The sequence below is a fragment of the Agromyces sp. LHK192 genome (genome assembly GCF_004006235.1).
Classification (GTDB): domain Bacteria; phylum Actinomycetota; class Actinomycetes; order Actinomycetales; family Microbacteriaceae; genus Agromyces.
Genome location: NZ_CP034753.1, coordinates 3,822,371 through 4,045,328, shown reverse-complemented (window position 1 = coordinate 4,045,328; position 222,958 = coordinate 3,822,371). Strand labels below are relative to the sequence as shown.

At 71.5% G+C, this 222,958-nt stretch carries 214 protein-coding genes, 1 tRNA gene and 1 pseudogene (1 of these 216 only partly in view); 111 read left to right on the top strand and 105 right to left on the bottom strand.

Annotation, left to right across the window (positions count from 1 at the left end):
* Window positions 1–750 carry the 3' portion of a formylglycine-generating enzyme family protein gene (locus tag ELQ40_RS18425; RefSeq protein ID WP_127794999.1) on the top strand. The gene continues 162 nt to the left of window position 1, outside the view, so only the last 750 of its 912 coding nucleotides appear in the window; the start codon falls outside the window, past its left edge; the stop codon is at window positions 748–750.
* Window positions 751–773: 23 nt separating this feature from the next.
* Here the strand turns inward: ELQ40_RS18425 and ELQ40_RS18420 are convergent, their stop codons facing one another.
* From ELQ40_RS18420 to ELQ40_RS18410, 3 genes are all read right to left on the bottom strand, one after another.
* Window positions 774–1,145 carry a hypothetical protein gene (locus ELQ40_RS18420; RefSeq protein WP_127794998.1) on the bottom strand — a complete coding sequence of 124 codons (372 nt, stop codon included), beginning with the start codon at window positions 1,143–1,145 and terminating at the stop codon, window positions 774–776.
* A gap of 97 nt (window positions 1,146–1,242) precedes the next feature.
* Complete coding sequence (locus tag ELQ40_RS18415) at window positions 1,243–2,346, bottom strand: sodium:calcium antiporter (protein ID WP_127794997.1); 1,104 nt, start codon at window positions 2,344–2,346, stop codon at window positions 1,243–1,245.
* A 119-nt stretch (window positions 2,347–2,465) separates the two neighbouring features.
* Entirely contained in the window at window positions 2,466–5,285 is a 2,820-nt protein-coding gene (locus ELQ40_RS18410) for a hypothetical protein (protein ID WP_127794996.1), read from the bottom strand.
* A 143-nt stretch (window positions 5,286–5,428) separates the two neighbouring features.
* On the opposite strand from ELQ40_RS18410, the gene ELQ40_RS18405 reads away from it, so the two are divergent.
* The 3 genes from ELQ40_RS18405 (at window position 5,429) to ELQ40_RS18395 (ending at window position 8,633) form a co-directional block, all read left to right on the top strand.
* The gene (locus ELQ40_RS18405; RefSeq protein WP_370296509.1) at window positions 5,429–5,881 is read left to right on the top strand and encodes a DUF3054 domain-containing protein; all 453 of its coding nucleotides are present in this window, start codon (window positions 5,429–5,431) and stop codon (window positions 5,879–5,881) included.
* 12 nt (window positions 5,882–5,893) lie between these two features.
* On the top strand, window positions 5,894–6,283 hold the full coding sequence (locus ELQ40_RS18400; protein ID WP_127794995.1) for a PPOX class F420-dependent oxidoreductase: 390 nt from the start codon (window positions 5,894–5,896) through the stop codon (window positions 6,281–6,283).
* A 295-nt stretch (window positions 6,284–6,578) separates the two neighbouring features.
* On the top strand, window positions 6,579–8,633 hold the full coding sequence (locus ELQ40_RS18395; protein WP_127794994.1) for an FAD-binding monooxygenase: 2,055 nt from the start codon (window positions 6,579–6,581) through the stop codon (window positions 8,631–8,633).
* Between the two features lie 140 nt (window positions 8,634–8,773).
* On the opposite strand, the gene ELQ40_RS18390 is transcribed toward ELQ40_RS18395, so the two are convergent.
* The 7 genes and pseudogenes from ELQ40_RS18390 to ELQ40_RS18370 form a co-directional block, all read right to left on the bottom strand.
* Window positions 8,774–9,427: a hypothetical protein gene (locus ELQ40_RS18390; RefSeq protein ID WP_127794993.1), complete on the bottom strand. Its 654-nt coding sequence runs from the start codon at window positions 9,425–9,427 to the stop codon at window positions 8,774–8,776.
* 192 nt (window positions 9,428–9,619) lie between these two features.
* A complete protein-coding gene (locus ELQ40_RS18385; RefSeq protein WP_127794992.1) occupies window positions 9,620–9,976 on the bottom strand; it encodes a hypothetical protein in 357 nt (118 codons plus the stop codon).
* A 64-nt stretch (window positions 9,977–10,040) separates the two neighbouring features.
* A complete protein-coding gene (locus ELQ40_RS19270) occupies window positions 10,041–10,313 on the bottom strand; it encodes a hypothetical protein (protein ID WP_240665865.1) in 273 nt (90 codons plus the stop codon).
* Window positions 10,314–10,460: 147 nt separating this feature from the next.
* Window positions 10,461–10,559 (bottom strand): annotated as a pseudogene (locus ELQ40_RS19425) (DUF2510 domain-containing protein); the annotation flags it as partial.
* A gap of 43 nt (window positions 10,560–10,602) precedes the next feature.
* On the bottom strand, window positions 10,603–10,959 hold the full coding sequence (locus ELQ40_RS19420; RefSeq protein ID WP_370296800.1) for a GNAT family N-acetyltransferase: 357 nt from the start codon (window positions 10,957–10,959) through the stop codon (window positions 10,603–10,605).
* Window positions 10,959–11,171, bottom strand: a complete 213-nt coding sequence (locus tag ELQ40_RS19415) for a hypothetical protein (RefSeq protein ID WP_370296507.1) — start codon at window positions 11,169–11,171, stop codon at window positions 10,959–10,961. Before ELQ40_RS19415 ends, ELQ40_RS19420 begins: the two co-directional genes overlap by 1 nt.
* Window positions 11,172–11,193: 22 nt before the next feature.
* Window positions 11,194–11,907: an IclR family transcriptional regulator gene (locus ELQ40_RS18370; RefSeq protein ID WP_240665864.1), complete on the bottom strand. Its 714-nt coding sequence runs from the start codon at window positions 11,905–11,907 to the stop codon at window positions 11,194–11,196.
* Window positions 11,908–11,986: 79 nt separating this feature from the next.
* Between ELQ40_RS18370 and ELQ40_RS18365 the strand changes: the two genes are divergently transcribed.
* The 3 genes from ELQ40_RS18365 (at window position 11,987) to pntB (ending at window position 15,915) form a co-directional block, all read left to right on the top strand.
* Window positions 11,987–12,652 carry a hypothetical protein gene (locus ELQ40_RS18365; protein ID WP_127794989.1) on the top strand — a complete coding sequence of 222 codons (666 nt, stop codon included), beginning with the start codon at window positions 11,987–11,989 and terminating at the stop codon, window positions 12,650–12,652.
* A 193-nt stretch (window positions 12,653–12,845) separates the two neighbouring features.
* Window positions 12,846–14,471 carry a Re/Si-specific NAD(P)(+) transhydrogenase subunit alpha gene (locus ELQ40_RS18360; RefSeq protein WP_127794988.1) on the top strand — a complete coding sequence of 542 codons (1,626 nt, stop codon included), beginning with the start codon at window positions 12,846–12,848 and terminating at the stop codon, window positions 14,469–14,471.
* Between the two features lie 28 nt (window positions 14,472–14,499).
* Entirely contained in the window at window positions 14,500–15,915 is a 1,416-nt protein-coding gene (gene pntB, locus ELQ40_RS18355) for a Re/Si-specific NAD(P)(+) transhydrogenase subunit beta (RefSeq protein WP_127794987.1), read from the top strand.
* A 30-nt stretch (window positions 15,916–15,945) separates the two neighbouring features.
* On the opposite strand, the gene ELQ40_RS18350 is transcribed toward pntB, so the two are convergent.
* From ELQ40_RS18350 to ELQ40_RS18330, 5 genes are read right to left on the bottom strand one after another with little or no spacing between them, the layout of a single operon-like run.
* Window positions 15,946–16,527 carry a GNAT family N-acetyltransferase gene (locus tag ELQ40_RS18350; RefSeq protein ID WP_127794986.1) on the bottom strand — a complete coding sequence of 194 codons (582 nt, stop codon included), beginning with the start codon at window positions 16,525–16,527 and terminating at the stop codon, window positions 15,946–15,948.
* Window positions 16,524–18,776 (bottom strand): penicillin acylase family protein, encoded by a 2,253-nt coding sequence (locus tag ELQ40_RS18345; RefSeq protein WP_127794985.1) that lies wholly within the window; start codon window positions 18,774–18,776, stop codon window positions 16,524–16,526. The genes ELQ40_RS18350 and ELQ40_RS18345 overlap by 4 nt, the downstream gene beginning before the upstream one ends.
* A 13-nt stretch (window positions 18,777–18,789) precedes the next feature.
* Window positions 18,790–21,312: a GNAT family N-acetyltransferase gene (locus ELQ40_RS18340; protein ID WP_127794984.1), complete on the bottom strand. Its 2,523-nt coding sequence runs from the start codon at window positions 21,310–21,312 to the stop codon at window positions 18,790–18,792.
* A gap of 11 nt (window positions 21,313–21,323) precedes the next feature.
* A complete protein-coding gene (locus ELQ40_RS18335) occupies window positions 21,324–22,790 on the bottom strand; it encodes a lysine N(6)-hydroxylase/L-ornithine N(5)-oxygenase family protein (protein ID WP_127794983.1) in 1,467 nt (488 codons plus the stop codon).
* A complete protein-coding gene (locus ELQ40_RS18330) occupies window positions 22,787–24,307 on the bottom strand; it encodes a pyridoxal-dependent decarboxylase (RefSeq protein ID WP_127794982.1) in 1,521 nt (506 codons plus the stop codon). The genes ELQ40_RS18335 and ELQ40_RS18330 overlap by 4 nt, the downstream gene beginning before the upstream one ends.
* A 238-nt stretch (window positions 24,308–24,545) precedes the next feature.
* Between ELQ40_RS18330 and ELQ40_RS18325 the strand changes: the two genes are divergently transcribed.
* Both ELQ40_RS18325 and ELQ40_RS18320 read left to right on the top strand, forming a co-directional pair.
* Window positions 24,546–25,166 (top strand): hypothetical protein, encoded by a 621-nt coding sequence (locus ELQ40_RS18325; RefSeq protein ID WP_127794981.1) that lies wholly within the window; start codon window positions 24,546–24,548, stop codon window positions 25,164–25,166.
* Complete coding sequence (locus tag ELQ40_RS18320; protein ID WP_127794980.1) at window positions 25,163–25,456, top strand: hypothetical protein; 294 nt, start codon at window positions 25,163–25,165, stop codon at window positions 25,454–25,456. The genes ELQ40_RS18325 and ELQ40_RS18320 overlap by 4 nt, the downstream gene beginning before the upstream one ends.
* 30 nt (window positions 25,457–25,486) lie before the next feature.
* Here ELQ40_RS18320 and purB read toward each other — a convergent pair whose 3' ends face one another.
* A complete protein-coding gene (gene purB / locus ELQ40_RS18315) occupies window positions 25,487–26,866 on the bottom strand; it encodes an adenylosuccinate lyase (RefSeq protein WP_127794979.1) in 1,380 nt (459 codons plus the stop codon).
* Window positions 26,863–27,390, bottom strand: coding sequence for a low molecular weight protein-tyrosine-phosphatase (locus ELQ40_RS18310; RefSeq protein WP_370296503.1), 528 nt, complete (start codon window positions 27,388–27,390; stop codon window positions 26,863–26,865). The genes purB and ELQ40_RS18310 overlap by 4 nt, the downstream gene beginning before the upstream one ends.
* A 105-nt stretch (window positions 27,391–27,495) precedes the next feature.
* On the opposite strand from ELQ40_RS18310, the gene ELQ40_RS18305 reads away from it, so the two are divergent.
* From ELQ40_RS18305 to ELQ40_RS18290, 4 genes are all read left to right on the top strand, one after another.
* Window positions 27,496–28,443: a phosphotransferase gene (locus tag ELQ40_RS18305; RefSeq protein WP_127794977.1), complete on the top strand. Its 948-nt coding sequence runs from the start codon at window positions 27,496–27,498 to the stop codon at window positions 28,441–28,443.
* Between the two features lie 88 nt (window positions 28,444–28,531).
* The gene (locus ELQ40_RS18300) at window positions 28,532–29,830 is read left to right on the top strand and encodes an epoxide hydrolase family protein (protein WP_127794976.1); all 1,299 of its coding nucleotides are present in this window, start codon (window positions 28,532–28,534) and stop codon (window positions 29,828–29,830) included.
* Between the two features lie 230 nt (window positions 29,831–30,060).
* Window positions 30,061–30,432 (top strand): hypothetical protein, encoded by a 372-nt coding sequence (locus ELQ40_RS18295; RefSeq protein WP_127794975.1) that lies wholly within the window; start codon window positions 30,061–30,063, stop codon window positions 30,430–30,432.
* Window positions 30,429–31,946 (top strand): hypothetical protein, encoded by a 1,518-nt coding sequence (locus ELQ40_RS18290; protein WP_127794974.1) that lies wholly within the window; start codon window positions 30,429–30,431, stop codon window positions 31,944–31,946. The genes ELQ40_RS18295 and ELQ40_RS18290 overlap by 4 nt, the downstream gene beginning before the upstream one ends.
* A gap of 6 nt (window positions 31,947–31,952) precedes the next feature.
* Here the strand turns inward: ELQ40_RS18290 and ELQ40_RS18285 are convergent, their stop codons facing one another.
* Complete coding sequence (locus tag ELQ40_RS18285; protein ID WP_127794973.1) at window positions 31,953–32,336, bottom strand: phage holin family protein; 384 nt, start codon at window positions 32,334–32,336, stop codon at window positions 31,953–31,955.
* A gap of 78 nt (window positions 32,337–32,414) precedes the next feature.
* Here ELQ40_RS18285 and ELQ40_RS18280 point away from each other — a divergent pair, with 78 nt between their 5' ends.
* From ELQ40_RS18280 to ELQ40_RS18265, 4 genes are all read left to right on the top strand, one after another.
* On the top strand, window positions 32,415–33,497 hold the full coding sequence (locus tag ELQ40_RS18280) for a histidinol-phosphate transaminase (RefSeq protein WP_127794972.1): 1,083 nt from the start codon (window positions 32,415–32,417) through the stop codon (window positions 33,495–33,497).
* An 86-nt stretch (window positions 33,498–33,583) separates the two neighbouring features.
* Entirely contained in the window at window positions 33,584–34,717 is a 1,134-nt protein-coding gene (locus ELQ40_RS18275; RefSeq protein WP_127794971.1) for a thiamine pyrophosphate-dependent dehydrogenase E1 component subunit alpha, read from the top strand.
* A gap of 158 nt (window positions 34,718–34,875) precedes the next feature.
* Window positions 34,876–35,835: an alpha-ketoacid dehydrogenase subunit beta gene (locus ELQ40_RS18270; protein WP_240666073.1), complete on the top strand. Its 960-nt coding sequence runs from the start codon at window positions 34,876–34,878 to the stop codon at window positions 35,833–35,835.
* A gap of 82 nt (window positions 35,836–35,917) precedes the next feature.
* Window positions 35,918–37,351 (top strand): dihydrolipoamide acetyltransferase family protein, encoded by a 1,434-nt coding sequence (locus ELQ40_RS18265; protein WP_127794970.1) that lies wholly within the window; start codon window positions 35,918–35,920, stop codon window positions 37,349–37,351.
* A gap of 51 nt (window positions 37,352–37,402) precedes the next feature.
* On the opposite strand, the gene ELQ40_RS18260 is transcribed toward ELQ40_RS18265, so the two are convergent.
* Window positions 37,403–37,888: a GNAT family N-acetyltransferase gene (locus tag ELQ40_RS18260; protein WP_164863698.1), complete on the bottom strand. Its 486-nt coding sequence runs from the start codon at window positions 37,886–37,888 to the stop codon at window positions 37,403–37,405.
* A gap of 136 nt (window positions 37,889–38,024) precedes the next feature.
* On the opposite strand from ELQ40_RS18260, the gene ELQ40_RS18255 reads away from it, so the two are divergent.
* The 15 genes from ELQ40_RS18255 (at window position 38,025) to ELQ40_RS18185 (ending at window position 51,591) form a co-directional block, all read left to right on the top strand.
* Complete coding sequence (locus ELQ40_RS18255; protein WP_127794968.1) at window positions 38,025–39,116, top strand: metal ABC transporter substrate-binding protein; 1,092 nt, start codon at window positions 38,025–38,027, stop codon at window positions 39,114–39,116.
* 4 nt (window positions 39,117–39,120) lie between these two features.
* Window positions 39,121–39,885, top strand: coding sequence for a metal ABC transporter ATP-binding protein (locus ELQ40_RS18250; RefSeq protein WP_127794967.1), 765 nt, complete (start codon window positions 39,121–39,123; stop codon window positions 39,883–39,885).
* Between the two features lie 12 nt (window positions 39,886–39,897).
* Entirely contained in the window at window positions 39,898–40,764 is an 867-nt protein-coding gene (locus tag ELQ40_RS18245; protein ID WP_127794966.1) for a metal ABC transporter permease, read from the top strand.
* On the top strand, window positions 40,764–41,606 hold the full coding sequence (locus ELQ40_RS18240; RefSeq protein WP_127794965.1) for a metal ABC transporter permease: 843 nt from the start codon (window positions 40,764–40,766) through the stop codon (window positions 41,604–41,606). The genes ELQ40_RS18245 and ELQ40_RS18240 overlap by 1 nt, the downstream gene beginning before the upstream one ends.
* Entirely contained in the window at window positions 41,603–41,995 is a 393-nt protein-coding gene (locus ELQ40_RS18235) for a Fur family transcriptional regulator (RefSeq protein WP_127794964.1), read from the top strand. Before ELQ40_RS18240 ends, ELQ40_RS18235 begins: the two co-directional genes overlap by 4 nt.
* A gap of 108 nt (window positions 41,996–42,103) precedes the next feature.
* Entirely contained in the window at window positions 42,104–43,471 is a 1,368-nt protein-coding gene (locus ELQ40_RS18230) for a glutamate decarboxylase (RefSeq protein WP_127794963.1), read from the top strand.
* Window position 43,472: 1 nt separating this feature from the next.
* The gene (locus tag ELQ40_RS18225; RefSeq protein WP_240665863.1) at window positions 43,473–44,168 is read left to right on the top strand and encodes a hypothetical protein; all 696 of its coding nucleotides are present in this window, start codon (window positions 43,473–43,475) and stop codon (window positions 44,166–44,168) included.
* A 320-nt stretch (window positions 44,169–44,488) separates the two neighbouring features.
* Window positions 44,489–45,985: a glycine betaine/L-proline ABC transporter ATP-binding protein gene (locus ELQ40_RS18220; protein ID WP_127794962.1), complete on the top strand. Its 1,497-nt coding sequence runs from the start codon at window positions 44,489–44,491 to the stop codon at window positions 45,983–45,985.
* A complete protein-coding gene (locus ELQ40_RS18215; RefSeq protein WP_127794961.1) occupies window positions 45,982–46,890 on the top strand; it encodes a proline/glycine betaine ABC transporter permease in 909 nt (302 codons plus the stop codon). Before ELQ40_RS18220 ends, ELQ40_RS18215 begins: the two co-directional genes overlap by 4 nt.
* A gap of 107 nt (window positions 46,891–46,997) precedes the next feature.
* Window positions 46,998–47,894 (top strand): glycine betaine ABC transporter substrate-binding protein, encoded by an 897-nt coding sequence (locus ELQ40_RS18210; RefSeq protein ID WP_127794960.1) that lies wholly within the window; start codon window positions 46,998–47,000, stop codon window positions 47,892–47,894.
* A 178-nt stretch (window positions 47,895–48,072) separates the two neighbouring features.
* Window positions 48,073–48,309 (top strand): 50S ribosomal protein L28, encoded by a 237-nt coding sequence (gene rpmB / locus ELQ40_RS18205; RefSeq protein ID WP_127794959.1) that lies wholly within the window; start codon window positions 48,073–48,075, stop codon window positions 48,307–48,309.
* Window positions 48,309–48,476 (top strand): 50S ribosomal protein L33, encoded by a 168-nt coding sequence (gene rpmG, locus ELQ40_RS18200; RefSeq protein ID WP_021760158.1) that lies wholly within the window; start codon window positions 48,309–48,311, stop codon window positions 48,474–48,476. The genes rpmB and rpmG overlap by 1 nt, the downstream gene beginning before the upstream one ends.
* 3 nt (window positions 48,477–48,479) lie before the next feature.
* Entirely contained in the window at window positions 48,480–48,785 is a 306-nt protein-coding gene (gene rpsN / locus ELQ40_RS18195; RefSeq protein ID WP_127794958.1) for a 30S ribosomal protein S14, read from the top strand.
* A gap of 398 nt (window positions 48,786–49,183) precedes the next feature.
* Entirely contained in the window at window positions 49,184–49,471 is a 288-nt protein-coding gene (locus ELQ40_RS18190; RefSeq protein WP_127794957.1) for an HU family DNA-binding protein, read from the top strand.
* 125 nt (window positions 49,472–49,596) lie between these two features.
* Window positions 49,597–51,591 (top strand): cytochrome c oxidase assembly protein, encoded by a 1,995-nt coding sequence (locus ELQ40_RS18185; RefSeq protein ID WP_127794956.1) that lies wholly within the window; start codon window positions 49,597–49,599, stop codon window positions 51,589–51,591.
* An 83-nt stretch (window positions 51,592–51,674) separates the two neighbouring features.
* Here the strand turns inward: ELQ40_RS18185 and ELQ40_RS18180 are convergent, their stop codons facing one another.
* Complete coding sequence (locus tag ELQ40_RS18180) at window positions 51,675–52,721, bottom strand: hypothetical protein (RefSeq protein ID WP_127794955.1); 1,047 nt, start codon at window positions 52,719–52,721, stop codon at window positions 51,675–51,677.
* 126 nt (window positions 52,722–52,847) lie between these two features.
* Here ELQ40_RS18180 and ELQ40_RS18175 point away from each other — a divergent pair, with 126 nt between their 5' ends.
* The 5 genes from ELQ40_RS18175 to ELQ40_RS18155 all read left to right on the top strand — a co-directional run bounded on the left by ELQ40_RS18175 (window position 52,848) and on the right by ELQ40_RS18155 (window position 57,732).
* Entirely contained in the window at window positions 52,848–54,164 is a 1,317-nt protein-coding gene (locus ELQ40_RS18175) for an ATP-dependent RecD-like DNA helicase (RefSeq protein WP_370296499.1), read from the top strand.
* Between the two features lie 150 nt (window positions 54,165–54,314).
* A complete protein-coding gene (locus ELQ40_RS18170) occupies window positions 54,315–55,547 on the top strand; it encodes a serine hydrolase (protein ID WP_127794953.1) in 1,233 nt (410 codons plus the stop codon).
* A 37-nt stretch (window positions 55,548–55,584) separates the two neighbouring features.
* Window positions 55,585–56,439 (top strand): class II glutamine amidotransferase, encoded by an 855-nt coding sequence (locus tag ELQ40_RS18165; protein WP_127794952.1) that lies wholly within the window; start codon window positions 55,585–55,587, stop codon window positions 56,437–56,439.
* Between the two features lie 62 nt (window positions 56,440–56,501).
* On the top strand, window positions 56,502–57,194 hold the full coding sequence (locus tag ELQ40_RS18160) for a bifunctional 2-polyprenyl-6-hydroxyphenol methylase/3-demethylubiquinol 3-O-methyltransferase UbiG (RefSeq protein WP_127794951.1): 693 nt from the start codon (window positions 56,502–56,504) through the stop codon (window positions 57,192–57,194).
* A 100-nt stretch (window positions 57,195–57,294) separates the two neighbouring features.
* Window positions 57,295–57,732, top strand: coding sequence for a DUF1801 domain-containing protein (locus ELQ40_RS18155; protein ID WP_127794950.1), 438 nt, complete (start codon window positions 57,295–57,297; stop codon window positions 57,730–57,732).
* A 39-nt stretch (window positions 57,733–57,771) separates the two neighbouring features.
* On the opposite strand, the gene ELQ40_RS18150 is transcribed toward ELQ40_RS18155, so the two are convergent.
* Window positions 57,772–57,842: transfer RNA gene (locus ELQ40_RS18150), tRNA-Gly, on the bottom strand.
* A gap of 140 nt (window positions 57,843–57,982) precedes the next feature.
* Between ELQ40_RS18150 and ELQ40_RS18145 the strand changes: the two genes are divergently transcribed.
* The 3 genes from ELQ40_RS18145 (at window position 57,983) to ELQ40_RS18135 (ending at window position 60,152) form a co-directional block, all read left to right on the top strand.
* Entirely contained in the window at window positions 57,983–58,873 is an 891-nt protein-coding gene (locus ELQ40_RS18145; protein WP_127794949.1) for a hypothetical protein, read from the top strand.
* 142 nt (window positions 58,874–59,015) lie between these two features.
* The gene (dcd, locus tag ELQ40_RS18140) at window positions 59,016–59,621 is read left to right on the top strand and encodes a dCTP deaminase (protein ID WP_127794948.1); all 606 of its coding nucleotides are present in this window, start codon (window positions 59,016–59,018) and stop codon (window positions 59,619–59,621) included.
* 3 nt (window positions 59,622–59,624) lie between these two features.
* Window positions 59,625–60,152: a CinA family protein gene (locus tag ELQ40_RS18135; RefSeq protein WP_127794947.1), complete on the top strand. Its 528-nt coding sequence runs from the start codon at window positions 59,625–59,627 to the stop codon at window positions 60,150–60,152.
* Here ELQ40_RS18135 and ELQ40_RS18130 read toward each other — a convergent pair.
* Both ELQ40_RS18130 and ELQ40_RS18125 read right to left on the bottom strand, forming a co-directional pair.
* Window positions 60,125–60,745, bottom strand: a complete 621-nt coding sequence (locus tag ELQ40_RS18130) for a flavodoxin family protein (RefSeq protein WP_127794946.1) — start codon at window positions 60,743–60,745, stop codon at window positions 60,125–60,127. The two genes, ELQ40_RS18135 and ELQ40_RS18130, sit on opposite strands and share 28 nt — an antisense overlap.
* A 73-nt stretch (window positions 60,746–60,818) precedes the next feature.
* A complete protein-coding gene (locus ELQ40_RS18125) occupies window positions 60,819–61,817 on the bottom strand; it encodes a TIGR03557 family F420-dependent LLM class oxidoreductase (RefSeq protein WP_205649381.1) in 999 nt (332 codons plus the stop codon).
* 129 nt (window positions 61,818–61,946) lie between these two features.
* Here ELQ40_RS18125 and ELQ40_RS18120 point away from each other — a divergent pair, with 129 nt between their 5' ends.
* Complete coding sequence (locus ELQ40_RS18120; protein ID WP_127794945.1) at window positions 61,947–63,488, top strand: FAD-dependent oxidoreductase; 1,542 nt, start codon at window positions 61,947–61,949, stop codon at window positions 63,486–63,488.
* Window positions 63,489–63,620: 132 nt separating this feature from the next.
* A complete protein-coding gene (locus ELQ40_RS18115; RefSeq protein WP_127794944.1) occupies window positions 63,621–63,971 on the top strand; it encodes a hypothetical protein in 351 nt (116 codons plus the stop codon).
* 47 nt (window positions 63,972–64,018) lie between these two features.
* Here ELQ40_RS18115 and ELQ40_RS18110 read toward each other — a convergent pair whose 3' ends face one another.
* Window positions 64,019–64,810 (bottom strand): hypothetical protein, encoded by a 792-nt coding sequence (locus ELQ40_RS18110; RefSeq protein ID WP_205649380.1) that lies wholly within the window; start codon window positions 64,808–64,810, stop codon window positions 64,019–64,021.
* 4 nt (window positions 64,811–64,814) lie between these two features.
* A complete protein-coding gene (locus ELQ40_RS18105) occupies window positions 64,815–65,717 on the bottom strand; it encodes an alpha/beta fold hydrolase (RefSeq protein WP_127794943.1) in 903 nt (300 codons plus the stop codon).
* Window positions 65,718–65,813: 96 nt separating this feature from the next.
* Between ELQ40_RS18105 and ELQ40_RS18100 the strand changes: the two genes are divergently transcribed.
* The gene (locus ELQ40_RS18100; protein WP_127794942.1) at window positions 65,814–66,491 is read left to right on the top strand and encodes a TetR/AcrR family transcriptional regulator; all 678 of its coding nucleotides are present in this window, start codon (window positions 65,814–65,816) and stop codon (window positions 66,489–66,491) included.
* Window positions 66,492–66,495: 4 nt separating this feature from the next.
* Here the strand turns inward: ELQ40_RS18100 and ELQ40_RS18095 are convergent, their stop codons facing one another.
* Window positions 66,496–67,299, bottom strand: a complete 804-nt coding sequence (locus ELQ40_RS18095; protein WP_127794941.1) for a hypothetical protein — start codon at window positions 67,297–67,299, stop codon at window positions 66,496–66,498.
* Window positions 67,296–68,078 (bottom strand): FadR/GntR family transcriptional regulator, encoded by a 783-nt coding sequence (locus ELQ40_RS18090; RefSeq protein ID WP_164863697.1) that lies wholly within the window; start codon window positions 68,076–68,078, stop codon window positions 67,296–67,298. Before ELQ40_RS18090 ends, ELQ40_RS18095 begins: the two co-directional genes overlap by 4 nt.
* Before the next feature lie 137 nt (window positions 68,079–68,215).
* On the opposite strand from ELQ40_RS18090, the gene ELQ40_RS18085 reads away from it, so the two are divergent.
* The 4 genes from ELQ40_RS18085 to ELQ40_RS18070 all read left to right on the top strand — a co-directional run bounded on the left by ELQ40_RS18085 (window position 68,216) and on the right by ELQ40_RS18070 (window position 72,341).
* A complete protein-coding gene (locus ELQ40_RS18085) occupies window positions 68,216–69,265 on the top strand; it encodes an ABC transporter ATP-binding protein (RefSeq protein ID WP_127794939.1) in 1,050 nt (349 codons plus the stop codon).
* Between the two features lie 80 nt (window positions 69,266–69,345).
* Window positions 69,346–70,527 carry an ABC transporter substrate-binding protein gene (locus tag ELQ40_RS18080; RefSeq protein WP_127794938.1) on the top strand — a complete coding sequence of 394 codons (1,182 nt, stop codon included), beginning with the start codon at window positions 69,346–69,348 and terminating at the stop codon, window positions 70,525–70,527.
* A 124-nt stretch (window positions 70,528–70,651) separates the two neighbouring features.
* Complete coding sequence (locus ELQ40_RS18075) at window positions 70,652–71,530, top strand: ABC transporter permease (protein WP_127794937.1); 879 nt, start codon at window positions 70,652–70,654, stop codon at window positions 71,528–71,530.
* Window positions 71,531–71,540: 10 nt separating this feature from the next.
* Complete coding sequence (locus tag ELQ40_RS18070; protein ID WP_127794936.1) at window positions 71,541–72,341, top strand: ABC transporter permease; 801 nt, start codon at window positions 71,541–71,543, stop codon at window positions 72,339–72,341.
* A 47-nt stretch (window positions 72,342–72,388) separates the two neighbouring features.
* Here the strand turns inward: ELQ40_RS18070 and ELQ40_RS18065 are convergent, their stop codons facing one another.
* Entirely contained in the window at window positions 72,389–72,751 is a 363-nt protein-coding gene (locus ELQ40_RS18065) for a DoxX family protein (protein ID WP_240665862.1), read from the bottom strand.
* 61 nt (window positions 72,752–72,812) lie between these two features.
* Here ELQ40_RS18065 and ELQ40_RS18060 point away from each other — a divergent pair, with 61 nt between their 5' ends.
* Window positions 72,813–73,382 carry a TetR/AcrR family transcriptional regulator gene (locus tag ELQ40_RS18060; RefSeq protein WP_127794935.1) on the top strand — a complete coding sequence of 190 codons (570 nt, stop codon included), beginning with the start codon at window positions 72,813–72,815 and terminating at the stop codon, window positions 73,380–73,382.
* A 104-nt stretch (window positions 73,383–73,486) separates the two neighbouring features.
* On the opposite strand, the gene ELQ40_RS18055 is transcribed toward ELQ40_RS18060, so the two are convergent.
* Complete coding sequence (locus ELQ40_RS18055; protein ID WP_127794934.1) at window positions 73,487–74,308, bottom strand: MarR family winged helix-turn-helix transcriptional regulator; 822 nt, start codon at window positions 74,306–74,308, stop codon at window positions 73,487–73,489.
* 437 nt (window positions 74,309–74,745) lie between these two features.
* On the opposite strand from ELQ40_RS18055, the gene ELQ40_RS18050 reads away from it, so the two are divergent.
* Window positions 74,746–75,111 (top strand): MarR family winged helix-turn-helix transcriptional regulator, encoded by a 366-nt coding sequence (locus ELQ40_RS18050; protein ID WP_240665861.1) that lies wholly within the window; start codon window positions 74,746–74,748, stop codon window positions 75,109–75,111.
* A 7-nt stretch (window positions 75,112–75,118) separates the two neighbouring features.
* Here the strand turns inward: ELQ40_RS18050 and ELQ40_RS18045 are convergent, their stop codons facing one another.
* From ELQ40_RS18045 to ELQ40_RS18020, 6 genes are all read right to left on the bottom strand, one after another.
* Window positions 75,119–76,213 carry an ABC transporter ATP-binding protein gene (locus ELQ40_RS18045; protein WP_127794933.1) on the bottom strand — a complete coding sequence of 365 codons (1,095 nt, stop codon included), beginning with the start codon at window positions 76,211–76,213 and terminating at the stop codon, window positions 75,119–75,121.
* Window positions 76,213–77,259, bottom strand: a complete 1,047-nt coding sequence (locus tag ELQ40_RS18040; RefSeq protein WP_370296798.1) for an ABC transporter permease — start codon at window positions 77,257–77,259, stop codon at window positions 76,213–76,215. Before ELQ40_RS18040 ends, ELQ40_RS18045 begins: the two co-directional genes overlap by 1 nt.
* 65 nt (window positions 77,260–77,324) lie before the next feature.
* Window positions 77,325–78,305: an ABC transporter permease gene (locus ELQ40_RS18035; protein ID WP_127794931.1), complete on the bottom strand. Its 981-nt coding sequence runs from the start codon at window positions 78,303–78,305 to the stop codon at window positions 77,325–77,327.
* Window positions 78,302–79,354 (bottom strand): ABC transporter ATP-binding protein, encoded by a 1,053-nt coding sequence (locus ELQ40_RS18030; protein ID WP_127794930.1) that lies wholly within the window; start codon window positions 79,352–79,354, stop codon window positions 78,302–78,304. Before ELQ40_RS18030 ends, ELQ40_RS18035 begins: the two co-directional genes overlap by 4 nt.
* 136 nt (window positions 79,355–79,490) lie before the next feature.
* The gene (locus tag ELQ40_RS18025; protein ID WP_127794929.1) at window positions 79,491–81,149 is read right to left on the bottom strand and encodes an ABC transporter substrate-binding protein; all 1,659 of its coding nucleotides are present in this window, start codon (window positions 81,147–81,149) and stop codon (window positions 79,491–79,493) included.
* Between the two features lie 52 nt (window positions 81,150–81,201).
* Entirely contained in the window at window positions 81,202–83,817 is a 2,616-nt protein-coding gene (locus ELQ40_RS18020; RefSeq protein ID WP_240665860.1) for a beta-glucosidase, read from the bottom strand.
* Between the two features lie 192 nt (window positions 83,818–84,009).
* On the opposite strand from ELQ40_RS18020, the gene ELQ40_RS18015 reads away from it, so the two are divergent.
* On the top strand, window positions 84,010–84,654 hold the full coding sequence (locus ELQ40_RS18015) for a TetR/AcrR family transcriptional regulator (protein ID WP_127794928.1): 645 nt from the start codon (window positions 84,010–84,012) through the stop codon (window positions 84,652–84,654).
* 9 nt (window positions 84,655–84,663) lie between these two features.
* Here the strand turns inward: ELQ40_RS18015 and ELQ40_RS18010 are convergent, their stop codons facing one another.
* Window positions 84,664–85,680 carry a LacI family DNA-binding transcriptional regulator gene (locus tag ELQ40_RS18010; RefSeq protein ID WP_127794927.1) on the bottom strand — a complete coding sequence of 339 codons (1,017 nt, stop codon included), beginning with the start codon at window positions 85,678–85,680 and terminating at the stop codon, window positions 84,664–84,666.
* 189 nt (window positions 85,681–85,869) lie between these two features.
* Here ELQ40_RS18010 and ELQ40_RS18005 point away from each other — a divergent pair, with 189 nt between their 5' ends.
* From ELQ40_RS18005 to ELQ40_RS17985, 5 genes are all read left to right on the top strand, one after another.
* On the top strand, window positions 85,870–87,153 hold the full coding sequence (locus ELQ40_RS18005) for an ABC transporter substrate-binding protein (protein WP_127794926.1): 1,284 nt from the start codon (window positions 85,870–85,872) through the stop codon (window positions 87,151–87,153).
* A 68-nt stretch (window positions 87,154–87,221) separates the two neighbouring features.
* Entirely contained in the window at window positions 87,222–88,241 is a 1,020-nt protein-coding gene (locus ELQ40_RS18000; protein ID WP_240665859.1) for a carbohydrate ABC transporter permease, read from the top strand.
* Complete coding sequence (locus tag ELQ40_RS17995) at window positions 88,238–89,179, top strand: carbohydrate ABC transporter permease (protein ID WP_127794925.1); 942 nt, start codon at window positions 88,238–88,240, stop codon at window positions 89,177–89,179. The genes ELQ40_RS18000 and ELQ40_RS17995 overlap by 4 nt, the downstream gene beginning before the upstream one ends.
* On the top strand, window positions 89,176–91,569 hold the full coding sequence (locus ELQ40_RS17990; protein WP_370296491.1) for a glycoside hydrolase family 3 N-terminal domain-containing protein: 2,394 nt from the start codon (window positions 89,176–89,178) through the stop codon (window positions 91,567–91,569). The genes ELQ40_RS17995 and ELQ40_RS17990 overlap by 4 nt, the downstream gene beginning before the upstream one ends.
* 112 nt (window positions 91,570–91,681) lie before the next feature.
* Complete coding sequence (locus ELQ40_RS17985) at window positions 91,682–93,532, top strand: hypothetical protein (RefSeq protein WP_127794924.1); 1,851 nt, start codon at window positions 91,682–91,684, stop codon at window positions 93,530–93,532.
* A 117-nt stretch (window positions 93,533–93,649) separates the two neighbouring features.
* Here ELQ40_RS17985 and ELQ40_RS17980 read toward each other — a convergent pair whose 3' ends face one another.
* The 13 genes from ELQ40_RS17980 to ELQ40_RS17920 all read right to left on the bottom strand — a co-directional run bounded on the left by ELQ40_RS17980 (window position 93,650) and on the right by ELQ40_RS17920 (window position 107,682).
* Window positions 93,650–95,035, bottom strand: a complete 1,386-nt coding sequence (locus ELQ40_RS17980; RefSeq protein ID WP_127794923.1) for an FAD-dependent oxidoreductase — start codon at window positions 95,033–95,035, stop codon at window positions 93,650–93,652.
* Window positions 95,032–95,856 carry a uroporphyrinogen-III C-methyltransferase gene (cobA, locus tag ELQ40_RS17975; RefSeq protein WP_127794922.1) on the bottom strand — a complete coding sequence of 275 codons (825 nt, stop codon included), beginning with the start codon at window positions 95,854–95,856 and terminating at the stop codon, window positions 95,032–95,034. Before cobA ends, ELQ40_RS17980 begins: the two co-directional genes overlap by 4 nt.
* Complete coding sequence (locus ELQ40_RS17970) at window positions 95,853–96,791, bottom strand: ABC transporter permease (RefSeq protein ID WP_127794921.1); 939 nt, start codon at window positions 96,789–96,791, stop codon at window positions 95,853–95,855. Before ELQ40_RS17970 ends, cobA begins: the two co-directional genes overlap by 4 nt.
* Entirely contained in the window at window positions 96,781–97,527 is a 747-nt protein-coding gene (locus ELQ40_RS17965; protein ID WP_127794920.1) for an ABC transporter ATP-binding protein, read from the bottom strand. The genes ELQ40_RS17970 and ELQ40_RS17965 overlap by 11 nt, the downstream gene beginning before the upstream one ends.
* 8 nt (window positions 97,528–97,535) lie before the next feature.
* Window positions 97,536–98,621, bottom strand: a complete 1,086-nt coding sequence (locus ELQ40_RS17960) for an ABC transporter substrate-binding protein (RefSeq protein ID WP_370296488.1) — start codon at window positions 98,619–98,621, stop codon at window positions 97,536–97,538.
* Window positions 98,622–98,712: 91 nt separating this feature from the next.
* The gene (locus ELQ40_RS17955; protein ID WP_127794919.1) at window positions 98,713–100,011 is read right to left on the bottom strand and encodes a sulfate adenylyltransferase subunit 1; all 1,299 of its coding nucleotides are present in this window, start codon (window positions 100,009–100,011) and stop codon (window positions 98,713–98,715) included.
* The gene (gene cysD, locus ELQ40_RS17950) at window positions 100,011–100,943 is read right to left on the bottom strand and encodes a sulfate adenylyltransferase subunit CysD (protein WP_127794918.1); all 933 of its coding nucleotides are present in this window, start codon (window positions 100,941–100,943) and stop codon (window positions 100,011–100,013) included. Before cysD ends, ELQ40_RS17955 begins: the two co-directional genes overlap by 1 nt.
* Complete coding sequence (locus ELQ40_RS17945; RefSeq protein WP_127794917.1) at window positions 100,940–101,683, bottom strand: phosphoadenylyl-sulfate reductase; 744 nt, start codon at window positions 101,681–101,683, stop codon at window positions 100,940–100,942. Before ELQ40_RS17945 ends, cysD begins: the two co-directional genes overlap by 4 nt.
* Window positions 101,680–103,422: a nitrite/sulfite reductase gene (locus ELQ40_RS17940; protein WP_127794916.1), complete on the bottom strand. Its 1,743-nt coding sequence runs from the start codon at window positions 103,420–103,422 to the stop codon at window positions 101,680–101,682. The genes ELQ40_RS17945 and ELQ40_RS17940 overlap by 4 nt, the downstream gene beginning before the upstream one ends.
* Before the next feature lie 95 nt (window positions 103,423–103,517).
* Window positions 103,518–104,264: a sirohydrochlorin chelatase gene (locus ELQ40_RS17935; protein ID WP_127794915.1), complete on the bottom strand. Its 747-nt coding sequence runs from the start codon at window positions 104,262–104,264 to the stop codon at window positions 103,518–103,520.
* Entirely contained in the window at window positions 104,261–105,034 is a 774-nt protein-coding gene (locus ELQ40_RS17930; protein WP_127794914.1) for an IclR family transcriptional regulator, read from the bottom strand. Before ELQ40_RS17930 ends, ELQ40_RS17935 begins: the two co-directional genes overlap by 4 nt.
* Entirely contained in the window at window positions 105,031–106,215 is a 1,185-nt protein-coding gene (locus ELQ40_RS17925) for an adenosylhomocysteinase (RefSeq protein WP_127794913.1), read from the bottom strand. Before ELQ40_RS17925 ends, ELQ40_RS17930 begins: the two co-directional genes overlap by 4 nt.
* A gap of 51 nt (window positions 106,216–106,266) precedes the next feature.
* Entirely contained in the window at window positions 106,267–107,682 is a 1,416-nt protein-coding gene (locus ELQ40_RS17920) for an MFS transporter (protein WP_127794912.1), read from the bottom strand.
* Between the two features lie 158 nt (window positions 107,683–107,840).
* On the opposite strand from ELQ40_RS17920, the gene ELQ40_RS17915 reads away from it, so the two are divergent.
* Together ELQ40_RS17915 and ELQ40_RS17910 are read left to right on the top strand one after the other, a co-directional pair.
* Entirely contained in the window at window positions 107,841–108,251 is a 411-nt protein-coding gene (locus tag ELQ40_RS17915; RefSeq protein WP_127794911.1) for a VOC family protein, read from the top strand.
* A gap of 40 nt (window positions 108,252–108,291) precedes the next feature.
* Complete coding sequence (locus tag ELQ40_RS17910; RefSeq protein WP_127794910.1) at window positions 108,292–109,824, top strand: hypothetical protein; 1,533 nt, start codon at window positions 108,292–108,294, stop codon at window positions 109,822–109,824.
* Between the two features lie 52 nt (window positions 109,825–109,876).
* Here the strand turns inward: ELQ40_RS17910 and ELQ40_RS17905 are convergent, their stop codons facing one another.
* From ELQ40_RS17905 to ELQ40_RS17895, 3 genes are all read right to left on the bottom strand, one after another.
* On the bottom strand, window positions 109,877–110,788 hold the full coding sequence (locus ELQ40_RS17905; protein WP_127794909.1) for a serine protein kinase RIO: 912 nt from the start codon (window positions 110,786–110,788) through the stop codon (window positions 109,877–109,879).
* A gap of 222 nt (window positions 110,789–111,010) precedes the next feature.
* Complete coding sequence (locus ELQ40_RS17900; RefSeq protein WP_127794908.1) at window positions 111,011–111,460, bottom strand: hypothetical protein; 450 nt, start codon at window positions 111,458–111,460, stop codon at window positions 111,011–111,013.
* 114 nt (window positions 111,461–111,574) lie between these two features.
* A complete protein-coding gene (locus tag ELQ40_RS17895; protein WP_127794907.1) occupies window positions 111,575–112,036 on the bottom strand; it encodes a VOC family protein in 462 nt (153 codons plus the stop codon).
* 78 nt (window positions 112,037–112,114) lie between these two features.
* Here ELQ40_RS17895 and ELQ40_RS17890 point away from each other — a divergent pair, with 78 nt between their 5' ends.
* Entirely contained in the window at window positions 112,115–113,836 is a 1,722-nt protein-coding gene (locus tag ELQ40_RS17890; protein WP_255424708.1) for a SulP family inorganic anion transporter, read from the top strand.
* Between the two features lie 13 nt (window positions 113,837–113,849).
* On the opposite strand, the gene ELQ40_RS18885 is transcribed toward ELQ40_RS17890, so the two are convergent.
* Genes ELQ40_RS18885 through rlmN form a run of 4 tightly spaced genes read right to left on the bottom strand, consistent with a single transcriptional unit; the run spans window position 113,850 to window position 118,406 of the window.
* Entirely contained in the window at window positions 113,850–115,298 is a 1,449-nt protein-coding gene (locus tag ELQ40_RS18885) for a M1 family metallopeptidase (RefSeq protein ID WP_164863695.1), read from the bottom strand.
* Window positions 115,288–116,076, bottom strand: a complete 789-nt coding sequence (locus ELQ40_RS17880; RefSeq protein WP_240665858.1) for a TIGR03943 family protein — start codon at window positions 116,074–116,076, stop codon at window positions 115,288–115,290. The genes ELQ40_RS18885 and ELQ40_RS17880 overlap by 11 nt, the downstream gene beginning before the upstream one ends.
* Window positions 116,077–116,098: 22 nt before the next feature.
* A complete protein-coding gene (locus tag ELQ40_RS17875; protein WP_240665857.1) occupies window positions 116,099–117,151 on the bottom strand; it encodes a permease in 1,053 nt (350 codons plus the stop codon).
* Window positions 117,152–117,161: 10 nt separating this feature from the next.
* On the bottom strand, window positions 117,162–118,406 hold the full coding sequence (gene rlmN / locus ELQ40_RS17870) for a 23S rRNA (adenine(2503)-C(2))-methyltransferase RlmN (protein ID WP_127794905.1): 1,245 nt from the start codon (window positions 118,404–118,406) through the stop codon (window positions 117,162–117,164).
* Window positions 118,407–118,501: 95 nt separating this feature from the next.
* Between rlmN and ELQ40_RS17865 the strand changes: the two genes are divergently transcribed.
* The gene (locus ELQ40_RS17865; protein WP_127795393.1) at window positions 118,502–118,948 is read left to right on the top strand and encodes a DUF2809 domain-containing protein; all 447 of its coding nucleotides are present in this window, start codon (window positions 118,502–118,504) and stop codon (window positions 118,946–118,948) included.
* Here ELQ40_RS17865 and ELQ40_RS17860 read toward each other — a convergent pair.
* Window positions 118,941–119,699, bottom strand: coding sequence for a sulfite exporter TauE/SafE family protein (locus ELQ40_RS17860; protein WP_127794904.1), 759 nt, complete (start codon window positions 119,697–119,699; stop codon window positions 118,941–118,943). The two genes, ELQ40_RS17865 and ELQ40_RS17860, sit on opposite strands and share 8 nt — an antisense overlap.
* 68 nt (window positions 119,700–119,767) lie before the next feature.
* Entirely contained in the window at window positions 119,768–120,319 is a 552-nt protein-coding gene (locus tag ELQ40_RS17855) for a hypothetical protein (protein WP_127794903.1), read from the bottom strand.
* Window positions 120,320–120,519: 200 nt separating this feature from the next.
* On the opposite strand from ELQ40_RS17855, the gene ELQ40_RS17850 reads away from it, so the two are divergent.
* Window positions 120,520–121,818: a DUF418 domain-containing protein gene (locus ELQ40_RS17850; RefSeq protein WP_127794902.1), complete on the top strand. Its 1,299-nt coding sequence runs from the start codon at window positions 120,520–120,522 to the stop codon at window positions 121,816–121,818.
* On the opposite strand, the gene ELQ40_RS17845 is transcribed toward ELQ40_RS17850, so the two are convergent.
* A complete protein-coding gene (locus tag ELQ40_RS17845) occupies window positions 121,805–123,016 on the bottom strand; it encodes a GTP pyrophosphokinase family protein (RefSeq protein ID WP_127794901.1) in 1,212 nt (403 codons plus the stop codon). The genes ELQ40_RS17850 and ELQ40_RS17845 overlap by 14 nt on opposite strands.
* A 276-nt stretch (window positions 123,017–123,292) precedes the next feature.
* Between ELQ40_RS17845 and dnaK the strand changes: the two genes are divergently transcribed.
* The 4 genes from dnaK (at window position 123,293) to ELQ40_RS17825 (ending at window position 127,372) form a co-directional block, all read left to right on the top strand.
* Window positions 123,293–125,167 carry a molecular chaperone DnaK gene (dnaK, locus tag ELQ40_RS17840; protein ID WP_127794900.1) on the top strand — a complete coding sequence of 625 codons (1,875 nt, stop codon included), beginning with the start codon at window positions 123,293–123,295 and terminating at the stop codon, window positions 125,165–125,167.
* A gap of 2 nt (window positions 125,168–125,169) precedes the next feature.
* The gene (locus ELQ40_RS17835; protein WP_127794899.1) at window positions 125,170–125,829 is read left to right on the top strand and encodes a nucleotide exchange factor GrpE; all 660 of its coding nucleotides are present in this window, start codon (window positions 125,170–125,172) and stop codon (window positions 125,827–125,829) included.
* Window positions 125,830–125,951: 122 nt separating this feature from the next.
* Window positions 125,952–126,953, top strand: coding sequence for a DnaJ C-terminal domain-containing protein (locus ELQ40_RS17830; protein WP_127794898.1), 1,002 nt, complete (start codon window positions 125,952–125,954; stop codon window positions 126,951–126,953).
* A 2-nt stretch (window positions 126,954–126,955) separates the two neighbouring features.
* Window positions 126,956–127,372, top strand: coding sequence for a heat shock protein transcriptional repressor HspR (locus tag ELQ40_RS17825; RefSeq protein WP_127794897.1), 417 nt, complete (start codon window positions 126,956–126,958; stop codon window positions 127,370–127,372).
* A 42-nt stretch (window positions 127,373–127,414) separates the two neighbouring features.
* Here the strand turns inward: ELQ40_RS17825 and ELQ40_RS17820 are convergent, their stop codons facing one another.
* A complete protein-coding gene (locus ELQ40_RS17820) occupies window positions 127,415–127,996 on the bottom strand; it encodes a dihydrofolate reductase family protein (RefSeq protein WP_127794896.1) in 582 nt (193 codons plus the stop codon).
* A gap of 104 nt (window positions 127,997–128,100) precedes the next feature.
* On the opposite strand from ELQ40_RS17820, the gene ELQ40_RS17815 reads away from it, so the two are divergent.
* Window positions 128,101–128,721 carry a TetR/AcrR family transcriptional regulator gene (locus tag ELQ40_RS17815; RefSeq protein ID WP_127794895.1) on the top strand — a complete coding sequence of 207 codons (621 nt, stop codon included), beginning with the start codon at window positions 128,101–128,103 and terminating at the stop codon, window positions 128,719–128,721.
* 49 nt (window positions 128,722–128,770) lie between these two features.
* Here ELQ40_RS17815 and ELQ40_RS17810 read toward each other — a convergent pair whose 3' ends face one another.
* On the bottom strand, window positions 128,771–129,487 hold the full coding sequence (locus ELQ40_RS17810; RefSeq protein ID WP_127794894.1) for a hypothetical protein: 717 nt from the start codon (window positions 129,485–129,487) through the stop codon (window positions 128,771–128,773).
* Between the two features lie 65 nt (window positions 129,488–129,552).
* Here ELQ40_RS17810 and ELQ40_RS17805 point away from each other — a divergent pair, with 65 nt between their 5' ends.
* The 4 genes from ELQ40_RS17805 to ELQ40_RS17790 all read left to right on the top strand — a co-directional run bounded on the left by ELQ40_RS17805 (window position 129,553) and on the right by ELQ40_RS17790 (window position 132,841).
* The gene (locus ELQ40_RS17805; protein WP_127794893.1) at window positions 129,553–130,749 is read left to right on the top strand and encodes a class I SAM-dependent methyltransferase; all 1,197 of its coding nucleotides are present in this window, start codon (window positions 129,553–129,555) and stop codon (window positions 130,747–130,749) included.
* Between the two features lie 126 nt (window positions 130,750–130,875).
* On the top strand, window positions 130,876–131,124 hold the full coding sequence (gene clpS / locus ELQ40_RS17800) for an ATP-dependent Clp protease adapter ClpS (protein ID WP_240666068.1): 249 nt from the start codon (window positions 130,876–130,878) through the stop codon (window positions 131,122–131,124).
* On the top strand, window positions 131,121–131,612 hold the full coding sequence (locus ELQ40_RS17795; protein ID WP_127794891.1) for a DUF2017 family protein: 492 nt from the start codon (window positions 131,121–131,123) through the stop codon (window positions 131,610–131,612). The genes clpS and ELQ40_RS17795 overlap by 4 nt, the downstream gene beginning before the upstream one ends.
* A gap of 140 nt (window positions 131,613–131,752) precedes the next feature.
* Window positions 131,753–132,841: a DUF998 domain-containing protein gene (locus ELQ40_RS17790; protein WP_127794890.1), complete on the top strand. Its 1,089-nt coding sequence runs from the start codon at window positions 131,753–131,755 to the stop codon at window positions 132,839–132,841.
* 102 nt (window positions 132,842–132,943) lie between these two features.
* Here the strand turns inward: ELQ40_RS17790 and ELQ40_RS17785 are convergent, their stop codons facing one another.
* The gene (locus ELQ40_RS17785) at window positions 132,944–133,342 is read right to left on the bottom strand and encodes an SHOCT domain-containing protein (RefSeq protein ID WP_127794889.1); all 399 of its coding nucleotides are present in this window, start codon (window positions 133,340–133,342) and stop codon (window positions 132,944–132,946) included.
* A gap of 244 nt (window positions 133,343–133,586) precedes the next feature.
* Between ELQ40_RS17785 and ELQ40_RS17780 the strand changes: the two genes are divergently transcribed.
* The 7 genes from ELQ40_RS17780 (at window position 133,587) to ELQ40_RS17750 (ending at window position 142,953) form a co-directional block, all read left to right on the top strand.
* Window positions 133,587–134,885, top strand: a complete 1,299-nt coding sequence (locus ELQ40_RS17780) for an ion channel protein (RefSeq protein ID WP_127794888.1) — start codon at window positions 133,587–133,589, stop codon at window positions 134,883–134,885.
* 65 nt (window positions 134,886–134,950) lie between these two features.
* Window positions 134,951–136,618, top strand: a complete 1,668-nt coding sequence (locus ELQ40_RS17775; protein ID WP_127794887.1) for a SulP family inorganic anion transporter — start codon at window positions 134,951–134,953, stop codon at window positions 136,616–136,618.
* A 49-nt stretch (window positions 136,619–136,667) separates the two neighbouring features.
* The gene (locus ELQ40_RS17770) at window positions 136,668–137,339 is read left to right on the top strand and encodes a GAP family protein (RefSeq protein ID WP_127794886.1); all 672 of its coding nucleotides are present in this window, start codon (window positions 136,668–136,670) and stop codon (window positions 137,337–137,339) included.
* A 1-nt stretch (window position 137,340) separates the two neighbouring features.
* Window positions 137,341–138,501, top strand: coding sequence for an AI-2E family transporter (locus ELQ40_RS17765; protein ID WP_240665856.1), 1,161 nt, complete (start codon window positions 137,341–137,343; stop codon window positions 138,499–138,501).
* Window positions 138,482–139,696 (top strand): AI-2E family transporter, encoded by a 1,215-nt coding sequence (locus ELQ40_RS17760; RefSeq protein ID WP_240665855.1) that lies wholly within the window; start codon window positions 138,482–138,484, stop codon window positions 139,694–139,696. Before ELQ40_RS17765 ends, ELQ40_RS17760 begins: the two co-directional genes overlap by 20 nt.
* A gap of 151 nt (window positions 139,697–139,847) precedes the next feature.
* Window positions 139,848–140,249: a hypothetical protein gene (locus ELQ40_RS17755; RefSeq protein WP_127794885.1), complete on the top strand. Its 402-nt coding sequence runs from the start codon at window positions 139,848–139,850 to the stop codon at window positions 140,247–140,249.
* A 7-nt stretch (window positions 140,250–140,256) separates the two neighbouring features.
* Window positions 140,257–142,953, top strand: a complete 2,697-nt coding sequence (locus ELQ40_RS17750; RefSeq protein WP_127794884.1) for a cation-translocating P-type ATPase — start codon at window positions 140,257–140,259, stop codon at window positions 142,951–142,953.
* A 48-nt stretch (window positions 142,954–143,001) separates the two neighbouring features.
* Here ELQ40_RS17750 and ELQ40_RS18880 read toward each other — a convergent pair whose 3' ends face one another.
* Window positions 143,002–143,148, bottom strand: coding sequence for a hypothetical protein (locus ELQ40_RS18880; RefSeq protein ID WP_164863694.1), 147 nt, complete (start codon window positions 143,146–143,148; stop codon window positions 143,002–143,004).
* A gap of 242 nt (window positions 143,149–143,390) precedes the next feature.
* Between ELQ40_RS18880 and ELQ40_RS17740 the strand changes: the two genes are divergently transcribed.
* The gene (locus ELQ40_RS17740; protein WP_127794882.1) at window positions 143,391–145,949 is read left to right on the top strand and encodes a LuxR C-terminal-related transcriptional regulator; all 2,559 of its coding nucleotides are present in this window, start codon (window positions 143,391–143,393) and stop codon (window positions 145,947–145,949) included.
* 18 nt (window positions 145,950–145,967) lie between these two features.
* On the opposite strand, the gene ELQ40_RS17735 is transcribed toward ELQ40_RS17740, so the two are convergent.
* From ELQ40_RS17735 to ELQ40_RS17720, 4 genes are all read right to left on the bottom strand, one after another.
* Window positions 145,968–147,572 (bottom strand): MFS transporter, encoded by a 1,605-nt coding sequence (locus ELQ40_RS17735; protein WP_127794881.1) that lies wholly within the window; start codon window positions 147,570–147,572, stop codon window positions 145,968–145,970.
* Window positions 147,569–148,891: a DUF2252 domain-containing protein gene (locus tag ELQ40_RS17730; protein WP_240665854.1), complete on the bottom strand. Its 1,323-nt coding sequence runs from the start codon at window positions 148,889–148,891 to the stop codon at window positions 147,569–147,571. The genes ELQ40_RS17735 and ELQ40_RS17730 overlap by 4 nt, the downstream gene beginning before the upstream one ends.
* Window positions 148,892–149,005: 114 nt before the next feature.
* Entirely contained in the window at window positions 149,006–150,130 is a 1,125-nt protein-coding gene (locus ELQ40_RS18875; RefSeq protein ID WP_164863693.1) for a DUF998 domain-containing protein, read from the bottom strand.
* Between the two features lie 206 nt (window positions 150,131–150,336).
* Complete coding sequence (locus ELQ40_RS17720; protein ID WP_127794879.1) at window positions 150,337–151,902, bottom strand: polysaccharide lyase family 1 protein; 1,566 nt, start codon at window positions 151,900–151,902, stop codon at window positions 150,337–150,339.
* Between the two features lie 280 nt (window positions 151,903–152,182).
* On the opposite strand from ELQ40_RS17720, the gene ELQ40_RS17715 reads away from it, so the two are divergent.
* From ELQ40_RS17715 to ELQ40_RS17695, 5 genes are all read left to right on the top strand, one after another.
* A complete protein-coding gene (locus ELQ40_RS17715) occupies window positions 152,183–152,611 on the top strand; it encodes a DUF6325 family protein (protein ID WP_127794878.1) in 429 nt (142 codons plus the stop codon).
* Between the two features lie 15 nt (window positions 152,612–152,626).
* The gene (locus ELQ40_RS17710; RefSeq protein ID WP_127795390.1) at window positions 152,627–152,992 is read left to right on the top strand and encodes an SHOCT domain-containing protein; all 366 of its coding nucleotides are present in this window, start codon (window positions 152,627–152,629) and stop codon (window positions 152,990–152,992) included.
* A 108-nt stretch (window positions 152,993–153,100) separates the two neighbouring features.
* The gene (locus tag ELQ40_RS17705) at window positions 153,101–154,243 is read left to right on the top strand and encodes a type III polyketide synthase (protein ID WP_127794877.1); all 1,143 of its coding nucleotides are present in this window, start codon (window positions 153,101–153,103) and stop codon (window positions 154,241–154,243) included.
* A complete protein-coding gene (locus ELQ40_RS17700) occupies window positions 154,240–155,037 on the top strand; it encodes a methyltransferase domain-containing protein (protein ID WP_240665853.1) in 798 nt (265 codons plus the stop codon). The genes ELQ40_RS17705 and ELQ40_RS17700 overlap by 4 nt, the downstream gene beginning before the upstream one ends.
* Window positions 155,034–156,305: an NAD(P)/FAD-dependent oxidoreductase gene (locus tag ELQ40_RS17695; RefSeq protein ID WP_127794876.1), complete on the top strand. Its 1,272-nt coding sequence runs from the start codon at window positions 155,034–155,036 to the stop codon at window positions 156,303–156,305. The genes ELQ40_RS17700 and ELQ40_RS17695 overlap by 4 nt, the downstream gene beginning before the upstream one ends.
* Before the next feature lie 119 nt (window positions 156,306–156,424).
* On the opposite strand, the gene ELQ40_RS17690 is transcribed toward ELQ40_RS17695, so the two are convergent.
* The 3 genes from ELQ40_RS17690 to ELQ40_RS17680 all read right to left on the bottom strand — a co-directional run bounded on the left by ELQ40_RS17690 (window position 156,425) and on the right by ELQ40_RS17680 (window position 158,976).
* Entirely contained in the window at window positions 156,425–156,865 is a 441-nt protein-coding gene (locus ELQ40_RS17690) for a nitroreductase family deazaflavin-dependent oxidoreductase (protein ID WP_127794875.1), read from the bottom strand.
* Window positions 156,866–157,049: 184 nt separating this feature from the next.
* Complete coding sequence (locus ELQ40_RS17685) at window positions 157,050–157,757, bottom strand: YceI family protein (protein WP_127794874.1); 708 nt, start codon at window positions 157,755–157,757, stop codon at window positions 157,050–157,052.
* Between the two features lie 190 nt (window positions 157,758–157,947).
* Window positions 157,948–158,976 (bottom strand): LLM class flavin-dependent oxidoreductase, encoded by a 1,029-nt coding sequence (locus tag ELQ40_RS17680; RefSeq protein ID WP_127794873.1) that lies wholly within the window; start codon window positions 158,974–158,976, stop codon window positions 157,948–157,950.
* Window positions 158,977–159,301: 325 nt separating this feature from the next.
* Here ELQ40_RS17680 and ELQ40_RS17675 point away from each other — a divergent pair, with 325 nt between their 5' ends.
* On the top strand, window positions 159,302–161,533 hold the full coding sequence (locus tag ELQ40_RS17675) for an AAA family ATPase (protein ID WP_127795388.1): 2,232 nt from the start codon (window positions 159,302–159,304) through the stop codon (window positions 161,531–161,533).
* A gap of 24 nt (window positions 161,534–161,557) precedes the next feature.
* Here ELQ40_RS17675 and ELQ40_RS17670 read toward each other — a convergent pair whose 3' ends face one another.
* A complete protein-coding gene (locus ELQ40_RS17670) occupies window positions 161,558–162,892 on the bottom strand; it encodes an MFS transporter (RefSeq protein ID WP_127794872.1) in 1,335 nt (444 codons plus the stop codon).
* Between the two features lie 51 nt (window positions 162,893–162,943).
* On the opposite strand from ELQ40_RS17670, the gene ELQ40_RS17665 reads away from it, so the two are divergent.
* The 4 genes from ELQ40_RS17665 (at window position 162,944) to ELQ40_RS17650 (ending at window position 168,659) form a co-directional block, all read left to right on the top strand.
* A complete protein-coding gene (locus tag ELQ40_RS17665; protein WP_127794871.1) occupies window positions 162,944–164,503 on the top strand; it encodes a carboxylesterase/lipase family protein in 1,560 nt (519 codons plus the stop codon).
* Window positions 164,504–164,645: 142 nt separating this feature from the next.
* A complete protein-coding gene (locus ELQ40_RS17660) occupies window positions 164,646–165,110 on the top strand; it encodes an aromatic ring-opening dioxygenase LigA (protein ID WP_127794870.1) in 465 nt (154 codons plus the stop codon).
* Window positions 165,111–165,412: 302 nt separating this feature from the next.
* Window positions 165,413–167,587 carry a cell wall-binding repeat-containing protein gene (locus ELQ40_RS17655; protein ID WP_127794869.1) on the top strand — a complete coding sequence of 725 codons (2,175 nt, stop codon included), beginning with the start codon at window positions 165,413–165,415 and terminating at the stop codon, window positions 167,585–167,587.
* Between the two features lie 22 nt (window positions 167,588–167,609).
* Window positions 167,610–168,659: a zinc-dependent alcohol dehydrogenase family protein gene (locus ELQ40_RS17650; RefSeq protein ID WP_127794868.1), complete on the top strand. Its 1,050-nt coding sequence runs from the start codon at window positions 167,610–167,612 to the stop codon at window positions 168,657–168,659.
* 54 nt (window positions 168,660–168,713) lie between these two features.
* On the opposite strand, the gene ELQ40_RS17645 is transcribed toward ELQ40_RS17650, so the two are convergent.
* Window positions 168,714–169,220 carry a MarR family winged helix-turn-helix transcriptional regulator gene (locus ELQ40_RS17645; protein WP_127794867.1) on the bottom strand — a complete coding sequence of 169 codons (507 nt, stop codon included), beginning with the start codon at window positions 169,218–169,220 and terminating at the stop codon, window positions 168,714–168,716.
* Window positions 169,221–169,419: 199 nt separating this feature from the next.
* Between ELQ40_RS17645 and ELQ40_RS17640 the strand changes: the two genes are divergently transcribed.
* Window positions 169,420–170,778: an MFS transporter gene (locus ELQ40_RS17640; protein WP_127794866.1), complete on the top strand. Its 1,359-nt coding sequence runs from the start codon at window positions 169,420–169,422 to the stop codon at window positions 170,776–170,778.
* A 51-nt stretch (window positions 170,779–170,829) separates the two neighbouring features.
* Here the strand turns inward: ELQ40_RS17640 and ELQ40_RS17635 are convergent, their stop codons facing one another.
* From ELQ40_RS17635 to ELQ40_RS17615, 5 genes are all read right to left on the bottom strand, one after another.
* Window positions 170,830–171,576 (bottom strand): DUF2510 domain-containing protein, encoded by a 747-nt coding sequence (locus tag ELQ40_RS17635; RefSeq protein ID WP_127794865.1) that lies wholly within the window; start codon window positions 171,574–171,576, stop codon window positions 170,830–170,832.
* A 108-nt stretch (window positions 171,577–171,684) separates the two neighbouring features.
* Window positions 171,685–172,281 carry a nitroreductase family protein gene (locus ELQ40_RS17630; protein WP_127794864.1) on the bottom strand — a complete coding sequence of 199 codons (597 nt, stop codon included), beginning with the start codon at window positions 172,279–172,281 and terminating at the stop codon, window positions 171,685–171,687.
* Between the two features lie 120 nt (window positions 172,282–172,401).
* A complete protein-coding gene (locus tag ELQ40_RS17625) occupies window positions 172,402–173,475 on the bottom strand; it encodes a low specificity L-threonine aldolase (RefSeq protein ID WP_127794863.1) in 1,074 nt (357 codons plus the stop codon).
* 38 nt (window positions 173,476–173,513) lie between these two features.
* A complete protein-coding gene (locus ELQ40_RS17620; RefSeq protein WP_127794862.1) occupies window positions 173,514–174,677 on the bottom strand; it encodes an ABC transporter permease in 1,164 nt (387 codons plus the stop codon).
* Window positions 174,674–175,558 (bottom strand): ABC transporter ATP-binding protein, encoded by an 885-nt coding sequence (locus tag ELQ40_RS17615; protein ID WP_127794861.1) that lies wholly within the window; start codon window positions 175,556–175,558, stop codon window positions 174,674–174,676. Before ELQ40_RS17615 ends, ELQ40_RS17620 begins: the two co-directional genes overlap by 4 nt.
* Before the next feature lie 114 nt (window positions 175,559–175,672).
* On the opposite strand from ELQ40_RS17615, the gene ELQ40_RS17610 reads away from it, so the two are divergent.
* Together ELQ40_RS17610 and ELQ40_RS17605 are read left to right on the top strand one after the other, a co-directional pair.
* Window positions 175,673–176,035, top strand: a complete 363-nt coding sequence (locus ELQ40_RS17610) for a cupin domain-containing protein (protein ID WP_127794860.1) — start codon at window positions 175,673–175,675, stop codon at window positions 176,033–176,035.
* A 146-nt stretch (window positions 176,036–176,181) separates the two neighbouring features.
* Entirely contained in the window at window positions 176,182–177,594 is a 1,413-nt protein-coding gene (locus ELQ40_RS17605; protein WP_127795387.1) for an MFS transporter, read from the top strand.
* Between the two features lie 46 nt (window positions 177,595–177,640).
* Here the strand turns inward: ELQ40_RS17605 and ELQ40_RS17600 are convergent, their stop codons facing one another.
* The 7 genes from ELQ40_RS17600 to ELQ40_RS18995 all read right to left on the bottom strand — a co-directional run bounded on the left by ELQ40_RS17600 (window position 177,641) and on the right by ELQ40_RS18995 (window position 182,052).
* Window positions 177,641–177,895: a DUF2510 domain-containing protein gene (locus ELQ40_RS17600; RefSeq protein WP_127794859.1), complete on the bottom strand. Its 255-nt coding sequence runs from the start codon at window positions 177,893–177,895 to the stop codon at window positions 177,641–177,643.
* 56 nt (window positions 177,896–177,951) lie between these two features.
* Entirely contained in the window at window positions 177,952–178,701 is a 750-nt protein-coding gene (locus tag ELQ40_RS17595; protein ID WP_240665851.1) for a response regulator transcription factor, read from the bottom strand.
* The gene (locus ELQ40_RS17590; protein ID WP_240665850.1) at window positions 178,698–180,032 is read right to left on the bottom strand and encodes a sensor histidine kinase; all 1,335 of its coding nucleotides are present in this window, start codon (window positions 180,030–180,032) and stop codon (window positions 178,698–178,700) included. The genes ELQ40_RS17595 and ELQ40_RS17590 overlap by 4 nt, the downstream gene beginning before the upstream one ends.
* Window positions 180,033–180,101: 69 nt before the next feature.
* Window positions 180,102–180,668, bottom strand: a complete 567-nt coding sequence (locus tag ELQ40_RS17585) for a dihydrofolate reductase family protein (RefSeq protein ID WP_127794857.1) — start codon at window positions 180,666–180,668, stop codon at window positions 180,102–180,104.
* Window positions 180,668–181,123 (bottom strand): SRPBCC domain-containing protein, encoded by a 456-nt coding sequence (locus tag ELQ40_RS17580; protein WP_127794856.1) that lies wholly within the window; start codon window positions 181,121–181,123, stop codon window positions 180,668–180,670. Before ELQ40_RS17580 ends, ELQ40_RS17585 begins: the two co-directional genes overlap by 1 nt.
* Complete coding sequence (locus ELQ40_RS17575) at window positions 181,120–181,458, bottom strand: helix-turn-helix transcriptional regulator (RefSeq protein WP_127794855.1); 339 nt, start codon at window positions 181,456–181,458, stop codon at window positions 181,120–181,122. The genes ELQ40_RS17580 and ELQ40_RS17575 overlap by 4 nt, the downstream gene beginning before the upstream one ends.
* An 84-nt stretch (window positions 181,459–181,542) precedes the next feature.
* The gene (locus ELQ40_RS18995) at window positions 181,543–182,052 is read right to left on the bottom strand and encodes a TetR/AcrR family transcriptional regulator (RefSeq protein WP_205649378.1); all 510 of its coding nucleotides are present in this window, start codon (window positions 182,050–182,052) and stop codon (window positions 181,543–181,545) included.
* 57 nt (window positions 182,053–182,109) lie between these two features.
* Here ELQ40_RS18995 and ELQ40_RS17565 point away from each other — a divergent pair, with 57 nt between their 5' ends.
* The 3 genes from ELQ40_RS17565 to ELQ40_RS17555 all read left to right on the top strand — a co-directional run bounded on the left by ELQ40_RS17565 (window position 182,110) and on the right by ELQ40_RS17555 (window position 184,504).
* Window positions 182,110–182,460 (top strand): VOC family protein, encoded by a 351-nt coding sequence (locus ELQ40_RS17565; RefSeq protein ID WP_127794854.1) that lies wholly within the window; start codon window positions 182,110–182,112, stop codon window positions 182,458–182,460.
* 95 nt (window positions 182,461–182,555) lie between these two features.
* A complete protein-coding gene (locus ELQ40_RS17560; protein WP_127794853.1) occupies window positions 182,556–183,089 on the top strand; it encodes an emopamil-binding family protein in 534 nt (177 codons plus the stop codon).
* An 11-nt stretch (window positions 183,090–183,100) separates the two neighbouring features.
* Window positions 183,101–184,504 carry an FAD-binding oxidoreductase gene (locus ELQ40_RS17555; protein WP_127794852.1) on the top strand — a complete coding sequence of 468 codons (1,404 nt, stop codon included), beginning with the start codon at window positions 183,101–183,103 and terminating at the stop codon, window positions 184,502–184,504.
* Between the two features lie 7 nt (window positions 184,505–184,511).
* Here the strand turns inward: ELQ40_RS17555 and ELQ40_RS17550 are convergent, their stop codons facing one another.
* The 5 genes from ELQ40_RS17550 to ELQ40_RS17530 all read right to left on the bottom strand — a co-directional run bounded on the left by ELQ40_RS17550 (window position 184,512) and on the right by ELQ40_RS17530 (window position 188,455).
* Window positions 184,512–185,444 (bottom strand): arginase family protein, encoded by a 933-nt coding sequence (locus ELQ40_RS17550; RefSeq protein WP_127794851.1) that lies wholly within the window; start codon window positions 185,442–185,444, stop codon window positions 184,512–184,514.
* A 48-nt stretch (window positions 185,445–185,492) separates the two neighbouring features.
* Window positions 185,493–186,314, bottom strand: a complete 822-nt coding sequence (locus ELQ40_RS17545; protein WP_127794850.1) for an alpha/beta fold hydrolase — start codon at window positions 186,312–186,314, stop codon at window positions 185,493–185,495.
* A 19-nt stretch (window positions 186,315–186,333) separates the two neighbouring features.
* The gene (locus ELQ40_RS17540; protein ID WP_240665849.1) at window positions 186,334–186,990 is read right to left on the bottom strand and encodes a hypothetical protein; all 657 of its coding nucleotides are present in this window, start codon (window positions 186,988–186,990) and stop codon (window positions 186,334–186,336) included.
* Between the two features lie 110 nt (window positions 186,991–187,100).
* Window positions 187,101–187,946, bottom strand: coding sequence for a PIG-L deacetylase family protein (locus ELQ40_RS17535; RefSeq protein ID WP_127794849.1), 846 nt, complete (start codon window positions 187,944–187,946; stop codon window positions 187,101–187,103).
* 122 nt (window positions 187,947–188,068) lie between these two features.
* Window positions 188,069–188,455, bottom strand: a complete 387-nt coding sequence (locus tag ELQ40_RS17530; RefSeq protein ID WP_127794848.1) for a phage holin family protein — start codon at window positions 188,453–188,455, stop codon at window positions 188,069–188,071.
* 77 nt (window positions 188,456–188,532) lie between these two features.
* On the opposite strand from ELQ40_RS17530, the gene ELQ40_RS17525 reads away from it, so the two are divergent.
* The 3 genes from ELQ40_RS17525 to ELQ40_RS18870 all read left to right on the top strand — a co-directional run bounded on the left by ELQ40_RS17525 (window position 188,533) and on the right by ELQ40_RS18870 (window position 191,696).
* A complete protein-coding gene (locus ELQ40_RS17525; RefSeq protein ID WP_240665848.1) occupies window positions 188,533–189,852 on the top strand; it encodes an MFS transporter in 1,320 nt (439 codons plus the stop codon).
* Between the two features lie 76 nt (window positions 189,853–189,928).
* The gene (locus tag ELQ40_RS17520) at window positions 189,929–190,948 is read left to right on the top strand and encodes a hypothetical protein (protein ID WP_127794847.1); all 1,020 of its coding nucleotides are present in this window, start codon (window positions 189,929–189,931) and stop codon (window positions 190,946–190,948) included.
* 160 nt (window positions 190,949–191,108) lie between these two features.
* Window positions 191,109–191,696, top strand: a complete 588-nt coding sequence (locus tag ELQ40_RS18870) for a hypothetical protein (protein ID WP_164863692.1) — start codon at window positions 191,109–191,111, stop codon at window positions 191,694–191,696.
* Window positions 191,697–191,702: 6 nt separating this feature from the next.
* On the opposite strand, the gene ELQ40_RS17505 is transcribed toward ELQ40_RS18870, so the two are convergent.
* Window positions 191,703–192,401, bottom strand: coding sequence for an SDR family NAD(P)-dependent oxidoreductase (locus tag ELQ40_RS17505; RefSeq protein ID WP_127794845.1), 699 nt, complete (start codon window positions 192,399–192,401; stop codon window positions 191,703–191,705).
* Complete coding sequence (locus ELQ40_RS17500; protein WP_127794844.1) at window positions 192,394–193,932, bottom strand: DUF6421 family protein; 1,539 nt, start codon at window positions 193,930–193,932, stop codon at window positions 192,394–192,396. The genes ELQ40_RS17505 and ELQ40_RS17500 overlap by 8 nt, the downstream gene beginning before the upstream one ends.
* A gap of 283 nt (window positions 193,933–194,215) precedes the next feature.
* Here ELQ40_RS17500 and ELQ40_RS18990 point away from each other — a divergent pair, with 283 nt between their 5' ends.
* The gene (locus tag ELQ40_RS18990) at window positions 194,216–194,797 is read left to right on the top strand and encodes a hypothetical protein (RefSeq protein WP_205649377.1); all 582 of its coding nucleotides are present in this window, start codon (window positions 194,216–194,218) and stop codon (window positions 194,795–194,797) included.
* 108 nt (window positions 194,798–194,905) lie between these two features.
* Here ELQ40_RS18990 and acs read toward each other — a convergent pair whose 3' ends face one another.
* Both acs and ELQ40_RS19265 read right to left on the bottom strand, forming a co-directional pair.
* Window positions 194,906–196,945: an acetate--CoA ligase gene (gene acs / locus ELQ40_RS17490; protein WP_127794843.1), complete on the bottom strand. Its 2,040-nt coding sequence runs from the start codon at window positions 196,943–196,945 to the stop codon at window positions 194,906–194,908.
* A gap of 241 nt (window positions 196,946–197,186) precedes the next feature.
* Complete coding sequence (locus tag ELQ40_RS19265) at window positions 197,187–198,080, bottom strand: OsmC family protein (RefSeq protein ID WP_127794842.1); 894 nt, start codon at window positions 198,078–198,080, stop codon at window positions 197,187–197,189.
* A gap of 64 nt (window positions 198,081–198,144) precedes the next feature.
* Here ELQ40_RS19265 and ELQ40_RS17480 point away from each other — a divergent pair, with 64 nt between their 5' ends.
* Window positions 198,145–198,840: a helix-turn-helix transcriptional regulator gene (locus ELQ40_RS17480; protein ID WP_127794841.1), complete on the top strand. Its 696-nt coding sequence runs from the start codon at window positions 198,145–198,147 to the stop codon at window positions 198,838–198,840.
* A 121-nt stretch (window positions 198,841–198,961) separates the two neighbouring features.
* Here the strand turns inward: ELQ40_RS17480 and ELQ40_RS17475 are convergent, their stop codons facing one another.
* The 4 genes from ELQ40_RS17475 to ELQ40_RS17460 all read right to left on the bottom strand — a co-directional run bounded on the left by ELQ40_RS17475 (window position 198,962) and on the right by ELQ40_RS17460 (window position 202,593).
* On the bottom strand, window positions 198,962–199,942 hold the full coding sequence (locus ELQ40_RS17475) for an ABC transporter permease (RefSeq protein ID WP_127794840.1): 981 nt from the start codon (window positions 199,940–199,942) through the stop codon (window positions 198,962–198,964).
* 9 nt (window positions 199,943–199,951) lie between these two features.
* Window positions 199,952–200,989 carry an aliphatic sulfonate ABC transporter substrate-binding protein gene (locus ELQ40_RS17470; RefSeq protein ID WP_127794839.1) on the bottom strand — a complete coding sequence of 346 codons (1,038 nt, stop codon included), beginning with the start codon at window positions 200,987–200,989 and terminating at the stop codon, window positions 199,952–199,954.
* An 86-nt stretch (window positions 200,990–201,075) separates the two neighbouring features.
* A complete protein-coding gene (locus ELQ40_RS17465) occupies window positions 201,076–201,975 on the bottom strand; it encodes an ABC transporter ATP-binding protein (RefSeq protein ID WP_127794838.1) in 900 nt (299 codons plus the stop codon).
* Between the two features lie 117 nt (window positions 201,976–202,092).
* The gene (locus ELQ40_RS17460) at window positions 202,093–202,593 is read right to left on the bottom strand and encodes a GNAT family N-acetyltransferase (protein WP_164863691.1); all 501 of its coding nucleotides are present in this window, start codon (window positions 202,591–202,593) and stop codon (window positions 202,093–202,095) included.
* A gap of 127 nt (window positions 202,594–202,720) precedes the next feature.
* Here ELQ40_RS17460 and ELQ40_RS17455 point away from each other — a divergent pair, with 127 nt between their 5' ends.
* Window positions 202,721–203,560: an SDR family NAD(P)-dependent oxidoreductase gene (locus ELQ40_RS17455; protein WP_127794836.1), complete on the top strand. Its 840-nt coding sequence runs from the start codon at window positions 202,721–202,723 to the stop codon at window positions 203,558–203,560.
* Window positions 203,561–203,608: 48 nt separating this feature from the next.
* On the opposite strand, the gene ELQ40_RS17450 is transcribed toward ELQ40_RS17455, so the two are convergent.
* Both ELQ40_RS17450 and ELQ40_RS17445 read right to left on the bottom strand, forming a co-directional pair.
* Window positions 203,609–204,454, bottom strand: a complete 846-nt coding sequence (locus ELQ40_RS17450) for an exodeoxyribonuclease III (RefSeq protein ID WP_127794835.1) — start codon at window positions 204,452–204,454, stop codon at window positions 203,609–203,611.
* Window positions 204,455–204,537: 83 nt separating this feature from the next.
* Complete coding sequence (locus ELQ40_RS17445) at window positions 204,538–205,077, bottom strand: DUF6328 family protein (RefSeq protein WP_240665847.1); 540 nt, start codon at window positions 205,075–205,077, stop codon at window positions 204,538–204,540.
* 104 nt (window positions 205,078–205,181) lie between these two features.
* Here ELQ40_RS17445 and cofE point away from each other — a divergent pair, with 104 nt between their 5' ends.
* Genes cofE through cofC (ELQ40_RS17430) form a run of 3 tightly spaced genes read left to right on the top strand, consistent with a single transcriptional unit; the run spans window position 205,182 to window position 207,698 of the window.
* On the top strand, window positions 205,182–205,943 hold the full coding sequence (cofE, locus tag ELQ40_RS17440) for a coenzyme F420-0:L-glutamate ligase (RefSeq protein ID WP_205649376.1): 762 nt from the start codon (window positions 205,182–205,184) through the stop codon (window positions 205,941–205,943).
* Window positions 205,944–205,977: 34 nt separating this feature from the next.
* A complete protein-coding gene (locus tag ELQ40_RS17435) occupies window positions 205,978–206,976 on the top strand; it encodes a TIGR03557 family F420-dependent LLM class oxidoreductase (protein ID WP_127794833.1) in 999 nt (332 codons plus the stop codon).
* Window positions 206,973–207,698 carry a 2-phospho-L-lactate guanylyltransferase gene (gene cofC / locus ELQ40_RS17430; protein WP_127794832.1) on the top strand — a complete coding sequence of 242 codons (726 nt, stop codon included), beginning with the start codon at window positions 206,973–206,975 and terminating at the stop codon, window positions 207,696–207,698. Before ELQ40_RS17435 ends, cofC (ELQ40_RS17430) begins: the two co-directional genes overlap by 4 nt.
* Before the next feature lie 6 nt (window positions 207,699–207,704).
* Here the strand turns inward: cofC (ELQ40_RS17430) and ELQ40_RS17425 are convergent, their stop codons facing one another.
* Window positions 207,705–208,139 (bottom strand): DUF1761 domain-containing protein, encoded by a 435-nt coding sequence (locus tag ELQ40_RS17425; protein ID WP_164863689.1) that lies wholly within the window; start codon window positions 208,137–208,139, stop codon window positions 207,705–207,707.
* Window positions 208,140–208,188: 49 nt separating this feature from the next.
* Between ELQ40_RS17425 and ELQ40_RS17420 the strand changes: the two genes are divergently transcribed.
* From ELQ40_RS17420 to fgd (ELQ40_RS17410), 3 genes are read left to right on the top strand one after another with little or no spacing between them, the layout of a single operon-like run.
* On the top strand, window positions 208,189–209,064 hold the full coding sequence (locus ELQ40_RS17420) for a helix-turn-helix transcriptional regulator (protein ID WP_127794830.1): 876 nt from the start codon (window positions 208,189–208,191) through the stop codon (window positions 209,062–209,064).
* A gap of 37 nt (window positions 209,065–209,101) precedes the next feature.
* The gene (locus tag ELQ40_RS17415; protein WP_127794829.1) at window positions 209,102–209,662 is read left to right on the top strand and encodes a dihydrofolate reductase family protein; all 561 of its coding nucleotides are present in this window, start codon (window positions 209,102–209,104) and stop codon (window positions 209,660–209,662) included.
* A 27-nt stretch (window positions 209,663–209,689) separates the two neighbouring features.
* The gene (gene fgd / locus ELQ40_RS17410) at window positions 209,690–210,718 is read left to right on the top strand and encodes a glucose-6-phosphate dehydrogenase (coenzyme-F420) (protein WP_127794828.1); all 1,029 of its coding nucleotides are present in this window, start codon (window positions 209,690–209,692) and stop codon (window positions 210,716–210,718) included.
* 126 nt (window positions 210,719–210,844) lie between these two features.
* Here fgd (ELQ40_RS17410) and ELQ40_RS17405 read toward each other — a convergent pair whose 3' ends face one another.
* On the bottom strand, window positions 210,845–211,321 hold the full coding sequence (locus ELQ40_RS17405; protein ID WP_127794827.1) for a hypothetical protein: 477 nt from the start codon (window positions 211,319–211,321) through the stop codon (window positions 210,845–210,847).
* A gap of 43 nt (window positions 211,322–211,364) precedes the next feature.
* A complete protein-coding gene (ggt, locus tag ELQ40_RS17400) occupies window positions 211,365–213,245 on the bottom strand; it encodes a gamma-glutamyltransferase (protein ID WP_127794826.1) in 1,881 nt (626 codons plus the stop codon).
* A 208-nt stretch (window positions 213,246–213,453) separates the two neighbouring features.
* On the opposite strand from ggt, the gene ELQ40_RS17395 reads away from it, so the two are divergent.
* From ELQ40_RS17395 to fgd (ELQ40_RS17385), 3 genes are all read left to right on the top strand, one after another.
* The gene (locus ELQ40_RS17395; protein WP_164863686.1) at window positions 213,454–214,230 is read left to right on the top strand and encodes a GntR family transcriptional regulator; all 777 of its coding nucleotides are present in this window, start codon (window positions 213,454–213,456) and stop codon (window positions 214,228–214,230) included.
* Between the two features lie 136 nt (window positions 214,231–214,366).
* Window positions 214,367–215,131 carry a 2-phospho-L-lactate guanylyltransferase gene (cofC, locus tag ELQ40_RS17390; RefSeq protein WP_205649375.1) on the top strand — a complete coding sequence of 255 codons (765 nt, stop codon included), beginning with the start codon at window positions 214,367–214,369 and terminating at the stop codon, window positions 215,129–215,131.
* 61 nt (window positions 215,132–215,192) lie between these two features.
* Complete coding sequence (gene fgd / locus ELQ40_RS17385) at window positions 215,193–216,212, top strand: glucose-6-phosphate dehydrogenase (coenzyme-F420) (RefSeq protein ID WP_127794824.1); 1,020 nt, start codon at window positions 215,193–215,195, stop codon at window positions 216,210–216,212.
* Window positions 216,213–216,283: 71 nt separating this feature from the next.
* Here the strand turns inward: fgd (ELQ40_RS17385) and ELQ40_RS17380 are convergent, their stop codons facing one another.
* From ELQ40_RS17380 to ELQ40_RS17370, 3 genes are read right to left on the bottom strand one after another with little or no spacing between them, the layout of a single operon-like run.
* Window positions 216,284–217,147 carry an ABC transporter ATP-binding protein gene (locus tag ELQ40_RS17380; protein WP_127794823.1) on the bottom strand — a complete coding sequence of 288 codons (864 nt, stop codon included), beginning with the start codon at window positions 217,145–217,147 and terminating at the stop codon, window positions 216,284–216,286.
* Window positions 217,144–218,217: a putative F420-0 ABC transporter permease subunit gene (locus ELQ40_RS17375; RefSeq protein WP_127794822.1), complete on the bottom strand. Its 1,074-nt coding sequence runs from the start codon at window positions 218,215–218,217 to the stop codon at window positions 217,144–217,146. The genes ELQ40_RS17380 and ELQ40_RS17375 overlap by 4 nt, the downstream gene beginning before the upstream one ends.
* The gene (locus ELQ40_RS17370; RefSeq protein ID WP_127794821.1) at window positions 218,214–219,233 is read right to left on the bottom strand and encodes a putative F420-0 ABC transporter substrate-binding protein; all 1,020 of its coding nucleotides are present in this window, start codon (window positions 219,231–219,233) and stop codon (window positions 218,214–218,216) included. The genes ELQ40_RS17375 and ELQ40_RS17370 overlap by 4 nt, the downstream gene beginning before the upstream one ends.
* A 256-nt stretch (window positions 219,234–219,489) precedes the next feature.
* Here ELQ40_RS17370 and ELQ40_RS17365 point away from each other — a divergent pair, with 256 nt between their 5' ends.
* The 3 genes from ELQ40_RS17365 to ELQ40_RS17355 are packed head-to-tail and all read left to right on the top strand — an operon-like array spanning window position 219,490 to window position 222,883.
* Entirely contained in the window at window positions 219,490–220,470 is a 981-nt protein-coding gene (locus ELQ40_RS17365; RefSeq protein WP_127794820.1) for an alpha/beta hydrolase, read from the top strand.
* Entirely contained in the window at window positions 220,467–221,879 is a 1,413-nt protein-coding gene (locus ELQ40_RS17360) for a dihydroorotase family protein (protein ID WP_127794819.1), read from the top strand. Before ELQ40_RS17365 ends, ELQ40_RS17360 begins: the two co-directional genes overlap by 4 nt.
* A 2-nt stretch (window positions 221,880–221,881) precedes the next feature.
* Window positions 221,882–222,883: an LLM class flavin-dependent oxidoreductase gene (locus tag ELQ40_RS17355; RefSeq protein ID WP_127794818.1), complete on the top strand. Its 1,002-nt coding sequence runs from the start codon at window positions 221,882–221,884 to the stop codon at window positions 222,881–222,883.
* Window positions 222,884–222,958: the final 75 nt, after the last annotated feature.

The following is a 222,958-nucleotide window of genomic DNA, read 5'->3' as shown; positions in this document are numbered from 1 at the left end:
CACGACACCGGCTACGTCACGGTCGCCGAGCGCGAGATGGATCCGGCGGACTTCGTCGGCGCCGACCCCGCCGACCTCGTGCCGGGCGCGATGGTGTTCACGCCGACCTCAGGGCCGGTCGACCTGCGCAACTGGCGCAATTGGTGGCGCTGGCAGCCGGGCGCCTCCTGGCGTGCGCCGTTCGGCCCCGGATCGACGATCGACGACCGGATGCGGCATCCGGTCGTGCACGTCGCCTACGAGGATGCCGCCGCCTACGCGACGTGGGCCGGGCTGCGCCTGCCCACCGAGGCCGAGCACGAATACGGCGCGCGCGGCGGACTCGACGGCAAGCGGTTCGCGTGGGGTGACGAGCCCTACCCCGACGGTGTCGCGCAGGCGAACTCGTGGCTCGGACGCTTCCCCTACGACAACCAGGGCGTCGGCGGCACCGCGCCCGTCGGGTCGTACCCGCCCAACGGCTACGGCCTGTACGACATGACCGGCAACACGTGGGAGTGGACGACGGACTACTACACGCCGCGGCACCTGCGCCTGTCGGACAAGCCGGTCGACGCCGGCAAGCGCGAGAACCTGCTCGCCGCCGCGAGCGCGCAGGAGGGCGTCGACATGCCCCGCCGCGTACTCAAGGGCGGCTCGTTCCTCTGCTCGCCCGACTACTGCCTGCGCTTCCGGCCGGCGGCGCGCTCGCCGCAGGCCGAGGACACGGGCATGAGCCACGTCGGCTTCCGGGTGGCGGCGGACGCGTAGCCGGCGGGGCCGGCCTGCGCCGGTCAGTCGGCGCCGCGGATCTTCGACGCCCCGATGATGGCCGCGAGCCCGAACCCGATGGCCGTGAGCACCGGAGTCAGCACGACCAGCAGTGGGATCGGGTTCGCATGGAACCGCGGGCCGCCTGGAGCACCGATATAGGCCCCGATGGGCACGGAGAAGCCGCCTCCGCCACCGCCGCTGCCCTCACCGTGACCGGCCGGCACCTGCGTGCCCTCCTGCGTCTCACCGGATCCCTCGCCCGCGCCGAACCCGAAACCGACGAGTGCGACCGGCACGAAGTCGGCACCATTCAGACTGATCTTCTCGCCGTACGCGACCTTCGCACCCCACGAGGGCACGGCCCCCGCCAACGTCTCACTCAGCTTCCCCATGGCTCGACGCTACGCGCGTCGGCGCCCGGTGACCAGACTTCGCCGATGAATCCTCGACTCACGGGCGGGGCGGCGTCCCTCACCCACCCGATCCGGATCAGCCGGACGACGCCCCGGCGACGGCGGCCAACCCGACCATCCCGACGAGGTAGGCGAACAGCACGACGAGCGAGTCGACGCCGATCCCGAGGACGCGTCGCCGCGATCTGAGCGTGAGTCCGACGAGGTAGACGACCGTCAGCAACGCGGCGAGGGCGCTGAGGTACACGTCGACACGGTCCAGCCCGACCAGCACCGTCTGGCCGGAGATGAGGGCCGCGGGCAGGAAGAGCACGGGCAGGAACGCGTTGCCGCCGAAGATGTCGCTCACCGCGAGTCGGTCGTCGCCCGTGCGGATCGCCTGCACGCCGGTCGAGATCTCCGGCAGCGCGGTCGCGGCGGCGAGCACGGTGGCGCCGAACACCACGCCCGAGACGCCGAGGCGGTCGGCTGCGGCATCCCCGGACCACTCGAGCGCGAGGCCAGCGACGAGCGTCGCGGCGGCCGCGGCCCCGAACACGAGGGCGACTTTCCAGGTCGGGCGGCGATGGTGGACCGACCTCGCACGTGCAGGCCGGCCGGGCCGGGTGGGCAGCGGCCCGTCGCGATGTCCGGATGCCTCGGCCGCAACGTGTGCCGCGCCTCGGTGCGCGCGCCGCACGAGCAGCAACCCAAGAACCCAGACGCCGACGATCAGCACCGGGATGGGCGTGACACCCGCCACCTCGACCGTGCCGGGCACCTGGCCGCCCGCGATCACCAGCAGCAGCACGACGACCACCACGGCGGCCTCGATCACCAGGACCGGCGAGGCTGCGCGGGTCATCAGCGGCAGCCGAGTCGACCCGTTCGCTCGCTTCGGGCGGACCGCGTCGAGCAGCACCAGCACCACGGTCTGCACCGCGATGCCGCCGAGGATGTTGCCGACCGCGAGATCGAGGCTGCCCGACAACGCCGCGCCGACGGTGATCGCGATCTCGGGCAGGTTCGTCGCGATGCCGAGCAGCACGAGGCCGCCGAGCGCGCTGCCGAGCCTGAGCCGGTCGTCGAGCACCTCGGTCGTCTTCGACAGTTGCACCCCGGCGAACCAGACGACGCCGACGGCGGCCGCGAACACGAGGCCGATCGCCCAGAGCGGGAGTGCGTCGGTCGGCCAGGTCATGCGGGGCGCCCGCGCGCCGAAATCGTCGTGATGGTCGCGCGGGTCACCGCGCGGGCTGCGCAGGCGACCGAGGCGAGGTGCATCCGCTCACGATATCGGCGGATCTGCGCTCGGGACCGTCAGATCACATAGTGGTGTGGTTCAGCCGCGGCATCCGCAGCGAAGCGGTCGAGCAGTTCGCGGCGCGCGGCGGCGTACTGCGCAGTCTCCAGGTAGCCGTTGTGCCTCGCCACGGTCCAGAGGTACGTGCGCGGTGACCGCTCGGTCGCCCCGCGATCGATCGGGTTGTCCTCCGTGCGGTAGCCGGAGACGGGGAAACCGAGGTAGTCGGTTCGGCGCCACAGGCTCCGCCAACGTGGCGCGCGCGACACCCTCGGGTCGGCGCCGAGCAGTTCGGTGAGCGACGGCGGCTCTTCGGGCTCGGGCGCCTCCTGGTGCCGATCCGCCCACTCCTGCACGACCTGCTTCTTCCACGGGTCGAGTCCGAGCAGCGACGGGCCGAGCGTCCCGGGAACGCCGAGGACCTGGGCGCCGAACACCTCCGGGAAGAACCTGCTGAAGTACGCGCGCAGTTGCACTCCATAGGTCAGCAACGCCATGCGCCGGGTGTCGGGATGGTCTTCGTCGCGGAGGGCCACGGCTCGGCAGGCATCCTGATGCCCGGCGTCCTCGTGCTCGGCGGCGTGCATCGCGAACAGCGTGGCGACGGCGAGCGTTCCGCCCATGGAGTGGGCGGAGAGGATGATCCGCCGATGATCGCCGCCCTCGGCGTGGAGCCAGTCTCCGATACGCTCCTGCAACTCCGGGACCGTGCGTTCCGCGTAGCACGGAGGCGTGAAGGGATGACCGGCCCGGGGGAAGAAGCAGATGATGTCCCACACCAACCCGAGCGGTCGTTCCGTGGAGGTCGCGGCATTCGAAACGACCCACGCGACGGCGGCGAGGGCGAGCAGCCCGAGAGCCCAGTTGGCGAGACCGGATGCCGATGCCCAGGCCGAACTCATCTGCAGCTGTTCCCCGAACAGGGGAACGGTGAGCGGCACGAGCGCGACCGCGGTCAGGATCGCCAGCCACCGGAGCATCGGTTCGCCGCGGTGCGCGAGGCTTGCGACCCGACGAGCCGAGACGACCTTGCGGTCCTTCTCGTCGTGTTCGTCGAGCGTCGTCGGGTAGCCGGGGCCGGGGCCGTCGGTGCCGGCGCGGTTTCGATCGGGCGACGGCTGGGGACCCGGTTCGGCTGCGAGGGTCGGCACCGTGTACCGCGCGAACCGCCGCAGTGCCGTGCCTGCCGCGGTCGCGGCGAGCAGGATCAGGATAATCAGGACGGCGAGGAGGACCACCGCGAAGCGCTCGTAGAAGTCCGGCGCGTCGAGCAGATCCCCGTTCCGTGGCTTCGGCAGCTCGCGTTGGTGCCCGGTGATCTTCGGCGACTCCGCGGAGGCGGCCAGCCAGGCATGCGCCCCGACGACCATCAGGCTCGTGATGACGAGCGACGTGAACAGTGCGACGAGCAGTGCGACCGCCGCCCCGTTGCCGTGCCAGCCCAGGCGCTTCCGTTCGAGCTTCGTGGATCTCGAACGGAGGAGGTAACCGGCTGCGACGGCCGTGCCGGTCAACGCCACCGCGGCCCACGACCACCCTGCACGCCAGACGGGCCCGTGCTCTGCCTGCCAGACCTCGGCGACGATCACGACGGTGAACGCGCCGGTGAGCAGAATCCATGCGATCCACCGCTGCCACCCGCAGCCCCACGTCAGGCTCGCGACGGCGATGAGCGCGCAGATGGTCGCGATCACGCCGGGGGTGATGATCAGGCCCTGGGCGCGCCCGTCATCGGGGATGCTCGCCGAGGACGGGAGGAAGGCCCACACGAGCCAGGCGAGGTACGCGAGCGTCGAGGCGATCAGTGCAACGGTCGCCCATGCGCGCTTGGATCGGAACGACCAGTGCGTGTGGGTCAGGCCCGACACGGCCGTGATGCCGACGGAGCCGGCGAGGAGCGCGGTTGCGGCGACCACGGCGATGAAGGCGACCGGTTCGCCTCCGCGGTCGAAGGCGAACCAAGCCGCTGGATCCCACTCGGATCCACTGCCGGAGTCGCCGATCCACGCGTCCCAGGCCAGCAGCAGCAGGACGAGCGAGATCGACGCCGCGAGGTGTGAACGTTCGGTCGCCTGTGCCACCTTCGAACGCCGCCAGAATCCCTTCGACGCGAGCAGCGGCGGGAACTCGCTCTGCTCAGGTCGATCGCCCCGCAACCAACGTCCGGTGTTCCGCGGCTTCTCGTCATCGCCGGCGCTGGTGGACGACGTCGTATCGGGGAGGTCGGTGTTGGGATCGAACGACCCGCGCGCTCGTAGGCCGATCAGGTAGATGAGCACGATGAGGAGGATCGGCACCGTGCTGAACAGGGCGGCTCTCGGCAGTGCTTCGAGACGCGCGAAGGTGTCGAACCAACTGGGGAGCGCGGCGCACGGTGTCTGGTCGTCGAGGCACTGCATGGCGATGAGGTCCACGCTCACCGACATGAATGCCGCGACGTAGAACAGCGTCTGCAGGAGGGCGAACATGCGCACGCCGATCGCACCGGGCCCGCCGTCCCACCAGCGTGACGCCCGCTCCTCGCCGGGGATGTTGCGCCGAGCCCAGTACGCGAGGTTGCAGAGGCCGAATGGAAGCACGAACAACCAGCCGAGGTGCACGAAGGCCCGCCCGATCACGGCGAGGGCCGACCCGCCGCTTCGGGCGAGGTTGCCCCACGAATAGGCCTCGACGCGTACCTGCTCGGGAGCGTCCGACTGCTCGGACGCCACCCAGAACGACCCGTACTCGTCACCGGTGACCCGCTCGACGTGGTCTTCTTTCACGCAGAGCATCTGCGCCGGCGGAGAATTGGCGATCCCGTGGATCCGCAACTCGAGAACGTGAGGCTCTGCCATGTCGACCTCTCTCACGATGACGGCGAGCTGAATCTAGAACCTGAGCGGTGCTCACGGAAAGCCCCTGATCGGGGGATGCTCTCCGGTTGGTGCGTCGACCGACGGTGGAGCCGACTCCACTGACGTGAACGTAGGCTCGTCGGGTGAGTTCCGCGCAGCCCGAGGCATCCGTCGATCGTCGTCGCCGCGCCCCGATCGGATGGGTCGCGGCGGCGTTCGCGCTCGACGTGGTGCTCGTCGTCGCGTTCGCGGCGTCGGGTCGGGCGAGTCACGCAGAGGACGTGCTCGCGGGCCTCTGGCAGACGGCGTGGCCGTTCCTCGCAGGGCTCGTGATCGGGTGGGTGGTCACGCTCGCCTGGCGGGCACCCGCCGCTCCGGTGCGCACCGGCCTCGGCGTGTGGGTGGCGACACTCGTCGTCGGGATGCTGCTTCGCGCGGTCTCTGGCCAGGGCACCGCCGCCGCATTCATCGTCGTCGCGACGGTCGTGCTCCTCGCCGCGCTCGTCGGCTGGCGCCTGATCGCGGCGCTCGTGCGGCGGCTGCGGAAGCGTGCGTCGCACGGCGACGTACGCGGCGACCGCTCAGCCGTCTCCTGACAGACTCGTCGGGTGATCACCGACGAAGCCCGTGCATTCCTCGCCGAGTACCACCTCGCGACCCTGTCGACCGTGGGTCGCGACGGGCGCATCCACTCGGTGCCCGTCGGCATCACCTACCTCGACGGGGTCGTCCGCGTGATCGGCACCCGCGGCACGCAGAAGTTCCTGAACGTGCAGCGCACCGGGCGCGCGAGCGTGAACACGGTCGACGGCTGGCGCTGGCTGAGCTTCGAGGGCCCGGCGCGCATCGTCGAGGACGCGGACTCCGTCGCGCAGGCCGTCGAGCTCTACACGCAGCGCTATCGGGCGCCGCGCGTGAACCCCGAGCGGGTCGTGCTGGAGATCCGGGTGGAGCGGGTGCTCGGGTCGCCGCAGTTCCGCGAGGCACCGGTGGCGTAGGCGCTGTCCTCAGACGCTCGGGCAGGAGCACGACGCACCGCACGCGCAGGCGTCGCCGCACGCACAGAGGTGCTCCGACGCGGCGGGTGCGTTCTTCTCGGTGATCGTCAGTTCGATGGTCATGGTTACCCCTCACGGTGGTCGACGTATACCCCCAGAGGGTATCAGGGTGGCGTGTGCGCGTCCATCCGCACGGCTTGTGTCTACGCCGGCCCCGACCTACCATGGATCCTGCGCGATATGCGAATGCACTGTTCGATAATCGAACGAATCACGATGAGGTGAGGAGAAGCCCGTGCAGTTCCACCACCACGGCTACCTGTCGACGGACCCGCGGGTCGAGCCCGCAGCGGGCGTCGGCATCGACCGGCCCGCCGAGCTCCCCGACGAGGTCGACGTGCTCATCGTCGGATCCGGCCCGGCCGGCATGACCGCGGCCGCCCAGCTCGCGCAGTTCCCCGGCGTCGTCACCCGCATCGTCGAGCGCCGCCCCGGCCGCCTCGCGATCGGCCAGGCCGACGGCATCCAGGCGCGCAGCGTCGAGACGTTCCAAGCGTTCGGCTTCGCCCGCCGCATCGTCGAAGAGGCGTACCGCATCACCGAGATGGCGTTCTGGAAGCCCGACCCCGCCGACCCGGCCCGCATCCACCGAGCCGCCCGGGCCGTCGACGACGAGCACGGCATCAGCGAGTTCGAGCACCTCATCGTGAACCAGGCGCGCGTCCTCGATTACTTCGCCGAGTTCGCCGCCAACTCCCCCGCGCGCATCCGCCCCGACTACGGCTACGAGTTCGTCGGACTCGAGATCACGCAGCCCGACGCCGAGGGAGGCCTCCCGTCGCACCCGGTCACCGTTACGCTGCGGCGAGTGCCGGGTGCCGACGAGGCATCCGAAGGGGCATCCGCTCGCGCGGAGGTATCCGACGGCGTCTCCGCTGCGGCATCCGACGGCGACGCTGCGGGTGGCGAGGCATCCGATGACCTCCGCGTCGTCCGCGCGAAGTACGTGCTCGGCGCCGACGGTGCGCGCAGCGGCGTGCGCGAGGCGATCGGCGCGAAGCACATCGGCGCCCAGGCGTTCCACGCGTGGGGCGTGATGGACACCCTCGCGGTGACCGATTTCCCCGACATCCGCACGAAGTGCTCGATCCAGTCGGAGGCGGGCAACATCCTGCACATCCCGCGCGAGGGCCAGCACCTGTTCCGCATGTACGTGGACCTCGGCGAGGTCTCCGCCGACGATCGCGGCGCGGTGCGCAAGACGACGCTCGAGGAGATCATCGAGAAGGCCAACGCGATCCTGCACCCCTACACGCTCGACGTGAAGCACGTGCCTTGGCACAGCGTCTACGAGGTCGGCCACCGCGTCACCGACCGCTTCGACGACGTGCCCCTCGACGAGGTCGGCACGCGCACGCCGCGCGTGTTCATCGCGGGCGACGCCTGCCACACGCACAGCGCGAAGGCCGGGCAGGGCATGAACGTGTCGATCCAGGACGGCTGGAACATCTCGTGGAAGCTCGGTCACGTGCTCAGCGGCCTCGCGCCCGAGGAGCTCCTCGCGACCTACTCCGCCGAGCGCCAGGAGATCGCGCAGAACCTCATCGACTTCGACCGCGAATGGTCGACCCTGATGGCGACGAAACCCGAGGACCTCGCCGACCCGTCGGAGCTCGAGGACTTCTACGTGCGCACCGCCGAGTTCCCCGCCGGATTCATGACCGAGTACCGCCCGTCGATCATCGTCGGCACGGGCGCGCGTCAGGAGCTCGCAACCGGATTCCCGCTCGGCAAGCGGTTCAAGTCGGCCGAGGTCGAGCGCGTCTGCGACACGAACCGGGTGCACCTCGGTCACCACCACCGCGCCGACGGACGCTGGCGCATCTACGCGTTCGCCGACGCGGCGGCGCCGACGTCGGATGCCTCGGTGACGGATGCCCCTGTGACGGATGCCTCTGCGTCGAAGCTCGCCGCCTGGGCGAAGTGGCTCGGCGAGGCATCCGATTCACCGGTCGTGCGGTTCACGCCCGAGGGCGCCGAGCTCGACAGCGTCTTCGACGTGAAGGTCGTCTACCAGCAGGACCACACGCAGTTCGACCTGACCGACGCGCCGGCCGTGTTCTTCCCGCGGAAGGGCCCGTGGGGGCTCGTCGACGCGGAGAAGGTGTACGCGGCCGCTCCCGACGACGACATCTTCGAGGCGCGCGGGCTCGACCGCGGCGGCGTGGTCGTCGTGGTGCGGCCCGACCACTACGTCGCGCACATCCTGCCGCTCGACGCGACCGACGAGCTGGCCGCGTTCTTCGACGGAGCGCTGCTGCCGCAGCGGGCGAGGGTTGCGGCGGGGTGACCGTCGAGGCAGCGTGACCGTGGGCGGGGCGGTGTCTGTCCGGCCTTGCCCAGGTCTGCCCGGCCCTTCCGCCTCGTCCCCCGACCCAGCGCATGAGAATCCGGCCCACAGGCCCTGCAGCCGGTGTCTACGCCGGATTCTCATGCACGGTATCGGTCTGAAGAGTCGTGCGACGTGGGCAACGGCGTGCCCGGACCGATTCGACGCGGCAGGTTCTCCCGGCTCAGTCGGTGCCTGGCGGGGCCGACGGGAACCGTCTCTTCGGCGCGCGCGATCAGTCCCTCGGCGAATGCCCGGAACGTCGCGTCGTCGACCGGCATGAGGGTTCCGGATGAGGGATCGACGGGAACGACGCCGATCGTGTACTCCACGCCCCGCTCGCTTCCCGCGATGATGACGGCTCGCTCGGTCGTGTCGCCGAATGAGGCGGTGCCGACGTCGATGCGGGTCATCCGATCGAATCTCAATCGGGCGCCGGCGGAACGTCCCCCGCCAGAGATTCGCCGAAGCTCGAGCCCGCGTGTCTCCATGACCGCCACCTGGTACGACCGCCGAGGTCGGGTGTACGACGTCCAGAGCCCGATCTCTCGCGGGGGAAATACGGAGAAGTCCGCGGTCGTTCGAACGCCGATCCCGTCATCGATGCGGGCGGCCGCACGCCGGAGCGCCCCGCGGGCCACGGCGATGCCGATCGACCAACCGAGCGCTGAGAGCGTGGCGAAGACGAGGATGACGAGGATCGCGCGAGGGTCGAGCGGAACTTGCAACGCCGCAGCGAACGTGGTCGAGGCCACCAACCAGATGACCACCGGTAGCGCACCGATGCGACGTCGCCGTGGCAGACCGGGTCGACGCCGCACGGAGACGCTTCCACCGAGGGTGCTCGCCGTCCGCCGCGGCACAGGGGGGGATGCTTCGGGCACGTGGGAGGTCCTCATCAGGAGTCGCGGCGGAAGGCGGTCGACCCGGGCGCTCGCAGGTCCGGATCACACACGCTGATTCGTGGCCTTCCGGGCGCTCGGCAGCCACAGCAGTACCGCGGCGCCGGTGAGGAGGATCGCGACCAGGGTGCTGAAGAACTCGGTTCGCACGACCATCGGCAGAGCCGCGATGGCCAACAGTGCCACGACCCACTTCGGCCATGAGCGGCCACGACGTGCGGAGATGGCGCAGATGATCCCACCGACGCCCAAGAGGAGCGAATACGTCGCCCCCACCGCGACGAGCGCGATCCTGACCGCGGGGTTGTCGACCGAGGCCGCGAAGTAGAGCACGTCGGTCACGCCGATGAGCAAGGCGCACACGCCGCCGACGATGAGAGCTCCCGATGCGAGTTCGACCACTTTCGGCAGCGAAGGTCGCTCCGAGAACGTCAGCTTCGCGTACGTAGAGGGACGGTCGGCCATGTCAGTGCCACACCCGCGACCAGAGCGACACCACGATCGGCCCTGCGATGATCGAGCACCAGACGGCAAGGGCCACCGCCGTCGACGACAGCACCAGGGCGGTCACAGCTTGTGGACGACGCCGCCCGTCGTTTCGGTTCGCGTTGCGTATCGAGACGAGGCTCGTCGCGAGAGACGTCACCGCCGCGCCCCCGAATACCACGATGCCGAAGACGAGGAGCGTCGCGACGACCACATCGCCGGCTTCCCCCGCGGTCGATGCCACGATCAGCATCGCGGTCGCGCCGATCAGCGAGATCGATGCGCTCAACAGTGATGAGCTCGCGAGCCGATTCGTCGGTGAGTCTGGCAGGAGCTCGAGGTGCTCTTCGAAGTAGTACTCGACGAAGGACTGGGGCTTCCCGCGGAACTCCGTATCGGACCACGACGATCCGTCCCACCATCGCTCGAGATCGGCGGCCTCGGGATCCTCGTACCACCCTGGAGGCGGTGATGCCGCACCGGCGGCGACTCCGTTCATCGAGACCCTTTCGGTACGTCATGCCTGGTGGCTGATAAGGAACCTACCTCGTCGGCGTGTGGTTCGAGGATGGAGTCGCTCCTCCGCTCTCAGGGACGCGGTACTTGAACCCGATGTGCGAGTCCGCGAATCCGAGTCGTCGGTAGAACCGGTGAGCGTCTTCGCGAGCCGCGTCCGACGTGAGCTGGACGAGCGACGCTCCGATCGCGGGCGCGACCTCGTCGGTGACCCACCTCATCATGGCGGCACCGATACCCGACGAGCGCCGGTCGCCCGCCACTCGCACCGCTTCGACCAGGAGTCGGGTGCTTCCGCGGCGAGCCATGCCGGGGATGGCCGTGAGTTGCAAGGTCGCCACCAGGCGAGCGCCGTCGTCAGCGCCGTCGTCGACGCCGACGATCAGTTCATTGGACGGATGCCGATGATCCGAGTGAGCGCTTCGGCGTACAACGGGCGGTCCGCGGCAGCGTCGAGGTCTCCGCGTCCTGCGCTGATCGGATCGTCGGACAGGAGGCGCATGAGGTCGGTGAGATCATCGGCGTCGGCGCGCCTGAGCGTGACGCCTCCCGCAACGACGTTCAGCTCGACGGGGAGGGATATCGCGTTGAGCATGCATCCATCATGCGCCCGTCGCTCAGCCTCCGTACGCGCGCGTGATCGCGTCGGCCGCGGCGCGCAGCCGCTCGGCGATCTCGTCTTCGGGCTTCGGCATCGACACGTGGATCACCGCGATCGACGCGGGCGGTTGACCGGCCAGCATGAGCGGGACGGCGACCGAGCGCAGCGACGGCACGACCTCGTCGTGGCTGTGCGTGTAGCCGCGGCGCCGACTCTCGTCGATCTCCTGCCGGAGTTCGTCGGGCACGCCGGCCGGCCACGCGTCGTCGGGAAGTCCCGCGAGGATCGCCTTGCCGGGTCCGCCGCGCGTGATCGGATGCCGGTGCCCCGGCCGGTACGAGATGACCGCGGTGCTGCGGCGCGGCGAGGCGCTCACGAGCGTGACGGCCTCGTCGACGTCGGCGAGCACCGCGACGAGGCACGTCATGCCCAGCTCGTTGGCGACCTCGTTGAGTTCGGGGAGCGCGACCTGCTGCAGGTCGCGCGAGACGCCGGCGGCGAGGGCGGCGAGCCCGGTGCCGAGTTCCAGCCGGCCGGATGCGTCGCGCGCCACGAGTCCATGGTGCTCGAGCGTGCGCAGCAGCCGGTACGCGACCGACCGGTGCAGGCCGAGCTCCGCGGCGAGTTCATCGATCGAGAGATTGCGATCGGCGGCGGCGAGTACTTCGAGCACGCGGATGCCCCGGCTCAGCGTCTGCGAACCTGCCGGCTTCTGGGGCTCCTCAGTCACCGTTCGATAATAGAACGCGGCGGTCGGTTCAGTGGTTCCACGGATGCCGCTCGCCCCTTGTCGTCGTAGCGTCCGCGCCATGTCACAGCAACGGAGCAACATCGCGAACGCGATCGGCCTCACCGCAACCGGCGCGGTGTGCGGCCTCGCCTGGGCGGCATCCCTCCGAGCGTTCATGTCGGGCATCGCCGGGCACGGCTCGCGCTACGACTGGACGAACACGTTCGTCGGCGTGCTGCTGCCCGGGCTGCTGACGGGCGCGATCCTCGGCTACGCCGAGTTCCGCAGGCGCACGGGCGGCACCGGCCGCTGGCGGCGGCTCGCGCTCGCGCCGCTCTCGTTCCTCGTGGTCGTGTTCATGCCGGTGCCCGGTCCGACCGGTGTGCTCGGCGAGGCCGCGACGGCACTCCTGGTGACGGCGGTCGCCGTGGCCGGCGGGGTGGCGTTCGGCACGGTGCCGCCGATGTGGGCGCGCATCGTGTGCGGTGTCGTCGCGGGTGCCGCCGCAGCCGGGCTCGCCCTGGTCGGCGCGCTCAGCGGCGAACGGATGCTCGCGGTCACCGAGGCGCGCGGGGCGTACCTCGCCGTGTTGGGCGCGTCGCTGCTCGTCGTGCTGTACCTCGCCGAGTCGATCCCGTTCCGGCGGGCGGTCGTGGTGGCGGAGGCGGTGGCCCACGGAGAGGCATCCGCCGGCGGCGAGGCATCCGTCGCTGTGACGCCCGTCGATACGACCGACGCACGCTGAGCAACCCTCGAACGTTTCGCCTCGCGAAAGAATCGCCGTTCTTGCGCATCGATTCGGTGTCATATCGCACGTAACACTTCGTCGCGGCCCTACTCTGATCGCAGGTTGCCCCGACGCCGATGGCGCGCCAGGTCCAGCGACCGAGGTACAGCGACGCCTGAGGCGCGCGCTCGATGAAGAGGAGAAGTGCTGCATGTCGCGTATCGGTATCGTCACCGAGCAGGCCCCGGAGACGCGGGTCGCTGCGACACCGGCGACGGTGAAGCAGTTGACCGCCCTCGGCTACGAGGTCGTGGTCGAGGCGGGAGCGGGTGCCGCCTCGGCGTTCCTGGATGACGCGTACGCGGCATCCGGTGCGGTGATCGGCACGGCGGCCGATGCGCTCGGCGCAGACATCGTGCTGAAGGTCAACGCGCCGACCGACGCCGAGGTCGCCGGGATGGCGCTCGGCACCACCTTCATCGGCCTGCTGGCTCCGGCGTTCAAGCCCGAGTTGCTGCAGGCGCTCGCCGAGCAGGGCGTCACCGCGCTCGCCATGGACGCCGTGCCCCGCATCTCGCGCGCGCAGTCGATGGACGTGCTGAGCTCGATGGCGAACATCGCCGGCTACCGCGCCGTCGTCGAGGCCGCGCACGAGTTCGGCCGCTTCTTCACCGGCCAGGTCACGGCCGCCGGCAAGGTGCCGCCGGCGAAGGTGCTCGTCGCGGGCGCCGGCGTCGCGGGGCTCGCCGCCATCGGCGCGGCCTCGAGCCTCGGCGCGATCGTGCGCGCCACCGACCCGCGGCCCGAGGTCGCCGACCAGGTCAAGTCGATCGGGGGCGAGTACCTGAAGGTCGAGGTCGAGGTCGAGCAGTCCACCGACGGCTACGCGAAGGCCACGAGCGAGGCGTACGACCGCCGCGCGGCCGAGATCTACTCCGAGCAGGCCGCCGACGTCGACATCATCGTCACCACCGCGCTCATCCCCGGCCGCGCGGCACCCAAGCTGATCACCGCGGCGGATGTCGCGAGCATGAAGTCCGGCAGCGTCATCGTCGACATGGCGGCCGGCCAGGGCGGAAACGTCGAGGGCTCGGTCGCGGGTGAGCGCATCGTGACGCCCAACGGCGTGACGATCCTCGGCTACACCGACCTCGCCTCGCGCCTGCCGACCCAGGCATCGCAGCTGTACGGCACGAACATCGTCAACCTGCTGAAGCTGCTCACGCCCGCGAAGGACGGCCGGCTCGAGCTCGACTTCGACGACGTCGTGCAGCGCGCCGTCACCGTCACCCGCGGCGGCGACGTCACCTGGCCGCCGCCCCCCGTGCAGGTGTCGGCCGCGCCCGCGGCATCCGCAGCGCCGGCGCCGGCCGCCGCCGCGCCCGAGCCGAAGAAGCCCATGTCCGCGGTGAAGAAGACGGCGCTGGTCGCCGTCGGCATCGCCGCGCTCTTCGCCGTGAACGCGATCGCTCCGGCACCGCTCCCCCAGCACTTCACCGTGCTGGTGCTCGCGGTCGTCGTCGGCTTCTACGTCATCGGCAAGGTCGCCCACGCGCTGCACACGCCGCTCATGAGCGTGACCAACGCGATCTCGGGCATCATCATCGTCGGCGCGATGGTGCAGATCACCAGCGACGTCCTCGTCGTGCAGATCCTCGCGGCCGTCGCCGTGCTGCTCGCCAGCATCAACATCTTCGGCGGCTTCGCCGTCACGCGGCGCATGCTCGCGATGTTCCAGGCGGGGCACGCCCAGGCCGGCAACCCGCAGCCGGCCGCCGCTGCCGGCGCCGGGGCATCCGACGCCGCTTCCACGACCGCCGCCCGCGCGCAGCGCTGACCCGACGCACTCGACGAGGAGTCCCACCTTGCCCGAATCCCTGCTCACCCCCGAATCGATCGCGGGAGCCGCGTACATCGTCTCGGCGCTGCTGTTCATCCTGAGCCTCGCCGGCCTCAGCAAGCACGTCACCGCCAAGGCCGGTGTCGGCTACGGCATCGCCGGCATGGCCATCGCGCTCGTCGCGACCGTCTGGGCCACCTTCGCCGGCGCCTGGGGCACGACCGCGGTCACCCTCGGCCTCGTGCTGCTGGTCGCGGCCGTCATCGTCGGCGGCGCGATCGGCCTCTGGCGGGCCCGCGTCGTCGAGATGACCGGGATGCCCGAGCTCATCGCGCTGCTGCACAGCTTCGTCGGCCTCGCCGCCGTGCTCGTCGGCTGGAACGGCGCCCTCGAGGAGTCGCACCTCACCGGCGCCCTCGCCGACATCCACCACGCCGAGGTCTTCATCGGCGTCTTCATCGGGGCCGTCACGTTCACCGGTTCGATCGTCGCGTTCCTCAAGCTGTCGGCGCGCATGTCGTCGGCGCCGCTCATGCTGCCCGGCAAGAACGTGCTCAACCTCGGCGCGCTCGTCGCGTTCGTGGCGCTGACCGTCTGGTACGTCATCACCCCCGACCTGTGGCTGCTCATCGTCGTCACGGCCCTCGCGCTGCTGCTGGGCTGGCACCTCGTGGCATCCATCGGCGGCGGCGACATGCCCGTCGTCATCTCGATGCTGAACAGCTACTCGGGCTGGGCCGCGGCCGCGGCGGGCTTCCTGCTCAACAACGACCTGCTCATCGTCACCGGCGCGCTGGTCGGCTCCTCGGGTGCGTACCTGTCGTACATCATGTGCAAGGCCATGAACCGGTCGTTCATCTCGGTCATCGCCGGCGGCTTCGGCATCGCCGCGCCGACCGCCTCGGCCGAGGTCACCGGCGAGACCCGCGAGGTCAGCGCCGAGGACGTCGCCGAACTGCTGCGGGATGCCACGAAGGTCATCATCACCCCCGGATACGGCATGGCCGTCGCCCAGGCGCAGTACCCGGTCGCCGAGCTCACGGCCCGCCTGCGCGAGCGCGGCGCCGACGTGCGGTTCGGCATCCACCCCGTCGCGGGCCGCCTGCCCGGGCACATGAACGTGCTGCTCGCCGAGGCGAAGGTGCCGTACGACGTCGTCGAGGAGATGGACGAGATCAACGACGACTTCGCCGAGACCAGTGTCGTCCTCGTCATCGGCGCCAACGACACCGTGAACCCCGCCGCCTCGGAGGACCCGGGCAGCCCCATCGCGGGCATGCCGGTGCTGCGCGTGTGGGAGGCCGGCAACGTCGTCGTCTTCAAGCGCTCGATGTCGGCCGGCTACGCCGGCGTCGCGAACCCGCTGTTCACGCGCGACAACGCGCAGATGCTGTTCGGCGACGCCAAGCAGCGGGTGGAGGACATCCTCAAGGTGCTGTAGTCGGCACCGCAGGCGAGCGGTGGGCGGCTGTCAGGCGGCCCACCGCTCGCGCTCGAAGAAGGCGAGCTGCGCCCGCTTGTGCTCGAGCTCGATCTCGGGGCCGAGCTCGAAGCCGACCCGCGTCATGCGGGCGAGCGCGGCGTCGTTGCGCACGTCGGGTTCGACGATCACGCGGCGGGCATCCGGCGCCGAGAACACGAACTCGCCGAACGCCCGGATGATCCGCGTCGTGACCCCGGCCGCTCGGATTCCGTGCGACCCGACGAAGAAGTGCAGCCCGACGTCGCCCTCGCGCACCTCGTAGTGCTCCCCCACCGGGTCGTGTTCGGGGTCGTACGTCTGCAGCAGCGCGATGGGCGTGCCCTCCCGGCGCAGCAGGAACGCGTGGTGCGTGTCGAGCGAGTCGACGAAGCGGTACAGCTCGCGGAGCTCCTCGCGCGAGAGTTCGCCGAGCCCCCAGAACGCCGCGCGCGGCTCGCGGACCCAGTCGTGCACGAGGTCGAGGTCGGCGTCGTCGTCGACGTCGAGCACGGTGAGGGAGAGGTCGCCCAGCGCGTTGTCATGGACACGGAACACGGTCTCCCCCGGTGCACCGGAGATCAGGAGGCTCATCGCCACTCCTCAGGCTCGAGGGCGTTCCAGTCGGTGACGACCTGCGTCGTCCCGGCGACCGCCCAGTCGGTCAGTTGATCGTCGAAGTGTGGATGCCCCGCGATGCCGGATGCCCCGAACGGCACACCCCAACGGCTGCGCTCGCGGTCGGAGAGATCCCAGATCCACCGGGCGACCGATCCGCGGTAGCCGAGCGGCGTGACACCCGGCACCGAGCCGGTGCAGCGAACCGTGTCGCCGTCGCCGGCGAGCTGGACGGCACCGAGCGCGGGTGCGGCCGCCGCGGCCTCGGGCACGTCGGCGAGCACGTGGAGCGGGTGGAGCAGGTGGACGTCGCCCCAGGTCGAGGGCGCACCGGCGTGCGCGTCGGCAACCGCGCCGGTCGGAGCACCGGCCGCCGCGTCCGCGTGGAGATCGGCCGCGGCAGCGACGGCCTCGAGCGCGTCGACCAGCACCGCTTCGCCGTCGATGCCGAGTTCGGATGCCTCGAGCAGCGACTCGAGGGCGTCGTTGACCCGCGACGACACCGAGAACCACGGGTCGAAGATCGCACCCATGCCGTGCGCGGCATGCAGGGGCCGAAGCGACTCCGCCGCGCTGATCTGCCGGACGATCTCCGCGCGCCAACGGGTGAATGCGAGCGCGTCGGCGCTGTCGGCGGCGAGGTCGCCGTCCCACGCGAGCAGGCGGCGGGCGAGGTCGCGGCCGGCGCCGGTGCGCGCCCGGCCGCGGAGCGGCTCGAGGCGGGCCGCGAGCGCCAGCCCCCGCAGGCTGACCGTGTCGGCGTGGATCCGCGCGCAGGTCGTGAGCGATACCGAGCCGACGAGCCCGGTGTCGTCCTGGGGGTCGATCTGCTGGTCGAGGAGTTCGCCGATGCGGCGAGCTCGCGCGTCGTTCGCGTACTGGAGTCCGAGGTCGGCGGCGGGCCGCCCCGCCGGATGCTCGTTGGCGTCGACCGCGACGTCGGCAACCGGCTCAGGCGGTTGCGTTGTCGATCGGACGGGCGCGAGCCCGTACCGCGCCGCGTCGAGGGGCAGTTCACGGTCGGGCTTGGCGCGGTCGGGCACCCGTCCGGCCGTGAACCGAATGACGGTGCCGTCGACGTCTGCGGCGACCACCCGGTTGACCGGGTCCGACCAGTGCTCGAACGCGGCGGCCACGTCGTCGGCGCTGCGCGAGCGGAGCAGCCGGCGGAAGGCCGCGAAGCCGGCATCGGCCTCGATCCTGGCGGGCATGGCGAGGGAGTAACCGGTTCGAACGGTGTCGCCGTCGTGCTCGACCACGCCGCCGGCCTCGCCCTCGACGACCAGCGGGCCCCGAGCGGTCGTCAGCACCCGTACCTCGATGGGCTCACCGCCGCGCACGACGATGTGCTCGTACGCCGACTCGACCGGTTCCCATCCGTCGGGACCGAGCGCCTCCGGGCCGGCATCGCGAGCCGCCCCCGCGCCTGGCTCGCGAAGCCGCTCGGCGAACACGTCGACGGAGTGGGCGATCGCGTTGGTGATGCCCCATGCGGCATATCCGGTGTGGCCGAAGTGCTGGATACCGGGCACACCCGGGAAAGCGAGCCCGACGACGTCGTACTCGGGGCACGCGAGACGCACCTGCTGGTACACGCCGGGCAGTTCGAGCAGCCGGTGCGGATCGCCGGCGAGCAGCGGCGCCCCGGTGTCGGTGAAGAGTCCGTGCACGGCCCAGGCGTTGCTGCCGGCGCCGGCGGGCGCGGCGCCGGGTGTGAACCTCGCGACCGCGGCCGGGCCGAGCGCCCGGGCGACGTGCGCCCGCCAGAGCAGGTTCGGGAACGGCGAGAACAGGACATGCGCGACGAGGAATACTCCGATCGGCGCCCAGGGCTCCCACGGCTCCCACGGCGGGGCATCCGTCTCGTCGGCGACCGCGGCATCCAGCGCGGCGAACTCGGGCGCTGCCCGGCGACCCTCGCGGAGTCCGCCGTTCACGCCGCGCACGTACGCGTCGACCCAGTCCCGGTCGGCGGGTGCCAGCGCGTCGTACACACGCTGCGCGGTGTCGGCGAGCCGGACCCGACGAGCGAAGCGGTCCCACTCGACGCCTGCCGCACCGAGGTGCTCGGCGAGCCGGCCCTCGGCCCGCCAGCGGTCGACCTCGATCTGCCAGGCGCGATCGAGCGCGGTGGCGCGACCCTGCGCCTCCGCGAGGGCGAGCTCGTCGCCGGCGCGCAGGTGCGGGATGCCGAGCCGGTCGCGGAACAGCTCGGCGCGGGGCATCCGCTCGGTCACCTCACCCCCCGGCCTGCGGCGTCGGCGTCGGCGTCGGCGTCGACGTAGACGCACGGGCGGTCGGGGCGTGCGGGGCAGGAACCCTCGCGATCGGATTGGCCATGGTTCCTGCATACAGCAGCGACGACGACTGGTTCGCGAGGTCGACCATCTGCAGCGTGTTGCGCAGCTGCAGGCGGTTCAGGCAGGAGTGGGCGAAGCGGTCGGCGCGCAGGTCGACGGTGGAGTCCAGGCCGGGGTGCTCGGTGGCGTGCCGGTCGATGCACTCGGCGACGAGCTGCCAGAACGCGGCCTCGGGCAGCGTGCCGTCGCCGTCGAGGATCGCCGCGAGGTGGCGGAGCACGCCGTCGAACACGTCGGTGAAGATCGCGAGGGCGCGCTCGGAGGCATCCACCGGCTGGCGGACGCGCTCGACCTCGGCGGGCAGTGCGCGATCGGTGAGCACGGCGACCTCCTCGCCGATGTCCTTCATGAACACGCGGCTCACGACGTGCTCGTCGAGCACGAGGATGACGTTTTCGCCGTGCGGCATGAACGCGAGGTCGTGGGCGAGCAGGGTGTGCACCACGGGCCTGAGGTACGCGTCGAGGTAGGCGCGCAGCCACTCGGCGGTCGGCACTCCCGAGGCGCGCACGAGCGCGGTCGCGACCGAGGCGCCCGAGGCATCCCGGTGCAGGAGGGACGCCATCGTCGCGAGCCGCTCACGGCCGGCGAGCCGCGGGATCGGGCTCTCGCGCCATAGCGCGGCGACCATCTTGCGGTGCGCCGACGGCGCCGTGGTGCGGTGGTACGCGTCGCCGGTGTACCCGATCGACGCATGCTCGCGCAGCACCTCGAACCGCGCGGCGCGCAGCGTCGCGTCGGCCGAGACGAGGTCGGCGACCCAATCGTTGATCGCGGGGGTGTGGCGCATGTACGCGGGCGAGAGCCCCCGCAGGAACCCCATGTTCTGGATCGCGAGCGCCGTCTTCACGTACGACCGGTCGGGCCGGGTCGTGTTGAAGAACGTGCGGATCGACTGCTGCGCGCGGTACGCGTCGCGGCCGACCCCGACCGGCACGAGGTCGCGACGTGCGACCTCGGGTGCGAAGGTCACCGCGATGCGGTGCTGCCACTGCCAGGGATGCACCGGCAACCAGCGGTACTCGGCCGGGTCGAGACCGAGTCCGCGCAGGCGCTGGGAGAAGGCCGCGACGACCTCGGAGCCGAGTTCGGTGTCGTACAGGGATGCTTCGGTGAGGCCCGCCCCGAGGGCGAGGTGGCTCGCGTCGCGCCTCGCGGCGAGCCAGACGAGGTGCACGTCGGCGCCGGATTCGGGTGCGAAGGCGGCGAACTCGTCGAGCCCGAAGCCGATGCGCCCGTTGTTCGCGACGAATCCGGGATGCCCCTCGGTCATGCCCGCCTCGATCGCCTGGAAGTCGGCCGCAGCCAGTTCGGCCGCCGGCAGCCCACCCCGTGCCGACTTGAACGCGGCGCTGGCGAGCGTCGACGCGAGCTCCTCCAGGTACGTCGACAGCAGGGCGTCTGGGATGCCCAACGCCGACTGCAGCTCGATCACGAGCTCCTGCGCGTCGAGCGGAGCGGGCCGCCCGGCCACGAGCCGCTCGAGGGTCGGCTCCTCGATCGCCCAGTGCTCGAGCGCGTGGCGGCGTGCCGTGAACCGGTAGATCGAGACGCCCGTGTCGAGCCGGTACCGGCCGAGCCCGTCCGGCCCGGTCTCACCCTCGGCGGTCGGTGCGAGCAGCCGCTCGTGCGTGAACTCGGCGATCGCCTTCGCGACGAGGTGCTGCTGCGCGGCCGCCATCGCGGCGGGCGTGAGATGCGGTGCGATCGGGAGCGCCGGTTCCGCAGGACGAGCGGATGCCTCGTCGCGACTGCCGGATGCCCCGCCTGGGAGCGCGGATGCCTCGTCGCGCCGCGCGAATGCCTCGGCTGCGAGCCGCGCCCACGTCGCGCGGTCGAGCACCGACAGCGCGGCGCGCTTGCCCGGCAGGTCGACCTCGCGGAGCACGGCGAACCCGACCTCGGCGTTCTTGCGGGCGATCGCGTCGTTGCGCACGTCGGGCTCGACGACGACGCGCGCGGCCCCTCGGTGCTCGAAGCAGAACGCGACGACGGCGGCCATGACGGCGCTCGTGAGCCCGGGCACGTGGGCGCCGCGCGGCGGTGCGACGAGCAGGTGCATGCCGAGGTCGCCCGGGGCGGACTCGTGCACGTCGGTCAGGAGCACGCGCGCCGGGTCGTACGTCTCGACGAGGAACGACGCTTCGCCGTCGCGCAGGCCGAGCCACGCGTCCTGGGCCGGGTCGGCGGCGACGCCGGTGAAGTAGTCGCGCACCTCGTCGATGTCGAGGTCGCCCATCTGCCAGAAGGCCGAGTGCGGGTCGGCGAGCCAGCCCTGCACGAGCTCGGCGTCGCGGGCGGCATCGAGCCGGACGATCTCGAGGGTCCCGGCGGGGCTGTCGATGCGGTAGCCCCATCCGTCGTGCGCGCGTGCGGTGGTGTCCAGGTCGGTGATGCTCATCGGGAGGCCTCTCATCGGGATGTCTCGGTGGCGAGGTCGCGGGCGGGAACGCGGGTGCCGGCAGGGCGCACCGCGGCGTCGACGGGCCCGCGCCCGGCGGCGGCCGGGACACCGAACTCCTGGAACGCGATGCGACGCTCGATCGGGTACGGCTCCTCCCCCGGCGCCGAGCCGAGGACCGCGGCGAGGATGTTGGAGTTGCGCCACGCCCCGAACCCGAGGTCGGGCGCGGTCAGCCCGTGCGTGTGCTCCTCGGCGTTCTGCACGAAGATGCGCCGGCGTCCGCCGTCGACCGAGTAGTCGAGGGCGACGTCGAGGCGACCGAGCGCGTCGCGGTCGACGAGCTCGCCGACCGGGTCGAGGAACGCGGGCACCCGCGGCGTGTACCCGGTCGCGAGCACCACCTTCGCGGCATGCCAGTCGTACTCCTCGCCGAGCTGGTTGTGGCGGAGCCGCAACGCGACGCCCGAGGCATCCGCGCCCGAGGCATCCGACCCCGTGGCATCCGGCGCAGCAGCATCCGACACGGAATCCCCGACCCGGGCCGTCAGGAGTTCGGTGTCGGTGAGCAGCGTCGTCGGCACCCGACGCGCGGCGCTCTTGCGGTAGAGCGTGTCGTAGATCTCATCGATCAGGTCGCCCGAGATGCCCTTGTAGAGGCCCCGCTGCTCGCGGCCGAGCTGCTCGCGCAGCGACAGCGGCAGGCCGTGGAAGTGCTCGGTGTACTCGGGCGAGGTCATCTCGAGCGTGAGCTTCGTGTACTCCATCGGGAAGAACCGCGGCGACCGGGTGATCCAGTCGAGCCGGTACTCGTGCACGTCGATCTCCTCGAGCAGGTCGCGGTAGATCTCGGCGGCCGACTGTCCGCTGCCGATGATCGCGATCGACGGCGCCGAGACGAGCTCGTCGCGTCGGTGCAGGTACTCGGCGCTGTGCACGAGCCGGTCGGCGACCCCGGCCAGCGCCGCGGGCACCTTCGGCTCGGTGCCGACGCCGAGCACGACGTGGCGGGCGCGCACGGTCTCGATGCCGCCGCCGGCGAGTTCCGAGCGCACGACGAAGCAGTCGTCGGATGCCTCGTGCTCGACCGCGACGACACGGCGGCCCCAGCGCAGTGACATGAGCTGCTCGCTCGCCCACCGGCAGTACGCGTCGTACTCGGCGCGCAGCGGGTAGAAGCTCTCGCGGATGTAGAACGGGTAGAGCCGTCCCTGCTGCTTGAGCCAGTTGAGGAACGAGAAGCGCGAGGTCGGGTCGGCCATCGACACGAGGTCGGCGAGGAACGGCACCTGGATCGTGGCGCCCTCGAGCATCATGCCGTGGTGCCAGCGGAAGCCGCCGGCGGCGTCGAGGAACACCGCATCGAGGTCGAGCGGCTCGGCCAGGCACGCCAGCCCGAGGTTGAACGGGCCGATCCCGATGCCGACGAGGTCGTGGACGCGGGACCCGCCCGCGTCGGTCGCACGTGCGCCGCTCATCGCGCAGCCTCCAGGCCGACCGCGCCCAGCCCGATCGCGCCGAGGCCGATCGCGCCCAGGTCGACGTCGTCGAGGTGCTCGGCGTCCAGCAGCGCGTCGCCGGTCGCGCGGATCAGGTCGACGACCGCGAGCACCTGCTCGAGCGTCGTCTCGGGGTTGAGCAGCGTGAACTTGAGGCACGGGCGCCCCTCGATGACCGTCTTCGCGACGTGCGCGCGGCCGGACTCGAACAGCACGCGGCGGGTGAGCGCGACCAGGCGGTCGGCCTCGGCCTCGGAGCATCCGGCTGGTGCGTACCGGAACAGCACGGTGCTGAGCTGCGTGGTTCCGACCAGTTCGATGTCGGATGCCTCCGCCAGCGCACCGTGCACCTCCGCCGCGAGGTCGAGCACGCGGTCGAATGCCGCGCCGATGCCGTCGGCGCCGAGCGCGCGGATCGTCGCCCAGAGCTTCAGGGCGTCGAAGCGCCGGGTGGTCTGCAGCGACTTGTCGACCTGGTTCGGCTCGGCGTTCGCGAGGGGGTTGAGGTAGTCGGCGTGCCACGCGATCGGCGCGAGGTCGGCGCCGTCGCGCACGATGAGGGCGCTCGAGGACACGGGCTGGAAGAAGCTCTTGTGGTAGTCCACGGTCACCGACCGGGCGCGCTCGATGCCGTCGATGAGCCCGCGGCGGGTCGGCGAGACGAGCAGCCCGCATCCGTAGGCCGCGTCGACGTGCAACCACACGTCGTGCCGTTCGCAGACCTCGGCGAGGTCGCCGAGCGGGTCGATGCAGCCGCGGTCCGTGGTGCCGGCGGTCGCGACGACGGCCATCGGCCGCCGGCCGGCGGCTCGCAGTGCGATGAGGGAGGCCTCGAGCGCTGCCGGGTCCATCCGGCCGAGGTCGTCGGAGCCGACGAGTACGACGGCATCGTCGGCGAGGCCGAGCAGCAGCGCGGACTTCTGCACGCTGAAGTGGCTGTATCCGGTGGCGAGCACCACCAGGTCGGCCTGGGCCTCGACGCGGGCGCGCCCGCGTGGGGATCCTGCCGCGGTGAGCGCGGCCTCGCGGGCGAGCAGCAGCGCCTGCAGGTTCGACTGCGTTCCACCCGAGGTGAATACGCCGTCGCCGGCGGCGAAGCCGATGCGGCCCGCGGTCCACTCGACGAGGCGGCGCTCGATCAGCGTGCCCGAGGTGGACTGGTCGTAGGTGTCGAGCGAGGCGTTCACCGCCGAGACGATGGCCTCGGCGGCGACGGCGGGCACCGCCACAGGGCAGTTCAGGTGCGCGAGGTACGCCGGGTCGTGGAACCAGACGGCGTGCCGGACGAAGAGCTCGTCGATCTCGGCGAGGGCCGCCCTGGTGCCGATGCCGGAGCCGTCGAGCGGAACCCGGTCGACCGCTCGCTGGAGGTCGTCACGGGCTGCGCCGCTGAATGGGCGTTCGACGGTCGCGATGCGGCCGGCGAGGCGTTGCACGACGTCGCCCACCTGTTCGGCGTAGTCGGCTGCGGTGCGTTGGGTGAGGATCTCGGTCACGTGCGACTCCTTCTCGAGGGTGCGCGGGCATGCGAAGTCACCCCCCGAAAGGGGGGTTTTCTGAGGTGAGGCTTGCCTAAGTTAGCAGCTTCGCGCCCGAGCGTCGACCCGCATCGTTTCAACGTCCCGGAGTGATGACCCCGTGTGACGGAACGGGCCGCGATGGCGTCGGGCGGGCTCCCAGCAAGCGGCCGCGTAGGATGGATCGGCAACCCCCTCCGACGCGAAAGAGGTCCACGTGGCCGAGGTCCACACCGCTGCGCCCATCCGGGACGGCTACCGGGTGGTCCCCATCGTCAGGGGCATCCTCGCGATCGCGCCCGCGATCGTCATCACGTTCTCGCAGGACCACTCGGTCGCGCTCGGCCAGCTCGTGTTCGGCGTCTGGGCCGTCGTCTCCGGCGTCGTGGTGGGTGCGCTCGCGCTGCGGTTCCTCGTCGATCGGGGCATCCGCTGGATCTTCGCCGTCCAGGCGGTGCTCACCGCGATCGCCGGCATCCTCTCGCTGATCGTCGTACCCGACCTGCGGTTCCTCGTCGTCCTCGTGATCGCGTGGGCCGCCGCGACCGGCGTGCTCGAGCTGCTCGCCGGCCTCCGGGCGGGTCGCCGCACCTCGGCATCGCGCGACTGGCTCCTCGTCGGCGGTGCGACCGCGCTCGCCGCGATCGCGTTCCTCGTCTTCCCCTTCGACCCCGTGAGCATCGTCGGACTGCTCGGGGCCTACCTCGTCATCGTCGGCGTGCTGCTCGTGATCGGCGGACTGTCGCTCAAGGGCGACGGCGCACCCGCCGAGCCGGCCGAGCCCGCCGAGCACGCCGACCCGCGCTCCGACGCGCCCCGATCGGAGCCCAACTCGTGAGCCCTCAGCCCGACCACCAGCCGAGCCGGCGCGAACTCCTGCGGCCGGTCGAGTACGTCGGCGGCGCGGCGATCGCCGCCGTCTTCGTCGGCATCATCGCGCTGGCCGGCACCCGCGACTGGACGATCACGCTGATCGGCGCGGGCGCCGTGTTCATCATCGTGCTGGTGATGCTCGCGCTCCTGCAGATGGCGATCAAGCCGGATGCCTCGGAGCGCGCCGAGCTCGGCGACGGTCAGCCCGGCGACCGCGGCGACGGTCCCGGCGAGCCGCCGACCCGCGGGCACTGACCCGCTGGCGCTGACCCGCCCGTCTTCGCCCTACAGCGCGTCGATGAGGTCGTCGGCGATGCCGACGTAGGTCGCGGGCGTCAGCGCGAGCAGGCGCTGCTTCGCTTCGTCGCCGATCTCGAGGCCCTGCACGAATTCGGCGAGCTCGGCGGCGCCGACCCGCTTGCCGCGGGTGAGCTCCTTGAGCAGCGCGTAGGGGTCGCTGATCGTCGATCGGCCGGCGACGACCTCGGCGCGGATGACCGTCTGGATCGCCTCGCCGAGCACCTCCCAGTTGTGGTCGAGGTCGTCGAGCAGCAGCGCGCGGTCGAGGTCGATCTCGCCGAGGCCGCGCTGGATGTTGTCGAGCGCGAGCAGCGAGTGCCCGAATCCGACGCCGATGTTGCGCTGGGCGCTCGAGTCGGTGAGGTCGCGCTGGAGGCGAGAGGTGACGAGCGTCGCGGCGAGCGAGTCGAGCACCGCCGACGACAGCTCGAGGTTGGCCTCGGCGTTCTCGAAGCGGATCGGGTTGACCTTGTGCGGCATGGTCGAGGAGCCGGTGGCGCCGGCGGCCGGGATCTGCCGGAAGTACCCGAGCGAGATGTAGGTCCAGACGTCGGTCGCGAGGTTGTGCAGCACGCGGTTCGCGTGCGAGATGCGGGCGTAGAGCTCGGCCTGCCAGTCGTGCGACTCGATCTGGGTCGTGAGCGGGTTCCACGTGAGGCCGAGCGACTCGACGAACTCGCGCGACACCTCGGGCCACGAGACATCCGGTGCGGCGACGACGTGCGCCGAGAACGTGCCGGTCGCACCCGAGAACTTGCCGAGGTACTCGGTGCCGTCGATCTGCGCGGCGATGCGCTGCAGGCGGTGCGCGAAGACCGCGAGCTCCTTGCCCATCGTCGAGGGCGTCGCGGGCTGGCCGTGCGTGCGCGACAGCATCGCGGCGTCGCGGTGCTCCCGGGCGAGCGCGGCGATCGTCTCGATCACGGCGCGGTACTTGGGCAGCCAGACGTGCTCGACGGCGTCGCGCACGGTGATCGCGTACGACAGGTTGTTGATGTCCTCGCTCGTGCAGGCGAAGTGCGTGAGCTCGGCGATGTCGTCGAGGCCGAGCTGCTCGAGGCGGCGGCGCACGTAGTACTCGACGGCCTTCACGTCGTGGCGGGTCGTCGCCTCGAGCGTCGCGAGCTCGTCGATGTCGGCCTGGCCGAAGCCGTCGACGACGCTGCGCAGCGCCGCCTTCTGCTCATCGCCGAGCGGCGACGTGCCGAAGAATCCGCGGTCGGTCTGGGCGATGAGCCACTCGACCTCGACGTGCACGCGGGCCCGGTTGAGGCCCGCCTCCGAGAGGTGCTCACCCAGTTCGCCGACCGCAGCGCGGTAGCGTCCATCGAGCGGGCTGAGGGGCTGGACGGGCAGCGACATCAACGGATTCCTTGTCTGAGAGCGGGGGCGAGTTGCCGGAAGAGCGACTGAGTCGACCGCTCTATCATCCCAAGAACTCGATCGAAGGTTTCCGCATCGGAGTAGTACGGGTCGGGAACGTCCTGGAGCGCGGCGAGTTCGGGGTCGAACTCGAGCAGCAGTCGCACCTTGTGCTGGTCGACCGCCGACCGGGCCCAGTTGCGCAGGATGCGCGCTTGGCCGCGATCGAAGGCGACGACGAGGTCGAGCTCGGGGAACCGCATCGGGTCGAACTGGCGCGCCCGATGGCGGGAGCCGTCGTAGCCGGCACGTTCGAGGGCGTCGATGGTGCGCTGGTCGGCCTGCTCGCCGACGTGCCAGTCGCCGGTCGCGGCGGACTCGATCGCGAGCGCCCCGTCGAGCCCCGCGCGGTCGGCCAGCGAGCGCAGCACCACCTCCGCCATCGGAGACCGGCAGATGTTGCCGGTGCAGACGAACGACACCCGGAACGGCTGCGCTGCGGCCCCTTCGGGTTCCGCACGCGTCATGGGTCCCATTGTGGAGCAGATCGTGGCGCGGCACACCACCGAATTCGGGGGTACTCTGGCGCATCCGCGACGCGGTACCGAGCGCCCCGATCCCAGGAGGAATCGATGACGGATGCCCCTCCCCCGGACGTGCACGTCGACGCGGCGCTCGTGCGCCGCCTGGTCGCCGAGCAGCATCCCGACCTGGTCGGGCCGGGCGCAGTGGCACCGGCCACGGTCGAGCTCGTCGCGAACGGCTGGGACAACGTGATCTTCCGCCTGGGCGACCGGTACGCGGTGCGGATGCCCCGTCGCGAGCTCGGCGCGCAGCTCATCGAGCGCGAGCTGCGATGGCTGCCGGAGCTCGCGCCGGCACTCCCGGTTCCGGTGCCGGCGCCGGTGCGCCGGGGTGCGCCCGCGGCCGGCTACCCCTACGCCTGGAGCATCGTGCCGTGGTTCGAGGGCGAGGAGGCGGCATCCGTCGACCGCGCGTCGCGAGGTCCTTCGGCCGCGGCGCTCGCCGCGTTCGTCGGCGCGCTGGGTGCGCCGGCGCCGGCGGGCGCCCCGCGCAGTCCGTTCCGCGGCGTGCCGCTCGCCGACCGCGACGCGGGGATGCGCGAGCGCCTCTCATCGCCCGAGCTCGCGGCAGCCCTGCCGGATGCGACGATGGCGGAGCTGGCGGCCGTCTGGGCGGCCGCGGTCGCGGCACCTGTGCACGATGCTGCGCCGGTGTGGGTGCACGGCGACCTGCACCCCGCGAACCTGCTGCTGCGCGGGGCATCCGATTCCGGCGGCCCGCCCGGTGCGCTCGCGGCCGTCCTCGACTTCGGGGACCTCACCGCCGGCGACCCGGCGACCGACCTGGCGACCGCGTGGCTCACCTTCGACGACGCGGGGAGGGCAGAGTTCCGAGGCGCGGTCGACGCGGCCGGGCGCACGGATGCCGCGACGTGGGCCCGCGCACGCGGCTGGGCACTGGTGCTGGCGGTCGCCATCCTCACGACGACCGGCGCCGGCGGTCGGCTCGGCCGGATGGCGACCGAGACCATCCCCGAGGTCTTGAGCGATCCGTGATCAATGCGGACCGTTTCTGTCCGCATAGATCGGAACACTGGTCTCATCAGCGGATCTCACGCCGTGAGATCGAGAGATCGGAGCAGTCATGCACACCACCCCCTTCCGCATCGACGTCCCGGCGGAGGTCCTGGACGACCTCGCCGCCCGGCTGCGCAACACGCGCTGGCCGAACGAGGCGGGCGACGGAGTCCCAGGCACCGGTCCGACGCTGCCGTCGGTGCGCGCGCTCGCCGAGTACTGGCTCGACGGCTACGACTGGCCGGCCGAGCAGGCGGCGCTGAACGCCGTCCCGCACCTCATGGCCGAGGTCGGTGGCGCCACCCTGCACGTCGTGCACGCGCCGTCGGAGGATGCCGATGCCGTGCCGATCCTGCTGCTGCACGGCTGGGCGGACTCGTTCGTGCGCTACCGGCACCTGATCGCCCCGCTGACGGATGCCTCGGCCGACGTCCCGTTCCACGTCGTGGTGCCGTCGCTGCCCGGCTTCGACTTCTCGTCGCAGCCCCCCGCGGGCGAGCTGCGGGCCGCGCAGATCGCGCAGCAGCTCGGCGAGCTGATGTCGGGCCTCGGCTACGAGCGGTTCATGGTGCACGGCGGCGACTGGGGTTCCGTCGTCGCGCAGGAGGTGGCCCGGGCGTTCCCCGAGCGCGTCATCGGGATGCACCTGACCGACCTGCCCTTCATCGACCTGTTCATGGTCGACCGCGCCGAGGTCGACGACGAGGAACGCGCCTACCTCGAGGCCGTCGACGCGTGGGGCGAGAAGGACGGCTACTACATCCCGGTGCAGTCGCACCGTCCGCTCACCCTCAGCTACGCGCTGAGCGACTCGCCCGTCGGGCTCGCCGCGTGGCTCCGCGACCACTTCGAGCGGCTCGCCACCTCGCCGATTAGCGACGACGACTTCCTCACGAACGTGATGACCTACTGGGTCGCCGGCACCATCCGCTCGTCGATGCGGCTGTACTCCGAAGGCACCGAGTGGGACGAGGAGGGCTCCGAGTGGGATGCCGGGTCGGACGCGGACGCTGCATGGTCTACGGATGCTGCGCCTGCGGACGCTGCACCGACGGATGCTGCGTGGTCGGATGCCGCGCCGTCAACGGATGCCGCAGCGGAAGGTGCCTGGGGCGCCGGCTCCGACGACGCAGGCGGCTGGTCGCTGAAGATCGACGTGCCGACCGCGATGCAGATCTTCCCGGACGACATCGCCTCGGCGCCGCGCGTGTTCTGCGACCGGTTCTTCGACGTGCAGCGGTACACCGTCGAGGCCGAGGGCGGGCATTTCGCCGCGCTCGAGGTGCCCGAGGCGGTCGTCGCGGACCTTCGGACGTTCGCGGCGTCGCTCCGTGAGCCGTCCGACTCCGCGCTCGCCGTCGGGTGACCGCAGACCGGGCTGGATGGCGGCGAGGCAGGTGCTGGATTCAGGAGAGGCAAGTGCTGGATTCAGGAGATCGGAAGCCAATCAGGAGCGTTCTGCACGTTTCGTCCTGAGCAGCTTTCGATCTCCTGATTCCGGTTCTGCCGGTCCTCCACAGCGGGCGCCTCGACGGTCGGTGCACGGATCATGCCTGCGGCCGGGAGCGCGATGCGGTGCGGGCGGAGGGTTGTCGGGTGGAGCAGACGAGGGAACCCGATGTCGCGGGTGCCGCCCCGAACCCGGGAGCGGCGCACCGGTTGGGCGCGGTCGAACGACAACTCCGGCTCGTCGACGCCGTGCTCGACGAGATGCGGGGGTTCACGGCCGGGGTCGCGGAGTCGACCGCGCGGCGGTGGGGCGGCGAGGCCGCCGACCGCTACGACACGGCGCTTCGGCGGCTCGCCGGTCGTGTGCGCGCGGCGGTCGACGAGACCGAGCGGGCACGCGAGGAACTGCTCCGCGAGGCGATCGAGCTCCGCAACGCGGCGAACGCCGGAAGCGGGTTCGGTGGGATCGGTGGGATCGGTGGGTTCGGCGGAGTCGGCGGTCGAGGGGCGGGAGCGTGACCGACGAGCTGACGGTGCGTTCCGCGGGCGGCACGTCGGTCGACCTCGGCGAACTCATGCGTGAGGCGGGCCGGCTCGGCTCGGCGACCGCCCGATGCCACGACTGGGAGCAGCGACTCTCGCGGGTCGGGCGCGAGCTGTGGGAATCCAGCCACCACGGGTCGGTGCAGGGCCGGGTGGGCGACGATCCGTCCTGGTCGATCGACCGGGCGGTCGCGGCGCTGCGGGATGCCTCGGCAGAGGCTGCTGAGCTCCGCCACGCGCTCGACACCGCCGCGACCGGTTACGGCGACGCCGAGCTGATGATCCGTTCGATGTGGGAGCTCGGGTCGCGGGTCGGCGGTCACGCGTTCGGGGAGAATCCGGCGTTCGGCACCGCGATGGGCGCGACCGCTGCGGTGAGCCCGCTCCTTGCGCTCCTGCTCGGGATCGGTGGTGCGACGGCGGGTGCGTGGGATCCCGACGCCGCATGGCGCCGCATCCTCGCCGATCCAGCCCTCGTCCGGTCGGTTCGGGCCGCGGGCGGGCTCGTCGACGAGGCGGTCATGGCGGCGCTGCAGCTGCCGTTGCCGGTGCAGGCGCTCGTGGGCCCGATGCTGCGCACGCCCGAGAACGCCGCGCTCCTGCTCTCCGCGGCCGCCGGCCTCGGGGTGCTCGGCATCCGAGCGCCGGTCGAACGGCCCGTGCAGATCGTCCAGTCGGTACCGGGCGGCGGCGCAGGAACGAGCACCAGGACGCGAGCGGCGGGTGCGGCAGCCGGCATCCCCGAAGGAGCGCCCGCAACGACGGCCGGGGCATCCGTGCCGCCGCCCGCCGGCGTCGGCGAGCTCGCCCGCCGGATCCCCCACCCGGTCGACGGCGAGCCGCAGATCGCGGTCGAGCGGTATGTGGTCGGCGGCGAGCAGCGCTTCATCGTCTACATCTCCGGCACGGTGGAGCTCACCGGCTTCGGCGGGAGCCAGCCGCTCGACATGCTGAACAACCTCGCCGCCGTCGGCGACGACTCCTGGTTCGCGCCCGCGACACCGGAGTCGTCCGGTGCGGCCGAGCGCGCGGTGCGGCTTGCGCTCGCAGAGGCGGGGATGCGACCCGGCGACCGGGTGCTGCCCGTGGGCTTCTCCGCCGGAGGCATCGCCGCCGCCGACCTGGCGCGCGCCGACGACCTCGCGGTGGCCGGTGCGCTGACGCTCGGATCGCCGAGCGACGCGGCGCGCACGGGTGACGTTCCAGTCCTCTCGATCGAGCACCGGGAAGACCCGGTCCCGGCGACGGGCGGTGTAGAAACCGGCTCGGCGGGTTTCGTCTCGATCCGTCGCACCCTGCTCGACGACGCGGCCGACGACGACCTGCTCGCCGCACACTCCCTCGAGCGTTACCGCGAGACCGCCGCGCGCGTCGACGGCTCGGAGGACCAGCGGGTGCTCGACTTCGAGGCCGCCGTGCGCGACTTCACGCGCGGCGCGACGGGCGAGCGCACCGAATGGATCGCGACCCGGGTGCCGCGGAGCGGATGACCCGGCTCAGTCCGACGACGGCCGGACGACGAGCCCGATCAGCCAGCTGAACAGACCGAGCACGAACGCGCCCAGCACGCCCCACCAGAAGCTCTCGACCTCGAGGCCGAAGCCCATCAGCCCCGAGATCCAGTCGACGAGGAGGAGCAGCAGGCCGTTCACGATGAACGAGATGAGCCCGAGCGTGAGGAGGTACAGCGGGAACGCGACGATGCGGATGAACGTGCCGACGATGGCGTTCACGAGCCCGAAGATGAGCGCCACCAGCAGGTAGGTGACGATCGTCGCGACGGTCGTGTCCTCCCACGGCACGACCTTCACGCCGGCGACCAGCAGCGTCGTGAGCCACAGTGCGAACGCGACGACGACGATCTTGATGAGGAAGCGCATGTGCACACTCTGGCAGAGCCCGTCGCGCACGCCCAGAGGCCGCCCGGCGCGCCCACGTCGCGGGGTACGGTGGAGGGCGTGAATGCACCGGAGCCCACCCCCGTCCGCCTGCGCGCCGAGATCGCGGCGCTGCCGCCGTATCGCCAGGGGCGGCCGGCTCCGGAGGGCGGCCACAAGCTCTCGAGCAACGAGAACCCGTTCGATCCGCTCCCCTCGGTGCGCGATGCGGTCGCCGCGACGGCAGCGACCATCAACCGCTACCCCGATGCCACGGCGCTCGCCCTGCGCGAGGCGCTCGCGCAGCGGTTCGGCGTCACGGCCGACGAGGTCATCATCGGCGGCGGATCCGTGTCGCTGCTCGCCGCGTTCATCCAGGCGGCTGCCGGCGCCGGCGACGAGGTCGTCTACGCGTGGCGGTCGTTCGAGGCATATCCCGGGCTGGTGACGGTGTCGGGTGCGACGAGCGTGCAGGTGCCGAACCGGGCCGATCACGGGCACGAGCTCGACGCACTCGCCGCGGCGGTCACCGACCGGACGCGCGTCGTCATCGTCTGCTCCCCCAACAACCCGACCGGCGTCATCGTCACCGCCGACGAGTTCGAGGCGTTCATGGCCAAGGTGCCTGCCGACCTCCTCGTGCTGCTCGACGAGGCGTACATCGAGTTCGTCCGCGATGAGGCATCCGTCGACGGCGCGACGCTGCTGGGTCGCTACCCGAACCTGGTGATCCTGCGGACGTTCTCGAAGGCGTACGGGCTCGCGGGCCTGCGCGTGGGTTACGCGATCGGGCCGGTTCCGATCCTCGACGCGGCACGCGCCACGCTCGTACCGCTCAGCGTGACGGCGGCATCCACCGCGGCCGCGATCGCGTCGCTCCAACCCGAGGCGGAGGCCGAGCTGCTCGAGCGCGTCGGAGTGCTCGCCGACCGGCGCGACCGGCTCGCGGATGCGCTGCGTGCGACCGGATGGCCCGTGCCGCATGCCCAGGGCAACTTCGTGTGGCTGCCCGCCGGCGAGGCGACGGTCGAGGCGGCCGAGGCGCTCTGGGACGCGGGCGTGGTGGCGAGGCCGTTCCCGGGTGACGGCGTGCGCATCAGCGTGGGCGACGAGGCATCCGTCGACGTCGTCGTCGAGACGCTGCGGCCGCTCGCGAAGCGCTGATCGCTGTGGTCAACCTCGAAGGGTCTTCGGAGAGGTTGTCGGAGTTCCACAAGTAGGGTCGTGCCGCGAGCGGGTAGCGTGGAACGGTGGCCGCCCTTGAACGAGACTTCTCCGCGCCGACGCTCCAGCTCCTGACGCATGACGGCGAACTGCGCCCGACGCCCGAGGCCGAGCAGTTCCTCCCCGTGATCGAGGCGCTCGCCGACGCCGAGCTCGAGCAGTTCTACCGCGACATGCTCGTCTCGCGCCGCATCGACATCGCCGGCGCGAACCTGCAGCGGCAGGGCCAGCTCGCCCTGTGGGTGCCGAGCCACGGCCAGGAGGCGGCGCAGGTCGGCTCGGCGCGAGCCGCCCGGCCGCAGGACCACATCTTCCCGTCGTATCGCGAGCACATCGTCGGCATGATCCGCGGCCTCGACCCGGTGAAGATCCTCTCGCTGCTGCGCGGCATCACGCTCGGCGGATGGAAGCCCGAGGAGAACGGCAACTTCCACCTCTACACGCTCGTGCTCGCATCGCAGACGCTGCACGCGACCGGGTACGCGATGGGCATGACGTTCGACGGGGCGACCGCGACCGGCGATCCCGAGCGAGATCAGGCCGTCCTCGTCTACTTCGGCGACGGTTCGACCTCGCAGGGCGATGCGAACGAGGCACTGGTCTTCGCCGCGAGCTACCAGACGCCGCAGGTCTTCCTCGTGCAGAACAACCAGTGGGCGATCTCGGTGCCGGTCTCGCGCCAGTCGCGGAGCCCGATCTCGCGCCGCGGCGGTGGCTTCGGCATGCCGGGGGTGCGCATCGACGGCAACGACGTGCTCGTCAGCTACGCCGTGAGCCGCACGGCCCTCGAGGAGGCGCGTTCGGGCCTCGGCCCGAGCTTCATCGAGGCCGTCACCTACCGCATGGGCGCGCACACGACCGCGGACGATCCCACGAAGTACCGCACGCAGGACGAGGTCGACTACTGGGAGCTGCGCGACCCGATCACCCGGTACCGCACCTGGCTCGAGGGCCGCGGCGCTTCTGCGGCGTTCTTCGACGAGGCCGAGGCCGAGGCGCAGGACGCGGCATCCGATGTGCGTCGGCGTGCGCTCGAGCTGCCGGCGCCGACCCGCGAGGTGATCTTCGAGCACGTCTACTCGGAGCCGCACCCGCTCATGCAGGACCAGTACGCCTGGCTCGACCGCTTCGAACGCAGCCTCGACGGAGACGTCGCATGAGCACGGGCGCAACGTATGCCGCATCCGGCATGGAACAGGGAACGGAGGCCGCGGTGGCACATACGACACCGGCCGACACGACGGTGAACGACGCCGAGGTCGACGCGACCCGGTCGGATGCCTCTGCCGACGCCGTGCGCGGCGTGCGGACCCTCTCGATGGCCAAGGCGATCAACGCGGGCCTTCGCGACGCGCTCCGCGACGACGAGAAGGTCCTGCTGATGGGCGAGGACATCGGTTCGCTCGGCGGGGTGTTCCGCGTCACCGAGGGCCTGAAGGCGGAATTCGGCGAGCATCGCGTGCTCGACACCCCGCTGGCCGAGTCGGGCATCGTCGGCACGGCGATCGGCCTCGCGATGCGCGGCTATCGCCCCGTCGTCGAGATCCAGTTCGACGGCTTCATCTTCCCCGCGTTCGACCAGATCACGACGCAGCTCTCCCGGCAGACGCTCCGGCACGACGGTTCGGTGTCGATGCCCGTCGTCATCCGCGTGCCGTACGGCGGTCACATCGGGTCGATCGAGCACCACCAGGAGAGCCCCGAGGCGTACTTCGCGCACACCCCGGGCCTGCGGGTCGTGAGCCCGTCGAACCCGCACGACGCGTACTGGATGATCCGCGAGGCGATCGAGTCGAACGACCCGGTCCTGTACTTCGAGCCGAAGAGCCGGTACTGGCCGAAGGGCGCGGTCGACCTCGACCACGCGGGTCTGCCGCTCCACGCGAGCCGCGTCGTCCGGCAGGGCACCGACGTGACCGTCGTGGGGCACGGCGCGATGGTGTCGACGCTGCTGCAGGCCGCCGACATCGCCGCCGAGGAGGGCACGAGCCTGGAGGTGGTCGACCTGCGGAGCATCTCCCCCATCGACTACGGCCCCCTGCTCGATTCGGTGCACCGCACCGGGAGACTCGTCGTCGCGCAGGAGGCGTACGGCAACGTCTCGGTCGGATCCGAGATCGCCGCGACGGTCGCCGAGCGGGCGTTCTACTCGCTCGAGGCCCCGGTGCTGCGGGTCTCGGGGTTCGACACCCCGTTCCCGCCGGCATCGCTCGAGGCGGAGTTCCTGCCGAGCCCCGACCGGGTGCTCGAGGCCGTCGATCGGGCGCTCGCGTTCTGATGACGATGCGGTCCGATGGCGCGCGCGACGGCGCGCACCGCGTATGCGGGTTCGGCGATACACGCGGTGAAAGGGTGAAGGCATGAGCGAGATCCGGTTCCCACTGCCCGACGTCGGCGAGGGCCTGACCGAGGCCGAGATCGTGCAGTGGCGCGTCTCCCCCGGCGACCGCCTCGAACTCGACCAGGTGTTCGTCGAGATCGAGACGGCGAAGTCGCTCGTCGAGCTGCCGAGCGCGTTCGAGGGCGTCGTGTCGGAGCTGCTCGTCGACGAGGGCGTGACGGTCGACGTCGGCACGCCGATCCTCGTGATCCGGACGGAGGCGGGCGCCGAGGCATCCGGCGCGGTCCCTGCCGTCTCGCCGGATGCCGCCGCGGAAGCACCCGCGCAGCCGGCCGCGCAGGCGGGCTCAGAGGCCGACGCCGAGGGCGGCGCGGTGCTCGTGGGCCACGGCAGCCAGGGTCCGGCGCGCAGCCGTCGACGCCGGCACCCCTCGCCCGGTGGCGCGCACGAGACGCTCGCCCGCCCGGCCACGCCCGCGCCGCGGGTCATCCCGCCGTCGCCCGAGACCCAGCCCGTGCCGCCGGCGGCATCCGCCGCGGCATCGGCACCGGCGGCGTCCGCCGGGGTCGCTGCCGCACCGCCCGCGCCCGACGTGCAGGTGTTCGCGAAGCCGCCCATCCGCAAGCTCGCGAAGGACCTCGGCGTCGACCTCTCGCGGGTGACCCCGACCGGGCCGATCGGCGACATCACGCGGGACGACGTGATCCGCGAGGCGAGCCAGGCGAGCGTGTTCCGCAACATCCAGACCCCCGAGCAGCCGGCCGACCGCGAGACCCGCATCCCCGTGAAGGGCGTGCGCAAGGCGATCGCGCAGGCGATGGTGCAGAGTGCATTCTCCGCGCCGCATGTATCCGTCTTCGTCGATGTCGATGCCACCCGAACGATGGAGTACCTCAAGCGGCTGAAGGCCTCACCCGACTACGCGGGCATCCGGATCTCGCCGCTGCTCATCATGGCGAAGGCCATGCTGTGGGCGGTGCGCCGGAACCCGACCGTCAACGCGCAGTGGACCGACGACGAGATCATCGTCAAGCACTACGTGAACCTCGGCATCGCTGCGGCGACGCCGCGCGGGCTCATCGTGCCGAACGTCAAGAACGCGCAGGACATGTCGATGGTCGAGCTCGCGACCGCCCTCGAGCAGCTGACGCTCACGGCGCGCGAGGGCAAGACGCAGCCGGCAGAGATGCAGAACGGCACGATCACGATCACGAACATCGGCGTGTTCGGCATGGACACGGGAACGCCGATCCTCAACCCGGGCGAGGTCGGCATCGTCGCGCTCGGCACGATCAGGCAGAAGCCCTGGGTCGTCGACGGCGAGGTGCGTCCTCGCTTCGTCACGACGATCGGCGGATCGTTCGATCACCGGGTGGTCGACGGCGACGTGGTCTCGCGCTTCGTCGCGGATGTCGCGTCGATCATCGAGGAGCCCGCGCTCCTGCTGGAGTGACGCCGAGCGCGGGCGCACCCGCGGCGACCCGCGGTGCGGCGCCGGCGGTCGTCAGAGCCGTTGCTCGTAGACGATCACGTCGTCGTGCCGTGATGCCTCGGCGAGGCCCGCGGCCTCGAGCGCACGGCGTGCGGGGACGTTCGCGATCTCGGCCTCGGCGCGCGCGATGCGCCCGCCCGCTGCGCGGATGATGTCGACCGCCGCGACCACCGCGTGCACCGAGAGGCCCTGTCCGCGCACCGCGGGGACGAGGCCGAACGCGAACTCGACCGCTCCATCGGCGTCGGCCGGACCGAACAGGTTCACGCCGCCGATCGCGGCGCCGTCCGCGCCGCGGCGCACGAGGTGGGGCCCGAACGGTGCGGGGTCGCCGTCTTCGAGCACGGCGGCGACGTACTGGTCGATGAGCTCGGGCTCGTCGATGAAGGAGTAGCCGCCCTCCCAGCCGTCGGCGGGGTCGAGCTCGCCGGACCGGATGCGCCGCGCGTCGTCGAGGGTGAACGGGTGCAGCGAGAGGGGGGACGTCGTCGTATCCACGTACTTCACCCTCTCACCTCGACCTGGAGATCGCCACCGCGCCCGTGGAAACGATCGGTGACGGCCGGGGTTCGGTGACGGCCAGGGTACTGAGAGCGGTTTCGACAATCATTATCAGTTAGCGTAGACTCCCGACATGCCCAGTTCGACCCGTCGCGCCTCCGCGCGTTCCCGCATCACCGTCTCCGCAGCGATCCTCGGCGCCGCGACGCTCGCGCTCGCCGGGTGCGCCGGTGGAGGGGCATCCGGTGCGGACTCCGGCGACGGACCGAAGATCGTGGCGACCACCACGCAGGTCGGCGACTTCACGCGCGAGGTGCTGGGGGAGGGCGCCGAGTTCGAGCAACTGCTCCAGCCGGGCGCCAGCGCGCACTCGTTCGACCCGTCGGCGGCCCAGCTCAGTGCGCTCGCCGCAGCCGATGCGCTCGTGATCAACGGTGCCGGGCTCGAGGAATGGCTCGACGACGCGATCGAGGCCTCCGGGTTCGACGGACTGCTCATCGATGCGAGCGAGGGCATCCACCTCGAGGGGACGCACGAGCACGAGGGCGAGGAGACCCACGCCGAAGACGAGCACGACCACGCCGAGGGCGAGGAGCACGCCGAGGGCGAGCACGATCACGCCGAGGGCGAGCACGACCACGAGCACGCCGAGGGCAACCCGCACATCTGGACCTCGACGGCGAACGCCGAGGCGATGGTGCACAGCATCGCGCACGGGCTCGCCGAGGTCGAGGGCGTGGACGCCGAGGCCGTCGAAGCGAACGAGGAGGCGTACCTCGCGAAGCTCGGGGCGCTCGACGCGTGGATCACCGAGAACGTGGACCCCGTGCCCGCCGACCAGCGCCTGCTGGTGAGCAACCACGACGCCTTCACCTACTTCGTCGACGAGTACGGCATCACCTTCGTCGGCAGCATCATCCCGAGCTTCGACGACAACGCCGAGCCGAGCGCCGCCGAGATCGACCAGCTCGTCGCGGACATCCGCGAGACCGGCGTGAAGGCCGTGTTCTCGGAGAGCTCGATCTCGCCCAAGGCGGCCGAGACGATCGCGAGCGAGGCGGGTGTCGCGGTCTACTCCGGCGAGGACTCGCTGTACGCCGACTCGCTCGGCGTCGCAGGCAGCGACGGCGCGACCTACCTCGGCAGCCAGGTGCACAACGTGCGGCTGATCCTCGAGTCGTGGGGCGTCGAGGCTTCCGCGCTCCCGGCGGCGCTGGAAGAATAGCCGGATGACCGATCGGCCCGTGCTGCGACTGAGCGGGGCCGCCTACACCCACCCGGGTGGCGCAGGGGTCCACGACCTCGACTTCGACCTCGCACCGGGGGAGGCGCTCGCGCTCATCGGCCCGAACGGGGCCGGCAAGTCGACGCTGCTCAACGGCCTGCTCGGGCTGGTGCCGCTCACCGCCGGTCGGGTCGAATTCGAGGGCGCATCCCTCGCACCGCTCGGCATGATCGGGCTGCTGCCCCAGTCGAGCGACCTCGACCCCGAATTCCCGATCAGCCTCGAGCAGGTCGTCATGCTCGGCCGATACCGGCGGCTCGGCCTCTTCCGCTGGCCCGGGCGGGCCGACCGCGCCGCCGTGCGCGGTGCGCTCGAAGCGGTCGCGCTGGGCGACCTGGCGAAGCGGCGCTTCGGCGATCTCTCGGGCGGGCAGCGCCAGCGCGGCCTGCTCGCGCGGGCCCTGGCATCCGAGCCGCGACTGCTGCTGCTGGACGAGCCGTTCAACGGCCTCGACCAGCAGAACCGCGACGCGCTCATCGACACCCTGCGAGGGCTCAAGCAGGGTGGGGTGGCGGTCATCGTCTCCACGCACGACCTCGATCTCGCCCGACTCGTCTGCGACTCCGTCGTGCTCGTCAACGGCGAGCAGCTCGCCCACGGACCGGTCGACCGAGTGCTCACGCTCGACAACCTGCAGGCCTGCTTCGCGGGCACCGAGATCGAGATCGACGAGCACACCCTCGTGGTGCCGGGCCACGAGGGCCACTGAGGCGCCGCGCGCATGAGCATCTGGGAGTCGCTCTTCGGGGCGTTCGAGCTGCCGTTCATGGCGCGCGCCCTCGGCGTGATGCTCGTGCTCGCGGTCGTGGCCGGGGTGGTCGGCGTGCTCGTCAACCTGCGCAGCCTCGAGTTCATCAGCGACGGGCTCACCCACGCGGTGTTCCCGGGCCTCGCGATCGGCCTCGCGGTCGCGGGCACCCAGGGGCTGCTGCCCGGTGCCGCCGTTGCGGCCCTGGCGGGCGCCGTCATCCTCACCTGGCTGGCGCGGGCCGGCGTGACGTCGGATGCCTCGATCGCGATCGTGCTGACCGCGACGTTCAGCGTCGGGGTCATCGTCGTCTCCCGCAGCGACGACTACGCGGGCCAGCTCGAGGCCCTGCTCTTCGGGCGGGTGCTGACGATCCCGCCGGCCGAGGTCGTGCCGCTCGTCGTGGTCAGCCTCGTCGCGCTCGCCGCCGTCGTGCTCACGCTCAAGCAGCAACTCTTCCGCGCCTTCGACGCGCGCGGCAGCCGGGCCGCCGGCGACCGCGCGTTCGTGCTCGACCTCGTGCTCAACTGCGCGGTGGCGCTCGTGGTGGTCGCCGCGGCGTCGACCGTCGGCACGCTGCTGGTGCTCGCGCTCCTCATCGTGCCCGGCGCCGTGTCGCGCCTCGTCACCGACCGGCTGTGGATGCTGTTCCCCGTCGCCGCAGTGTTCGCTGCCCTCGCCGCGTGGCTCGGCCTCGCCGTGGGTTACGGGGCATCCGTCGGCGGGGGAGTGGACCTGCCGGCCGGCGCGACCATCGTCGCGGTGTTCGTCCTCGGGTACGCGCTCGTGCTGCTCGGGGCGTGGGCGGCCGGGCGGGTCACCGTCGGGAAGGCGCGCTGATGGGGTACTTCGAGCGCGCGCTGCTGGCCGCCGTGATCATCGGCGCCGGCGCCGGATTCGTCGGCGCCCTCGTCGTGCTGCGGAAGCGCACGTTCTTCGCGCAGGCGCTGACGCACGCGACGTACCCCGGCGCGGTCGCCGCAGCCGCGCTCGGGCTCAGCGTGCCGCTCGGCGCCGCGGTCGCCGCGGTCGTCATCGTCGCGATCATGCTGGGGATCGCGCGCATCCGCCGCCAGGGCGCACAGGTCGCGGCGGGCATCGTGCTGACCGGAGGGTTCGCGGCGGGGGCGCTGCTGCAGGCATCCATCCCCGGCCTGCCCGTGAGCCCCGAGTCGCTGCTCGTCGGATCGATCCTCACGGTCACCGACGCCGACATCGCGCTCGCCGCGGCGGTCGCGCTCGCCGCCGTCGTGGTGGTCGTCGCGTTCGGCCCGCGCATCGTGTTCTCGACGGCCGACCCGGCCGGGTTCCGCGCCGCCGGATTCCGGGAGTGGCCGGTCGAGTTGCTCGTGCTCGCGCTGATCGCGGCATCCGTGGTGAGCTCGCTGCCCGCGGTCGGCGCGATCCTCGCGATCGCGCTCATCGCCGCGCCGGCGGCGGCCGCGAAGCTGGTCGTCCGCTCCTACCGCGGCGTGCTGTTCGCGGCGCCGGTCATCGGCGCGGCATCCGGCATCCTCGGCGTGCTCGCGTCGCGCGCGTTCGCCGTCGCCGCCGGACCGAGCATCGCGCTGGCTGCAACCGGATGCTTCGCGATCGCTCTGGGTGTCTCCCAGCTCAGGCGGGTACCGTGGAGGGCGCGACGGATCCCCGTCGAGACCGCAGAGGAAGCACGCATCGCATGAAGCGCAACACGTGGCAGCGCGAGGCCGTCCGGGAGGCCCTGGACGGCACCGAGGGGTTCATCAGCGCGCAGCGGCTGCACTCGGCGCTGCACGCGAGCGGGTCGCCGATCGGCCTGGCGACGGTGTACCGCGCGCTCGGCGACCTCGCCTCCACCGGCGAGGCCGACTCGCTGCAGTCGCCCGACGGCGAGGCGCTGTACCGCGCGTGCTCCACGACCGGCCACCACCACCACCTCATCTGCCGGAACTGCGGCCTGACGGTCGAGATCGAGGCCGACGAGGTCGAGGCCTGGGCGCGCCGGGTCGCCGGCGAGCACGGCTTCACCGCTGCGGCCCACGTGGTCGACGTGTTCGGGCTGTGCGAGAAGTGCACGGCCCTGCAGGCCTGAGCGCGCGCACGGCGACGCGGGAATCCGAGGTTCCCTCACGACGCGTATCCGACTAGGGTCGGCGTCGGGCCGGCTCGGGGGGAGCCGGCAGCGACGAGGGGGTCCATCATGTCCGACGATGCCGCGCTCATTCCGACGTTCAGCCGTCCGGGGGAGTCATCGAGCGCCCGCCACACCACGATTCCCGACGGGCCGATGCTGCCCGAGACGGCGTACCGCATCGTGCACGACGAGTCCATGCTCGACGGCAACGCCCGACTCAACCTGGCGACCTTCGTCGGCACGTGGATGGACGAGTACGCCGACCGGCTGTACCACGACGCGTTCGACAAGAACATGATCGACAAGGACGAGTACCCCGCGACGGCGTCGATCGAGGAGTACTGCTGGCGGATCCTCGCGGACCTCTGGAACGCTCCCGACCGCGACGACGTCATCGGCACGTCCACCATCGGCTCGTCCGAGGCCTGCATGCTCGGCGGCCTCGCGCTCAAGCGCCGATGGCAGCACTCCCGGCGAGCAGCGCGCAAGTCGACCGAGAAGCCGAACCTGGTCATGAGCTCGGCCGTGCAGGTGTGCTGGGAGAAGTTCTGCAACTACTTCGACGTCGAGATGCGCTTCATCCCGACCTCCGACGCGCACCCGCTGATGGACGGCACCGGGCTCGAAGACGTCGTGGACGAGCACACGATCGGGGTCGTCGTGCTGATGGGCGTGACGTACACGGGCGCGTACGAGCCGGTCACGAAGGTCGCGGCGAAGCTCGACGAGATCCAGGCGAAGACCGGGCTCGACATCCCGATCCACGTGGACGGGGCATCCGGTGCCATGATCGCGCCGTTCCTCCAGCCGGAGCTGGTGTGGGACTTCCGCGTCGACCGGGTGCAGTCGATCAACACGTCAGGTCACAAGTACGGCCTCGTCTATCCGGGTGTCGGCTGGGTCGTGTGGCGTGATGTCGCCGCCCTCCCCGACGACCTCGTGTTCCGGGTGAGCTACCTCGGCGGCTCGATGCCGACGTTCGCGATCAACTTCTCGCGCCCGGGCGCGCAGGTGCTGCTGCAGTACTACCGGTTCCTCCGGCTCGGACGGGCCGGGTACACCACGATCCAGCAGACCTCGCAGGACGTCGCCCGCTACCTGTCGCACGCGATCGGCGAGATCGACGCGTACGAGCTCCTCACCGACGGCAGCGACATCCCGGTCTTCGCCTGGCGGCTGACGCCCGGCCACACCGACAAGTGGACGCTCTACCACCTCTCGGAACGGCTCCGGATCAAGGGATGGCTCGTCCCCGCGTATCCGCTGTCGGGCGACCAGTCCGACCAGACCGTGATGCGGATCGTGTGCCGCAACGGGCTCAGCCGAGACCTCGCTGAGGACCTGCTGCGCGACGTGAAGGAGGAGACGGACTTCCTCGACTCGCTCGACGCCCCGATGCCGCATCCGGGGCTCGGGCCGACGTTCCACCACTGAGATGACGACGCCGACCGACCCGGCGGATGCCGCAGCGTCGGCGGATGCCGCAACGAACGGCGCAGCCGCTTCGCCGACGGCCAGGCGGCTGCGCCGGGAGGCGTGGGGCTTCATCATCGGGTCGGCCTGCTTCTTCGTCGGAGCGCTGCCCTGGTACGCGAGCGCGGTCGGCGCCGTCGCGACGAATGCGACGTTCTTCGTCGGGTCGGTCTGCTTCACCGCCGCCGCGTTCATCCAGCTCGCGCTCAGCGGCCGGAAGGTGCCCGATTCGCGGATGGGAGCGGCCGACCGGGCCGACTGGTGGGCGGCGGCGATCCAGTTCGTCGGGACGCTGCTGTTCAACGTGTCGACCGCGGCCGCGCTCGCCGCGGCGATCGCGCGGCCCGACGACGTCGGCGTCGGATGGCGCCCGGATGCCTGGGGTTCGGTCGCGTTCCTCGTGTCGAGCGGGCTCGCGGTCGCGGCAGCGCGCGATCGAGGGCGGCTGTGGGATCGCGACGCGCGGACCTGGCACGGGACGGGGCTCAACCTGCTGGGCTCGATCGCGTTCGGCGTCTCGGCGATCGGGGCGTACGTGATCCCGGAGACCGGTGAACTCCGCGACGAACTCGCAGCCAACGCCGGCACCGCGATCGGCGCGCTGTGCTTCCTCGTCGCCGCGTTGCTCTCGCGGAGGACGGTGACGCAGAATCCCTGATCAAACGGATTTCTGCACGCTCGGTTTGGGATCGGCCCGAACCTGTGGATAGCGTGGAAGACGGTCCTGCACGACCTGAAAACCCCGTCCGCGTCCTCCCGTCAGCCGACCCGTCGGCCGCCGCGAGGACGTACGGTCCCGGTGTGGTGCGCCGTCCCCATGGCGGTGCGCGCTGGAACCCGGGTTCGCCCGTTCGGCCCCCCGAACGCGCTTGAGCCCCGGTTCCCGGATCACCGGCACCCGGCACAACCCGAGCACGTCCCGGCGACTGCCCCTGCACCCCGCAGCGCCACCGGACGCGCTCGACGGAGCAGCCCGCAATGCCACAGCCCGGCACCCCCGCCCGAACCCCCGAACCCGCCGCAGCCGCTGAGACCATCGCGGCGACCCACGCCCAGCCGCCCATCCCGGAGCGGTACCGCCCGCCCGCCATCGAGGTGTCGGGCCTCACCCGGTTCTTCGGCCGCCGCCCGGCGGAAGCCCTCGAGCGGCTCCGCGCCGGGGCATCCCGCCAGGACGTCGCCGCCCTCGGCACCGCCGCCGTCGTCGACGCGACCTTCGACGTGCGCCAGGGAGAGATCTTCGTCGTCATGGGGCTCTCGGGCTCCGGCAAGTCGACCCTGATCCGCATGCTCAACGGCCTGCTCGAACCCACCGCCGGTTCCGTCCGGGTCATGGGCGAGCCGATCACGGATGTCCCCGCCAAGCGCCTGCGCCGCACCCGGCGCGACCACGTGTCGATGGTCTTCCAGCACTTCGCCCTGCTGCCCCATCGCACGGTGCTCGACAACGCCGCCTACGCCCTCGAGATCCAGGGCGTTCCCGCCGCCGAGCGCCGGGCGCGCGCCGAACGGGTGCTCGACCGGGTCGGTCTCGCGGGGTGGGGCCGCAAGCTGCCCGCCGAGCTGTCGGGCGGCATGCAGCAGCGCGTCGGGCTCGCCCGCGCCCTCGCGGCCGACACCGACATCCTGCTCATGGACGAGGCGTTCTCGGCGCTCGATCCGCTGATCCGTCGCGAGATGCAGGAGCAGCTCGTCGAACTCCAGCAGGAGCTCGGCAAGACCATCGTCTTCATCACCCACGACCTGAACGAGGCGATGTTCCTCGGCGACCGGATCGCGGTCATGCGCGACGGCCGCATCGTGCAGCTCGGCACGGCGGAGGAGATCCTCACCGACCCCGCCGACGACTACGTCGCCCAGTTCGTGGCCGACGTCGACCGCGCCCGCGTGCTCACCGCCGGCAACGTGATGGAGGCGCCGCGGGCGCTCGTCTCGCTCTCGTCGGGACCGCGCGCCGCACTGCGCACGATGCGCGACCTGCAGACCTCGACGGTGTTCGTCGTGACGTCGGGCCGCAGACTCGTGGGCGTCGCCCACGACCGAGACGTGCTGCGCCTCGTGCGGCGCGGCGAACGGTCGCTCGAACCCGCGATCCGGCACGACCACGAGACCGTCGCACCCGACCAGCACCTCAGCGACCTCTTCGAGAGCGCCGCGCAGAGCGCGATGCCGCTCGCCGTCGTCGACGACCAGGGCCGGCTCGTCGGGGCGGTTCCCAGAGTCACGCTGCTCGCGGCGCTCGGCAACGTGTCGACCTCGACGATGGAACTCCCCGTCGTCGAGCCGCCCGTGACCGTGCCGGTCGAGGTCATCACCGCGACCCTGCGCGAGACGGTCGAACCCGAGGCATCCGTGCCTGGCGCACCGGAACCCGGGGTGTCCGTTGCCGGGGCGCCCGATCACGAGGCATCCGAGACTGATGAGCCTGCGCCCGCGGTCGAAGCGGCCGCCGCCGTCGCGGGAGGTGCCCGATGAACGAGTTGCGCCTCCCCCTCGGCGACTGGGCCGAGACCACCGTCGACGTCGTCACCGACCTGCTCGGCGGGTTCTTCGACGTCCTCCGCACGATCTTCCTCGCCGCCTACGACGCCGTCGACTGGATCCTCTCGACCCCGCCGTCCTGGGTCGTCATCGTCGCGATCGCCGCGCTCGCCTGGTGGCTGCGCGGCTGGAAGCTCGCGCTCGGATCCGCGATCGGCCTCGCCGTCATCGTCGGCATCGACCAGTGGGAGAACGCGATGGACACGCTCGCCCTCGTGCTCGTCGCGAGCGCGATCGCCGTGGTCGTTGCCGTGCCGCTCGGCATCCTCGCCGCCCGCAGCGACCTCGCGTCGCGCATCATCCGGCCGATCCTGGACTTCATGCAGACGATGCCGGCGTTCGTATACCTGATCCCGGCGCTCATCCTCTTCCGCGTCGGCGTGGTCCCCGGCATCGTCGCGACCATCGTGTTCGCGATGGCGCCCGGCGTGCGCCTCACCGAACTCGGCATCCGCGGCGTCGACCGCGAGGTCGTCGAGGCGGGGCACGCGTTCGGATCGTCGCCGTGGCGCATCCTCCGCCAGATCCAGCTGCCGCTCGCGATGCCGTCGATCATGGCCGGCGTCAACCAGGTCATCATGCTGTCGCTGTCGATGGTCGTCATCGCGGGCATGGTCGGCGCCGGCGGCCTCGGCGGCGACGTCGTCGCCAGCCTCAACCGCATCGACATCGCACTCGGCTTCGAGGCGGGCCTCTCGGTCGTGATCCTCGCGGTCATCCTCGACCGCATCACGGGCGCGTTCGCCGGCGGCCTGCGCCGCCGCCCGAAGCGCGAGTCCCGCGAGCAGACGACGGACACGTCGGCGGATGCCCCCGCCCGCGCCACGGCGAACGTCTGACCTGCCCCCGAACCCGGGCGCGGAGCATCCGTCGCCCGTTCCCGCGCGTCCGCGCGGGACATCCCCAGCACCCGCGACCACAGCCCGCGGGAGGAAAGGAACCCACCATGCACCATCGCACCAAGGCCGGACTCGTCGCGCTCGGAGCGGCATCCGCACTCGTCCTGAGCGGCTGCGCGACCGGCGCTGCCGAAGCCGACACCCTCGACAACGGCGACCGCAAGGACCTCACCATAGCCGTGTTCAACGGATGGGACGAGGGCATCGCCGCATCCGAGCTGTGGAAGGCCGTGCTCGAGGAGCAGGGCTACGACGTCGAACTCGAGTACGCCGACGTCGCACCCGTCTACCAGGGCCTCAGCGACGACGACTACGACGTCGTGCTCGACACCTGGCTGCCCATCACGCACGCCGACTACATCGAGCAGTACGGCGACGAGCTCGTCGACCTCGGCGCCTGGAACGACGAGGCGCAGCTCACCATCGCGGTGAACGAGGACGCCCCCGTCGACACGCTCGACGAGCTCGCCGCGAACGCCGACCTCTTCGACGACCGACTGATCGGCATCGAGCCGGGCGCGGGTCTCACGCGCGTCACGCAGGACGAGGTGATCCCCACCTACGGCCTCGAGGACTTCGAGTACACGACGTCGTCGACCCCGGCGATGCTCGCCGAACTGAAGGCCGCGACCGACGCGGGCGAGAACATCGCCGTCACCCTCTGGCGCCCGCACTGGGCGTACGACGCCTTCCCCGTGAAGGACCTCGCCGACCCCGAGGGCGCGCTCGGCGAAGCCGAGGGCATCCACTCGTTCGGCGGCAAGAGCTTCGAGGACAACTTCCCCACCCTCAGCGGCTGGCTGAAGGACTTCGAGATGGACAGCGACCTGCTCTACTCGCTCGAGAACGAACTGTTCAACGCCGAGGACACCGACGACTACGGCCCCATCGTCGAGAAGTGGATCGCGGCGAACCAGGAGTGGGTCGGCTCGCTCACCTCCTGAACGCGGAGCGAATTCGGGCGCGACCGGCCCGTCTGATAGACTCGACGTTTGGCTGGGCACTTCCACTGCCCGGTTCGTAGACGAATCCCCGGTATCTAGCCGCGAAAGCGGGGGGATCCGCCTGCAGACAAGAGACCTTGGGAGGGGCGTCCGCCCCTCGGTACTGGAGGAAAGAACAATGGCAGCAGTGTGCCAGGTGACCGGAGCCGTTCCCGGCTTCGGACACAACATCTCGCACTCGCACCGCCGGACGAAGCGCCGCTTCGACCCGAACGTGCAGAAGAAGACGTACTACGTCCCGTCGCTTCGTCGTAACGTCACCCTGAACGTGTCCGCCAAGGGCATCAAGGTGATCGACGCGCGCGGCATCGAGTCCGTCGTCAAGGACATCCTGGCTCGGGGGGTCAAGCTCTAATGGCCAAGCAGCAGGACATCCGTCCGATCATCAAGCTCCGTTCGACGGCAGGCACCGGGTACACCTACGTGACCCGCAAGAACCGTCGCAACAACCCCGACCGTCTCGTGCTCAAGAAGTACGACCCCGTGGTGCGCAAGCACGTCGACTTCCGAGAGGAGCGTTAAGACATGGCGAAGAAGTCCAAGATCGCGCGCAACGAGCAGCGCAAGGTGGTCGTCGACCGCTACGCCGCGAAGCGCCTCGAGCTGAAGAAGGCCCTCGTGGACCCGAACGGCACCGACGAGTCGCGTGAGGCCGCTCGCGTGGGCCTGCAGAAGCTGCCCCGCAACGCCTCGCCGATCCGCGTGCGTTCGCGCGACGCCATCGACGGCCGCCCCCGTGGCGTGCTCACCAAGTTCGGTGTCTCGCGTGTCCGCTTCCGCGACATGGCGCACCGTGGTGAGCTGCCCGGCATCACCAAGTCGAGCTGGTAAGCACGAACTCCTGAAGAGGGGCGTCCCGGGTTTCCGGGGCGCCCCTCTTCTGCTTCCCCGCCGTCGACTCGCTCGCATCCACCGAATCCCCCGATCACGTGCGGGTTCTGCCTGCGCGTGCGAGTTTCGCCCGTACGTGCGTCGAAGAGGCCGCACCGTTGGATGGAACTCGCACGCGGGGGCATCCGAGGAATGGCGGGTCGATGGAGGCTCGACGGGCCGTTCGAGCCCGACACGCCGGTGCGAAGGTGCCCGAATGGGCGGGAAATCCGCGTGATTCCGCGGATCTCTGTTACATTCGAGGCGGCCTGATCGGCCGCGGGGGCGGTTGAACGATCGTTCCCGAGTTCTTCAACAAAGTGCTGTGTGATGCAGCGAACGTCCGAGGAGGACATTCAATGGCTGACAAGTCGCTGAACAAGACCGAGCTCGTCGCGAAGATCGCCGCGTCGACCGGGCAGAGCCAGGCCACCGTCGACTCCGTGCTGGGCGCTCTCTTCGAGTCGCTCGCCGAGGCGGTCGGCTCGGACACCAAGGTCTCGATCCCGGGTTGGCTCGCCGTCGAGCGCACCAAGCGCGCTGCGCGCACGGGTCGCAACCCGCAGACCGGTGCGACCATCGAGATCCCCGCCGGGTACTCGGTCAAAGTCTCGGCCGGATCGAAGCTCAAGGCTGCCGCGAAGTAGTCCGAGCGCACGAGTCCGAGAGGGCGGGCGGCTTCGGCCGCCCGCCCTCTCGCGTCCGCGCGGCTTCGGCCGCCCGCCCTCTCGCGTCCGCGCGGGCTCCCAGCCGGCTCGCCTAGGCTTGTGCGGTGCCCCGCTCCGTCCGCGTCCTCGGCCCCGCCGTGCTCATCGCCGTCGCCGTCGTCGCGACGCTTGCGGGCCTGGCGGTCGGCGGGGGAGCGGCGCCGTTGCAGCTGCAGGATCCCGGGCCGGTCGTGCGGTACGGACTGCCGGTCGCCAAGCTCCTCGTGAACCTCGGCGCCGCCGGCATGATCGGCGCACTCGTGCTCGCCATCTGGGCGCTCTCGCCGAAGCAGCGCGAGTTCGACGGTGCACTCGACGTGGCCGCGGCATCCGCTGCCGTGATGACGGTCGCGAGTGCCGCGACGGCGCTGTTCACGTTCCTGAGCGTCACGGGCGAGTCCGTCGAGTTCACCGAGGTCTTCGGGCAGAAGCTCGGCCAGTTCCTCACGAGCATCGAGCTCGGACAGGCGTGGCTGACGACCACGCTCGTGGCCGCCGTGGTCACGGTGCTGTGCTTCGCGGTCCGCAACCACACGGCGCTCGTGTTCGTCGCGGTGCTCGCAGCGGTGAGCCTCGTGCCGCTGGCGCAACAGGGCCACGCCGCGGGGGCCGCCGGACACGGCATCGCGGTGACGGCGCTCGGCCTGCACCTCGTGTTCGCCGCGGCCTGGCTCGGCGGCCTCGTCACCATCGTGCTGCTGCAGTCGAAGCTCGTCGATCGCCTGCCGGTCGTGCTCGCGCGGTACTCGACGGTCGCGCTCGTCTCGTTCATCGTCGTCGCGATCTCGGGGTACACGAGCGCGGCGCTGCGGATCGGCGACTGGCCGCAGCTCACGACCCCGTACGGCGCGCTCGTGATCGCGAAGGTCGCGGCGCTCGTGGTGCTCGGACTGTTCGGCGCGCTCCAGCGGCGCTGGCTCATCGGGAGGATCACTCGGGCCGAGGCATCCGGCGATCGCGACCGCATCCGCGGGCCGTTCTGGCTGCTGGTCGTCATCGAACTCGGCTTCATGGGCGTCGCGTCGGGAGTCGCTGCCGCGCTCGCGCGGACGGCGACGCCGGTCTCGGAGGATGCCGCGGGCAGCCTCGCCCGCACCCCCGCGGAGATCCTCACCGGCGAGCCGCTGCCGCCCGTCCCCGACTTCTGGCGGTACTTCACGGAGTGGCGGCCCGACCTGATCTGGCTGCTCGCCGCCGGGTTCGGCATCTTCTTCTACGTCGCAGGTGTCCTGCGGCTCCGCCGCCGCGGCGATGCGTGGCCCGTGTACCGCACCGTCCTCTGGGTCGCCGGCATGCTGCTGCTGGCGTGGGTGACGTCGGGCGGCATCGCGCAGTACGAGCAGTACCTCTTCTCGGCGCACATGCTCGGGCACATGCTGCTGACCATGGGCATCCCGGTGCTCCTCGTACCGGGTGCCCCGGTGACCCTCGCGGCGCGCGCCATCCGGCCCCGTGCCGACGGCAGCCGCGGCGGGCGCGAGTGGATCCTCCTCGCCGTGCACTCGAAGTTCGCGTCGATCATCGCGAACCCGATCGTCGCGGCCGTGCTGTTCGCAGGATCCCTCTGGGTGTTCTACTACTCGCCGCTGTACCGCTGGACGATGATCGACCACCTCGGGCACGAGTGGATGATCGCCCACTTCCTGATCACCGGATACCTCTTCGTGCAGTCGCTCATCGGCATCGACCCGGTGCCGTACCGGCTGCCGTACGCGTTCCGGCTCGTGCTGCTGCTCGCGACGATGGCGTTCCACGCGTTCTTCGGCCTGTCGATCATGCTGAGCCAGGGGCTCATGCTCGCAGACTGGTACGGCGCGATGGGGTGGGGCACCGACGCGCTGGTCGACCAGCAGGTCGGGGGCGGCATCGCCTGGTCGATCGGCGAGATCCCGACGGTGTCGCTCGCGATCGCGGTCGCGATCCAGTGGTCGCGCGCCGACGAGAAGGAGTCGAGGCGCCGCGACCGCCACGCCGACCGCACGGGCGACGCCGAACTCGAGGAGTACAACGCCAGGCTGCAGGCGATCGCCGACCGTGATCGGGCGCGCGCCGGCGAGTAGCGCCGAAAAGGCGTCTCGAGGCCGAGCGACTCGATCTCGATACGGTCGCTGCGCTCCCTACTCGATCACCGGTGGGGGTGCCGCTACTTCAGCTGCACGGCGATCGAGCCGTCGGCCCTGATCCGGGCGTCGAGCGCGATCGTGAACGTGCGGTCCTCCTCGAAGGTGAACTCGTCGCCGTCGAAGAGCGACTGGAGGTCGACGGTGATGTGGGCGACGCCCGCAGTGGCAGGCATCTCGAAGGCCGATTCGCCGGGGACGAGCGTGACGACGGGGAACGCCGAGATCGACCATGCCGGGTCGCCGATGACCCGGTCGGAGATGTCGATGCCGAAGGGGCAGTCCGTCGGGTAGAGCGTCACCTGGTCGGCGCAATTCTGCAGGAACTGGTCGACCTGCGTCTGCACCCGTTCGGCGAACACCGGCGTCGCCTGCGCGTCGACGGTGACGGCGGTACGCGTCGACGGTTCGACGGCGAGCTCGACCTCCTGCGCGGTCAGCAGTTCGTCGTCGTAGTCGAACGAGTAGACCGCCGGGGCGATCACGAGGTACGGCGTCGTCTGCACGAACGCGGCCAACTCGTCGCCCGTCTTGAGGGCGCGGGTGTCGAGGGTGAGCGATCCGACGGTGAAGAACGGATGGTGCGCGGCGGTCACGTCCACGATCGCGAGCGGGCTGGTCTCGAACTCCCAGCGGTTGAGCACGCCGTACAGCGGGTCGATCGGGCGGACGTCGAACGTCGTCGTGATGATCGCGGCCTGCAGGCGGTAGGTGGCGGTGACGGTTCGCGTGCCGTCGTCGTTTGCGACCTCCTCGACGATGTGGATGTCCTCCGGGCCGCTCTCCACGACGCCCGATCGCTGCATGGCCGTCGAGATGTCGGCGGGGAGGCCCGCCGCGGCCAGCTCCTCGGCGTCGAGCGCGACGCCCGGCGTCGTGGCCGCACGGGTGATGTCGTCCTCCGCGATCGCCTCGAGATAGCGCTCGACGAAGCTGGACGCGCCGTAGACCGTCTGGTTGAGCGAGCCGAGCGCGGCGAAGAACGCCCCGACGAGCATGGCTGCGAGGCCGGTCCAGCCGAGCACGGCGAGCCACGACACGCGCCCGCTGCGATCCGTCCGGCTCCCCACCCGCCCAAGTCTATGTCGGAGGGCCTGAGCCGATTCCGAGCCTTGTGAGCTCCTGTCCACAGGCGTCGCGACGGTGTCCACGGCCGGTCGGATGCTCCGCCGCGCGCCAGGAACGCGGGGTTACAGTTGACCGTGCCCGACGTGACCCTGACCCCGGAGCAGGCGGCGGTGTTCGACGCGATCGAGCACACGCGCGAGCACGTGTTCGTCACGGGTCGTGCCGGAACGGGCAAGTCGACGCTGCTCACGCACCTGAACTGGCACACGCAGAAGCAGATCGTCATCTGCGCACCGACCGGCGTGGCCGCGCTGAACGTCGGCGGACAGACGATCCACTCGCTGTTCCGCCTGCCGATCGGGCTCATCGCCGACCACGACATCGAGCAGAACGACGCGGTCCGCAAGATCCTGAACGCCATGGACACGCTCGTCGTCGACGAGGTGTCGATGGTCAACGCCGACCTGATGGACGCCATGGACCGGTCGCTCCGGCAGGCGCGCCAGCGGCCGACCGAACCGTTCGGCGGTGCGCAGGTCGTGCTCTTCGGCGATCCGTACCAGCTCGCACCGGTGCCCGGGGACGGCGACGAGCGGCGGTACTTCCAGGACACGTACCGCTCGCTCTGGTTCTTCGACGCGAAGGTGTGGGACGAGGCATCCCTGCGCATCTACGAACTCGGCGAGGTGCACCGGCAGCACGACGACGCGTTCAAGCACATGCTGAACGCGGTCCGCCACGGCATGGTGACCGCCGAGATCGCGGGCGTGCTCAACACGACGGGCGCTCGGCGGCCGCTTCCCGAGCACGGCGCGATCACCCTCGCGACGCGCAACGACGCGGTCAACCGCATCAATCGCACCCAGCTGCACCGGTTGCCGGGGCAGTCGCAGGCGAACGAGGCGGATGTGAACGGCGATTTCGGCGGCCGCGCGTTCCCCGCCGAGGAGCGGCTCGAGCTGAAGGTCGGCGCGCAGGTGATGTTCCTCCGCAACGACACGATGGTGCGCGGCGACGGGCCGAGGTGGGTGAACGGCACGATCGGCACGGTGACGTCGCTGGCGCGCGAGGTGCGGGTCGCCGTCGACGGCGAGGAGCACGAGGTCGAACCGGCGACCTGGGAGAAATACCGCTACTCGTGGGACGCGGGGCGCAAGCGCCTCGAGAAGGAGATCGTCGCCGAGTTCACGCAGTTCCCGCTGCGGCTCGCGTGGGCGGTCACGATCCACAAGTCGCAGGGCGCCAGCTACGACACGGCGATCGTCGACCTGGGCGCCCGCGTCTTCAGCCCGGGGCAGACCTACGTGGCGCTCAGCCGGCTGACGAGCCTCGAGGGGCTGTACCTGTCGCGACCGTTGCGGCCGAACGACATCATCGTCGATCCGAACGTCGAGCGGTTCATGTCGGGCGCGCTGCGCGAGATCGGCCGCGTGCCGGGCGGCTGAGCACCGTCCGGCCCGGACTGCCGGATCTCCTCCTCGAGGGTGACGGGGGAGGTCATCCGCGCGGGTTAGAATCGGCGAAAACCGGCAAGGGGGGCTTGCGTGGGCCGATCGGGGGATCGACGCCGCAGGGGGATCGCGGCGATCGCGGCGATGGTCGCTGCCGTCTTCGCGCTGTCCGGATGCACCGGCGGATCGGTCGATCCGGCGGCACGCTACGACGGCGTCGACGCCGAGGTGACCGGCGATCCGGCGGCGGCGCTCCAGCAGGTGCTCGTCGACGCCGTGGCCTTGAGCGGGTCGAGCGGCGGAGTGGCATCCGTCTCCGCGCCGTGGGCCGGCGACTGGTCGGGCGCGGTCGGCGTCGTCGGCTTCGACGAGGGCGCCGCGACGACGACCCCGGACAGCAGGTTCCGGATGGCGGGCGTGTCGTCGATGGTGACCTGCCTGCTGCTGATGCGCCTCGTGGATGCCGGCACCGTGGCACTCGACGACCAGGTCGGACAGTACGTGGACGACATGCCCGGTCTCGACGGGATCACGCTCGAGCAGCTCTGCAGCCACGAGTCCGGACTCGCCGACTACCGCCCGTCGCTGTACGCCCACTTCATCCACAACCCCGAGCGGGTGTGGTCGCGGATCGAGTTGATCTCGGCCGGGGTCGCACGCGACCGGGTGGGCGCGCCCGGCCAGCTGTACTCGTACTCCGACACGGGCCTGCTGCTGCTCGCGGTCGCGCTCGAGCGCGCGTCGCACCGGGACTGGAACGACCTGGTCCGCCAGTACGTGCTCGAGCCGCTCGACCTCGAGGACACGGAGCTGCCCGCGGCCGACACCGTCGCGCCGGACGGGGTGATCGGCGCGTACGTGTCGCCGCCCGGCGCCGACGGCGCTCCCGACTGCGCGGCGCGCGTCGACGACTCGCGGCAGTCGAGTTCGATGGGCGGGGAGGCATCCGGTCTCGTGTCGTCGCTCGACGACGCCGTCGTGCTCGCCCAGGCGAACGCGGGCGGCGCGCTCGTCGGCGAGCATTCGTACCGCGAGCAGTGGGCCACGGAGCTGGTTCCCGGCGCGGCGCCGTGGGTCTCGCAGGGTATCGGCGGCACGCAGTACGGGCCGCTGCGCGGCACCGCGAGCGCGACCGTCGGCGTCTTGACCGCGGCCTTCTCGGACCCCGAGACGGGCCTCACCGTCGTCATCTCGGTGAACAACTCCAGTTCGGGGCAGGACTTCATCCGCGAGGCGTCGTTCGCGTTGGCGTCCATCGCGTCGAAGCTGCCCGCCGCGGAAGGGCAGGCCCAGCCGCTGATCGAGCTGCCGTGGTCGGTCGAACAGGCCAGGGAGAAGATGACCCAGAGCGCGAGGTGCTCCACGCCCGCGGCGTAGCGGGCGCCGAGGTCGCGCCGACCGGAGGAGGTTCGAGATGTGCCGGTGGCTGGCGTATTCGGGGGCGGCGATCCGCCCCGCGCTGTTGATCCTCGACACCAGGCATTCGCTCGTCGCGCAGTCGTTGAACTCGCCGCTCGGTGCCGAGCCGGTCAACGGCGACGGGTTCGGCGTCGGCTGGTATCCGATGACGGATGCCGCGCCGCCGGGGTCGGCGGTGGAGCCGGCGCTGTTCCACAGCATCGAGCCGGCGTGGCACGACGAGAACCTGCGCGAGCTGACGCGGGCGATCGAGTCGCCGTTGTTCTTCGCGCACGTGCGGGCGGCGGCGGGCCCGCCGATCCAGCAGACCAACTGCCATCCGTTCCGTCACGGGAAGTGGCTGTTCATGCACAACGGCGCGCTCGCGCATCTCTCGCGCATGCGGCGTGACCTGATGCTCGCGCTCGATCCCGAGCTGTTCCCGCTCGTGCACGGCACGACCGACTCGGAGCTCGTGTTCTACCTGGCGATCACGTACGGGCTGCAGGACGACCCGGTCGCCGGGCTCGGTCGGGCGGTCCGCCGGATCGAGGAGATCGCGGACGCCCACGGCATCCGCGACGCGGTGCAGGGCACGTTCGCCGTCTCCGATGGGCAGACCATGTGGGCGTTCCGCTACTCGACGATGCACCGCACCCGGACGCTCTTCGCCTCGGCCGACATGGCGACGCTCCAGGCGATGTATCCCGACATGGAGCGGTTGCGCGTGTTCGACGCGGGCGCGCGCGTCGTCGTGTCGGAGCCGTTGACCGACCTGCCTGGCGCGTTCGTCGAGATCGAGGAATCCACGGTGGTGACGCTCGACGCGGACGGGATGCGCGAGGCGCCGTTCCTCCGGGACGCGGCGTAGCTCGGTTGCCGGTTCGGCAATCCGGGTTGCGTCCCGGGTGATGCCGGGGGTGGAGTGGTCGGATGCCGCACACCGACGCCGTTCACGATCACCCCGGCAACGATCACCCTGCTCACGACCAATCGGTCGCCGAGTTCTGGGAGGCGCGCTACGCCGACGAGGAGCGCGTCTGGACCGGCCGGGTGAACGCGGTCCTCGCCGAGGTCGCCGCGGCGATGCCGCCCGGCCGTGCGCTGGATCTCGGCTGCGGCGAGGGCGGCGACGTCGTCTGGCTCGCGTCGAACGGCTGGGAGGTGACGGGCGTCGACCTGTCGCCGACCGCGATCGCACGGGCCCGGGATGCCGCAGACGCGGCGGGCATCCCCCGTGAGCGCGTGACGCTCGAGGCGGCCGACCTCGCCGATTGGACGACCGACGCCCGGTTCGACCTCGTGACCGCGTCGTTCCTGCAGTCCTGGCCTGCGGAGATTCCCCGGGACGAGATCCTGAGACGCGGGGCCGGCTTCGTCGCCCCCGGCGGGAGCATCCTGATCACGGCCCACGCCGAACCCCCCGCCGGATCGGCGGCCGCCGAGCATGGGCGATCGCACGAGGGGCACCAGTTTCCGACGCCCTCAGAGGACCTCGCCGCGCTGGCGCTCGACCCCGCCGCCTGGGAGGTCGTCGTGGCCGAGGTCCGCGAGCGCGAGGGGGCGCGACCCGACGGTGAGGCGATCACCTTCGTCGACGGAATCGTGCTGGCGCGTCGGCGCTGACCGACGATCGTACGCGGCGCGCGCCGGTCGTCCGGTCCGCGGCGGGCGTGACGGCGGTGCGCGGTAGCGTGGGGCATCCGATCGATCTCGAGGAGTCGACATGGCCGAGACGCAGCCCGCGATGTCCCCGTCGGACCTGCCCGCCGAGGTCGTGCTCGACCGTGCCACGGGCCCGCGTCGTGCCGAGGCCGATGAACTCCTGCGCCTCTTCGCCGACGTCAGCGGCGAGGAACCGGTCGTCTGGGCCGGCCGCATCGTCGGGTTCGGCGAGTACGAGTATCGCTACGAGAGCGGGCACGGCGGGCGCTCGCCGCTGCTCGCCTTCGCGCCCGGGCCACGGCAGCACACGGTCTACCTGCCGATGGAGTTCGCAAACCGTCGGCAAGAGCTGTTCGAGCACCTCGGCCCGCACCGGTCGAGCAAGGTCTGCCTCTACCTGACCCGGCTCACCGGGGTCGACCGGGACGCGCTGCGAGTGATCCTCGAGGAATCGCTCGCTGAGACACGCGCGGAGGCGGAGCAGATGGGCAAGGGCTGACGCGCACGCCTCGGGACGAGGCGGCGAAGCGTCGGACGGAGCCGATGACGGGAATCGAACCCGCGCTGTCTGCTTGGGAAGCAGAAGTTCTACCATTGAACTACATCGGCGAGCGGCATCCGTGGGATGCAGCGTTGACCATGCTAGCAACGGATGCCGGATCCGCCGCATCGCCGGCACGTCTCGACGGAGACGGCCCTCGGCCGTCGCGATGCCGCCGCCGGCATGCGACCTGCGGCAGGCTGGCCCCATGCGGGTGAGCAGGGGAATCTTCACGGGCGCCGCGTCGGCCGGGGTGGCGATCGCGCTCGTCGGCCTGGGCGGATGCGCCGCGATCGCGGGTGCCGGAGGCGACGGCCGGCTCGACCGCGGACTCCAGGCGGACGCGGCGCAGGTCGCACGCGACATCTCGGGCATCGCCCAGGAGGTCGGCCTGCACGATCCGGTCGACGCGATCCAGGAGTACGCGCGCCGGGCGGTGCCGCTCCTCGCCGACACCGGGGTGAGCGCCGAGCCCGACGGGATGCTCGATCCCGGCTCGCCCGACTACGCCACGGCGCTGCGGCTCGTGGGCGTCGAGGCATCCGACGCGGAGCAGTGGGACGAACCGGTCGGCGCCCTCGTGCTCGCGAGCACGACGCACCGCTTCGCCGACGGTGACGAACGCACGGCCGAGCGGTGCCTGCGCATCGATCTCACCAGGTGGGGTCCGACCGCGGGGTGGGACGACGATGCGGGCATCGCGCGCCCGGTCGACTGCCCCGAGCCGCTCGAGACGGTGACGCCGGCACCCGACACCCGGCCGATCATCGTCGTGCCGGCGAACGCCGAGGCCGTCGCGACCGAGGTGCTCGCGGGCGCCGAAGCCGATGCACCTGCGCCGGCGCTCGCCGCGGAGATCACGTCGCGACTCGACCAGCCGACGGGCGAGCGCGAGGTCACCGCCGAGGTCCTCGTCGAACGCGACGGCGACCGGATCGGCCTGGCGATGGGAACGCCCGACGACTGCCTCCTGCTCCGCGCGCACGACGGCACGGTCGAACGCCTGCACGTGTCGAGCGTGCAACTGGAGCCCGGAGAACTCGGATGCCAGGCGTCCACGGCGCTCGCCTCGGACGAGGCGCTCCGGCCGCCGCACTGAGGTCTCGATACGCTTCGCGACTCGACCGCCGGGCGGGGGCTTCGCGACTCGACCGCCGGGCGGGGGCTTCGCTGATCGACCGCCGGGCGGGGGCTTCGCTCCTCGACCGCCGGGCGGACCGCCCGTCGGTAGGCTGGCTCCCGTGCTGCTCTCCGATCGCGATATCAGGGCCGAACTCGAACTCGGACGCATCCGTCTGGAGCCGTCCGATCCGTCGATGCTGCAGCCGAGCAGCATCGACGTGCGGCTCGACCGGTACTTCCGGCTGTTCGACAACCACAAGTATCCGTTCATCGACCCGGCAGAGGACCAGCCCGAGCTCACGCACCTCATCGAGGTGAAGCCCGAGGAGGCGTTCATCCTGCACCCGGGCGAGTTCGTGCTCGCGTCGACGTATGAGGCCGTGACGCTGCCCGACGACGTCGCGGCGCGACTCGAGGGCAAGAGCTCGCTGGGCCGCCTCGGGCTGCTCACCCACTCGACCGCCGGCTTCATCGACCCCGGATTCACGGGGCACGTCACCCTCGAGTTGTCGAACGTCGCGACGCTGCCGATCAAGCTGTGGCCGGGCATGAAGATCGGCCAGATGTGCTTCTTCCGGCTGTCATCGCCGAGCGAGAAGCCGTACGGTTCGGCCGAGTACAGCTCCCGTTACCAGGGGCAGCGCGGGCCGACCGCGTCGCGCTCGTTCCAGAACTTCCACCGCACCGATGTCGGCGTCACCGACGCGGGTTCGCCGGGACGATAGCGGATGCCTCGCGCCGGCGACGTTGCCGACCTCGACGGGCTCGCGACCGCGTGCGCTGAGGCCGCGCTCGCCGCGGGCGTGCACGCGGGCGCCGCAGAGTCACTGACGAGCGGGCAGATCGCCGCGGCGCTCGGCAAGGCGCCGGATGCCTCGGAGTGGTTCGCCGGGTCGATCGTCGCGTACGAGTCGACGGTGAAGTTCGGGCTGCTCGGAGTCGATCCGGGACCGGTCGTGACGGCGCGGGCGGCCGAGCAGATGGCTCGCGGCGCGCTCGACTCGCTCGGCGCCGACGTCGTGGTCGCCGTCACCGGCGCGGGTGGTCCGGGGCCAGAGGAGGGCGAGCCCGCCGGCACGGTCTTCGTGGCCTGCGGCGGGGCGGGAGGCATCCGCTCCGAACGCCATCGGTTCCATGGCGAGCCGGCCGACGTGGTGCGGCAGACCGTGGCAGCCGCGTTGCGGGCGCTGCTGCGCGAGCTCCGAGGCGATCACGACTCCCGAGACGATCACGACTCCGCGGGCGGCGCCGGATAGGGCGAAGCCTTCAGCACCCGTGCGAGGTGCGCACTGTGCCTGGCGACGAGCCCGTTGGTCGTCGCGACGGCCTCCGGGGTCTCGGGCAGGTCCTTGTAGTCGGTCTTCTGCATCGCCTCGCCGTTCCAGTACGTCGAGGCCTGGGCGGCGACCGAGAACCCGACGTCGACCAGGGCCTGGAGCACATCCGCGATGATCGCGTGGGCGCCGTCCTCGTTGCCGGTCACCGCGACCGCGGCGACCTTGCCGGCGAGCAGGGGCCGGCCCTCGGCATCCGTCTCCGCGATCTCGGCGTCGAGGCGTTCGAGCACGCGTTGCGCGACGCTCGACGGATGCCCCATCCACGTCGGCGTCGCGAGCAGCAGCACGTCGGCGGCGAGCACCCGCTCGCGGATCGCCGGCCATTCGTCGCCGTCGCCCATGTCGGCCTCGACGCCCGGCTTCACGTCGTGATCGACGATGCGCACGATCTCGGTCCGTGCGCCGTCGGCCTCGAAGAGGTCGAGCACCTGGCGCGCGAGCACCTCGGTGCTCGACTCGGCCGGTGACGGCTTGAGCGTGCAGTTCAGGGCGAGGACGCGGAGCGGTTCCATGTCGGATGCCTCCTTCGGTGGGGTTGGTCTTCGGTCGAGCTGGTCAGGGTGCGCGTGGTCGGCGGCGGGCGGGTCAGGTGGCGGGTGCGCTCGGCTTGCTCGACGCGCTCGGCTTCAGCGCTCGCAGCCGTTCGCCGAGGTCCGACTCGAAGACGTCGAGGAATCCGTCGACGTCTGGGCCGAGGTTCATCAGCGCGACCCGGTCGAATCCGGCGTCGACGAACGGGCGGACCGCGTCGACATGGGCGCCGAGATCGGGCCCGGCGCTGAGCTGCTCGGCGACGTCCTCGCGGCGGATGTACGCGCTCGCCGCCTCGAAGTTCACCGGGTTCGGCAGCTCGCTCATCACCTTCCATCCCGTGAGGCTCCAGCGGGCCGTCTTCCACGCGGCTTCGATCGCGGCGTCGGCGGTGGGTGCCCAGGCGAGGCCGACCTCGCCGTACTTCGGGCCGCTGCCGCCCAAGCGCTCGTACGTGTCGACGAGGTCGGCGTCGGGTTCGACGGCGAAGATGCCGTCGCCGAGTTCGGCGGCGACCGCGGCCGACTCCGGTCCGCTCGCCGCGACTGCGATGGCGGGAGGCACGTCGGGCAGGTCGAACACCCGTGCGTCCTCGAGGTCGAGGTAGGTCCCCTCGTACGACCGGTACCCGCCCTCCCAGAGCAGGCGGATGATCTCGATCGACTCGCGCAGCATGTCGTGCCGCTGCGCGACGGCCGGATACCCGCGCCCGACCACGTGCTCGTTGAGGCGCTCGCCGGCGCCGAGGCCGAGGGTGAAGCGTCCGTCGCTGAGCAGCGCCACCGTCGCCGCCGCCTGCGCGATGATCGCCGGGTGATAGCGCAGGAACGGACACGTCACGCCCGTCGCGAGCCCGACCCGGTCGGTCGCCTGGGCGATGGCGCCGAGCACCGACCACGCGAACGGCGAGTGGCCCTGCACGTCGAGCCACGGATGAAAGTGGTCGCTGATCTCGACGAAGTCGAACCCCACCTCCTCGGCGCGCCGGGCCTGGCGGACGAGTTCGGCGGGCCCGAAGCCCTCGGCGGCGAGCTTGTATCCGATCTGCACCATGCGGGCACGGTAGGTCGACGGACGGCCGGGCCGCACGGGGCTTGACGCGACCGAGCGGGCGGCGTACGCCGTCACCTCGGCGAATGCAAGCCCATTGTCGTTCGAGTCGGTCCTCCCTAACGTGCCGTCATGGTCACGATCACGGCGGCGCCGCCCGTCGGCACATCGCTGTGGCGAGCGGATGCCGCGCCGATCGAGGTCGACGGCCCGGAGGCGCCCAGGCGCTTCGACGAGATCGTCGTCGGCGCCGGTCTCACCGGACTCGTCACCGCCCTGTTGCTGGCGCGCGAGGGCCGCACGGTCTGCGTGCTCGAGGCGCGCGACGTCGGCGCCGTCGCGACCGGCAACACCACCGCCAAGCTGAGCCTGCTGCAGGGCGCGCATCTCCAGCGGGTCCGCCGGCGTACCTCCGACGCGGTCCTGCACGCGTACGTCGATGCGAACCTCGCCGGTCGGGCCTGGCTGCTCGGGTTCCTCGAGTCGCGGGGCATCCCGGCGCAACGGCGCGAGGCGGTGAGCTTCGCGACCGGCGAGGCTGGCCGCGCGACGCTCGAGGCCGAGCACGACGCCGCACTCGCCGCCGGGCTTCCGGTGCGGTTCACCGAGTCGCTCGACCTGCCGTTCCGAGTGCACGGCGCCCTGCATCTCGCGGACCAGGCGCAGTTCGACCCAATGGACGTGCTCGCCGCGCTCGCCGCCGAGTTCCGCTCGCTGGGCGGCGTCATCCGGACCGGCATCCGGCTGACCGGTGCGCACCGTGATCGCGCCCTGCTCGATCGGGCGTTGACGGTGCACACCACGGCCGGCGGCTTCGCGTGCGACCGCCTCGTGCTCGCCACCGGCATCCCCGTCCTCGACCGGGGGCTCGCGTTCGCGAAGGTGCGCGCACACCGCTCCTACGTCGCCGCCTACCGAACGGATGCCCCGCTGCCGCAGGGCATGTACCTCAGCGTCGACGAGCCGACGCGGTCGATCCGCACCGCGCCGAACCCCGATCTCGGCGACGAGCGACCCGAGTTGCTGCTCGTGGGCGGGTACGGGCACGAGGTGGGGCGGCATCCGTCGCCGGCGTCGCGAGCCGACGCGCTCGACCGGTGGGCCCGGGCGACCTGGCCCGACGCGGTGCCGCTGGCGCGCTGGAGCGCGCAGGACTACGAGACGCCGCACGGCGTGCCGTTCGTCGGATGGATGCCTCGCGGCCGGGGCCGCATCTTCCTGGCCACGGGGTACGACAAGTGGGGCATGACGAACGCCGTGCAGTGCGCGCTCACGCTCGCTGCCGACCTGCTGGGTGACCTGCCGGACTGGGCGCGCACGCTGCGGCACCGGGTGACCACTCCGCAGGCCTTCGCGGCGGGCGTGGGCATGAACGCCGCGGTCGCCAAGCACTACGCCGTCGGCTGGAGTCGCGCGCTCGCGGGCAGGTCGCCGTCGCCACCGCCCGAGGGCGTCGGCAGCGTCGGCCGGATCGGACGCTCGCCGGTCCCGGCGGCGGTCGCGACGGTCGACGGTCGCACCTGCCGGGTGTCGGGCGTCTGCCCGCACCTCGGCGCGATCGTGACCTGGAACGACGCCGAGCGCACGTGGGACTGCCCGGCGCACGCGTCGCGGTTCGCGCCCGACGGCGCGTTGCTGGAAGGCCCTGCGAAGCGAGGGCTGCGCCGAGCGTGAGCCCGGACCGCCGAGGCCCGGCTCGGCTTCCGATGCCGGGCACGCGCGTGCCGAGGCATCCTGAGCATCCCTCGCGGGAGTACGGTGGCGACATGCGGGCGATCCGCGCCCGCCGGGTGGAAGGGTTGCATTATGGCTGGAGACCGACCCGGAGGCGTGACGCTCGTCGCCGTCCTCGCGTGGATCTCGGGTGCGTTGCAGATCATCTCGGGGCTGTTCCAGATCCTGCCCGGCGGCGGGAACTTCGGCGCCGGGGTCTGGGCGATCATCCTCGGCATCGTCACCATCATCGTGAGCCTGGGCCTGTTCCGCGGGTCGAACGTCGCGCGCATCATCGTCACGGTGATCTTCGTGATCAACATCGCGACCGGCATCTGGCTGATGACCGTCGGGTCGTTCTGGACCGGGCTGTTCTCGGCGCTGTTCCCGCTGATCGGCCTGCTGCTGCTCTGGAGCAAGCGGGCGAACGCGTTCTTCTCCTGATCGCGGCGCCCTGACGGGCGCGGCGGACGGATCGCGGATGCCGGGGGTCAGCCCTCGGCGTCCGCGATCGCGTCCCGGGCGGCGATGAGGGACGCCTCGACGACTCCCGCGTCGTCGAGGGGCATCCGCTCGAGTTCGGCGATCCGCGCATCCGCGGCGGCGCGGTCGTCGAGGCGCAGGTCCAGTTCGATGAGATATGCGAGCGCGCGCGCCCGATCTTCGGTGCCGCCCTCTGCCGAGGCCGTCTCGTCGCTGCGGCGCAGCGCCCCGTCGAGCACCCGCCGGGCCTGCACGGGGTCGCCGTGCGAGTCGCCGATGACCACCGCGTTCTCGAGCGCCCGCCCGAGGGGGCTGCCGGCGGTGCTCGTCCAGGTCGTGCGCTCGCCGTCTCCGGCATCGGGTTCGCCGTCGGGAGCCCGCGTCACGCGGACCCAGTTCCCGGCGGGATCGATCAGGCTGAACCCCGAGAGTCCGCCGTTGTTGGCGCGTTCACGCGGCCGCGTGATCCTCGGCGCTCCCGAGTTCGGCACGCGGCCGTAGCGATCGCGCAGTCCCGCGCGGAACCGTTCATGGAGCGGTCGTGGATCCGGCACCAGCACCATGCAGGTCGAGTGGCTCTCGTCGGGGTTCCACTCCGGCATCCCGTAGTAGTGCAGCTCGAAGCCGCCGGCGCTCATCACGAGGTACGGATTCGGTCGGATCTGCCGGTATCGGCGCTCGAGCCCGAGCGCGGTCCAGAAGTCGGCAATCTCGTCCACGTCGCCGCACGGGAGGAGCGGCTGCATCCTCGCGCGGGCGACGGTCGCGGCGAAGGCACGGTCGGCGGCGTCGGCGTCCATGCCCTCAGGGTAGCCGCGCCGCCCGCTCCTCCCGGACGGCGTCCACGCCGGGCAGTCCGTCGAGCATGAACGCGGTGATCGCGTCGAGCGCGGCATCCGATCCAAGGACGCGGGTGTGCCCCGATCCCGAGGTGATCACGAGTCGGGAGCGGTCGTCGTGGGCGTCGTGCAGGCGACGCCCCTGGCCGACCACCACCTCGCGGTCGCCCTCGTCGTGCACGACGAGGAGCGGCACCCCGGTAGGCAGCGGATGCGCGGCGGCGTCGTACCGGTCCCAGATCGCGCGGTCGTCGTCACGAGGGAACACCCGGCGCACGAACGCCTCCCCGATCGCGTCGGCGGTGGCCCGGCCGACGCCGATGCCCGCGGCGAACGCGTCGATCAGGTAGCGCGCAGACGAGACGCCCGCGACCGCGACGACCGAGCCGGTCGCAGTGCCCCCGCGCACGGCGGTGTGCGCCGCGAGTGCGCCGAACGAGTGCCCGACGACCGAATGGAAGCCTCCGTGCCGCGACTGCAACGCCTCGATCGCCCCGACCCAGTCGTTGATGTCGGTGCGGCGGCCCGGCGAGTCGCCGTTGGCGGGTGCGTCGAACGCCACCAGGCGGAAGCCCTCGGCCCGCAGTTCGCGGATGACGGGCGCGAACTGCGAGGCACGTCCGCGCCACCCGTGCGCGAGCAGGATCGTGTCGGCTCCGGTGCCCCATTCGTAGGCGGCGAGGTCGCGGCCGCGGACCCGGATCGTGGAGCGGCGCGCCTGCTCGTGCACGCCGCGGTCGTGCTCGCGCACGCGCTGCGTCGGCAGCGACCGCATGAAGAGCGGGAGAGCGATGGCGGCTGCCGCGCGGGGCGAGACGCGCTCGGCCGCGCGGGCGGCCGTGACGGTGGCGATGACGGTGGGTCCCACGATGCTGCTCCGATCAGAGATGGAAATCAATACGAACGATCGTATGTATTGTTAGATGCAGCACACTTTACGCACGATCGTGCGTAGAGTAAAGGGATGGAGCAGACCGAAGTCGCCGTCGACGGTCGCCGCGCACGCGGCGACGCGACGCGACGCACCGTGCTCGCCCACGCGGTCGACCTCGCGTCGCTCGAGGGACTCGACCAGATCTCGATCGGCCGCATCGCGCTCGCCGCCGAGCTCAGCAAGTCGAGTGTCGCGACGCTGTTCGGCACCAAGGAGCGGCTGCAGCTCGCCGCCGTGCAGACCGCGGGGGAGCGGTTCACCGAGACGGTGGTGCTGCCGGCGCGCGTGCACCCGCACGGCGTCCGCCGGGTCGCCGCGCTGCTCGACCGGGTGATCGCCTACTCGGAGGACCGCGTCTTTCCCGGCGGCTGCTTCTTCTCGGCTTCGGCCGCCGACTTCCACAGCAAGCCCGGCCCGGTGCGCGACGCGATCGCCGCGCAACTGGATCTCTGGCTCGGATACCTGGCGAACCAGGCCCGGCTCGCGCACGAGGCCGGCGAGCTGCCGGGCATCGACGACCCCGACCAGTTCGCGTTCGAGGCGCAGGGCATCTTCGAATGGATGAACATGACCGCCGTGCTCGGCGACGACCGCGACGCGTACCGCCGCGCCCGGCGCGCGTACCGGGACCGACTGCTGGCGCTCGGCGCGGACCCCGAGATCGCCGAATCCCTGCTCACCGCCGGCGCCGCGACCGCGAGCGGCTGAGCCCTCACGCCTCCAGCACGAGGGCGAGCGAGGTGTCGCCGCACGGCACGACGATCTCGCCGTCCACGAGCAGCGCCGGCGGGCGCGAGGCATCCGTCGCGTCGTCGACCCGGCCCTCACCCTCGCGAAGCGGCGCGAGCGCCGCGGCGAGACCCTCGATCCGCAGCATCGCGCCGGTCGCGCGGCGCGAATCCGTCGACACCGTGATGCGTCCCGACGCGTTGACGAGGGTGCACGGCCGCGCCGATTCGCGCAGCACGGGCAGCAGCGCCTGCTCGACCCGGACCACGTAGAGGTCCACGCCGACCACGCCGACCAGCTCGCCGCGGATCGTGACGGGCGTGGTGATCGTGACCGTGTAGTCGTCGGTGCAGAGGTAGTCGACGTACGGACCGGTCAGGTGCCGGTTGCCGGTGCGTGCGGGCACGCGCCACCATTCGAGCGCGGTGTAGTCGCGGAACTGCTCGGCGTCCGGATCGCTCTCCGCGGCGAGTCGGCGCACGCCCGACCCCGCCCCGAACGTGTTCGCGGCGCCCAGCCACCAGGCGAGGTGCCACGGCGCGTCGGCGAGGTACCCGGGCGCGGCGACGAACCCCGCCCCGGTGATGAGGCTGCCGGGTTCCTCGAGGGCGTCGCCGACCAGGGCCTCGACGAACGGGTCCAGGGTCGCGGCCGCCGGATCGGCGTCGGCCGCGAGCCGGTCGACCAGGCGGTCGCGCCAGCCGTCGATCATCGAGAACACCGGATCGATGGTGGATGCCACTCGCGCGGCGACCTGCGCGGCGCCGAGTTCGACGGTCACGGTCATGCGCTGGACCCTCCGTTCCGTTCGCCGGGGTCGGATGCCTCGAGCCGAGCCTTCTCGTCGACCAGCCACTCGACCGCCGCCTGGAGGTGCGCCGCGGTCGCGAGCCTGGCCCGTTCGGGATCGACGGCTCGGATCGCATCGATCACCTCGAGGCGAACCTCCCTGCTGCGGTCACGGTACTCCTGCTCGCGCAGGCAGAGCCAGAGCAACGGGCCGGCTTCCGCCTGCAGCCGCAGTTCCTCCTGGACGAGCCGAGGCGATTGGCTGACCGCGGCGACCTCGAGCTGGAACCGGCCCGCGGCGCGCCGGGCACCGCCCGCGGTCGCGAGGTCGGCCCTGGCGTCGATCTCGACGAGGCCCTCGAGGTCGTCCTCGCTGGCGCGGTCGGCGGCGACCTCGGCCGCCATCGCCGCGATCGCCGTGGCGTGCAGCGCGAGGTCGCGCAATTCGATGCGGCTGAGGGCGCGGACGCGTTCGTCGATCATGCGCAGCGACGTCTCGCGGTCGTAGGTGACGAAGCTGCCCCCGTCGCGTCCGCGGCGCGTCCGCACCAGGCCGTGCTCGCGAAGCGATTCGAGCGCCTCGCGGGCGGTGACGACGGCGACGCCGAGGCTCCGGGCGAGGTCGGACTCGCTGGGCAGCCGCTCGCCGTCGCGGAGGACGCCGGCGACGATCGCGTCGGTCAGGCGCTGTTCCACGAGGGCGGCGCGGCCGGCGCCGTCGAGGGGTGAGAACACGACGGCGCGCGTGGCGTCGGCGCGACCGGTGGCCTGAGGCATCCGACCCCCTGATCGTTCCTCGTGTGCTGCGTCCTCGAAATCTGTGACCCGACCGTAACACGAACGTCTGGCGGTAGACATCTGGATCCATATGATTTTGAACACCCGCACCGATGCGACATCCGAAGGAGCAGGCCATGCCCGACGATCAGCCGGCGATCCGGCTCACCGGTCTCACGAAGGAGTTCGGCGCCGTCACCGCGGTCGACGGGGTCGACCTCGAAATCGCCGCCGGCGAGTTCTTCTCGATGCTCGGCCCCTCGGGCTCGGGGAAGACGACCGTGCTGCGGCTCATCGCGGGCTTCGAACAGCCCACCGGGGGCACCATCGAGCTCTTCGGGCAGGACGTCACCCGCAAGGCCCCCTTCGAGCGCGACGTGAACACCGTGTTCCAGGACTACGCGCTGTTCCCGCACATGAACGTGCTCGACAACGTCGCCTACGGGCTGCGCGTCCGCGGCATCGGCAGGAAGGAGCGCAACGAACGCGCGATGCGGGCGCTCGCGAGCGTGCGGCTCGACGGCTACGCGGCACGCAAGCCGTCGCAACTCTCGGGCGGACAGCGCCAGCGCGTCGCGCTCGCCCGCGCCACCGTCGTCCAGCCCAAGGTGCTGCTCCTCGACGAGCCGCTCGGCGCGCTCGACCTCAAGCTCCGCGAGCAGATGCAGGTCGAGCTCAAGCAGATCCAGCGCGACCTCGGCATCACGTTCATCTTCGTGACGCACGACCAGGAGGAGGCGCTCACCCTCTCCGACCGGATCGCGGTGTTCAACGCCGGGCGGATCGAGCAGCTCGGCACCCCGGCCGAGCTCTACGAGCGGCCGACGTCGCGCTTCGTCGCCGACTTCGTCGGCACCTCCAACTTGTTCGACCACGAGCACTCGCCCGTGCTCATCGGCCGCGACGGTCACCACTCGCTCCGCCCCGAGAAGCTCACCGTCAGCGCCGGGGGGCTGACCGGCGACGGCGTCCGCAACGCCCCCGGCACGGTGGCCGAGGTCATCTACGTGGGCAGCGGCATCCGACTCGTCGTCGACCTCGACGACGGACCACGGGTGACCGTGCTCGAGCAGAACGCCCGCAACCGCGTGCACGACGACGAGCGCGGCGACCGCGTCGTCGTCTCCTGGCACGACGACGACGTCGTACCCCTCGGGCTCGAGGTGCTGCCCGGCATCTCGGGGTGACATCCGGCACCGGATGCATCGGATGCACCGACGCACCACCGCACCACACGGCCTGCACCACAGAGAACAAGGAGAAAACCATGATGCGAATGCGAACCGCGCGCCGCGGCGCGACGGTCGGCCTCGCGATCGCCTCGGTCGCGCTGCTCACCGCCTGCGGAACCTCCGGCGGAGGCGGCGACGGCGGCGGCGGCGATGCCGCCGACGAACTCGGCGAGATGGAGGGCCAGGTCTCGCTCCTCGCGTGGCCCGGCTACGTCGAGGACGGCTCCACCGACCCGGCCGTCGACTGGGTCACCCCGTTCACCGAGGAGACCGGCTGCGAGGTCACCACCAAGACCTTCGGCACCTCCGACGAGGCGCTGAACCTCATGAAGACCGGCGACTACGACGTGGTCTCCGCGTCGGGCGACGCGACCCTGCGGCTCATCGCCGCCGGCGACGTCGCGCCGGTCAACACGGAGCTCATCCCGAATTACGACGGCATCTACGACTTCCTGAAGGACCAGCCGTGGAACTCGGTCGACGGCGAGCCCTACGGCGTGCCGCACGGCTACGGCGCCAACCTCCTCATGTACAACACCGAGGTGTTCCCCGAGGCGCCCACCTCGTGGGACGTGGTGTTCGACGGGGCATCGGCGAACGCGGGCAAGGTCACCGCGTACGACTCGCCGATCTACATCGCGGATGCCGCGGTGTACCTGATGGCGCACAACCCCGAGCTCGGCATCGAGAACCCGTACTCGCTCGACGAGGAGCAGCTGGCCGCCGCGGTCGACCTGCTCGAGGTGCAGCGCGAGTCGGTCGGCGAGTACTGGAGCGACTACCTGAAGGAGATCCAGGCGTTCACGACCGGCGACTCCGTGGTCGGCACGAGCTGGCAGGTCATCCAGAACGTCCTCGAGTCCGAGGGTGCGCCGACGGCGGTCGTGCTGCCCGAGGAGGGCACGACGGGCTGGAGCGACACGTGGATGATCGCGTCCGAGGCGAAGAACCCGAACTGCGCGTACGCGTGGCTCGACTACATCGCCTCCCCCGAGGCGAACGCCGCCGCGACCGCGTACTTCGGCGAGGCGCCGTCGAGCGAGGCCGCGTGCGACTTCCGCGACGACTGCGAGGCCTACCACGCCGGTGACGCCGAGTACGCGTCGCAGATCTGGTACTGGACGACGCCGATCGCCGAATGCCTCGACGGTCGAACCGACGTCGAGTGCACCGACTACGCCGACTGGACCCAGGCCTGGCAGGAGATCAAGGGCTGACGCCCGCGCCGGGGTCGAGCGGCGCCGCGACGTGCGCCGCTCGACCCTCGACGGGCATCCGATCCGACGGGCATCCGATCCGACCGGCATCCGATCCGACCGGCATCCGAACCGAGAGGCATGCATGACGACGAACTCCGTGGCGAGGGCGGGCTCCGCCTTCCTGGCGACCCACCCGCGCGCTCGGCTGACGCTGTTGCTCACCGCCCCGCTGTTCTGGCTCGGACTGGTCTACATCGTCGCGCTCGCGCTGCTGCTCGTCACGGCGTTCTGGTCGGTCGACAGCTTCACCGGCGAGATCACGACCCAGTTCACGTTCGACAACATCGTCGAGGTCGTCACCGGGTCGCTGTACCAGACGGTCACGCTGCGCACGCTCGGCGTCGCGCTCGCCGTGACCCTGATCGATGTCGCCCTTGCGCTGCCGATCGCGTTCTTCATGGCGAAGGTCGCGACGCCGCGGATGCAGCGCGTGCTCCTCGTCATGGTGCTCACGCCGCTCTGGGCGAGCTACCTCGTCAAGGCCTACGCCTGGCGGTCGGTGCTCTCGCAGGACGGCATCCTCGAGTGGCTGGTCGCGCCGTTCGGCGGCCACACCCCCGGCTACGGGCTGCCGGCGACGATCATCACGCTCAGCTACCTGTGGCTGCCGTACGTGATCCTGCCGATCTACGCCGGGCTCGAACGCGTGCCCGACTCGCTGCTGGAGGCATCCGGCGACCTGGGCGGGAAGACGTGGTCGACCATGCGCCTGGTGGTGCTCCCCCTCGCCCTGCCGGCGATCATCGCCGGCACGATCTTCAGCTTCTCGCTGTCGCTCGGCGACTACATCACGGTCAACATCGTCGGCGGCACCAACCAGATGCTCGGCAACCTCGTCTACACGAACGTCGGCACGGCCAACAACCTGCCGCTGGCCGCCGCGATCGCGCTCATACCGATCGTGATCATCTTCGGCTACCTGTTCCTCGTGCGCCGCACCGGTGCGCTCGACAACCTCTAGGGGCATCCGGATGCGTCTCAGCAAGACCGCTCGCGTCACCCTCGGCATCGTGACCGCGCTCATCCTCGTGGTCGTCTACGTGCCCCTGTTCGTCGTGCTCGTGAACTCGTTCTCGACGTCGACGTCGCTGTCGTGGCCGCCGCCCGGGTTCACCCTCGAGTGGTGGGGCCGCGCGTTCCAGAGCGCGGGTGCGCTCGAGGCGATCGCCACGAGCGTCGTGATCGCGCTCATCGCGACGGCGATCTCGCTCGTGCTCGGCACGCTCATCTCACTCGCGCTCCAGCGATTCGCGTTCTTCGGCCGCGACGCGATCAGCCTGCTCGTGATCTTGCCGATCGCGCTGCCGGGCATCATCACCGGTATCGCGCTGAACAACTTCTTCCGCACGATCATGGGCGTGCCGCTGTCGATCTGGACGGTCGTGATCGCGCACGCGACGTTCTGCATCGTGACCGTGTTCAACAACGTGATCGCGCGACTGCGCCGGCTCGGCGTGAACCTCGAGGAGGCGTCGGCGGACCTCGGCGCGGGTGTGTGGACGACGTTCCGGCTGGTCACGTTCCCGCAGCTCCGGTCGGCCCTGCTCGCGGGCGGCCTGCTCGCGTTCGCGCTGAGTTTCGACGAGATCATCGTGACGACGTTCACCGCGGGCTCGGGCGTCACGACCCTGCCCATCTTCATCCTGAACAACATGTTCCGGCCCAACCAGGCGCCGATCGTCGCCGTCATCGCGGTCGTGCTCGTCGTCGTGTCGATCATCCCGATCGCGATCGCGCAGAAGCTCTCGAACGCAGACGAGCTGCGCCGGTAGCGGATGCCTCGAGCCCGTCGCGTCGGCGGCGGGTCCGCATCATGCAGTCAGAGCAGGAAGCACCAGAGCAGCACGGCGACGCAGATCACGAGCATGCCGGTCGCGTTGACGAAGAGGTTGCGGCCGAAGTCGCGCGCGCGGAGGTGCATCGAGATCGCGACGACGAAGTAGACGACCAGGCACACGGTGGTGAGGGCGCCGAGGTACGGGATCCACACGCCGAGCACGAGCCCGGCGGTCGCGGCGAACTTGATCCACGGCATGATCCACCAGTGGCGGCGCGGGAAGCCGACGTCCTCGAAGCACGCGGCGATGAATGCCACGGGCTTGAGGCAGAGCAGGGCGTCGCCCAGGCAGATGAGCGCGAGCACGAGGACCGGCCAGACGGGGTCGGGGAATGCGAGCATCATGGATGCCTCCGATCTGCGCCATACCATACCGTATGGTACGGACGGATGCTAGGCTTCGGTCATGTCGACACGGGATGCCTGGATCGAAGAGGGGCTCCGCATCCTCGCGGAGCAGGGCGCGCCCGGCGTGCGCACCGACCGCATCGCCGCGAGGCTCGGGCTCACGAAGGGATCGTTCCACCACCACTTCGCGGGTGCGCCGGACTTCCGCCGGGCCGTGCTCGGCGCGTTCGAGGAGCGGTCGGCCGCGGCGCTGGCGGGCGTCGTCGCGGAGGCGACCGATCGATCGCCCGCCGATGCGCTCGCGCTGCTCGGCGAGCGCGCCACCGACCTGCTCGACCAGCCGCTCGAGACCGCCGTGCGCGCCTGGGCGTTCCAGGACGACGACGCCAGGGCCGCCATGGCACGCGTGGATCGCGCGCGCTACGAGGCGCTCGAGGCGATGTGGACCGGACTCGTCGACGACCCGGCCGACGCGCGCACCGCGGCCCTGCTTCCGCACCTCGTCGTGATCGGCGCGACGATGGCGCTGCCGGCGATCGATCGCGCCGACCTCTCGCGCCTGTTCGACCTCCTCGTGCGGCTCGTGCCGTACACCGACGCCGAGTTCGGGGGGACCACGGCCGACTGAGCCGGACCGGCCGCCGACGACTCGCCGGTCGGATCGCCCGTGGGCAGAGGCGACCGTGGCCGGCGATCCACGGGGATCGCCGGCCACGTCGTGCGGATGGAGCCTCAGTCCTGGGCGTCGGCCCAGCCGCCGCGGGTTCCGCGCTCGCGGCGCTTGCCGGGCTTGCCGGCGCGGCCCTCGTGGACGTGGACGTGGACGTGCACGTCACGCGGTGCCGCACCACGCCCGAAGCCCGGGTGGCCGTGGCCGGCGTGCGGCCCGAATCCGGGGTGCCCCGGGCCGGCCTGCGGCCCGAACCCGAAGTCGGGGCGGGCGTCGAACCCGGGACGCGGGCCGAAGCCCGGACGCGGCCCGAAGCCGGGGTGGCCGTGGCCGAAGCCGCGGCGCCCGAACCCGTGCCGACGGCCGAACCCGCGGCCCCCGCGACCGCCGCGGGGCATGCGCTGCGACTCGTCCCAGCCGAGCTCGCGCGCGACGGCCTCGAGCGTGCGCAGCGTGGTGGCGAAGTCCTCCTCCGACACCGCGCCGGCGATGCGCTCGCGCAGCGACGAGACGGATGCCTCGAGCCGGTCGCGCGCCTCGATGCCGGCGTCGGTGAGCTGCGGCGGTTCGCCGACGACCCAGCCGAGCTCGATCAGGCGGTCGAGCAACTCGGGGTGGCGGCGGAGGCGCTCGGCGCGTCGCTCGTCGTCGGCGACGCCGGCGATCAGGTTGAGCGCACGCCAGTCGCCGCGGGTGATGCCGTCGGCGGCGAAGAGCTCGCCCATCTGCTCGGAGAGCTGCCGGTCGACGAGCTTCAGCCAGAAGCCGAAGGGACGGCGGCCGACGCGAGCGTCGGGCGACCCGGTGGAGTCGCCGGTCCGGTCGTGGTGCGTGTGGTCCTGCTCGGGCTCGTGGCCCTGGTTCTCGTGGTTCTCGGTGTTCATGGTGGTTCCTTTCTCGGTGCACCTCCCGGTGCCCGGCGCGCGATGCGCGATCATTTGCATGCCTTATTACATGTATATGTAGCATGACATGCATGTCGGAGGAACGTCAAGCGGCTCCCGGAGAACCCTCAGGTTCCGACCCGGTGGCCGAGATCGCATCGGCCCTCGGCGCCCTCCGCGGCCGGGGGCCCGGCGGGCCGCGCGGGCCGGGAGGGCCGGGCTGGCGGCGCGGGCGCGGCCCACGCGCGGGCGACGGCTCGTCGGGTGACGGCGGCGCGGCCGGGAATCCCGGGCCGTGGAATCCAGGCCCATGGGTGCCCGGCCCCTGGGAGCCGGGCGCGTACGGCCCAGGCCCATGGGGGCCCGGGCCCGGGGGTGCCGGGCACGCCGAAGGCGGGCCGTTCGGGCCGCACCATCACGGACACGACGACGACCGCGTGCCGCGAGGTCGCGGCCCCGGTGCCCGCGGAGGGCAGGCGGCCCTGCGCCTGCTGGCGGCACTCGACGCGCACGGACCGAGCTCGGTGAGCGACCTGGCCGAGCACGTCGGCGTCGATCAGCCGCGGGCGAGCCGGCTGGCGCAGGCCGCGGTCCATGCCGGTCAGGTGCGGCGCGAAGCCGACCCCGCGGACGCGCGCCGGAGCATCCTCGTGCTCACCGAAGCGGGCCGCGCCGCGCTGCACACGACCCTCGACCGTCGCCGTTCGGCGATCGAGTCGGCGCTCGCCGGGTTCACCGACGCCGAGCGCGCCGAGTTCGCCCGCCTGCTCACGCGGTTCGTCGAGTCCTGGCCGCGCGGCTGACCGATCGCTACAGCGCGAGCTCCTCGGGAACCGGCATCGGCTCGAACCCGGCGGCCGCGACGCGTTCCGGCTCGTGCCGCAGGCACGCGACCGAGCGACCGGCGTCGTCGCCCGAGACATCCGTCGGCGTCAACCGGGGAGCCAGCGTCGCGCACGCGTCCCACGCGAAGGCGCAGCGGTCGGCGAAGTGGCATCCGCCGCCCAGGCGCGCCAGGTCGGGCGGCGAACCCGGGATGCCGGTGAGCTCGCGCCGCGGCCCGCGCAGCGGCGGGAACGAGTGCAGCAGCGCCGACGAGTACGGATGCCTCGGCCGCTGGTACACGTCGAGGGATGCGGCATCCTCGACGATCTCGCCCGCGTACATGATCGCGATGCGGTCGGCGATCTCGATCAGCAGCGACACGTCGTGCGTGATGAAGATGACCGAGAAGCCGAGGCGTTCGCGCAGCTCGGCGATCTGCTCGACGATCTGGCGCTGCATGACGACGTCGAGGGCCGTGGTCGGCTCGTCCATGATCAGCACCTGCGGCTCGAGGGCGAGGGCCATCGCGATCATCACGCGCTGGCGCATGCCGCCCGACAGTTGGTGCGGGTAGGCCTTCAGGCGGTCGGGCGAGATGCCGACGAGCTCGAGCAGTTCGGCCGCCCGCTCCATCGCGTCCGCCTTCGACATGGCGGGCCGGTGCGCGAGGATGCCGTCGGCGATCTGCCGGCCGATCCGGTAGACGGGGCTCAGCGAGTTCATCGCGCCCTGGAACACGATCGCGAGGTCCTGCCAGCGCGACTCGCGCAGCGACCGGTCGTCGAGGCGCAGGATGTCGGTGCGCCGGCCGTCTCGGTCGGTGAAGAGCACCTCGCCGCCGGTGATGAGCCCGGGCGGCGGCAGGAGCCGGGTCGCGGCGTACGCGAGCGTCGACTTGCCGCAGCCGGACTCGCCGGCCAGGCCCAGCACCTCGCCGCGACCGAGCGAGAGCGAGACGTCGCGAAGCACGTGCACGGGCTCGTCGTCGTAGCCGTAGTCGACCGAGAGGTTGCGGATCTCGAGCACGGGGTCGGCGACCGGGGCGAGGGCGCCGGCCGCTCCGGGAGTGGTGAGCGTCATCAGCCGTCCTTCCTGTCGGCGCGGGCATCCGGGTCGGCGGGTGCGGCTGAAGCTGCGGGTGCGGCGGGTGCGGCTGCCGCGGTCGGCGCCTCGCGCACGACCGGGGTGAACCCGATGCGCGGGCGGATGCCCCGCTTGCGCAGCGACTTCGCATTGAGCCCGGTCGACCGGAGCCTGGGGTTCACGAACTCATCGATGCCGAAGTTGATGAGGGTGAGCGCCATGCCGAGCAGAGCGATGCACAGGCCGGCCGGCACGAACCACCACCACGCGCCGCGCTGCAGGGCGAGCTGGGACTGCGCCTGGTAGAGCACCGTGCCCCAGTTCCACTCGCCCGTGTTGCCGATGCCGATGAACGACAGGGTGATGAGCGACAGCACCGCGAAGCTGACGGTCCCGACGAACCCGGAGGCGATGATCGCGGTGAGGTTCGGCAGGATCTCCCGCGTGATGATGCGCCAGGTGCGCTCGCCATTCGCCCGGGCCGCCTCGACGAAGTCGCGGCGCCGCAGCGAGAGCGTCTGGGCGCGCAGCACCCGGGCACCCCACGCCCATCCGGTGATCGCGATGACGACCGCGACGGTGACGCCGCCCACCGAGGGCAGCTGGCCCGCGATGATGATGATGAGCGGCAGCTGCGGGATCACGAGGAACACGTTCGCGAGCACCGAGAGCGTCTCGTCGCCGAGGCCGCCGACGTAGCCCGCGGTCACGCCCACGAGCACGCCGATCGCGGTCGCGAGGATGCCGGCGACGAAGCCGACGACGATGACGCCGCGGGTACCGACGACGATCTGCGAGAAGACGTCCTGCCCGAGGTGGGTCGTGCCGAACAGGTGCTCCCACGACGGCGGCTGCAGCACGTCCTCGCTGCGCGCGCTCGGGTCGTAGGGGGCGATCCACGGGCCGATGACGGCGATCACGAGGAAGAACCCGAGGATCGCGAGGCCCGTGAGGGCCTTGGTGTTCCGCATGAAGAGGAACTTGCGCGGCTTGCCGCCCGCGCCGCGCCGCTGCCGCCGCGAGGCGGCGACGGCACCGGTCATGGGCGTCTGCGAGGGCTTCGACAGCTCCTCGGTCTCCTCGACGATGCTGGTGTCGATCGTCATGGTCAGCCCTCCTGCCGGGTGCGGGGATCGAGGAATCCGTAGACGATGTCGGCGACGATGTTCGCGAACAGCACCGCGACGGTGATGACGAGGAAGATGCCCTGCATCAGCGGGTAGTCCTTCGCCGCGACCGCGGTGAACAGGTAGTACCCGATGCCCTGGTACGAGAACACGATCTCCATGACGAGCGTGCCGCCGACGATGAAGCCGAGCGACAGCGCGAAGCTCGACACCTGCGGCAGGATCGCGTTGCGCGCGGCGTAGCCGAACATGACGGCCCGCTCCGACAGGCCCTTCGCCTGGGCGACCGTGACGTAGTCCTCGGACGAGACCGTCACCATCATGTTGCGCATGCCGAGGATCCAGCCCGAGATCGAGGAGACGATGATCGTCATCGCCGGCAGGAACGCGTAGTAGATCACCGAGCTGATGAACTCCCAGTTGAACGCCGGGATCAGCGAACGGTCGTAGCTTCCCGACGCGGGGAACCAGCCGAGCGCGACCGAGAAGATCGAGATCGCGATGAGCGCCAGCCAGAAGTAGGGCACCGCGGAGAAGAACGTCGAGATGGGCAGCAGCGAGTCGGCCCACGTGCCGCGGCGCCAGCCGATGCCGGTGCCGATCAGCGTGCCGATCGTGAAGCTCAGGATCGTCGCGACGCCCACGAGCCCGATGGTCCACGGCAGCGCCTGCGCGATCACGTCGGAGACCGGTGTCGGGAAGTACGTGAACGAGATGCCGAGGTCGCCGCGCAGCAGCAGGCCCCAGTAGTCGAGGTACTGCTGCCAGAGCGTCGTGTCCTGGTCGAGGCCGAACAGGGTGCGCAGCGCCGCCTCGGCGTCGGTCGAGATGCGGCCCTGGTTCTTCGCGATCAGCGCCCTGACCGGGTCGCCGGGCATGATGCGCGGGATGAAGAAGTTGATCGTGACGGCGGCCCAGAACGTGATCACGTAGAAGAGCCCGCGGCGGATGAAGAACCTCATGCGAGCGCCTCCGCGATGTCGCTGAGCACGGGACGGTCGGGGCGGTCGGAGTAGCCCCAGCAGGCGGCCTCGCGCGGCTCGCCGCCGGCACCCGTGCCGACCGGCAGCAACGGCGGCGCCTCGGTGCGGCACAGCTCGGTGGCGAACGGGCAGCGCGGGTTGAAGCGGCATCCGCTCGGGGGCCGCACCAGGCTCGGGGCCTCGCCGCGCGCGCCGTGCGCGCGCGCCTCGAGGTCGTCGGGGTCGGGCGCCGAGCGCACGAGCAGCTGCGTGTACGGATGCTTCGGATCCTGGGTGACCGACTCGGAGTCGCCGGATTCGACGATGCGGCCCGCGTACATGACCATCGTGCGGTCGGCGAAGTAGCGGGCCGAGGCGATGTCGTGCGTGATGTACAGGATCGCGATGTGGAGCCGGTCGCGCAGGTCCTGCAGGAGGTTCAGGATGCCGAGGCGGATCGACACGTCGAGCATCGAGATCGGCTCGTCGGCGAGGAGCACCTCGGGCTCGGCGGCCAGGGCGCGGGCGATGGCGACGCGCTGGCGCTGTCCGCCGGAGAGCTCGTGCGGGAACTTGTCGACGTAGCGCTCGGCGGGAGTGAGTCGCACGCGTTCGAGCAGGTCCGCGAGCGCCTGCTCGAGGTCGCCGCCGCGGAGGTTGCCGCGGTGGATCCGCAGGCTCCGGGTGAGCGTGTAGCGCACCGTGTTGATGGGATTCAGCGACCCGAACGGGTCCTGGAAGATCATCTGCACGCGCCCGACGTAGCGTCGGAAGGCGCGGCGGCCGCGGGCCCGGGCATCCTGCCCGTGCAGCAGGAGCTGGCCGTCGGTGAGCGGCATCAGCTGCGCGAGGAGCCGCGCGATCGTCGACTTGCCCGAGCCGGACTCGCCGACGAGGGCGAGCACACGGCCGCGGCGGAGTTCGAAGCTCACGCCGTCGACGGCGTGGACGACGTCGCGGGTGCGGATGCCGCGGAGCTTGAAGTGCTTCTTCAGGTCGACCGCCCGGAGGACGACCTCGTCGTCGTCGGGCCTGCTGCGTGGGGTCATGGTGCGCCTCGCGTCGTCGGGATGGTGGGAACGGATGGTGCGGAGAGGTGGTGCGAAGGGGTGGTGCGAAAGGGGTGGTGCGAAAGGGGTGGTGCGGCGGGCGCAGGGGGCGCCCGCCGCACCTGGGGAGGGGATGTTACTCGGTGGGGACGAGCTTGGAGAGGATCAGCGCCGCCTGCGGGCCCGTGGGCTGCGGGTTGGCGTACGGGTCCTCGGCCGTCGGGAAGCCCGTGTAGTTCACGGTCGAGTACTGGGCGACCGCGGGCCGCGACCAGATCACGATGCCGGGCACGTCCTCGACGTAGTGCTGCTGCACCAGGTCGAGCGCGGCCTGGCGCTCCTCGTCGCTCGTCGCGGCCTTGTAGGTCGCGAGCGCGGCGGTGACGTCGTCGTTCTTGTAGCGGCCGAAGTTCCAGTTCGCGGTCTCGCCGAGCGGCACGTACGAGGCGCCGTCCATGATGTTCGAGTACATGTTCCACGGGGTCGAACCGCCGTCGGTCCAGTGCAGCGACGCCTGGAAGTTGCCGAACGGGATGGTGTCGTTGAACCACGTGTCCTGCACGATCGCGTCGACGGTCGCCTCGGCGCCGAGCTCGGCCGCGCCCTCGGCGATGATCGCGAGCGCGTCGAGGTAGTCGGTCCAGCCGCTCGGGTTGGTCAGCTTGAACGAGACCTTCTCGCCCGACGGGTCGACGAGTGCGTCGCCGTCCCACGTGTAGCCGGCGTCGGTGAGCACCTGGCGGGCGCCCTCCACGTCGACCTCCATCTCCTGGCCCGAGTAGGCGTCGGAGATGAACGCGTCGCCCGACGGCTGCGGCATGCCGGTCACGCTGGTGATCTCGGGCCACACGCCGTAGCCCGCGGTCTCGGTGATGTCGGCGTGGTCGATGACCATGTTCAGCGCCGTGCGGAACGCGACGTCGTTGAACGGCTTGGTCTCGTTGTTGAGGTACAGCACGTCGACGCCGAAGCCGCCGCCCGCGACCTGGTGGTAGTGCTCGGGGTTCTTCGCGATGAACGTCTCCTCGTAGTCGGGGATGAACGTCCAGCCCCACTGCGCCTCACCGGTGGTGAGGGCGGTCGTGAGACCCGCGTTGTCGTTGAACGCGTCGTAGCGCAGCTGCGCGACCTTGGGCTTCTCGCCCCAGTAGTCGGCGTTGGGCTCGAGCGTGACGGCCTGCGGCGTGAAGGTCTTGAGCTTGAACGGGCCGGTGCCGATCATCTCCTTGTTGGCGAAGTTCACCGCGTCCTCGTTCTCCCAGATGTGCTTGGGGACGATGAGCAGCTTGAGCAGCTTCACCTGGTTGACGTACTGGCCGGTCGTGAAGTCGACGCTGACCTGGTTGCCGTCGACCGTGATGTCGCCGTACTGGTCGGGGAAGTCGATGTTGAGCTCGGGGTTGTCCTTGCGGAGCTCGATCGAGAACGCGATGTCGTCGGCCGTGAACTCGGTGCCGTCCGACCACTTGACGCCGTCGCGTGCGGTGATGATCGCCTGCGTCGAGTCTTCGTTCCACTCGACCGATTCGGCGAGCCAGGGCGTCGGCGGCGCGGTCGGGTCGATCTCGTTGACCTGCATCAGGGACTCGTAGACCGCGAACGCGTAGCCGAGCGACAGCGATGCCGATCCGGTGGCCAGCGGGTTCTGGTTCTCCTGCTGCGGTCCGTTCGGCATGCCGACGGTGAGCACCTTCGTGCCGGTGTCGCCACCGCTCGTGTCGCCGCTGCAGCCGGTGAACACCAGGCCGGCCGCGACCAGGACGGCCCCGGCGGCCAGGATGCGCTTCGTACGCATGTCAATGCCTCCTTGCATTCGTTCTATTGTGAGGTGAGCAGGACGCTCGGTATTACAGGGGTGCCCGGTCATCCACCGTCACCGGAACTGCGAGGCGCAGGTCCCGGCTCGAGCGGCTGATCCGGAGCAGGTACTCTCCGTGCGGCAGGTGCCACGCGGAGCGGTCGACGTCCCACACCTCGAACGCGCGGCGCGCGATCTCGATGCGGACGGTGGTCTGGGCGCCGGCTGCGACGTCGGCGACGGCGAAGCCGGCGAGGACGCGGACGGGGCGGTCGGATGCCTCGGCGGAGGCATCCGATGCGGGCGGAGTCGCGGGCGGTTCGAGGTAGGCCTGCACGACCTCGCGGCCGTCGCGGTCGCCGACGTTGGCGATGGTCACGTTCGCCACGACGTGGGCGGATGCCCCGTCGCCGGGTTCGATCTCGACCGAGCGGTACTCCCACGCGGTGTACCCGAGGCCGAACCCGAACTCTCGCGCCGGGGTCCGGCCGAGGCGGTCCCAGCCGCGGTGCCCGACGTGCACGCCCTCGGCGTAGTCGATGTACCCGGCGACCGGGGTTCCGTTCGGCACGGGCACGTCGGCCTCGTCGGCGGGCAGGGTCCACGGCAGGCGGCCGCTCGGTTCGATCTCGCCGGTCAGCACGGCGGCCAGCGACGAGCCGGCCTCCTGGCCGGGCAGCCACCACCAGAGCGCGGCGGGCACCTCGTCGAGCCAGGGGAGGATGACGGGCGCGCCGGCGTTGACGACGACGACCGTCGCGGGATTGGCGGCGCCGACCCGGCGGACCAGCTCGTCCTGCCGGCCGGGCAGTGCGAGGTCGGGGCGGTCCCAGCCCTCGGACTCCGTCTCGGGGTTGGTGCCGACCACGACGACCGCGAGGTCGGCCGAGGCCGCTGCCGCGACGGCGGCATCGATCTCCTCGTCGAGCGTCGGCCCGGGGACGCGGTGCCGGAAGTGCAGCCGCACGAACCGCCCATAGGACTCGCCGTCGACGACCTGCAGGTCGGCCTCGACGCGCACCGAGCGGGGGGCGTCGACCTCGACGTCGACCTCGACGTGGGGAGGGTTCGAGTAGCTGGAGTCGAGGATCACCTCGGCGCCGACGACGTGGTCGGAGGCGCTGCGCTCGACGCCGTCGACCGCGATGCGGTGCGCGCCGACGGGCCCGAGGTCGAGCACGTGACGACCGGACGCCTCGAGCACGAGGTCGACCGTGAGCCGGACGGATGCCGTCTCGCCGCGCACGACGGGGAACCACAGGCTCTCGGCGTCGGGCAGGGTCAGCGAGCCGAGGAGCGCGCCGTCGGCGTCGAGTTCGTCGATGCGGATGCCGGGCTCGCCGTCGGGCGCGCGCAGCACCGCCGAGTCGACGAGCGGTGCCTTCAGTGTCGTCGCGCCGCCGCGGTGGACGTCGACCTGCGCGTGCGGGTACGCGGCGCGCAGCGCGGTGAGCGGGTCGGACACGTGCGGCGGGGTGACGAACGCGCTGCCGCCGCCCTGCGTGAACGGGTGCACGGCGTTGTGGCCGATGAGCGCGATGCGCTTCGGACCGCCGTTCGCCGCGGGGTCGACGGGCAGGAGCCCGCCGTCGTTGCGCAGCACCACGGTCGAGCGCGCTGCGGCCTCGCGCAGGAGCGCGACGGTCTCGGCGCTCGCCGGGTCCTCGGTCGCGCCGTGCGCGTCGTAGGGCTCGACGGTGCCGGGGAGTCCGCTCAGGGCGCCGACGCGTTGGGCGAGGCGCAGGATCCGCTCGACCTTCTCGTCGATCGTCGCCTCGGAGACCTCGCCGGCGCGCACGGCGGCGACGAGGGCGTCGCCCCACGGACCGCCGGGGCCGGGCATCACGAGGTCGAGGCCGGCGTTCGCCGACTCCGCCGTGTGCTTGGTCGCGAGCCAGTCGCTGACGACGACGCCGTCGAACCCCCATTCGCCCTTGAGGATGCCCTCGAGCAGCGGTCCGTGCGCGGTCGCGGTCTGCTCGACGCCGTCTCGGGCGAGGCCGTTGTAGGCGGCCATGATCGTCCAGACGCCGGCTTCGACGACGGCCTCGAACGGTGCGAGGTAGACCTCGCGGAGCGTCCGCTCGTCGATGCGCGAGAGGTACTCGGTGCGGTCCGTCTCGGTCTCGTTGCCGACGAAGTGCTTGACGGAGGTGCCGATGCCGCCGGCCTGGATCGCGTCGACGAACGCGACCGCGAGGCGGGCGGTGAGCAGCGGGTCCTCCGAGAGGCACTCGAAGTGCCGGCCGCCGACCGGGCTGCGCTGGAGGTTGACGACGGGGGCGAGGATCACGTCGATGCCCTTGCGGCGAGCCTCGGCGGCCATGAGCGCGCCGAGTTCGGCCTGGAGGCGAACGTCCCAGGTGGCGGCGGTGGCGCTCGGTGCCGGCAGCTGCGCGGAGGCGAGGCCGTCCTCGCCGGTGCCGCGGACGCCGATCGGTCCGTCGGAGACGGTCATGGCGCGCAGCCCGACCTGCGGGAGCTCGGTGATGGTCCAGGCGGAGGCGCCGGTGAGCAGGCGGACCTTGTCGTCGAGACCGAGCATGGCGGTGAGGGCGGCCGGGTCCGTACCCGGGGTGGTCGCTTCGCCTGCGGCTGCGGCTCCTGTTGCAGGGCCGGCGCCGGGGGCGAGGGTCTCGCCGGGGGCGGTGGTCGTCGAGCTCACGGCACTCCATTTCGGTCTCGTCGTTGAGGTGACGGCATCATGGTGGCACACTTACTGACATGTAAGTAAGTCCGTATGGTCACGAATCGATAACGCGGAAGGTTCGCGTCATCCGCCCTCGGCGTGGAATGCTGCACTCGACGTGCGGACGCCGCCCGAGGCATCCGTGACGTGTGCGAAGGGAACCGGGAATTGGCAGACACCACGCAGGTCGGGGCGCGCAGCAAGCCGGCGGCCGACCGCGTACAGCGCCCCCAGGCGCGCACGCTCGAGCGCCGCGAGGCGGTGCTGAAGGCCGCGATGAAGGTCTTCGGCGCGCACGGGTACCACAAGGGCGCCCTCGTCGAGATCGCCGAGGAGGCGGGCATGACGCACGCCGGCGTGCTGCACCACTTCGGCTCGAAGGAGGGCCTGCTCGTCGCGATGCTCCAGTACCGCGACGGCGAGGAGGCCGCGGGCGTCCCCGCACGCGCGCAGACCGAGGGCCCGGCGTTCCTCCAGCACCTCGTCGACACCGTCGAGGAGAACACCACCCGCCGAGGCATCGTGCAGGCGTACACCGTGCTCTCGGGCGAGTCCGTGGCCGACGGCCACCCCGCCCACGACTACTTCCACGAACGCACGCACGTCCTCCGCGCGAAGATCGCCGGCGTCTTCGGCGAGGTCACCGGATCGACCGACGGGCAGGCGCTCACCGACGCGGCGTCCACGCTCATCGCGGTGATGGACGGCCTGCAGCTCCAGTGGCTGCTCGAACCCGAGGCGGTCGAGATGCCGAGGCTCGTCGGCACGGTCATCGACGAGCTGATCGAGCGGCTGTCGGCGCCGGCGCCCTAGGCCCGGCCGCTACCCGAGCCCGGGACGGTTCGGCCTCGGTGCGGCGGTCGACTCGCGCACGATGAGGGTCGTCGCGAGCTCCACGCGCCCCGGCACCTCGGCGGCGTCGGGGTCGCCGAGCTCGAGCACCATCCGCATCGCCTCACGCGCCATGTCGGCGAGCGGCTGCCGCACCGTCGTGAGCCGGGGTGCGACCCACTCGCACAGGTCGACGTCGTCGAACCCGACGACCGACAGGTCGCCGGGGATCGACAGGCCGGCCTCGCGGGCCGCGAGGTAGACCCCGTGGGCCTGGTGGTCGCTGCCGGCGAAGATCGCGGTGGGGCGGTCGTCCGAGGCGAACAGCCGTTCGGCGCCGGCGACCCCGCCCGAGACGCGGAAGTCGCCGTAGACGACCAGCTCCGGGTCGAACTCGACGCCGGCACGGGCGAGCGCGGCGCGGTAGCCGTCGAGCCGATCGCGCGAGCACGCGAGCGCCTCGGGGCCGGTGACGATGCCGATGCGGCGGTGGCCGAGCTCGAGCAGGTGCTCGGTGGCCGAGAGCCCGCCCGCCCAGTTCGTCGCAGCCACGATCGGCGCCTGCGAGTCCGCGCCGCCGTGCGAGTCGATCAGCACGATCGGGGTGTTGAGGCGGGCGAGCTCGGCCTCGGCGCCCGGATGCAGCTCGGAGACGACGAGCACGATGCCGTCGGACTTCCGGGCGGAGAGCTGACGGATCCAGTGCCGGTTGGCCGCGCGTCGACCGTGCGTCGACGTGATCACGAGTCCGACCCCTGAACGCGCCGCCTCGGCTTCGGCGCCGATGATGAGCTGGTGCGCCCACGTGGTCGAGAGGTCGGCGATGACGAAGTCGACCAGGCCGATCCGGCGGGTGCCGCCGCGGCGCGTGTAGCCGTGTTCGTCGAGCAGTCCGGCGACCCGCTCCCGGGTGCCGGCCGAGACGCCGGGGCGGCCGTTCAACACCTTCGAGACGGTCGGCACGGAGACGTCGGCCATCTCGGCGATCTCGGCGATCGTGACTCGCATGCGGCTTCCGTTCGTCTCGCCTGCTAGAAAGTTTCGTTCGGGGTTTCTCGACCTTGCCCGCAGGCATTGAGCGGGAATCCCCGGCAGGCTTACCGTACTTGACGAGCCGACGACGCGAAAGTATCTCTGACATTTCGCGACACCCGCGTCGGTCGTCACAGCACCCGATACATCTCAAGGGAGAGAGACATGACTTCACGACGCCTCGCGGTCGTCGGCCTCGCGGTCGCCGCCACCGTCGGACTCCTCGCCGGATGCTCCCCGTCCGGCGGCGACGCATCCGGCTCGGCCGACGGCGAACTGCCCAGCGGGCAGACGCTCACGGTCTGGACGTTCGGCGCCACCGGCCTGGAGGACTCCATGGAGGCCTGGGCCGACGAGACCGGCAACACCGTCGAGATCAAGACGAGCGAGTTCGACCCGCATCACGAGCAGCTGCTCACCGCCCTGGCATCCGGCTCGGTGCCCGACGTCGCACTCGTCGAGACCGGGTACAGCTCGCTGTTCAAGCCCAGCGCCCCCTACTTCGTGGACCTCCGCGACTACGGCGCCGACGACGACCTGCAGGGCGATTTCCTCGACTGGCGATGGGAGCAGGGCGTCGGCCCCGACGGCCAGGTCTTCGGCCTGCCCACCGACGTCGGCGGCCTCGCGCTCGCCTATCGCACCGACCTCTTCGAGGCCGCGGGCCTGCCGAGCGACAGCGCCGGCGTCGAGGGACTCTGGTCGAGCTGGGAGGACTTCGTCACGGTCGGCGAGCAGTACAAGGCCGCGACCGGCAAGCCGTTCCTCGACGACGCCGGCCTGTTCTTCCAGACGGTGTACAACCAGGGCGAGGAGAAGTTCTACGCCGACGAGGACACGCTGGTCTACGACAGCAACCCCCAGGTGCAGGAGGCCTGGGACCTCGCCACCAGCGCGAAGGACATCTCGGCCAACCTCGCCGCCTTCAGCCCCGAGTGGAACACCGCGATGGCGAACGGCGACTACGCCGTGCAGCTCGCCCCGGCGTGGATGATGAACTACATCCAGGGCCAGGCGCCCGACACGACCGGGAAGTGGAACGTCGTCACCCTGCCCGAGGGCGGCGGCAACTGGGGCGGGTCGCAGATGACCATCCCCAAGGCCGCGAAGAACCCCGAGCTCGCGTACGACATGTTGACGACCATCCTGAGCCCCGAGAACCAGCTCGAGGTCTTCCAGGAGTTCGGCAACTTCCCGTCGACGCCCGAGCTGTTCACCGACGAGGCGCTCACCGGGTTCACGAGCGAGTTCTTCTCCGGCGCCCCGGTCGGCCAGATCTACTCCGACAGCGTGCTCGCCCTGAAGCCGGTCTACGAGGGGCCGAAGGAGCGCGCGATCCTGCGCGAGTTCGGCCTGGGCATCGACCGTGTCGAGAGCGGCGAGGAGACGCCCGACGAGGCGTGGGACTCGACGATGGCCGCCATCGAGCTCGAGCTGTCCTCCAAGTAGCACCACCCTGCGGGGCCGGCGCGATCCCCCAGCGCGCCGGCCCCGCCCCGTCACCGACCGGAGGCACCGTGGCCACCATCGCCGATCCCCGGCAGCGCACCAAGCGCCGCATCCCGATCGTCCCCTACCTGTACATCGCCCCGTTCTTCATCGTCTTCGGCCTGTTCGGGCTGTTCCCGCTCGCCTACACGGCGTTCATCTCGCTGTTCGAGTGGAACCCCATCGGCGAGAAGACCTTCATCGGGCTCGATAACTACGCGTTCCTCGTCGCCGACCCGCGGTTCTGGAACGCGGCGGGCAACACGCTGAGCATCTGGTTCCTCTCGACCGTGCCGCAGCTGGCATTCGCGCTGGTGCTCGCGGCGGTGCTCAACCAGGCGCTCCTGCGGTTCAAGACCGGATTCCGCATGGCGGTGCTCGTGCCGAACATCACCTCGGTGCTCGCCGTCGGCATCGTGTTCACGCAGCTGTTCGGCCGCGACTACGGCATGGTCAACACCGTCATCGAGTTCTTCGGCGGCGATCGCATCGACTGGGTCCGTGAGACGTTCGCCGGGCAGGTCGCGATCTCGACGATGATCATGTGGCGCTGGACCGGCTACAACGCGCTCATCTACCTCGCGGCGATGCAGTCCATCCCCCGGTCGCTGTACGAGAGCGCGGAGATCGACGGCGCCGGCCGCATCCGCCAGTTCTTCTCGGTCACGATCCCCCAGGTGCGCCCGACCATCATCTTCACCGCCATCGTGTCGACCATCGGCGGCCTGCAGGTCTTCGCCGAGCCGCTGATCTTCGGCGGCCAGGGCGGCGTCACGGGCGGCCAGTCCCGCCAGTACCAGACGCTCGCGCTGTTCCTCTACGAGCAGGGCTTCCGCAACCTCGACTTCGGCTACGGCTCGGCGATCGCGTGGGCGTTGTTCCTCATCATCGTCGTGCTGACCGTCGTGAACCTCGGGCTCTCGAGCCGGATCGCGTCCGAGGACGCGCGGCCGGCCCCGCTCCGCGGCATCCGATCGCGTCGCGGCCCCATCGAGCGCCGCAGCACCGCCGAGCGCCGCAGCACCACCAGGAAGGAGGTCGCCCGATGACGACCACGAGCCTCGCGGAGACCGTCTCCCGGGACATCCCCTCCGCCCTCGCCGCCGCCGACGGCGACGGAGGCCGGCCCCATCGCGCGTCACGCGCCCGCCGGCGTCGCGGCGCCCCCGGCCGCGTCGGCTGGTTCACCTACCTCGTGCTCGGGGTGACGACGGTCTGCTCGCTGTTCCCGCTCTACTGGATGTTCGTCGTCGCGTCGAACGACTCGTCGAGCGTGAACCGGGTGCCGCCCGTGCTGGTGCCGGGCGACCAGTTCTTCGCCAACGCGGCCCAGGTGTTCGAGGCCGTGCCCTTCGGGCTGAACCTCTGGAACAGCTTCATCGTCTCGGCCGCCATCGCGATCGGCCAGGTGCTGCTGTCGGCCCTCGCCGGGTTCGCCTTCGCGAAGCTCCGGTTCCCCGGACGCAACGCGTTGCTCGTGCTCGTCGTCGGCACCATGACGGTGCCGCTGCAGCTCGCCGTCGTCCCGCAGTTCATGATCGTCACCCAGCTCGGCTGGGTGAACGACCTGAAGGCCCTCATCGTGCCGGGCCTGGTCACCGCGTTCGGGGTGTTCTGGATGCGCCAGGCCATCGACAACTCCCTGCCCGACGAGCTCGTCGACGCCGCCCGCATCGACGGCGCCGGCAGCTTCCGCACCTTCTGGTCGATCGCGCTGCCGTCGATCCGCCCCGCGGCGAGCGTCCTCGGGCTGTTCGCGTTCATGGCGGCGTGGAACGACTTCTTCTGGCCGCTGATCGTGCTGAACACCCCGGGCGCCTTCACCGTGCAGGTCGCGCTCCGGCAGCTCCAGTCGCAGGCCTACGTCACCGACTACGGCGTGCAGATGGCCGGCACGGTGCTCGCGACCATCCCGCTGCTCCTCATCTTCGTCCTCCTCGGCAAGCAGATCGTCGGGGGAATCATGGAAGGCGCCCTCAAGTCGTGACGATCCACCCCACCGCACCGCACGCCGACCCCCGAGCCGCCCTCGGCGCGACGCCCGGGGCATCCGCTCCGTCCGCCCGCGTCGTCGAGCTGCTCGACCGGATGACCCTCGACGAGAAGCTCGCCCAGCTGGTCGGCTTCTGGGTCGACGAGGGCGGCGCCGTCGTGGCGCCGATGCAGGACGAGATGCCCGAGTCGGATGCCGCGCTCGAGGAGTTCGCCCGGAACGGCCTCGGTCACGTCACGCGCGCCTTCGGGACCAAGCCCGTCGACCCGGCCGAACGCGCCGAGTGGTTGCGGCGCTTCCAGCGGTACCTCGTGACGCAGACGCGCCTGGGCATCCCGGCCATCGCCCACGAGGAGATCCTGACCGGCCTGACGGCCTGGCAGGCGACCACGTATCCGGCGCCGCTCGCGTGGGGCGCCGCGTTCGATCCCGGCCTCGTCGAGGAGATGGGCCGTGCGATCGGCGAGTCGATGCGGTCGATCGGCGTGCACCAGGGCCTCGCGCCCGTGCTCGACGTGATCCGCGATCCGCGGTGGGGGCGCGTCGAGGAGTGCATCGCCGAGGACCCGTACACGGTCGGCGTGCTCGGCAGCGCGTTCGTCCGCGGCGTGCAGTCCGCAGGCGTCATCGCGACCCTCAAGCACTTCGTCGGCTACTCGGCATCGCGCGCCGGACGCAACCTCGCACCGGTGTCGGCCGGCCCTCGCGAGGTGGCCGACGTGTTGCTGCCGCCCTTCGAGATGGCGGTCCGCGACGCGGGCGCGCGCAGCGTCATGCACTCGTACGCCGAGATCGACGGGGTGCCCGTCGCCGCCGACCCGTCGCTGCTCACCGGCGTGCTGCGGGACCGCTGGGGCTTCGACGGCACGGTCGTCGCCGACTACTTCGGCGTCGCGTTCCTGCACACCCTGCACCAGGTCGGCGCCGACCTCGGCGAGGCGGCGGCGCTCGCGCTCGCCGCAGGCGTCGACGTCGAACTGCCGACCGGCGATGCGTACCTCGCACCGCTCGCCGAGCGCGTCCGCGACGGCCGGGTCGACGAGTCGATCGTCGATCGGGCGGTGTTGCGGGTGCTCGCGGAGAAGGAGGCGCTGGGACTGCTCGACGAGACGTTCGAGGCGCCGGTCGGCGCGGTCGGCGTCGGCACGGCGGCGCGCGGCACGGCGGCGCGCGGCACGGCAGCGGGCGGCACGGCGGCGGGCGGCATCGACCTCGACCGGCCCGAGCACCGGGCCATCGCACGGCGGCTGGCCGAGGAGTCCGTCGTGCTCCTCGCCAACGACGGCGTCCTGCCGCTGCGGCCCGGCGCCCGCCTCGCCGTGGTCGGCCCCAACGCCGACCGCGCGCAGGCGCTGTTCGGCTGCTACTCGTTCGTGAACCACGTGCTCGGCCACCACCCCGACCACGGGCTCGGCATCGAGGTGCCGACCGTGCTCGATGCGCTGCGCGCGAGCGGGGCGTCCGTCTCGTACGCCCGGGGGTGCGCGGTCGACGACGACGATCGCGACGGCTTCGACGAGGCCGCCGCGGTCGCCGAGGCATCCGACGTGGCCGTCGTCGTGGTGGGCGACCAGGCCGGGCTGTTCGGCCGCGGCACCGTCGGCGAGGGATGCGATCGCGACGACCTCGAACTGCCCGGCGTGCAGCGCGAACTCGTCGAGCGGATCCTCGCGACCGGCACGCCGGTCGTCCTGGTGCTCGTCACCGGTCGGCCGTACGTGCTCGACTGGGCGCTCGACCGGTGCGCCGCCGTGGTGCAGGCGTTCTTCCCGGGAGAGGAGGGCGGCCCCGCGATCGCCCGGGTGCTCGACGGCACGGTGAACCCGTCGGGTCGACTGCCGGTCACGCTTCCGCGGTCGGCGGGCGCCCAACCGTTCTCGTACCTGCACCCGACGCTCGGGGCGCCGACGAAGGTCACGAACGTGGACAACTCACCGGTCCTCCCGTTCGGCTTCGGCCTGTCGTTCACGTCGTTCGAGCGCACGATCGAATCCGCCGTCGCGGAGGTGCGCACCGACGGCTGGTTCGAGGTCGTCGTCTCGGTCGCGAACACCGGCGATCGGGCCGGCGCCGACGTCGTGCAGCTCTACGCCCGCGACGAGTACGCCTCGGTCACGCGCCCGCTCGCGCAACTGGTCGCCTTCGAGCGCGTCGAACTCGCGCCGGGCGAGTGCGCCACGGTCGCGTTCCGCGTGCCGACGACCCGCATCGCGTTCACGGATGCCTCGTACGACCGCGTGGTCGAACCGGGCGCGGTGACCCTGTTCACGGGTGCCTCGTGCATCGACCGGGCGAGCGTGGCCGGGGTGGAGCTCGTCGGCCCCGTGCACCGGATCGGCGTGGACGACGAGCGGATCTCCCGCGCCGTCGTCGCCCGGGGCTGATCCGGAACCTTCCCGTCGCGCCGGTTCCGGCTCGGCGCCACCCCGCCCGTCCGGTCCGGACGGGCTCACCCCGCCCGTCCCGTCCGGATCGGGCGAACCGTCAGGAGGAGCAATGCCGCTTCGTTCCACCATCGCCATCGGGGCGCTCGCCGCCCTCGCGCTCGTCGGGTCGGCCGCGGTCCCCGCGGCTGCGACGACCGTCGCCGCAGGCGCCGCCGCCCCGGGCATCGCCCCGTCCGGAATCGCCGTGTCCGGCGGCGACTCGTCCGACCGCCACGGCCCGCCCGGGCGCGACCCGCTCCGCGGTGCCGTGAACCTGCCCGCCGACGGCAAGGTCGACTTCATCCTCGGCCAGGACGGCGGCACGCTGCACGACTTCCACGAGCAGGCGATCGACGACGGCGCCTTCCCGCAGCCGGCCGGGGTGTCGCTGTTCGCGAGCATCAACGGCATCACGCCCCTGAACGGCCTGTGGAGCCCCGTCGACTACCGCGTCGGCCGGACCGACTTCGAGGAGGTCCTCTCGGAGCATCCCGGCAAGCTCACCATCGGCCTCGAACTCATCGACTACTCGCAGGACCTCGCGAGCGACGGCCGCAACCTCGGGCTCCGGGCGATCGCGGGCGACCCGTCGGTGGACCCCGCGGTGGTCGCCTGGTATCGCGGCTGGGTCGACGAGCTGATCCGGTACGCGGATGCCACGAAGCGCGAGGTGTTCCTCAAGGTCGGATACGAGTTCGACGGGCACTGGAACAACTACGAACCCGAGGCGTACAAGGCCGCGTTCCGGCACATCGCCGGGCGCATCGACGCACTGCGCGCGAAGCGCGTCGCGACCGTCTGGCAGACGGCTGCGTGGGGAGCGGCGATCCCCGACAAGGCCGTGGTCGGCGCCGACGCGTACGGGGCCGCCGACGCGGTGCTCGCCGGCGACGCGGAGGCGCACTGGAACCGCTGGTATCCGGGCGACGACGCCGTCGACTGGATGGGCGTCTCCCGGTTCGCCGCGGAATCCGCGACGGATCCCGGCCGACCGTGGTCGTGCGACCGCGGACCGGTCGGCGCACCCGACACGCTCATGGTGCCGTCGCAGCGGGTCGCCGAGTCGCTGCTCGACTTCGCCCGCGAGCACCGCAAGCCCGTGATCGTCGCCGAGGCGGCACCCCAGGGCTACGACCTCGGCGAGCACACCGTCTCGTGCGTGTTCGCGAACGGGTCGCCGGCGCCGTACGCGCAGCGCACCCCGGTCACGACCGACCAGGTGTGGGCGGAATGGTTCGCGCCGACGTTCGACTTCGTTCGCGCCAACCGCGACGTGGTGCGGTCCTTCACGTACATCAACACGGACTGGGACTCCCAGGGCAACTGGGCGTGCACGGGGCCCGGGGCGTGCAACGCCGGGTACTGGGGCGACAGCCGCCTGCAGGCGGATCCCGTGATCCTGGAGCGGGTCGCCGCGGAACTGCGCGATCGGGCGGTGTGGACGACCTCGCGCGAGCGTGCACGGGAATTCACCGCGCCCGACTTCTCGCAGGGGCGTGGCGTCTTCGAGGCCGAGTACGCCGAGGCCTCGACCTGGCAGGACTGCTGCGGACTCGGCGGTCTCCCGCAGGTCGCCGCCGCGGCATCCAACGGTCGCGAGGTCATGCTGATGAACTTCGGCGACGGCGGTTCGAGCGCGCCTGAGCTCCGGTTCGAGGACGTCGGCCCCGGCCGCGCCGTGACCGTCGAGCTGAACTCGTTGCGCGACGGATTCGAGCAGTCGGATGCCACGTTCAGCGTGCTCGTCGACGGTGTTGAGATCGCGACCCCGGTCGTCGTGCCGAAGCTGCCCGCGGGCGAGTACGCGACCGTGACGTTCGACGCCCGGCTCGGCGCGCGGTCGGACGTCACCGTTCGGCTGAACCCGAACACGGGCGGCAACCTCATCTGGGTCGATCGGCTCACCGTCGGTCGGCGGTGACGGCGCGCCCGGAGCCGGATTCAGGACGACGAAGGCTGGTCAGGACCGAATCGTCGATTCCGTCCTGACCAGCCTCCGAAAGCCTGAAACCGGGGAGGGTGCGAGCGTGAACCCGCGTCAGCCCGCGGTGACGGATGCCGCCCGCGAGAGCGAGACCTGCTCCTCGCGGGGCACGACCTTGACGCGCTCACGGGGGAACTCGTCGGTCTCGCCGAGCGAGCGCTCGTGCGCGTCGAGCGCGAGCCAGCCGTCCCACGTCGAGTACTCGACCTCGCGCTCGTCGAGGATCGCGAACACCGCCTCGCGGTCGGTGACGACCGGTGCGCGCAGGGCGCCCGACGAGGCATCCGCCACCAGGTGCTCGATGGTCTCCATCGCGTCGCTCTTGGTGTGGCCGATGAGGCCGACGGGGCCGCGCTTGATCCAGCCGGTCGCGTAGAGGCCCTGGAGCGGAGCGCCGTCCTCGCCGAGCACGCGGCCGCCCGCGTTCGTGATCACGCCGCGCGCCTCGTCGAAGGGCACGTCGACGATCGGCGACCCGAAGTAGCCGACCGCGCGGTACACGGCCTGCGCCGGGTACTCGCGGAAGTCGTCGGTCGCCCGCACCTCGCCCCACGCGCCGCCGGGCACCGGCTCGTTGCGCTGGAACCGCACGCCCTCGACGCGGTCGGTGCCGAGCACCTCGACCGGCGAGTGGTAGAAGTGCAGGTGCAGGCGGCGGGTCGCCCCGGTCGACTGGCGCGTGCGCCACGACTCGAGCGTGCGCAGCATGATCTTCACCTGGTTGTTCGGCGCCTGCGTGGCGTCGAGCGCGAGGAAGTCCTCGTCGGAGACGACGATGTCGACGTTCGGCACCTCGCCGAGCTCGCGCAGCTCGATCGGCGTGAACTTCACGTCGGCGGGTCCGCGGCGGCCGAAGACGTGCACGTCGGTGACCGGCGAGGCCTCGAGGCCTGCGTAGACATTGGCCGGCACGTCGGTCGAGCGCAGGTCGACCGGGTGCTTCGCGAGCACGCGGGCCACGTCGAGCGCGACGTTGCCGTTGCCGATGACCGCGATCTCCTTCGCCTCGAGCGGCCAGGTGCGCGGCACGTCGGGGTGCCCGTCGTACCAGCTGACGAAGTCGGCCGCGCCGTACGAACCGTGCAGGTCGATGCCGGGGATGTCGAGCGGGGCGTCGCGCACGGCGCCGGTCGCGAAGATCACCGCGTCGTAGTGCTCCTGCAGCTCGTCGACGGCGATGTCGCGGCCGACCTCGACGTTCGCGATCAGCCGGATCGTGCCCGCGTCGAGCATCTCGTGCAGCGAGTTGACGATGCCCTTGATGCGGGGGTGGTCGGGCGCCACGCCGTACCGGATCAGGCCGTACGGCGCGGGCAGCGACTCGTACAGGTCGATCGACACCTCGCCGCCCTCGGCGCGCACGGAGTTGTTCAGGATGTTCCCGGCGTAGATGCCGGCCGGGCCGGCGCCGATGATGGCGACGCGGAGGTTGAGGGTCACAGCTGGGTTGCCTTTCGTGTGCGAAGCGCTTCGGGCGCATAGGGGCTGAGGGTGACGACGTCGCCGACGACCACGACGGCGGGCGAGCGGATGCCCCGACGCGCGGCCTGCACCGCGATCGTCTCGAGCGTCCCGATCGTCACGCGCTGCCTCGGCCCGTATCCATCTTCGACGATCGCGACTGGGCATTCGCTGCCACGTTCGCCGCGGGCGAGGGTGATCGCGGAGTTCGCGAGCGTGCCGATGCCCATGAGGAGGACGACCGTGTGGTCGCGTCCGCCGCCGAGCTCGGCGATCTGGTCGTGCGCGGTCGCCACCGTGAACGCGGTCGCGAGACCCCGGTGGGTCAACGGGATGCCGGCGATCTGCGGGACCGAGATCGCGCTCGTGATGCCGGGCACGACCTCGCACGGCACGCCGGCGTCGCGGCACGCCTCGAGCTCCTCCCCGCCGCGGCCGAAGACGTACGGGTCGCCGCCCTTGAGTCGCACGACGCGCTTGCCGTCGCGGGCGAGCGAGACGAGCAGGGCGTTGATCGCGTCCTGCGGCACCGCGTGGTGGCCGGGCTGCTTGCCGACGTCGACGACCTCGGCGGCGAGCTCGACGCCCTCGGCCGCGAGCTGGTCGAGCACCTGGCGGGCGCCGAGCCGGTCGGCGACGATCACGTCGGCGGACTCGAGGGCGCGCAGGCCGCGGATGGTCAGCAGGCCGGCGTCGCCGGGGCCCGCGCCGACGAGCGCGACGCTGCCGAGCGCGACCGACCCGCTGCCGGTGCCCGGTGGTCGAGTAGGCGCCCCGGCGCCGTATCGAGACCCGCTCATCGCGCACCGTCCTGCAGCAGGCCGCGGCGGCGGAGCATCCGACGCTCGAGCGGGGCGAAGAAGACGAGTTCGATGAGGATGCCGATCGAGAGGATCACGAGGATCGTGGCGAGCACGCCGGCGAGGTCGGCGAGCTCGCGGCTCTGCTGCAGCATCGCACCGACGCCGAACCCGATCGCGCCGCCGGTGGCGATGATCTCGGCGGCCATGAGCGAGCGCCACGAGAACGCCCAGCCCTGCTTGAGTCCGGCGATGTAGCCGGGCAGCGCGGCCGGCAGCACGATGAGCAGCGGCAGGCGGACGCGACCGGCGCCGAGCACCGTGCCGACGCGGCGCAACTGCGGGGGCACCTGATCGATGCCCGCGATCAGGCCGTTCACGATCGAGGGGATCGCGCCCATGAGGATCACGAAGTAGACGGTGGCATCCGTCAGCCCGAACCAGATGATCGCGGCCGGGACCCAGGCGACCGACGGCAGCACCTGCAGGCCCGAGATGATCGGGCCGACCGCGCGGCGGATCGGCTTGACCTCGGCGAGGAGGAGCCCCAGCGGCGTGCCCACGGCGATCGCGATGAGGAATCCGAGGATGCCCCGCTCCAGGCTCGTGGCGACCGCCAGCTGCAGCCGGCCCGACTCCCAGGCGCTGCCGATGGCCGCGGCCACGTCGAGCGGGCCGGGGACGAGGTCGGGGCGGGGCTGCGCGATCACGATGTAGAGCTGCCACGCCGCGATGAGCGCGACGACGAAGACGATGGGCGGCAGCACGCTGGTCGTGAACCGGCGCCAGACGCCCACGCGGTGCCCGACGTCGGTCTGCAGGCGGTCCAGGCCGGCCTCCAGCGAGCGGAGGTCGTCATGGCTGCCGGCGAGCCGGGCGGGCTGAGCGGGAGCCGTGTCGAGCCCCGGATCGATGAGGAGGTCTTCACGCGGCATTTCGGCGGATCTCCTTCCGCAGTCGTTCGGTGATCTCGATCGAGAGGGCTGCGACCTCGGGCGATTCGATGCGGCGGCCCTCGGTCTCGGCGATCCGCCACTCGCCCGCGACACGGCCGGGGCGGCTCGACAGGAGGACGACGCGCTGCCCCAGCCGCGCTGCTTCGCGGACATTGTGTGTGACGAAGACGATGGTGCGGCCCGTCTGCCTCCAGACGCGCTCGAGCTCCTCGTGCAGGAGGTCGCGGGTGATCGCGTCGAGCGCGGCGAACGGCTCGTCCATGAGGAGGACGGGGCGGTCCTGCGCGAGCGCGCGGGCCAGCGCGACCCGCTGCCGCATGCCGCCCGAGAGCTCGTGCGGCCGCTTGTCGGCGGCGTCGGCGAGGTTGACGACGTCGAGCAGTTCGATCGCCTGCGCCCGCCGCTCGCGACGCCCCACCCCGCGGAGCTGGAGCGCGAGTTCGACGTTGCGGCTCGCCGTCAGCCACGGCATGAGCGCCGACTCCTGGAACATCACAGCCGAGCCGGCCTCGGGGGTCTCGATCGTGCCCGAGGTCGGCCGGTCGAGTCCCGCGATGAGGTTGAGCAGGGTCGACTTGCCGCACCCCGACGCCCCGAGCAGGCACACGAACTCGCCGGGTGCGATGTCGAGGTTCACGTCGTCGAGCACGACGGGGCCGGTGCCGAAGCGCTTGCCCACGTGCTCGATCCGGATCGTCGGGGTGCGGCTGGTCATGTCGGCTCCTACTCCTCGCCGAGGCCCGCGGCGGTGACCGGTTCGGCGCCGGCCTCCTCGAGCAGGCCGTTGAGCAGACGCAGGTCGAAGAGGCCCTCGATCGAGCCGTCCTTCTGCGTGCCCGCCTCGAGGCCGTTGGCCACGAGCGTTTCGAACGCGCCGGCGACCGGGTCGACCGAGAACGTGACGTGCTCGAGGGCCCGCGTGATCACGGCGTCGACGAGGGGCTTGCCGGTCTGCTCCTCGATCGCGGCGTTGATCGTGGCCGGCGCCTCGTCGGCGTTCTCCTCGATCCACTCCACGGCGGCGATGTGGCCCTGGAGCAGTGCCTCGACGGTCTCGGGGTGCTCCTTCAGGAAGTCCTGGCGGACCAGCAGCACGGTCGTCGGGAACGCACCGTCCTCCCAGAGGTCGGCCTCGTCGACCAGCACGCTCGCACCGGCCTCCTCGACCAGACGCGAGACCCACGGCTCGGGCAGCCAGGCGCCGTCGATCTGCCCCTGCTGGAACAGCGTCAGCGTCTGCGCGTTCTCGATCGGCGTGATCTGCACGTCGCCGCCGCCCTGCACATCGGTCTCGTAGCCCTCGTCGGCGAGCCAGCTGCGCAGCGCGACATCCTGCGTGTTGCCGAGCTGCGGCGTCGCGATCGTGGTGCCCTCGAGGTCGTCGACCGATTCGATGCCCTCGCGCACGACGAGCGCGGCGCCGCCGGTGGCGGCGCCCGCCACGATGTTGGCGGACTCGCCGCCCGACTGGATGAACGTGTTGATCGACGGGTTCGGCCCGATGTAGGTCGCGTCGATCGCGCCTGCCGAGAGCGCCTCGATGGCGGCCGGCCCGGCGTTGAACACCTGGGTCGTGATCTCGGTGTCGCCGAGCGCGTCGGCGAACAGGCCCTCTTCGAGGCCGACGAGCGCGGGCGCGTGCGTGACGTTCGCGAAGTAGCCCAGGCGCAGCTCCTCGGCGGGCGACGTCTTCGCCTCGCCGGAGCCCGCTTCCGCCTGGGCACCTCCCGTCGCGCATCCGGCCAGCATCATGGCGGCGGCTCCAAGTGCGGTGATGGTCAGGACGGTCTTGCTGGCCTTGTGGTTCACGGTGTCGCCTCCTCTGATGCGGTTCGGATGATGGGTGGTGCGGGTGGTGCGGGTGGTGCGGGTGGTGCGCCCGTTGCGTGAGGCGGATGCCTCAGGCGTGGGTGATCCCGGCGGCGAGCGTGGCGCCGTCCGCGGGGTTGATGACGAGGAACGACCCGGCGGACCGGTTCGCCTCGTACGGCTCGAGCGGCAGGTCGGCCGCGAGTCGCAGCGTCACCCGGCCGATGTCGTTGACTTCGAGCACGGTGGCCGGCTCGTGGGCGAGGGTGTCGAGGTCGCGGCGGCTCGACACCTCGGAGACGAGGGCCTGCACGACCTGGGTGCCGTGCTTGACGAGCACGCGCGATCCGCCCGTGAGCGGTCGGGCGTCGAGCTGGAAGAGTTCGGCGTCGATCTCGCGGCTCGGGGCGGGCAGCGATCCGGCGCCGCCGATGACCGCACCGCGCGCGGCGTCCACGTCGTCGGCGAGCCGGAGCGTCACCGACTGCGGCGCGACGGCCTCCTCGGCGGGTGCGCCGGCGATGTCGATGCCTGCGACGGTGGTCTCGATCCCCGACGGGAACACCGAGACGCGGTCGCCGACCCTGATGCGTCCACTGGCCACGCGGCCCGCGAATCCGCGGTAGTCGCGCAGCGACTCGGATGCCTCGGCGTCGGCCGCGAGGTCGGGCGCGAGCCCGCCCTGGGGGCGGATGACCAACTGCACCGGCAGCCGGAACTCGTCGTACTCCGTCTCGAGTTCGTCGTGCGCGGGCAGAGACTCCAGCAGTTCGAGCAGCGCCGGGCCGTCGTACCAGGGTGTGTTGGCCGAACGGTCGACGACGTTGTCGCCCTCGAGCGCCGAGACCGGCAGCACGTGCACCTCGCCGAGCCCGAGTTCGGCGGCGACGCGCCGCACCTCGGCGTCGACCGCGGCGTACGCGGCCTCGTCGTAGCCGAGCAGGTCGATCTTGTTGACCGCGATGATGACGTGCGGCACGCGCAGGAGCGCGACCACCGCGAGGTGACGCCGGGTCTGCTCGAGCACGCCGTTGCGACCGTCGATGAGCACGACCACGGCGTCGGCCGTCGTCGCGCCCGTGACCATGTTGCGCGTGTACTGCACGTGCCCCGGGCAGTCGGCGAGGATGAAGCTCCGCGCGCCCGTCGAGAAGTAGCGGTAGGCGACGTCGATCGTGATGCCCTGCTCCCGCTCGGCCCGCAGGCCGTCGGTGAGCAGCGCGAAGTCGAACCCTGTGCCTTGGCCGAAGCCGCGCTCGACCGAGGTGCGCGCGACCTGCTCGAGCTGGTCGGCGAGGATCGCCTTCGAGTCGTGCAGCAGGCGGCCGACCAGGGTCGACTTGCCGTCGTCGACCGAACCCGCGGTCGCGAAGCGGAACAGCGTGCTCATCAGAAGTACCCGTCCTTCTTGCGGTCCTCCATGGCGGCCTCGGAGAGGCGGTCGTCGGCGCGGGTGGCACCGCGCTCGGTCACCGTGGTGCGGGCGACCTCGCGCACGACGGCCGCGACCTCCGTGGCATCCGACTCGACGGCGCCGGTGCAGCTCATGTCGCCGACGGTGCGGTAGCGCACCAGCCGGCGTTCGACCTGCTCGCCGGGCTCGGGCAGCGAGACGTCGCCGACCGCGCGACACATGCCGTCGCGCCGGAACACCTCGCGCTCGTGCGCGTAGTAGAGCGGCGGAAGCGCGATGCCCTCGCGCTCGATGTAGCGCCAGACGTCGAGCTCGGTCCAGTTCGAGATCGGGAACGCGCGGACGTGCTGGCCCGGCGTGTGCCGGCCGTTGTACAGGCTCCACAGCTCGGGCCGCTGGTTGCGCGGGTCCCACTGCCCGAACTCGTCGCGCAGCGAGATGATGCGCTCCTTCGCGCGGGCCTTGTCCTCGTCGCGGCGGGCGCCGCCGAACACGGCGTCGTGCTTTCCGGCCGCGATCGCGTCGAGCAGGGGCAGCGTCTGGAGCGGGTTGCGGGTGCCGTCGGCGCGCTCGTGCAGGCGGCCGTCGTCGATGTAGTCCTGCACCGACGCGACCTCGAGGCGGATGCCGAGGCGTTCGACGGTCTCGTCGCGGAACGCGATCACCTCGGGGAAGTTGTGGCCGGTGTCGACGTGCAGCACGGGGAACGGCACGCGGCCCGGCCGGAAGGCCTTCGTCGCGAGGTGCAGTACGACCACCGAGTCCTTGCCGCCCGAGAACAGCAGGACGGGCCGCTCGAACTCGGCGACGACCTCGCGGATGATGTGGATCGCCTCGGCCTCGAGGAGGTCGAGCGTGTCGAGCCCGGTCGCCGTGGTCACGGCGCCGTCGAGCAGCGTGTGCGTCATAGGTGCAACCCGCATTCCGTCTTGGAGAGCCCGGCCCAGCGGCCGGATCGGGGGTCTTCGCCGGGGGCGACCCGCTTCGTGCACGGCTCGCACCCGATCGACGGGTAGCCCTGCGAGAGCAGGTCGTTCACCGGCACGCCGAAGGCTGCCGAGTGGTCGATGAGGTCGTCGAAGCGCCAGGCCGCGAGCGGGTTGACCTTCACGAGCCCGTTGCGGTCGTCCCAGGTGACCAGCGGCGTGTTCGTGCGCGTCGGTGCCTCGTCGCGGCGGACGCCGGTGAACCACACCTCGTAGCCCGACAGCGCGTCCTGCAGGGGTGCGACCTTGCGGCGTGCGCAGCACAGGTTCGGGTCGCGCGAGAACAGTTCCGCGCCGAACTCGGCGTCCTGCTCGGCGACGGTCTGGTCGGGGAGCACGTCGACGATGCGCACGTCGAGCGCGTCGGCGACGAGCTCGCGGGTCTCGTACGTCTTCGCGAAGTGGTATCCGGTGTCGAGGAAGAGCACGTCGACACCCGGCAGCGACTGGGCGACCACGTGCGGCAGCACCGCATCCGCCATCGAGCAGGCGACGGCCGCGGCATCCGACGAGAAGTTGCGCTCGACCCAGGCGACGACCTCGTAGGCGGATGCCTCGCCGTCGGCGAGCGAGCGAAGCTCGGCCTCGCCGCGTTCGGCGATCTCGCGGAGCTCGTCGGCCGGGCGCTTGACGGCGGTGCGGGGGGCGAGGCTGACCGTCATTGCAAGGCCTCCTCGTCGGCCCGGTGCGCCCACTGGGCGAACGTCTCGTCGGCCGCGGCGTCGCGCTCGTCGATGAAGCGTCGGACGACGCGCTCGGCGTAGTCCGCGATGCCGTCGGCGGCGACCTTGAGGCCGCGCACGGTGCGGCCGAGGCCGGCCTCGTCGCGGTCCTTGGACGCGAGCCCGCCGCCGAGGTGCACCTGGTAGCCCGGCACCTGCTCGCCGTCGATGGTGACGAGCTGGCCCTTGAGCCCGATGTCGGCGGTCTGGATGCGCGCGCAGGAGTTGGGGCATCCGTTGACGTGCAGCGAGATCGGGTGCGGCAGCTCCGCCTCGAGGTCGGCGAGGCGCTCCTCGAGCTCGAGCACCGCCTGCGTGGCGTAGCCCTTCGTCTCGACGATCGCGAGCTTGCAGAACTCGATGCCGGTGCACGCGATCGTGCCGCGGCGGATGAGGCTCGGGCGAGACTGGAGGCCCAGTTCGTCGAGCGCCGCGATGAGCGACTCGACGCGCTCCTCGGGGATGTCGAGGACGACGAGCTTCTGGTGCGGCGTGGTGCGCAGGCGGGTCGAGCCGTGCGCCTCGATCACGTCGGCGAGCTTCGCGAGGGTCGGCCCCGAGACGCGGCCGACGATCGGCGTGACGCCGACGTAGAACCGGCCGTCCTTCTGCCGGTGCACGCCGACGTGGTCGCCGGGGGTCGAGGGCGTCGGCGCCGACGGGCCGTCGGGCAGCGGCGAGTCGAGGTACTCGGTCTCGAGGACCTCGCGGAACTTCTCGGGCCCCCACTCGGCGAGCAGGAACTTCAGGCGCGCGCGGTTGCGCAGCCGGCGGAACCCGTAGTCGCGGAAGATCTGGGCGACGCCGTGCCAGGCCTCGGCGACCCGGTCGGGTGCGACCCACACGCCGAGGCGCTCGGCCAGGCGCGGCGCGACCGACAGGCCGCCGCCGACCCACAGGTCGTAGCCCACCCCCAGCGTCGGGTGCTCGACCGCGACGAAGGCGACGTCGTTGATCTCGTGCACGACGTCCTGGCTGGGGTGCCCGGTGATCGCGGACTTGAACTTGCGCGGCAGGTTCGCGAGCGACTCGTCGCCGATGAAGCGGCTCGTGATCTCGTCGATCGCGGGGGTCGGGTCGATCAGCTCGTCGGCGGCGATGCCAGCGACGGGGGAGCCGAGCACGACGCGCGGCACGTCGCCGCACGCCTCGGTGGTCTCGAGTCCGACGCCCTCGAGCCGGCGCCAGATCTCGGGCACGTCCTCGACGCGGATCCAGTGCAGCTGCACGTTCTGCCGGTCGGTGAGGTCGGCGGTGTCGCGCCCGAACTCGGTCGAGATGCCGGCGATGACGCGCAGCTGCTCGGTCGTGAGCTGCCCGCCGTCGATGCGGACCCGGAGCATGAAGTACTCGTCCTCGAGTTCGTGCGGCTCGAGGGTCGCGGTGCGGCCGCCGTCGATGCCGGGCTTGCGCTGCGTGTACAGGCCCCACCAGCGGAAGCGGCCGTGCAGGTCGGTCGGATCGATCGAGGCGAAGCCGCCCGCGGCGTACGTCTGCTCGATGCGCTCGCGCACCGACAGTCCGCCGTCCTGCTGCTTCCACTCCTCGTTCGCGTTGAGCGGTTCGGTGCCGTCGACCTTCCACTGCCCGTTGGGCTTCGAGGACGGCCGCGGCGCGCGCACGCGTCCTTCGGGCCGGGCGGATGCCCCGGGCCGCGCGGTCGTCTCGCTGATCGTCATGCCCCGAAGCTAGGCGAGGTGTGCCGGGGCGTCATCCCGGCCCCGACGCAGGCCGACACGTCGGGTCACACGGTGTCACACAGGGGAGATCTTCGTCACAGTGTTGACGCGACGGGTGCGTCGAGGCACTGCAGGTAGCGGTCCACGACGAGGTCGACGAGCTCGGGCGCCGGGTCGTCGGCGTCGAGCAGCGGCTTCGTGATGAGGTCGCCGCCGCCCTTCGCGGCGAGGTCCTGGAAGTACCCGGGCGCCAGCAGATAGCTCGAGACGACGACCCGCCTGGCGCCTGCGCCGCCGTAGCCGCGCGCGGCCGCGACGGCGTCGTGGAGGCGCGGCTCTGCCGCGGCGAGGAACCCGGTGACGACCGGGCGGCCGAGCTGTTCGGCCAGCATCGACGCCTCGCGGCGGCAGTCGTCGTTCGCGCGGTCGTCGCTCGAACCGGCGACGGCGAGCACCAGTGCATCGGTGGCGTGCGGGCCGTTCACGTCCGCGCCCAGCGCGTCGAGCTCGCCGATGCGGCGCGCGAGCACTCGGGCGAGCCTCGGGTCGGGGCCCAACGCCCCGGCGAGCTGGACGCCCGGGAGCCCGGCCGTCGACTCGGTGAGGTCGACGTGCACGTGGTAGCCCGCCGAGAGCAGCAGCGGTACGACGATGACGGGCATGCCGGCCGGCAGCGCCGCGAGAGACGCCTCGACGTCGGGTTGCTGCACGTCGACGTGCCCGAGCCGCACGGTCACGTCGGGCAGTCGCTCCGCGACCGCGTCGACCAGCCGGCGCACCGCATCCTGCCCGGCCAGCGACGCGGTGCCGTGCGAGATCGCGAGGAGCGCGGGGGTCGTCATGCCCCTATTGTGCCCGCGCCGCCGCCCAGGCGGCGCCCGATCTCCGTGGCGGTCTCCCGCGCCGCGGCCACGACCTCGTCCAGGGCGACGGCGCTGTACGACGTGGCGACGTACGGCACGGTGAGCGCCGCGACCGTGCGACCGGTACGGTCGGCGACGGCCACCGCGACATCCGTCACGCCGGCCTGCACCGCGTCGGGGCGGGCGAGCCAGCCCTCGGCGAGCTGCGCGCGCTCGGCGTCGTCGAGGCCCAGGCCGGCGAGCACGGCGCCGGTCGCCGAGGCGTCGAGCGGGAAGCGGGCGCCGACGCGCACGTGGTAGCCGAAGTCCGCGGGCGACTCGGCCTGCGCGACGACGCGGACCTCGCCCGCGTCGTCGACGCCGAGGTTGCACGACTGCCGCACCCGGTCGGCGAGTGCGCGCATCGGCCCGGACGCGAGCCGCACGAGCCCGCGCAGCGGCGGGTGCCGGTGCGCCAGGTCGAAGAGGGCCATGCTCAGGAGGTATCCGCCCGACCCGGCTTCGCGGGTGAGGTATCCGCGGCGCTCGAGCGTGGCGAGCACTCGGTAGATCTGGCTGACGCTGCGACCGACGCGCTGCGCGATCTCGGTCTGCGTCATCGCCTCGGGCGCCTCGGCGAGCAGTTCGAGGATGTCGAGGGCCTTGTCGAGGGCGGGCGCCGCGTATTCGGCGGCAGAGGCTGCAGCGGCGGTGGCCGGGGGGCGGGCCGGAACCCCGTCGGTCCGCGAGCGCCCGGATCCGGACGTCACCGGTCGGCGCCCAGCGCGCGGACGAAGCGGCGGGCGATCTCCCGCTCGAGGTCGTCGGGCACGGGCTGCGCGCCCGGCGCGAGGGTCTCGGGTGCGGTCGCGACGCGTTCGAGCGACAGGGTCTGCAGCAGGAACCCGAGGTCCATCGCCTCCAGCGAGTTGCCCTTCGGTCCGGGACCGGCGAGGTTGACCATGCGCCCGCCGGCGAGCAGCACGACGTGGCGACCGTCGGGGAGGTCGACCCGCTCGATCGCGGCGTCGACCTCGGTGACGGCCGTCGAGCGCGCGACGAGGGACGCCACGTCGATCTCCCACGGGAAGTGCCCGGCGTTCGCCAGGACCGCGCCGTCCGGCATCCGATCGACGATCTCGTCGGTGATGATGCCCGGCCGCCCCGTCGCCGTGATGAAGATCTCGCCCCACTCGGCGAGGTCGCGCAGCTCGGCGACGCGGTATCCGTCGAGGGCCGCCTCGAACGCCTTGAGCTCGTCGATCTCGGCGACGGCGACGCGGCCGCCGAAGGCGCGCAGGTACTGGGCGATGCCCCGCCCGCACCAGCCGTAGCCCGCGACGACGAACCGGCGGCCGGGGATCATCAGGTTGGTGATGCGCATGAGGCTCTCGACGACGGACTGGCCGACGCCGTGGCGGTTCTCGCCGATCGCCTTCAGCAGGCTGTCGTTGATGACGATCGTCGGGAACGGCACCCGACCGGCCAGCTCGTCGCGAAGCCGGATGCCGCCGCTCGTGGTCTCCTCGGTGCCGCCGCGGACGGATGCCGCCAAGCCCGTTTCCACGACGCGCGCCGCGAGGTCGGCGCCGTTGTCGAGGAGGAGGTCGGGCCTGGAGTCGCCGACGGCGGCCACGTTGGCGGCGTGCTGGTCGAGCGAGTCGTCACGTGAACCGAGCACCCGCATGCCGAGCCGGCGCAGGTGCGCGACCACGTCGTCCTGCGTCGAGCCGTGGTTGCCGGTCGCGACGATCTCGGCGCCGCCCGCCTCGAGGGTCTCCAGCAGCACGGCCGTCTTGGGCTCGAGGTGCAGCGACATGCCGATCCGCAGCCCGTCGAACGGGCGCCGCTGCGCGAACTCCGGACGCACCTCGGCGAGGAGCGGCATCCTCGAGCGGATCCATCGGATGCGCGCCGCACCCTGGTCTGCGAGTCCGTCGTGCTGGTCCATCTCGCCCACTTTCATATATGAACGCGTGTTTCACATATGATACCCCGTGGATCAGCGGGCGCTCTGGCGAGTGGCCCTGACCGGGATCAGCAGCGCGAGACCGAGCGCGAGCACGAGCACGATCCCGAGGATCCCGAAGTATGCCGCGCCGCCGATCGTGACGAACAGCGCGAATGCGGTCGGCGCGAGGAAGCTGACCGCGCGACCCGTGGTCGCGTACAGCCCGAACACCTCGCCCTCGCGCCCGGCCGGGATGAGCCGGGCGAGGAACGACCGGCTCGCGGACTGCGCCGGGCCGACGAAGAGGCAGAGCGCCAGGCCCGCCGTCCAGAACACGATCTGCCCGCCGTCGTGCAGCACGAACACCAGCGTGCCGCTGACGACCAGTCCGATGAGGGCGGCCATGATGACCGGCTTCGCGCCCAGCCGGTCGTCGAGCACGCCGACCGCGATCGTCGAGATGCCGGCGACGACGTTCGCGGCGATCGCGAACACGATCACCTCGCCGGGCGAGAACCCGAAGACGGATGCCGCGAGCACGCCGCCGAACGTGAAGACGCCCGCGAGCCCGTCGCGGAACACGGCGCTCGCCAGCAGGAACCACACCGTGTTGCGCTCCTCGCGCCAGAGACGTGCGATGTCCCGACCGAGTCGCGCGTACGACGCGAAGAAGCCGACCTTCTCGCGCGCGACGGAAGCGGGCGGTCGGAACTCGGGCACCGCGAAGAAGACGGGCAGGGCGAAGATCGCGAACCAGAGCGCCGAGACGATCATCGCGACGCGCACGTCCAGCCCGCCGTCGCCGGTCACGCCGAACAACCCCACCTCGGGCTGGATGAAGCCGAAGTACACGACGAGCAGCAGCACGATGCCGCCGACGTAGCCCATGCCCCAGCCGAAGCCCGACACCTTGCCGATGGATCGCGGGGTCGAGACCTGCACGAGCATCGCGTTGTAGTTGACGCCGGCGAACTCGAAGAACACGTTGCCCGCGGCCACGAGCACCAGCCCGAGCAGCAGGTACGAGGGGTCGGGCTGCACGAAGAACATGGCGAGGGTGATCGCGACGACGATGTACGTGTTGACCGCGAGCCAGAACTTGCGGCGTCCGCTCGTGTCGGAACGCTGGCCGGTGACCGGGGCGAGCAGGGCGATCAGCAGGCCCGCGATCGCGAGCGCCCAACCGAGCTGCGCCTCGACCGTGCCGCTCGCCCCGAACGACTCGCTCGTGAGGTAGACCGTGAACACGAACGTCGTGACGACCGCGTTGAACGACGCCGACCCCCAGTCCCACAGGCCCCAGGCGAGGATGCGCCCCTTCCGGGCCCCGGCCTCCTGCACGGCATCGACCTGCGAGGTCGCGACGCCGATCGTCGCGGCCGCGCCGTCGGCCGGCGTGAACGGCGCGGGCGGGAAGTTGCGCGGCTGGCCGCTCGGGTCTGCGGGGGAGCCGTTCGGGTCGGTCATGTCGGCAGTCTCATTCCGTCGGGTGAACGCGGGGTGACGGATGCCCCCGGTCGAGGCATCCGTCGACGCGGGCCGCTCGTGGTGCGGTCGATCGTCGTCGATCTGCCGGAAGGCTACTCCAGCTGGCCCCGCCCGCGGCCCTCCGACAGACTGGTCCGATGGCTGTCTTCGATCATCTCGGCATCTCCGTGGTCGACCTGTCGCGCGGCATCGCGCAGTTCGACCCGATCATGCAGGCGCTCGGCTTCGAGCGGACCGACGCGGAGTCGTCCGTCGCCTGGTTCAAGGACGATGACACGACCGAGCTGATCCTCTTCCCCGTGCGGGAGCCAGAAGGCGGGCCGCACGTGCACGGTCGGGTGGGTTGGCAGCACCTCGCGTTCGCGGTCGACTCGCGCGACGAGGTCGACCGTCTGCACGCGATCGCGATGGATGCGGGCTGGACCGCCGTGCGCGACCCCCGGATCTTCCCGCGATTCAACGACCGCTACTACGCGTCGTTCGTCGAGGACGACAGCGGCATCCGCATCGAGTTCATGCACAACCCGCCGCGGGCCGCCGACGCCTGACCCGCTGGTGCTCGCGCGACCGACCTGACAGACTCGACGGATGCTCGGTTCCGCTCGCTCCCGAACGGTCGACCGGCAGCGCCGAGAGCGCCGTCGGCGCCCCGCCGCGCTCGCCGCCCTGACGCTCGCTGCGGCGGTGGCCATGGGCGTGGCCGGCGCAGCTCCTGCCGTCGCCGACCCGGCGATGACCTACGACGCCGTGCCGTCGGGGCGATACCCGATCGACGTCGACGCGACACCCGACGGCGCCGAGGTGTTCGTCATCTCGCGCGGCGACGGCGGCGTGGCCGACCTTCGCGTGTACGACGCCGAGACCTACGCGGAGCTCGGCGCGGTGACGTTCGGCGCCGGCGCCGACTTCAACCCCACGTCGGTACAGGTCTCGGCCGACGGCTCGCAGGTGTGGGTGGCCTTCTACAACCCCGGGCAGATCCTCGTGTATCCGACCGCCGACCTCGCGGCGGGCGGTTCCCCCACGCCGACCGTGATCACCGCAGGCGGCGGGTTCGTCGACCTCGAGGTCGACCCGGCCGGCGCATACATCTACGCGGCGACGCTCTTCAACCCGCAGTACCAGTTCTCGACCGCGGATCCGTCGGCCGCGCCGCGCACGGTCGACGTCCCCAACGGGTCGCGCGGCGTCTCGGTGCGCACGGACGGCACGCAGGCGTACTTCACGTCGTTCGCGCCGGCCCCGGCCGGCGGCGTCCAGACCGTCGAGGTCGCCGGCGACGGCTCGCTCTCGCTCGGCGCGCTCACGCCGACCGGCGACCTCCCGTGGGACTCCGCGTACGTCGAAGGCGTCGACCGCGTGCTCACCTCGAACTCCGGTTCGCCGACGTCGATCTCGGCGTTCACGCCCGGCTCGGCCGACCCCGCGAGCACCCAACCCGTCGACTGCGGACCGCGCCTGCTCGACGCGACGCCCAACGGCGATCGCGTCTACGTCGCGTGCCTCACCGGCGGCATCATCGCGGTCGACTACGCGACCGGCGCACCGGTCGCGGGACGGGTCGACATCGGTGCGAACGTCGAGTCGGTCGACGCGTACAGCGCGACCGGCACCGACGCGGATCGCCTCTACGCGACGAGCGGCGGCACCGACGAACTGCTCGTGTTCTCGAAGCCGGTGATCACCGGTGGCGGCGACCTCACCGTCGACGAGGGGGCGCAGGCGACCTTCACCGCGACCGCGGCCGGATTCTGGCAGCAGTTCACCTGGCAGTCGAGCAGCGACGGCGGCACCACGTGGATCGACGTGCCGGATGCATCGGGCGAGTCGTTGGCCGTCGACGGCACGCTCGCGAACGACGGCCTGCTCGTGCGCGCCGTCGCCGCGAGCGTGCTCTTCGACACCGTGGTCGGGGAGCCGATGCGGCTGACGGTGATCCCGCCGCCAACTCCGACCCCGACGCCCGGCCCCACGCCCGGGCCGACGCCGTGTCCGCCGGGAACGACCTGCCTCGCCGCGACCGGAGCCGACGGCGGGACGGCCGCCGCGCTCGCCGTCGGGCTCCTGGGCCTCGGCGCGGTGCTCGCCACGGCCCGATTCGGCCGCCGCCGCACCCGCTGACGGCGAGCGCTCCGGCAGACGCAGCGCACCCGCAGGCGGCACTCGCTCCGACCTACGACCACGTCTCGGCCATCAGCTCGCCGAACAGCTCCTCGGGGTCGCATTCGAGCCGTTGCCGGGTGAACCAGGTGCAGAGGTTCACGCAGTCGCGGTGCAGCAGGTCGAACCCGCTCGGGTTCGCGACGAGGTCGATGACCTGCGGCAGGTCGATGACGACGACGCGCCCCTCGTGCACGAGGACGTTGTACGGCGACAGGTCGCCGTGCACCAGCCCGGCGCGCGCGAGGATGCGCAGGAAGCCGACGAGCTGCTGGAACAGGTCGTGGAGTTCCGCGGCATCCGCCCGCACCTGCGCGAGTCGGGGCGCCGCGGTGCGGCCGTCGCCGACGAACTCCATCAGCACCTCGGTCTCGTGCACCTGCACCGGGTACGGCACGGATGCCCCGAGCTCGGTGAGCCGCGACAGCGCGGCGAACTCGGCGTTCGCCCACTGCACGCGCGCGACCTGGCGGCCGAACGTCGTGCCCGTCTTGACGGCTCGGGCGTCGCGGCTGCGGCGGGTGCCGCGGCCCTCGGTGTAGATCGCCGCGCGGTGGAAGTCGCTGTGCTCGCTGCCGCGGTACCGCTTCGCGGCGAGCAGCACGCGCTGCCCGACCGCGCCCCGGCCCGACGCGGGCGAGCCCGGCACCGCGCGCTCGATGAGGTGGACGTCGGCCTCCTTGCCGCTCTTCACGACGCCGAGTTCGGTGTCGATCGCGCCGGCGCTCGTCACGACCCAATCGGGCCGCGGATCGGGGCCGCGTTCGGAGGGGATGGTCGCCGGCCACGTCGACCAGCGTTGGTCGTCGCCCGGTTCGACCTCGTCGAAGGCGAGCGGTGCGGGGTTGAAGAGCCCTGCTGAGGTGCGGTGTGCACGGTCGATCGGATCGTCGATCGATTCGTCGAGTGACGAGAGGAAGTTCACGGTGGTTGCTCCGGATCAGGAGGCCACCGCGGAATCAGCGGGCGGCGACCTCGAAGGAAGGATGGTCGGCGAGGCGCACGACAATGACGGTGTTCATCGGACGCTCCTTCCACTGGCTGCTGATCGGATGCCCCCTGCTGCGGGCTCCGCGAGCTTACGCCCCCGCGCGGGCGCTGTCCAGCATGAGGCCGGCAAGCGCTCCTCGCGGGGGCATCCGGACGATCAGGACACGGCCTGCTTGACCAGGTCGCGCAGGCGCTGCTCGACGGCGGGAGTGATCGCGATCACCGCGAACGAGGTCGCCCACATGTCGCCGTCGTCGAGCTTCGCCGGCTCGTCGAAGTTCACGGTCGGGTACCGGGTGTCGAACTTCGACTTCGGCTGCACGAACACGACGACCTTGCCGTCGCCGTTCGCGTAGGCCGGGAACCCGTAGAACGTCTTGGGGTTCAGGTCGGGCGCCTCCTCCGACACGATCGTGTGCACCCGGGTGGCGACCTCGCTGTCGATGCCCGACAGCTGCTCGATCGCCTCGACGCACGCTTCGAGCTCCTTCGCGAGCTTCGCGGCGCCCTTGACGCCCTTGGTCGCCCGCAGTTCCTCGGCGCGCTGCTTCATCGCCTGCTTCTCCTCGGCGGAGAAGCCGACGCCCTCGCTGGTCTTGCCGGCCATGACGGCCCCCTTTCGCTCGCTGGTGCGCTGTGATGGTGTTCACGCTACGCGGAGGGGCATCCGTGCCGCTTCTCGATTCCTGACCGACCGGATGCCCGTACGCCCGGCCGCCGACTACGCCGGGTCGGCGCTCGCCTGCGCACCCTTCGTCAGGTCCTGGGCGAGCATCACGAGGATGCCGCTGGGCCCGCGGACGTACGTGAGCAGGTACACGTCCTGATAGTTGGCGACGCCGCGCAGCGGGTGGCATCCGTGCTTCGCGGCGATCGCGAGCGCCGCGTCGAGGTCGTCGACCGAGAAGGCGACACGGTGCATGCCGATCTCGTTCGGCAGGGTCGGCTCGGTCTCGATCGCCTCGGGATGCAGGTACTCGAACAGTTCGAGGCGCCCGCCGCCGGCAGGCGTCTGCAGCATCGCGATGCGGGCGTGGTTGCCGTCGAGGCCGACGGCGGTCTCCGCCCAATCACCGCTGACGGTGTCGCGGCCGACGACCTCGAGGCCGAGGTCGGTGAAGAAGGCGATGGTCGCGTCGAGGTCGCGAACGGCGATCCCGACGTTCTCGAAGGTGATGGCCATGGGCCGCACGTTACCGACAAGCGATCCGACCCGCGACCGCGCCCGCCGATCGCGCCGCCGATGTGGTTGGGTTGACCCGTGACCGGAGGTGGGGGACCTCGAGGGCGGCCGGCACGCTCAAGGTGGGGGCGTCCGACGGGCCGTGACGCCGTCGCCGGGTTCATGACCGGCCTCTTCTCCATCCCGGAGGGCATGGCGTACGCGAGCATCGGCGGCTTCGCCGCCCCGCTCGGCCTCTGGTCGGGTGTCGTTCCCACGATCGTGGGCTCGCTGTTCGCCCGAACCGTGCTCATGGTGACGACGCTCACGAGCGCCATCGCGCTGTCGTCGCAGAGCGTGCTCGCGGCGGCGGGCCTCGACCCGGGCGATCTCGGAGCGGTCGCGACGCTCACGGTCCTCGTCGGCGTGGTGATGCTCGTCCTTGGGCTGCTGCGACTCGGGTCGGTGATGGCATTCGTCTCGACGGCGGTGATGACCGGATTCACCGTCGGCATCGCGCTGCAGATCATCGCCGGCGTCGTGAAGGACGCGACGGGGTACGCGCCCGAGCACGCGAACACGCTCGGGAAGATCATCGAGGCGATCGCCCACCTCGCCGAATGGGACTGGACGGCCGTGCTCGTCACGGCGATCACGATCGCGGTGTGGCTGGTGTTCCACGCCGTGAGGTGGACGCGCGCACTCGCGACGCTGATCGCGCTGCTGCTCGTGACCGTGGGCGCGGCGGTGCTCCGCATCGACGTCGAACGGGTCTCGGACATCGCCGCGGTGCCGAGATCGCTGCCGCCGTTCACACTGCCCGACCCGAGCGCGATCCCGGCGCTCGCCGGCGGTGCCGTCGCGATCGCCCTCGTCGCGCTCGCCCAGGCCGCCGGCATCGGGTCCACCGTGCGCAACCCCGACGGCAGCCGGCCCGATGCGTCGAAGGACTTCACGGCGCAGGGGCTCGCCAACGTGGCGGGCGGCCTGTTCGGGGCGCTGCCGACGGGTGGGTCGCTCTCGCGCACGGGCGTCGCGCAGAGCGCGGGCGCGCAGTCCCGGTGGGCGGGCGTGTTCGCGGGCGTCTGGTTGGCGGTCATCGTGCTGATCGTGGGTCCGTGGGTCGGCGAGATCCCGATGGCCGTGATCGGCGGCCTGCTGTTCGTCATCGGCGGCGAGCTCATCGTCGGACGCATCCGCGACATCCGGGTCGTCGCCCGTACCTCGTGGCTGTCGGCCGCGGTGATGGTGATCACCTTCGCGGCGACCACGGCGATGCCCCTGCAGTACGCGATCTTCCTCGGGGCGGGGCTGTCGATCCTGGTCACCGCGGTCGCGGTCTCGAGCACGGGGCGCATCATCGAGTTCGCGCGCCGCGACGACGGCAGTTGGGACCTGCGCGACGCGCCGACCGTGCTCGAGTCGGGGCGCACGACGGTGCTCGCCTACACCGGCGCCGGCCTGTTCTCCGAGGTGAACCGGCTCGCCGACCAGTGGCCCGACGCGTCCGAGGCGCACGACGCAGCGATCGTGTTCGTGCTGCGGGGCTGGGTCGGCGTGCCCTCGGCGACCTTCATGCGCGGGCTCGACGAACAGGTCGGGGCGCTCCGCGAGCGCGACATCGCCGTGGTGCTCGCCGGCGTGCCCGAGCGACTGCGCGATGCCCTGCTCCGCAACCACGACCTGCGCGAGCTCGGCGAGCACAACGTACTCGCCGCCACGCCGGTGCTGCTGGAGTCGCTCGACCGCGCCTACGCCGAGGCCGAGCGGGTGCGGGCGCTGCCCGGCCCGCCGCCGGCGCCGGGCGAGCCGCGCGACTGATCGCCCGCGGCGGTCAGCCCGCGCCGCACCAGTCGGACGCGCCGCCGGTCTGCACCCGGACGGTGGCGCCGGTCGCGACGTCGATGATCGTCGTCAGCCGGTCTCGCGAGGCCGGTGCGTTCGGGTAGCCGTCGGATGCCGCGTCGATCGGCGCGGTCTCCACCGCCGCGAGCCTGCCGTTCGGCGAGGCGCAGTAGCCCAGCATCCGGCTGCCGTCGGCGGGGGTGTACCGCAGTGCCGTGCCGCTGGTCGAGACCAGCGACAGCAGCGACTGCGCCTGCACGGTGCCGTCGGCCGCCGTGACGGCGAGCAGCACGCCGAGCAGGTGGGTGCCGTCGGCCGTGAGCTGGGTCACCCGGCCGGGGTACGCGTTCTCGGGGAGTTCGGCGCTCGGCAGCACGTTCTCGCGGGACTCGCCCGTCTCGAGGTCGACGATCGATCCGCGGTCCGGGTCGGCGACGATGAGCTCGGTCGTGCCCGGCAGCAGGCCGCGCATCTCCTGATGCGACCCGAGGGGCGACGGCGGTGACAGCCCGAGCGCGTCGACGATGAACATCGCGCCGTCGAAGTCCTGCACGACGATCGAGGCGGTGCCCGGGACGAACGCCCAGTCGAGCACGCGCATCGGCTCGCCGTCGATGCCCAGCACGGGCTCCGGCGCCGCGTTCTGCCCCGACACGTCGAGCGTGAACAGCGCGCTCTCGTACTGCGGCGGCGTCTGCGTGCCGGGCGGTACCGCCCCGTCGAGCACGAACCCGATGAGCGGGTGCGTCGTCGAACCGGCGATCGAGCGCACCCAGCCGCGTTCGGGCAGGCTGAGCGCCTGAGCCTCGTCGCCGATGCCGGCGATGAGGAGGGCGTGGGTGTCGTCGTCCTCGAACGTGACGGCGGCGACGGCCCCGCCGGCGTGCGCGAAGGTCAGGATGCGGGGCGCTTCGAGCACCGCCTCGGCGTCGCCGCCGCCCGACACGGCGCCGCGGAGCACCGCGTCGGACTCGCCGTCCGGGCTGCGCCGCGCGAGCGTGTAGAGCTCGCCGTCGGCCGTCGTGAACCGGTGCGAGACCGTCGCGGGAGTCTGTTGCACCGCGCCCACGACACCGTCGACCGTCACCGTGAACTCGGTGTCGTACGGCAGCGGGCGCTCGAACTCCACGACGAGCCGGTCGTCGTCGACGGTGAGCTCGGCCGGCTCGACCGGCTCCACCCGCAGCTCGCCGTCGACGCGGTCGATCGCCTGGTTGAGTTCGAGCACGACGCGCGACCCGGCGACCTCGGTGACCGCGGTGGTGTCGACGGTCGCGGCCTGCAGCTTCGGCCCCTGCACCGCACCCGCGACGGCCAGGCCCGCGGCGGCCGCGGCGAGCACGCCGATCGTGGCGACCAGGCGCCCGCGGAAGCCGCGGCCGCCGAACGGCTCACGAGACCCGGACGGCGCTGGAGACCCGGACGGCTCAGTAGACATACGGCTGTTCCGGCTGCTCGGTGACCTCGACGGTCTCGGGGATCAGCGCCAGCCCTTCGCCGGTCGACGGGTTCGCGCCGAAGGTGCCCGAGACCCGCACCCAGTCGTCGACGGCGACCCGCTCCTGCCAGTCGGGCAGGTAGACGGGCACGCCGATCGGCTGGGCGTCGACCGCGCAGCAGGTGACCGTGAAGCGGGCGAGGTAGAACACGTCGTCGGGTTCGCCGGGTGCCGGCGCCACGAACCCGATGAGCTCGACGGGCACGTCGGCGTAGGCCGACGGATCGGTCTCCTGCGCGGTGAGCAGGGCCCAGTCCTTCACCGTGAACGTGGACGGGTCGGCTCCCGTCAGGTCGGGCGCGTCGCCCGCGAGGTCCGCGGTGGTGCGGTCGATGTCGCGGTCGACCGCCGTCTGGGCCGAGAGCGTCGCGGGCGGGAAGGCGAGCAGCAGGAACGCCGAGATCGCGATCACTGCGAGGGCGGCGGATGCCCCGAGCACCGCGCGCGCGCCGGGCGACCGGCGTGCGGCGCGGGGACGCGCGCGGGGAGGGGCATCCGGGACGGCTTCACCGTCGTGATCGTGATCGTGGTCGTCCTCGTCCTCGTCCTCGTCGCCGGGCGCCAGCGGCACCAGCGCGAGCGCGGCGAGCGCGACGACGCCGCCGATCACGGCCATCACGATCGTGAACACGTTGTAGCGCGGGTGGATGTACAGCCCGAGCTGGCCCGAGACGCCGAGCCACACGGTGACGACCACGCCGATCAGCGTGAGCGCCACGCCCTTCCAGCGGGCGATGAGCCTAGGCCACAAGGTTCACCGCCAGTCCGATCGCGGCGCTGGCGAGCGCCACGATCACGGTCAGCTGCACGAGGACCCTCGCCCGGAACGTGGTGCGCAGCAGCGCGAGCATCTTCACGTCGATCATCGCGCCGAACACGAGGAACGCGACGATCGCCCCGGGGGTGAAGGTCGACCCGAACGACAGCACGAAGAACGCGTCGACGTTGGAGCAGATGCCCACGACGAACGCGAGCAGCATGAGCGCGAAGACCGACAGCACGGGGTTCTGGCCGAGGGTGATCAGCAGGTCGCGCGACACGGCGACCTGGATGAGGCCGGCGATCGCCGAGCCGACGAAGAGCGCCGGCAGCATCGCCGAGGTCTCGTCGGCGAACATGCGCGCCGCCCGTCGCGGCTTCGAGCCGCTCACCGTGTCGGCATGCGCGCACGCGGCGGCGAACGAGGGGGTCAGCAGCGACATCGGGTCGCGGTGCCGGCTGTACACCCAGCCGACCAGGTTCGCGATGAGGAACCCGCCGAGGATGCGAGAGACGAGGATGCCGTCGTCCCAGCCGAACGCCTGGTACGTCGTGATGATCGTGATCGGGTTCAGGATCGGCGCGGCGAGGAGGAACGTCATCGACTCGCCGACCGTGAGCCCCCGCTGGATGAGCCCGCGGGCGAGCGGCACGTTGCCGCACTCGCACACCGGCAGCAGCACGCCGAGCAGCGAGATGAGCGCGCGCCGCGCGAACGGATTGCGCGGGAGCCGTCGCTCGAGGAATCCCTCGGGCATCCACAGCTGCACGGCCGTCGAGACGAGGATGCCGAGGAAGACGAACGGCAGGCTCTCGATGACCACGCTCGCCGAGAGCGTGATGAAGTCCTGCACCGAGTCCGAGAGCGCCTCGCCGGCCTCGGGCGGCGCGAGCAGGCGGATGCCGACGAGCGCGAGGATCCCCGCGATGCCGATCGACAGGCCGATCGCCGGGCGGGTTCTCCGGCGCGGTGCCGAGGGGCCTGGCGGGCCCGAACGCAGGGTCAGCGGGATCGGTCGTCTCGCCTCGGTCACGCGGCGTCCCTCAGCCGTCGGTGGCGAGCTGCCCGCAGGCGCCGTCGATCTCCTTGCCGCGCGTGTCGCGGATGGTCGTCGGGATGCCCGCCGCCTCGAGTCGGCGCACGAACTCCTGCTGCACGTCGACCTCGGACGCCGTCCAGATCGAGCCGGGCGTCGGGTTCAGCGGGATCGGGTTGACGTGCACCCAGCCGCGACCGCGGGCGTTCAGCTTCTCGGCGAGCAGGTCGGCGCGCCAGCCGTGGTCGTTCATGTCCTTGATGAGGGCGTACTCGATCGAGACCCTGCGGCCGGTGCGGTCGAAGTAGGCGCGTGCGGCGTCGAGCGCCTCGTCGACCTTCCACCGAGAGTTCACGGGGATGAGCTCGTCGCGCAGCCCGTCGTCGGGCGCGTGCAGGCTGAGGGCGAAGGTCACGGGGATTCCCTCGTTCGCGAGCTTGCCGATCGCGGGAACCAGGCCGACGGTCGACACCGTGATGTTGCGCGCCGACATGCCCAGGCCGTTCGGGGCCGGGGCGACCATGGTACGCACGGCCTGCATGATGCGGGCGTAGTTCGCGAGGGGCTCGCCCATGCCCATGAAGACGATGTTGGAGACGCGCTCCTGCGAATGGTCGTCGCGCTTCTTGCCGCCGAGCGCGCCCGAGGCGATCACCCGGTTGGCCTGCACGATCTGGTCGACGATCTCGGCGGCCGACATGTTGCGCGTGAGGCCCTGCTGGCCGGTCGCGCAGAACGGGCAGTTCATGCCGCAGCCGGCCTGGCTCGACACGCACAGCGTGATGCGGCCGGGGTAGCGCATGAGCACCGACTCGACGAGGGCGCCGTCGTGGAGGCGCCAGAGGAACTTGATGGTGTCGCCGCGGTCGGTCTCGAGGCGCTTCACCTCGGTGAGCAGCGGCGGCAGCATCCCGGCGACGAGCTCCTCGCGGCCTGCCGCGGGCAGGTCGGTCATCTCGGCGGGGTCGGTCGTCCAGCGCGTGTAGTAGTGGCGGGCGAGCTGCTTCACCCGGAAGCCGGGGAGGCCGAGCTCCTCGGCCTTGCCCTTCCACTCCTCGGGCTTGAGGTCGGCGAGGTGCACCGGCGGCTTGCCGCGCTTCGGCGAGGCGAACTGGAGCAGGGGCCGCCCGTCGGCGCCCTTCTGCTGCTGCCAGCCCTCGGTGGCCGGGCGGACCTGACGGGCGCCCGAGGGCGCGCCCGTGCGGCGGACGGCTCCGCGGGCGGGTTCGGCGGTCTCGAGGTCGGTCGGCATCCCTTCAGGGTACGCGGGGTAGCCGAGGATCCGCTGGGCGCGGCCGCTGGGCGCGGGCGCGGGCGTGGCTGCCGGCTCGTACGCTCGGAGGCGTGATGCGAACCGACGACGTGCAGACCGGAGACCCGAACCGTCCGGCGCGGCCTCCGTCGCGCCGCCGACGGCTCGCCGCGGGAGTGGCGCTGGTCGCACTCGTGGCATCCGGGTTGGCGGTGCATGCGCTGCTGCCCGATACGGCCGCGACCGACATCGCGGGCGACGCCCTCTACGCCGTTGCGATCTACGCGGTCGTCGTGCTCCTCGCGCCCCGTCTCGGCGCGGCGGCGGCCGGGGCGATCGCTGCGGGATGGTGCATCGCGGTCGAGCTGTTCCAGCTCACCGGCATCCCGGCGGAGCTGGGTGCGGTGTTCCCGCCCGCGATGCTGGTGCTGGGGACGGTGTTCGACGCGCGCGACCTGGTGGTCTACCCGTTGGCGGTCGTGGGCGCGGCGGCCATCGACGCGGCGGTATCCGCAGCGCGATCGTCGCGCACCGTCAGGTGACGATGAAGTAGACGAGCGCGGCGAGTCCGACCGCGACGATGAGCACGCGGTACGCCGTCTGCGGGATGTGGCGTCCGTAGCGGCCGCCGATGAATCCGCCGAGGAACGAGCCGACCGCGATCGCGATCGCCGCGGGCCAGGCCACCTCGGTGACGGCGACGAACACGACCGCGGCGGCGATGTTCGCGACCGCAGCCATGGCGTTCTTGAACGCGTTGGCCCGCACGAGCGAGCCGGCCATGGTGATCGACAGCAGCGCGAGCAGCAGCACGCCCTGCGCCGCGCCGAAGTACCCGCCGTAGACCGCGGTGAGGCCGGCGACGGCCATGGTCGCGACCGGGTGGTCGCGGTGCTGCGCCTGCCCGTGGATCCGGGTCGTCCACCGCTTGATCGCCGGCCCGAAGATCACGAGCAGCAGCGCGAGCACGATGAGCGCCGGCACGATGACCTCGAACGCCTCGCTCGGCAGCGCGAGCAGCAGCAGCGCCCCGGCCAGGCCGCCCGCCGCCGAGAAGCACAGGATCAGCGCGAGCCGCCCCCAGCCGCCGCGGAATTCCTCGCGGCCGGCCCACGCGGCGACGACGGATGCCGGCAGCACCCCGACGTTGTTGGTCACGTTCGCGAGCACGGGCGGGTACCCGAACGCGAGCAGCGCCGGGAACGTGACGAGCGAGCCCGACCCGACGACGGCGTTGATGGTGCCTGCGGCGACGCCTGCGAGCCCGAGCAGCAGGTACTCGACGACGTTCACGGGGCGACCTGCTCTGGATGGGGCATCCCCCGATTCAAGCAGGGATTCCCGGTCTCGCGATCACGCCGTCACGCCGGGTCGAGCGCCACGAACGCGAGGTGGTCGGGATGGTCGACGTAGACGGCGACGCCGTCGGCCAGCGACGCCGCCGGGCTCGCCTCGCCCGACGGATCCGCGGGACCGGTGTACACGGTGCCCTCCGTCGGTGTGTAGCCGAGAGCTGCGAACGTCGTGGTCCATGCCGCGGTCTCCGCGGCGGGGAATTCCACGCGCGCGATGGCGAGCGCGAACTCGGCGTTCGGATTGCCCCACGCGCAGTACGAGCCACCGGCCTCCGTGATCGCCGCGGCCAGCGGGTCGAACGGCGGCGCGTCGGGATGGTGCGGGAAGCCGTGCTGGTCGAGGTAGGCGCGGCCGGCTTCCGTGAGCAGGTCGTCGCACGCGACCGGTGCGGGCGACGGCGCGGTCGTCGGCTCGGCTCCGGCGGTGGGTTCCGCCGTCGGGGTCGTGCTCGGAGCTGACGGCGTCGGCATGGGGCCGGTGGTGCCGGCGGTGCATCCCGCGAGGAGGACGACCGACAGGGCGGCGAGCGCGAGTGCGGCAGGGCGACGGTGCGACATGGGGCGAGCATAGGGGTGGGCGCCTCCTGCGCATCAGGGGTGGCCCTGAACCGAACTGGTTCGCCGCCTCGGGGCGGGCAGTACGCTGACGCGGCGCGGTCGGCGTCCGACCGGAGGATGCGGCATCCCCCGACCGGGCGACCGCGGAATCAGCCGATCCACGGCTGCCGGCCGGCCCTCTGGCGCGCGAGGCTCGGCGCATGACCACCTCGACGACGCACCCGCCCGCATCCGGCGCCGCCCTCGGTCCGACCACCGTGAGCGAACGCTCGATCGCGCCCGACCTCGCGCGCGGCGCGATGCTCCTGGCCATCGCGCTCGCCAATGCGCCGTTCTCCCTCTGGGGTGCGGCGGACGGCGCCTTCCCGGTGCACGCGCACGACGGTTCGGCCGCCGACCGGATCTGGCAGACCGTGTCGATCATCGCGATCGACTCACGCGCCTACCCCATGTTCGCTGCGCTCTTCGGGTACGGGATCTGGCAGTTGTACCGCCGCCAGACGGAAGCAGGGGTGCCCGAACGCGAGGTGCGGCGGCTGCTCCGTCGCCGGCACTGGTGGATGCTCGCCTTCGGCCTCGTGCATGCGGCCCTCCTCTGGGCCGGCGACATCGTCGGTGCCTACGGGCTCGCCGGACTCGTGCTCACCTGGCTGTTCCTGCGGCGTCGCGACCGGACCCTCGCCGTCTGGGCGTCCGTGCTCGCCGTGGTGCTCACGGCGCTGGCCGTCGGCCTGCTGGGGCTGGCGTTCGCGGCGAACGCTGCAGGAGTGGATGCCTCGGGCTCCGTGCCCCTCGACTTCCTCGACACGGGCGTGACCGAGTCGGACTACCTCGTCTCGATGGTCGACCGCGTCGGGTCGTGGATCATGGTGACCCTCGTCCAGGGCCTGCTCTCGCTGTCGACGCCGCTGGTCGTGCTGCTCGCGATGCTCGCGGCCCGGCACCGGGTGCTCGAGGAACCGCTCGCCCACCTGCGCGTGCTTCGCGCGGTCGCGGTGGCCGGGGTGGCCATCGGCTGGATCGGTGGTGCGGTCGTCGCGGCGCAGCACCTCGGGATGCTGGGGCTGCCGGCCGATCTCGAGTGGGGCTTCCACGAGCTGCAGGCGCTCACCGGTGTCGCGGGTGGGCTCGGCTACGTGGCCGTGTTCGGCCTCATCGCCGCCGCGCTCGAGCGGCGGCGTGCGCTCGGCCGGCCGTTGCCGGTCGTGGCCCGTGCGCTGCAGGCGACCGGTCGCCGGTCGCTGTCGGCCTACCTCGCGCAGTCGGTGCTCATGGCTCCGGTGCTCTGCGCGTGGGGGCTCGGCCTCGGTGCCGTGCTCACGTCCTGGTCGGTCGCGGTGTACGCGGTCGTCGTGTGGGCGCTCACGGTCGCCGGCTCCGTCTGGCTGGAGCGTGCGGGGCGCCAGGGCCCTGCGGAACGGCTCCTCCGCCGTCTCGCCTACGGGCGGACGCAGCAGGCGGCCGCCGGCCGCGGGCAGACCGGCGTCAGCCGAGGCTGATCGGCGTGAAGCCGCCGTCCTCGACGGTGCCGATCGGGGCGGCGACGGCGTCGTATCGGGCGCGCACGCCGAGGGCCGAGGCATCCGGGTTGGCGTACAGGTACTCGGCCACGACGCGGTACTCGGCCAGCCGCCCGTCGGGCACGCGGCTCTCGCGAATGGCCACTCCGCCGACGAGCGCGGCGGCCAGCGCCGTCCAGTACGTGCCGATGCCGCGGAACGACCGAGCAGGCCGCTGGGGCTCGGCATCCGAGAGCAGGATGTCGTTCGTCGTCCGCGCGCAGGCGATGGCGAGGCGCCGCCCCAGTTCAGAGTACTCGGCGAAGCCGTCTGCCAGCCGGTCGTACTCGAGCCAGCCGGCGGCGCGCACGACGCTGCGCAGCTCGCGGTTCGAACCCGCCACGGTGCCGAACGGCACGTCGAGCGCCGCGGTGAGCACCTGGTCCAGCGTGCGTGCATCGCCGTCGTACTGGATGAAGCGGCCGATGTAGCCGCGCTCGCCGCCGCCTCCCGCGCGCGCCGGACCCGCTGTGCGGGCCTCGTCGACCTGGCGGCGGATCTGGTCGAGGTTGTCGTCGGCCTGCTCGAGCAGCGCCGCCGAGAGGGCGAAGAGCCGGTCGACCTCGCGCGGGAGCTGCCGCGCCGCCTTGTACCGGAAGTCGTGCTCGAGCTCCGACCAGGTGTCGGACAGCGCCGTGCGGAGCTGCACCTCGACCTGCGGGGCGTCCGGTGCGGCGTCCGGATCGGGGAGGCCGTCGGGTCCGACGGCGATCGGGTTCGGCGACGTGGCGGTCGAGTCGTCGGCGAGGGGGATGCGGCCGACGAACTGCACCGAGCGGTAGCCGAATGCGTCGATCGGGAGGAGCTCGGACTTGTCGACCCAGGAGTCGTCGTCGACGATGAGCGCCTCGCGGACGACCTGCTCCATCGCGGGCAGGTCGCCTTCGAAGTGGGCGACGATGCGCACGCCGAGGATGTCGCGGACCTCCCGGTCGGGGGCGCGGCGCACCTTGCGTTCGAAGGAGTCGCGGCTCTTGACGCGCGCGGCGACGTGGAAGTACTTGAAGCCCGCGCCTTCGAGGCGGCGCGCGACGTCGGACTCGATCCGGCTGCGGAGCTTGCGGTACCGCCGCAGTTCGCGGTCGTACCTGGCGAGTTCCGCGGCGACGAGCTCTTCGTCCTGCTCCCGCGCATCCACACCGGCAGGTTAGTGCGTCCGTTCCGGAAGACCTGGTGAGACAGCCGGAGATCCGCGGGAATACCGGCCGGGTCGCCTTGGTTGAGTCAAGTACACTCAAGTTTCACCGGATCGACTTGACACGTTCATCGGGCCGTTGCACACTTGAGTCGGCAAGGCTCAACCTTGTCGCCACCTGACTTCGGTCGCGGGCCAGCACGGCCGGGCCACCAGTCCGAGAACGTCCGCCGCGGGGCATCCGCGCGGCCCGGAACGGACAACGAAGGAGAAACACACATGTCACGAGCAGTAGGCATCGACCTCGGAACCACCAACTCGGTCGTCTCGGTCCTCGAGGGCGGCGAGCCCGTCGTCATCGCGAACGCCGAGGGCTTCCGCACCACCCCGTCGGTCGTCGCATTCACCAAGGACGGCGAGGTGCTCGTCGGCGAGACCGCCAAGCGCCAGGCCGTCACCAACGTCGACCGCACCATCGCATCCGTCAAGCGCCACGTCGGCACCGACTGGAAGACCGACGAGATCGACGGCAAGCGGTACACCCCGCAGGAGATCTCGGCGCGCATCCTGCAGAAGCTCAAGCGCGACGCCGAGCAGTACCTGGGCGACACCGTCACCGACGCGGTCATCACCGTGCCGGCGTACTTCAACGACGCCGAGCGCCAGGCCACGAAGGACGCCGGCGAGATCGCGGGCCTCAACGTCCTGCGCATCATCAACGAGCCCACCGCTGCCGCGCTCGCGTACGGCCTCGACAAGGGCCGCGAGGACGAGCTCATCCTCGTCTTCGACCTCGGCGGCGGCACGTTCGACGTGTCCCTCCTCGAGGTGGGCAAGGACGACGACTTCTCGACCATCCAGGTCCGTGCGACCGCTGGCGACAACCGCCTCGGCGGCGACGACTGGGACCAGCGCGTCGTCGACTGGCTGATCAAGCGCTTCAAGGAGTCGACCGGCGTCGACGTCTCGAAGGACAAGATCGCGCTCCAGCGCCTCAAGGAGGCCGCCGAGCAGGCGAAGAAGGAGCTCTCCAGCTCGATGTCGACGAACATCCAGCTGCCCTACCTCTCGCTCACCGAGAACGGCCCGGCGAACCTCGACGAGAAGCTCACCCGGGCCCAGTTCGAGGACATGACGAGCGACCTGCTCGACCGCACGAAGAAGCCCTTCGAGGACGTCATCCGCGAGGCCGGCATCAAGGTGTCCGACATCGCCCACGTCGTGCTCGTCGGCGGCTCGACCCGCATGCCCGCGGTGTCGGAGCTCGTCAAGCAGGAGACCGGCAAGGAGCCCAACAAGGGCGTCAACCCCGATGAGGTCGTCGCCGTCGGTGCGGCCCTGCAGGCCGGCGTCCTCAAGGGCGAGCGCAAGGACGTGCTGCTCATCGACGTCACCCCCCTCAGCCTCGGCATCGAGACCAAGGGCGGCATCATGACCAAGCTCATCGAGCGCAACACGGCCATCCCGACCAAGCGGAGCGAGACCTTCACGACCGCCGACGACAACCAGCCGTCGGTCGCCATCCAGGTCTTCCAGGGCGAGCGCGAGTTCACCCGCGACAACAAGCCGCTCGGCACCTTCGAGCTGACCGGCATCGCCCCGGCTCCCCGCGGCATCCCGCAGGTCGAGGTCACCTTCGACATCGACGCCAACGGCATCGTGCACGTGTCCGCGAAGGACAAGGGCACCGGCAAGGAGCAGTCGATGACCATCACGGGCGGGTCGAGCCTGCCCAAGGAGGACATCGACCGCATGGTCAAGGAGGCCGAGGAGCACGCGGCCGACGACAAGAAGCGCCGTGAGTCCGCCGAGACCCGCAACCAGGCCGAGCAGCTCGTCTACTCGATCGAGAAGCTGATCAAGGACAACGACGACAAGCTGCCCGCCGACGTCAAGACCGAGGTCCAGGGCGACGTCGACGCGCTGAAGACCGCGCTCGCCGGTGACGACGACGACGCCGTGAAGTCGGCGTTCGAGAAGCTCAACCAGTCGCAGGGCAAGCTCGGCGAGGCGATCTACGCGCAGCAGCAGCAGGCGGATGCCGCCGGTGCCGCGGGCGAGGACGCGAACGCGACCGGCGAGGCGGGCGACAGCTCGGCCGACGAGGACGTGGTCGACGCCGAGGTCGTCGACGACGAGGACGAGAAGAAGTAACCATGGCCGACGAGAACCAGAACCACGAAGAGCCGGTGATCCGCGACAAGCGGCGCATCGACCCGGAGACCGGTGAGGTTCGCCAGGCTCCCGACGGGGCGGGCGATGCGCCCGCCCCCGAGGGTGCGGCTTCGGCCGGTTCGGCGGATGCCCCGGCGGGCGCCGGCGGCGTCGAGCCCGAGGCATCCGACGACACCGAGCTCACCGTCGAGGACATCCTGAACGCGGCCCAGGCCGAGGTGCAGGATCCGAGCGACGAGCACCTCGCCGACCTCAAGCGCGTCACCGCGGAGTACGCCAACTACCGCAAGCGCACCGAGGCGAACCGAGAGGTCGAGCGCGAGCGCGCGGTCGGCCAGGCTGCGGCTGTGCTGCTGCCCGTGCTCGACGACCTCGACCGGGCCGAGAAGCACGGCGACCTCGAGGGCGACACGCCCTTCGCGACCATCGCCGCGAAGCTGCGCGGCCAGGTCGAGAAGCTCGGCCTCACCCCGTTCGGTGAGCCCGGCGAGCCGTTCGACCCGCAGCGGCACGAGGCGATCTTCCAGCAGCCGTCCCCCGACGTCGAGGTCGACACCGTCGCCGACGTCGTCGAGACCGGCTACACGCTGGGCTCGACGCTCATCCGCGTCGCGAAGGTGGTCGTCAAGACCCCGGCGTGACCGCAAACCCGTTGGTCGAGTAGCGACGAAGGAGCGTATCGAGACCGTTCGACCAGGTCTCGATACGCTCCGCTCCTCGACCGGCGGGCAATCAGTCAGACTTCAGAGGAAGGAGGTGCCGGTTGGCCAGTCAGGATTGGTTCGACAAGGACTTCTATGCCACGCTCGGCGTCTCCAAGGAGGCGAGCGACGCCGACATCAAGAAGGCGTACCGCAAGCTCGCCCGGCAGTACCACCCCGACCAGAACCCCGGCGACGCCAAGGCCGAGGCGAAGTTCAAGGAGATCAGCGAGGCGAACTCGGTGCTCTCCGACGCCGAGCAGCGCAAGGAGTACGACGCGGTCCGCGCGATGGGCTCCGGCGCCCGGTTCACCGCGCCCGGATCGGGCGGGGCCGGCGGGTTCGAGGACGTCTTCGGCGGCATGTTCGGCCAGCAGGGCGCGGGCGGCCAGCGCTTCACCTTCCAGCAGGGCGGCGGCGGTGGCGGCGACTACGACGACCTGCTCGGCAACATCTTCGGCAGCGGCAGGTTCGGCCAGTCGTCGGGCGGCTACCGCGGCTTCGGCGGCCCGACCCCGGGCCGGGATGTCACGGCCACCACCACGCTCGACTTCATCACGGCGACCCGCGGCGAGCAGGTGACCCTGCAGACCAGCGAGGGAAAGCCGATCACCGTGCGCGTTCCCGCCGGCGTCTCCGACGGCCAGAAGATCCGGCTGCGCGGCAAGGGCCACCCGTCGCCCGACGGCGGTCCGGCCGGCGACCTCATCCTCACGGTCAAGGTGCGCAAGCACCCCGTGTTCGAGCGCGACGGCTTGAACCTGCGCGTCAACGTGCCGGTCACCTTCGCCGAGGCCGCCCTCGGCGCGACCATCGAGGTGCCGACCCTCGGCGGCAAGCCCGTGAAGCTGAAGGTCGCGCCCGGAACGCCGAGCGGCCGGGTGCTGCGCGTCAAGGGCCGCGGCGTCGAGACCGCGAAGGGCACGGGCGACCTGCTCGCCGTCGTGCAGGTCGCGGTGCCGTCGCACCTGTCGAAGGACGCGCGCGAGAAGCTCGAGGCGTTCGTCGCCGACCTGCCCGACGAGGACCCGCGCGCCGACCTGCTGGCGAAGGCCAGGGAATAGCGGTGGACGAGACGAGCCCGCTGTTCGTGATCTCGGTCGCGGCCGAGCTCGCCGGCATGCATCCGCAGACCCTGCGGCAGTACGACCGCATCGGCCTCGTCTCCCCGACCCGCACGGCGGGCAAGTCGCGTCGATACTCGATGCGCGACGTCGTGCGCCTGCGCGAGGTCGCGCAGCTGTCGGCCCAGGGCGTGAGCCTCGAGGGCATCCGCCGGGTGCTCGAACTGGAGGACGAGGTCACCGGCCTTCGAGCGCGCGTCCGCGAGCTCGAGGCCGCCCTCGCCGACGAGATGATGAACAACCGGCCCGGCCGCCGCGTGTTCGCCGCCGGCTCCCAGGGCGAGGTCGTCACGATCAGGGCCGGCACCCGCGTGCGCCGCGAGAACGCGGTGGTCGTGTGGCGGCCGCTCGAACGCTGACGCCCGGCCGGGCGGCCGCCCGGCTGTCAGGCCGTTAGGCCGTTAGGCCGTCTCGCCCGACGCGCCGGTCGCGCCGGTCGGCCGGTATCGGAGGTTGACCTCCTCGAGCGGGTCGCCGTTGAGCATCTCGAGCGGCACCGGCGCGCCGCCCGGACTGTCGTAGAGCCGGATGCCGTCGCCGAGCAGCACCGGCAGCACGTGCAGGTCGATCTCGTCGAGCAGTCCGCGTTCGAGGAGCTGGCGGCCGAGGCTGGCCGAGAGCACCTCGACGTTCTTGCCGCCGGCCGCGCGCCGCGCGATCTCGACGGCCTCGGCGATGTCGCAGTCCAGGAACGTCACGCCCTCCGCCGGTCCCGCGTCGTCGGGGTGGTGGGTGAGCACGAACAGCGGTCCGCTCCACGCTCCCCCGTACACCGCGCCCGCGTCGGGGAACGCCTCCCATCCGTCGCGTCCGCCCAGGACGGCGCCGGTGGTCTCGACGTACTCGGCGATGAGGCCGGATCGATTGGTGGCCGCGGGCATCCAATCCATCGCGTGCCCCGGGCCGGCCACGAATCCGTCGAGCGACATCGAGAAGTGCCACAGCACCTTGCCGTCTGCGGTCTGCGGGGTCGTGTCGTGCATGTTCGGGCTCCTTCGTCGAGAGGTGAGTCGATCGACTCGCCACTTACGGTACGCCCGTCCATCGAGGTGAGTCAAGCGTCTCGCCTCTGTGGCACCATGGAGCCATGAGCCGTGAACTGCCCGAATACCACCGCGATGTCGCCGACCGGAATCGAGCGGCGATCATCGAGGCGGCCACGGCGCTCTTCCTCGAGCACGGGTACGATCGCGCCTCGCTCGCCCGAGTCGCCGAACGAGCCGAGGTCTCGAAGGCGACGCTCTTCAAGCAGTTCCCGACGAAGGCCGCCCTCTTCGAAGCGGTCGTGCTGGCCGTCGGCGACGGGCCGTCGCGCGAGCTCCCCGTGCCTCCGCCCGGCGACCTCGGTGCGGGCCTGCTCGCCCTCGGTCGCGAGTACGCCGACCTGCTCCTGCAGCCCGCGACCGGGGAGCTGCTCCGACTCGTGATCGCCGAGGCGCATCGCTTCCCCGAGCTGCGCGAGCGCACCTACGACTTCGGCACCCTGCCGGTGATCGCGGCGCTCGGGCACTACCTCCGCGCCGAGCGCGACGCGGGCGGCGTGCACGTCGACGACCCCATGACCCTGTCGACGCAGCTGCTCGGCATGATCGCGTCCGCGGTCTTCTGGCCCCGCCTCGTGCACCCGGGATGGTCGCTCGACGACGACGAGGTCGACGCCGTGGTCCGCGAAGCCGTGCAGACCGTCGTCGCGAGGTACGGCGCGTAGGCCGTCGCGTGCCGGGTCGTGCGGAACACGCCGGCGCAGGGCCTGCCCGCTACCGCCCCCAGGCGCTCGCGGGCGCCTCGACCACCGGAACGTGCGACGCGGTCCAGTGCCCGCCGTTGCCGTAGTGGCTCGTCGCCCACGGCGACGCCCAGATCGCGGCCGCCGTCGTGCCGGCCGGCGCGCTCGCGTCGAGCGCGGCCTCGATCGCGTCGTAGAAGGACAGGCGCCGCAGGCTGTCGGCCGCGTAGTACGCCCCGGTCTGCAACGTGTCGTAGCTCCCGAGCCCCGATCCGCCGCCCGATCCGTTGCCGTTGTTCAATGGGTTGTTGCGGTTCCACCAGTTGTCGGGGCCGTTCTCCTCGCGCATCCACTGCGTGATCACGGCCACGTTCTCGTCGGTGACGGGGAACTCGCCCTCGACGAGGACGAGCTTCGCCCAGTCGTGGTTGGTCCCGCCGAGCACGAGGGTCTCGGGCCCGGTCGACGCCGTGTACGACTCGCTGGACACGGTCGGATGCTGCGCGTCCGCGGCGATCTCGACCGACTGCACGTCGTCCCCGCGGAATCCCGTCGACTCCGCGACCGCCTCGTCGGGGCCCCCATCGAGCGGCGCCAGTGCGAGGGTCGCGACGATGCCGAACACGGCGGCGGTCGCGAACGCGCCGGAGAGTCGTCGGATGCCGCGGACCGGCATCCGGCCACGACGCGACGACGGCGCACCCCGCCCGGGTGCGCCGTGCCTTCCCCCTGGATGCTGCACGCGCATGAGGGTTGCGAGGGTAGCAAACCGGTCGGGGTGCCTCCAGTGAGGACGCTGGGTACCCTTGGCCGATGGACTTCAGCGCGCTCCGCCGATTCCCCGACGTCGACGGGCCCGGACTCGAGGCATCCGACGCCGCCGACCGGCTGATCCTCGACGAGGCGGCCGCGCTCGTCGCCTCGGGCGCGGCGGCGGACCCGGCGACGACGGATGCCCCGGTCGCCGTGATCGGCGACACCCATGGGGCGCTCGCCGTCGGCGCCGCCGCGGTGCTCGGCGCACGCGAGGTCCGTGCGCACCAGGACGCGCTGCTGGGCGAACGTGCGATCGCCGCGAACGCCGAGCGGATGGGCGCAGCCGCCGTTCGCGTCGGCGCTCTCGACGACGACCTGGTCCGCGACGCCCGGCTCGTGCTGCTGCGGCTGCCGCGCTCGCTCGATCAGCTCGACGAGCAGGCCGAACTCATCGCACGGCACGCAGCGCACGACGTGGTGGTCGTCGCGGGCGGGCGGATCAAGCACATGTCGCTCGCGATGAACGACGTGCTCGGACGTTGGTTCGGGCGCATCGACGTCACGCACGCACGGCAGAAGTCGCGGGTGCTGCTGGCACGCGGCCCGCGTACGGGGGATGTGGCGACCGCGGCGGTCGCGCTCGACGGCGACACCTGGCCCCGGCGCCGGCGCGACCGGTCGCTCGGGGTCGAGATCGTCGCACACGGCGGCGTCTTCGCCGGCGCAGCCGTCGACATCGGCACGCGGTTCCTGCTCGAACACCTCGACGCGGCCATCGGCGCGGCCGTCGGCGGCGCGGCCGACCCGGGACGGCTCGGCCCGGTGACGGCAGTCGACCTCGGCTGCGGCACGGGCGTCGTCGCGGTCGAACTCGCCCGAAGGTACCCGGAGGCCGTGGTCGTCGCGACCGACCAGTCCGCGGCGGCCGCCCGCTCGGCCGCCGAGACCGCCGCTGCGAACGGACTCGCCGACCGCATCGACGTGCACCGCGCGGACGCGCTCGAGTTCGCGACCGACGCATCCGTCGACCTCGTCGTGCTGAACCCGCCGTTCCATGCGGGAGCCGCGATCACGACCGCGCTCGCCGAGCGCCTCTTCGCCGAGTCGGGCCGTGCGCTGCGACCCGGCGGGCGGCTCGTCGCCGTCTGGAACTCGCACCTGCGCCACCGACCGTCGCTCGAGCGGCTCGTCGGCCCGACCGTGCAGGTCGCCCGCAACCCGAAGTTCACCGTCACGGTGTCGACCCGCGCCTGACGCACCGCCGCAGCGCGCGACGGTCCGCCGACGGTCCGCCAAGTGCGGGATGCATCGACCGCGCGAACATGTCAATCTGGAATGGTGACGGACACGCTCGAGCGCACCGACCTCGACCTGGTGACCATGCCGGTCGCCGAGGCGTCGTGGCGCACGGTCGTGTGGGACGATCCGGTCAACCTCATGACGTACGTCACCTACGTGTTCCGCAGCTACTTCGGCTACCCGCGCGAGGAGGCCGAGCGGCTCATGCTGCTCGTGCACCACGAGGGCCGTGCGATCGTCGCGACCGGCAACCGGGAGGCGATGGAGCGTCACGTGCAGGCGATGCACGGCTACGGCCTGCAGGCGACCGTTGCGAGGGCCGAGACGTGATCGTCGCCGGCCGCGGCGGAGGCGAAGGGGTGCGCCTGGTGCTCGAGGCCGAGGAGGCGATGCTCCTGTCGGAGCTCGCCGACCAGGTCGACTCCGTGCTGCTGCTCGGAGCCGAGGACGATCCTGCGCTCGGGCGCCTGCTGCCGAACGCCTATCCCGACGACGTCGAATCGGCGCACGAGTACACCCGTTACACCCGCGGCAGCCTCGTCGACGGCAAGCGCCAGGCCGCGCAGTCCGTACGCGACGCCACCTCGGTCGGCGACGGCGGGAAGCTCGTCGAGATCGAACTCGACCAGGTGCAGGCCTGGGGGTGGCTGACGTTCCTCACCGACCTGCGGCTGATCCTCGCCGAGCGGGTCGGCGTGGTCGAGGAGGGCGAGCCAGACCAGGACGAACAGCGCGACGACTACCTGCGCGCGGCGTACGAGTGGGCCGGGTTCGTGCAGGGCTCCATGCTCGAGGTGCTCGACCCGACCGAGGCCTGACAGCCGTCATCGACCTGCCGCAACGGACCGGCGCGACCGACGCCGCGACCCACCGGCCGCGCCTGGTCGCCGCGGACCGCCTCCGCACGGCAGGATGGGCGCATCGGCGTGCGAGGCGCCGCGCCAGGAGGGGGGAACCGGTGAGTCAGACCGTTCGGGAGGCGTCGTCGTGGCGCCAGGTCATCGCGAGGCCGACGTCGTCGGCCGAATCGATCGAGTCGTTCGCGCTCGTGCTCGGCACCGTCGCGTTCGCGGTCGGCGCCCTGATCGCGGCGATCGCGTTCTGGGGGCAGGACGTGTCGATCTCCGGCCCCGGTTCCCTGGGCCAGTTCGTCGGCATCGGGGGCGGGCTCGTCGCGGGTGTCGCATTCGTCGTCGCGCGCGTCGTCATGCATCGCGCCGACGACGGCGATCCGTTCGCGGTGACCGGCGCCCGGCTGCACTGGTTCGACGTGACCGCGCTCGCCGTCGCCAACGCCGTCATCGCGCTGCTGGTCTGGATCGCGCTCGCGAACGTGCTGGAGCGCAGCTTCGTCGGAGCGGTCGTGTTCACGCTGCCGGCGATCGCCCTGGCCGGTGTCGCGTTCGCCCTGAGCGCCTACGTCGGCTTCCTCAGCGGCGCCAACCTCACGCCGAGCCTGCTCTCGCTGCTGCTCGCGGTGTTCCTCGTCGTCGGCGTCATCGCCGCGATGCTCAGTTCGAGCGACCCGCTGTGGTGGCAGAAGAACCTCTCGGCCCTCGGCATGACCGACGACCTGTCGGCGTTCGCGTTCAACCTGACGCTCGTCATCGCCGGGGTGATCGTGACGATCATCGCCCGCTACGGCACCGCCTCGCTCGACGACCGGACGCCGGAGGACGTGCGCCGGCGCAACACCGTGCGCACCCTGCTCATCGTCGTCGGCGTCTTCCTCGCCTGCGTCGGCATCTTCCACGTCGACGACTTCTTCTGGGTGCACAACTCCGTGGCGACGGGCATGGCCGTCGCCTTCACGATCCTCGTGTTCGCGCTCGCCCGGCTCGTGCCGCCGATGCCGAAGGCGTTCGTGGTCCTCGGCTACGTCTACGTCGGCGTCATCGTCGTGCTCGGCGTGTTCTTCGCGACCGGCTACTACAACCTGACGGCGGTCGAGCTCGTCGCCGCCGTGCTGATCTTCAGCTGGATCATCGTGTTCCTGCGCAACGTCGCCGCGATCCGCGGGCGGGAGGCATCCGCCCCGGCCGACTGACGGGAGCGCGTCGAAACGCATCGAGGCGCGCCGGACGCGGAAGGGGGCGGGTGCCGAAGCACCCGCCCCCTTCGCCGTCTCGGAACGGCGTCGCGGAACGGATCAGCCGTTCGCGAGGGCCCTCGCCTTGAGCGAGTCGAACTCGGCCTGGCTGATCGCGCCCGAGTCGAGCAGCGCCTTCGCCTTCGAGATCTCCTCGGACGGGCTCGCGGTGGTGCCTGCGGTGCTGCGGATGTAGTCGTCCGTCGCCTGCTGCACCTTCGCGGCCTCCTTCTGCGAGCGCTCGGCCATGCCGTTGCCGCGGGCGATCAGGTAGACCAGCGCGGTCAGGAACGGCACGAAGATCAGGAAGATGATCCAGAGCGCCTTCAGCCAGCCGTTCAGCTTGTGGTCGCGGAACAGGTCGCTGATGATCGCGATGACCGCCCACAGGTAGGCGAAGAACGCGAAGAACCAGATGGTCCACCAGAAGATGTCCCAGATGCTTTCCCAGAAACTCATTTGAAGTGCCCTTCTTCGGTTGTGTGTTGCCGAACGCAGGGGGCGTTCGACGGTTCGCAACCGAATCCGGGAGGGCGGTGGTCGATGATGACGTCGATCCCACCCCTGATCGTCGGTCTTCCCCGGGCCACATCGTAGCGTGACGGATCCGCCCGTGTGTCACCCGATCCGCGTGATTCCGGCGATCGGACCGCCGGTGCGTGTCGGGTGTCGGGGGCCGGGCGTGTCGCGGTAGCGTCGCGGCATGTCGTCGACGTCATCAGCGGGCGAACTGGCCGACGCGGTCCCCGGACCCAGGCAGTTGCTCGTGCTCGCGATACCGGCGATCCTGGTCGGGGTGCTCACCGCGCTCGTGCTGTGGCTGCTCGACGAGGTGTCCTCGCTCCTCGAGGACCTCCTGTGGACCACCATGCCGGCGGGCATGGGATTCGACCCGGATGCCCCGTGGTGGATCATGATCGTCCTGACCGCGACCGGCACGGCGGTCGGGCTCGTCACTTGGCTCGTGCCGGGCCACGCGGGCCCCGACTCCGCGACGACGGACCTGCTCGAGCCGCCGCTCAAGCCCTGGGTCGTGCCGGGGCTCGCGCTCGCCGCCGTGCTCGGCCTCGCGGGCGGCGTCAGCCTCGGCCCGGAGAACCCGATCATCGCGATCAACGCGACGATCGTCGCCGCGTTGTTCGCGCGACTGCTGCCCGGCATCCCGGGGCAGCTCGCGGTCTGGCTCGCCGCGGCGGGCACGATCGGGGCGCTGTTCGACACCCCGGTGGCCGCGGCGCTCGTCTTCACCAGCGCGCTCACGGGCACGCCGGTCCGCGGGCACCTGTGGGACCGCCTGTTCCTCCCGCTCGCCTCCGCCGGTGCCGGAGCGATCACCATGTACCTGCTGGGCGCCCCGCCGCTGTCGTTCGAGATGCCGGCGTATCCCGGTCCGACGGCATTCGACCTCCTCGGCGGCGGCCTGATCGCCGTCGGCTCGGTGGTCGTCGGCCTCGCCGCGCTCGCCGTGTTCCCCTGGGTGCATCGGGCGTTCCATGCGCTGCGGCATCCGGTGCTCATCCCGCTCGCGGGCGGCATCGTGCTGGGCCTGCTCGGCGTGCTGGGCGGACCGATCACCATGTTCAAGGGCCTCGAGCAGACCGGAGAGCTGCTCGCGAACACCGGCACCTACACGGCGGGCGCGCTCCTCGTGATCGCGCTCGTCAAGCTCGTCGCGCTCGTGGTCGCCGCGTCGTCCGGGTTCCGCGGCGGTCGCATCTTCCCCGCCGTCTTCATCGGCACGGCGCTCGGCATGCTCGGCAACGTGCTGCTCCCGACGGTGCCGATCGCGCTGGCGGTCGCGTGCGGGGTGCTCGGCGTCGTGCTGGTCGTCGGTCGTGACGGCTGGATCGCGATCTTCGTCGCCGTCGCGATCGTCGGCGACATCGGCGTGCTCCCGATGCTGTGCGTCATCGTCCTGCCGGCGTGGCTCCTCGTGACGAAGGCGCCGGAGTTCCGGGTGGAGGCGGCGGAGCCGTACCCCTACCTCGCCGCCAACCGATAGGTTCGGCAGGGCGAGGCAGGCAGGCACTGCCGGGCAGACCGGTGCTGCCGGACGGAGGGGGAACCGTGCAACGACCGCTGGCAGGGCTGAACCGCCGCAACCTCGGCCGCGAGTTGACGGCCGGCGTCACGCTCCTCGCGATCGCGATCCCGCTCAACATCGGGTACGCGCAGATCGCCGGGCTTCCGCCGACGGCCGGCCTGTACGCGTTGATCGTGCCCACCGTCGTGTACGCGCTCGTCGTGTCGAGCCGCCAGGTCGTCGCGTCGCCGGATGCCGCGGCGGCCGCGCTCGTCGCGAGCTCGATCGGCGGGCTGGCCGCAGCAGGATCGGCGGACTACGCGACGCTGGCGCTGGCGCAGGCGATCATCTGCGGCATCCTGTTCGTGCTGCTGTCGGTGCTGAAGCTCGGGTTCCTGGCGAACTTCCTCTCGAAGCCGATCCTCGTCGGCTTCGTCGGCGGGCTCGCGCTCGACATCCTCGTCAGCCAGGTCGCGAAGATGCTCGGGGTGAAGATCGACTCCGGCGGCGAGTTCGTCGAGAAGGTCGTCGACCTCGTCACCGGCCTGCCCACCGCGAACGTCGTCTCGATCGTGATCTCGGTCCTGTCGGTCGCGGTGCTCCTGGGTGGGCGGCGGCTGCTGCCCGCGGTGCCGTGGGCGCTCATCGTCATGATCGTCGCGACGGTCGCGGTCGTGCTCGCCGATCTCGACGACGCCGGGGTCGATGTGCTCGGCGAGGTCCCGGCCGGTCCCCCCGTGTTCTCGTGGCCCGTGATCGATTGGACGATGTGGCTCGCGCTCGTGCCGTCGGCGATCGCGCTGACCCTCGTCACGACCGCGGAGGGGCTGCTCGTGTCGCGCTCGTACGGCGAGAAGCGCGGCTATGCGACGCGCCCCAACCGCGACCTGCTGGCCTTCGGCCTGTCGAACATCGCGGCGGGCGCGAGCTCGAGCTTCGCCGTCGGCTCGTCCACGTCTCGGACCGCGGCGATGGACCAGGCCGGGTCGCGCACGCAACTGCCGTCGCTCGTGCTCGCGGTGGGCACGCTCCTGCTCCTCCTGTTCGGCACGGCCCTGCTCGCCGACATCCCGTCGCCGGCCATCGGGGCGATCGTCGGCGTCGCGGTGCTGCCGTTGCTCGGCATCCGCGACTTCGCCGCGATCTGGCGCCAGGATCGGTTCGAGTTCGCCGTCGGCGCGGTCTGCTTCGTGGTCACCCTCTTCATCGGCGCCATTCCGGGCATCATCGTCGCGTTCGTGCTCGCGCTCGTGAACCTGGCGCAGCGGGCGGCTTCGCCCGCGATCGACGTGCTCGAGGCCGAGGGCAACCCGACCGACTCGCTGCTCGACGAGGCGCCTGCCGGTTCGGTGACTGCGCCCGGCATCGTCGTGGTGCGCCTCGCGGCGCCGCTGTTCTTCGCGAACGGCGCGGTGTTCACCGACGCCGTGAAGCGCGCGGTCACGGGCGCGCAGGCACACGGGGGCGATTCCGCGGTCCGACACGTCGTCATCGACATGGAGGCGGTCACCGACGTCGACGTCACCGGAGCGGAGAGCTTCGAGGCATTGCAGGCCTGGCTCGACGGCGAACGGATCGAGGTGTCGTTCAGCCGGGTCCGCGACGATTCGCGGGAGCGGTTGCGGCAGATGGGGCTGCTCGGCGATCGCAGGGTCTTCGACACGAATCGCGCCGCGATCGCCGCGCTCGGGTCGGCGACCGCCGACGGCTGACCCGCACCGATAGGGTGCAGTCAGCGCATCATCGGACCTGGGGAGGGCCATGGGTGGGGTAATCGGGGACATCCTGCCGCTGGCGATCGGCATCGCGATCAGCCCGGTGCCGATGATCGCCGCGATCCTGATGCTGCTCTCGCCGAAGGCGAAGGGCACGAGCATCGGGTTCCTCCTCGGCTGGGTCGTCGGCATCGTCCTCGCCGTGGTGATCTTCACGCTGCTCGCCTCGGTGCTTCCCGAGGACGACCCGGATGCCTCGAAGCCGATCGCCGGCGTCGTCAAGATCGTGCTCGGACTGCTGCTGCTGTTCCTCGCGTTCCGGCAGTGGCGGAGCCGGCCCGGCCCCGGCGAGGAGGCCGCGCTCCCCAAGTGGATGAGCGCCATCGACCAGATGACGGCGATGCGGGCGTTCGTGCTCGCCCTGCTGCTGGCCGCCGTCAATCCGAAGAACCTCCTCCTCGGCGCCGCCGCCGGAACCACCATCGGCACCGCCGGCCTGACGGTCGGCGAGGACGTGGTGGTCGTCCTCGTGTTCACCCTCATCGCCGCGGCATCCGTCGCGATCCCGGTGGTCGCCTACCTGCTCGCGTCCGCGCGGATGGCCGGGCCTCTCGAGTCGCTGCGCGCCTGGCTGGTGCACAACAACGCCACCGTGATGGCGGTCCTGCTGCTGGTGCTCGGCGTGGTCGTCGTCGGCAAGGGGATCGGGAGCTTCTGAGGTGGGCGACACGGTGGGCGACGAGGTGGGCGACACGGAGACGGACGGGACGAGTCCGGCGGCCGCCGCCCCGCCCGCCCCGATGGCCCCGGCGGTCCGGGCCGAGCCGGTCGGGCTCTCGCGCGGCACGCGACTCCTGCTCGCGACGGCCGCGGCGATCATCGTGTTCGTCGGCATCTGGCTGGCCCGCGACATCCTCGGTCCGCTCGCACTCGGAGCGGTCGTGACGATCATCGCCCACCCGGTGCGGCATCCGCTCGAACGTCGTGGCTGGCCGCGCTGGCTCGCGACGACCGCGGTGATCGTGGTGGCGTACCTGATCCTCGGATTCCTGGCGCTCCTGCTCGTCTTCGCCTCCGCCCAGTTCATCGGGATGCTCCCCGACTATGCCGACGAGCTGCGGGCCACGGCCGAGGCCATCAGCGAGGCCGCCGCCGCCGCGGGCCTCTCGGACGCGGCATCCGGTGCTGCGACGTCACTGCTCGACGCGGGCACCCTGGTGTCGTTCGCGACGTCGACGGCCGACGCCGTGCTGGGGGTCGCCACGGCGTTCTTCTTCGTGCTCGCCTACGTGATCTTCATGGCGGCGGATGCCGCGCGCTTCGGCCGCGCGGGAACCGTCTTCGGCAGCGCCGCGGCCGACGGCATCGGCACCCGGTACTTCAGCGGGGTGCGCCGGTACTACGTCGTGAACGCGACCTTCGGCCTCATCGTCGCGGTGCTCGACGGGCTCGTGCTGTGGGCGATCGGCATCCCGATCCCGATCGTGTGGGCCATCCTCGCGTTCGTGACCAACTTCATCCCGAACATCGGCTTCGTGATCGGGCTGATCCCGCCGGCGGTGCTCGCACTCGTCGTGGGCGGGTGGCCGCTCGCGCTCGTGGTCGTGCTGGCCTACTGCGTGATCAACGTGACGCTGCAGGTGCTCGTGCAGCCGAAGTTCGTCAGCGACGCCGTCGACCTCAGCCTCACGCTCTCGTTCGTCTCGGTGGTGTTCTGGGCGTTCGTGATCGGCCCGATCGGGGCCATCCTCTCGATCCCCCTCACGCTGCTCGTGCGCGCACTGCTGCTCGAACCCGATTCGCGGGCGGCGACGCTCCTGCGCCTGTCGGGGAACCCGAAGACCGAGGGAGGGAACCCACGTGTGGTGGAACCGACGTAAGGCGTCCGAGCCCGAGCCCGAGCCCGCGGAGCCGGAGGTCGCGGCGGAGACGGCGACCGAGCACCGCGGCGCGTTCATCATGCTGGCCCTCGCGGGCGGCACCGTCGCCGCATTCGGCCTCGCCGCGATCGCCGACATCTTCGTGTGGTCGTTCTTCGCCGTCGTGCTGACGATCTGCGCCTACCCGTTGCGCGCGTGGCTCGAGGCGCGCGGGGTGCCGAGGGGCGTCGCCTCGCTCGCGATGATCCTCGCGGTCGCGCTCCTGCTCGGTGCGTTCGTCTTCGCGTTCTTCTTCTCGTTCGCGCAGTTCCTTGCGCTGCTGCCCCAGTACACGGCCGAGTTCGACGAATGGATCTCGAACGTCGGCGCCTGGCTCTCGAGCCTGGGCGTCGGCCAGCAGCACATCACGCAGATCACCGACTGGCTCGATCCGGGCAAGGTGCTCGACGTCATCGGCGGCGTGGTCGGCAGCGCGACGGGGTTCGTCGCCGCCGCGGTGATCCTGCTGACCATGGTGCTGCTCATGGCGATGGACTCGACCTACGCGCGCACCCTCGTCACCAACCTCTACCCGCGCAAGCCGCGCCTGGCCACCGCGAGCGTCGCCTACACGATCGGCGTGCGGCGATACATGGTGGTCACCACCATGCTCGGCATCGCGCAGGGCGTCGTGAACTGGCTCGCGCTCCTGTTGCTCGGCGTCCCCGGCGCCGCGCTGTGGGGTGTGCTCGCGTTCCTGTGCAGCTTCATCCCGAACGTCGGCTACTTCATCGCGATCATCCCGCCCATCGTGTTCGGTGCACTCGTGGGCGGATGGCCGATGGTCATCGCCGTGATCGTCGTGTACGGCGTCATCAACGCCGTCATCCAGTCGATGATCCAGCCTCGCGTCGTCGGCAATGCGGTCTCGCTGAACCAGACGATCACCTTCTTCTCGGTGCTGTTCTGGGCGGTCGTGCTCGGGCCGATGGGCGCGATCCTGGCGATCCCGCTCACACTCCTGGTCCGGCTGCTGCTCGTCGACTCGAACCCGAACCTCGCCTGGGTCAAGCCCGCGCTCGGCGACTTCGACGAGGCGAAGCGGATGATGGAGGCCGAGGATGCCGCGGCGAAGGCCGAGCGGCGCAGCCGGAGGCATCCGGGCGCCGGATCGACGTCGGGTTCGGATGCCCCGGGAACCGGGGAACCGGCCTAGGAGCCGCCGCGCGGCCCATCCGGCCGCCGCTCGGGCGACGCCGCGTCTCACCCTGCGAGCATGACGTGCGGCCCTTGCACGCGCGAATATCGTGCGGCGTGCGGGCCCTCCGGCCCGGCCGTTCCGAGGCGCCGACGTGAGGAGCACAGACATGACCGACACCACTGCGACCGGCTGGATCGGCTGGGGCTACTTCGCCGCCACCATCCTGCTCATCGCCGGGATCTTCGACACGATCCAGGGGTTCGTCGCGATCCTCGCTCCCGACAGCGCGTACTTCGTGGTCGACGGGACGCTGTTCGTGTTCGACATCCAGGGCTGGGGCTGGTGGACGCTGATCATCGGCCTGCTGCTGGTGCTCACGGCCATCGCGCTCTACGCCGGCCAGACGTGGGCCCGCATCACCGCCGTGGTCCTCGCGGGCCTGAGCGCGGTCGGGCACCTCTTCACCATCCCGGCGCAGCCGTGGTGGTCGCTGATCGTGATCGCACTCGACGTGCTGGTGATCTACGCACTCCTGGTCCACGGCCGCGAGATGAAGGCCGCGCGGTAGCCGCGCCGTGACCGACGTCGAGACGCCGCCGACGCGGCCCTGGTACACGGAGGAGCCCGACGAGGTCGTGGCCGCGCTCGGGAGCGACCTCGGCCGTGGGCTGAGTGCGGACGAGGCCGCGCGCAGGCTCGCCGAGCACGGGCCCAATGCGATCGCCGCGGAACCGGCGCCCTCGGTCTGGCAGGTCGCCCTGCGCCAGCTCGCCGACCCGATGAACATCATGCTCGTCGTCGTGGCGATCGTGAGCCTGCTCATCGCCCAGGTGAGCGTCGGCATCCTCGTCGGCGCGCTGGTCGTGCTCAACGTCGTGCTCGGCACGAGGCAGGAGATGAAGGCGAAGGCCTCGGTCGACGCGCTGGCGAAGATGCAGATCCCGCAGGCGCGCGTCATCCGCGGCGGCGGACTCGTGCAGGTGGATGCGACGACCCTCGTGCCGGGCGACCTGCTCGCCCTCGAGGCCGGCGACATCGTGCCCGCCGACGGGCGGATCCTGCGGTCGGCCACGCTCGAGACGCAGGAGGCCGCGCTCACCGGCGAGAGCGCGCCGATCCCCAAGGACGCCGGCACGATCGACGACCCCGACACGACGCTCGGCGATCGATCGAACATGGTGTTCCAGAACACGCAGGTCACCCGGGGCACCGCGAGCGTCTTGGTGACCGACACCGGCATGACGACCCAGATGGGCCGGATCGCGTCGATGCTGTCGGCGGTGAAGCCGGCCAAGTCGCCGCTGCAGCGCGAACTCGACTCCCTGACGGGCGTGCTCGGGTGGATCGCCTGGGGCGCGGTCGCGGTCATCGTGATCACCGGGCTGCTCAGGGGCCAGGAGGTCGCGTCGGTCATCCTGCTCGGGATCTCGATGGCCATCTCGGCCATTCCGACGGGCATGCCCTCGTTCGTGCAGGCGATGCTGTCGTACGGCGCCAGGCAACTGGCGGAGCACCGCGCCGTCGTGAAGAACCTCACCGACGTGGAGACCCTCGGGGCGACGAGCTCGATCAACTCCGACAAGACCGGCACGCTCACCATGAACGAGATGACGGTCGAGTCGCTGTACTTCCGCGGAGCCTGGTTCACCGTGTCGGGCAGCGGGTACGAGAAGTCCGGGGAGATCCGGGGCGCGACCGTCGAGCCGAGGCGCGACTTCACGATGCTCGCCTCGGGGCTCGCGCTCTGCAGCGACGCCACCGTCTCCGACGACGGCGCCGTGGTCGGGGACCCGACGGAGGCCGCCCTCGTGGTGCTCGCGGCGAAGATGGGCGTCGACGCGGAACTGACCCGTGCCGCCCACCCGCGGCTGGCCGTCGTGCCGTTCGACTCGGCCTACAAGTTCATGGGAACGTTCCACACCGTCCCCGGTGAGGTGGGCACGGGCTCCGTGGTGTTCGTCAAGGGCGGCCCCGACGTCGTGCTGGATCGCTGCGGCAGCATCGCGACCGCCGACGGGCCCGTGCCGATCGCCGAGCAGCGCGAAGCGATCCTGGACGCGAACCGGAGCCTGTCGGAACGCGGCCTGCGCGTGCTCGCCTTCGCGTACCGGCGGATCCCCGAGGGCACGCCGATCGAGGTCGACCCCATGGCCATGATCGGCGACCTCGTGTTCGTCGGCCTCGTCGGCATCATCGACCCGCTCCGGCCGTCGTCGAAGGAGGCCGTCCGCATCGCGAAGGAGGCCGGCATCGAGGTCCGGATGATCACGGGCGACCACGCGATCACCGCGGCCGCGATCGGCGCCCAGCTCGGCCTCGGCGACGGGGCGGCGAGCGGTGCCGACCTGCAGGCGATGTCGGACGACGAACTGAAGGCCGCCCTCCCGCACCTCCACGTCTTCGGTCGCGTCACGCCCGAGGACAAGCTCCGGCTCGCCCGCCTCATGCAGGAGCAGGGTGCGGTCGTCGCGATGACCGGCGACGCGGTCAACGATGCGGCGGCGCTCAAGCAGGCCGACATCGGCGTGGCCATGGGTTCGGGCAGCGAGGTGACCAAGCAGGCCGGGAAGATGATCCTCGTCGACGACAACTTCGGCACCTTGGTCACGGCGGTGCGCCTGGGCCGCGCGATCTACGAGAAGATCGTCAGCTACGTGCGGTTCCAGATGTCGCAGCTGTTCTCCCTCGTGCTGCTGTTCCTGGTCGCCAGCCTGTTCGGCATCAACGACGGGGTGCCGCTGACCCCGATCATGGTGCTGTTCCTCAACTTCTTCGTCGCCATCTTCCCGGTGATCGCGATCCTGCTCGACCCGACGCCCGACGGGATCATGCAGAAACCGCCGCGCGACCCCAAGAAGACGATCGCGAACGGCGCGGCGGTGACGCGCTGGTTCCTCTATGGCGGCGTGCTGTTCGTGGCGACCCTGATCCCGCTCCTGATCGCGCCCGACCAGCTCAGCTCGACTGAACCGAACCCGCCCGTGACCATGGCGTTCGTCGTCGCCGCCTTCGGCGCCGTCCTCAGCGGTCTGGTGATGCGCCGCGACCCGGAGAGCGGCCTCGGGCCGCCGATCCTCACCGCGATCAAGTGGCTGTCCATCCCGGTCGCGCTCACCGTCGCCGCGGTCGAGCTCGGGTTCATGCAGCGGTTCGTCGGGACGACGAGCCTCGACGGCGGCCAGTGGCTGACATGCATCGGACTCGCACTGATCGTCCCGGTCTTCGTCGAGGTCGAGAAGGCGATCCGGCGGGCACGGCACGCCCGGGCGTGACCCTCGTGCATCGCCGTCGGCACGTGGGGGCGAGCAGGCGGCCGGCGCTCAGGGGGCGTGCCCGGAGTCCGCGACCCGATTGACCGAGACGACCTCGACCCCGAGGTCGCCGAGCATCTCGAGCAGCCCGAGCAGCATCGCCTGGTCGGCGACGCGACCGGTGACGCGGGTGCGCCTGCCGTCCGTCTCGTCCACCGTCTCATCCACCGCGAAGTCGCTCAGCGCCGCTCGCAGCGACGGACCGAGGCGGCCCCGGACCACCAATTGGACGACGTGCGCGGCGATGCGGTCACCCCCTCGGTTCGATCCGTCGATGACGGGTTGCAGCATTGTCGGCCGTGATCGGTGGCGCCGGGGTCATCCCGGTGGGATGATCTGTTCATCTCGGCGCCGTACCGCGGGGGGCGCGGTGGGGCGCCGGGGGAGCGGCGGTTGCGATGCGTTGGCACGGCATGCACCCCGTCCATGCCGTCGACCGGCCCGGACTCAGGGCGCGACTCGATGCCGGCCGGGCCTCGCCGCTGACGCTCGTCGTCGCGCCGGCCGGCGCGGGCAAGAGCGTGCTGCTCTCGCAATGGGCGGCGAGTCTGGAGGGCACTCGCGTGGCCTGGCTCGACATGAGCCCGGCCGACGACGACCCGGCACGACTGACGCGCAGGATACTGCGGGAGGTGGGTGCCGCCGGGGCAGGGCCCGAGGGCGCCGACCCGACACCCGGCCCGGGCGGGCTCGGCGAGGCAGCGGTCGAGGCGCTCGCGCAGACGCTCCGTGACGCCGGCCCGATCGTGGTCGTCTTCGACGACCTCCATCGCGTCTCCAACGCCGCGATCATCTCGGACCTGTGGAGCCTCGCCGACCAGCTCCCCGCGAACGCGCATTTCGTGTTCGCGTCGCGGATCGATCTGCGACTGGCCTGGAGCCGCCACCGTCTCGCGCACGGCATGGTCGAGCTCCGACAGGCCGACCTGGCCTTCGATCGCGAGACCACGGCTGCGGTCATCACCCACGTCGCACGGACCGCGACGGATGCCGCCGTCGTCGGGCGCATCCACCAGCGCACGGACGGATGGCCCGCCGGCGTCCAGCTCTCCGCGATCAGCCTGCGCTCCCACACGCCGGGCCTCGAGCTCGACGACCGGCTCGCGATGGAGTTCCTCGGGGAGGAGGTGCTCGACGCGATGGAGCCCGAACGGCGGTCGGCGTTGACCCGCCTGGCCGTCGCCGACGAGTTGGGCGCCGGGCTCGTGGAGGCGGTGGGACTCGTCGACGACGGAGCGGCGTTCCTCGCCGGACTCGCGCACGACTCGTTGTTCGTCGCCCCCGTGCCGGGCCGCCCCGGGTGCTTCCGACTGCACCAGCTCTTCCGGGATGTCCTCCTGCTGCGCCTGCGCGCGGCCGGCGCCGACGACGAGGGCGAGCTCGCAAGCATCGCGGCCGCGTGGTACCGCGCGCACGACGCCCCGGATGCCGCGATCGACTGCCTGCTCTCCGCCCACCGGTGGGACGAGGCGATCGACGACATCCTCCCGTACAGCCGCGAGCTCTACGAGCGCGGAGAGTCCGCCACCGTGGCGGCGTGGCTGGCCCGGGTGCCGCGAGCCGTACGTCGCTCCCGCATCGAGGCGGAGGTCCTGTACGCCGCCGCCGAGCGGATGTCGGGCAACGCGGCGCTGGCCGAGGACCTGCTGCAGGGCGTCATCGACACGCCCGGCCTGGCCGACGGGCTCGCGGCCGCCGCCCGGGTGCAGATGGCCTCGTGCGTGCAGTTCCGACCCCACGCCGAGCTGTACCTGCAGCACGCCCGCCACGCGCGGACCCTGCTCGACCGGACGGCCCCGGCGGACGACGGCATGTCGCTGTTCGGCTCCGCCGCGCTGCTGCGGCTCCTCGTCGAGCTGGCGGAGGGACGGGCCCGGTTCCTGATGGGCGACGTCGCGCACGCGCGGCAGGTCCTCGGGGGCGCGCTGCGGCTCGACGCCGCCTACGGTCACTACCGGATCCACGCGCTCGGCGCGTTCGCGCTCGCTGCGGCGTGGGACGGATGGCTCCGCGAGGCCGTCGAGGCGTGCGACGAGGCGCTGCTGATCGCACGGCAGCTCGATCTCCTGGCCAATCCCGCTCTCGCCGACGCCTACCTCGCCCGCGCCTGCATCGCCATCCAGCGAGGCGAGACCGATTCCGGGGCCCTCGCCCTGCACGAGGGCCACCTCCGCGCGGTCGCCAACGGGCGCGACCAGCTCGCCTGGGTCGCCTACGCGCTCGCGGGCATGATCGAGCCCGAGGGCATGATGCCGGCCGCGCGGCCGCCCGAGAGTGCGCCGCCGCCGGTCACGAGGCGGGCGCTTCGGATCATGGAGTACCGGCGTAAGCGGGAGTCCGGAAGGCCGGCGACGGTGTCCTGCCCGTCAGGCGAGGCGTGGGGGCATCTCCGTTTCGAGGAGGTCGCCTCGCTGCTCCTCCGCGAGGGTGCCGACGCTGCGGCCGGGCGCGTGCGAACCGCACCGGGAGCGGCATCCGGTGCGCCGACGGCGGCGACGCTTCGCGAGATCGCGAGGGCCTGGATCGCGCACGCAGCCGGAGACCGCGCGGCCGCCGGCAGCCACCTTCGCGCCGCGATCGCGATCGCCGGGCCGGAGCATCTCGTCCTGCCGTTCCACTTCGCCGGCACGGCGTTCATGCGCATCTTCGAGGAGCTTCCCGCCGACGCCGACGGATTCCGCCGGGAAGTGCTCACGACCGCCGAGGCGGCCCGCCTCCGTGAGCTCAGTCCGCTCGAGGACCCGCTCACGGCGCGCGAGCTCGAGCTGCTCGCCTACCTGCCGAGCCGGCTGTCGAACGGCGAGATCGCGGCGAAGTGCTTCGTGTCCCTGAATACCGTGAAGACCCACCTGGCGCACATCTACCGGAAGCTCGGAGCCGCCTCCCGCGACGAGGCGGTCGCCCGCGCGGCCGAACTGGGGCTCGTCGACGCGGGCGTCACGTTCAGGACCGGCTGAACCGCCGGCCCGCAGGCGTCACTCGCGGGCGGCGCGGCCCGGCAGCCGTCGGGTGAACGGGATCGCGATCAGCGCCGCCGCCGCGCACGCCAGCATGCCCGCCTTCACGCCGAACAGTTGCGACGCGGCGTAGTGCTCGACGAGGTCGTCGACCTGCTCGGGCGGGAATCCCGCGTCGAGCAGGGCGCGTTCGGCGTCGGCCGGGGGCACGTACTCGATGCCCGAAGAGACCTGGACGGTCGCCTGTTCGGCCACCGCCGACTCGATGTCGGGATCCTCGGCGATCAGGCCGAGGATCGATGCCGCGAGCGCGCCGACCATCAGCGACCCGACGAGTGCGGTGCCGAGCGACGAGCCGAGGTTCTGCGCCGTGTACTGGAGGCCGCCGGCCTCGCTGCGCGCCTCGGGCGGCACGGCCGACTGCACCACGTTCCCGAGCTGGGAGGCGAGCAGGCCGGTGCCGAGCCCGACGAGCGCCATCCCGATCGCGAACGGCGTCGTGGCGAGCTGCGGCTCGACGGTCGAGATGATGAGCACCGCGGCGGCGGCGATCGTGACGAGGCCGGCGCGCACGATCGCCCGCGCACCGAACCGGGGACCGAGGCGCGCCCCGACGGCGGCCGCGAGGAGCATCGCGACCGAGGTGGGCAGCAGGCGCAGCCCGGTCTGGAAGGCGTCCATGCCCTGGGTGACCTGCAGGTACAGCGGCACCGCGAAGAAGATGCCGAGCAGGATGAGGTTCTGCGCGAGCAGGCTGGCGAGTCCCGCCCGGAGCTCGGGGATCCGCAGGTTCGCCACGTCGAGCAACGGGACCCGTCCGCGGGCCACGACGCGCCGCTCCCACACCGCGAACAGCCAGAGCACCGCGAATCCCGCGGCGATGACGAACGGGGTGAGGGCGAACCCGAACGGCTCGATGGGCGACTGCAGCGGGACGAACCACCCCCAGGTGCCGCTCTGCAGCACGCCGACCACGATGAGCGAGAGGCCGAGCGCCGACAGCACGGCGCCGCCCACGTCGAGCCGGAACCTCGCCCCGGGCTGATCCTTCGCGATCCAGCCGCTGACGACGAGCACCACGATCACCAGCACGACCTCGCCCGCGAACACCCACCGCCAGGAGTACGACGTCGTGAGCCATCCGCCGATGAGCGGGCCGATCGCGATCCCCGCGCCGGCGACGCCGCCGAGCAGGCCGTACGCCCGTGCGCGACCCTCGCCCTCGTAGCTGCCGGCGACGAGTGCGGCGAGGGCGGGGAGCACCAGCGCCGCACCAGCGCCCTCGATGAAGGACCAGCCGACGATGAGCACGCCGACGGTCGGCGCCAGCGCGGTCATCAGCGAGCCCACCGCGTAGATCACGAGGCCGAGCCGGAACATGCGCAACCGGCCGAAGAGGTCGCCGATCTTGCCGCCCGTCAGCATCAGCGCCGCCATCACGAGCGCGTAGAGCGTGATCGCGAGCTGGATGGTCGAGACCGTGGTGTCGAACTCCTCGACGAGCTGGCTGATCGAGACGCTCATCACCGAGCTGTCGAGCACCATGATGAACTGCGCGATCGCGAGCGGGATGACCGCGCGGGAGGTCGCGGCCCGCGCCTGCTCGCCCGGTGCGGCGCTCATGCGGCCGTGCCCTCGAGGCGGCCCGACGCGATCGCGGCCAGCAGCGCGGCGTGGTCGGCGTCGTTCCGGTCGGCGTAAGCCGCTCCGAAGGCGACCAGCGCGGCGGCGAGGTCGCGCCCGCCGCCGACGTACCCCGAGATCATCGAGGGATCGCCTCCTCGGGCGTGCGCCCTCGCGAGGACGATGCCGCAGTAGCGCGCATAGACGCGCATCGTCTCGGGCTCCATCAGCTCGACCTCCGCCGACCCCTTCCAGTCGCGGAACTGCCGGACGTAGAAGTCGCGGGCAGTGCCGTCGGGTCCCGCCTCGTCGGTCCAGCCCAACAGCACATCTCCGAGGGCCTGGAGCATCCGCTGGCCCCGGACCACCCGTTCGCCCTGGTGCGCCGGAGCACCGCCGGGCCCCTCGATGACCGAGCGCTGGGCCTCCTTGGCCTGCAATACGAGGACGTCGCGCTTGCGGTCGCCCTCGAGCAGCACGATCCAGGCGCGGGTGCCGACGCTGCCGACGCCGACGACCTTCATGGCGGCGTCCGTCATGCGGTAGCGGTCGAGCAGGCGTCGACGCTCCGGCGCCAGCGACTCGCGGTACCGGCGCATGACGGCGTGCAGCCGCTCGTCCGCCTCCGCGGTCGTCGCGACTCCTTGCTCGACGAGTTGCGCGACCGGGACGAGCAGCGGCGGGTCGGCCGTGAAGCGCAGCCGCCCGTCGGCATCGCGCTCGGCGAGCTTGCGTACGGCGCTCCGGCTGTCGCGCCGCTGCATTCGACCGACAGCTCGCGTGGCGCGGTCGGATGCGTGCTGCGGGAGTTCGTGTCGGATGCCCGCGAGCAGGCTCGTCACGTCGAGCCGCGCCGTGAAGAGTTCTATCGCGGGCGCCTTTGCTGCCGTCCGCATCGCAGCCGCGTACGAGCGAACGAGGTGGGCCACGAGGTCGGCGCGGACGTCGTCGGCGAAGCCGCGCGAGCGTGCCGCGATCTCGAAGCTCGTCGCCATCCGTTTCAGGTCCCACTCGAACGGGCCGGGCGCGGTCTCGTCGAAGTCGTTGAGATCTGCCACCAGCGCGCGCTCGGGCGACGCGTAGAACCCGATGTTCGACAGGTGGGCGTCGCCGCACAGCTGCGATGCGATGCCCGAGTCGGGGAGTTCCCGCAGGTCGTCGGCCATGATCGCCGCGGCACCGCGGTAGAACGCGAACGGCGATGCGGCCATGCGGGCGTGCCGCAACGCGAGCAGCCCCGGCACCCGCGTCTCGGCCTGGCGCTCGAGCACGTCGATGGGATCCCGGGCGGAGACGGCGACCGCGGCGTGATCGGTCAACGGCATCGTCGACCGCGCCGATCGCCCCTCGGCACGTCGATCGGCCCGGGGCCGGGGCCGGCCGGCCACGGCTGCCTCATGCTCCATGGGCGTTCCTCTCTCGTGGCCGCACGATCAGGCGACCGGCGTCGTCGCCGTCGGCGTCCGCCCGGGGTCGGGCGCGGCTGCGGGGGCATCCGCCAACGCATCGACGAACCTGATGAAGACGGTGATCCAGCTGAAGATGACCGTGAAGGCGACCAGCTCGAACGCGGTCAGGTTGTAGTAGCCGATCGGCACGAAGAGCAGGAAGCCGCCGATGAGCACGCCGAACGTGGCGTAGCAGAAGACGAAGAACCGCCGGGGCAGCCCCCGCAGGATGTAGGGCGAACCGAGCACCATGATCGCGAACGCCGCGGCCATGCCCGATGCGCACCCGTTGTGGGCCGCCATGTTGACGTGCAGCGGGAACAGGCCGACGCCCGCGAGCATGATGCCGAGCACCACGAACGCGGTCGACATCAGCCGCGGTGCCCAGCGGTGCTCGAGCAGCCCCGCGTCGACCAGCGCCGCGAGGTCGCGGTGCAGGTACAGCGTGAAGGTCGTCACGAAGAACCCCGCGACGATGAGCGTGGCGTTGAACAGCCACGCCGAGAAGTCGCCCGCGGTGCCGAGCTGGCTGAAGTGGTACTCCCACCAGTACTCGTCCTCCACCGCGGCGATGCTCGCGAGCGTCGCGAGCGCCATGAACGACACGAGCAGGGTCGCCATCTTCCGGGTCGAGATGTCCGACACCGACAGGTAGGAAAGGTATCCGCTCGCGCCCGCCGCCGCGGCCACGCAGATCGTGCCGATGATCACGTCGACCCGGAGTCCGTCGAAACTGCGCTGCAGGACCACGAACACCGACGCGGTGAAGATCCCAGCGAGGGCCGCGTGCACGAGCGAGACCGTCGTGGCGTCGAGCACGAACATCCACGGCCTGATGGCGAGCCGCCACTCCTGGCCCGGCCGGTGACGCGCCCTCCAGTACCCGAGGTAGGCGACGACGACCGTCGAGGCGACCGCGCCGATCGCCGCGACGGCACCGACGGAGAACCCGCCCCAAAGCGGCACCTCGCGGCCGGCGAAGAGCAGCACGGCGACCACGCCGCAGACTGCCGCGGCCGCGGTGCCGGCCAGCACGGCGTCGGTCTCCATGCGCAGTCGTGAGGACTCGATGCTCCGCGGCGGCGTCGCCGCGGCCGTTTCGTGAACCATGACGCCCCCCTGCCTCCGACGCGGTGCGCGCCGGGACCACCCACCACCGTCACGGCGCATGCTATTCCCGCGCGATGCGGTCGCGGCACCCCGCGGCCGGGTGATTTCCCGGCGTCATCCCGGTGCCACGGCCCGGACACGGTCGCACCCCTCCGACTCGGCGGACGTGCGAGTCGGAGGGGTGCGGTCCAGCAGGATTCGGGTTCCTAGCCTCCGTACGTCTCGAACTCGGCGACCCGCGGGGTGCCGGTCGAGCTCGTGATCTCGAAGTTGATCTTCTTCAGGCTGGTCGCCGTGAAGCTGATCGTGCCGGCGCCGGTGCCGGTCTTGAGCACCGCGCCGGTGTCGTTGTTCACGACCCGCCAGGCGCCGATGTTGCCGACGGCTCCGGACGCCTCACGGATGACGATCGAGGAGACCGTCTTCGCGGAGTCCCACTTGACCGAGATGCGGCCGGTCGACGACGACGGCGACCAGTACGTGGTCAGCGAACCGTCGATGGCGTTGCCGTATCCCGTGCCGCTCGCCTTGCCCGAGCCGTCGGCGCCGGCGCCGAGGCTGAGGTTCTGGCCGCTCGGCGGCGTGGTGGGCGGGGTCGTCGGGGGCGTGGTCGGCGGCGTCGTGGGCGGCGTGGTGGGCGGCGTGGTCGGGTCGGGGTTCTGCGGGGTGCAGGACCCGTCGGAGACCTTCAGCCCCCGGTTCGCGCCGGCGGTGGCGCCGACCACCGAGGGCACGCAGTTCGCGGCGTCGAGCTGGAACGAGTACGGGATCGAGACGGACGTCGTCGACACCGGGTTCGGCCCTGCGGGCTTGTCGTCGCCGCTCGGCGCCGACCAGGTCACGTTGTCGAAGATGTTGCCGTTGACCTGCCAGGTGCCGGCCTGGTCGGTGTAGAAGGTGCCGAGCACGTCCTTCGAGTCCTCGAAGTAGTTGTTGTCCAGCCTCGCCTGGGCGCCCGCCCGCGAGTTGATGCCCGACTCGTTCAGGCTCACGTAGTGGTTGTTGTAGATGTGGGCGATGCCACCGCGCAGGAGCGGTGCCCGGGAGTCGATGTTCTGGTACAGGTTGTGGTGGAACGTCACGAACCCGTTCGCCCGGTCGCTCTCGCTCGAGCCGATCAGCCCGCCGCGTCCCGAGTTCTTGAGCACGCTGTACGAGAGCGTCACATACTTCGTGTCGGCCTTCATGTCGAAGAGGCCGTCGAAGCCCTCCGACTCGCCGCCCGACGCCTCGAGCGTGGCGTGGTCGACCCAGACGTTGCGCACGCCCGACTCCATGCCGATCGCGTCGCCGCCGTTGGAGGTCGGCGAGCCCGACTTCTTCACGTTCCGCACGTGCACGTTCTGGATGATGATGTTCTCGGACCCGCGGATGTGGATGCCGACCTGGTCGAACAGGGCCCCGCTCCCGACGCCGATGATCGAGACGTTGGAGATGTCCTTCAGTTCGATGACGCCGGCCGCGGTGCTGCAGCCGTCGCCCGAGACCTTCCCGGTGTTGCCGACGGTGATCGTGCCCTGGACCTCGATGACGATCGGGGTCGAGGTGCTGGCGCGGTTGCACAGGGCGGCGTGGATCTCGGTGCCGGTGGTGGCGCGGACGGTCGCGCCGCCGGCGCCGCCCGTCGTGCCGCCGTTCTGCGTGGCGTAGCCCGTGGCGCTGCCGGTGGCCGCGTTGGCGGCCGGCAGCGCGATGCCCATCACCCCCGCGGCGGCGATGAGCGCGCCCGCCGAGGCGGTCGCGATGGTTCTGCGGACAGGAGTGCGTGGCATGGTTTCTTCCTTCTCGTCGTCGAGTGGAGCAGTAGGGTGGTGCACTCGTCGCCGCTTCCGCGCGCGACGATGCGCACGGACTCGACGGGTCGCCCAGCGACCTCCGCTTCTCGGCGTCCGCTCCGAGAAAGCGATTTCCGGGGCATCCTATGCACATCGCGAGCCACGGTTCAACCCTCGGTTCCGAGAAACGCGTTTCACGCCTGGATCGCCCGGCCAGGGCTATGGTGCCGCTGCACGTCGAGGGCTAGGGTCGGAACCGGATCGAAGGGGGACTGCGTTGGCAGAATTCGAGTACGGCCCGGTCGAGCTCTATCTCGTCGGGTTCGAAGGGGATCGGCTCGACCAGGGCACGGTCGAAGCGCTCACGGAGCTGATCGACGCCGGAGACATCCGGCTGATCGACCTGCTCATCGTGTCGCGCGAGGAGAACGGCGACGTCGAGGTCACCGAGGTGGAAGACCTGGGCGACGAGATCGACGTCACCCGGCTCACGCTCGAGGCCGGAGGCCTGGTCGGCGAGGACGACGTCGCTGAGTTCGCCGAGGCGATCGCGCCCGGCACCTCGGCCGCGCTGCTCGCGATCGAGCTGGTGTGGGCGAAGAAGCTCGCGTCGCGGTTCAACCAGGCGGGCGGCATCGTGCTGCAGACCGAGCGCATTCCGGCGCCGGTCGTCAACGCGGTGCTCGCCGAAGCGGAAGGAGAGTAGGACGTGCTGAGGAGAATGGGTCGTCCCGGGCTGATCGGCATGGCGGCGCGAACGGCGGTCGTCGCCGGCACCGCCACCGCGGTTTCGGGCAGCATGCAGCGCCACCAGCAGCAGAAGGCGTACGACCAGCAGCAACAGCAGGCGTACGAACAGCAGCAGGCGTACGAGCAGCAGCAGGCGATGGCGCAGCAGGCCGCGCAGGACGTGTACGCCCAGCAGCAGGCAGCGGCCGCGGCCGCGCCGCCTGCAGCGCCGGCCGCCGCGCCCGCAGCCGGTGGCACCGACGTGGTCGCCGAGCTGCAGAAGCTCGCGGCCCTCAAGGAGCAGGGCATCCTCTCCGACGAGGAGTTCGCCGCGGCGAAGGCGAAGCTGCTCGGCTGACGTCGAGGAGCGCAGGAACGGCCGGTCCCACGAGGGGCCGGCCGTTCCGTGTGTCGGGCCGGGCGCAACCCCTTGCCACCCCGCCCCGGGCGGCGCCTACGATGGCACATGACCGTCGCACTGCGGGGACTCTCGACCGTCGTTCCACCGACCGTGCTCGTCCAACCCGAGGTGCGCGACGTGTTCGCCGCTCAGGAGGGCCTTTCCCGGCTCTCCCAGCGCATCATCTCGACGAGCTTCGACGTCTCCGGTATCGAGACGCGCTACACCGTGCTCGGGGAACTCAGCCGGGACGCGCACCCCGACGAGCCGGTGTTCTTCGACATCGACTCCGGTGAGCTGCTGCTCCCCGGCACCAAGGCGCGCAACGAGCTCTACATCGAGCACGCGACGAGGCTCTACCTCGACGCCGGGCGAGCCGCGATCGAGGCGACACCGGGTGTCGAGGCATCCGACGTCACGCACGTGATCACCGTGAGCTGCACCGGCTTCTACGCACCCGGCCCCGACTACGTGATCGCGCGCGACCTCGGCCTGCCGGCCGGGGTGCAGCGCTTCCACCTCGGCTTCATGGGCTGCTACGCGTCGATCCCGGCGCTGCGGCTCGCGAAGCAACTCTGCGAAGCGGATGCCTCGGCCGTCGTGCTCGTCGTCTCGGTCGAGCTGTGCACCCTGCACCTGCGGTCGTCGAACGACCCCGACACGATCGTCGCGTCGTCGCTGTTCGCCGATGGCGCCGGGGCGGCCATCGTCACCGCGCGCGAGCCCGAGCCGGGCGAGCGCGCCTTCGACCTCGACCGGTTCGCGACCCGGATCACGCCGGTCGGCGAGGGCGACATGGCGTGGAAGATCGGCGACCACGGCTTCGAGATGGTGCTGTCGACCGCGGTGCCGGCGATCATCGGCGAGCACATCACGGGCGCGCTCGAGCCGCTGTTCGCGCCCGAACCGGCGCTCGTCGACGCGCTGTCGGCGGATGCCTCGGGCGACGCCATCGAGCACTGGGCGATCCATCCCGGCGGGCGCAGCATCCTCGACAAGGTCGAGGCGCGGCTCGCGCTGTCGGAGGCGCAGCTCCTGCCCGCCCGCGACACGTTGCGCGACTTCGGCAACATGTCGAGTGCGACCGTGCTGTTCGTGCTGCGACGCATCCTCGACGATGCGGCGTCGGCCGACGGCGACCGGGTCGCGGCGATGGCGTTCGGGCCCGGGCTCACGGTCGAGACCGCGCTCCTGACCGTGCGGGGGTGAGCGTGCCGTCGGAGGGGCGGTCTGGCCGCCGGCCGGACGGGCGATCGGTCGCGGATCCGGCTGCGCCGCGCGGCCTGCGCTCGCTCGCGGTGCGCGACGACGAGGCCACGGAGCTCATGGACGACCCGGCCGCCGACCCGGTCACCCTCGCCAACACGTATGCGCGGTTCGGACTCGTCAACGCGTTCGTCTCGGGGCACCGGGCGACGTACCTGCGCTGGATCCGACCGCGCCTGTCACCCGTCTGGCTGACGCGCGTGCTCGACGTCGGCACGGGCGGCGCCGACCTTCCGCGTCGGCTCCTCGCGTGGGCGGCGGCCGACGGGGTCCGGCTCGAGGTGGTCGGCATCGACCCCGATGCGCGGGCGATCGCCTTCGCGCGCGAGCATCAGCGACGGGATCCGGTGCCGGGGCTGGAACTCCGCCCGGTCGCGACCGGCGACCTCGTCGCGCAGGGCGAGCGCTTCGCGGTCGTGCTGTCGAACCACGTGCTGCACCACCTCGACCCGCACGCGTTCGGGGCGTTCCTCGCCGATTCGGAACGCCTCGTGGCACCCGGTGGGGTCGCGGTCCACGGCGACATCGAGCGTTCGCGCTGGGGCTACGCGGGGTTCGCCGCGGCGACGTGGCCGTTCCAGGGCACGATCCTGCGCGACTCGTACATCCGACCCGACGGCCTCACGTCGATCCGGCGCAGCTTCACGGCGCCCGAGCTCGCAGCGGTGCTTCCCGGCGACTGGCGGGTGCGACGCGCGTTCCCGTCGCGACTCGAGGTGACGTGGAGTCCGACATGACCGACCGGGCGGTCCCCGAGGGGGCGGGCGCCGAGGGTGCAGGCGCCGAGGGTGCGGGCGCCGCCGGTGCGGGCACCGACGCGCCGAGGCACGATGTCGCGATCGTCGGCGGCGGCCCGGTCGGCCTCGTGCTCGGATGCCTCCTCGCCACGCGCGGGCTCGACGTCGTCGTGCTCGAGGCCCGCGACGGCCCGAGCGGCCGCACCCGCGCGATCGGGATCCACCCCCCGGGCCTGCGTGTGCTGGACGCGGTCGGGGTCGGCGACGCGGTGCGCGCGGCATCCGTGGCGATCCGGTCGGGGGTGGTCACCTGCGAGGGGCGCACGCTCGGCTCGATGCGGTTCGGTCGCGAGCCGATCCGTTCGCTCCCGCAGCGCGAGACGGAGGCCCTGCTGGAGCGGCGGCTCGCCCAGCTCGCACCCGGCGCGCTGCGGCGGGGCGTCCGGGTCGAGCGCGTCGTCGACCGTGGGACGCACGTGGAGCTCGTGACCGACGGCGATCGCTCGGACCCGCTCGTCGCCGCCTACGCGGTCGGCGCCGACGGCGTCCGCAGTGGGGTGCGCGAGGCCCTCGGCATCGGCTGGCGACAGCGGCCGGGCGTCGGCGAGTACATCATGGCGGATGCCCCGGATGCCCCGGATGCCCCGGATGCCCCGGATGGCCCGCCGACGCTCGCATCGAGCGCCGCTTCGGCTGCCGCCGAGACCGCGCTCCTGCACTTCGAGCCCGCCGGCGTCGTCGAGTCGTTCCCGCTCCCGGGCGCCCGCCGCCGCTGGGTCGCCCGGGTCCGTCGCCGCCCTGCGGTGCTCGAGCCCGCGACGCTGGAGGCGATCATCGCGGCGCGCGTCGGGGCATCCCTCGCCCTCGACTCGGCCGGTGCGCCGAGCGCGTTCACCGCCCGCCAGCATCTCGCCGAGCGGTTCGCCGCCGGGCGCATCGCGCTCGTCGGCGATGCCGCGCACGAGGTCAGTCCGATCGGGGGCCAGGGCATGAACCTCGGCTGGCTCGACGCCGCGCACCTCGCGCGCGAACTCGCCGCCGCGCTCGCCGGAGGGGCCGCGGCCTCGCCGCACGAGGCGTTCGACGGCTACGCCGTGATCCGTCGCCGGGCGGCGGCGAGGGCCATGCGGCAGGCCGCGTTCAACATGTCGATGGGGGCTCCGGCCACCGGCATCCGCCTGCGCGCCCGCAACGCCGCCGTGCGGATGCTGGCGGTGCCGCCGGTTCGGGGCATCCTGGCGTCGTCGTTCACGATGCGGAGATTGTGAGGCGATGCGGTGACCAGCGGGACGGCTCCTCTCGCAGCGGACCGTCGGATCCGTCCGTCCCGAGTGACAGGAGCCGTCCCGAACGGACGGGGGACGGATGGGGGACGGCCGCGGTGCGCTCAGGCGCCCGTGCGCTCGAGCACGAAGACCGGGATGAGGCGGTCGGTCTTCGTCTGGTAGCCCTCGTAGTCGGGCCAGGTCGCGTTGGCGCGAGCCCACCAGGTCGCGCGCTCGTCGCCGGCGAGTTCCCGGGCGGCGTACTCGTGCTTCTCGGCGCCGTCCTGGAGTTCGACGACCGGGTTCGCGAGGAGATTCCAGTACCACGCCGGCTGCTCGGGCGAACCGCCCTTCGACGCGACCACCGCGTACTCGCCGTCGTGCTCGACGCGCATCAGCGCGGTCTTGCGCAGGTTGCCGGACTTCGCCCCGACGGTCGTCAGCACGATGATCGGGCGGCCGCGGAGGGTGTTCGCCTCCGCGCCGTCGGATGCCTCGAAGGCTTCGGCCTGCTTGCGGGCCCAGCCCGATGTGCTCGGTGCGTACTCGCCGTCCAGCGCCATGTCTTCCCCTTCGTCGGTGTCCCAGGTCGTCGGTGTCCTCAGGCTAACCCGGCTCGCCCGCCGGTCGGCCCACCCGTCACCCCTCGCGTGCATGAGAATCCGGCCTACGGCCGACCGACGAGGGCTGGGGGCCGGGTTCTCATGCACCGGGTTCGAACACAGCGGTCCAAAGCCCGATCTGCCGTCAGCCCCGGGTGATCTGCAGCGAGAACTCGACGAAACCCTCGGGCTCGACCGAGACGAAGCCGAGGTTCGGCGCCTCGACGCCGTAGTCGGCGAACGTGATCGGGATGCTCCCGGCGACCTGGCCGCCGTCGCCCTCGAGCACGGCCTCCAGCTCGAACGTGACCGGGTTGGTGACACCCGCGAGCGTCAGGGCGCCGGTCACCTCGATCGTCTGCACCTCGCCGGCCACCGGCTGCGCGTCCGCCACGACCGCATCGGTCAGGACGAAGGTCGCCGTCGGGTGCTCGTCGACCCGCATCGCGTTGTCGCGGAAGTAGTCGTCGCGGTTCCCGGAGTCGGTCGCGATCGACGCGACGTCGACCGTGAACTCGGCGCCGGTGAGGGAGAGCTCCTGCACCTCGAGGGTGCCGTCGACCTGCTCGGTACGACCGACGACGGTGACATCCGTGCCGTTCAGCACCTCGTCGACGCGGTATCCGGCGAACGAACCGTCGCTCACCACCCACGTGCCGGTGAGGTCGGATGCGTCGGTCGACGCGCCGTCGGATGCCTCCGCCGTCGGCGCTGCCGTCACGGTCGGGGCCGCGTCGGCCTCGCCGACGATGACGTCGCGGTAGAAGATCGGACCGGCGATGGCCGCGGTCGCGCCGAGCACGACCACCACCCCCGCTGCGACGCCGATGATGATCTTGGTTCGCTTCTGCACGTGGCCCCCTGGGGTCGGATCGTGAGGTTCCAACGCTGCCCGACGTTCCTATGAGCGCGCATGGAATGCGACCTTCGGTGACGCGGGCCCCGCTCCTGTGCATGAGAATCCGGCCTACGACCGTCGGGTGGGTGGCCTGGACCGGATTCTCATGCACGGTGATGTTCGCGCGGAGCGGCGGCGCGGTCGGTCAGCGCGTGGTGGGCTCCCAGCCGAGGGCGGGTGCGACGTGCTCGGCGAACGCCGTGATCAGCCGCAGGTTGAACTCGACGCCGAGCTGGCTCGGGATCGTCAGCATGAGGGTGTCGGCGGAGCGGATCGCCGCGTCGCGCTGCAACTGCTCGACGAGCTTGTCGGGCGTCGCCGCGTAGGTCTTGCCGAACGTCGATCGGATGCCGTCGATCACGCCGATCTGGTCGCCGTCCTGGCGTCCGCCGAAGTAGAGCTCGTCCTCGGCGGTCGTGATCGGGAAGATCGATCGGCTGACCGAGACCCGCGGCTCGCCCGGATGCCCGGCCTCGCGCCACGCCGTGCGGAACGCCTCGACCTGCTCCGCCTGCAGTTCGTCGAACGGGATGCCCCGGTCTTCGGTCAGCAGGGTCGACGACATCAGGTTGACGCCGGTGCGGCCGGCCCATTCGGCCGAGTCGCGGTTGCCGGCGCCCCACCAGACGCGCGAGCGCAGGCCCGGCGAGTGCGGCTCGATGCGCTGCATCCCCGTACCGCCTCCGAACGGCGAGGATCCATCGCGCTCGGCGAGCCCGTCGCCCTCAATGGCGCTGAGGAACCTGGCGAAGTGGTCGCGGGCGATGTCGGCGCCGCGAGGATCCTCCGACCCGGTGTATCCGAACGCCTCGTAGCCGCGCACCACGGTCTCGGGTGATCCGCGGCTGACGCCGAGCGCCAGCCGCCCGCCGGAGATGAGGTCGACGGCCGCGGCTTCCTCGGCGAGGTGGAGCGGGTTCTCGTACCGCATGTCGATGACGCCCGTGCCGACCTCGATGCGCTCGGTACGGGCGGCGATGGCCGCGAGCAACGGCATCGGCTCGGCCTGCTGCCGGGCGAAGTGGTGCACGCGGAAGTACGCGCCGTTCACGCCGAGGTCGTCCATGCCCTGGGCGAGGTCGATGGCCTGGAGCATCGAGTCGGCCGCCGAGAGTTCGCGGCCGGCGCCGATCGGGCCGTAGTGGCCGAAGGAGAGGGTTCCGAAGCGTTCCACGTCGTCGGCAACGCGAGGCTCGGCGGGCCTATTCCGCGGCGACCCCCTCGTGAACCCCGTGGATCTCGGACGATCACGCGAACTTCGGAGCATTCCGCCGGAAAGGTCCGAAGTTCGCACGATCACCCGGGCGAAGGGTTGAGGGGTGGGTGCCCGAACCGGTCTGGCATATGGCGGGCGGTGGGGCATCCGGTCTAGCGTCGTCACCGGGGGAACGGGCCGGCGGCGCGGCGGAAGATGGTTCGCCGTCGGCGGAATACTCGCCCGCTTCGCAAAGTTGAGTCAAGTAGGCTCAAGTTGAGGAGAAGGGATATCCGTGGCCAACATGCAGGGCGCGCCGAGCTCGCAGGAGGAGCAGAAGTCGGCGCTCGAACAATACGGCGTCGACCTGACGGCGCTCGCGAAGTCGGGCAAGCTCGACCCCGTCGTCGGCAGGGACGCCGAGATCCGACGGGTCAGCCAGGTGCTCACCCGTCGCACCAAGAACAACCCGGTGCTCATCGGCGAGCCGGGCGTCGGCAAGACCGCCGTCGTCGAAGGGCTCGCGCAGCGCATCGTCGCGGGCGACGTCGCCGAGTCGCTCAAGGGCAAGCGACTCATCTCGCTCGACATCTCCGCGCTCGTCGCCGGCGCGATGTACCGCGGCCAGTTCGAGGAGCGACTGAAGGCCGTGCTCAAGGAGATCGACGAGTCCGAGGGCGAGGTCATCACCTTCGTCGACGAACTCCACCTGCTGATGGGTGCGGGCGGCGGCGAGGGCTCCGTCGCGGCCTCGAACATGCTGAAGCCCATGCTCGCGCGCGGCGAACTGCACCTCATCGGCGCGACCACGCTCGACGAGTACCGCGAGTACATCGAGAAGGATGCCGCGCTCGAACGCCGCTTCCAGCAGGTCTACGTCGGCGAGCCCAGCGTGGAAGACACCGTCGCGATCCTCCGCGGGCTCAAAGGCCGGTACGAGGCGCACCACGGCGTCACCATCACGGACGCCGCGCTCGTCGCGGCCGCGGCCCTGTCGAACCGGTACATCACCGCGAGGCAGCTGCCCGACAAGGCGATCGACCTCGTCGACGAGGCGATGAGCCGGCTCAAGATGGAGATCGACTCGTCGCCCGTCGAGATCGACCAGCTCAAGCGCGAGGTCGACCGCATGCGCCTCGAGGAGCTCGCCCTCAAGCGCGAGAAGGACGACGCCTCGCGCGAACGCCTCGCGAGGCTGCGCGAGACCCTCGTCGACAAGGAGCGCGAGCTCGCGGGTCTCGAGGAGCGCTGGGCGCGCGAGCGCCAGGGCCTCAACCGGGTCGGCGAGCTGAAGAAGCAGCTCGACGAGGCGACCACGCAGCGCGACCTGGCGCTTCGCGCCGGCGACTACGCGAAGGCGTCGAAGCTCGAGTACGAGACCATCGCCCAGCTCCAGCGCGACATCGTCGCCGCCGAGCAGGCCGAGGCCGAGCCGACCGAGCCGCGCATGGTCAACGAGCAGGTCACCGACGAGGACATCGCCGCCGTCATCTCGGCATGGACGGGCATCCCCGTGGGCCGGCTCATGCAGGGCGAGAGCGAGAAGCTGCTGCACCTCGAGCAGGAGCTCGGCCGCCGGCTCATCGGCCAGAAGCCCGCGGTCGCCGCGGTCGCCGACGCGGTGCGGCGCTCGCGCGCCGGCCTCAGCGACCCGAACCGGCCGACCGGGTCGTTCCTCTTCCTCGGCCCGACCGGCGTCGGCAAGACCGAGCTCGCGAAGGCGCTCGCCGAGTTCCTCTTCGACGACGACCACGCCATGGTGCGCATCGACATGTCGGAGTACGGCGAGAAGTTCTCCGTCTCCCGGCTGGTCGGCGCGCCCCCGGGATACGTCGGATACGACCAGGGCGGCCAGCTCACCGAGGCGGTGCGGCGACGCCCGTACTCGGTCGTGCTGCTGGACGAGGTCGAGAAGGCGCACCCCGAGGTGTTCGACGTGCTGCTGCAGGTGCTCGACGACGGTCGGCTCACCGACGGCCAGGGGCGCACGGTCGACTTCCGCAACGTGATCCTGATCCTCACGTCGAACCTCGGGTCGCAGTACCTGATCGACCCGACCCTGTCGTGGGACGAGAAGGAGCAGGCGGTCATGCAGACCGTGCGCCAGTCGTTCAAGCCCGAGTTCGTCAACCGGCTCGACGACCTCGTCGTGTTCTCGGCGCTGTCGGAGAGCGAGCTCGCCGAGATCGTCAACCTCTACATCGACCGGCTCGCCGCGCGCCTCCACGAGCGACGCCTCGAGCTCGGCGTCACGCCCGACGCGCGCGCCTGGCTCGCCGAGCGCGGGTACGACCCGCTCTACGGCGCCCGGCCGCTGCGACGCCTCATGCAGAAGGAGATCGACGACCGCCTGGCGCGGGCGCTGCTGTCGGGCGAGATCCGTGACGGCGACTCGGTCGTCGTCGGCCTCGCGCCATCGGGCGACGCGCTCGTCGTCGAACGGGGCGAACCGGCGGGGCGCCCGACGACGGATGCCTCGGGCGACACGACCGAAACCGACGACGAGGTGATCGAGGCCGAACTGCTCGACGACTGAGCGAGGCCGAGCGCGCGCCCGGCCTCAGGCCCGGTCGTCGCCGGTCGGCTCGGCGAGGCTCCTCGTCTCGTCGGCGTCCGCATCGGCGTCGCCTTCGACGAGCACGCCGTTCACCTGCGGGCTGATCCGGCGCTCGAGCGCGATCGCGAGCACGACGATGCCGAGGCATCCGGTCACGATGACCGCGATGAACCAGCCGTCGAGAGCGTGGCCGAGCAGGAGGCCGGCGGCGATCGGTCCGGTGATCGCGCCGGCCTGGAACGCGGCCGAGCTGACCGCGTTGTACCGGCCGCGCGTGCGGTCGGTCGCGAGGTCGTTCACGACCGCCGGCACGGTCGGCTGCAGCATGGTCTCGCCGAACGCGAAGACGCCCATGAACGCGAGCACGCCCACGACGGCGGCGACCGAGCCGGGCAGCAGCCCCGCCCCGCCGAGGATGAGCCAAGCGACCGCCCAGACGAGTGCCATGACCTGCATCACCCGGGTGCGCCGGTGGCCGCGGATCAGTCGCAGCACCGTGAACTGCAGCAGCACGATCACCGCGGTGTTGACCGCGAACGCGAAGCCGACGACCTGCGTCGAGACCTCGGCGACCTGCCGTGCGTACGCCGGGAAGCCGGCCTCGAGCTGGCCGTAGCCGATGAACATCGCGAGGAACGTGAGGCCCGTCAGCCACAGGACCGCGGGGCGCCGGAGGATCTCGCGGTAGCCGATCGCGGGAGCCTCGCCCCCGCCCTCCGCATCGGCTGCGACGTGGGTGTGCACGTGGCGGAGCGGTCCGAGCAGCAACGCCATCGGCGCCAGGCAGGTCAGTGCATCGATCAGGAAGATCGTCGTGAAGGTCGCGGGGTCGTCGGCGTTCACGAAGAAGCCGCCCACGATGCCGCCGACGCCGATGCCGAGGTTCACCAGGGCGAAGTTCACGCCGAAGTACTGCTGGCGCAGGTCGCCGTCGACGACCGTCGCGATGAGCGCGTTGATCGCCGGGAACGAGACGCCGAAGTTCACGCCGATGAGCACCAGCCCGACGGCGGCGACGACCGGAACGGTCGCGAACGCCAGGACCGTGCAGCCGACGATCATGGACGCGAGCCCCGTGAGCAGCACGGCACGCGCGCCGAAGCGGTCGACGAGGGTGCCGCCTGGACCCGTGACGATGAGTCCGACGACCGCGATGAGGCTCATCAGCACACCCGACACGCCGAGGTCGAAACCGCGCGCCTCGTGCAGGTAGATGATCGTGAACGGCAGCGTGAGCCCGCGCCCGAACGTCTGGATCACCACGGTCGACAGCAGCCATCTGCCCTCGGTGGGCAGTGCTCGCCAGAAGCCGCGCATGGAGGTGGTCACTCGCCTCATTCTGGCCCAGCCCGCCGACAGCCGTTCACCACGGCCGGTTAGGCTGCGCGCATGCTCGTGGGGGGCGCGGTACGCGCGGGCGGCCTGATCGTCGAGACCGGTCGGGGCGCCGTCCGTGGCGTGCGCGCCCCCGGGCTGCGGCGGTGGCGGGGCATCCCGTATGCGGCGTCGACGGCAGGTGAAGCCCGGTTCCGTTCGCCCCGTCCCGCCGAGGGATGGGACGGCGTTCGCGATGCGACGCGGTTCGGACCCGTCGCGCCGCAGCACCGCCGCGGCCAGTTCATCGGCGCGGCACCGCACCTGCCGCGCAGCGAGGACTGCCTGAGCCTCAACGTCATCGCCCCCGACGGTGAGCCGCCGGCAGGCGGATGGCCGGTGATGGTCTTCATCCACGGCGGCGCCTACAGTGTCGGGTCGTCCGGCGAGTACCCCAGGCAGGGCGAGCGCCTCGTGCGCGCGCACGGCGTCGTCTACGTGAGCTGCAACTACCGCCTCGGGGCGCTCGGATGGCTCGACCTGCGGGCGTACTCGCTGCCGGGGCATCCGTTCGAGGTGAACGTCGGCCTGCGCGACCAGGTCGCCGCGCTGCAGTGGGTGCGCCGCGAGATCGCGCGCTTCGGCGGAGATCCCGACCGCGTGACGCTCTTCGGCGAATCGGCGGGCGCGAACTCGGTGACCACGCTCATGACCGTGCCGGCCGCCGAGGGGCTGTTCCGTCGCGCCATCGCGCAGAGCGCGCCGCCGAACGCGGTCTACCTGCCCGAGACCGCCGGTCGTTGGGGCCGCGACCTCGTGCACCAGCTCAGCGAGATCGTGGATGCCGACGACGTCGAGAGCGAGTCGACCGAGGATGCCGGACTCATGCTCGCGACCGCCGACCCGATGCAGCTCGCCGCCGCGACCACCGCGCTCACCGTGCGCACGCCCGACGAACAGCCCGGCACGATCGCGCTCGCGCCCGTCATCGACGGCGACTTCCTGCCCCACCGGCCGCTCGACGCGTTCCGCGACGGACTCGCGCACCGGGTGCCGCTCATCATCGGCACGAACGACCGCGAGGGATCGCTGTTCGAGGGGCGCATCGGGATCCTCCCCACCACGAAGCCGCGCATCCGGGCGATCTTCGCGAACACGAGGAAGAAGGCCCGAAAGCAGATCAAGCAGCAGTACCCCGGCCTGCCCGAGCGGCGCCCCGCCGCCGACTTCGGTGGGGACTTCACGTTCTGGTACCCCAGCGTGAAGCTCGGCGAACGGCACTCGAGGTACGCGCCCACCTGGTTCTACCGGTTCGACGCGGCGCCCCGAACCGCGCGGCTGCTCGGCCTCGACGCGACCCACGGGCTCGAGCTGTTCGCGCTCTTCGAGAAGTTCGACACCCCGGTGGGTGTCGCGCTCACCGTTCTCGGCGGCCGACGGATGTTCCGGGCCGTCGGCCGGCGGATGCAGGCGCACTGGGCGGCGCTCGCCGAAGACGGCGCACCGCTCGCCGATTGGCCCCGGTACGACGAGGCGCGCCGGCTCACGCTCCTGTTCGACGAGGTCGATCGCGTGAAGGCCGACCCCCGGCGGCGCAAGCGCCTCGCGTGGCAGGCGTTCGTGCCGCACGTGTGAGGCGGTGGCCGCGCGCGTTCCGCCCACTCGAGGTGCCCGTGGCGCGGTCGACCCGGCGCGGCTCCTTCCGCCCGAGACATCCGGGCCGCTAGCGTGACCGGAGGGGGCCCGCGACGGACGGGTCCATGTCTGGGGGGACGACATGACCGAGCAGTTCGAGACCGGGGGATCGACCCTGAGCCGCGGGCAGGTGAACTTCGTCCGCCTCACCGGGCTCGCCGCGATCATCGGCGGCATCCTGATGGTCGTCGTGGCGATCATCGCGTGGACGGCGGTGACGACCCAGCTGTCCGCCGAGAACATCACGATCCCCGACGACGCGGCGTGCTGCGCCGGCCAGCAGGTGAACGGGCCCATCGGCGCCTACGTGCAGGCCGACATCATCAACCACCATGCGCTCGAGGCCGCCGACGGGAAGACCTACGCCGAACTCGAGCAGGACGACCCCGTGCGGGCTACCGTCGCCGACGCGTCGTTCCTGCGCGCCTCGCTGTTCACCTCGGTCGTCGCCTACGGTGTCGCGCTGATGGCCGCAGGCGTCGGTCTGCTGTTCGTGCTGATCGGTTGGGCGCTGCGGATCGTGGTCAGGCCGATTCCGAAGGACTAGGGCGGGAGCTGCCGATCGTCGTACGGTTCGCCTGACGGCTCGGTGCAGTTGAGGCTGCCGGCCGGATGGGCTAGCACGCACTCTGTCGCTCGCTATCAGGCTGTGTTGGCGAAACGTTCAGGGAACCGTGAGATATTGAGTCGCTTCCGTCAGTAGGGGTACGGCCACGAGTACGCCGTTTCGACTAGCCGGACAAAAATGTCGGCTGGTAGGAGCCTGGGCCGCTGCTTCGGTCCACACGCTGCGAGGCAGCGTTCAGCCGCTGAACGCGGACCGAGTGATCGTGAGGAGTGGTACGGCAGATGGTTGCAAATCGTGGGGTTGTTGCAACGCTGACAGGGCTGGCCCTGGCCATCGGTATAGCCGTCGGCTCACCTGCCCCCGCAATCGCGACGACAACCGGTTCGATCTCAGGAACGGTGACAGTCCCTGATGGAGCATCTCCCGAAACGGTCTACGTCGGGTTCTGGGGACCGAATCGCTTTGCCGGAACCGCCTCTGTGGGCGCGGACGGTTCGTTCGCGATGAGTGGACTGGCGGCGGACACGTACAGGCTCGAGTTCGCAACCGGAGACAAGCGTGTCGCGCCCGAGTGGTGGGAGGATGCGCGAAGCGGCGGCAGCGCCACACCAATCGTGGTTGCCGCTGGGCAAGACGTCACCGGTATCGATGCGTCCTTGGCTCTCGCGGCAACGATCTCAGGCACGGTAACCCTCCCTGAGGGGGCCGATCCGGCGCAGGCGTCGGTAAGTTCCGAGACGCGCGTTGATGGAAGCGTAGGCTCGACGGCGGTCGCTGCTGACGGAACGTTCACGCTCCGCCAACTCAGCCCTGGACCACACAAGCTCTTCATCAGGTACGCCGGGGACGAGGACGTCGCTGATGCGTGGTGGGATGGCGCGGTGAGTGAATCCGCCAGCGCACCCGTAGTTGTTTCCGAAGGTGGCGCCGTGGAAGATCTGAATGCGAGCCTGGCCCCGGGAGCGAGGATCTCTGGCAAGGTCACCATCCCGCCAAGGGATACGACGACGACGTGGGGAACCACTTTCAGCGTCGGCATTGTTGATGCTGAGACCGGGGAGGTAACGGGTTCCGAGCGGACTATGACGTCGCCAGACGGGTCCTATGAGATCTCAGACCTCGCGCCGGGGAATTACAAGGTCGCCTTCTACTATGACAGCCAGATTCGTGAGTGGTGGGACGATGCCGCAGACATCGGCTCCGCGCGCCCGATCTCACTCAATGCGGGGGAGGTGCGGACTGCGGTCGATGCGAGACTGGATGCGTTGGTTTCGCTCCCGGAGCCCGTGTTCACCGAGGCGACTTGTAGTTCGCTGGCGAATCTGAAGCTGGGGGACTTCGAGCACGGCACATGGTCGTGGACCAGGGCCGACGGCCCTATGGGCAGTGGCGACTCATTTGATGGCGAACCGGAGATGCTCAAGTTCGGGGCGGCGTATACCGTGACCGCCAATTTCGACGAAGGCTGGGGAACGACCGGCCTGTCGACCTGGCGACACGTGTTCCACGAACCGAGCGGATGCGACGGCAGTACGTCGGGTCGTGTGTCGCGTTTGGAGGGTGTGGATCGGTTTGCGACTGCGGTCGAGGCGTCGGAGTCGGAGTTCGCGGCGGGTGTCGACGTGGTGTACATCGCGAATGGGTTGAACTTCCCGGATGCGTTGGCTGCGGGTCCGGTTGCTGCTGCGAATGGTGGGCCGGTGTTGTTGGTCGCGCCGTGGTTCGTTCCGGACGTGGTGAAGGATGAGTTGGAGCGGTTGCAGCCGAAGAGGATCGTGGTCTTGGGTGGTGAGCCTTCGGTGAATGCTTCGGTCCTCACCGAACTCCGCGGGTTCACGTCGGGTCGTGTGTCGCGTTTGGAGGGTGTGGATCGGTTTGCGACTGCGGTCGAGGCGTCGGAGTCGGAGTTCGCGGCGGGTGTCGACGTGGTGTACATCGCGAATGGGTTGAACTTCCCGGATGCGTTGGCTGCGGGTCCGGTTGCTGCTGCGAATGGTGGGCCGGTGTTGTTGGTCGCGCCGTGGTTCGTTCCGGACGTGGTGAAGGATGAGTTGGAGCGGTTGCAGCCGAAGAGGATCGTGGTCTTGGGTGGTGAGCCTTCGGTGAATGCTTCGGTCCTCACCGAACTCCGCGGGTTCACGTCGGGTCGTGTGTCGCGTTTGGAGGGTGTGGATCGGTTTGCGACTGCGGTCGAGGCGTCGGAGTCGGAGTTCGCGGCGGGTGTCGACGTGGTGTACATCGCGAATGGGTTGAACTTCCCGGATGCGTTGGCTGCGGGTCCGGTTGCTGCTGCGAATGGTGGGCCGGTGTTGTTGGTCGCGCCGTGGTTCGTTCCGGACGTGGTGAAGGATGAGTTGGAGCGGTTGCAGCCGAAGAGGATCGTGGTCTTGGGTGGTGAGCCTTCGGTGAATGCTTCGGTCCTCACCGAACTCGAACAGCACGTATCGGCGCCGTAGGCGGCGCCGTAGGCTCGATGGCATGCTCGCCACCGTCATCCACGCCGCCCGTGACATCCGTCTCGACGAGGTCGCCGACCCGGTGCTCTCGAGTGGCCGCGACGCGATCGTGAAGGTCGTCGCCGCGTGCGTGTGCGGTTCCGACCTGTGGCCGTACCGCGGCATCCAGCCGACCGACGAGCCGCACCGCATCGGCCACGAGTTCGTCGGGGTCGTCGAGGCGGTCGGCGACGAGGTCGACCTGATCGCGGTGGGCGACTTCGTCATCGCGCCGTTCTACGTCTGCGACAACACGTGCGTCAACTGCCGCAACGGGGTCTCCACGTCGTGCCTGCACGGCAGTTGGTGGGGCGGCGACGACCGCTTCGGCGGCTTCGCCGACGGCGGCCAGGGCGAACGCGTGCGGGTGCCGCTCGCCGACGGCACGCTCGTGCCGGTGCCCGGCCCCGTCGAGGACCACGAGGTGCCCGGGCTGCTCACCCTGGCCGACGTCATGGGCACGGGGCACCACTCCGCGGTCTCAGCCGGGGTGGCCGAGGGCAGCACGGTCGCGGTGGTCGGCGACGGCGCGGTCGGGCTCTGCGCGATCATCGCCGCACGCCGGCTCGGGGCATCCGTGATCATCGCGATGTCGCGCCACGCCGACCGCCAGGCGCTCGCCCGCGAGTTCGGCGCCACCCACGTCGTCGCCGAGCGCGGCGACGCCGGCGTCGCCGCGGTACGCGAGCTCACCGGCGGCATCGGCGCCGACCACGTGCTCGAGTGCGTCGGTACCAAGGAGTCGATGGACCAGGCGATCCGGTCGGCGCGCCCCGGCGGCATGGTCGGGTACGTGGGCGTGCCGAACGGCGGACCTGAGCTGCCCGTGCGCCGCCTCTTCAACAGCAACGTCGGCGTCAACGGCGGCGTCGCACCCGTGCGCGGATACATCGAGGAACTCCTGCCCGACGTACGCTCGGGAGCGATCAACCCGGGGCGGGTGTTCGACCTCGAGCTGCCCCTCTCCGAGGTCGCCGAAGCGTATGCGGCGATGGACGAGCGCCGCGCGATCAAGGTGCTGCTGCGGCCGTAGGGAACGCGTACCCGAGGCGGCATCCGGTGGACTGCCCCACCTCAGCCCCGAGGCTCACGCCTCCACGTCGTCGAGCCGGGCGATCACGACCTCGAGGAGGCGTGCGAGCTCGGCCCGCTCGGCGTCGCTGAGGTCCTGCAGCACGTCGGTCTCGACGACGTCGGAGCCGCGGATCGCGACGCTGAACAGCTGCCAGCCGTCGTCGGTGAGGTTGACGAGCACGCGCGTGCGGTTGTCGGCGTCGGGGGTCCGTTCGACGAGACCGCGCTCGGCGAGCTTGTCGAGCCGGTGCGTCATCGACGACGGCGCGACGTTCGTGAGCTCGGCGAGTTGGCTCGGCGTGAGCGATTCGCCGGCCTTCGCGAGCGACGTGACGACGGCCCATTCGCCGGCGGTGACGTCGAGGTCGACGAGCTGCCTGGCGTACCAGTGGTCGAGCTTCTTGGTGAGGCTCTGCACGGCGGTGATGACCCGCTGCACCGATTCCTCGCCGCCCGCCTTGACGTAGGTCGCGACCGCGCGGCGGTACAGCTCGGGCGTGCTCGGGGTGTGTCGGGCCATGCGGCCATTCTCCCACGGTTTCGAATGCTAATATTTCGATATCAAACTATTCGTTGTCGAACGAAGCACGCCGCACGCCAAGCGGATCACCTTTTCAGGACCAGAACGGTCATGGCCCCGCATGCGGGCTGTGGCGGGTCTGGTCCTGAAAACGTCCGTGGGCGTGCCGTGATACACCCGCCCCCGGAAGGAGCACCCCATGCGCGCCAGACTGCTGATCCTCGCCTCCGCCATCGGCATGCTCGGCTGGGGAGCGGTGCTGCCGTACCAGTACGCGTACGCCGCCGAGACGCGAGAGTGGGGCGCACTCGTCGCCGCCGGGGCGTCCTCGCTGTTCGCCGTCGGCGCGCTCGTCGCCGCACCGATCGCGGGGCGCCTGAGCGACCGGTTCGACCCCGTGCGGGTCGCGGTCGTCGCGCAGCTCATCGGTGCAGCCGGCGTGGGTTCACTGATGTTCGTCGATGACCCGACGCTCTTCCTCGCGGGCATGCTCGTCTTCGGGCTGGGCCTCGCGGGCGCCGGCCCTGCCAAGCAGGTGCTCGCGCTGCGCTGGTCGTCGAGCGACGACCGCCGCAAGGTGTTCGCGTACAAGTTCACGGGCGAGGCGCTCGGCATGGCCGTCGGTGCGTTCATCGCAGGGCACCTGGTCGACCTCGGCACGGCCGACGGCCTCGACCTCGGGTTCGCGATGGCTGCCGCCGGATTCGCGGTGTCGACCGCGATCATCGCGCTCGCCGGACGCGGTCCGCGCGGCGCGCGGGCGATCGAGCCCGGCCTCGAGACGTCGGCCATCGCCGCCGACCTCCGGGCCGAGGACGCACGGGATGCCGGCACAGGCGCCCCGCGCGGCGTCGTTCGTGCGATCCTCACCACGCCGGCCCTGCGCTGGACGGCGGTCGTCACCGTCACCCTCGCGCTCGGCTTCTACGCGCAGTTCGAGTCGGGGCTGCCCGCCTACGCGCTGACCGTGCTCGACGTCGACGCCACCGCGATCGGCACCGCCGCGGCCGTGAACTGCATCGTGATCGTCGCCCTGCAGGTGTTCATGGTCCGGCTCACCGCGAGGTACAGCGCGCCGTCCCTGCTCATGGCGGTGGGCGGCATCTGGGTACTCTCGTGGCTCGTGCTGTCGGCCGCGCCGCTGGCGCCCGGCGTCGCCTCGGCGCTGTTCGTGATGACGTACGGCATCTTCGCCGTCGGCGAGACGATGTACAGCCCGGTCCTGCAGCCGCTCACGGCGCAGCTCGCCCCGCGCGGCATGGTCGGGCAGACGCTCGGCACGATCACCGCGTTGCAGACGTCGTTCTCGGCGGTCGGGCCGCTGGTCGCCGGCGTCATGCTCGGCGCCGGGCTCGCCGACCTGTTCCTCGGCGCGCACGTCGCGATCAGCCTCGTCGCGGTGTTCGCCGCGTGGCGGATCAAGCGCGCGCTCGCGGCGTCCGCGGCAGCGGGCGCGCCCGGCGCGACGGAGGCATCCGTCGCGCCGGAGGCATCCGCTCGATCGACGGATGCCCCGCGCGCCGAACCGCCGACCACGCCGGTGACGATTGCGAGCTGAGCCGGGCGGGCTGAGCCGCGCGAGCTGAGCCGCGCGACCGACGCCGCGCGATCAGCTCGGCGTGATCGCCGCAGTGAACTCGAATGCCGCGATGATGAGCCAGACGGCCCACAGGGCCGCGATGACGAACGAGACGACGGCGACGCCGATCGCCGCCCACATGGGACCGTACCCGCGACCCGACTGGCGGTGGACGACGACCGACCGACCGATCGGGTAGACGAGCGGGGTCAACACCAGCGCGATGAACGACCAGGCCCAGTGGAATCGGCGCGGGTAGCCGAGTCGCCCGAGCGCCGCGTAGTCGAGGTAGGAGAACCACACCACGGCGCCGAGCGCGACGTACGACAGCGCGGAGAGCACGAAGAACCAGGGGTCGATCGTCATCAGTCGGTACGGGACGAGCGGATCGCCTCCGACGAAGCCGAAGTCGGTCGGGAACAGCGTCGACGGGTTCACGGCGAGCAGGCCCAGCAGGTTGAGCAGCGGCAGGAAGACGACCAGCCAGATCCAGACCGTCGAGACCGGGGTGCCGTCCGGCACGGATGCCTCGGGCGCCGCGCCGTACGGCGGTGCCGCGCCGTACGGTGGCGCCGCGCCATATGGTGGTGCCCCGCCGTACGGCGGTGCCGCCAGGTAGGGCGGGCCTGCGTCGTACGGTGGTGCCGGCGGCGCGGTGGGGGCATCCGGCGCGACATGGTCGGTCCAGGCGTTGCCGTCCCACCAGCGCAGGCCACCGGTTCCGCTCGGATCGGGGTACCACCCCGCGGGGATCGCAGGCGTCGCTCCGTCGGTCATCCGGGCCTCCTTCGGGTCCCGGTCATGCTATCGATGGCCGGTGACTCGACCGATGGGCCGAACGGGTGGCCGCGGCGGCGATCGCGCTCGGGCCGTCGTCGCGCGCGGCTACGCCGCCGAGATGACCAGCTCGCCGAGCGGCTTGCGCACGCGCGGGGCGACCTCGCGCTCGCGGAGCACGTCGGGCAGCGCCGCGGCGTCGCCGACGACGCCGATCGCGCTGATCGAGACGATCTCGAGCGAGTCGTCGAGCGCGAAGTCGGCGCGGAGGCGCTCGGCGTCGAAGCCGCCCATCTGGTGGGTGTGCAGTCCCTCGTGCTGCGCCTGCACGCTCAGGTGCGCGACGGCCTGGCCGAGGTCGTAGCGAGCCCACGGGCGGGGTGCGTCGCGCTCGGGGTCGACGGTCTCCGCGAGGTTCACGATGAGCACGGCGGCCGAGTCGGCCCAGGCCTGGTTGAAGCCCGCCAGGGCGTCGTGGATCCGCGTGAAGGCGTCGGTGCCGCGTCGCGCGACGATGAAGCGCCACGGCTGCGTGTTGTTGGCCGACGGCGCCCAGCGCGCGGCCTCGAGCACGGTGCGGAGCGTGTCGTCGTCGATGACGGCCGACGGGTCGAACGCCCGCGGGCTCCAGCGCTCGACGAGCGCGGAGATGAGCGGTGCCTCGGTCGCGGCGTGACGGCTGGCGGGATCGGTGATGAGGGTCATGATGCTCCCCGGAGATGCGGATGCGGTTCCGGGGCTCCGTCGTCCCGCTGTACCTCCATACGAACACATGAAGCTGGAGGTTTCATTCCCGGGGTCGCGCGAGGAATAGCCCCGGCGGGATCAGCCGCGTCCGAGCTCCTCGCCGATCGCCGCGACGAAGGCGTCGATGTCGGCCTCGGTGGTGTCGAACGAGCACATCCAGCGGACCTCGCCGCGCGAGGCATCCCAGTCGTAGAACTTGAACCCGCGGTCGCGGAGCCGGTCGGCGACGCCGGTCGGCAGCGTCGCGAACACGCCGTTCGACTGGGTCGCCTGCGTGAAGCCGAGTCCGGGCAGGCTGCCGGCCGCGACGCCCGCGTCGAGCGCGTCGCGCAGGCGGCTCGCCATCGCGTTCGCGTGCGACGCGCTGCGCAGCCACAGGTCGCCCTCGAGCAGGGTGATCAGCTGGGCCGACACGAAGCGCATCTTCGAGGCGAGCTGCATGTTCAGCTTGCGCAGGTACTTCAACCCGTCGGATGCCTCGGGCTCGAGGACGACGATCGCCTCGGCGCCCATCGCGCCGTTCTTGGTGCCGCCGAAGCTCAGCACGTCGACGCCGGCATCCCGGGTGAACGCCCGAAGCGGCAGGCCGAGCGACGCGGCCGCGTTCGCGAGGCGCGCACCGTCGAGGTGCAGGCGCATGCCGTGCGAGTGCGCGTGGTCGGCGATCGCGCGGACCTCGTCGGCCGTGTACGCGGTGCCGAGCTCGGTGGTCTGCGTGATCGACACGACGAGCGGCTGGGCGCGGTGCTCGTCGCCCCAGCCCCAAGCCTCGCGGTCGATGAGCTCGGGCGTGAGCTTGCCGTCGGGCGTCGGCACGGTGAGCAGCTTCATGCCGCCGACCCGCTCAGGCGCACCGCCCTCGTCGGAGTTGATGTGCGCCGTCGACGCCGAGATCACCGCGCCCCAGCGCGGCAGCATCGATTGCAGGCCGGTGACGTTCGCGCCGGTTCCGTTGAACACGGGGAAGACGTCGACGCCCTCGCCGAAGTGCTGCGCGAACACGTCGTGCAGGCGGGCCGTGTAGTCGTCGTCGCCGTACGCGATCTGGTGGCCGCCGTTGGCGGCGGCGATCGCCTCGAGGATCTCGGGGTGGATGCCGGAGTAGTTGTCGCTGGCGAAGCCGCGGAAGGTGGTGTCGTGGAGCGGGGTCACCGCACCATCCTTCCATCCCGTTCCTGAGTGCCGGTCGCTCACTTCCCGCGCAGCGCCTCCAGGAACGGCACCCGGGCCCCGGTCCGCAGCAGCGAGTTGCGGTAGATGCGGTCGCCGATGACGAGCGCGAGTGCCGTCGTCGCGATGAGGATCGCGAGCGACAGGAGCGGCTCCCACCACTGCGCCTGCTCGAGGAAGATGCGCATCGGCATGCCGACCGGCGCCGAGAACGGCACGTAGCTCATGACGGCCAGTACGGTCGGGTTGTCGTTGAAGAAGATGATCAGGAAGTACGGGATCATCACGAGCACCGTGACGGGCATCGTCACCGAGCCGATGTCCTCCGCCCGGGAGACCAGCGCCGCGGTCGCCGCGAACAGCGACGAGAGCAGCACGAATCCGAACGCGAAGAACACGACGAACCAGATGACGGATGCCCCGAGCCCGCCGAGCAGGATCTGCTGCCCCGTCAGCGCGAGCCCGAGCAGGGCGACGGCCGCGATCGCCACGACCTGGCCGATCGCGAGGACGGAGTTGCCGAGCACCTTGCCGGTGAGCAGTTCGCGTCCGCTGACCGTGGCGAGGAGGATCTCGACGATGCGGGTCTGCTTCTCCTCGACCACCGACGCGGCGATGGTCTGCCCGAAGGTGAGCGCTGCGAAGAAGAACACGATGCCGAAGCCGAGCGCCACGAGATAGGCCATGAACGGGTCGACGGGCGCCGGGTCGAGGACGGCGACCGACGGGTGGATGGCGAGCGCGTTCGCGACGCCGCCGGCGGGCTGGTCGAGGCCGATGACGGTGAGGTCGAGCGTCGCGGAGGCATCCGCTCCCGAGCTCGTCTCGATACCGGCGTCGGTGACGACGTCGGTCGGTGCGACGACCGCCTCGACCTCGCCGTCGCGAAGGAGCTGCTCGGCGGCGTCGAGGTCGTCGGCCGGCACCGCCTCGAGACCGGGTGCGGACGCCACTGCGTCGGATGCCGCGCCGACGGCGGCGACCTTCGTCGCACCGTCCTGTCCGCCGAACGCCGAGCTCAGGATGACCGTGACGAGCACGGCGGCCATGAGCACGATCGTGGAGATGACGAATGCCTTGCTGCGCAGCTTGGTCGAGATCTCGCGGCCGGCGACGAGGCCGACGGTCTGCGCGAACCCCGGTTCGCGGCGATCCGCGCGCTCCGGCGTGGTCTGCGTGCTCATCGCACGACCTCCTTGAAGATCTGGGCGAGCGTGGTCTGCTCGCGGGTGAAGCTCACGACGTCGCCGCGCGACACCGCCTCGGCGAGCACGGCGCGGCGGGCGGCATCCGACTCCGCCTCGAACAGCGCCCACCCGCCGTCGAAGCCCGCGACGGTGATGCCGGGGACCTCGCGGATCCAGCCGGCGTCGCCGGCCGTGAGCAGCTCCCACCGCTGCGAACCGTGCTCCTCGCGGAGGCCCTCGCGGGTGCCCGCGGCGCGGATGCGTCCGTCCGCGATGATGACGAGGTCGTCGCACAGCCGCTCGACGACGTCGAGCTGGTGCGACGAGAACAGCACGGGTGCACCGGATGCCGCGGCGTCGGCGAGCACCGCCTGCACGGTCTCGACGGCCATCGGGTCGAGGCCGGAGAACGGTTCGTCGAGGATCAGGACCTCCGGCTGGTGCACGAGTGCGGCGGCGATCTGCGCGCGCTGCTGGTTGCCGAGCGACAGCGACTCGACGGTGTCGCCGAGGCGCTCGCCGAGGCCGAGGCGCTCGAGCAGGTCGGTCGCATTGCGCTTCGCCGCCGCCGGCGACCAGCCGTGCAGGCGCGCGAGGTAGACGGTCTGCTCGAGCACCTTCATCTTCGGATACAGCCCGCGCTCTTCGGGCATGTAGCCGAACCTGCGGCGGTCGGCCGCGGAGATCGGCCTGCCGTCGATCGAGACGGTGCCGGCGTCGCCGGCGAGGACGCCCAGGACGATCCGCATCGTGGTGGTCTTGCCGGCGCCGTTGCCGCCGACGAAGCCGGTGAGGCGACCGTCGCCGACGGTGAACGACACGTCGTCGAGCGCGACGCGGTCGCCGTAGCGCTTGGTGATCCCGTTGAGTTCGAGCATGGTCTCACCGTACGGATGCCTCGGCGCCGGGGCATCCGTCGCGTGGCGGGTTTCGGTCGGTTCCGGAAGTCGGTCGGACTTTCGGCGCTCCGCCGTGCGGGGGAGGATGGGACGATGGCGGACACGCGGAACATCTGGGATGCCCTCGACTCGTTCTCGGAGCACTGGTCGCCCCGGCGGCTTGCGAGCATCAACGACTACGACGTCAAGGTCTTCAAGGCGCAGGGCGAGTTCACCTGGCACAGCCACCCCGACACCGATGAGCTCTTCCTGGTGCTGGCCGGCGAACTCGTCATCCAGTTGCGCGACGGCGACGTCGTGCTCGGCCCGGGCGACGTGCACGTCGTCCCGAGGGGCGTCGAGCACTGCCCTCGCGCCGACGACGAGGTGCACGCGCTGCTGATCGAGCCGCGCGGCACCGTGAACACGGGCGACACCCCGAGCGAGCGCACCGCGGAGGTGCGCGAACTGGGGTGAGCGGGCCGGTCCGCGGCTCGCGGCCGGGATTCGACGGAGGGTGACCGGATCCCGGGGTTACGGATGTCGGAGGGGCTGGTTAGCCTACGCGGGTGACTGACGCACACCCCCAGACGACCCCGGCGGTCGTGCCGCCGGCGAACGGCATGCGCACGTTCCTGCAGGTGCTCGTCAACACCGCGCTCGCGAACGTGACGACGAGCTTCCTCTGGTTCGCCCTGACGTTCTGGGTGTACCTCGAGACCCGGTCGGTGCTCGCGACCGGCATCATCGGCGGCGCCTACATGCTGCTCATCGCGTTCTTCGCGATGCTGTTCGGCTCGATCGTCGACCGGCATCGCAAGCTGCAGGTGATGATCTTCTCGAGCCTCGTGACGCTCGCGTCGTTCGTGATCGCGGGCGTGCTCTACCTGCTTCAGCCCGAGTCGGCGCTCGTCGACCTCGGCGGGCCCTGGTTCTGGGCGTTCTCGGGCATCATCCTGTTCGGCTCGGTCGTCGAGCACATGCGCAACATCGCGCTGTCGACGACGGTCACGCTCCTCGTCCCCGAAGAACGGCACGCCAACGCGAACGGCATGGTCGGCACCGTGCAGGGCATCGCTTTCATCGTGACGAGCGTGTTCTCGGGGCTCGCGATCGGCCTGCTCGGCATGGGCTGGACCCTCGTCATCGCGATCGCGCTGACGCTCGTGGCGCTCGTGCACCTGCTGTTCCTGAAGGTGCCCGAGGAGCAGCCGGTGCCCGCCGAGGGCGAGCGCGCCGCGACGATCGACTTCCGCGGCAGCGTGCGCGCCGTGCGCAACGCACCCGGTCTGTTCGCACTCATCATCTTCTCGACCTTCAACAACCTCATCGGCGGCGTGTACATGGCGCTGATGGACCCGTACGGCCTCGAGTTGTTCTCGGTCGAGGCCTGGGGCGTCGTGCTCGGCGTCACCGCGACCGGGTTCATCATCGGCGGCCTCGCGATCGCGAAGTTCGGCCTCGGGAAGAACCCGATCCGCACGATGCTGATCGTCGTGATCGCGATGGGCGTGCTCGGTGCGCTCTTCACGATCCGCGAGTGGTGGTGGCTGTACGCGCTCGGCATCTGGGCCTACATGTGCCTCATCCCCGCGGTGGAGGCGTCCGAGCAGACCGTGATCCAGAAGGTCGTGCCGTTCCGCAAGCAGGGCCGGGTGTTCGGGTTCGCCGCGGCGGTCGAATCGGCGGCGGCACCGGTCACCGCGTTCCTGATCGCGCCGATCGCCGAGTTCTGGCTCATCCCCTACATGGAGACCGGCTCCGGCCGCGCGACGTGGGGCTGGCTCCTCGGAGACGGCGAGGCCCGCGGCATCGCGCTCGTGTTCCTGATCGCGGGCCTCGCGATGGTCGTGCTCGCACTCCTGGCATTCACGACCAAGTCGTACCGGGTGCTGTCGAAGCAGTACCTCACGGCGCCGGACGACGCGGGGGAAGCGGCAGACGGCGACGGTGACGGGGCGCCCGACACGGCGAGGACGGGCGACGGTGTCGATCTCTCAGACGCCCGGGCAGGCCGCGCCGGCCGGGGGGACTGAGCGAGGCCACTCCGCCCCCTGGTACGTGACGATCTCGGGATCGCGGTCAGTCGCGAGCGGACGGAAGCCGACCGATCAGTTGTCCGACGATGCGATCGAGCATCGCCCTCGCCCAGGTGAGGGGGCGTTCGGTGATCCAGTACGGATGCCACCACTCTGCGTCGAAGTACTCTTCCGGCGGCTTCACCTCATCCGTCCACGTAGCGCCGTCCCACCACCGAAGCAGCGAGTTCGACTCGGGATCCGGATACCAGTCGGCGGGCGCATCCGGGTCGGCGAGCGGCGGCGGGTGGTCGAGCATGCGACGAGTATGGCAGTGCAGGCCCCATTCGCCCGCGGCTTCGCCGCTGACCCCGCTCAGGCGCCCGGCTGCACCACGCCGTGCTCGTACGCGTAGACGACGGCGTGCACGCGGTCGCGCAGGCCGAGCTTCTGCAGCACCTTCGACACGTGCGTCTTCACGGTCGCCTCGCCCACCCAGAGCTTCGCCGCGATCTCGGCGTTCGAGATGCCCTGCGCGAGCAGCTCCAGCACCTCCCGCTCGCGCTCGGTGAGGGTTGCAAGCGCGCCGGCTTCCTCGGGCGCCGTGCCTGTTCCGGGCGAGGCCGACCGGTCGGGCGGGAACTCCTGACGAGCGCGGAAACGCCCGGCGGACGAGCTGGCCGCCGCGATGACCGCGCGCGTGACGTCGGGCGACAGCAGGGCATCGCCGCGGGCGACCACCTGCACGGCGTCGATCAGCTGCTCGGGGCTCGAGTTCTTGAGGAGGAACCCGCTCGCCCCCGCCTCGAGCGCCTGGAACAGGTAGTCCTCGCGGTTGAACGTCGTGAGCACGAGGATGCCCGGTCGCGTCGCGACGGGACCGTCCGCGTCGATCGAGTCGGCGCGATCGGCGACGATCCGTCGCGTGGCCTCGAGGCCGTCCATGCCGGGCATCTGCACGTCCATGCAGACCACGTCGGGGTCGAGTTCGGCGACGGCCGCGACGGCGGCTGCGCCGTCGGATGCCTCCCCCACGACCTCGATGCCAGGTTCCGAGTCGAGGATCGTGCGGAAGCCCCCGCGCACCAGGGCTTGGTCGTCGACGACGAGCACGCGGATCGTCACACCTGCTCCGATCCCGTTCGCCGCAGCGGCAGCGTCGCCCGCACGAGGAAGCCCCCGCGGTGACGCGGACCGGCCTCGAACGTCCCGCCGGAGGCGGCGACGCGCTCGCGCATGCCGACGAGTCCGAGACCGCCGGGCGCGGAGGCATCCGTCGCTCGGGCACCGGTGGGTACCCGTCCCGCCGCGCCGATGCCGGTGTCGGCGATCTCGATCTCGAGCGCGGCATCCGACCAGCGCAGCCGGACGTCGGCGGCGGCAGACGCGCCGGCGTGCTTGCGGACGTTCGTGAGCGACTCCTGCACGAGGCGGTACGCGGTGACCGCGACGAGGCCGCTCGTCTCCCGGGGCTCGCCGACCACCGTGATGTCCGCCGGGAGTCCTCCGGCGCGGGCGTCCTCGATGAGCGCGGGCAGGTCGGCGATGGACTTGACCGCGGGCTCGGGCCCCGCGCCGCTCGCGTCGGCCGATCCTTCGCGGAGCGTGCCGAGCAGTCCGTGCAGCTCTGCAACCGCCTCGCGGGCACTCTGCTCGATCGCGGCGAGGGATTCGGCAGCCTGCTCCGGATCACGGCCGAGCACGCGCCGTGCCGCACCGGCCTGCACGCCGATCACCGAGACGTGGTGCGCGACCACGTCGTGCAGCTCGCGCGCGATGCGGAGCCGTTCGATCGCGACCGCCTGCGCCCGCGTGCGCTCGCGTTCGGCGGCGAGTTCAGCCGTGCGCTGCTCGAGGGCCGTCCTGGAGCGAGCCGACCGGTAGGCGGTGTCGCCGAAGAACCAGGCACCGCCGAAGTACAGCAGGTTCGTGATGATGTTGATGAGCGCGAACGCGACGTAGGGCGAGACGACACCGCCCTCGCGGTCGAGGCCGGGGAGGCGCTCGGGAATGCCCGCCGAGACGATGAGGTCCCAGAACAGCCAGGCGAGCATGACCACGACGATCACGCCCCGGACGACCTGTGCCGCACGACGGTGGCGGCTCCACGCCCCGACGCTGTAGATCGCGATGAACAGGCCGATGTTGTTGAACAGCAGGTCGCCGGCCTGCGTCACGGCGCCGACCATGAACGCGACGGTGAGCACGCCGGCGACGATCTCGGGCGCGATGCGGCGGGCGGCCAGCGGCAGGGTCATCGCGGCCGCCCAGATGAGGCTGCCCCACAGCGGCGGTGTCTGCTCCCAGATGCCCGCGGCGCGGTAGAGCAGGCTGCTCGCGATCGTGCACGCGAGCAGGACGACCGCGAGGACGATGTCGTGGTGCAGGCCCCGGCGGTCGGGTCGGGGCCGGATCCACTCGACGCCGTCGAGCACGGGAGGGGCGGTGCTGGTCACCCGTTCACGCTAGCCGCGACCGCCGGGCGGGGCATCCGCCGCGCGACGGAGCCCCGCCGCCCCGCGCCGTCACCGCAGGCGGTAGTGCAGCGTGACGTGACCGCTCGGATGCGTGACGGCGTGGTCGAGCTCGAGGCGGCGCTCGCCGAGGTCGGGCGGCGTGAACGACCGCCCGGCGCCGATGAGCACGGGCACGATGCGCAGCCGCAGTTCGTCGACCGCGCCGGCGCGGAGCAGGTCGTCGGCGAGGGTCAGGCTGCCCCACACGATCACGCCTCCCGGGGTGGCATCCGCGATCGCGCGGGCGGCCGCGACGCCGTCGCCGCGATGCATCTCGATGCTGCCGGCGTCGCCCCACGGGGCATCCGCCAGCGTGCTCGTGACCACGTGCTTGGCCAGGCGTGCGATCGGCTCCGCGACCGCGTCGTCGGCCGGGTCGGCCGTCGGCCAGTACGCGGCGAACATCTCATAGGTGACCCGGCCGAGGAGCATGGCATCGACGTCCTCGAGCATGTGGAGTTGATCGACATCGGTGGCTTCGAGGCCCTCGACCGCCTCGAAGAAGGCGATACCCCCTTCGGCGTCGCTCGCGTAGCCGTCGACCGTCACGACCTGCTCGACGATGAGGCGGCCCATCAGGCGACCCTCGTCCCCAGATGCCCCTCGAGCATGTCGAACGCCGACGACCAGCCGTCGTGCACGTCGTCGTCGCCCGGCTGCGCGTCGACGCCGAGCACGTGGAACAGCATCTCGGTGCGCTCGCCGTCGAGGTCGCGCAGCGTGACGGTGATCACGGGGGCGTCGGACTCGCCGGGCGATCCCCAGGTGAAGACCAGGCGTTCGGGCGGGCTGACCTCGCGGTACTCGCCGGCGGTCGGGTATTCGCGGCCCTCGGGGTCGACCATGGTGTAGTCGTAGCGCCCGCCCTCGCGGGCGTCGACGTCGACGCTGCCCGGCTTGATCGTGATGCCCGCCGGATGCCACCACTCGGCCGCGTCGGCCGACGTCGTCCAGGCCGCCCAGACGAGGTCGCGGGGCGCGTCGAAGATGCGCGTGATGGTGAACTGGGCGGTCGCGTTGCGCTCGCTCATGCGGATTCCCCCTTCATTCGGCGGAGGTGCTCGTCGAGCAGGTCGAACCGCTCGTTCCACTCGCCGCGGTGACGGTCGACCCATTCGGATGCCCCGTCGAGCGGTTCGGTGCGGATCGTGCAGGTGCGCCACTGCGCGTTGGCGGTGCGGGTGATGAGGCCTGCGCGTTCGAGCACCCCGAGGTGCTGCGAGATCGCGGGTCGGCTCATCGCGAACGGCTCGGCCAGGTCGCCCACGGTCGCAGGCCCGGCGGCCAGGCGCGAGAGCATCGCGCGCCGGGTCGGGTCGGCGAGGGCGTGGAAGACGAGGCTGAGTTCGTCGTCCGCAGGTGCCATGTAAGCAACTCCTTATGTAATGGATTGCTTAACCATAGGCGCGGGTCGACCGTGCGTCAACCCTCGCGAGACGGATGCCCCCGCTCACGCGGTTGCGAGGCGGAGCAGCGCGAGGCGCATCGCCCCTCGATCGTCGCCGTCGGCGACGCGGGCGACCGCGGTGCGCCAGGCTGCGGCGATGAGCGCGCCGAGCTCGCTCGAGTCGGGGTTGCACAGGCGGCCGAACGCGAAGGCCAACGCGTCGCCGGATGCGGCATCGGTCGGCGCTTCGGCCAGGATGCGCGCGAACCCCGAGTCCACCGCGAAGTCGAATCCGACCGCCAGGGCGGCACCGAGGCGATCGCCGGAACGGTCGACGGCGGCCGCCGCGCCCTCGACCCGATCGAGCAGGCGACGTTCGACGTCGGCTCGCACGAAGTCGTAGAGCCCGAGCTTGCTGTCGAAGTGGTGGTACAGCGCGCCGGTCGTCACCTCGGCCTCGCGGGCGAGGTCGGCGACGGTGACCTCGTCGAACGGGCGCGAGCCGAATGCTCGCACCGCGGCGAGCGCGAGCCGGCCCTTCGGCGACGTCGAAATCGGAATCCACTCGCGCATGCACCCATAATGCCGTTATGCTGAGAAGAATCACGTTACGACACGATTGGATGCGTCATGAAACTGGAGTTCCTGTTCGCGCCCACGTCCGACCTCGAGGCGACGCTCGCGCTCTACCGCGACGGCTTCGGGGCTGAGGAGGTCTGGCGCGAGGGCGACACCACCGCCGCGCTGACGCTGCCGGGCAGCGACGTGCAGCTGATGATCGACTCGAACGACGCGGACGCCCCGCCCGGACCGGTGTTCGTCGTCGACAGCGTCGAGCGGTTCCACGAGACTCGGCCGACTGCGCTCGAGGTGCTCGCCGAGCCGATGGAGATCCCGGGCGGCTTCCAGGCGCTGTACCGCGACCCGCACGGGCTCGCCGTATACGTCATGGACCAATCGACCGACGCCGCGACGGGCTAGCGGCACGAGCCGCTCCGCGGTCGGGCGACGAACGGCCGGCTCAGGCGCGGCCGGGCCGCCGCCACGGTCGGCGCTCGGGCGATACGCTCGGGCCCATGTCCGCAACCGCCGCGCCCGTCGTCGTCGAGGCATCCGTGCCGAACCTCCGCCTGCGGGAGCGGCCGTTCGACTGGTTCTTCATCGTCGTCTTCTCGCTCTTCACGATCACGAGCCTGATCAGCGACCTGCTGCCGTCGCTCGGCGTGGACTTCTCGGAGCCGTCACCGAACTTCTTCGTCAATTCGAACTGGTGGTACGCGCACGACACCGATCCGCTGTTCATGGACCCGCCGGTCTGGATGCGCATCGTGACGAGCCTCTCGGCGTTCGTGTACATGCCGTTCTACGTGCTGCTCGTGATCTCGCTCGTGCGCGGGTGGAACTGGATCCAGCTGCCCAGCGTCATCTACGCGACCATGATCTCGACGATCACGGGCATCATCGTGTTCGGCGTGGAGTTCTTCGGCGAGCCCGAGTGGGTGACGCCCAACCCGGTGAAGTTCCTGGCGTTCAACCTGCCCTACGTGCTGTTCCCGATCGTCCTGCTCGTGCGCATGCGCAAGCCCCTGCCCTTCACCCGCCGCTTCTGAGGGAGCCCGACATGACGACGGATGCCACGCCCCCGGCCGCGACCACTGCCGCCAGGTCGGCGCTCGCCGGAATGCTGCCGCCCGACCGGCTCGCGGTCGATGCGGCGACCCTCGCCGACTACGCGCACGATGACGCGGAATGGGCCGACTTCTCGGAACCGGTCGCCGTGGTCTTCGCCGAGACGGTCGACGACGTCGTCGCCGTCGTGCGGTTCGCGGCGGATTCCGGCCTCGCGGTCGTTCCGCGCGGAGCCGGAACCGGCCTGTCGGGCGGCGCGAACGCGTCGGCCGGATCGATCGTGCTGTCGCTCGAGCGGATGACCCGCATCGTCGAGGTGAACCGCGCCGAGCGCTACGCGGTCGTCGAGGCCGGCGTCATCAACGACGACCTGCGCCGCGCGGTCGCGGCCGACGGCCTCTGGTATCCGCCGGATCCCGCCAGCTATCGCATCTCCACGATCGGCGGCAACGCCGCAACCAACGCGGGCGGCATCTGCTGCGTCAAGTACGGCGTCACCCGCGACTACGTGCTGGGGCTGCGCGTCGTGCTCGCCGACGGGTCGGTCGTCGACCTTGGACGCCGCACCGCGAAGGGCGCCACCGGCTACGACCTGACCGCGCTCTTGGTCGGCTCCGAAGGCACGCTCGGCGTCATCGTCGAGGTCACGCTCAAGCTGATCCCGCTCGCCGGGCGGGAGGAGCGGGCCGTGGTCGGATCGTTCGGGTCGCTCGAGGACGCCGGTCGCGCCGTCGCCGCGGTCGCGGACGCGGGCATCGTGCCCTCGGCGCTCGAGCTCATCGACCGCACCTGCATCGAGGCCGTCGATGCCTGGCAGCACCTCGGCCTGCCGCACGGCGCCGACACGATGCTGCTGGCGAAGGTCGACGAGCCCGGCGCGACGGGTGTCGAGCATGCCGACGCGATCTCGTCGCTCATGCATGAGGCCGGCGCGCTCGGCGTCGAACTCGGCGCGTCGCCCGAGGAGGTCGACCGCCTGTTCCTCGCGCGTCGGCTGGCGTATCCGTCTCTGGAGCGGCTCGGACCGGTGCTCACCGAGGACGTCTGCGTGCCCCGCACCGCGGTGCCGGAGATGCTCGCACGGATTCAGCGCGCCGCCGCCGACCACGACGTCGTCATCGCGAACATCGCCCACGCGGGCGACGGCAACCTGCACCCGCTGATCATCGCACCCGAAGGCGACGATGCGGCGAAGGCCCGGGCGAAGCTCGCGTTCGACCGCATCGTCGACGACTGCCGCGAGCTCGGCGGCACGGTCACCGGCGAGCACGGCGTCGGACTGCTGAAGCTTCCGGGGGCTCGGGCCGAGCTCGGCGATCGCGTGCTCGACCTGCATCGCGCGATCAAGGACGCGCTCGATCCCGGGCACGTGCTCAATCCCGGCAAGGGGTTCTGACCCGACGTCAGCGCGCCCGGGTTCCGAGCCGTGCGAACCCACGATGCACCACGTCGACGACCGTGCGCGCGTGCTCGCCGGACGGGTCGAGGTCGGGGTCGAAGATCGCGAGGTCGGCGCCGACGGCGCCGGGGGCGAGCGCATCGAGCAGCGCTGCAAGGTCCACCGGGTCGATCCCGACCGGGTCGGGACTGTCGACCGCCGGCATCCAGGCCGGGTCGAGCACGTCGATGTCGACATGGATCCAATAGCCGTCGAGCCCTTCCACGTCGACGATCTCGAGGATGCGCCGGGCCGCGGCATCCGGTCCGTGGGCGAGGATCTCCGCCGCCGGAACGACCGCGCCCAGGCGCTGTTCGAGTTCGTCGATATCCTCTTCATCTTCGCGGCACCCCACCTGCACGGCATCGCCGCCGCGCACGAGCGGACGGCGCCCCTCGAGGTCGCTGACGCTGTCGACATGCAGGCCGACCGCGGCCGCGAGGGCCTCGCCGCCGAGCGTGTCGGCTCGATCGCTGTTGCCCGGATGCCGGAAGTCGCCGTGACCGTCGACGTACACGAGTCCGAAGCGTCCGCGCCGACGGAGCGCGAGCAGTGGCGCGAGCACCAGGCTGCAGTCGCCTCCGACGACCAGCGGTGCGCGACCGCCACCGAGCGAGAGGTCGACGGCGTCGGCGAGGCGCCGGGTGAAGTCGTCGATCGCCGCCTCGTTGCGCAGGGTGGCGCCGGGTGCCGGATCAGCGCGATATCGGCCCGCGGGCACCAGGCCGGCATCGACGACGGCTCCGGCTCCTCCGGTCGAGCCCGCGGCATCCGACAGGGACTCGATCAGCCCGGCCGCGCGCAGCGCCTCCGGCGCCTTCGCCGTGCCGGGCACGCTGCCCGGCTCCGGCGGGCGGAGGCCGAGGTTGGTCGGAGCCGCGATGACATCGATGGGCATGCCGTCAGCCTGCCCTCGACCGCCGACACGGCGAGCCGCGCCGCGTGCTCAGGCGGCGGGTGCGCGCCCGAGCCACTCGAGCAGCGCGCGGTTGAACGCCTTCGGCTGCTCGATGTTCGCCGCGTGACCGTCTCGCTCGATGACCGCCGATGTCGCGAGCCGGTTGAGCGCGGCGGATGCCTCCGCGTGCGAGGCCGGCCAGAATTCGCTCTCCGCACCCGCGACGAAGAGCGCAGGCACGTCGGCGGCCGCGATCGCATCTCGCCAGTCGCGCTTCGCATGGTCGTTCAGCAGCTCGAGCTCAGCGGCGGTGAAGCCGCGCTCGCCGCCTCCGGGCCGCATGGCGCGGAGGATCCGCGCGATCCGCACGATCCCCTTCGACCGCAGCGGGAACCGGCCCGGGTCCGGGATCGAAGTGGCGAAGTACGAGTCCGCGTTCGACGCGTCGAACCCGTAGAACCCGTGCGCCCACCCGGCGTCGTTCAGCATCTTCGGGGTCTGGTCGACGATGACCACGTCCCGCACGCGCGCCGACCCCGACTCGGCGAGCATCGCCCAGATCGAGTTGCCGCCCATCGACCCGCCGACCAGCGTCGCGTCCTCGAGCGCCAGATGGTCGAGCAGGTCGCGGATGTCGCGGCCGTGCCGGTCCATGTCGTGCGAACCGTCGGGCCCGACGTCGGATGCCCCGTGGCCGCGGCGGTCCAGGGCGATCACGCGATACCCGGCCTTCGCGAGCGCCTTGGTCTGGTACATCCACGTCGTCGCGGCGGCCTTGAACCCGGCGATCAGCACGACGGCCCGGCCCGCCGGGTCGCCGTGCTCGTCGAAGTGCAGGCGGGTGCCGTCGGACGCGGTGAAGTCGGTCATCCCGGAAGCGTAGCCGCGCTCAGATACGGATCGGGAACGTCGCCAGCACGATGAGGCCGACGACCGCCGCCGCCAGCGCGAGGCCGAGGAGCGTCCACTTCACCCAGCGGGCGAGGTCGCGCTGCGACATCGCGGCGAGGAACAGCACGAGGGCGAACAACACGGTCAGGATCGAGTAGTTGTCGCCGCGCTGGTTGTTGTCGAGCGCGTCCTGGAAGCGCTGGTCGGCGCGAGCGTTGAGGTCGGCCGCCTCCTCGGTGCCGGGCGGCACGTACTCCTCCATGACGAACGGGCCCTGCTCGTCACGGCCGTCGGCGTTCCACGCGTCGAATGCGACCTGGAACTCCGGTGAGAACCTCGCCTCGATGTACTCCTGCAGAGCGAGGTCGCCGTCCGCGCCGGCGAGCACCCACTGGATCCAGACGGCCTGGTCGTTCGACCGGGCATCCCGCGCCTCGCTCGACGCCTCGGTCGCCTGCACGCGGGCGCTCGACGCCTGGCTGAAGGCGATCGACATCTCGCCGCCCCACTTCGACGACTGGAAGCCGCACCACGCGGTCATCACGGCGATCGCCGAGAGCAGGAACACCGCGAGCGCGTCGAAGACCATCGGGCGCCGTCGTGACGACGCAGTCGTCACCGGGCCGTCGGCCCCCGTGGACTCGGTGTCGGACACGGGTCGATTCTGTCGCGCGAGGCCGTGGCCGGCGCGGCAACACGCCCGGATCGCCGTCGGAGGCCGGCGTGCCGTTGCCGTCGCCGCGGCCCGCGATGGGCATCCGCGCGTCAGCGGATCGGATCGGCCTCGAGGTCGCGCACGTGGTAGAACTCCTGATCCCAGAGCAGGTAGATGAGCCAGGTCGGCAGCAGGTACGACTCCTGCATGAAGTTCGCCTGCGACGCGTGGATCGTCCACCCCTCGTGCTTCTTCTGCACCTCGGCGCTCATCGCGAGCTCGGGCTCGGGTTGGTTCGCGACGACGCGGGCGCCGGTCTCGCCGCCGAACAACGTCAACGCGGTCGACGGGCTGATCGTGTACACGAGGTGCTTCGGGCCGGTGTAGCCGCCGTCGGATGCCGCGAGCTCGGCGATCGCACGTTCGGTGACCTCGCCCATCAGCATGTGGTCCTTGTGGCCGGTCGCGCCGGAGGCCGGCCAGAAGCCGACGACCACGTCGGGCTTCACCTTGCGCATCTCGGCGACGACCTGCTCGACGAGCTCGTCCTCGTCGACCTCGGACAGGCCGCCGTCGGGGTAGTCCCACACGACGTGGCGGTCGACGCCGAGGTTCCAGCTGTTCTTGAGGGCCTCGGCCTTGCGGATGTCGGCGAGGTCGGACTGCCGGCCGACGGGCGGCGACTGCTCGCCGGCTTCGCCGGGCGTCGCCGTGATCATCGCGGTGTAGGCGCCGTCGTCGCGCTTCGCCCGCCAGAACAGGCCGTTGACGGTCTGCTCGTCGTCGGGGTGTGCGAACACGCCGAGCACGCGGGTGCCGCCGAGTTCGCCGACGACGGAGTCGACGGAGCGAGCGGTGGGCTCGTAGAAGAGGTGGCGCCCGGCCCAGTACACGCCGCCCGCGAGGGCGACGAGGACGGCGGCGACGACGATGAGCGCGACGGTGCGCTTGCGCATGGGTGATGCTCCGGGTTCGGGTGGTGCGCGGCCTCGGGGGTGACCGCGCAGAGCATGCTAACCCGCTGGGCGGGAACGGCCGAATCCCAGGAGACGCGCCGGCGCCGGTGCGCCGCGCCCGATCAGCGCGCGGGCGAGCCCTCGGCCTTCGGCATGAGGAATTTCCGCGCGAGCCAGCTGAGCAGGGCGGTGATCACCCACACCACGACCGCCGCGAGGATCCACGCGCCGATGCCGTCGAAGCTCAGCCCGTCGGAGAGCAGCGTCGCGAGCCACAGCGCGAGGAACGTCGACAGGAGCCCTGCGATGCCGGCGACGGTCGGCGCCGACTTCTGGAACAGCCGGTCGACGAGCCACTCGAGGGCGGCCTGGATCAGGGCGTACAGGATCACCGCGAAGAGGAATCCGGCGAGGTGGATGTGGAACCCGGGGATGAGGAGCGACGCGATGAACAGCGCGAGCGCCGCGGCGCCGAGGAAGACCGCGACTCTGATCAGGAAGCGCACCATGCCCGGAGGCTACCGTTCGCGGACGCATCCGTTGCCGCGGCGTGCCGCCGGGAGCAAACTGTGCGCGGGGGTGCGGCATGACCACGGATGTCCCGGTGAACCGCGAGGCCCGCCGTGTGCAGGCGGTGTACTTCACGCTGCTCACGGGCAACACGCTCGCGGCATCCCTCATCTGGGGCGTGAACACGCTGTTCCTCCTCGACGCCGGCCTGTCGAACCTCGAGGCGTTCGCGGCGAACGCGTTCTTCTCGGTGGGGATGCTGCTGTTCGAGGTGCCGACCGGCGTGGTGGCCGACACGCTCGGGCGGCGGGCGTCGTACCTGCTCGGCACCGTGACGCTCGCGGTGACGACCGCCCTGTACTACTGGCTGTGGGTGATCGAGGGACCGTTCTGGGCGTGGGCGGTCGTCTCGGTGCTGCTCGGCCTCGGCTTCACGTTCTTCTCGGGCGCCGTCGAGGCGTGGCTGGTCGACGCGCTCGCCGCGACCGGCTACCGCGGCGACCTCGAGGGGGTGTTCGGGCGTGGCCTCGCGGTGTCGGGCGCCGCGATGTTCCTCGGCTCGCTCGCGGGCGGGGCGATCGCACAGCTCACCGACCTCGGGGTGCCGTTCCTGCTGCGCGCCGGCATCCTCATCATCATGTTCGGCGTCGCCGCACTGGTCATGCGCGACATCGGGTTCACGCCCGAGGGGCGGGCGCATCCGATCGCCGCGACGAAGCAGGTACTGCGGGCGTCGCTGACGCACGGACTCGGCAATCGGCCGGTGCGCTACGTGATGTTCGCCTCGTTCTTCACGGGCGGGGTCGGGTTCTACGTCTTCTACGCGTTGCAGCCCTACCTGGTCGAACTGTGGGGCGACGCCGACGCGTACTCGATCGCCGGTCTCGCTGCGGCGATCCTCTCGGGGTCGCAGGTGATCGGCGGGTGGATGGCGCCGTGGGTGCGCGCGCGATTCCGTCGGCGCACGACGACGATCATCCTGAGCCTCGTGGTCAGCACGGCCGTGCTCATCGCCCTCGGCCTGAACCGCAGCTTCTGGGTCGCGCTCGTGCTGCTGGTCGTCTGGGGACTCGTCGACGCCGCAGCGGGGCCGGTGCAGCAGGCGTACCTGAACGACATGATCCCCTCCCGGCAACGTGCGACGGTGCTGTCGTTCAACTCGCTCATCGGTTCCGGCGGCGGCGCCGTGATCCAACCGGTGCTGGGGCGATCGGCCGACGTGTGGGGCTACCCGGGTTCGCTCGCGCTGAGCGGCGCGATCCAGGCCCTCGCGGTGCCGTTCCTCTGGCTCAGCAGGAGGCAGCAACCGCCGGCGGATGTCTCCGCGGGTGGCGCGCTCGCGGGCGAACCGGCGGTGGAGGCGGAGGCCGCCGGCGACGGCGAACCGACCCCCTGATCGGAGCCGCTAGCGGATCTGTGAATCTGCGTATACCCCCCTTGCGGGGGACAAGGGGCTCGCCTATCGTTACCGGATGTCCGGGTCCCATCGCCGACAGCGACCCCTCCGCCGGTCGGCCACCTCCCAGTGGTGGCCCCGGGCAGCGGGCGAGCGTGCCGCCGTCATCGGCGGCGCGCTCGCCGTCGCCACGGCGTGCTTCGTCGGCATCTGGGCTGGAGCATCGGCTGGAGTGGGTGAGGGGATGTCCGGTGGGCCGCCCGGCAACTCCGACGCGGTCTCCGGCTCCGGGAAGGCGTCGCCCGAACTCCGCGCCGGCGGCGGAGAGGACGCCGGAGGCATCGACACCTCGCCGTTGCCGACGGATCCGTCCGCTCCATCGACTCCGCGGGCCGATGCGCCGCCGCCGACCGGGCCCGCCCCCGAGACGCGGCAACCCGCACCCCGCGACCAGGTGCCGGCGCCCCAGACCCCGGCACCGCGCGACCCCGCCGACCCGATGTCGCCCGAGTACAACCCGTACCTCGTCGAGGGCGACCCCGCCTACGTGACCGAGGACACGCGGCGCCAGTGGCTCGGGCAGCAGGAGGTCGTGCGGCAGTGCATGCGCGACGCGGGGTTCGAATACCTCGACTGGCAGTGGTGGGAAGAGGGCAATCCCATGCCGGCCGGGCTGTCGACGGGCGCCCAGGAGGCTTGGTTCGCCGCGTTCCGCGGTGAAGCTGGGTGCGAGGCCGTCGGCGCCCGCGTCGCACAGGAGGCGTCCGACGCCGGCACGCCGCTCAGCGAACCGCTGCCCGAGGCCGACCCCGCTGCGCCGACGCCGCGCGAACGCTGGTTGGCATTCCAGGACGCGGTCCGTTCGTGCATGGCCGACGCCGGCCTCGAGTACCGCTACTGGGAGTACTGGAACCCGGCATACCCGTCGACCGACGGCACGCCCGCGATGCCCGAGGGGCTCGGTGACGCCGAGCGTTCGAACTGGAACCTGACCGCGTTCGGCTCCGCCGAGGACCCGGGCGCGGCCGTGCCGACCGACGGCGGCGGATGCTGGGCCACCGGCGCGACGGCGGTGGATTTCCGGCCGTTCGCCTGAGCGGCGCAGACGAGCTGCACGATGCACCGCACCGCCGACTGAGCGGACGACAGGCCGAGCCGCGATCGATCTCAGGGCTTGCCCTGTTGCCGCGGAGCCGATGCGTGCCAGCATGGGGCGGTGCGCGGAGCACCGGGGCTCGCGAGACGAGGAGACGACGATGCGACGGTCGAGGGGTCTGGTCGGCGGTGCGCTGACCATCGCGGTGCTCGCGGGACTCGCGGGATGCGCGGCCCAGGGCGCTGGAACCGACGACCCCGTGCGCATCTCGTCGACCGGCGAGCGCACAGCCGCCGCCGAGTCGTCGCCGTCGGTCTCCGCGACGCCTGCGCCCAGCGCGGCATCGGCGGTCGAGGTGCCGGCCGCGCGTCACGCGGCCGCCGCTCCCGCGGTCGAGGGGATCGCACCGGAGCCCGCACCCGAACCCGCGCCCGAGCCGCTCCCCGACCCTGCGACTTCCGCCGACCCCGCGGTCGATCCCGGCCTCGACCCGGAACGCCAGGCCTGGCTCGTGCACCAGCAGATCGTCCGAGACTGCATGGCGGCTGCCGGCCACGAGTACCTGTACTGGGAGTGGTGGGACAACGAGGGCGGCGCGTTCGCTCCGATGCCGATCGACCTGTCGGTCGAGGAGCAGGCGGCGTGGGAGTTCGCACTGCACGGCGATTCCGGCCTCGGCGCCGACTACCGCTGGCAGGACGCCGGCTGCTGGGGCTATGCGGCGGAGGTCACGGGTTCGACGAACTGACCGGGGTCACACCCGCGGCTGCAGGGTGCTCACCGAGCCGTTCAGCTCGGCCGCAGGGGCATCCCACATCGCGACCACCTCGTCGGCCAGCGACTCCTCCAGCCCGTCGAGCGAGCGCACGCGGAACGTGACCGCCGCGGCGGATGGGGTATCCGCTCGTCCGAACTCGTCGGCCACCGACCGCATCCACGACTCGCTCGCGGACTTCACGGCCGTGTAGTTGGCGCCGCCGGCGGTCGGTCGGTCGACGCTCGTCGACGACACGATCGAGATCCTGCCCGCGGGCGACGCCAGCAGGTCCTCGACGAAGGTGCGGCTCAGGTGCCGCAGGGACGCGAACGAGCGTTCGAGGAACCGGTAGTCCTCGTCGGACTGGCCGAGGATGCCGCCGCCCCCGCGCCACCCGCCGACGAGATGCACGACCCCGTCGACGTCGCCGACTCCAGCGTGCACGCGCATCGCGAGCTCGAGCACCTCGTCACCGTCGGACAGATCGGCGACCTCGCCGATCACGCCCGGCACCTCCCGCTCGAGCGCCTCTATGCGGCCGGGATCGCTGCCGACCACGATCACGCGTGCGCCCGCTGCGACGAGCGCCTCGGCGACGGCGTACCCGGCGGCGCTGGTCGCACCCGCCACGAGCACGGTGCGCCCGGCGACGGCGTGCGCAGTCGCCTCCGCCGCCGGGCGCGGAGCGTCAGGCATCCGTCGCCGCGTCCGTCGAACCCGTGATGCCGACCGTCGACTCGATGACCGGCCTCATCTTCTTGTCGAGCGCCTCGTAGAACATCGAGAGCGGGAACTCGTCGTCCATCACCAGGTCGGTGTAGCCCTTCGGCGGCCCGGCGAGCACGTCGCGCGGCAGGCCCTCGGCCCACACCGACGCGGGGTTCGGGGTGACGACGTCGGACACGAGCTCGTAGGCGGCGAGCCAGTGCGCGGTCTTCGGCCGGTCGATCGACTTCCAGTACAGCTCGTCGATCGCGTCTCCGAGCTCGACGACCGCGTCGGGCACGGCCGCCCAGTCGAACGTGAGCTTCACGTCGGTCCACTCGAGGACGTGCTTCCGGTGCAGCCAGGCGAACAGCAACTGGCCGCCGAGCCCGTCGTAGTTGCGCACGCGCGAACCGGTGATCGCGAACCGGAAGATGCGGTCGAAGATCACGGCGTACTGCACGAGCTTCGCGTGGTCGAGCGTCTGCCGCTCGGCCGCTGACAACGGCTCGGCCGTGGCGTCCGGGCCGGAGGCATCCGCGTCGCGCTGTTCGAGCGCCCGCTGGATCTTGACCGACTCGCGGAACGCGGTGAGGTCGCAGCGCAGCTCCTCCAACGAGTAGAGGAAGAACGGCATGCGCTGCTTGATCATGAACGGGTCGAACGGCAGGTCGCCGCGCATGTGCGTGCGGTCGTGGATCAGGTCCCACATGACGAACGTGCGCTCGGCGAGCTGCTGGTCGTCGAGCAGGCGCGCCGCGTCGTCGGGCAGGTCGAGCTTCGTGATGTCGGATGCCGCGCGCACGACCCGACGGTAGCGCGCCGCCTCGCGGTCCTGGAAGATCGCTCCCCAGGTGAACGCCGGGATCTCGCGCATCGCGACCGTCTCGGGGAACAGCACCGCCGAGTTCGTGTCGTACCCGGGCGTGAAGTCGACGAGCCGCAGGCTCACGAAGAGCCGGTTCGAGTAGTCGCCGGCCTCGAGCGCGGCGATGAACTCGGGCCAGATCGTCTCGACCACGAGTGCCTCGACGTGCCGGTCGGGCGAGCCGTTCTGCGTCACCATCGGGAACACGACCAGGTGCCGGATGCCGTCGAGCCGGTGCTGCTGCGGCTGGAACTCGACGAGCGAGTCGAGGAAGTCGGGAACCCCGAAGCCCTCGTCGCGCCAACGGCGGAAGTCCGCGACGGATGCGGCGAGGTAGGCGCGCTCGTGCGGGAATCGCGGCGCGAGTGCGTCGATCGACGCCGTGATCGCCTCGACGAGGTCGGATGCCTCGGCGTGCGCGTCGGCGTCGGCGACCGAGCCGTCCTTCACCTGGAGCTGCTGCAGGCGGACGACCGCGTGCTTGAGCGCGAGCCAGGCCGGGTCGTGCTCGACGCCCGCCGCGAGGGCGACATCGGCGGCCGTGACGGTTTCGGTGGTGACGGTGCCGGTGGTGACGGTGCCGTCCTCGAGGACCTCGGGTTCGCCGACGATGGTGGCCGTGGTGGTCTGGGAGACCGTCGCGGACTGTGACATGCGGAACCTCCGTTCCCTCTGACGGGTGGATCGCGCCGCTCGACGCGTTGGGTTGGATGTGCGGGAATCGCCGCACATCTCAAGGCTAGGAGCCGATCGACTGCGATTGGTTGAGATCCGGCGCGGGAATCTTGCGCATCCGGCCGATTCGACGCCGAGCTGCGCCCGTACCGCGCACGCATCCGCCGCCGGCTGCGTACGTCCGGTACCGATGCCCATAGCCAATGCATAGGCCGAGGGCATAGCGTTGCCCGAAACGCCCGGAACTTCGAAAGGCTCCGCCATGTCCGCGAACCGTCCCTCGCCCGCCGTGTCCCTGCTCCTGCCGTCCCTGGCGCTGGTCGTCTCGGTCGTCGTCACGACCTTCGGGGCGCTGATGACCGTCTCGGCGAACACGCTCCTCACGACCGCGCTCGCGAGCCAGACGGGCACGGCCGCCGAGGTCTACGGCAGCCAGTCGAACATCGTCATCGGCAGCGGACTGCTCACCGCGGGCATCGTCGGCATCGTGCTGTCGCTCGTGCTGTTCGGCGCGCTCGTCGGCTTCGGCGCGCTCTCGCGCACCGACGCGGAGGCTGCCGCCGACCCGCTCGACGCCGACTACGACGACGACCTCGACCTCGTCGACGAGCCCGAGGCGCGACTCGTGCCGGACGCGCCGGCCGCAGCTGCCGCGGCCACTGCCGCCGCCGCTCCTGCCGCTCCTGTCGCTGCCACCGCGCCTGCCGCTGCCGACGACGTGACTCCCACCGAGGCGCTGGCCGAGCCGGTCGATGCTCCGGCAACCGAGGCGGAGGCAGGCGCCGCGCCCGAGGCATCCGACGCCTCCGGTGACGCACCGAAGGGTGACGCCTCGCGCGCCTGACGCCTTCGTGCATGAGCATCCGGGTCACGGATGCCGCGGGGCATCCATGACCCGGATTCTCCTGCCTACGGCCGGTGCGACCGCCGGCGGGGCACACCATGCAGCGGCTCAGTGCCCGCGCAGCACCTCCGCGATGCGCAGCGGCACCCGCTCGTCCTGCAGCGACGTCGTGTCGCCGAGCGTTCGCCCCTCGGCGAGGTCGACCAGCAGGCGTCGCATGATCTTGCCTGACCTCGTCTTCGGCAGCTCGGCGACGAACACGACGTCGCGCGGCTTCGCGATCGGGCCGATGGCGGAGGCCACGTGCGCGCGCAGCGCGGCGGCGCGGTCGGATGCCTCGGGCGAGGCATCCGACCGTCCCTCGAACTCCGCACCGGCGACGACGAACGCGGCGATCGCCTCACCGGTCGTGGCATCCGACACACCGACGACCCCCGCCTCGGCGACGTCGGGGTGGGCGACCAGCGCCGACTCGACCTCGATGGTCGACAGCCGGTGCCCCGACACGTTGATGACGTCGTCGACGCGGCCGAGCAGCCAGATGTCGCCGTCGGCGTCGTACCTCGCGCCGTCACCCGAGAAGAAGTAGCCCTGCTCGGCGAACCTGGCCCAGTACGAGTCGCGGTACCGGTCGGGGTCGCCCCAGACCGTGCGCGCCATGCCCGGCCACGTGCCGTCGATCACGAGGTACCCGCCCGAACCGCGCGGCACTTCGACTCCCTGCTCGTCGACGACCAGCGTGCGCAGCCCGGGCAGCGCGCGCAGCGCCGACCCGGGCTTCAGCGTCGAGACGCCCGGCAGCGGCGCCATCACCGCGGCGCCCGTCTCCGACTGCCACCACGTGTCGACGATCGGCGCGCGGCCCCGCCCGACCTGCTCGTGGAACCACACCCACGCCTCGGGGTTGATCGCCTCGCCGACCGTGCCGAGCAGGCGGATGCTCGACCGGTCGAACCCGGCAGGCAGGCCGCCCGGGAACCACGACATGAGCGAGCGGATCAGCGTCGGCGCCGTGTAGTACGTCGTGACGCTGTACCGCTCGATGAGTTCGAAGTGGCGGCCGGGATGCGGCGTGTTCGGCGTGCCCTCGTAGATCAGGCTCGTGACGCCGTTGAGCAACGGCCCGTACAGCTCGTAGGTGTGCGCGGTCACCCACGCGAGGTCGGCCGTGCACCAGTACACGTCGTCCGGCTTCGGGTCGAACAGCGCCCAGTGCGTCGTCGCCGCGTGGGTCAGGTACCCGCCGGTCGTGTGCACCAGGCCCTTCGGCCGCCCGGTCGTGCCCGAGGTGTAGATGACGAAGAGCGGATGCTCCGCGTCGAACGCCTGCGCGACGTGCGTGTCGGGCTGCGCGTCGACGACGTCGTGCCACCAGACGTCGCGGTCGGCCGTCCACGGGATCTCCGGGGTCTGCTCGCCCGTGCGGCGGACGACGAGCACGTGCTCGATCGACGCGACGCCGTCGACCGCGGCATCCGCCTGCGCCTTGACGGCGACCGGGTTGCCGCGCCGGAACTGCCCGTCGCTCGTGACGAGGAGCTTCGCGCCGGTGTCCTCCACGCGGAACCGCAGCGCCTCCGCCGAGAACCCGCCGAACACCAGGGAGTGCACCGCGCCGATGCGCGCGATCGCGAGCGTGACGATCACGGTCTCGAGCAGCACGGGGAGGTAGACCACGACCCGGTCGCCCGCCTCGACGCCGAGCGCGGTCAGCGCGTTCGCCGCCTTCGCGACTTCGCGCTGGAGCTCGGCGAACGTGAGCGACCGCCGGTCGCCCGGTTCGCCCTCCCAGAAGTACGCGACCTTGTCGCCGAGCCCGGATGCCACGTGCCGGTCGACGCAGTTCACCGCGGCATTGAGCCGCCCGCCGGCGAACCAGGTCGCGCCGACCGGGGTGTCGCCCGCTGGTCGAGTAGGGAGCGCAGCGACCGTATCGAGATCCGTCACCGGATGCCGCCACGTGTGCACGCTGCGCCAGCGTTCAGCCCAGTCGAGGCGTTCGGCCTGCTCGGCCCACCACGCCACGTGGTCGGCCTCGGCGGCGGTGCGGGCGGCATCCGCCCATTCGGGCGTCGCGTTGGCCTGCGCGGCGAACGCGGGCGGTGCCGGGTAGCGACGCTGTTCGTCGAGGAGGGTGTCGAAGGTCATGCTGCTGCTCCTGGTCGCTGGGGCCGCGCCGGTGCGGGGGGGCAGGGCGGCGGATCACGGCGACGGTGGCGCGGGGGCATCCGATCTTCCGAGGCTATGCGACGCCGTGCCGCCGGCCGACCGGAGCCGTCACTCCCCGTAACCCTCGCCCTCGCCCTCACCCTCACTCTCACTCTCACTCTCGGTGAGGTGACGGGAAACTCCCGGTTCGGGAGGGCGTGACCCGGATTCTCCCGTCACCTCACCGGGCGGAATCGGGCCGGTCGACGAGCAGCACGAGACGGCCGTCGTGGTCGCTGTACTGCGTGCGGATGTTCGCCCCCTCGGTGCCGAGTCGGGCGGTCAGTTCCGCGAGTGTGCCGGGCCTGGACTGGTCGAGTCTGGTGAGCACCGGATGCTCCACGGAGACGGGTCCGAATCCGGCGCGCTCGAGCGCCTCGCGGGCGGCTGGTCCGTCGGCGACGAGGAAATGCGCGACGGAGCGTCCGGCTGCCCCGCCGAACACGCCGCCCCCCTCGAGGCTGATCCCGGCCGCGCCGAGCACGGCGGCGAACCGGCCGAGCTCGCCGGGCCGGTCGTCGAGCTCGACGGAGACGTCGCTCCACGCCGGATCGGGTCGGAGCACATCGGCCGGCCCGGAGGCCGCCGCACGGTCGACCTCGACCACGTCCGCCTCGACCTGCACCGGCACGGCGAGCGAGTTCGCGATGTAGCACCCGTGATGGGCCTCGGCGACGAGCGCGAGCACCTCCTCGCGCGAGGTGCCCGGCGCGACCTCGATGCGCGGCGCCAGGCGGATGCCGGTGAATGCGGGGGGCTGCGCCGAGACGTCGAGTTCGCCCGACGCGTCGTCGCGGTACCCGACCACGTCGACGTGCCGGCGGGCGGCGAGCGCGAGGAACGAGAGCAGCTGGCAGCTGCTCGCGGCCGCCAGCAGCAGTTGCTCGGGGTTCAGCCGTTCGGGGTCCCCGCGGAACGCGGGATCGGCGCTCAGGTCCAGCGGCTGCGGACCTGTGCGCGGGCCGTCGTCGGCGACGAGCGCCTCCACGCGGTGGGCACGGCTGTAGCCGCGGTACCCGGCGCCGGTCGTTCCGGTCCAGTCGAGGCGGGTTCGGTATGCGTGGGCGTGAGTCATGCGCTCAGCGTAGGACGGCATCGTTTCGGTGGTCGCCGAAGCGTCGACGGCGTAGCGTCGCGGTATGGCCCGTGACTTCTCAGCCGTCGGCAGGGCGCTCGCCGCACCGGCGCGCTCCGCCATCGTCGACGCGCTCATGGACGGTTCTCGCCGCCCGGCGAGCGAACTCGCCGCGATCGCCGGTGTCCGCCCACCTGCCGCCAGCGAACACCTCGCCGTGCTCGTCGGAACCGGCATCGTCGCGGCGGAGGCATCCGGTCGGCGCCGGTTCTACCGGATCGCCGATCCCGCGATCGCGAACGCCCTCGAAGCGCTCGGGCGCGTGACCGGCGAGCTTCCCAGCACGGGGTACACGCGAAGCCGCGAGGCATCCGCGCTCGCCGAAGCCCGCCTCTGCTACGACCACCTCGCCGGGCGGCTCGGCGTCGGCCTCTTCGATGCGATGACCGAACGCGGATGGCTCGGCGAGGGCGGCGCCGTCGTGACCGAGGAGGGCCGTGCAGGCTTCGCGGATCTCGGCATCCCGCTCGAGGCACGCGGGAGCAGGCGGCCCGTCGCCCGCCCGTGCGCCGACTGGACCGAACGCCGGTCGCACCTCGCCGGGATCGCGGGGCGTGCGCTCGCCGAGACGTTCCTCGAGCGCGGCTGGGTGCAGCGCAGGCCGTCGAGTCGGGGGTTGCGCGTCACGGAGGCCGGAGCGACGGAGCTCGACGAACGCTGGGGCGTCGGCGTCGGCGTCGGCGAACGCGCCTCGGCGTGATCGAGCATCCCGTCGTCGATCGCAGAAATTCAGGATCAGCGCGATCCTGGCGTGCTCACGCGGCCCTTCGGTGAGGATCTCCTGAGTTTCTGGGCGGAGCCAGCGGCTCACGCCCAGCGGGTCACGCCCAGCGGCGCACGGCCCAGCGCTCGAACAGGCCGATGAGCGCGTCGGTGAGCTTTCCGAGCACGGCGAGCAGGATGATCGCGAGGAAGATGCGGTCGATGCGCCCGTTGTTGCCGGAGTCGACCAACAGGAAGCCCAGGCCCATCGAACTCGCGATGAGTTCCGCGGCGACGAGGAACAACCACGCCTGCGCGAGCGCGAGCCGCAGCGCCGAGATGACCGACGGCACGACGGCGGGCAGCTGCACGGTCGTGAACAGGCGGACACCTCGGAGCCCGAACGTGCGGCCGGCCTCGAGCAGCTGCCGGTCGACGTGCCGGAGGGCCGCGGCGACGATCGTGTAGACCGGGAAGAAGGCGCCGATCGCGATCAGGATGATCTTCGACTCCTCGCCGATCTTGAACCAGAGGATCAGCAGCGGCACCCAGGCGAGCGACGGCACCGCGCGGATCGCGCCGAGCGTCGGGGAGAGCAGGATGTCGCCGAGCCTCGAGAGTCCGACGATCGCGCCGAACAGCAGGCCGAACGCCGCACCGAACGCGAAGCCGATGAACACCCGCTGCGTCGAGATCGCGACGTACAGGCCGAGCAGGCCGCGCTGCGCGAGGTCCACCGCGGCGAGCCACACCATCTCGGGGCTCGGCAGCATCGACACGGGCACGGCGCCCGACGTCGAGACGATCTGCCAGGTCGCGAGCAGCACGACCGGGATGAGCGCGCCGCCGACGATGCGGAACCAGCGGCGGTCGACGAGGCGCCGACGGCCGGTCGTGGGGGCCGTGCCGGAGCCTGTTCCGGCGACGGACGTGACGGATGCCTCGGCGCCGACGCGGTCGACACCCGACGGGCCGAGCGGGCCCGCGGTCGCGACGCCGAGGCCGCGCTCGGCCACGGGCGCGGCGAACGCGCGGTCGACCGAGGTCACCGGGGCATCCGCCCGTTCGTCCGTGCGCGTCGTGCGCGAGGCATCCGTCATGGTGAGGCCTTACTCGAAGCGGGCCGGGTCGGCCTGCGTGGCGAACTCGTCGTTGATGAGCGTGTCGAGCGCGTCGTCCACCTGCTGCTGGGTGGCGACGTCGCCGAGCTCCACGAAGATCGGGCCGATCTTCTCGAGCACCGCGACCTGCGCGTCGCCGGGGACGTTGTCGACGTCGAGGTTCGAGCGCTCGGTGATCACCTTGGTGGCGACGGCCTCGTCGAGGCCGGCGACCTCGGCGAGGATCGCGGCGGTCTCCTCGGGGTTCTCCTCGGCCCAGGCGCGCGCCTGCTCGTACGCGTCGACGACGGCCTGCGCGACCTCGGGCTTGTTCGCGATGAAGTCCTCGGTCGCGTTCAGGAACCCGTACGAGTTGAAGTCGACGTTGCGGTAGAACAGGCTCGCGCCGGCTTCCTCGGCGCCGGCCATGATCGGGTCGAGGCCCGCCCACGCGTCGACCGAGCCGTTCTGCAGGGCGGCCCAGCCGTCGGCGTGCTGCAGGTTCTGCACCGTGATCTCGTCGGGCTCGACGCCCTCGGCCTCGAGCGACTGGAGGAGGAAGAAGTAGGGGTCGGTGCCCTTGGTGGCGGCGACCTGCTTGCCCTTGAGGTCTTCGACCGACTCGACGCCCTTGCCGTCGACCGTCACGAGCGCCGCCCACTCGGGCTGCGAGTAGATGTCGATGACCTGGATCGGCGAGCCGTTCGAGCGGGCCAGGAGGGCTGCCGAGCCGGCGGTCGAACCGACCTCGATCGCGCCGGCGCGCAGCGCCTCGTTGGCCTTGTTCGACCCGGCCGACTGCACCCAGGTGACCTCGAGGCCGGCGTCCTCGAGCCAGCCCTGGTCCTTGATGATGAGGCTCAGCGGGTTGTACGTGGCGAAGTCGATCGCGAGGGTCTGGCCCTCCAGCGAGACGGCCTCCCCCTCGGATGCCGCGGGCTCGGGCTGTGCGGCCTGGCCCTCGCCGGCGACGCAACCGGTGAGCAGCAGGGCGCTCGCGGCGGCGCCCGCGACGAGCGCGGCGCGGATGGTGCGGATGCGGGGCATGGGGACTCCTCGTGCTGTGGGGGTGCTGTGGTTGCTGCGGGTGGGTGGTGCCGGATCGGTGCCGGCGGGCTCTGGTCGGGCGGCGCCTAGTAGGGGAAGGCGGGGATGGTGGTGGTCGACGGGATGCCGCGGGCGGCACCGTGGCGGTCGATGCCGAGGCCGTCGAGCAGGCGCCCGCGGAGTTCGGCGAGTTCGGCGGATCCGCGGTCGCGCGGCCGGGAACCGGGCACGACGACGGTCTGGCGGATGACAGCGCCGGGCCGGGCAGGGCCGAGTTCGTCGCCGTCGGGTTCCGCGCCGAGCAGGATGATGCGGTCGGCCAGTTGCAGCGCCTCGTCGACGTCGTGGGTCACGAGCAGCACCGTGGTCGGCTCGGCCGCGTGCACGTCGAGCAGGAGGTCCTGCATCTTGAGCCGGGTGAGGGCGTCGAGCGCGCCGAACGGCTCGTCGAGCAGCAGCACCGAGGGGTTGCGGGCGAGCGCACGCGCGAGCGAGGTGCGCTGGGCCATGCCGCCGGAGATCTCGCGCGGACGGTGGCCGGCGAAGTCGGCGAGCCCGACGAGATCGAGCAGCCGGTCGACCTGCTCGCGCGAGGCCGCGCGCGGGGTGCCGCGGGGCAGACCGAGCGCGACGTTCTGGGCGACGGAGCGCCAGGGCAGCAGTCGCGGCTCCTGGAATCCGACGGCGCAGCGCGTGTCGAACGGGTCGACGGCGACGCCGTCGATCGTCACGTCGCCGGAGGTCGGGCGGTCGAGCCCGCCGGCGATGCGCAGGAGGGTCGACTTGCCGCATCCGCTCGGCCCGAGGATCGCGAGGATCTCACCCGGTTCGACGACGAGGTCGACGTCGCGGAGCACCGGGCGCTCCCCGGTCGACGACGGAAAGGCTCGCCCGAGCCCGTGGAATTCGACGGGCAGCGCAGCCGCGCCCGCGTTGGTCGCAGGATCTGCGACACTCGCGGACTTCGGCTCTGGTTTCGCCGCCATCGGGGCTCCCGGTGATTCGATACGGAGGAATGCTTCGACGGTAGTCAGCACTCGTCCATACGTCAGCACCTGCCGACCCGCGACGTAACACGGCGCGGGTGCGGGAGGCGGGCCGGCTCAGAGTTCCTTGCGCATGTGCAGGGCCATGGTGAGGTAGCCGAGGCTCTCGTACAGCGTGATCGCCGGGATGTTCGTCGCGAACGCGTTGAGCCCCAGGCTCCTCGCCCCCCGGTCGCGGGCGATCGCGTCGGCCCGCTCCATCACCACGCGGGCGATGCCACGGCGCTGGAACTCGTCGCGCACCCGCAGGTCGTACACCCACCAGTCCTCGGTCGCCTGGGATGCCGCCCATGGCCCGAGCCAGAGCCATCCGGCGTCCTCGCCCCCGAGCTCGATGGTGAACAGGAGGTGCCCGTCGACCAGACGGCCGTCGGGGAAGAACTGCTGCTCCGACTGCTCGCGCGCGGCATCCGCGTTCTCCGGACTGTCACCCGACTCCAGCCGAGCCTCCTCGTACTCGCGCATCGCGACCGGAAGCCAGGCGGCGATCTCCTCCGGTCCCTTCGGGACCAGCTCGATGTCGGTCGGTTCCACACGTCCGGTCGTCGCCGTGGTCATGGGCCCATGCTGCCATCGATCGATCCGGGGCCGGGACCCTCCGGCGGGTTCGGCCGGGTCCGGCAGGATCGGCCCCAGCATCCGGCGGACGGTTCGCGGCCCGTGCCGCACGCGGGAGAATGGACGCATGGCGAGGACGGTACGCGGCGCGAGGGTGCTGATCACGGGTGCGGCGAGCGGCATGGGTCGCGCCTACGCCGAACGCGCGGTCGCCGAGGGTGCGGCATCCGTCGCGCTGTGGGATCGCGACGGCATCGGACTGGCGCGCCTCGTCGACGAACTCGCGCCGGTCGCCGGCCGGCGCACCGAGCTGCGCACCGACGTCGTCGAGCTCGGCGAGATGGGCGCCATCGCCAAGCACGCCCAGCAGGTGCGCAAGCAGCTCGGCGGTCCCGACGTGCTCATCAACAACGCGGGCATCGTGCGCGGCAACCGCTACTTCTGGGAGACCGACAACGGCGACGACACCCGGGCGACGATGCGGGTCAACGCGCTCGCGCCGATGTACGTGACCCGGGAGTTCCTGCCCGGCATGATCGCCGACGCCTACCGAGAGAAGCGCATCGTGAACATCGCGAGCGCCGCCGGAACCCTCGGCAACCCGCGCATGGCCGTGTACGCCGCGTCGAAGGCTGCGCTGATCGGCTGGAGCGACTCGTTGCGCGTCGAGCTCGAGCAGGCCGACCACACGAACGTGAAGGTCACCACGGTCACGCCGAGCTACATCTCGACGGGCATGTTCGCCGGCGCCACCGGCCCGGTGCTCGCGCCCGTGCTCGAACCCGACTACGTCGTCGACCGGGTGTGGCGCGCGATGCTCCGCGGCGAACCGCTGCTCGAGCTGCCCGGAACCGTGCGGCTCTCGCGCGCGCTGCGCGCGCTCTTGCCGACCAGGGTGTTCGACGCGGTCGTCGGCGAGGGGCTGGGCGTCTACCGGTCGATGCAGGGGTTCACTGGGCGACGCTGAGCGGATGCAACCGCCAAGCGCCCTGCCGTGCTCGGCGCCGGACCGGCCTCACAGGAACATCGGGCGATCGAAGTCCTCGTCGTCGCCCTCGTCGAACGCGAGGTCGACGAGCACCGGCACATGGTCGCTCGGTGCCTCGCCCTTGCGCTCGTTGCGGTGGATCGAGGCATCCGTCACGGCACCGGCGAACGCCTCGGAGCCGAGGATGAAGTCGATGCGCATGCCCTCGTTCCGCGGGAACCGGAGCTGCTGGTAGTCCCAGTAGGTGAAGAGCCCCTCGGGCACGTGGGCGCGCACGACATCGGCGACACCGGCCGCCTCGAGGGCGAAATAAGCTTCGCGCTCAGCGGGTGAGACGTGCGTCGAGACGCCCTCGACCACGGCGGGGTCGCCGTTGTCGACGTCGGTCGGCGCGATGTTGAAGTCGCCCATGAGCGCGAACGGCACCTCGGGGTGCGCCTGCACCTGTGCGCGCGTGTGCTCGGTGAGCGCGGCGAGCCAGTCGAGCTTGTAGGTGTAGTGCGGGTCGCCGAGGGAGCGGCCGTTCGGCACGTACAGGCTCCACAGCCGCACGCCCTCGACGGTCGCGCCGAGCGACCGCGCCTCGATCGGCAGGTCTGCGCCCTCGTGGCCCTTCAGGAACCCGGGCTGCCCGAACTCGGTCTCGACGTCGGCGATGGGATGCCGCGACGCGATCGCTACCCCGTTCCACTGGTTGAGGCCGTGCGCGACGACCTCGTACCCGGCCTCCTCGAACGCCGCGTAGGGGAACTGCTCGGGCTTGCACTTGATCTCCTGCATCGCGAGCACGTCGACGTCCTCGCGCACCATCCAGTCGACCGTGCGACGGAAGCGGGTGCGGATGGAGTTGACGTTCCACGTGGCGATGCGCATGGGTTCCAGCGTAGGCGGCGCCGCCGACGCCGAATGCCGACGCCGAGGGCCGTCTCGCCGCCCCCGCCGGGCCGCGCCGCCGTTCAGCGATCGTGGGCGACGTCGCGCCGGCCGAGCCGGGGCACGATCGTCCAGAACACGATCAGGATCACGAGCGAGATCCCGAGCGCGACGAAGCCTGCGGTGCGGTTCACCGCGACGTCGAACACGAGGCTCACCACTCCCGCCGCCAGCAGCGACACCACCACGAGCAGGGCGACGAGCATGCGGTTCGCCTGCCGGACGAGCCGACGCTTCTGCTGCCGCCCGAACACCTGCCGGTGCATGATGATCGGCGCGAGCCCGAGCACGGTGGCGGTGCCGGCGAGCACGACGAGCACCAGGTAGAGGCCGACCTCGTAGGGTTCGAGCTCTTGGAACACCGGCTGGAACGCGACGGCGAGCAGGAATCCCGTGATGATCTGCGTACCGGTCTGCACCGCCCGCAGCTCCTGGAGGATGTCGCTCCAGTTCCGGTCGGCCTTCTCGACGTCCGTCTCGTTCCGCCCGTCGCCCGGCACGGCGTCGTCGGGGTCCTCCCCGGCGGTTCGCATCTTCGGCGTGGCATCCGGATTCGCGGTCATCCACGCATCGTAATGACGGGCGGCGCCGCACGGCAGGGGGTTGCGTGCATCGGCGCGGAACGCCGCCTGCCATGATGGTGATCCAGCGTTCGAGGGTGGGGCAGATGGGATTCAGTGTCGACGGAGTCGAGGGCATCGGCGAGATCGAGCCGGGCGCGGACCTCGCGGCGATCCTCGCCGCGGTCGCCGACCTGGAGGACGGCGACATCCTCGTCGTGACGTCGAAGATCGTGTCGAAGGCGGAGGGCCGCATCGTCGAGGCCGCCGACCGCGAGCAGGCGATCACCGACGAGACCGTGCGCGTCGTCGCCACCCGCGAGTACGAGGGCGGGGTCACGCGCATCGTCGAGAACCGTCAGGGCATCATCGGCGCGGCCGCCGGGGTGGACGCGTCCAACGCGCCCGACGGCACCGTGCTGCTGCTCCCCGTCGACCCGGATGCCTCGGCCCGAGCGCTCGCGACCGGGCTGCGCGCGCTCACCGGCAAGCACGTCGGCGTCATCCTCTCCGACACGCTGGGGCGCCCGTGGCGCGACGGTCAGACCGACATCGCGATCGGAGCCGCCGGCGTGCACGTCTTCGACGACCTGCGTGGGCAGGTCGACGCCGCGGGCAAGCCGCTGATGGTCACCATGCCGTGCGTGGCCGACGAGCTCGCCGGCGCCGGCGAGCTGGTGAAGGGGAAGTCAGCGGGGGTCCCGGTCGCGATCGTGCGCGGGCTCGGCCACTACGTCGGCGCCCTCGACCTGCCCGGTGCACGCTCGATCCAGCGGCCCGCCGATCGCGATCTCTTCCGCATCGGCGCCGACGAGGCCTACGACGAGGGCTACCGCGCCGGCTTCGAGGAGTCGAGCGCCGAGGCCTGACCCGCGCGGGGGCCGCACAGGGCAGGATTGAGGCATGCCCGCACACATCGGCTATGCCGCGATGCTCGAGCGCTTCCCGCCGGCCGAGGCGGTCGAGCTCTCCGCGCTCGCCGAGGCGAACGGCTTCACCGGCGTCATGGCCAGCGACCACTTCCAGCCGTGGCTGCCGGCCCAGGGCGAGTCCTCGTTCGTGTGGAGCGTGCTCGCGGCGATCGGTGCGAGCACGACCGGCGACCTCGGGCCGGGCGTCACGACCCCCGGCTTCCGGATGCATCCCGCCGTCGTCGCCCAGGCGAGCGCGACGCTCGCGGCGATGTACCCCGGGCGGCACTGGCTCGGCATCGGGTCGGGCGAGGCGATCAACGAGCACGTGGTCGGGCAGTACTGGCCCGAACCGCCCGAGCGCATCGAGCGCATGTTCGAGGCGGTCGACCTGGTCAAGCGCCTGTTCGCGGCGTCGATCGCCGGCCGCGACGTACGGTTCTCCGGGCAGTTCTTCAAGCTCGAGTCGACGCGTCTGTGGACAATGCCGGACTCGGCGCCCGAGGTCCTGGTGGCGGCCGGCGGCCCCGTGACGGCCCGCCGCGCGGGTCGCGTCGCCGACGGGCTGATCACGATGGGCGCCCCCGTCGACCGGCTCGCGGCCCTGCTCCAGCGGTTCTCCGAGGGCGCGCGCGAGTCGGGACGCGACCCCGAGCGGATGCCCCGGGTCCTGCAACTGCACCTCGCGTGGGCGCCGACCGACGAGGAGGCGATGCGCGAGGCGCTCCGGGAGTGGCCGATCGCGGGCCTGCGCGCGCCGCGCGGCGACATCCGCTCGCCGTACGACCTCGAGCACTTCGCGCGTACGGTGCGCCCCGAGGACTTCGCGGGCCGGCTCATCGTCGGCGCCGACCTCGACCGGCACCGGGCCGGCATCCAGCGCTACCTCGACCTCGGCTTCGACCGCATCTACCTGCACAACGTCGGCCGCGACCAGCGCGCGTTCGTCGAGGCGTTCGGTCGCGAGGTGCTGCCGGGGCTGCGTCGATGACGTCGGAGACCACTGGGCCGGATCCGGCGGATGCCTCGGCGGATGCCTCGGCCCGCGCCGCCGGGCCCGTGACCCGCTGGACCGTCGTGATCCCCGCGAAGGCACCCAGTCGCGGCAAGACCCGGCTCGCGCCGCACGTGCAGCCCGAGGCGCGCGTGGCCCTCGCGCGGGCCTTCGCGACCGACACGATCTCCGCGGCCGTGGCCGCGCGCGGCGTCGAGCGCGTGATCGTCGTCGGCGACGATCCGTCGCTCGCGCGCGACGCCGAGTTCCTCGAGGAGCCGACCGGAATCGCGGACGGTACGGGTGGCCCCGCCGGCCTGACCGCAGCGATCGCGCACGGCATCGCGCACGCCCGTTCCTCGGAATCCGGCGCCGTCGCGGTGCTGCTCGGCGACCTGCCCTGCCTCCGCCCCGCCGACCTCGACGCTGCGCTGGCGGCGGCGGAGGGGCATCCGCTCGCGTTCGTGCCCGACGCCGACGGCAGTGGCACGACGCTCGCGACCGCGCGACCGGGCGTGGGATTCGCACCGCGGTTCGGGCAGGATTCGGCGCGCGAGCACGCGGCGGCGGGATTCGCGCGACTCGAGGCATCCGCTCGCCTCCGGCGCGACGTCGACACGCTGGCAGCCCTCGAGGCGGCGATCGCGCTCGGAACCGGGCCCGCGACCGCGCACGCCGTCACCCTGCTCGCCGACGGCGGGGCCGCAGCGCAGGCGTGATCAGGCTCATCCCGTCGCGAATGCGCCGATGATCGCACCGGCGCCCGTGAGCCCGACGAGGTGGTACCCGCCCGTCACCGCCGCTAAGAGATAGGGCTTGGGCGTATGCGGGGTGAGGGCGTTCGTCAGCGTCGCAGCGGCGACCGCGACCCCGACGGCGAGTCCGAGCAGCAGCCCCTCGATCGCCCCCTCGGCCGAGCAGGCGCCGATCAGCACCGCGACCATCAGTGCGCCGACGAGCGCGCCGACGAGCGGAACGACGTAGTACGGGAGCGGGTACCGCCCACCGGTCGTGCGCCGGTCGACGCCGATCGAGCGATCCCACTGCCGCCCGAACAACGGCGTGAACCAGATCGCCCCGAGCACGAAGTACGCCAGGGCCGCCAGCAGCGTCGCCCACCAGTGGATGCCGACGAGCCCGTCGGAGATCGAGGTGTCCATGGCGCCATCGTGCTCGCGGCCTCGCCGCCGTGTATTGCAGAATCGCGTCATGGACGAGGGATCCGGCCGCGAGCCGATCGGGGCGCCCGAGCGCTCGGGCGTGCTCGCACCCGGCAACCTCGCGCGGTACTCGGCCCAGCGACTGCGACCGGCCGCCGCCATCGCAGATCTCGTCGACACCTACTGGTCGGTCTCGTGGTCGTTCCCGCGCGACGAAGCGGTCGTGCAGCGGATCATCGACCATCCGGCGATCACCTTGAGCGTCGAGGAGGGCTCCGTCCCCTCGCCGCTCACCGTGAGCTGCGTGCGGCCGGGAGCATGGAAGCGCACGATCGAGGGCCGCGGCTCGGTGTTCGCGATCCGGCTGCGGCCTGCCGGGCTGGCCGTGGTCGCCGACCTGGATGCCGCCGCGCTGGCCCGCGAGCAGCCCCTGACGCCGTCGCTCGATCGGCGCGCGCACGAGCTCCTCTCCGCGGTCGCCGCGGTGCCCGCCTCGGATCTCGACGGCCGGGCGGGCGCAGCCGACGCGGCGATCGCGAGGGCGCTCGCCGAACGGCGGCCGTCGCCTGCGGGGATCCTCGCGAACAACGCGGTCGATGCGCTCGTCGAGAGCCCGCGGATCCGGCCGATCGACGCGATCGCGCACGAGCTCGGGGTCTCGGCGAGAACCCTGCAACGCGCCTGCCGGGCGACGCTCGGCATCGGCCCGGGTCACGTCGCCCGGCGGGTGCGCCTCCAGGAGGTGGTGCGCCGGCTCTCGGTCGTCGACGCCGACGTCGGTGCGACGGCCGCCGAGCTCGGGTACGCGGACCAGGCGCACCTCATCAACGACTTCCGACACGCGACCGGCCTGACCCCCGGGGCCCACGTGTCGGAGGAACGCCGCACCCGCGAGCAGCTCGTCGGCGGCGGGGGGCTCGACTAGCCTGCGGGCACCGGATCACGAATGGTTGGGATGCACGATGAGACCGCTTCGATACTCCATCAACGTCACCCTCGACGGGTGCTGCCACCACGAGGCGGGACTCCCCCCGGACGAGGAGTCGATGCGGTACTGGACCGCCGAGATGGAGCGCGCCGACACCCTGCTCTTCGGTCGGGTGACCTACGAGATGATGGAGGCCGCGTGGCGGCGGCCGGCCACCGGCGAGTGGCCCGACTGGATGGACGAGTCGGAGATCCCGTTCGCCGAGGCCATCGATCGGGCGAGAAAGGTCGTCGTGTCGAGCACCCTGGACGCGCCCGACTGGAACGCGGTGGTGTTGCGCGGCGACCTGGGTCAGGCGGTGCGGCAGCTCAAGCAGGAGCCGGGCGGTGGGCTGTGGGTGGGCGGCGTCACGCTTCCGCTCGCGTTGGCCGACCTGGGACTGATCGACGAGTACGAATTCCTCGTGCAGCCGGTGCTCGCCGGGCACGGGCCGACGCTGCTCGCGGGCCTGCGTGAGCGCATCCGGCTCGAGCTCGTGGATCGTCGTGAGTTCAGGTCGGGCGCGGTGGCCATGCGGTACCGGCCGGCCGCGTAGCCCGAGTTCCGTGGAAGGATCGAACGCATGAGCCTCACCCTCGGATACAAGGCCTCCGCCGAGCAGTTCGACCCTCGCGAGCTCGTCGAACTCGCCGTCGCAGCCGAGTCGCACGGCTTCGAATCGGTGTGGACGAGCGACCACTTCCAGCCCTGGCGCCACCAGGGCGGCCACGCGCCGTTCTCGCTCACCTGGATGGCGGCGGTCGGCGAGCGTACGTCGACGGTGCGCATCGGCACGAGCGTGATGACCCCGACGTTCCGCTACAACCCGGCCGTGCTCGCGCAGGCGTTCGCCTCGCTCGGCGTGCTCTACCCGGGCCGCATCATCGCCGGCTTCGGCACGGGCGAGGCGCTCAACGAGATCGCCACCGGGTTCCGGGGCGCCGGCGAGCAGGACTGGCCCGAGTTCAAGGAGCGATTCGCCCGCCTCCGCGAGGCGGTGCGCCTCATGCGCGCGCTCTGGACCGACGGCGAACAGGTCACCTTCGAGGGCGACTACTACTCGACGCACGACGCCTCCATCTACGACAGGCCGGATGCCCCGGTGCCGGTGTACATCGCAGCCGGCGGGCCGACCGTCGCGAAGTACGCCGGCCGCGCCGGCGACGGGTTCATCTGCACCTCGGGCAAGGGCGCCGAGCTCTACGTCGACCAGCTGGTGCCGGCCGTCAAGGAGGGCCTCGAGGCGCGCGGCGACGGCCGTTCGTTCGACGCCCTCGACCGGATGATCGAGATCAAGCTGTCGTACGAGGAGACCGAGGAGGCGGCGCTCGAGAACACCCGGTTCTGGTCGCCGCTGTCGCTCTCGAAGGAGCAGAAGCACGACATCACCGACCCCGTCGAGATGGAGCGGGCCGCCGACGCGCTGCCGATCGACCAGATCGCGAAGCGGTGGATCGTCGGCACCGACCCCGATGAGGTCGTCGACCGGATCGGGCAGTACGTCGACTGGGGCTTCAACCACCTGGTCTTCCACGCGCCGGGCCACGACCAGCGCCGGTTCATGGAGCTGTTCGAGCGCGACCTCGCGCCGCGGCTGCGCGCGCGAGCCTAGGGGCGCGTCCGCAGCTCGCGCGTGCCTCGGAGGATCGCGCGAACTCCGGACCAATCCTGCGGAATCCTCCGCACCTCGTGCGATCCTCCGAACTTGGTCGGGGGGAGGGGGGAGAGTCCGCCGGGCTCAGTGCAGGCCGGGGCGGTTGAGGCTCGGCGGCAGCTTGCAGTAGTCGTAGAAGTACCTCGTCGGTGCGGCCTGGTCGGTCGCGTCGACGATGACGTTCGCGCCCGAGTCGGGCAGCTCGTCGCCCCGCAGCACCCAGACGGAGAAGTGCCAGATCCCGCGCGCGTCGCCGACGAGCAACCGCTCGCCGTCGACGACGAGCACGGTGTCCGGGTCGGTCGCCCCGTCGAGCACGCCCGAGCGGAACGGTTCGACGACCACGGCGCGGAGCGCCGCCTCGTCGGCGCCGCCGACCGACTCCCGGGCGGTCGGCTGTCCGTGCTCGGCGAGCGCCACCGCGAGATCGTCGGCGAACGCACCGTCGACCTCGGCCGCGACCCCGCCGACGGCCACGAGGCGTCGCCCGCGAGGCGAGTTGTGCAGGAACTCGACGACGATCCCGTCGAGCAGGTCGTGCCTGGTGGTCTGGGTCGGCATGGCGCCACCGTAGCGCGGTGGGAGTCCCACGGTCGAGTGCCGCCTACCGCTGCGGCCTGACCACCAGTCCCGTGCCGCCTCCTCGCCGCACCGGCTCCGCAGCGGCGGTCATCGTGCCGTCGGGCGCGACCTCGATCGTCGCGGCCGCGCCGATCTGCGACGCCGACGTGAATCGATCGCCCGAGGGGGTGAAGGCCTGGCCGTAGGCGCCGAGGGCCGCGCCGTACGCGTCGATGAACTCCGGTTCGGCCGGCGTCACCGCCGCGTTGCGCTGCGAGGCACGCGGGGCGGCGACGGCGTCGGGCAGCGACATCCCGAGATCGACTCGGTTCATCAGGATCTGCGTGACGGTCGTGATGATGGTCGCGCCGCCCGGCGAGCCGAGCACGTACCGCACCTCGCCGCCGTCGAGCACGATCGTGGGCGACATCGACGATCGCGGGCGCTTGCCCGGCTCGATGCGGTTCGGGTCGGTCTCGCTGTAGACGGTCGAGAAGTCGGTGAGCTCGTTGTTCAGCAGGAAGCCGCGACCGGGCACGGTCATGCCGGAGCCGCCGGTCTGCTCGATCGTCAGCGTGTAGGCGACCGCGTTCCCCCACCGGTCGACGACCGACAGGTGCGTGGTCGAGACGTTCTCGGTGTCGGCACGCTCCTCGAACGCCGCGGTGACACATCCCGAGGCATCCAGCGCCCCGGCCGGCACCGGCCTCGGCGACGCCGCCGACGGGTCGATCGTGCAGTCGCGGGCGTCGGCGAAGTCCTGGCTCAGCAGCGTCTCGGTCGGCACGTCGACGAACGCCGGATCGCCGACGTAGGCGTTGCGGTCGGCGAACGCCCGCGCGGTCGCCTCGAGGAACAGGTGCAGGCTCTGCGCGGTCGCCTCGGGCGTCGCCCCGGAGAGCTCATGGTTCTCGAGGATGTTCAGCGACTCGCCGACCGTGGTGCCGCCCGACGACGACGGCGCCATGCCGTAGACGTCCAGGCCGCGGTACTCGACGTGCGTCGGAGCCTGCTCGACCACTTCGTATGCGGCGAGGTCATCGGCGGTCAGCGTGCCGGGGGGAGCGGGCAGCGGCGATGCCGGGTCCTTGCGGGGATGCTGCACCACGTCGGCGATCTCGTCGGCGAGGCGGCCCTCGTAGAACACGTCGGTGCCGCGCAGCGCGATCAGGCCGAGCGTCTTCGCGAGGTCGGGGTTGCGGAACGTCGACCCGACGACCGGTGCGTCGCCCTTCGGCAGGAACAGCTTCGCGGTGTCGGGGAAGGCCGCGAACCGGGCCTTGTTGTCGAGCGTCTGGCTGCGGAACGTCTCGTCGACCGTGAACCCGCCGGCCGCGAGCGCGATCGCCGGGGCGAGCAGGGTCGACAGCCGCTTGCTGCCGAAGCGGTCGACCGCGGCCTCCCAGGTCGCGAGGGTGCCGGGCACGCCGACGCTCACGCCCGAGGAGACGAGTTCGGGCGTGAACCGGTACGGGCTGCCGGTGGCCGGGTCGATGAAGGCGTCGGTCGGCATCGCGGCGGGTGCGGTCTCGCGCCCGTCGATCGTCGTGACCTCGCCGGTCTCGGCGTCGAAGTGCACGAAGTAGCCGCCGCCGCCGATGCCCGCGCTGTACGGCTCGGTGACGCCCAGGGCAGCCGCGGTCGCGACCGCCGCATCGGCCGCATTGCCGCCGAGGCGGAGCACCTCGACGCCGATCCGGCTCGCCCAGGCGTCGACCGACGACACCGCCCCGCCGGAGCCGACGCTCGTGGCCTGCGGTTGCGGGGTCCAGCGGAACGGAACCGCGGCGGCCGCAGCATCCGCCGACGTGCCTGAGGCGCTCGGCGGAGCGGCCGACGCCGGGGCGCCGAATGCGATCAGGGATCCGGCCGCGACGGCGGCGACCGAGATCAGGAGTGCGCGACGCGCGACGTTCGTCTGCATGGGATCCCCTCGAACCGGAGCCCGCGCGGTTCGGACGCACAGGCCGATTCCGCCACGCTACGACGCCGACGGATGCGCCGGAAGGGGTTGCGGGGCGGAGCCGGCCGTGGGAACCTCCGCCCGGTCGCGGCATCCGCGGTGCGGCATCCGGGCCGATTCTGTATCCAAAATGCAGAGATGCCGCATCGCTTCCGCTACTGTCGGCCACATGAGTTCGAGCACACCGACGACCGCCGCGGGAGACTCGGCGAAGCCCAGCGGCACCGAAGCCCTGCAGCGCCTCGCCGACCACCATGCCGCGGGCTACCGATCCGTCGGCACCATGGCCTACGACATCCTCCGCGACGCGATCCTGAGCGGCGCGCTCGCGCCCGGCCAGAAGCTCAGGCAGGAGACCCTCGCCGAGGCGATCGGCGTCTCGCGCCTGCCGGTGCGCTCGGCGCTCATCCAACTCGAGGCGGAGGGGCTCGTCGAGTTCCACGACCGACGCGGGGCGATCGTCAAGGCCCTCTCGGCCGAACAGGCGCGCGAGGTGTACGACATCCGCGTGCTGCTCGAGGGGCAGGCCCTACGGCTGACGATGGCCGAGATGACGCCCGAGCGCATGGCCCGCCTCCACGAGCTCGGCCAGGCCGCCGACGAGGAGCAGGAGGGCGCCGGATTCGTCGATGCCCGCACGCTCTTCTACGCCGAGCTGTACGACGCCGAGCGCCGCCCGGTGCTCTGGGAGATGATCGAGCAGCTTCGCCTGAAGGTCGGGCGCTACGTGCTCGGTTGGCGGCTCGTCGGCGGCGACGGGCACTCGCACTCGCACGAGGCGCTCGTCGCCGCCGTGGAGTCGGGAGACGCCGATGCCGCCGCAGCCGTGCTCGGGGAGCACCTGACGAGCGTGCGCGACGCGGTGCTCGAGTTGCTCGCGGCCGACCAGCCCGCCGAGCAGCCGGCGCGACGGACGAGGCGACGCTCGGCCGACGCCGAGGACTGAAGCCCTTCGTTCCGATCGGTTCGCGCGGGCATACGCGAATCCCGGTCGACGCTTGTGGTTGTAGATTGGATCCAGTATCCAATACTGTGGGATCAGGTCGCCGACCGACGGCGGCCCGATGCCGCAGGAGGTGCCGATGCCGCTCGAGACCCGGCCGCCGCTCGTCCGCTCGCCAAGGCTCGACGCCCGCAACGGAGGGCCCGCAGCCGCCCCGACGGCCGCCGAACCGGCCGGCACCTGGCACGTGATCGTGCCCGTCAAGCGCTTCGAGCTCGCGAAGACGCGGCTCGCCGCCGCCTACCCGCCCGAAGCGCGGGCGGCGCTCGCCAGGGGCTTCGCGGCCGACGTGCTCGCCGCCGTGCGCGCCGCCGCATCCGTGCGCGGGCTCACCGTCGTCGGCGACGCCCGGGCCGCGGCGGATGCCGACGAGGGATCGCCGCACTCCCGGGTGCCCGTGCATCACCTCGCCGAGCCGCCGACCGGCGGACTCCGGCGCGCGATCGCGCTCGCCGCCGGCAAGGCCGAGCGCGGGGGCGCCGACCGCATCGCCGTGCTCCTCGCAGACCTCCCGGCGCTCCGAGCCGCCGCCCTCGACGGCGTGCTCGCCGCAGCGGCCGCGCACGACCGGTCGTTCGTCGCCGACGCCAACGGCACGGGCACCACCTTCGCGGCGGCGACCGTGCCCGGCGTCGAATGGTGCTTCGGCCCCGACTCCGCCGCCCGCCATCGGCGCAACGGGTTCGTCGAGCTCGCCGCCCCCATGCGGTTCCGACGAGACGTCGACGGCGCCGTCGACCTCGCGGAGGCCGCCCGCCTCGGCATCGGCCCGGGAACGCTGCGGGCGCGCGCCGCGGCGCTGGCCGCGATCGCCGACGCGCAGCACAGACCGGCGTCGGCATGAGCCGGCGCGACCACCGCGGCGCCGCCGGGCGCCCGCGTCGAACGCAGGGAAAGGACCCCTCATGACGCTCACCATCGGATACAAGGCCTCGGCGGAGCAGTTCGCTCCGCGCGAGCTCGTCGAGCTCGCGGTGGCGGCGGAAGCCCACGGCTTCGAGTCGGTCGCCGTCAGCGACCACTTCCAGCCCTGGCGGCACGACGGCGGCCACGCGCCGTTCTCGCTCGCCTGGATGGCCGCCGTCGGCGAGCGCACCTCGAGCATCCGCATCGGAACATCGGTGCTCACCCCGACGTTCCGCTACAACCCCGCGGTCATCGCGCACGCGTTCGCGACCCTCGGATGCCTCTACCCGGGCCGCGTGATGCTCGGCGTCGGCAGCGGCGAGGCGCTCAACGAGATCGCGACCGGCTTCCGCGGCGCCGGCGAACAGGACTGGCCGGAGTTCAGGGAGCGGTTCGCGCGCCTGCGCGAATCGGTTCGCCTCATGCGCGCGCTGTGGAACGGCGAGCGGGTCAGCTTCGAGGGCGAGTACTACTCGACGCACGACGCATCCATCTACGACCGGCCCGACGGCGGCGTGCCGATCTACATCGCCGCAGGCGGCCCCGTCGTCGCGAAGTACGCGGGCCGGGCCGGGGACGGGTTCATCTGCACCTCGGGCAAGGGCGCCGAGCTCTACGTCGACCAGCTCATGCCGGCCGTCACGGCCGGCGCGGAGGAGTCCGGCCGGGGCATCGCCGACGTCGACCGCATGATCGAGATCAAGCTGTCGTACGAGACCACGCGCGAGGCCGCGCTCGAGAACACCCGGTTCTGGTCGCCCCTCTCGCTGTCACCCGAGCAGAAGCACTCGATCACCGACCCGATCGAGATGGAACGGGCCGCCGACGCGCTGCCGATCGAGCAGATCGCGAAGCGGTGGATCGTCGGCACCGACCCCGACGCGGTCGCCGCCCAGATCGGGCAGTACGTCGACTGGGGCTTCAATCACCTCGTGTTCCACGCGCCGGGCCACGACCAGCGCCGGTTCATGGAGCTGTTCGAGCAGGACCTCGCGCCCAGACTGCGCGCGATGGGCTGACCGCCCGTCGAAAGGCTCCCGGGCGGGTCGGCGACGGACGTGTGGAGCGGACGTCGCCGGCCCGCGCGGGTTCAGCGGTGCGCCGGTGCGTGAGCCGGCGCGCGAGCCGGCGCCGGCGCCCCAGTCGGCGCCTCGCTCGCCGCCGTCACCGGCTCGTCCGCGAGGCCCGCGTACGCGACGAGCGGGCGGCCCGTGCGGGGGTGCTCGAGGATCTCGGCCTCGACGCCCCAGACCCGCCGGATCAGCTCGGGCGTGAGCACCTCCCCGGAGGCGCCGGCCGCGACGACGCGGCCGTGCTGGAGCACGATCAGGTGGTCGGCGTAGGTCGCGGCGAGTCCGAGGTCGTGCAGGGCGGCGAGCACGGTGAGCCCGTCGTCGGCCAGTGCGCGGACGAGGTCGAGCATTGCGAGCTGGGCGCGCACGTCGAGGTGGTTGGTCGGTTCGTCGAGCAGCAGCAGCGTCGGCTGCTGCGCGAGCGCCCGCGCGAGGTTCGCCCGTTGCCGTTCGCCGCCGGACAGCTCGGCGTACCGACGGGCCTCGAGGCCGACGAGACCGGCCGCGGCGAGGCATTCCCCGACGATCGTGCGGTCGTGTTCGCCGGGGGCCGCCCATGGCCCAAGATGCGGGGTGCGTCCGAGCATGACGACCTCCGCGACGGTGAGGTCGGGCAGGTCGCGCACCTCCTGTTGCGCGAGGGCGATGCGCCGGGCGCGGTCGCGTCGGCGCAGCGACCCGAGCTGCGTGCCGTCGAGCGAGGCGGAACCCGCGTCGGGGTGCACGGCTCCGGCGATGAGGTGCAGGAGCGTGCTCTTGCCGGCGCCGTTCGGGCCGAGCAGGGCGCCGACGCGACCGGCGGGCACGGTGATGTCGACGTCGTCGACGATGAGCCGGCCGCCGCGGGCGGTCCGGAGGCGCGAGGTCTCGAGGCCGTTCATGCGTCGCGTCCCGACCGGCGGAGCATGAGCAGCGCGAACACCGGGCCGCCCACGAGTGCGGTGAGGATCCCGACGGGCAGTTCGCGGGGGTCGAAGAGGGTGCGTGCGCCGGTGTCCGCGAGAACGAGGAACACGGCTCCCGCCAGTGCCGACAGCGGCAGCAGCGCCCGGTGGCGCGTGCCGACGACGAGCCTGACGGCGTGCGGCAGGATGAGCCCGACGAAGCCGATGGAGCCGCTGACCGAGACGAGGGCGCCGGTGAGCAGCGCCGTCGCGCCGAGCAGGAGCATGCGGCTGCGTGCGACGTGGATGCCGAGGGCCGCCGCCGCGGTGTCGCCGAACGCGAACGCGTCGAGCGTGCGGGCGCTGGCGAGGAGCGGGATGCCGATGACGACGAGGGCGATCCCCGAGATCGCGACGGAGGTCCAGTCGGTGCCGGCGAGGGAGCCGAGCAGCCAGTTCAGGATCTCGCGGTAGCTGTCGCCGGTCGCGCTCCAGAAGATGACGAGGCTCGTGATCGCCCCGAAGACGGCCGAGACGGCGAGTCCGGCGAGCACGGTGCGGGTGGGGCTCAGGTCGCCGGCGGCGCGCGCGAGCCCGAGGGTCGCGACGAGCGCGGCCAGGGCGCCGATGAACGCGGCGACGGGCAGGAACACGCCGACGCCGAGCACGAGCACCAGCACGGCGCCGACCGACGCGCCGGAGGACAGGCCCAGGAGGTAGGGGTCGGCCAGGGAGTTGCGCGTCACGGCCTGCATGACGACGCCGCAGACCGCAAGTCCGGCGCCGACGGCGGCGGCCGTCGCGACCCGGGGCAGCCGCAGTTCCCACACGATGGCGTCCTGCAGGGGCGTGAGCGGCGACGTGCCGATGCCGACGTGCGCGAGCAGGCTCGCGAGCACGTCGGTGGGGAGGAGCCCGGCGGGGCCGACGGTGACCGCCGCGAGGCAGACCGCGAACAGGGCGGGGATGAGGGCGATCGCCGCCCACGCCGCGCGTGCCGGGCGACGGCCGCCGCGGCGCGCCGGTGGCGGCGCGTGCGGGGCGGGGGCGGCGATCGCGCGACTCATCGCAGGTCGAGCTCCTCGACCTGGCCGACGACGGATGCCACCGCGTCGACGTTGCGGACGCCCGCCTCGGTCGACGGGAAGTCGACGATCGCGTACCGCTGCTCGGCGACGGCGGGCAGGGCGGCGGTGGCGGGGTTCGACTCGAGCTGGGCGATCTTCGACTGCGCGGTGTTCCACGGGGCGTCGACGAGGACGATGACGTCGGGCTCGGCGGCGACGATGGCCTCCCAGCTCATCGACGTCCAGGTGTCGTGCACGTCGGCGGCGATGTTGTCGAGTCCGGCGGCCGCCATGATCATCTGGGGTGCGCCGATGCCCGCCCCGACGTACGGCGTGTCGTCGCCGGAGCTGTACCAGAGCGCGGTGAGCCCGCTGACGGAAGGCTCGATGGCGTCGAGCGCCGCGCGCTGCTCGTCGACGAGCGCGGTCGCGGCGTCGGGGACGCCGAAGATCGCGCCCGCCTCCTCGAAGCCGTCGAACACGGTGTCGAACGTCAGCGGGTCGGGCATGTACGCCGGGTCCTTGCACGCGGCCGGCGCGACGTAGGTCGCGACGCCGAGGGCGGCGAGGCCGTCGCGCTCGCCGGCGCCCTCGGCGCTGAGGTTCGATTCCCAGCCGGCGAAGACGAGGTCGGGCTCGAGGGCGAGGGTGGCCTCCTGCGACGGCACCTTGTCGGAGAGCACCTCGACGTCGTCCGCGGCGTCGGCGTAGGCCTCGGGGACGGGGCCGTCGCTGAACGCGCTCGCGACGATGCGGTCCTCGAGGCCGAGCGCGAGCAGGAGTTCGAGCGTCGACGACTTGATCGTGACGACGCGTCGGGGCGCCTGCTCGAACGTGACCTCGGTACCGCAGTTGTCGATGGTGAGCGGGTATGCGCTCGAGGCCGCCTGATCGGTCGGCGCGGAGGCGCTCCGGGACGAGGCGTTGCCTGCGGTGGTGCTGCACGCGGCGAGTCCGCTGATCGCGACGAGGGACATGGCGGCGAGCGCCAGGGCGGGAGTTGTGCGGGTTCGCATGGGACCTCCGGGAGGGACGGCAACGGATGGGGATCCGACGTCGGGGGCGCAGCGCGGCGCCGGAGTTCGTCGGTGATCTGCGGCCCAAATCCGGGGCCACCCGCTGCCGGTCAAATCGGACCGGCGGTCGCTGACCATCGTAGGTCGGCAGGGTCGTGCAAATCAATACTGGATTCTGGATCCAAAATGCGCCAAGATGCAAGGACGAGCCGCCGAGGCGACGACGCCGGCGTTCGAACGAGAGGAAGCGAAGCGGATGCAGACGACCCCAGTCGAGTTCACCAGCGAGGGCGATCGCCTCTCCGGGATCTGGCGCACCCCCGACGCCGAAGGCCCGTACCGCGCGATCGTCCAGGGCCCCGGCTGGCTCGGACTCAAGGACGCCAAGCTCTACGTGCGCTACCACGAGGCGCTCGTCGCCGCCGGATTCGCCGTGCTCGTCTTCGACTACCGCGGATTCGGCGACTCGGGCGGCGACCGGGGCATCCTGTCGCCGGCACGACAGCTGCAGGACCTCGTGAACGCGGTCACCTACCTCACCACCCGCGACGACGTGATCGCCGATGCGATCGGCGTCTTCGGCACCGGCGGCACCGGCGGCGGCAACGCCGTGCTCCTCGCCGACGCCGACCCCCGCATCAAGGCGGCCGTGAGCCAGGTGCCCGTCGCCGACGGCACCGACTGGCTGCACCGGATGCGCCAGGAGCACGAATGGCTGGCCTTCCTGAAGAGCCTCGACGACGACCGCAGGCTCCGTGTCACGACCGGCGCCGGCAGGCTCGTGCACCCCCGCGAGGAGATCATGGTGCCGACGCCCGAACGGCGCGCCACCACCATCAAGGCCGACGTCGACGACCGCATCCCGAGCGCCATCCCCCTCTCCTGCGCCGAGGAGATCCTCGCGTACCGGCCCATCGACGCGGCCGGTCGCCTCAAGACCCCGCTCCTCGTGATCGGCGTCGAGGGCGACGCGACCACGCCGACCGACCACGCCGAAGTGCTCTACGCCGCGGCGAAGGGCCCGAAGCAGCTCGTCATGCAGCGGCACACCACCCACTACGCCGCGTACGACCGCTACTGGACCGAGACCACCCCGCTGATCGTCGACTGGCTCGATCGCTACGTGCGCCCGAGCGACGTCGAGGTCCGCACCACCCGCTCGCCCGGATCGGGCGAGGTCACCGAACGCCTGGAGGCACCCGTGCAGGCAGCAGCACTCGAGGAGGCCGTGCGATGAGCATCGACCTGAGGATCACCGGAGGCACCGTCGTCACCCCGAGCGGCCCCGTCGCGGGCGACCTGCTCGTGCACGACGGCAGGGTCGCGGGCGTCGTCGCCCGAGACGTCGCCGTCGATGCCGACCGCACCATCGACGCATCCGGGCGGCTCGTGCTGCCCGGCATGGTCGACGTGCACGTGCACACCCGCGAGCCCGGCTACGAGCACAAGGACGACATCCTCACCACCTCGCAGCAGGCCGCCGCCGGCGGCGTCACGACCATGTTCGGCATGCCCAACCTGAAGCCGCCGACGGTCGACGTCGAGACGCTCACCGACGTGTTCGAGCGCTACACGTCGAGCTCGATCGTCGACTGGAACCACAACCCGGCTCCCACGAAGTTCGACGAGATCGTGCCCATGGCCGAGATGGGCGTCAACGCGTTCAAGATCTACATGGTCGTCGACACGGGCCGCGACTACCCGCACCCGTCGGGCACCGGCATCCACGACCACGGGCACCTGCTCGAGATCATGGACCGCATCGCCCCCACCGGGAAGCGGTTCATCGTGCACCCGCACGACCAGGCGCTCATGGACTACATCGAGGGGGCGGTGCTCGCCAGCGGCGACAACACCCCCGAGGGCTACGCCTCGGCGTACGCCGCACGGGAGGGCGTCATCTGGGACACGGCGATCGACGTCGTGCTGCGCCTCGCGGAGGCATCCGGATGCCCCGTGCACATCGCCCACATCCAGACGCGCCGCTCGATCGAGGCCGTGCGCCGCGCGAAGGCCAACGGCATCGACGTGACCTGCGAGGTGAACCACTGGGCGCCGTTCCTCTCCACCTGGGAGGACGTGCAGACCCTCGGGCCGTACGCCCTGTCGTACTGGGTGCCCGACGAGAACCGGCTCGCGATCTGGGAGGGCATGCGCGACGGCACGATCGACATCGCGAGCTCCGACCACGCGCCCCATACGCGCGAGGAGAAGGAGATCGGCTGGACGCAGATGTGGAGCGCCCACACCGGCACGCCGGGCATCCAGTACTACTACGAGCTCATGCTCGACGCCGTGAACCGGGGCGAGCTCGAGCTCGACCGCGTCGTCGAGATGGTCGCCGGCGTGCCGGCCGGCAAGTTCGGGCTCGCGGGGGTCAAGGGGTCGCTCGAGGTCGGCGCCGACGCCGACGTCGTGATCGCCGACATGGCCTGCGAGTGGACGATCACCGACGACGACGTGCTGTCGAAGATCGGCTGGACGCCCTACAACGGCCGCACCATCAGCGCGCGCATCGAGCGCACCCTCGTGCGCGGGCGCGACGTCTACGCCGACGGCGCCGTCGTCGGCGAGCCCGGATTCGGGAAGCTCGCGGCCGCTCCGGCCGCGCGGACGGCCGAACTGGCCGCATCGGAAGGGAAGTGACCATGAAGTTCGGTCTGCTGCTGCCCCACTTCGGGGAAGAGGCGAGTCGCGAGAAGCTGCTGGAGGGCTCGAAGCTCGCCGAGAAGATGGGCTTCGACTCGGTGTGGGTGCGCGATCACCTCGTGTTCGAGCCGCACGGCGAGATGGAGAAGCCGAACCGCACGTTCTACGACGCGCTCACCACGCTCACCGCGATCGGCGCCGTCACCGAGCGGCTCGAGCTCGGCACGGGTTCGCTGATCCCGTTCCGCCACCCGCTCGTCACGGCCCTCATGGCCGGCACGATCACGCAACTGGTCGGTCCGCGCCTCATCCTCGGCTTCGGCGCGGGCACGTTCGACCACGAGTTCGAGGCCGTCGGCTGGGGCGACCTGAACCGCGTCGAGGCCGTGCGCTCCAACGCCGAGATCCTCAAGCGCGTCTTCACCGAGAACGACGTCACGTACGACGACGGCATCTTCGCGTTCGAGAACGTCACGATCGAGCCGAAGCCCGTCGGCGGCCCGGTGCCGTTCTGGTACTGCGGCGCGACGCCCGCGTCGGCGCGCCTCGCGGCCGAGTACGCCGACGGCTGGATGCCGGGCCGCATCTCGCTGCGCACCATGGAGAAGCGCATCCGGACGATGCGCGAGATGACGGATGCCTCGGGCCGGCCCATGCCCACGATCGCGGTGATCCCGCCGACCTCGATCGAGGAGACCCGCGAGGAGGCACTGAAGCACGTGAACATCCCGGGCCTGCTCGCCTGGGCGAACAAGGCGCGGTTCACCGTCAAGCCCGAGTCGGGCAGCTTCCAGACCGTCGAGGACCTCGAGGGCCAGCTCATCGTCGGCAGCCCCGACGAGGCGGTCGACGAGATCCGCAAGTTCGCCGCGATCGGCACCGAGCACCTGGTGTTCGACTTCCGATTCAAGTTCGATCGGTTCTTCGAGCAGATCGAACTGCTCGGCACCGAGGTGCTGCCCAAGCTCCGCGAGCACGCGGCGGAGCCGGCGCTCACCTGACGACTGGGGCATCCGACCCCGGACCGGCACGACCTGACGAAAGGCAAACCCGTGAGTGTGGAGGAGGCGACTTCG

Excerpts from the sequence above, each read along its gene's own strand:
- ELQ40_RS18875 (WP_164863693.1), bottom strand. The coding sequence starts at position 150,130 with ATGGTTCACGAAACGGCCGCGGCGACGCCGCCGCGGAGCATCGAGTCC.
- ELQ40_RS17550 (WP_127794851.1), bottom strand. The coding sequence starts at position 185,444 with ATGCCCATCGATGTCATCGCGGCTCCGACCAACCTCGGCCTCCGCCCG.
- ELQ40_RS17895 (WP_127794907.1), bottom strand. The coding sequence starts at position 112,036 with ATGGCCATCACCTTCGAGAACGTCGGGATCGCCGTTCGCGACCTCGAC.
- ELQ40_RS17900 (WP_127794908.1), bottom strand. The coding sequence starts at position 111,460 with ATGGCCGGCAAGACCAGCGAGGGCGTCGGCTTCTCCGCCGAGGAGAAG.
- rpmG (WP_021760158.1), top strand. The coding sequence starts at position 48,309 with ATGGCCAAGCAGCAGGACATCCGTCCGATCATCAAGCTCCGTTCGACG.
- ELQ40_RS18310 (WP_370296503.1), bottom strand. The coding sequence starts at position 27,390 with ATGACGCGTGCGGAACCCGAAGGGGCCGCAGCGCAGCCGTTCCGGGTG.
- ELQ40_RS18340 (WP_127794984.1), bottom strand. The coding sequence starts at position 21,312 with ATGAGCATCACCGACCTGGACACCACCGCACGCGCGCACGACGGATGG.
- ggt (WP_127794826.1), bottom strand. The coding sequence starts at position 213,245 with ATGCAGACGAACGTCGCGCGTCGCGCACTCCTGATCTCGGTCGCCGCC.
- rpsN (WP_127794958.1), top strand. The coding sequence starts at position 48,480 with ATGGCGAAGAAGTCCAAGATCGCGCGCAACGAGCAGCGCAAGGTGGTC.
- ELQ40_RS18230 (WP_127794963.1), top strand. The coding sequence starts at position 42,104 with ATGTCCGACGATGCCGCGCTCATTCCGACGTTCAGCCGTCCGGGGGAG.
- ELQ40_RS17770 (WP_127794886.1), top strand. The coding sequence starts at position 136,668 with ATGGGTGGGGTAATCGGGGACATCCTGCCGCTGGCGATCGGCATCGCG.
- ELQ40_RS17965 (WP_127794920.1), bottom strand. The coding sequence starts at position 97,527 with ATGACCAGCCGCACCCCGACGATCCGGATCGAGCACGTGGGCAAGCGC.
- ELQ40_RS17460 (WP_164863691.1), bottom strand. The coding sequence starts at position 202,593 with ATGACCACGGCGACGACCGGACGTGTGGAACCGACCGACATCGAGCTG.
- ELQ40_RS18245 (WP_127794966.1), top strand. The coding sequence starts at position 39,898 with ATGAGCATCTGGGAGTCGCTCTTCGGGGCGTTCGAGCTGCCGTTCATG.
- ELQ40_RS18070 (WP_127794936.1), top strand. The coding sequence starts at position 71,541 with ATGCGTCTCAGCAAGACCGCTCGCGTCACCCTCGGCATCGTGACCGCG.
- ELQ40_RS17780 (WP_127794888.1), top strand. The coding sequence starts at position 133,587 with ATGTCGTCGACGTCATCAGCGGGCGAACTGGCCGACGCGGTCCCCGGA.
- ELQ40_RS17560 (WP_127794853.1), top strand. The coding sequence starts at position 182,556 with ATGTCCGCAACCGCCGCGCCCGTCGTCGTCGAGGCATCCGTGCCGAAC.
- ELQ40_RS17585 (WP_127794857.1), bottom strand. The coding sequence starts at position 180,668 with ATGGGCCGCCTCATCGTCGAGCAGGTCGTGACGGTCGACGGCTACGCG.
- ELQ40_RS17655 (WP_127794869.1), top strand. The coding sequence starts at position 165,413 with ATGGTTGCAAATCGTGGGGTTGTTGCAACGCTGACAGGGCTGGCCCTG.
- ELQ40_RS17645 (WP_127794867.1), bottom strand. The coding sequence starts at position 169,220 with ATGGCCCGACACACCCCGAGCACGCCCGAGCTGTACCGCCGCGCGGTC.
- ELQ40_RS18080 (WP_127794938.1), top strand. The coding sequence starts at position 69,346 with ATGATGCGAATGCGAACCGCGCGCCGCGGCGCGACGGTCGGCCTCGCG.
- ELQ40_RS17920 (WP_127794912.1), bottom strand. The coding sequence starts at position 107,682 with ATGACCGACCCGAACGGCTCCCCCGCAGACCCGAGCGGCCAGCCGCGC.
- ELQ40_RS17620 (WP_127794862.1), bottom strand. The coding sequence starts at position 174,677 with ATGAGCACGCAGACCACGCCGGAGCGCGCGGATCGCCGCGAACCGGGG.
- ELQ40_RS17785 (WP_127794889.1), bottom strand. The coding sequence starts at position 133,342 with ATGAGTTTCTGGGAAAGCATCTGGGACATCTTCTGGTGGACCATCTGG.
- ELQ40_RS18045 (WP_127794933.1), bottom strand. The coding sequence starts at position 76,213 with ATGACGCTCACCACTCCCGGAGCGGCCGGCGCCCTCGCCCCGGTCGCC.
- ELQ40_RS18990 (WP_205649377.1), top strand. The coding sequence starts at position 194,216 with ATGTCCGCGAACCGTCCCTCGCCCGCCGTGTCCCTGCTCCTGCCGTCC.
- ELQ40_RS17450 (WP_127794835.1), bottom strand. The coding sequence starts at position 204,454 with ATGCGCATCGCCACGTGGAACGTCAACTCCATCCGCACCCGCTTCCGT.
- ELQ40_RS18885 (WP_164863695.1), bottom strand. The coding sequence starts at position 115,298 with ATGTCTACTGAGCCGTCCGGGTCTCCAGCGCCGTCCGGGTCTCGTGAG.
- ELQ40_RS17470 (WP_127794839.1), bottom strand. The coding sequence starts at position 200,989 with ATGCCCCGCATCCGCACCATCCGCGCCGCGCTCGTCGCGGGCGCCGCC.
- ELQ40_RS17720 (WP_127794879.1), bottom strand. The coding sequence starts at position 151,902 with ATGCCACGCACTCCTGTCCGCAGAACCATCGCGACCGCCTCGGCGGGC.
- ELQ40_RS18350 (WP_127794986.1), bottom strand. The coding sequence starts at position 16,527 with ATGAGCCTCCTGATCTCCGGTGCACCGGGGGAGACCGTGTTCCGTGTC.
- ELQ40_RS17805 (WP_127794893.1), top strand. The coding sequence starts at position 129,553 with ATGGACTTCAGCGCGCTCCGCCGATTCCCCGACGTCGACGGGCCCGGA.
- ELQ40_RS17630 (WP_127794864.1), bottom strand. The coding sequence starts at position 172,281 with ATGACCCTCATCACCGATCCCGCCAGCCGTCACGCCGCGACCGAGGCA.
- cysD (WP_127794918.1), bottom strand. The coding sequence starts at position 100,943 with ATGACGCACACGCTGCTCGACGGCGCCGTGACCACGGCGACCGGGCTC.
- ELQ40_RS18095 (WP_127794941.1), bottom strand. The coding sequence starts at position 67,299 with ATGACCGTGACCGTCGAACTCGGCGCCGCGCAGGTCGCCGCGCGAGTG.
- ELQ40_RS18155 (WP_127794950.1), top strand. The coding sequence starts at position 57,295 with ATGGCCGAGACGCAGCCCGCGATGTCCCCGTCGGACCTGCCCGCCGAG.
- ELQ40_RS18165 (WP_127794952.1), top strand. The coding sequence starts at position 55,585 with ATGTGCCGGTGGCTGGCGTATTCGGGGGCGGCGATCCGCCCCGCGCTG.
- ELQ40_RS18055 (WP_127794934.1), bottom strand. The coding sequence starts at position 74,308 with ATGAACACCGAGAACCACGAGAACCAGGGCCACGAGCCCGAGCAGGAC.
- ELQ40_RS18100 (WP_127794942.1), top strand. The coding sequence starts at position 65,814 with ATGGAGCAGACCGAAGTCGCCGTCGACGGTCGCCGCGCACGCGGCGAC.
- ELQ40_RS17455 (WP_127794836.1), top strand. The coding sequence starts at position 202,721 with ATGGCGAGGACGGTACGCGGCGCGAGGGTGCTGATCACGGGTGCGGCG.
- ELQ40_RS17650 (WP_127794868.1), top strand. The coding sequence starts at position 167,610 with ATGCTCGCCACCGTCATCCACGCCGCCCGTGACATCCGTCTCGACGAG.
- ELQ40_RS17395 (WP_164863686.1), top strand. The coding sequence starts at position 213,454 with ATGAGTTCGAGCACACCGACGACCGCCGCGGGAGACTCGGCGAAGCCC.
- ELQ40_RS18870 (WP_164863692.1), top strand. The coding sequence starts at position 191,109 with ATGCGACGGTCGAGGGGTCTGGTCGGCGGTGCGCTGACCATCGCGGTG.
- acs (WP_127794843.1), bottom strand. The coding sequence starts at position 196,945 with ATGACCTTCGACACCCTCCTCGACGAACAGCGTCGCTACCCGGCACCG.
- ELQ40_RS17635 (WP_127794865.1), bottom strand. The coding sequence starts at position 171,576 with ATGACCGACGGAGCGACGCCTGCGATCCCCGCGGGGTGGTACCCCGAT.
- ELQ40_RS18300 (WP_127794976.1), top strand. The coding sequence starts at position 28,532 with ATGCACACCACCCCCTTCCGCATCGACGTCCCGGCGGAGGTCCTGGAC.
- fgd (WP_127794828.1), top strand. The coding sequence starts at position 209,690 with ATGAGCCTCACCCTCGGATACAAGGCCTCCGCCGAGCAGTTCGACCCT.
- ELQ40_RS17810 (WP_127794894.1), bottom strand. The coding sequence starts at position 129,487 with ATGCGCGTGCAGCATCCAGGGGGAAGGCACGGCGCACCCGGGCGGGGT.
- ELQ40_RS18135 (WP_127794947.1), top strand. The coding sequence starts at position 59,625 with ATGCCTCGCGCCGGCGACGTTGCCGACCTCGACGGGCTCGCGACCGCG.
- ELQ40_RS17475 (WP_127794840.1), bottom strand. The coding sequence starts at position 199,942 with ATGACGGATGCCTCGCGCACGACGCGCACGGACGAACGGGCGGATGCC.
- ELQ40_RS17445 (WP_240665847.1), bottom strand. The coding sequence starts at position 205,077 with ATGACCGCGAATCCGGATGCCACGCCGAAGATGCGAACCGCCGGGGAG.
- ELQ40_RS18130 (WP_127794946.1), bottom strand. The coding sequence starts at position 60,745 with ATGGAACCGCTCCGCGTCCTCGCCCTGAACTGCACGCTCAAGCCGTCA.
- ELQ40_RS17945 (WP_127794917.1), bottom strand. The coding sequence starts at position 101,683 with ATGACGGTCAGCCTCGCCCCCCGCACCGCCGTCAAGCGCCCGGCCGAC.
- ELQ40_RS17575 (WP_127794855.1), bottom strand. The coding sequence starts at position 181,458 with ATGGCACCTGCGGACGACGAACTCAGCCTCGTCTTCCACGCCCTCGCC.
- ELQ40_RS17735 (WP_127794881.1), bottom strand. The coding sequence starts at position 147,572 with ATGAGCGCCGCACCGGGCGAGCAGGCGCGGGCCGCGACCTCCCGCGCG.
- ELQ40_RS18360 (WP_127794988.1), top strand. The coding sequence starts at position 12,846 with ATGTCGCGTATCGGTATCGTCACCGAGCAGGCCCCGGAGACGCGGGTC.
- ELQ40_RS17535 (WP_127794849.1), bottom strand. The coding sequence starts at position 187,946 with ATGCGCAAGCGCACCGTCGCGCTCATCGTCGTCGCCGCCGTCCTCGTC.
- ELQ40_RS17865 (WP_127795393.1), top strand. The coding sequence starts at position 118,502 with ATGCGAACCGACGACGTGCAGACCGGAGACCCGAACCGTCCGGCGCGG.
- ELQ40_RS17690 (WP_127794875.1), bottom strand. The coding sequence starts at position 156,865 with ATGGCGCTGGACGGCGAGTACGCACCGAGCACATCGGGCTGGGCCCGC.
- ELQ40_RS17695 (WP_127794876.1), top strand. The coding sequence starts at position 155,034 with ATGACCGACCGGGCGGTCCCCGAGGGGGCGGGCGCCGAGGGTGCAGGC.
- ELQ40_RS18215 (WP_127794961.1), top strand. The coding sequence starts at position 45,982 with ATGAACGAGTTGCGCCTCCCCCTCGGCGACTGGGCCGAGACCACCGTC.
- ELQ40_RS18025 (WP_127794929.1), bottom strand. The coding sequence starts at position 81,149 with ATGCGTACGAAGCGCATCCTGGCCGCCGGGGCCGTCCTGGTCGCGGCC.
- clpS (WP_240666068.1), top strand. The coding sequence starts at position 130,876 with ATGCCGGTCGCCGAGGCGTCGTGGCGCACGGTCGTGTGGGACGATCCG.
- ELQ40_RS18075 (WP_127794937.1), top strand. The coding sequence starts at position 70,652 with ATGACGACGAACTCCGTGGCGAGGGCGGGCTCCGCCTTCCTGGCGACC.
- cobA (WP_127794922.1), bottom strand. The coding sequence starts at position 95,856 with ATGAGCGGGTCTCGATACGGCGCCGGGGCGCCTACTCGACCACCGGGC.
- ELQ40_RS18420 (WP_127794998.1), bottom strand. The coding sequence starts at position 1,145 with ATGGGGAAGCTGAGTGAGACGTTGGCGGGGGCCGTGCCCTCGTGGGGT.
- rpmB (WP_127794959.1), top strand. The coding sequence starts at position 48,073 with ATGGCAGCAGTGTGCCAGGTGACCGGAGCCGTTCCCGGCTTCGGACAC.
- ELQ40_RS17935 (WP_127794915.1), bottom strand. The coding sequence starts at position 104,264 with ATGACGACCCCCGCGCTCCTCGCGATCTCGCACGGCACCGCGTCGCTG.
- ELQ40_RS17850 (WP_127794902.1), top strand. The coding sequence starts at position 120,520 with ATGACCACCTCGACGACGCACCCGCCCGCATCCGGCGCCGCCCTCGGT.
- ELQ40_RS18030 (WP_127794930.1), bottom strand. The coding sequence starts at position 79,354 with ATGACCCCACGCAGCAGGCCCGACGACGACGAGGTCGTCCTCCGGGCG.
- ELQ40_RS17675 (WP_127795388.1), top strand. The coding sequence starts at position 159,302 with ATGCAGGGCGCGCCGAGCTCGCAGGAGGAGCAGAAGTCGGCGCTCGAA.
- ELQ40_RS17365 (WP_127794820.1), top strand. The coding sequence starts at position 219,490 with ATGCAGACGACCCCAGTCGAGTTCACCAGCGAGGGCGATCGCCTCTCC.
- ELQ40_RS17525 (WP_240665848.1), top strand. The coding sequence starts at position 188,533 with ATGACCACGGATGTCCCGGTGAACCGCGAGGCCCGCCGTGTGCAGGCG.
- cofC (WP_205649375.1), top strand. The coding sequence starts at position 214,367 with ATGCCGCTCGAGACCCGGCCGCCGCTCGTCCGCTCGCCAAGGCTCGAC.
- ELQ40_RS17665 (WP_127794871.1), top strand. The coding sequence starts at position 162,944 with ATGCTCGTGGGGGGCGCGGTACGCGCGGGCGGCCTGATCGTCGAGACC.
- ELQ40_RS17940 (WP_127794916.1), bottom strand. The coding sequence starts at position 103,422 with ATGACGATCAGCGAGACGACCGCGCGGCCCGGGGCATCCGCCCGGCCC.
- ELQ40_RS17610 (WP_127794860.1), top strand. The coding sequence starts at position 175,673 with ATGGCGGACACGCGGAACATCTGGGATGCCCTCGACTCGTTCTCGGAG.
- ELQ40_RS18110 (WP_205649380.1), bottom strand. The coding sequence starts at position 64,810 with ATGGACGCCGACGCCGCCGACCGTGCCTTCGCCGCGACCGTCGCCCGC.
- ELQ40_RS17820 (WP_127794896.1), bottom strand. The coding sequence starts at position 127,996 with ATGCACGACACGACCCCGCAGACCGCAGACGGCAAGGTGCTGTGGCAC.
- ELQ40_RS17360 (WP_127794819.1), top strand. The coding sequence starts at position 220,467 with ATGAGCATCGACCTGAGGATCACCGGAGGCACCGTCGTCACCCCGAGC.
- ELQ40_RS17380 (WP_127794823.1), bottom strand. The coding sequence starts at position 217,147 with ATGAACGGCCTCGAGACCTCGCGCCTCCGGACCGCCCGCGGCGGCCGG.
- ELQ40_RS18265 (WP_127794970.1), top strand. The coding sequence starts at position 35,918 with ATGAGCGAGATCCGGTTCCCACTGCCCGACGTCGGCGAGGGCCTGACC.
- ELQ40_RS17370 (WP_127794821.1), bottom strand. The coding sequence starts at position 219,233 with ATGCGAACCCGCACAACTCCCGCCCTGGCGCTCGCCGCCATGTCCCTC.
- ELQ40_RS17520 (WP_127794847.1), top strand. The coding sequence starts at position 189,929 with ATGTCCGGGTCCCATCGCCGACAGCGACCCCTCCGCCGGTCGGCCACC.
- ELQ40_RS18335 (WP_127794983.1), bottom strand. The coding sequence starts at position 22,790 with ATGAGCGGCGCACGTGCGACCGACGCGGGCGGGTCCCGCGTCCACGAC.
- ELQ40_RS17555 (WP_127794852.1), top strand. The coding sequence starts at position 183,101 with ATGACGACGGATGCCACGCCCCCGGCCGCGACCACTGCCGCCAGGTCG.
- ELQ40_RS18305 (WP_127794977.1), top strand. The coding sequence starts at position 27,496 with ATGACGGATGCCCCTCCCCCGGACGTGCACGTCGACGCGGCGCTCGTG.
- ELQ40_RS18090 (WP_164863697.1), bottom strand. The coding sequence starts at position 68,078 with ATGCCTCAGGCCACCGGTCGCGCCGACGCCACGCGCGCCGTCGTGTTC.
- ELQ40_RS17505 (WP_127794845.1), bottom strand. The coding sequence starts at position 192,401 with ATGCCTGACGCTCCGCGCCCGGCGGCGGAGGCGACTGCGCACGCCGTC.
- ELQ40_RS17740 (WP_127794882.1), top strand. The coding sequence starts at position 143,391 with ATGCGTTGGCACGGCATGCACCCCGTCCATGCCGTCGACCGGCCCGGA.
- ELQ40_RS18365 (WP_127794989.1), top strand. The coding sequence starts at position 11,987 with ATGTCACAGCAACGGAGCAACATCGCGAACGCGATCGGCCTCACCGCA.
- ELQ40_RS17925 (WP_127794913.1), bottom strand. The coding sequence starts at position 106,215 with ATGGACCAGCACGACGGACTCGCAGACCAGGGTGCGGCGCGCATCCGA.
- ELQ40_RS17480 (WP_127794841.1), top strand. The coding sequence starts at position 198,145 with ATGGCCCGTGACTTCTCAGCCGTCGGCAGGGCGCTCGCCGCACCGGCG.
- ELQ40_RS17405 (WP_127794827.1), bottom strand. The coding sequence starts at position 211,321 with ATGCCGACCCAGACCACCAGGCACGACCTGCTCGACGGGATCGTCGTC.
- ELQ40_RS18220 (WP_127794962.1), top strand. The coding sequence starts at position 44,489 with ATGCCACAGCCCGGCACCCCCGCCCGAACCCCCGAACCCGCCGCAGCC.
- ELQ40_RS17955 (WP_127794919.1), bottom strand. The coding sequence starts at position 100,011 with ATGAGCACGCTGTTCCGCTTCGCGACCGCGGGTTCGGTCGACGACGGC.
- ELQ40_RS18255 (WP_127794968.1), top strand. The coding sequence starts at position 38,025 with ATGCCCAGTTCGACCCGTCGCGCCTCCGCGCGTTCCCGCATCACCGTC.
- rlmN (WP_127794905.1), bottom strand. The coding sequence starts at position 118,406 with ATGCCGACCGACCTCGAGACCGCCGAACCCGCCCGCGGAGCCGTCCGC.
- ELQ40_RS17755 (WP_127794885.1), top strand. The coding sequence starts at position 139,848 with ATGACCGACACCACTGCGACCGGCTGGATCGGCTGGGGCTACTTCGCC.
- ELQ40_RS17580 (WP_127794856.1), bottom strand. The coding sequence starts at position 181,123 with ATGAGCGAGCGCAACGCGACCGCCCAGTTCACCATCACGCGCATCTTC.
- ELQ40_RS18995 (WP_205649378.1), bottom strand. The coding sequence starts at position 182,052 with ATGCGCGAGTGGATTCCGATTTCGACGTCGCCGAAGGGCCGGCTCGCG.
- ELQ40_RS18235 (WP_127794964.1), top strand. The coding sequence starts at position 41,603 with ATGAAGCGCAACACGTGGCAGCGCGAGGCCGTCCGGGAGGCCCTGGAC.
- ELQ40_RS18225 (WP_240665863.1), top strand. The coding sequence starts at position 43,473 with ATGACGACGCCGACCGACCCGGCGGATGCCGCAGCGTCGGCGGATGCC.
- ELQ40_RS17670 (WP_127794872.1), bottom strand. The coding sequence starts at position 162,892 with ATGAGGCGAGTGACCACCTCCATGCGCGGCTTCTGGCGAGCACTGCCC.
- ELQ40_RS18065 (WP_240665862.1), bottom strand. The coding sequence starts at position 72,751 with ATGATGCTCGCATTCCCCGACCCCGTCTGGCCGGTCCTCGTGCTCGCG.
- ELQ40_RS17465 (WP_127794838.1), bottom strand. The coding sequence starts at position 201,975 with ATGGCGGCGAAACCAGAGCCGAAGTCCGCGAGTGTCGCAGATCCTGCG.
- ELQ40_RS17600 (WP_127794859.1), bottom strand. The coding sequence starts at position 177,895 with ATGCTCGACCACCCGCCGCCGCTCGCCGACCCGGATGCGCCCGCCGAC.
- ELQ40_RS18120 (WP_127794945.1), top strand. The coding sequence starts at position 61,947 with ATGGTCACGATCACGGCGGCGCCGCCCGTCGGCACATCGCTGTGGCGA.
- fgd (WP_127794824.1), top strand. The coding sequence starts at position 215,193 with ATGACGCTCACCATCGGATACAAGGCCTCGGCGGAGCAGTTCGCTCCG.
- ELQ40_RS18085 (WP_127794939.1), top strand. The coding sequence starts at position 68,216 with ATGCCCGACGATCAGCCGGCGATCCGGCTCACCGGTCTCACGAAGGAG.
- ELQ40_RS19265 (WP_127794842.1), bottom strand. The coding sequence starts at position 198,080 with ATGACTCACGCCCACGCATACCGAACCCGCCTCGACTGGACCGGAACG.
- ELQ40_RS18415 (WP_127794997.1), bottom strand. The coding sequence starts at position 2,346 with ATGACCTGGCCGACCGACGCACTCCCGCTCTGGGCGATCGGCCTCGTG.
- ELQ40_RS19415 (WP_370296507.1), bottom strand. The coding sequence starts at position 11,171 with ATGCTCAACGCGATATCCCTCCCCGTCGAGCTGAACGTCGTTGCGGGA.
- ELQ40_RS18060 (WP_127794935.1), top strand. The coding sequence starts at position 72,813 with ATGTCGACACGGGATGCCTGGATCGAAGAGGGGCTCCGCATCCTCGCG.
- ELQ40_RS17420 (WP_127794830.1), top strand. The coding sequence starts at position 208,189 with ATGGACGAGGGATCCGGCCGCGAGCCGATCGGGGCGCCCGAGCGCTCG.
- ELQ40_RS18190 (WP_127794957.1), top strand. The coding sequence starts at position 49,184 with ATGGCTGACAAGTCGCTGAACAAGACCGAGCTCGTCGCGAAGATCGCC.
- ELQ40_RS18035 (WP_127794931.1), bottom strand. The coding sequence starts at position 78,305 with ATGAGGTTCTTCATCCGCCGCGGGCTCTTCTACGTGATCACGTTCTGG.
- ELQ40_RS17910 (WP_127794910.1), top strand. The coding sequence starts at position 108,292 with ATGCTCGGTTCCGCTCGCTCCCGAACGGTCGACCGGCAGCGCCGAGAG.
- ELQ40_RS18240 (WP_127794965.1), top strand. The coding sequence starts at position 40,764 with ATGGGGTACTTCGAGCGCGCGCTGCTGGCCGCCGTGATCATCGGCGCC.
- ELQ40_RS17605 (WP_127795387.1), top strand. The coding sequence starts at position 176,182 with ATGCGCACGTTCCTGCAGGTGCTCGTCAACACCGCGCTCGCGAACGTG.
- ELQ40_RS18270 (WP_240666073.1), top strand. The coding sequence starts at position 34,876 with ATGGCCAAGGCGATCAACGCGGGCCTTCGCGACGCGCTCCGCGACGAC.
- ELQ40_RS18410 (WP_127794996.1), bottom strand. The coding sequence starts at position 5,285 with ATGGCAGAGCCTCACGTTCTCGAGTTGCGGATCCACGGGATCGCCAAT.
- ELQ40_RS18010 (WP_127794927.1), bottom strand. The coding sequence starts at position 85,680 with ATGCGAGTCACGATCGCCGAGATCGCCGAGATGGCCGACGTCTCCGTG.
- ELQ40_RS19270 (WP_240665865.1), bottom strand. The coding sequence starts at position 10,313 with ATGCTGATCGTGGCATCGACCGCGGGGGAAGCCGGCGATGTGGTCGTC.
- cofE (WP_205649376.1), top strand. The coding sequence starts at position 205,182 with ATGGGATTCAGTGTCGACGGAGTCGAGGGCATCGGCGAGATCGAGCCG.
- ELQ40_RS18125 (WP_205649381.1), bottom strand. The coding sequence starts at position 61,817 with ATGGTGCAGATCGGATACAAGCTCGCCGCCGAGGGCTTCGGGCCCGCC.
- ELQ40_RS17985 (WP_127794924.1), top strand. The coding sequence starts at position 91,682 with ATGCCGCTTCGTTCCACCATCGCCATCGGGGCGCTCGCCGCCCTCGCG.
- dnaK (WP_127794900.1), top strand. The coding sequence starts at position 123,293 with ATGTCACGAGCAGTAGGCATCGACCTCGGAACCACCAACTCGGTCGTC.
- ELQ40_RS17705 (WP_127794877.1), top strand. The coding sequence starts at position 153,101 with ATGACCGTCGCACTGCGGGGACTCTCGACCGTCGTTCCACCGACCGTG.
- ELQ40_RS17915 (WP_127794911.1), top strand. The coding sequence starts at position 107,841 with ATGGCTGTCTTCGATCATCTCGGCATCTCCGTGGTCGACCTGTCGCGC.
- ELQ40_RS17435 (WP_127794833.1), top strand. The coding sequence starts at position 205,978 with ATGCCCGCACACATCGGCTATGCCGCGATGCTCGAGCGCTTCCCGCCG.
- cofC (WP_127794832.1), top strand. The coding sequence starts at position 206,973 with ATGACGTCGGAGACCACTGGGCCGGATCCGGCGGATGCCTCGGCGGAT.
- ELQ40_RS18285 (WP_127794973.1), bottom strand. The coding sequence starts at position 32,336 with ATGCGCTTCCTCATCAAGATCGTCGTCGTCGCGTTCGCACTGTGGCTC.
- ELQ40_RS17615 (WP_127794861.1), bottom strand. The coding sequence starts at position 175,558 with ATGCTCGAACTCAACGGGATCACCAAGCGCTACGGCGACCGCGTCGCG.
- ELQ40_RS17355 (WP_127794818.1), top strand. The coding sequence starts at position 221,882 with ATGAAGTTCGGTCTGCTGCTGCCCCACTTCGGGGAAGAGGCGAGTCGC.
- ELQ40_RS18345 (WP_127794985.1), bottom strand. The coding sequence starts at position 18,776 with ATGCCCCGCGCCGAGCTGTTCCGCGACCGGCTCGGCATCCCGCACCTG.
- ELQ40_RS17995 (WP_127794925.1), top strand. The coding sequence starts at position 88,238 with ATGACGACCACGAGCCTCGCGGAGACCGTCTCCCGGGACATCCCCTCC.
- ELQ40_RS17415 (WP_127794829.1), top strand. The coding sequence starts at position 209,102 with ATGAGACCGCTTCGATACTCCATCAACGTCACCCTCGACGGGTGCTGC.
- ELQ40_RS17425 (WP_164863689.1), bottom strand. The coding sequence starts at position 208,139 with ATGGACACCTCGATCTCCGACGGGCTCGTCGGCATCCACTGGTGGGCG.
- ELQ40_RS17500 (WP_127794844.1), bottom strand. The coding sequence starts at position 193,932 with ATGTCACAGTCCGCGACGGTCTCCCAGACCACCACGGCCACCATCGTC.
- ELQ40_RS18040 (WP_370296798.1), bottom strand. The coding sequence starts at position 77,259 with ATGACCGGTGCCGTCGCCGCCTCGCGGCGGCAGCGGCGCGGCGCGGGC.
- ELQ40_RS17970 (WP_127794921.1), bottom strand. The coding sequence starts at position 96,791 with ATGCCGCGTGAAGACCTCCTCATCGATCCGGGGCTCGACACGGCTCCC.
- ELQ40_RS18145 (WP_127794949.1), top strand. The coding sequence starts at position 57,983 with ATGCGGGTGAGCAGGGGAATCTTCACGGGCGCCGCGTCGGCCGGGGTG.
- ELQ40_RS18005 (WP_127794926.1), top strand. The coding sequence starts at position 85,870 with ATGACTTCACGACGCCTCGCGGTCGTCGGCCTCGCGGTCGCCGCCACC.
- ELQ40_RS17640 (WP_127794866.1), top strand. The coding sequence starts at position 169,420 with ATGCGCGCCAGACTGCTGATCCTCGCCTCCGCCATCGGCATGCTCGGC.
- ELQ40_RS17815 (WP_127794895.1), top strand. The coding sequence starts at position 128,101 with ATGAGCCGTGAACTGCCCGAATACCACCGCGATGTCGCCGACCGGAAT.
- ELQ40_RS18115 (WP_127794944.1), top strand. The coding sequence starts at position 63,621 with ATGGCTGGAGACCGACCCGGAGGCGTGACGCTCGTCGCCGTCCTCGCG.
- ELQ40_RS18250 (WP_127794967.1), top strand. The coding sequence starts at position 39,121 with ATGACCGATCGGCCCGTGCTGCGACTGAGCGGGGCCGCCTACACCCAC.
- ELQ40_RS18170 (WP_127794953.1), top strand. The coding sequence starts at position 54,315 with ATGGTCGCTGCCGTCTTCGCGCTGTCCGGATGCACCGGCGGATCGGTC.
- ELQ40_RS17660 (WP_127794870.1), top strand. The coding sequence starts at position 164,646 with ATGACCGAGCAGTTCGAGACCGGGGGATCGACCCTGAGCCGCGGGCAG.
- ELQ40_RS17855 (WP_127794903.1), bottom strand. The coding sequence starts at position 120,319 with ATGTCGCACCGTCGCCCTGCCGCACTCGCGCTCGCCGCCCTGTCGGTC.
- ELQ40_RS18210 (WP_127794960.1), top strand. The coding sequence starts at position 46,998 with ATGCACCATCGCACCAAGGCCGGACTCGTCGCGCTCGGAGCGGCATCC.
- ELQ40_RS17710 (WP_127795390.1), top strand. The coding sequence starts at position 152,627 with ATGGGTCGTCCCGGGCTGATCGGCATGGCGGCGCGAACGGCGGTCGTC.
- ELQ40_RS17835 (WP_127794899.1), top strand. The coding sequence starts at position 125,170 with ATGGCCGACGAGAACCAGAACCACGAAGAGCCGGTGATCCGCGACAAG.
- ELQ40_RS17565 (WP_127794854.1), top strand. The coding sequence starts at position 182,110 with ATGAAACTGGAGTTCCTGTTCGCGCCCACGTCCGACCTCGAGGCGACG.
- ELQ40_RS18160 (WP_127794951.1), top strand. The coding sequence starts at position 56,502 with ATGCCGCACACCGACGCCGTTCACGATCACCCCGGCAACGATCACCCT.
- ELQ40_RS17530 (WP_127794848.1), bottom strand. The coding sequence starts at position 188,455 with ATGGTGCGCTTCCTGATCAGAGTCGCGGTCTTCCTCGGCGCCGCGGCG.
- ELQ40_RS17545 (WP_127794850.1), bottom strand. The coding sequence starts at position 186,314 with ATGACCGACTTCACCGCGTCCGACGGCACCCGCCTGCACTTCGACGAG.
- ELQ40_RS17375 (WP_127794822.1), bottom strand. The coding sequence starts at position 218,217 with ATGAGTCGCGCGATCGCCGCCCCCGCCCCGCACGCGCCGCCACCGGCG.